This is a genomic window from Thermogemmatispora onikobensis (assembly GCF_001748285.1).
GTDB lineage: Bacteria > Chloroflexota > Ktedonobacteria > Ktedonobacterales > Ktedonobacteraceae > Thermogemmatispora > Thermogemmatispora onikobensis.
Genome location: NZ_BDGT01000006.1, coordinates 1 through 218,065, shown reverse-complemented (window position 1 = coordinate 218,065; position 218,065 = coordinate 1). Strand labels below are relative to the sequence as shown.

Sequence of the window (218,065 nt, the reverse complement as noted above, 5' to 3'; positions counted from 1 at the left end):
TCCTCATCGAGCCAGTTCTCGCTATACCAGCGTGCCTCTGCCAGGTCGCTGCGCAGGGTCTCCAAGACCCGCGCCGCCCGCGCCCGTGCTCTCTCTCGGGCCTGCCCATCTTCCAGCGACTGACGCACGTGAGCCTGAATGGTCAGGGCCGGCGGATCGCCGGAGAGGTCCAGCAGGTCTTTGAGCGATTGACCCAGTGAGAGGCCCGTCTCGGCAAGCCAGATAGCGTGTATATGGGCCCGAATCAGGTCTTCGTTGGTCAGGTCGATACGCGGCGGCGTCACCGCCCCCTTGACCATCTCCTCGGGATGGCGGAAAAAGTATTGATCGTGCGAGCTGCCAGTCGAGCAGTAGGAGATGATCAGAGCTGGCTGGCCGCTACGTCCGGCGCGCCCACTGCGCTGGGCGTAGTTGGCAGGCGTTGGTGGGATGTTGCGCAGATTGACAACGTTCAGATCAGCAATGTCGATCCCCAGCTCCATCGTGGGCGAGCAGTAGAGGATCGGCAGCTCGGCCCGGCGAAAGGCCTCCTCGCGCTCCTGGCGCCGCGCTGCTGGTACCTGGGCAGTGTGCTCCTGAGCCTGGATCTGCTGCAGGGCGCGAATATCTTCGGCACAGCGTTGATAGAAGTTGACAAAGAAGGAGTTGACAGGCATAGCCTGATCCTGCGATAGCTCCAGAATGCGCAGCGGATCATGGTAGGGTATGCGACCATCGCCGGGGAGCCAGCGCATGGCTGCGGCGGAAAGCTGATAGCCGCGCCCCATCCCACGCTCGTCCTCCGTGACGGCCTCGACGAGGCCGGCCTTGCAGAGACCAGCCAGCAATTGGCGAATAATCTGCTGCCGGTCTTCGACTGTCAATTGCAGACTGGAACCCAGAGCCGATATTAACTCCTGTCGCACGTAGCGCCCGAAGCGACTCAGGCCAGACAGATAGCGATTGCTGACGGACTCACGTTCATGGGTCCGGCTGCGCGGGTGGGCAAAGACGCGGCTGGCATAGAGCAGCTCCTCATCTTCATCCAGTCCCCAGGGCGGGACCAGGTATTGACTGCTCTGCTGCTTGATCTTCTCCTGAAAATGGGGGTCCAGATAATTCACTTTGATAGCCAGGCCGCGGCGCAACTCGTCGAGCAGTGTACGACAGAGCCTCTGACGCACTTCGGATGAGGCAGCCTGCAAAGCTGGATGACTCTCTTGCCAGAGCGCTGTCTCCTTGCAGACATCGGGCAGATCGGGATAGTCGATGATCAGCAGGCCGCACTCCTCCAGGTTGGGAGAGGTAATACGCCAGCCGCGCTGGAGATCGCGATAGAGGCGGTAGCCGAGGACGTTACGCAGGGCCTCGTCGGTTTTGAGACGGATGCTGTAGGGGGTATAGGCCTCCTCGCTGCTGGCAGCATACTGCGTCCGTTGCAGTTCGAGGGCCTCGAAGACGCGGAGGGTCAGGTCATCGTGCGGGAGACCTGCCTTACCAGCGCGCTTGACTGCTTTATAGAGCGCCGCCCGTAAGAGGACCATCTCGACGAAATCGTTGAAGTGCCCGGCCTGCAGTGAAGCGTCCTGACGATTATCAGTGAAACTGAGCAGTTTGGCGGGCATACGCCGGCCTTCGGGCTGGTTGCCAGCCTGACCCTGACGGTCACCTTCGCGCAGATGGAGAATGGTCGAGAGCGAGAGCAGGGTGGTCGCCGTGCTGCGCCCTTCCGAGCTGAGGGAGGCCAGCTTGAAAAAATCGTTGCGCTGAGAAGCGCTATAGGTGACCTTGCAGCGCAGGCAGAAGCGGAAGGGCGTCGGAATGAAGTGGCAGAGCAGGCCCTCGCCCTCATGCTGGGCCAGGGTGCCATCGGGCCGCAGATAAAGCGGCAGCGGAACCGAGCGACGGGCAGAGGAAATGACGCGCTCCCGACCATTGACCACTTCCTTCAGGTCCCCCGGCAGACGCTCCTCGATCTCACCCCTGTCAACAGGCCAGGCGCCTTCCTGGCTCAGATAGAGAAAGCCGATCTGGCCACTACGCCCAGCCTTCCCCGCTTTGCGGCTGCGGCTGCCACCGCTATCCGTCTCGCTCCCAGCATCATCCTCTTCTTCGTATTGATCCTGGATATCGCGCGCGATCAGCGTCTGGTCATTCAGCCAGCGCACACAATAATACTCCTGGCCACACTGGCGGCAGAAGACCAGCGGAAAGAGCAGCTGATCACGGCTGCCAGGCACATATTGCTGGGGCTGGAGCGTCAGATGGCGCTCGTGGGGATAGGCGAGCGAGGCATAGACAGTATCGCCTTTGCTGATGAATTGATGCAGCCGGAAAGCGAAAGGAGGAATGCCAGTATTGGGATCGCGCACCTGCTCATAGCCCGCAAGCAGCCAGGCTTTAATCTTGTCGGCGCAGATCTCTGGTGAAGCACCGGTCAGCTGTGCCAGGAGGGCCGCCGCGCTCTCGCCCTCGCCGGCAATGCGGCGCGGTTGGGAGCGTACATAGCCGCGCTCGTGCTTCGTGATGCCAAACGTCTCTTCCAGCCAGATGGCCAGAGGATCGCGAAGAAATTCCTCATAGCGCTCAGGCGGCCTGCCTTCGGGATCACGGACACAGGCGCTCAGGCGCTCGCGGAAGGTCGGCGTAGAGGTATCGACCTCCTCGGTCACGCGCTCCAGAGTCTCGCCGATGACGTGCTCGGGCCGAATGGGGGTGCCGAAGATCAGAGAGGCCATCTCGGCGATCTTGCGCTGCTGATTCTCCTGCCCCTCGTCGCTGATGAGCGTGGCCGAGGTGCCGATGCATTGGAGGGTCTCGCCGGGCGGCGTCAGCCTATCGCGTACGCGGCGCACGAGCAGGGCGACGTCGGCCCCCTGGCGCCCGCGATAGGTATGCAGCTCATCGAGCACCAGAAAACGCAGCCTGGCGGCATCCAACAACGGGCGCTCGTGCAGGCGCGTCATGATCAGCTCTAGCATCACGTAGTTGGTTAGCAAGATGTCGGGGGGATTTGCAATAATTTCACGTCGCTCGTCGGCAGTCTCCTGGCCGGTATAGCGTCGAAAGCGTACTCCATGCTCGCCGGCGCCCAGGCCGAGGTATTTCTCTAGCTCTCCCTTCTGGCTGTTGGCCAGGGCGTTCATCGGGTAGACGACGATGGCCTTGATGCCCGGCTGGCCAGGATGCTGCAGGACATAGTTGACGATCGGAATGATGTAGGCCAGGCTTTTGCCAGAGCCTGTGCCCGTGGTGAGGACATAGCTGTGGCCCTGGATAGCCAGGCGGATCGCTTCGTCCTGGTGACGGTAGAGCTGCAGCGGATAACCCGCCGGCTCCTGGCTCGACTTGCCGCGGCGGAAAATACGGGCACAGTCGGGATGGAGTAGGCCCTCAGCAACCAGCTCGTCGATGGTGGCCCCAGGCTGGAAGCGCGGATTGAGCTGGATGAGCGGCTCCGGCCAGAGCAGTCCACGCTCAAATTCCTGCGTGACATAGTCGCGAATCTGGGGATCGCGAATCTGGAGAAAGCTTCGGACATAGGCAGCGTAGTCGCCGATCAGATGCTCGCGCAGCTCGAAGATGTTCATCATGGCCTCCCGGAGAGCTTGCCTGTAGCACCTATTATAAGCTGCAAGTCTCCTCGCAGCAAAGACTGCCTGGTATGACCGTTCCACTTGACGTTGACTCTAGCGCTGACCTAGAATAGGGCTAGCATGGTTCACTTAGTGTCGAAGGGGTCTAACGTTAACAGCTTCAGCCGGTGAGGCACTACACTGCATGGCCAGGTACTTCCTGCTTTCTTTGCCCAGGACAAGTAGCTATCTGCAGGCCATCACAGCCGGGCAGGCGCGCTTGACGATCCAGCTGACTCCACCTCCCAGCCTGCAGGTTGGCGATCGCTGCCTGGTGGCGCAGCAAGGTTCCTCACCGGGCGTGCTGCCTGTGGTCCTGAGCGTCATCTCCGTCAACAGCCCCGCGCAGACGGCCACGCTCGCCGTGACAGAACGCTATAACCACCCCGCTGACCTTGACGCATTGAACGGCACTACCTACCAGACCAGCTCACAGAGCAGACCGCCCCGGAAGGCGTTAGTAGCGGAAGAAGCGCCGCAATACGATTACAGTCCTATTTTTCTCTTTCCATTATCAAAAGCAGATTGGGAGGCTATTACTGGATCGATGGGAGGATCAAGACTAGAAGAGCAGGCTCTGCTCAAGCATATCCACAGCTATATCTCGGCGCGAGGCTACTACTTCGATCAGGAAACGCTCTATAACTATCACATCTGCCTGAAGACGCGCCCTTTCGTGATCCTCGCCGGTCTTTCGGGGACGGGCAAATCGAAGCTGACGCAGCTCTATGCGGAGGCCCTGGGGGTACCGCGCGAGCGCTATCTACGGCTGGCCGTGCGCCCCAACTGGAACGATGACCGCTACTTGCTTGGGTATTTCAATACCTTGAGCGGCAGCTATATCAGTGAGCCGGCCCTTGACTTCCTGCTGGAGGCCAGTGAACACGAGCAGGAGCTCTATTTCTTCTGTCTGGATGAGATGAACCTGGCGCATGTCGAATACTACTTTTCGCAATTTCTCAGCGCCTTTGAAGAGGAGCGTCCCGCCGACCGACGCATCACCCTGGTCAGCCGGCGCCTCTACGAGGAGCTGAAGGGGCAGGGGCAGCCGCTGACGGTACCGGCAGAGCTGCAACTGGCGCCCAACTTGCTCTTTACTGGCACTGTCAACGTCGATGAGACCACCCAGCCCATCAGCGATAAGGTGCTGGACCGCGCCAACACCATCGAATTTTTCTCGATCGATCTGGACAAGATTCCGCAGCCCACGGTCCCGCCGGACCCCGTGCCGCTCTCAGCCCTCACCTGGCAGAGCTACAAAGCTCAGCAGCCGGACACCCGCTATCGTGAGCTGCTGCAGGCGATCAATGCCATTCTCAACCGAGTTGAGATCGGCATAGGCTACCGTGTTGTCCGTGAGATCGAGCTGTACCTGGCCAACAGCGCTGGTTTGTTGGAGCCAGAGGTGGCGCTGGATCTGCAGATCAAGCAGCGCATTTTGCCGCGCGTGCGGGGAACAGAGGTTATCGAGGGGGTGCTGGATGAGTTGCTGGCTCTGACGCGCGATCAGCGGTTGCCGCGCTCCCACCAGCGTTTGGGGGAGATGAAAAGCAGGTTGAAACGCGATGGCTACACCAGCTTCTGGCGTTGATGGCGCCTGGCTGACGATCAACGGTCAGCCCCTCAGCTTTGCCCCCGACAATGACAATGCAGCGCTCAATCTCTCTGAATATCGTGTCTGTTACATCAAGGTGACGTCCTCAGCGCCGCACCCCATCAGCATTGTGATCGACGAGGTGCCGTTACACACCGAGCATTATGGCCTCTGGCAGTGGCGTCCCGAGCATTACGCTGGCCTCTATCGCCTGACAGTCCACGCTCCCGGCGTTGCGCCGCGCACGGCCTGGCTGCGTGTCTTTCCCCAGAAGCTTACCCAGCGTCTGTATGAGCAGATGAAGAGCGAGCTGGCAGCGCTCTCACTGGATCTGTGGTTTCGCTTGCTCTCTCCCGCCGTTGAGCGGGCCGCCTTTGGGCGCCGCCTGGAGGAGACCTCACCTGTTCATGACTATAAGCAAATTCGTGGCCTGGTGGAGAAGCTAGGTCCCGTGCTGCTGCAGATCCGCCGTCGGCCACATTCCAGGTTGCAGCCGGCGGCGCGCTCTGGCGACTGGCAGGCTGTGGCGCGCTTGAGCGGTGAGGCCCAGCCGCTGCCGGGTCCCTGTCTGGAGCTGCCAGCGCTACGGCGTCCCTATGGGCACGTGCGCTATCTCCCGCAGGAGTGGCAGCTGCAGGAGAGTCAGCTCTCCTACGACGTGTATGAGAATCGCCTGCTCAAGCACTTTTTGCAGCGTCAACTGCCGGCCAGGCTCAGCCTGATCGAGGAGCGGGCCAAGGCCGAGGCCGAACGTCGAGCGGCCCTCTACCAGCGCTACCACAATGAGGAGGACCGCGCTCTGCTAGAGCGTCTACGGCGCGTGATCGCTGAGTGCCAGCAGATGCGACAGCGCTGTCTTTTCTGGAGCAGCGAGCCGTTTCTCAAGACGGTACAGGCAGCAGCCTTGCCCGGCAAAGCCACCCAGGTCCTCTTAAAGCATCCCGCCTACAGCCGCTTCTTTCAGCTCTATCTGCAGTTTCAGCAGCGTCTGATGGTTGTCAACACCGAGCGCTACGTCAACGAGCTGGGCCAGCGTAAAGTGAGCGAACTGTACGAGATGTGGAGCGTTTTTACGATCACCCACCTGGCTGTCGAGCTGCTGGAAGAGCGTGGCTATCGCCTGGTTTCGAATACGACCTTCTACGAGGTCGAGAAGCGCTATTTCGAATTCGAGGTTCGCAAGAACGTGGCCAGTATTGCGCTGGTCAAAGGCGATCGAGAGGTGGTCTTTAAGTACGAGCCGTACTATCCTCATGCCTCAACGGTGGGAACAGACCCGGCGCTGGTCTCGACGCTCTCCAGCGGCGGCCCGCTGACGCCCGATATGGCTATCGAAGTCTATCGCCAGGGCGAGCCGTGGCGTGTGCTGGTATTCGATGCGAAATATCGCTGGCAGCGCTCACCCAGCGGCCAGTACTATGCTAAGGAGCAAGATATCAATAAGATGCTCAGTTATCGCATCAATATCAGATACCAGTATTTGAGGCGTACTTCTGGCAATGTTCAGCTTCAGCGCAAACGGATTGTGACCAGTGCTTCTATCCTCTACCCGGGCACAGAATTGCAAGAGGAGGATGATGGACACATCAGGGCTTTTCCACTCATCCCGGGGCAGGCAGAGCGACGGGTAGCGGCCATTCGGGCCCGGCTTAACGAGTTGCTGACGGCTGCCCAGTTGTGAGAGGAGTCAGCGATCGGTCAGCAGAGAGGCGAGCCAGGGAGGGATCACCGGTGATCAGCAACATGGGGCACTGGATACGGGGCAATACCTCGCGCCAGGGGAAGGCACCGATCGCCGCATGGGCCACATCCAGGATGGCGATCTGTACTTCGCCTTTGGAGGCAGCCCAGGGGTCGATCTCTGCTTCGGCCCAGGTCGGTTGCAGGACCCGGGCCTTGATCAGGCGCTCTTCGGGCGGTAAGGCTCGCAGTTCAAAGAGCCATTGCCAGGTCGAGGGGGACGCCGGGCCGTCAGGGGTGGCAATGAGGGCGTTGGTGACCTCAGTCTGCGAGGGCGAGGCGCCGAGAATCTGAACGCCAGAGATAGATGAATCATGTCCCATGTTTGGCGGATTCTCCAGAGATGCCAGGGAAGGAGCGAGGGAGGTGTAGGCAGCGAGCGGCTCGATCTCTCGATTTGTGCTCGCGGGCGAGACCGGGAGCACTGCCGCGCAGGGTTGGCACGGAGTGCACACCATTACACCAGATATTACAGTATAATACTCTTCATATTTCTAGAGTAGACAGGTGCCTTAGAGTATGTTACGATATTTATAGGTGGATGCTGTTGTTCCCCTAAAACTCTTTGCTTCAGGGGGGATCAGGTGAGCAAACAGGCGCTGCCGCTACCGGCAAGGAACAGTTCCAATTGCTCACTTGCTATCTGAGTGGGCATGAGAAGAAGGCTGCAGACACGAGGTGAGAGGCTGTTTCGCTCAAGATAAGCTGGTTCGAATCGGGAGGCGATCGTCACCCCAAATCGCTCGATTTCCTGTTATCTCAACTCAATAGAGAGCGTTACATTCAGTTTCCCCGGTGAGGTTTCTCCAGGAAACAAGAAGGAACAAGGAACGCAGTGTCACGGAAATGAGTATAAACTGTCTCCAGTTTTGCCTGTCTTTTCATCTATACTCTTTTAAGAGAAGCAGATGCTATCTCAATAACTGTTAGCCTGTTGGAGAGAGGCCCAGTCAGCTCCTAACGCTTCTTCTGTTGATAGAAGAGGAGCCAGCGGGTCTGTTTCTCCCTGTGCCGCTGTTATGCTCGTTTGCTTTCGTCCAGAGAGCGGGAATCTCCCAGTGAAACAGGGAGAAATATCAAGACAAGGAGAAGCAGACAGGTGCCCACCAGGGTACCTCTGACACAGCACTGCTAGAGTGGAAAGGAAGGAGAAGCAATGCACCAGAGCCAGGACTCAGAGGGAGCAGGCCCGCTCCGCCAGGCCCTGATCCGTGCGCGCCGTGCCCGCCTGCTCACTCTCGAAGAAGTCGCCGAGGCCGTCGGCGTCAGCAAGGCCACCGTCTGCCGCTGGGAGCGCGCCGGCGATGTCCCCCAGCCCCTGCACCTGCGCAAGCTCTGCCAGCTCTTCGCGCTCTCCCCCGCCGAGCTGGGCTTCCGCGATGAGGAGCTGGGCCTCTCCCTGCCCCTGCCCGCTCCGGCCCCTCCCACCAGCGAGCCTCTCCAGGTCGAGCCGGGGCCGCTTCCTTCTCCTCCTGCCGAGGCCGACGCCCTGGCCGCTGCCCGCCTGCAGTGCCTGCCCCTGCGGCTGCTGGGCCTCGTCTGGCGCTGGCCCGCCAGCGACTCCCACTATCAGCAGCTCCAGATCCTCTTATGCACCGAACTGGAGAAGGACGCTATGAACCAGAACGAGTTAACCCGGCGCGAGACGCTGCGCCTGCTCGCCCTGGCGCCGATTGAATTGTTGGGTCTGTCACAGGCCGGCCCTGCTATGAAGGGGCCGGCCCTCACCGAAGATATCTTGAAGCAGTGTGCCGCCGGCCTGGCCGCCTGCTGGCAGTTGCGTCGGCAGGGCGAGCTGGCCTTAGCTGAACAGGCGGTTGCCGCCTATCTGCCCACCCTGCAGGCTCTGGCCAGAACCGCCCCACCCAAACAGAGTCAGGCCGCCGCCGAGCTAGCAGCCCAGGGCTTCCTGTTGCGTTCACGGCTGGCCTGGCACCTGAGCACCCCAGCCCAGGGAGTGGCTTATGCCCAGCAGGCCGAAGCGTTCAGCAGCATAGCCGGCAACCTTGCACTGCAAGTAACAGCACTCGGGCGTCAAGCCACCTCTCATTACTATGGCCATCGCTACAAGCAAGCGTTGGAGGCTTCACAACGGGCACGGTATTTACTCGAGGAGCGAGATCGACGCGACCGGCAGAAGGAGGCTTCAGTCGCTCAGCCTGCCAGTGATCCAGTGGCTCCTATTTTCTATACCCGCTGCTATGGAGAATTAGCCATAGATCTTGCAGCAACAACCGCGCAAAAAGATGAAGCCCTTCGCTTTCTGAAGCAGGCATATGAGGCATTCTTTGCCCAGACAGAACCAGTTCCCACATGGGTAGACTTTATTTTGAGCGATCTGCTGCTCGACGATGCCTACATGCATAGGGAGTTAGGTTTGTCGCAGGAAGCATTAGCAGCCTGCGAGCAGATCGAGCAGCACTATCAACAGGGAACGGTGACGCCTCTTGGCCGCGCGGAAGCCCTCTTGCTGGCCGTCCTGATCGAAGCCAGCCGCGACGACCAGCCACGCCGGCTCGACTGGTGCCTGGAGAAATGGCAGGCCGGCCTCGCCGGCGCCAGGCAGCTCCAGAGCCAGCAGCGCCTAGCCGAGGCTCGCCAGGCCTACATCGCCCTCTGCGCCGCCTTCCCCGGCGAGCAGCGCCTGCGCGAGCTGCGCGAGCTGCTCACCCTCACCTGAGTCCATCGCCAACATCGTATGCCTGTCCCCCGAGCAGCATACCTGACCTGTAGTATGCTGCTCTTTTGTTTCCTTCCCGTATCTTCACATCCTCATATCTCCAGCCCTGAAAAAGAGGGAAACACTTAGTAACCCCGTCTTCGCAACCTATAACTGCTTTCACTGCCCTCCCTAAGCGAACAATCAGCTTGTTCTACATAAGCAGCCTGCTTGCTGAAACAATAGGAAGCGGCACATCTCCTTTCATTATCAGCGCCGCAAGAGTCAGATAAGCTTGCTTTTCATTTCCCCCGCTAGCTTTCTCTTCTAAGAGCAACAGTGACAGCAAGCAAGGAACAACATGATTACTCACTGAGCATCCACTTTGGATGTTATTTTTAATTTCACCTTCTATACTTCTTTTCAATAGCACACTGGTGGAAATCCGTTGGATTCCAGCACGATCTATCAACGGCGATGATCGATACAAGTATGCTCTTCGCCTGCCCTACATCCGGCAAGCGAAGGCGGCCATGATATCAGCCAGTGTCATGAGGAAACGCTAGATCCTGCAGCACGTCTCTGTCCCGATGTGGGCAACGATTGTCAACTGTCCATCAGGGGCGAGAGGCAGATCATCCTTGCCAAAGAAATAAGGAAGGAGACCCGCTATGGGCCTACTACATAAGCTGCTCGCAGGCCGTCACGCCCGGGTCCGTGTGGCCCTCACGCCAGGCCCGGCTACTCCGGTGACAGCCACCACTCACATCTCTCCAGAGGGTTCACCTCTCCTCACGCAGCGCCAGTATCTGGCTGATGTTCCCTATATCTTACCCAAAGATCCCCTGGAAGACCAGCGGCTCAATTACCAGCACCATGCCCTGTATCGCACTCTGAGTAATAATCACTATCTCGCCCCGCTTGCTCCCGAGCTTGAACTCAGCGCGGCAGGGGCCCCCGCCAGCCACAGACCTGGAGCGCCTGCGAGCCACCCCAGCCCGATGGAGGTGCATGCCATGCCGCTTCGTGAGCATGATGCCCGTTTCGCCATCGGGCTGGACCTGCTCCAGGTCAACGCCGCCCGGCCCGGTCCTGCCAGCAAGGTCCTGGGTCTGGAGATGCTCCTCGTAACCGCTCCGGAGCGGCACCCGCTCTTTCTCGGCCATGCCCCCCTCATCCGGCAGGCGCTTGAGGCCGAGCGAGCGGGTCGCCTGCCCCTGCTGCCCGTGGGGTCGGCCTGGCCCCTGCGCCCTGCCACCCCAGAAAGGAGACACCCATGAGTGCGCTGGATGACCCGTCTCGTCCGAGTTCCTTCCGCCGGCAGCGCGGACGCTCGACCTACATCATAGACGCGGAGAACCCTGGGGAGCTGGCCCGCCTCATGCAGCAGGATCGTCTGCTCACCGAGACGCTGGGCGGCCTGTTGCCCGAGGAGGAGATCAGCCTCCCTGAGACGGGCCGCGTCCTCGACCTGGCCTGTGGCCCGGGCGGCTGGCTGCTGGAACTGGCCTTCTGCTTCCCGCGGGCCACCCTGATCGGCGTTGACCTCAGCCTGGCGGTCGTCGAGTATGCCACCACTCAGGCCCGCTCACGGGGCCTGGACAACGTCCACTTCCAGGTCATGGATGTCATGGAGCCGCTGGCCTTCGAGGACGGCTCCTTCGACCTGATCAACGGGCGGCTGCTGTGGGGCTTCATGCTGCCGGCGGCCTGGCCGCGGTTGCTCGTCGAGTGCCGCCGCCTGCTCAGGCCGGGCGGCTTCCTGCGCCTGACCGAGATGGAGGAGCCCCTGACGACCAGTCCAGCTTTCGAGCGGCTGATGGCTTTGGGGACCGAGGCCCTCTGGAGAGCCGGCCAGAGTTGCTCAGTGGATGGGAGACACATCGGCATCACGCCACGGCTGCCGCGGCTGCTGCGGCAGGCCGGCTTCCTCAACGTAGGCCTGCGGCCCACCGTCATCGAGTGGTCGATGGGGACCTCCAGACACTACCCGGTCTTCAAGGACTTTCTCATCGGGCTGGAGCTGGTCCTGCCCTTCCTGGAACGCATGGGCCTGGCCGCTTGGGCGGAGCTGGAGCGCCTGTATCAGCAGGCAGTGGCCGAGATGCAACAGGAGGACTTCTGTGCCCTCTGGCCCCTGCTGACCGCCTGGGGGTGTGCGCCCGGGCCGGAGAGACCAGGAGACCAGAGCCAGAGGCGCACGCTGACCGCGTCCTGTCCTGGTCACAGCTCACAGGAGAGAGAAGCAGGAGACCAATGGCCATGAACACAAAGCCGGTCATCAATCGCGAGGACGAACAGCGCCAGATCTCGACGGTCCTGCAAGCACTCAGGCAGTCGCGCGTCAAGCAGGGTCAGCCGTGGCCAATCGTGCACCTGTCTGGCGTAGCCGGCATCGGCAAGACCACCCTGCTGCTCCAGGTCCAGCAACAGGCCCACGCGCTCGGACTGCCAGTCCTCTGGGGCACGGTACGACCAGGAGCGCACATCGATGCCGTCGCCAGCCAGCTGCTATCAGACCTGCCGTCGCCACCCCTTTCCCCCTCCCCTGGAGAGAGGCACGACCCAACACCGGATCACACCACCCCGGGTCTGGCTCAGCTCATCCCCAGACTTCGCCTTCTCGTGCACCAGCAGGGAGCCGCCGTCTTGCTGCTGGACGACGTGGAGATCGGCAATGCCTCGCAGCTGCGCTGGCTGGTGGCGCTGCTCGATGCATTAGGAAAGGAGACCCCCCTGCTCCTGGTGCAGACGGCGGCTGGGTCGCTCCCCTGGTCCTGGCAAACCGTGCTGAATCGCCCAGTCCTTCCCCTGGAGCTCGGGCCACTCGACCGCGTCAGCAGCGCCCTCTTGCTCGACCGCCACGCGCCGACGCTCGCCCCCGAGGCGCGAGCCCTCGCCCTGACCTGGGCTGCCGGCTACCCGCTGGCCCTGGTCGTGCTCGCCGACGCCCTGCGCGACGGGACGCTTGTCCCCCGTCAGCCAGCAGACCGGACCCGGCTGCTGGAGCAGCTCACCGAGCGCGTCCTCCGGCACGGCGTCTTGGGCGCGCTGCCGCCGGCGGAGCGGCCCGCCGTCGAAACCCTGCTGCGCTTGCTCGCCGTGCCGCGCCGCTTCACCGCCATGCTGCTGCAGGACCTCATCGAGCAGTTTGTCCCCGAATGGAGACAAAGCGATCCCTTTGCCTATTTCTTCCTGCCACAGCAGCTCGCCGCTCGCACTCACGCCCTGCGCTGGCAGTTCGAGCGCGCCGGCTATGTCGTCGTCGCACCGGTCCGCCACCTGCTGCAGGTCCTCTGGCAGGAAGAAGCTCCGGCCCGCTGGCGGGAGATCCTGCGCTGGCTGGCCGCCTTCCAGGAGCGCCTGACAGCGCGAGCCAGCGGCCCCGAACGCATTCGTTCCCTGGCCGATCAGCTCGCCTATCGTCTCCTGGGCGAGGAACCAACGCGGCGAGTAGAGCAGATGCCCAGCGTGCTGGCATCCCTGCACCAGGAACCACAGGCCGTAAGCCTGCAGGTGGTGGCCGCTCTCCAGCAGGACCAGGATCTCCAGGCCGCCCTGGGCGAGCAGGCTTCAGACTGGCAGGCAGCCCTGCAGGCTCTGGAGCGTGAGATCCTCGCCCAAGAACAAGGAAAGGAGTAACATACCGATGAAGCACGGAGACCGTCATCGCTTTTCAGCCTTCTTGCTGAGCTGGTTGGCCCACACGCAGGCCAAAAGCCCCTGGCTGCTCTGGCTTCACGATGGCAGCCCGAGCACAGCGCTCAGTCCAGCCTCCTCAGCACCAGGCTATCCCCACGGCGGCTTTGGCAAGAGTCGGCTGCTGCAAAGCAGCCTCTCCCTCGTCCGCCAGCGTTTTCCCGGGTTGCCCATCGTCTGGGTAGATGGCTTATGCGCGGCAGCGCATGATCAGCTCTCCCTCGTCTGGCAAATCGTCGAGCAGCTCCAGGCCGCATACCCTCCCTGGCAAGCCCATACCTTTGCCACGATCTGGGAGAGGCTCCAGAGGACAGGCCAGCTCTCATCATCAGGCCGTCAGTTGCTCATCGATCTGGACAGGAGAGAGCAGCTCTGGACGGCCCTGGCCCGAGATGTTGAGGCCCTCCGGCCTCACCTGCCCGCCGAGGGGCCCACCCTGCTGCTCTTCTTTGACCATCTGGAGCAGCTGCTCCCCAGCGCTCAGGCGCTCGTGCTCGCTCCTGGCGGGCGCTTCCCCGAGCGCTTCGGCCTGCCCCGCGTCAAGGCCGTGCTTGCGAGCCGCCAGCCCCCTGACTGGCACCAGCCGCTCTGGAAGGGGCGGCAGTCTGAGATCGTGACGGTCACCCTGCCTCCGTGGTCTGCCGAAGAGATCCGCCGCATGCTCGCTCAGGAGGGTGCGCTCCAGACCAGCGCGACCGGCGCCGCCGCAGCACGGCTCACAGCCGCCAGTGAGCGCCTGCACGAGCTGACTGGGGGTCATCCAGCTCTGGTGCAACTGGCCTGTAGACAGTTGCAGTCGAATCAGCTCCGCCTGGAGGAGCTGGCGCGTCTGGACCAGCGCGCCTTTGACGAGCGTCTGGTTGCCTGGTTTTTCAGACAGGAGGGGCCGCTTACCTGGTGGCTGCTGGTCCTGGCCCACCTGCTGCCGGGGTCCAGCGAGCCAGGGCTGGCCCTTTCCTGGCTGGCTCACCTACTCAGCCACTTCTCGGCGCGGGCGCCAGGGCAGGAGTCCCTTCGTAAGGCATCGCTGCTGACGGTGCCAGGTGTCCGCCTGAGCTGCGATGGGAAGAGTGTGTCTTTACAAGAGGAGATCCGTCACCTGCTCGTGCAGGTCGGCTGGAGGCTCCTCGATCCTGACGAACGCTTCCGTCGCGAGCTGAGCCGCCTCGTACTCACCCACAGCCTCGCAGCCCTGGAGCTGGAAGCCGGCCAGGTGCTGCCCGAACCCGACTGGCAAGCCTGGCAGAGACTGCAGCTTCTTCATCACCTGATCATAGAGCATCAAGAAGGCTGGCGACATGGGAAGCTGTTGCTCACTCGGGCCCTGGCCCAGCGCCTTCCAGCGGAAGGTAGCCGTTTGCTTGCCATCCTCCAGCAATTTGAGGGGCAGCTTAGCCCGCCCCAGCGTCGAGAGCTGCACCTATGGGAAAGACAGATACAACAACTCGAGACCACAGAGTGGGGACGCAGGCCAGAGCAGGCCGAGCCGGCCTAGCCCGCAACGTCCCCACCCAGGCAGAGGGGAGCACACTGATGGCCTCCCTTGCGAGGAGACAAGCAAGAGAGCAGGCAGGCAATCATAGCCCTGGCGGGAATGCTCCTTCCCTTCAAGGCGGCATTCGCCGGAATAAGCTGCTGCAAGGGAATTCCATCAATGCTGAGAGGAATCACCCTGCTGTCAAGGCGACGCACGCTCTTCTGCCAACCGGGAAGGCTGGACAGGCCGGCAGCCAGCCTATCGGCCTCGCTCCCCTGCGCAATGGCAATAACATTAAAGGTCATATTGTTCGCGACTGTCCGATTGATCAGATCGGTCAGGTCCTCGCGCAGCACCAGAATCAGGCCAATGGCGACCACGCCGATGAAGAGCGCCATTCTGAGACTGACCTTGAGCCGCACCAGGAGGAAGGCAACGATCGCCCCAGGCAGGGCCAGCAGCAGCACCAGCCCACCAAAGGCGGGCAAGTTGCGAATGAGCAGCACAGCAATGAGCAGGGCCAGGAACACAAGTCCCCCCTGCTTCAGGTTGCAGCGTTCGGGCACTGGGAGCTTGCTGACAGCGAAGAGCACAAAGCCAAAGAGGAGGACCAGCAGGCCAAGAGCGAGCAGCGAATCCTTGAGGAGGACCCCGGCCATCGCCTAGAAGATGACTACACCCCACCTGAGTCCGCGGGCAGCGCTGGTGTTGAGCCTGTCAGCTTTTCACGGGCGCGGCTTCATCCCCGGGGGCATCCCGCTGGATAGTCCCTTACCCCTGCTCGCTTCTTGTGAGGCTGTCATCGGCTTGCTCGTGGAAATCGCCTTTATCACAACCTTCACTCAGCGCTTCTTGAATAGACTTGGCAACTGAGCTGTGCTGGCCTATACTATTGACAACTCGGTTCTTGAAAGGAGGGCCTCACTATGGTCACGGAAGATGTGCCTTCCCCCATTCGCCTGGTGGTTGAACCGCAGGAGAGCCTTGCCGACGCACCACTCTCTATCCAGCTACAGGGTCTGGAGCCAGGCCAGCAGGTCACGCTCCACGCTTCCACTCTCGACGGCTGGCGCTGCTCCTGGGCATCATGGGCCACCTTTGTCGCTGACGAGGAGGGAACGGTCGATGTCAACCAGCAGGCGCCGCTGGCAGGCAGCTACGAGGGAGTGGATGCACTGGGCCTGTTGTGGTCTATGACACTGCAAGATCCCGCCGAGAGTCACCTTTTTGTGAAGACCACAGCTACGCCCCTCACCATTACGCTCAATGCAACATGCGACGATCAGGTGGTCGCCTCGGCCCGCATCCAGCGTCTCTTTGCAGCACCAGGAGTGCAGCGGATCAACCTTGAGGGACCGGACATGGTGGGAACGCTCTTTCTTCCGTCAGGGCCAGGACCTCACCCTTGTGTGATTCTGCTCAATGGCTCAGATGGCGGCTTCCATGCCCATAGCGCCGCGCTCCTGGCCTCTCACGGCTTCGCAGCCTTTGCTCTGGCCTATTTCGGCGTCGAAAATTGTCCGCCTCATCTTCTTACCATCCCTCTTGAATATTTTGAACAGGCCTTCAGCTGGCTCGGAAATCAACCGGCTATTGACAGTACGCGCCTGGCAATCTGCGGCCTCTCCCGGGGGGCTGAGCTGGCCCTGCTCCTGGCATCTACTTTTCCAGCGGTGAAGGCTGTCATCGCTGGCTCCCCCAGCAGTCTTCTCTGGCCCGGCCTGAAAGGCTATCGCAGCGTCAATGAGCCGGCCTGGACATATTGCGGTGAGGCCCTCCCTTACCTGGCGGCCTCTTCTTCGGGCAAGTTCGCCGCTTTTTTGAGTGTGGTGAGCTTTCTGTGGGGTATGCTGCGGCGGAAGCCCTTCAGGCTCACCAGGATCTTTCTGAAGCAGCTGCAGCAGGCTGATCCCGAGGCCATCGCCAGAGCCAGTATCGCCGTAGAGCGTATCGCTGGCCCCATCCTGCTGGTGGCTGGAAGCGATGATCAGGTCTGGCCTTCCTGCCAGTTCGCAGAGCGGATTAGAGCACGCCTCGAGAAGCACGGTTTCAGCCACTCCTGCACCTATCTTCGCTATGAGGGCGCCGGTCACTTCATCTGCTGCCCCTACGGTGTACCTTCCCTCCCCCCTTGGGTCAGCCGCGGCTCGGCGGCAGACAGGGGGCCAATCGTGGCTTTTGGAGGCACCGCGCTCCTCAACGCTCATGCATCACAGGATTGCTGGTATAAGCTTCTGTCCTTTCTACAGGAGGCATTGGAGAGGGAGAGCCAGCAGGCATGAAAGCGGCAAAGTAGCCACACTGACTGGTGGCTGCCGATTCGCTTGAGACAGCTCTCTCCCTTAGCTCGCACCGCGCTCCGCCGACCTCTACACCGCCCGCCTGGCGAGTGCCCAGGGCCTGATCGACAAGGGCAAGCATGACCGCCCTCAGCGCCCGCCTGGCGAGATGGCGCGGCTTTTCATGCTTGCCCTTATTCACCTGGATTGCATACCGGTGAGGCACCCTGCAGCTCTCCCCTGCCCAGCAGCGGATGCAGCAAGCGCGCCACAGACAGATCGTTCCAGACCTAGGGCTTCAAGATTACTTTGGTATAGCCCTCGACCCGCTTGTCAAACTTCTCATAAGCTACCGGGGCCTCGTCTAACGGCACCCGATGCGAGACAATGAAGCTGGGCTTGGCCCGTCCCGCGATAATCAGATCGCGCAGATAGCGATTATAGCGCTTGACGTTGCACTGGCCCGTGGCCAGGCGCAGCCCCTTTTCGAACAGCTTGCCAAAGGAGATGAGCAGGCGCCCCTCCCTGGCATGTGGATCAACGCCTCCCGGATCGGTCGGCACGTAGAGGCCAGGAATGCCCAGCATCCCAGTGGGATTCACGACTCGGATGAGCGCCTCCAAAACAGCAGAGGGGGCCTCGCTGTCCTGACCCGGCTGGATCGCCTGATAGCCAACGGCATCAATGCCCTTGTCCACTCCATCGCCGCCGCGCCGCTCGCGAATCTGCTCGACCGGGTCCCCTTTGCTGAAGTCAATCGGGATTGCACCAATCTCCTCGATCTTCTTTAAGCGCTCCGGCACCCGGTCGACGACATAGACCTCAGCAGCTCCACGCAGCAGGCAGCTATAAGCGGCCATCGCTCCGACTGGGCCGGCCCCGAAGATGGCCACCGTCTCCCCAGGTGAGACCTGCGCCAGCTCGGCCCCGTGATAGCCCGTGGGGAAGATATCGGCCAGGAGGGCAAAATCATCCTCGTGCTCGGTCCCGGGTGGCAGCTTGAGCGCATTAAAGTCCGCATAGGGTACTCGCAAATATTCTGCCTGCCCACCAGGATAAGGCCCCATTGCCACATAACCATAGGCGCCACCAGCGAAGCCGGGATTGACGGTCAGGCAGAAGCCAGTAAAGCCCCTTTCGCAGTTTTTGCAGAAGCCACAAGCGACGTTGAAGGGCATCACCACCCGGTCGCCCTTTTTGAGCGTCGTGACCGCCGAGCCTACCTCTTCGACGATGCCCAGGTTTTCGTGACCAAAGATGAGGCCCGGCGGGGCAGCCGTGCGACCCTCGTACATGTGCAGATCCGAGCCACAGATGCAGGTTGAGGTAATGCGCACAATGACGTCATTGGGGTGCTGAATGGTGGGATCAGGAACCTGTTCGACCGCCACCTGAAAAGGTCCCTTGTAGACAACCGCTTTCATGATCGGTATCCTTTCGCCTGGCACCTTCGACCTGGCTCTGCCTGTGGCCAGGCAGCACAGCACAGTGCCCTGGTACGCGCAAAACTACGCTGTTCGCCACGAGGTGAGACTCATCAAAAGGATAACCCTGACATAATCTTACTCTATAGTCTCACTAGATAAAAGTCAATATTTTCCGTCTCTAAATAAACTCTGCATTACAAAAGATAGATCAGACGAATATTTCCTTACTTAAACCTATTCAAATCAATAGCAATCCTCGCTGCTCCATTTCACCATGCCAAACGACATAAAAATTTCGACCACATTAATAAGAGGTAGGCAGTCAACCAGCAGGAATGCAGCCTGAGATCTGCCTGTCGGGCTGGCAGAAAGGCGCTCCTCGGTGCTGTCATCAGAGAGCGCCAGACTTGCTTTTCGTTCCCATATCGAGTACGCTTTTTGCTGGCAGAACGGGTGAGATGCGACGTGTTCCAGACAACAGGAGCAGGCTGCTGAGAGAAAGCAGAGAGCAGGAGCATGCTGCAACATGGTTTGACCCATGAAGAAGCGGCCCTGGTCGGGCGTGATCGTGAGCTGGCCAGGCTGCGCAGCCTTGAGGAGCAGAGCCGCGCTGGTGGCCTGCAGGTGGCGCTCATCGCCGGCGAACCAGGGATCGGCAAGACACGCCTCTTACGCGAGATGGCTCGCTGCGCCCGCCAGCAAGGCACAACGGTGCTCCAGGGCGGAGCTTCCGGCACCGAGGGAATGCCTCCCTACCTGCCGTTCCTGGAGGCGCTCGGTCAGCACATCCGCAGCGCGCCCGCGGACGAGCTACGCCCCCAGGCCGGCGCAATGGCCTCCGTCCTGGCGACCATCCTGCCCGAACTGTCCCTGCGCCTGGGGGAGTCCGCCAGTAGCTACCCACTGCCTCCCGAACAGGCCCGCCTCCGTCTCTTCGAGGCCACAGGCCTCTTCTTGAAGGCGATCGCTACCCCTCGGCCCTTACTCCTGGTGCTGGATGACCTCCACTGGTCCGATCAGGCTAGCCTTGACCTGCTCTGCCACCTGGCCCAGCACCAGCCCACGGCGCGCTTGCTGATTCTGGGAGCCTATCGTGAAGGCGAGATCATGCACCGCTCCGCTTTCGAGCGCGCCCTGGCCGAGCTAGAGCGTCTGCGCCTGCTCACTACCATGATCCTGGGCCCGCTGACCGCCGAAGCGGTGGCCGAGCTGGCCTCGGGCTACCTGGGTGCCACTGTTGATCCTGCCGTCAGTAGCCTGCTGGCCGCTCAGAGCGAGGGCAACCCGTTCCTGGCCGAGGAACTGCTCCGCGGCTGGCTTGAAAGCGGGGTCATTGCCCAAAAAGAGGACGGCGGCGCCTTCTGTCTGCTCGCTCCCAATCCTTCTTTGCTGCCGTCCAGTATTCTGAACGCCGTTCGCCAGCGACTGGCCCGCCTGGCTCCGGCCACAGTCGAGCTGCTGCGCAGTGCGTCGATCATTGGCCGGACATTTGATGCGACCCTGTTGGCCAGGGTCACAGAGCTGGACGAAGAGAGCGTAGAGGAGCTCCTACACGAGGCCAGGCAGGCCCGGCTGATCCATCAGCTTCCTGCGACCGCTGCCGCCGCCCCCGCTCACTTTGCTTTCAGCCACGACACCATCCGCGAGTGCCTCTATCAGGAGGTGAGAGCGGTACGCCGTCTGCGTCTGCACACACGCATCGGCCAGGAGCTGGAGCAACGCCAGCCCCCCCTCCATGCCCCTGCCAGCGCACAGCAGCTGGCAGAGCAGGCTTTTCATTTTGCGCGCAGCGGCGATACCGGACGTGGCGCCGCCTATTCCCAGCGCGCCGCCCAGCAGGCACTGCAGACCTATGCTCCAGCGGAAGCGATGGCTCACCAGCATATGGCCTTGCAGCTCCTCAGCGCGGACGATCCTCGTCGTGGTCCCTGGCTCCTCGAACTGGGCAGGGCAGCCCTCCTGGCCGCCGCCTGGCAGGAGGCCATCGACGCCTTCCAAGGTGCCCAAGAGTGGGGACGCCGTCGCGCCAACCAGTATGTGGCCGGCTGCGCCGCGCTGGGCCTGGGTCGCGCCTACTGGCGCCAGGAGCGAATCGCTTCGGCCCGTCTGGCCCTGGAGCAGGCCGCCACAGCGCTCTCGGCCCAGACCACAGCCGAGACCGTCGAGGCCCTGGTCGAGCTGGGTTCACTGCTGATACTGAGCCTGCACCAGCAAGAGGAGGCCCGCACTTGCCTCGAGCACGCCCTCGCTCTCTCTCGCCAGCTTGGCGAGCAACGGCTCGAAGCGGCTGCCTGCCGGGCCCTGGGCAATCTACTGGTCCGCTGCAATCAGATGGAGCGCGGCCTGCCGCTACTGGAGCAGGCTCTCTCATTGGCGCTCTCTCGGCGAGGCGCTGGAGGTCTCGGAATGCTGTGCTTGCCTGACGATGGCCTATGGCTGGCATGGCGCACTCGACCGACGCGCCCAGCTGTTTCCTCTCTGGCTTGAGTACGCTCGCCGTTGCCATGACCCCTATCAGCTGCGGCACCTCTATACCCATCTGGCCTCTAGCTATGCCCTGCACAGCCAGTGGCCCGAGGCCGAGGAGGCCCTGGCCAGGAGCCAGTTGATCGTTGAGCAGCTCGCCAGCCCCGAGCCAGCGGCGCTGCTGCAGTGGACCCGTGGTCTGCTCCTGGCCCCGCGGGGGAAGCTGGCTGAGGCTGAGGACCTCATCAAGGCGGCTCTCGCCTGGTATCGCCAGCACGCCCCCCAGTCGCTGGCCTGGTGGCTTGGTGGCCTCGGCTTTGTCCAGGCTATCCAGGGCAAACAGCAGGAGGCGCAGGTCTGCCTCGTCGAGCTGGAGGCGCTCGTAGCCTCGCTGCCAGAGGAGTCTATGCCCCTGGCCCACGCCCTTTGCTTCATGGCCGCCACCAGCGCTGTGCTCGCTGACCAGAGCTGGGCCACACGCCTCTATCCCCGCCTGCTTCCTTTTCGCGGTCAGTTCCATTCGTTTCTGGTCGATCGTCTCCTTGGCGCGCTGGCCCTCCTGACGGGGGAGACCGCTGCCGCCGAGGCTCATCTCGCCCGCGCAGAGGCGGCTGCCAGGCGCCTTGGCCTCTCCTTCGAGCTGGCTGCGACCCTGGGAACGCAGTCTTTCCTCGTGCTTGCGCGCGATGGTTCGCAGGGGATAGCCCAGGCCCGCGCGCTTCTGGAGGAAGCTGTTGCCTTGAGCAATAGTACAGGTAACCCTGCCCTGGTACAGCTCTTGCAGCACCAATGGCAGGAGTGGGCCTGTCAACGTGAGCAGGCCGCAAGCCTCACTCGCCCGACCTTGCCGCCTCTGCCGGCGGGCCTGAGCCGACGCGAAGTCCAGGTCCTGCGCTTTGTCGCTCAGGGAAAGAGCAATCGCCAGATCGCAGAGATCCTGGTGATCAGTGAGCGCACGGTCGCCAATCATCTGCGCAGCATCTTCAACAAGACCGGGCTTGATAACCGCGCGGCTGCCGCTGTCTTCGCTATTCGTCATGGCCTGCTGGATTAGGCCAGATCGGGCATAGGCAGCTCTGGTCAATTTTGACTATTCCACCCTCGTCGCTGATCGTTCCCGGAGTCACGACGAAGTCAGTCATTTCTGACGATGTGCGCCTAAAGGACGGCTGTTACGCTCTCTTGAGAGTGGTTTTAGAAGCATGTCATCGCTCATGTCATATCATCTCTCAAGAAGGAGTGGCTCATGCCGAAGCTATTGCGCCAGATTGTCCTCTTTGGGGCGCCTATCCTCGTGGGGACGATCAATCTTGCGCATCCTGTCGTCTCGGCCTATCCCACCGTCTACCATGCCCTGCTGCATCAGGGGGGCTGGTGGCTGGCGCTGCACTTCCTTAATCTGGCCGCCTTCCCTCTGCTGGGTCTGGCCGCCTATCTGCTGACGGCGGACTGGCGCGGTCTGGCGGTCACAGTAAGCAGGGGCGCCATCGCGGCATTTATTCCCCTCTATGCCGCCTTTGACGCGATGGTGGGCCTTGGCACCGGGACCCTGGTTCAGTCTGCTCGCTCTCTCCCTGCGCCACAGCTGGCCGTCGTCGAACCTATTATTCAAGCTTACTGGGCCAGCGACACGGCCAACGCTCTGGCCACGCTTGGCTCCGTCGCCTGGGGCATCGGCCTGCTCGCGGCGGCAGTCGCTATCACCCCAGCGGGCCGGCGGCTGGCTGTCACTGCGCTGGCGGTGGCCGGCTTTGCCCTCGTTGGCTGGGGTGTTGCCACTGGCAGCTCAGGTACGCTGCTCTGGTGGGGAGCTGTGGGTGTCGTTGCTGTCGCTGTGCTGGCACTCAACCGCTGGCGTCCCGCAGCGGCCCTGCTCGCGCTTGCCGCCATGCTCTTTGGTACAACCCATGTGATCCCCTATGGCCCGCTGGGAGCGGCCTGCTTTCTGGCCGCTGCGCTCTGGCTGCAGCTGAGCAGGCGGTCAGTCGCTGACGCCGAAGAGCAGGGCGTAGCGCAGGCTGGAGCGGCCTCATCCTCATAGTTCCAACAGAGTCGGAAAGGACAGACAGCATATGGATCGCTCTTCTTTGCTCTGCTGTGAGCCGTTGGCTCACACCTATTCCATTGTAGCCCGCGATGGCGCCTCCGGGCAGCTTGGTGTTGCCGTGCAATCGTACTACTTCGGCGTCGGAAACGTGGTTCCCTGGGCCGAGGCAGGCGTGGGTGCGGTTGCTACGCAAGCCTTTGTCAATACGGACTACGGGCCCGAGGGGCTGGCTCTGCTGCGGGAAGGATTGAGTGCCGCTCAGGCGCTGGAGCGCCTGCTCCAGCGTGATGAGGAGCGCGAGATCCGCCAGGTTGCTCTGGTGGATGCCCAGGGAGGCGTCGCCGTTCACACGGGAAAGCGCTGCGTGGCGGCTGCCGGCCACCTGAGCGGCGATGGCTTCGCAGTCCAGGCCAATATGATGGTCAACGATGGCATCTGGCCAGCTATGAAGCGAGCCTACGAGGAGAGCACAGGTGACCTCTGCGATCGCCTGCTTGCCGCCCTGGAGGCGGCCCAGGCCGCAGGCGGTGACATTCGTGGTCAGCAAGCAGCAGGACTGGTGATCGTCTCGGGCAGGCGGACAGAGCAGCCGTGGCGCGAACGCCTTTTCGACCTGCGCGTCGACGATCATCCTCGCCCTGTTGAAGAATTAAGGCGCCTGGCCACTATCCGTAAAGCCTGGCTCCTATTCGAGCAGAGTAACGAGCGGCTGCTGGCGCAGCGGCCCGATGAGGCGGTCAGGCTGTTCCGGCAGGCCCTTGCACTTGACCCTGACAACGCAGATCTCAAGTTTCGCGGGACGGCGATCCTGCTGCAGGCCGGCGAGGTCCCGCAGGCGCTGGTCCTGCTTCGAGAGGTCTTTGCCAGCAAACCAGGCTGGGCGGAGCTGGTCCCGCGCCTGGCCGCTGTCGGACTGATCCCCGATGACCCGGAGCTGCTCACGTTGATCCTGGATCAGCGGGCGTGACAGCTCCCCAGGCCCCCAGGCTGCACGGTCTGGGAGCGCTCGTCTTGTCCATTGCAGATCCGTGCTTCTTCTTTCTTCTTCTCGTGCCGCTTGTGCCGACCTGCGGGAAAAAGCCGTCGGGTCGGCACGGCCCATCCATCAGAAATCATGCTTATGGTGGCCTTGGTCCACTACTGGTCTGATGAGTCGCAACAAAGCGACCTGCGCACCTTTAGTGCTGCGGCACTTCTCAGGGCCAGCTGCTAGTGATACAGGGGGCATCATCATTTCAGAGTCGGGGTCAGCGCATCCACGCCTTGGAACAAGGCCCTCACCCATGTTCAATGTTCAGATGCGCTGATCCCCTCTCTCTAATCAGTTAGAACGGCTTGAATATCATCAGCCAGAGGATCAAGGCCATGCCACCACCGCCAATCACCGTGAGGAGCCAGGGATGAGTGGCAGCCAGCAGATCGGTAAGCTGCTTCTCTGCAGACGGATCTGGAGAGATCTGACCACTTGTCCCAGAGCGCGATGGTTTGCTGCCATATACGAGCCGACGGACAGGATTGAGCGGACGCGAGCCGAGCAATGACATGGAGACGCTCATCAGAACGAACAAGGCCAGGGCGGTCCAAATCCAGCCCTGCCCCCACCATTTGCCCATGAAGCCGGCGGCGACGCCGGCAGCAAGGAGCACCAGCAGAGAGGCATTGGCGACCACAGAGACACTTTTGGATAGATCAAGCAGAACACGAATACGCTCGACCTCTCGCTGTCTGGGTAAAGCGAAGGTTACAGCAGCAACAGCACCGTGAGCGATCAGGAAGCCGAAAATGCCCAGGATATGAGCGAAGACAAGCCACTGATATATCATGTTTCCCTCTCTGAGAAATGAAAACGCACGATCTCAATTCGTTGATAGGTCTGTGCTCAGCTTTTGTGATAATGTCAACCGGTCGATAGGTCATCATCCCAACCGGGTGCTGCAACAGAATACCTGTGCTGCCATGCTGGTCCCCTGAGAGTGCGATCTGCGCAAAAGAAGTATAGACGGGAGAACCTGCCAGCCGGTCGTATGGATTCCCTATCTATAAAAGCCGGTATCCTCGATGCAAGCGGCACAAAGACGTGTTCGCGCTAACTCTCCATATTGCTCATCCTCCCGAAAAACATGACACCAATCGGAAATGTCTGACTCGATGGATGGCGCTTCATGCTGTCAAACTCACCGCAGAGAGGCGGATGCAGAAGTGCCTCTTCCTGTCACACTCGTCAGGCTTTCTGTGTCATACTTATGACACAAAGAAATCAGGAAATGTGACCGACGATGAACACCTCTAACTGGCTAGCCACCCAATTTGAGGCAGAGCGCCCTCGCTTGCGAGCACTAGCCTACCGCATGCTCGGCTCACTCTCTGAAGCGGAGGATGCCGTGCAGGAGTCCTGGCTTCATCTGAGCCGTTCCGACACGAGCACCATCTCAAACCTGGGAGGATGGCTAACGACAACGGTGGCGCGCATCTGCCTCAACATGCTGCGTGTCCGCAAGTCTCGGCCCGAGGACTCCCTGGAAGCCAAAGTCACGGATCTGGAAGCCATGTTAGGCGGGTCCCAATCGAGCGACCCGGTGCAAGAGGTGGAGCTGGCCGATGCGATTGGCTTAGCTCTGCTCGTGGTACTCGATAGGCTCACGCCCGCCGAACGCCTCGCTTTCGTGTTGCACGACATCTTCGCCGTTCCTTTCGATGAGATCGCACCACTGGTGGGACGCTCGGAGGCAGCGACCCGGCAGCTCGCCAGCCGTGCACGTCGCAGGGTGCGGGGAGGGGCCCCGGTGCAAGATGCGGAGTTGGTCGCACAACGAGAAGTGATAGAAGCCTTCCTCACCGCCGCCCGCGAGGGATCTCTTGATGAGCTTCTCACTGTGCTCGACCCGGATGTCGTCTTCCGTATCGAATCCCAGGCCCTGTCAGCGGGAGCGGGGAGAGAGCTGCACGGCTCGGCAGCGGCGGCCACACTGATTGTGAAGCATACTCAGCTTTTCTGGTCCTGCGGAACGGCACTGGTAAACGGCTCTGTGGGAATCATCGTGGCCCCCTATGGCAAGCTGCGCGCCGTTGGCATCCCTGTGATCAGTAAAGGCAAGATCATTGCCCTCACTACCATTATTGATCCTGTGCGCTTGCAACAGATGCATCTTGCCATCCTTGACAACTGACATGCCCGCCTCCCTTGATGTAGGACAGGCCAGGCAAGCAACTGGAAGGCATGGTATACCACAACCAAGCTGTCTCTCTTTCTTACTGCAATATGTGAGCGAAGAGCGCCCTCCCTACCAGAGCGAGGTGCAGACAGCCGTAGTCAGGGCAGGACAGCAAGAGACCCAGCCGGCAAAGGACCTTTTGTGTTGCACTGGGCCGAGGAAAGGACCAGTCAGGGCTGTCATCATGATAGATTTGGAGCTTTCGCACCCATTTCCGGCACGTATAGCCCCCGAGGTGACCCCGCGCGAGCTGAGGCGCTTTCCTACTGGCAGCGCTGTACTCGACCCTATGATGGGATCAGGGACTGTCGCAAGAGCGGTCCTCGATCAGCGTCTGCAGGCCAGTGGCCGCGACCTTGATCCCCCTGGCCGCTCGATGGGTTACAGCGCTATGGAGCCACGGCGCAAGCCAGCAACTGGTCGGGTTGGTACCTTGCCACCTGTCTGTCGTCTGCCCTGCTGGTCGCTCTGCACGCCCGCGCAGTGGCACATCTTTTAAGAGCAGCGTCAGCAGCAACACTACAACAACGCTCATTCCCAGCAGGACCAGAAAGCCTGGCTGCAGGCCATCCGCCAGGGCGTGCCGCGCAGCCTCGAAGATCTGCGTGCAGAGAGCCGTCGCCTGGGCCGTCAGGCGAGTCAGATCCTGCCCCTGTCCAGAGCCAGCCCCGTTCTACGCCACCAGGACCTGTGTGACCGCTTGTACGATCTGACGCTGCTTCTGTGCATCCGCCAAGACCTGCGGATCAGCAGCCTGCGCCAGGAGCGCGGCGGGAAGGCGCTGCGCCGCATCTAGAAATAAGGCCTCTCTTGCCTGCTACAGGGTTTCTGAGATACATTCACGGTCATGAAAGGCCATTGTTCCCGAAGAGCAAACTAGCTGACCAGCGAGAAGGAGCAAGCCTGATGACGACTCACCCGTTGCCAGCCGACCTGGAGGAGCAGCTGCAGGCCCATGAGCGCTGGCTCAACAGCCGCGGCAGCGCCGGTCACCGCCTGCGCCTCCCCCAGGCCGATCTCCACGAGCTTGACCTCAGCAACCGCCTGCTCTCCTTCGCCCAGCTGAGACACTGCAACCTCTCAGGCGCCAACCTCTGCGATAGCTGGCTCACCGCTGCCGATCTGACCGGCTCCCAACTGCAGGGAGCCGAGCTGAGTTACGCACATGCCGAGGGAGCTTGCTTCGACCAAGCCTCCCTGGATGAGGCCAACCTGGTCAAGGCCGACTGCTCCTGCGCTCGTCTGCGCCAGGCCCACCTGCGCCGCCTACATGGCCTCCGCGTGAACCTCATAGAGGCCGATTTGCAGGCCGCAGACCTCTCCGAGGCCCGTCTGCGTGGAGCGCTTCTGAGTTCGGCCTGCCTGGAGGCAGCCAACCTGCGCGGCGCCAACCTGCAGCAGGCCCTGCTCACCGGCGCCATCCTCACCTGCGCCGACCTCACCGGCGCCCGCCTGGGCAGCGCCTCCCTCCTCGGCGCTCGTGACCTCGACACCGTCCAGGCTGACTGGATCGACATCAGCGAGGACGATGGCCCCCCCTGCTCCTCCACGGCGCGCAGGCCCGCCGCTGGCTGCTCTCGGCTTCCATCCCCCGCCCCTCGGTCACCGCCGGCGAACTCCTGCAGCAAGCCGGCTTCTCCCAGGAGGAAATCTCCTCCCTCCTGCAGGCTGACTGGCACACCGGCCTCGCCTCCCTCTCCCTCCTCCTCAACCGCCTCAAGGCCGCCCTCCAGAACGGCACCGACTGGCTGGGCCTCACCCCCCAGCAGCTCTACCAGCTCTATGCCCAGATCCGCGCCGCCTCCTCCTACACCCATCCCAGCGCTCCCCGGCTCCAGACCCTCGTACGCCTCAAAGGCCTGCTCGCCCAGGCCCTCCTGGGCTCCCTGCTCGCCTTCTGCCACCCCGTCACCGACCGCTACTACGGCCCTGCCATCCTCGACCTCGTCCTGCCCAAGGCCCTGATCATGGTCTCCCTCGATCGCACCATCCCCGAAAAGGAGCTCGGGATCTACCGCAGCCAAGCCTCCTCTTCCCAACAGGTGATCCTCTATGCCCCGCATTTCCCCGCCAGGCTCGTCCACTACCTCTCCCTCGAGCGCGTCGCCGTGGTCCAATCCCCAGAGGACCTCTTCCTCCACCTGCATGTCCACCACCTATGTCCACTACCGTCTTGCTCTTCTCCAGCGCCTCCATCCCAGATGTTGAACTCGAGGCCTTCCTGCTACAGGCCGGCGCCCACCCACTCGACCCCTTCTTCACCTACCTGCTGACCCGCGAGACGGCCTTCGTCCGCATCTACCTCCATGCCCTCCCTCCCCTCGCTGAGCTGGAGCCGCCCGCCCTCCGCCAGATCCTCGGCCAGCCCAGCCAGACCCGCCTCCTGCTCGTCTTCCCCAGCACCCCCCAAAGCGAGCAGCTCTGCCTCCAGCTCTGCTGCCAGTTCGCTGCCCGCTGGCCCTGCCTCGTCGACGACTGCAGCCACTCCTCCCACCCCTTCTACACCCCCGAGGACCTGCTGGCCCTCTCCCAGGAAGGCCGCGGCTTCGGTCACCCCGACGAGTCCCAGCATCTCCTCGCCCACTTCGAAACCTCCCTCGAAGCCGCCTACTACTCCTCCGCCTATCAGGCCCTCTTCCAGCAGCAGATCCACCTCCCACCCAAGGAGGCGTCCCATCCGCAGCAGCCCACCTGACCCACCAACCACTCAGTTGATCCAAGGAGGTGTTCCCTTGATCCTCTGTTTCCTTCCCCCTGACCTGCATGCCCAGATCCTGGCCCACGAGCGCTGGCTGCAAAGCCGCGGTCGCGCCGGGCGCCGCCTCGTCCTTCGCCAGGCCGACCTGCGCGAGCTTGACCTCAGCGGCAGAGGGCTGACTGACGCCCAGCTCCAGGCCTGCGATCTCTCGCGCTCGCTCCTTGACGAGGCCTGGTTGGAGGGGGCCGATCTCACTGGCTCCCGACTGGAGTATGCCTCGTTGGTGCAAGCGCACGCCGCGGGGGCCTGCTTCGTCCAAGCCGTCCTGGATGAGGCGGATCTGAGCGGGGCCGACTGCTCCCGTGCCCGCCTCCGCCAGGCCAGCCTGCGCCGCATCCGGGGGGGCACGGACTTTTGGGCCGCTGATCTACGCGAGGCCGATCTCTCGGACGCCGATCTGGAACAGGCCGACTTGCGCCAGGCCCGGCTCGAGGCCGCCAATCTCTCCGGCGCTCGCCTCAAGAACGCCAATCTCTCCGGCGCCCGCCTCCGCCAGGCCCGCTTGCACGGCGCCCAGGGATTGGAAACCGTCCGCGTCGCCTGGATCGACCTCGGTGAGGACGGCCAGCCTCAGCTCCTCCACGCTGAGGAGGCTCGCCGCTGGCTGCTCACCGCGGCCTCCTCTTGAGCTCCGCCCAACCACGATCAGGCCAACCAGACACTCCTTTCAGCAGGAGCCGGAGCTCCTGCTCTTTCTTTTGTCCCACCCGTCGTCATAAGCTCTCCCTCCGTGCCTGGCCCCACGCACTGGATGCTGGGAGCACTGATGATCCCCCTTTCAGTGGGGCACAGCTGCGCCCCCAGCAACTGGAGCCTCTTTCCCCAGCAGCCTGCGGCTCGCGATCACTGCTTCCAGGATGCCGCCGAGCAAGCCGCTCTTGTACAAAAGCTTGACAATAGGGCACTTCCCCGATATACTTTCCTATGAAACAATATCTATCGCAACAATTGCATCCGCAACAAATTGCGGCCTCGCCTGGCGACGCGCCAAACCCGCGAGCCGCGCTACAGAGGGAAAGGGACACGCCAAGCGCATGGATGACTACCAGGACTACCGTCTCTTCCAAGAGCTGAGCTTGCTGCTTGACCACGCCGACCGCCTGGTCCTGCGTCAGTTCCGACTGAACACGCTGCAATATAATGCCCTGCTCCTGCTCGACCCTGACGAGGGCTGGCGGCTGACGGATCTCAGCGAACGCCTGCTGTGCGAACGGAGCACGGTTACTCGCCTGGTAGATTACCTGGAAAGCGAGGGGTTGATAAGCCGTAGCCCTGACCCCGGCGATCGCCGTTCACAGCGTGTCACCCTGACAGCCGCAGGCATCGCCCGGCGCCGCGAGGCCCAGGCCGCCATTGAAGAGGCCATTCGCCGCCGTTTCAGCGTCTTGAGCCGCGACGAAGAGCGGCATCTGATCGCCATGCTCAAGCGCTTACGGGCTATCGTGAGCGCCGAGATCGAAGCGACTTCACACGAGGCGAACAACACCGCGCCCTAGTTGCAACTAATGAGGTAGGTAGGAAAGTCACTATGCCAGAGATCTTTGAGTCGGCCACAGATGAAGCGCCCTCGCAACCAAGCGCCGAGCAGATGGCAGCGGTCCCCGGCGACCTGCCCCTGAGCGAGATCCTCATCCGCTGGACAGCTCAACGCAGCCAATTTCGCCACGATAACACCATTCTGCCCGCGGCTCCTCTCCCCGGCGAGCCAGTCGAAGTCTGGGCCACCAGCGGTGAGGAAGTGCCCATTGAACGCGCCGCGCTCTACTACACCGTCGACGGCAGCCGTCCCGAACGCTCCTCGACCGTCCTCCCGATGGAGCGCGCCCGCGTGACCTGGGACCCGCACGCTGGCTATATTACCCACTGGCTGGCTCGCATCCCCGGCCAGCCAGCACGCGCGTGCGCTACCGCATCGCACGGTGGTCATCCTGGGTGCACTGCAGGGCATTCCCGGCGAGCTGCGTGAGGCGGCACGGATCGACGGGGCCGGCCCCTGGCAGTATTTTCGCCACGTGACCTTGCCGCTGGTGACTCCAGCTCTGGTGCCCGCCACTATTCTGAGCGCCATTACGACTTTCCAGATGTTTAATACGGTCTTTCTGATCACACAAGGGGGACCGGTGGTCAGCGCCCTGAAACCGGGGGCCACGGAATTTGTCATGATCTATATGCACAATCGCATCCTGGGGGCTACGGTAGCCAACCCACACTACGGCTTTATCGCCGCCTTCGCAATCACGCTGTTTGTTATCCTCGCGGCCCTGACCTACCTGGGTTCTGGCCTGGGCGCACGGTCTCCACAGACGAGCCGCGTCAGGGAGGCATAAGCATGAGCCAGCAATTGCCCGGTGCTGCACTAAGAGCAGCAGCCTGCCGCTTTCAGTACCCCTGCAAGGGAGCAAGCGAAGCGGCTGCAGGCCCGGCGGGCCGCCGGTCTCAGCGCTCGCCTGGGACTGATTAGCATCTACGCCTTCCTGGTGGTGATGGCGGTCTTCGCGCTCTTTCCTCTTTACTATGTGATCCAGGCTTCGTTCGCCGGAGCGCAGAATCTCTATACTACTGATCTGCATCTCTTCCCGGTTCATTTTACTTTCGCCAACTATGTGACGGCTTTTACGCAGGAGCCGCTGCTGAACTGGATCGGCAATACCTTGCTGGTTTGCGGTCTGACGGCTCTCTGCGGATTGGTCTGTTCAACGAGCGGCGCCTATGCGCTGGCACGCTTCCGCTTCGCTGGCCGCGAGTTGACGCTGCGCGCGCTGCTGACGCTGCAGGCTTTCCCGGGCCTGCTGGCGCTGACAGCGTATTATCTGCTGCTGAATGCGCTGCATCTCCTCAACAACCTGCTTGGTCTGGTGCTGATCTACTCAGCCGGTGCGATAGTCTTCTGCTGCTGGAACACGAAATCCTATCTCGATGGATTGCCGATCGAGCTGGAGCAGGCAGCCTTACTGGACGGCGCCACGCCGCTCCAGGCTTTCTGGCACATTGTCTTACCGCTGGCGGTCGCGGCCCTCTTTACCTTTATGACGGGCTGGAATGAGTTCGCCCTGGCCAATCTGGTCCTGAACGCCAATGCTAACGGCAGCAATCTGACCTTTCTTCTGGGCCTCTACAGCCTGCAGAGCGATTTCCGCACACCGTGGGGAATCTTTGCCGCCTCCTCGGTAATCGTCTCGATCCCGCTGATGCTGATCTTCTTTTTCGCCCAGCGCTACTTCCGCTCCGGCCTGGCCCAGGGTGGCCTCGCTAACTAGCGGCTGACCGCACCACGCCCGCGCTGCTCTCTCCTGCTCTGCTACGGCTGAGACCGCCCGCCAGGGAGAAACCAGGAGAGAAGACCCAGAACCTGCAGGTGGGCACTCCGCTGTCTGCCGTAGACTTGCTTCACACCGTGAAGTGTCCTTCAGCATTGAGATCGGATCTGGAGGTCTTTGATGGAACAAACTGGCCGTCAGCGCGCTCTTTTCGTCTCTCTTCTACTGGTACTGGTGCTGCTCTGCTCAACATTTTTAAGCGTTAGACCGCTTCTACACCTTCTACGATCTAGGCCGCGGCGTGCTGGTGCCCGCCATTGGAACACTAGCTTGAGAGGTGGACTTTCCTTGACAAAGATCGCTAAAAGTGCTATCTTAAGCAAGAGAGTCAAAAGTGGAAAGGAATCTATTCAGCGTTGTACTTGGAACTGCAAGCTCCGTGCCTGCCTTTGCATGCGATCCCCGATGTTTCCTGCGCCTCGCCTTTGCGAAGCAGCTTTGCCTGCTCCTCTGCCTACTCGCCTCCACAGCCCCGTGCCAGAAGCGATGCGGTGGCGACGGGTTAGGTGCTCTGCCCTTCCTGGCCCGGTTTCGTCGCCAGGCATGAGCTCGTGGTTGACTGGCAGTCAGAGGAGCCTCAGCCTCAGCCCAAGAGGGAATGGATGAGAGAAAGATCGGGCAGCCCGGCCTGCCAGAGCGGGAAGATCTGTATCGCCTCTCCTCCAGGTGCAACAGAGAGCCTAAGCGCGATCATGATGCGGAATGGAAGGAGAAACACATGCAGGAAGAACAACTCGAACGGCTCAGGGCTACGCTAGCACGGCAGCGCTATCCGCTGCTCTTCATCACACTGAGCGGGTCACATCTCTACGGATTCGCGTCGCCCGATTCCGACTACGACCTGCGCGGCGCCCATATTCTGCCGCTGCACGAAGTAATCGGGCTGCACGAGGGAGCAGAGACCCTCGAACAGCACTCCAACGACGACGGAGCGGAAGTCGATCTGGTGACGTACGATGTCCGCAAATGCTTTAGGCTGCTGCTGGACAAGAATGGAAACATTCTGGAAGCCATTTACTCGCCGCTGGTGCTTCACACCACGCCCGAGCACGAAGAGCTGAAGGCGCTGGCCATGCGCTGCGTTACACGCTACTACGCCTACCACTATCTAGGCTTCGCTCGCAGTTGTCTGAAACAGGCCAGCCACAAACAGCCTCCTTCTATCAAGTTGGTACTCTCCATCTATCGCATCATTTTGACTGGTCTGCACCTGGTGCGCACTGGAGAGCTGGAGGCGAATCTGAAGCGCCTCAACGAAGTGTTCCGGTTCTCATCTGTGGCGGACCTGATCACGCGCAAGCAGGCCGGCGGCGAGAAAGCCCAGCTAGAGGAGGGCGCTGTCGCCCTTTACGAGGAGGAGTGGAGGCGCCTGTTGGGCGATCTGGAGCAATCTGTGGAGAGCAGCGTTCTCCCTGTTAAGCCAGATGCACAGGCACAAGCGGGCCTGAACGATCTTCTGATCCGTCTGCGGCTGCAGACCGTGTAAGAAGAAAGGAGCATATTCTTCCCGCGGCTGAGAGGCAAGAAGTCACCATCTACGAAGAGGGGGTACGAGCGTCTTGTTTGCAGGAAGTTTAGCGCGTCCCCAGAAAGGGAACGTTGTGATGAGAGGACGGAAGGAAAGAGACCATGCCCGAGATTCCTAAAGGATTCACACGACTGGCCGGCAGTGAGCGTCATCTCCCCGCTCAGGCCCGGCAGATCGGGCCGGCTGATCCCAACGAGCGCCTCGAGGTCAGCGTCTATCTCAGAGATCCCGCGGGGAGCACCCTGGTCGCTCAGTTAGAGCACCACTTCAGCCAGCCGGGCCAGCGCCTGAGCCGAGAGGAGTATCTGGCCCAGCATCGCGCCAGTCCAGAGGACATTGCCAGGGTGGAAGCCTTCGCTCACACCCATCAGCTGAGCGTGCTGGCGGTCGATCCTGCGGCCCGCCGGCTGGTATTGGGCGGCACCGTGAGCCAGTTCTGTTCGGCCTTTGGCACCGAGCTGCACTATTACGAGCACGAGGGGCAGACGTTCCGCGGGCGCTCCGGTCCCCTGCACATTCCCCAAGAGCTGGCATCAATTGTGGTCGGGGTCTTTGGACTGGACGATCGTCCCCAGGCCCAGCCCCACCTGCGCTTTGCCTCGCCTGCCGGGGCCAGCGCGCTGGTAGGAACCGCCACCGTTAGCTATACCCCGCTGCAGGTGGCCCAGCTCTATGATTTTCCACGCGATCTGACCGGCAGCGGTCAGTGTATCGCGCTGATCGAGCTGGGAGGAGGCTACAGCAGTGAGGACCTGACAACCTACTTCCAGCAGCTCGCGCTGAAGCCGCCGACGGTCGTCAGCGTCTCTGTCGACGGTGGCGAGAATAGTCCAACAGGCGACCCCAACAGCGCGGATGGCGAGGTCGCCCTCGATATCGAGATCGCCGGCGCCATCGCTCCCGCGGCCCGCATCGCTGTCTACTTCGCCCCCAATACTGAGCGCGGCTTTCTGGATGCTATCACCCAGGCCATCCACGATACTACGAATGCGCCGTCGGTGCTCTCCATCAGCTGGGGCGCCCCCGAGGGAAGCTGGACGCGCCAGGCACTGACCACCATGAACGCGGCCTTTCAGACCGCGGCCTCCCTGGGGATCACAATCTGTGTAGCTGCCGGCGATAACGGCTCAAGTGATGGGGTCAACGATCAGAAGGCCCATGTGGATTTTCCGGCCTCCAGTCCTTATGTGCTTGGCTGCGGCGGCACCCGCCTGGAGGCCCAGGGCAGTCAGGTTGTCAGTGAGGTGGTCTGGAACGAGGCTACCAGCGGCGATGGTGCGACCGGCGGCGGCATCAGCGATGTGTTTCCGCTCCCCGCCTGGCAGATGAACGCTCATGTTCCCCCATCGATTAACGACCAGCACCAGGGGCGCGGCGTACCCGATGTGGCCGGCAACGCAGACCCGCAGACAGGCTACCAGATCCTCGTCGATGGCCAGAGCACTTCCGTCGGCGGCACCAGCGCGGTGGCTCCCCTGTGGGCCGGCCTGATTGCCCTGCTCAATCAGCGGCGCGGCCAGCCCCTTGGTTACCTGAACCCCTTCCTCTATCAGCATTACACCCAATTGTTGCAGCAGAAGGCGCTGCGCGACGTGACCAGCGGCAACAACGGCGGCTACAGCGCCGGCCCCGGTTGGGATGCCTGTACGGGCCTGGGCACGCCCGATGGCACGCTGCTGCTGCAGGCCCTGCTGTCTTCCTCATCCGCCTAGCTCGCTCTATCACCATCGAGCGGGAGCCGCAGCGTGGGAAAAGCTTCGCCTGGCTGGCAGCGCGGCAGCCCCCGACCCTGACGGGGCCTTGCGATATTGCCAGCCAGAGGCCACACCACGCCGGGCCGCGCCGTCCGGCGCCTGGCGGTTGGTTCAGCGCGCCAGTGCAGCAGGGGCAGGTCCAGAGAAAGAGGAAGACGCGCCACATCCCGGCATCAGCGTCCGTCGTCAGAGTGGAGTTTGTCGCTGTCGGGGACCACACCTTTCGATCGCTGTAGAGCAAGCTATGGTTCCTTTTTCAGCCGGGATCTGCTATACTATTCGCTAATACCATCTGCCGAGAGGCAACGTTGATCCAGCGCTGCCACGACGCCCAAGAGCGGCCCGCAGACAACAGGGGCCGCTTTCGTCCAGATGGCAACCAATAGGTAAAAGACAAGAGAAGCGGCCAGCTTCTCTGGAAAGCACAATCGTAATGGTGATCTGGGAACGTCATGTCTGTCCCGATTGTAGCTTGATATGGGAGCGCAATCTAGACGGCGCCTGGCGCTATATGGCGCTGATCGCCGTGCCTCTGCCTGCCGAGCGGCGCTGTCCGCTCTGCGCCAGTCACTTGCAGATCCGCTGGGTGCGTCCCCTGCCCGTGCTACCGGAAACGGATAAGGGCTAAGGTTAGCTCGCCCGGCCTTTCCCCTTCCCGCCCCGCGCCAAAGGCTCCTTCCGACAGCCGGAAACGCCCGATCGGCCAACGCTACGGCGCCGGAGCAGGCCATTCCGGTTCCTGGGGCATTGAGGTGGCAGAGATCGGCGCATACACATACCACTGCTTGCTATCACTGCGCTGAATCTCAAAGAGGCCCTCGGCTCGTGCCTGCTCTAGCAGCTCCCTCAGCGAGCGAAAGCCGTAGGTTTTGGGTTTGAACTGGGCCACCTGTTTGTGCAGGTGTTGCCCGAGCTGGGACTCGCTCACCCAGCCATCATGGCGCTTGCTCACCTGGGTGGCTTCTCGATAGGCCGACAGCAACAGCTCTCTGGGCAGCGTCCCGGTCCGCTGGCCCTCCCCGGCAGCAGCCTGGGGCAGGGGCAGGGGCAGGGACGGCTCTTCCGCAGGTGCTGGCTGCTCGCTGGTGGTGGTCCGGTCCTCCTGAACTGGCGCCGTCCCGGCCCTGAGTACCTGCAGCCGATGCAGCTGATCAGTGGTGATAAAAACGTGGCAGGCTTCGCAAAGCAGCTGGGGGACCGGTGGCCGGCCAATGCCCAGTACAAAACAGCCCGCCTCGCGCAGACGCCTGACCAGGGGCGCATAGTCGCTATCGCTACTCACCAGACAGAAGCTGCACAATCCTTCAAAGAGGAGATCCATAGCGTCGACCGTCAGCGCGAGATCAACGGCATTCTTGCCGATCACGGCTCGCGGAACCTGAACCTGCTGGAAGCCATAGCACTCCGCGATGGCTCGCCATGAAGCCATGTAGCTCGTAGTCCAATCCCCATAGACGCGCCGGATGGCTGGGCATCCAAACTGGCAGGCTTTGGCCACGATGGCCGCCGCCCACTCTGGTCCGATATTCTCTCCATCGACCAGGAGGGCCATCACGGACTGCCGGTAGCCCCGTTGATACAGCCTTCCCCGCCTCCTCCAGTTGCCGAGGAGAGCTGCAAGTAGACGAATCAGGATAAGCATGAGTCTTCTTCCCCACATGTTGAAGAACCTCACTCGCCAGAGCAGCACGGAGGGAGTCCGGGCAGAGCAGGAGCAGGAGCAGGCAGACATAGCATTCTCGCCGAAGACGGCTCTGCTGCCTGTCAGATTGCAACGTCTCCTTTAGCGCTTGCTGAGAGTACGGTCCCTCTTCTGGCTATCCTCTTTCTTCTGTTATGCAGACAGGGGCAAAGTGATCTAGGATCGATACCAGGCTGTCAGCAAGCCAGGGTCCCTGCTTCACACCAGCTGAAAGGGGGAGATGAAGAGGCAGCCCGGGTCAGCACTCATGGCCAGTGACATCACTCATTTCCTCCAGGCCCGCCGGAGCGGCATTGTACATACTGCCCAAAACCCAGCTGCAGATCCTCGGCAAAGTGGCTATAGTCTCTGGCCTCACTTTCTTCTTATACTCTCTATAGAGGGAGCAACGGCGCCCAATCTGTGCATTTTGTCCTAAACAACGGACCTCGCGCGGGAAAGCATCGCTGTCAGAGTTGATCAGCCTCTCCCACCGGCAAGCCAGCAACCACTTAGATGAATGAGGAAATAAAGAGCGTGCTCCTTTTGGCCGATCACCGCAAGAGAGAGCGCTCTTTTCTCGCCTGTCTACCGGTCGAGAAGGCGAGTGTCCTCGACGCTGTGCTTTGCACTTGCCGGCTTCCTCTTTATTGCCAGCAGGGACTGGCCAGATGGGTCTGGGCCAGAGCGCCGGGCTGTAAAGGGACAACGAGCTGACCTCGACTTTGGACATGAAAAAGGTGCGCCGTTAACCGATCACGAGCGGCCACGTCTAGGGAGGGAACTGGTTCTATGAGCTTCTTTCACAATCACGGCCTTAGCCATCGGGAAAGCAAGGATGCCTCCTTCAGCCGGGAAGATTTTGAGGGGTATATCGCAGCCCAGGCGGAGGCAAAGTTACCCCAAGCCCGTAGTGAGGCGGAGATAAGCCGGGCCATTGCTCTGGGGTTAGAAGCGGCCCAGAGCATCGAGGATCGAACGATCTCCTGCTTCAGTCGCGGGGAGCTACCTCATTGGGCAGGCATCAACACATTTCTGAAGATGCCATTCCTCGAGAATGTTCATGAGGTGGATCGATACGACATCGCCGTTCTGGGTGTACCCTTTGACATCGGCACAACTTACCGACCAGGTACTCGCTTTGGGCCGCAAGCCATTCGCCGCATCTCAGCGCTCTACACCACCTACAACTACGAGCTGGGCGTTGATCTGCGCGAGCAGGTCAAGATCTGCGATCTGGGCGATGTCTTCACAGTGGCTAATATCGAAAAGAGCTTCGACCAGATCAGCAAGGCCGTCTCGTTTGTGCTGAGCAAAGGGACCATGCCCATTATCCTGGGCGGCGATCATGCCATCGGCTATCCATGCCTGCGAGGAATAGCGGAGAACATCGAAGGCAACGTCGGCATCATCCACCTTGACCGCCATGTCGACACGCAGGAAAAGGACATGGATGAGCGCATGCACACCACACCCTGGTTCCACGCAACTAATATCCCCAATGCTCCCCCCTCAAACCTGGTTCAGATTGGCATTGGCGGCTGGCAGGTCCCCCGCGCCGGGGTCGCCGTAGCACGCGAGCGAGGAACAACAATTCTGACCATTACTGATGTTGAGCGCCTGGGCATCGAGAAAGTGGCCGAGATCGCGCTAGAGGTGGCCTGGAAAGGAGCAAAGGCAGTCTATTTAAGCTTCGATATCGATTCGCTCGACGCCGGTTTTGTGCCCGGTACCGGCTGGCCAGAGCCAGGCGGTTTCCTTCCCAGAGAGGCTTTGAAGCTGCTGCAACTGGTGGCCCGGGAAGGTGTCTGCGGCATGGAGGTGGTAGAGGTCTCACCTCCCTACGATATCAGCGATACGACGGCCCTGATGGCGGTACGCGCCATTGTCGACGTGATCGCTACGATGGTCGTTCATGGCAAGGTCGGAGGCCGCTGAGATAGCCTGCACCTGCCGCTTTGCAGGCCAGGATCAATGGCATGATTCGTTCGATAATGGAGGCGAAGGATGACCCGCGGAACGCGGATCTTCTACGCGAGCGATATCCACGGCTCGGAACGCTGCTTCTTGAAGTTCCTCAACGCAGCTCAGTTCTATAAAGCTCATGTGCTCATCCTTGGCGGCGATATCACTGGCAAGATCGTGGTGCCTCTTCTTCACCGCGATGGTGGCTACGAGGCCAATTTCCTTGGGCGCACTCAGCGGGCCGAGACCAGCGACGAGCTGCAAGCCTTGGAGAAGGCTATTCGTTTCAATGGCTTCTACCCCGTACGCCTGGAACCGGATGAGTACGAGGCTATCCTGGCTGATAAAGCCAAACAGAGCGCCCTCTTCGAACGGCTAGTAGTGGAAACGCTTGAACGCTGGCTGACCATCGCCGAGGAACGCCTGCAGCGCCTGGGGGTACGCTGTTTCATCAATCCGGGCAACGATGATGAGTGGATAGTGGATCGCGTTCTGGGACAGACACAGTACGTGAAGAACGCTGACGGGCAGGTCACTTCTCTGGACGACGAGCACGAGATGATCGTGGTTGGCTACAGCAATCGTACTCCTTTCGATAGCCCGCGCGAGCTGCCAGAGGAGGAGCTGGAAGCCCTGATCATCCGCCTCGCCGATCAGTTGGCTCATCCAGAGCGCGCGATCTTCACCTTGCATGTTCCCCCTCATGGCTCAGGGCTGGATCATGCCCCTCTGCTCCGCGATGGGCAGGTGGTGACACGCGCCGGTCACACAGTGATGACTCCAGTGGGCAGTCTGGCTGTGCGCCGGACAATTGAGCGCTATCAACCATTGCTGGGACTGCATGGGCACGTCCACGAGTCGCGCGGCGCCCGTAAGCTGGGCCGTACCTTGTGCTTGAATCCTGGTAGCGAGTATGGCGAAGGCGTCCTACATGGCGCAATCATTCAGCTCGCCCGGGACCGCGTGGCCGGCTATCAACTGGTGACCGCATGACGGTCACCCTGTTGATTGGATGACTGTATATATGAAGGAGCGTCCCCCTATGGTCAGCACTTTCTCCCGTAAAGCAACAGGGCTGGTGCGCCAGGCCAAAGCCTCAGATGTCTTCATCTACAATGTGAACTTCATCAACATTGCCATCGGGGTGGCCTTCATGTTCCTCTTCCTCCCGACAGATGCTTACCCCGGTGCCAACATGTATCTGGCTACGCTGCTCTGCTTCGTAGCAGTCCTGCCCTGTAGCCTGATCTATGCCATGTTCGCTAGCGCCATGCCACGCTCGGGCGGCGAATATGTCTACGTCAGTCGCTCGCTCTCGCCGGTCTGGGGCTTCGTCGCCAACTGGAATTACACGATTTGGAGTTTTCTCTATATTGGCGTGCCCGCGGCTTTCCTGGGTAAGTACGGCATCTCCGCCCTCTGCCGTAGTCTGAGTGTCTATTTCCACGCTCCAGTGCTGGCGACCATCGGCAACTGGTTCACGACTCCTACCGGAGTCTTCTTAACAGGGGGCCTGCTGATTCTCGTCTACGTGGTCGTCTTTTCGATCGGCACCAACACCTATATGACTCTGCAGCGCTGGCTATTTATTGTCGCCTCTGCCGGTCTGGTAGTGATCTGCCTGATCTTTCTCCTTCGTGCCAACAGCCTGGTCACTGCCTTCAATAGCTATCTGGCTCCCTTCACTGGCCTGAGTGACACCTACCATTACTTGTTCAGGAATGCCGGAAGCTCCCCTTCTCCTTCCTTGAACTGGCTGTCAACCATCGCTGGCATGACCTGGCCTTTCAGTGTACTCGGCTTCAGCATCGCCTCGGCCTATATCGGCGGCGAAATCAAAGGGGCGAACCGCGCCCAGATGCTCGGTATGCCAGGCTCACTCATCTACTCGACTGTCTGGATTCTGCTGCTGGTCTGGGCTGCTTTGCATGCTGCCGCTCTGCCTTTCTGGCACGCTTTGGACAGCGCCGATCTGGCAGCACTCCATCTGAGCTTTATTCCGACGTTCGCAGAAATTGCAACGATGCTCACCCATAATCTGTTCCTGATATTGCTGATGGGTGTCGGCTTTGCTCTCTGGACGTTTGCCTGGCTGCCGATCTATATCCTGACAACGACGCGCAATTTGATGGCCTGGGCCCTGGATGGTCTGGCCCCCGCACGTCTGGCCGAGGTCAGCGAGCGCACGCATGCCCCGATCTGGTCAATCGGGCTTTCGGGCCTGCTCGGCCTGGCGCTGCTGGCAGTCTATGCCTACGATCCTTCGTTCGCGACCATCGCCGGCTTCTTCGGTCAGGTGTTTACTTTCCTTTTGACCTCGATCGCTGCCATTGTCTTCCCGCTCCGGCAGCGGGAAATGTTCGAGGCCTCACCGGTGAACTGGCGTCTGGGGCGCCTGCCCTTGCTCTCTGTGCTAGGAGGGATCAGCGTGGCGGGCCTCTTACTCATCGAGTGGGCTTTCCTTCTGGACCCCAATTCGGGTATCAGTTTCGCACAGCCAACCATGCTTCTGATCAATATCGCAGTCTTCCTGTCCGGCTTCCTTTACTATGCCGCAATGCGCTGGCTGCGCGCGCGCCAGGGTATCGATCTCGATCTTGTTTTCCAGGAAATTCCACCAGAGTAAGCTTTGTTGACGCTCTCGATTACTTCGCCAGGAGCAAACAGCAATGGAGACGAGTCTGCCAACGAGCCACTGGTCGAAGACGCTGCTAGAAACCCTCATGACGGGACCTGACATCGGCGCCCGGCTGCTCGGCGGGCATGCAGTGCAGTTCCATGCTGCGCGCGCCCAGGTCCCCCCCTCTCTGCTCCGACAGCCCGGCGATCTCGATCTCTTCACGACCAGCTCTCAACGCCGCCGTGTGCAGCAGTGGCTGGAAGAGCTGGGCTTCCTCCCGAATAAGGCCTTCAACGTGCTGCATGGCCGCTATCGCCTGATGTATTTCGCTCAAGGCGAAAAAGTGGATATATTCATTGATGAATTCCAGATGTGCCACCGTCTTGCACTCTCCGATCGCCTCGCCCTCCAGCCTGTGACGCTACCGCTCGCAGATCTTTTACTGACGAAGCTTCAGATTGTGGAGCTTACGGAGAAAGATATGCGGGATGCGCTCGCCCTGATGTTGGCCGCTCCCTGGGGGGCACACGATGAACCGGGCCTGTTGAATGTCAGTCGCATTGCCACCCTGCTCGCCCGCGACTGGGGCCTCTGGAAGACTGTGACGACGAATCTCTCTGTCTTAAGAGAACGCGCTGCTCTTTTGGTCGAGAGGAATGATACGCTGACGCTACTGCATAATCGCCTCCTGCAGCTGCAGGAGGCGATCGAAGCCACTCGCAAAGGCTGGCGCTGGCGTTGGCGGGCCATCATCGGCGAACGTGTGCGCTGGTACGAACTGCCAGAAGAGCCATAGTCTCCTGTAGTTTCCTCTGGGAATCTGACGGAGAGAAAGAGGAGGTAGAGGCAACAGAGGTCTTACCTATCAAATCATGGTGCTGACCTCTCGTCGGCTGATCCCGATGCACAAGTTGGAGCAACTGGCTCGATGCGATCAGGTTCGCCCCTCAGTCGCGTAGATAGGCTTCACTCGTCCTGCGTCTGAGTGAGCTGGTTCTGATCTTGGGTCGCCTGCCGCTCTTGCTGATTGCCGCTGCCCTGGGCCTTCAGACTGTGGACGATAGCCTGCTCAACATCGTCGAGATGAGCAATCATAGCTGCGCGGGCTGCCTGCGGATCACGAGCAGCGATCGCCTCCACGATGGCCGTATGCTGTTCGAGCGAGCGCCTGATGCGCTCCGGCAAGGCCAGGCTGCGACTGCGCGCCGTCGCCAGCTCATCAAGCAGGGAAGCCATGAGCAAGACCAGCAGGCGATTGGCCGTACTGGCAGCAATCAAGGCGTGGAGTTGCCCATCCAGCTCGCTGATGAGCGCCCGGTCAACCTCCTCAGCGGTGCGGAGGGCGCGATCTTTGGCGAGGACGGTCTGCATTTCTGCAATCTGCTCCGGTTGCGCACGCAGGGCCGCCCACTCGGCTGCCGCCCCCTCCAGTACCCGGCGAATCTCGAAGAGCTGACGAACGCGCGCCACGCTTTCCTCTTCCGTCTCGCGAGCCTCCAGAGCCAGCGATAGGCGCTGCGCCGTGGCCTGCAGCGATCCCCCAACCACAAAGACTCCGCGACCATGCCGCGCCTCCACCAGGCCGAGGGCCGCCAGCGTATGCAGCGCCTCCCGCAGCGCCGTGCGGCTCACCCGCAACTGGGCAGCCAGCTCACGCTCCGGCGGCAGGCGCTCGCCAGGCGTCAGTACACCCTGCTCGACCAGGTCACGAATATAGGAAACGATGCGCCCCTCCAGGCTGCGATGATCATCTTGTACTGGTTGAAAGACACCCATTGCTCTACGGTGTGCTCCAGACAGGTGGCCTGACGCCAAGCTCCGCACTCAGTGCAGCCAGCTCGGCGTGTGTCGCCGAATCAAGGGGAATGCCCTGAGCCAGGCGCTGGGCCCGTGTCGCCGCTCGCCGCGCCCCAGGGATGCGGATCTCCTCGCCGGGGGCAGCAGGCTCCTGCTGGAGCGCCCCCAGCAGGCCCCCCAGGCGCTGCTGATAGATCTCCAGGGGCATCAGCGCCGGCAGAGAGAGCGCCAGGCACCAGAGGCCCGCGTCGGTCGGTCTCGTCCAGTCCTCATACGGCGAGCGTACATGTGGTCCCCAACTTGAGCCCGGCACGATCGCCGAGAGGATCTCGATCATCAGGGCCAGCGCATAGCCCTTGGGGCCAGCCATCGGCAGCACAGCCCCGGCCAGCGCGGCCTGAGCATCCGTCGTAGAGCACCCCTCAGCGTCAACGGCCCACCCCTCGGGGATCGCACGCCCCTTACGAGCGGCCATGATAATATTACCACGTGCCACAACGGTTGTCGCCATATCGATCACCACTGGCGGCTCTCCGGGCACAGCCCCGGGCGCAGCAAACGCCAGCGGATTGGTGCCGAGAAAAGCCCGGCGCCCACCCCAGGGCGGCATGGCCGGCGGCGTATTACAGACCATCAGCGCCAGACAGTCAGCCTCGGTCGCGCGCTCAACATAGGCCGAGAGCGCCGCCGCGTGATTGGTATGGGCGACCGCCACCATGCCGCTCCCCTGGCTGCGGGCCAGACGCACAGCCTCGTCCATCGCCGCCACGGCAGCCACCGGGCCGAGTGCGTTATCCGCATCGAGCAGGGCCACCGCCGGCGCCGGATGACTCCAGCGCAACCGGGGACGGGCGGCAGCCAGACCGGCGCGGACCCGCCGCGCATAGAGAGCCAGACGAGAAACTCCGTGCGTATCGATTCCTTCTAGGTTGGCCGTCACCAGGGCCCAGGCTACCGTGCGTGCGTCAGCACCTGGCAGACCGACGGCCTCCATGACAGCCGTGGCAAACCGCTCCAGCTCCGCGGCCTTCACCAGAGCTGGCGCCGCGCCAGCCGTATCTGCCATTGTTGTCCCTCCTTTCGCGACAGAAACTTCCCCCCTTAGCGGAGAGACCACCTCTCAGGCGAATCGCAGCCATGTTCTCGCCTGCTTATCCGACTGAGAGGCCGGCTAAGCGCTGCAGGACCTCCGTCACTACCAGGCGCGAGGTTCGTTCCTGGGCCTCCGCCGTTAGACCAGCGATATGTGGCGTGAGCAGCACAGAAGGACAGGAGCGCAAAGGACTCTCCGCCGGCAGCGGCTCCTCCTCAGTGACATCCAGCACGGCATAACGTAGCCGTCCCGCGGCGAGCGCCTCGACCAGCGCGTTTTCATCGACAATGCCACCACGCGACGTATTGATCAGAACAGCCTGGGAGCGCATCTGAGCCAGCCGAGAGGCATCAAGCAGATGATAGGTCTCCGGCGAGAGAGGCACATGCACGCTCACGACATCGGCCTGCGCCAGTACCTCGGCGAGCGGGAGCAGACGAATCCCTAGCTCCGCCGGTGCATAGTCGTAGGGACCGATAAAGGGATCATAGCCGATCACGCCCATCCCAAAGGCCAGAGCGCGCCTGGCCACACGCCTTCCAATCTCCCCTACACCAACCAGGCCCAGGGTACGCCCCCACAGCTCTGTTCCTCCGAGCTGCTCCCGCTCCCACTTGCCGGCCCGCACACTGGCATCCGCTGCCGCCAGGTTGCGCGCCACCTGCAGCATGGCCGCCATGACATACTCGGCGACAGCGATGGCGTTGGCCTGGCGCGCCGTCACCAGCTCGATCCCGCGAGATCGCAGTGCCTCCAGGTCGATGTTATCGAGTCCCACACCCAGGCGCCCAACCACTCGCAGGCGCGGCGCCGCCTCTACGAGGGAGGCCGTGACCCGCGTCTGATTGCGCACAATGAGCGCCTCAGCTTCGGCCACGAGCTCCCGCAGACGCTCAGGATCACGCCAGAGCACGGGATCAAGGCAAATCGTGTGGCCCGAGGCCGCCAGCAATTCAGGGCCAGGCGAGGCCAGCCACTCGCTGACAACAATCAACACCGTGCTTCCTCCTTTGGTCGAGGCTGCCAGCAGGAGCTCACCACTCACAGCAGAGATATTTGATCTCTTGAAACTCATCAAGGCCCTCATGCGAGCCTTCACGCCCCAGGCCGCTCTGCTTGAGGCCGCCCATCGGGGCATAGGCCACCGATGGCAAAGGCGCATTCAATCCAATGATCCCCGCTTCCAGGGCTTCCGCCACACGCCAGGATCGCTCAAGCTGGCGCGTGTAGAAATAGGCCGCTAAGCCCATCTCTCCAGCATTTGCTCGCTCAATGACCTCCTCTTCCGTCTCGAACGGGAAAACGAGCGCGACAGGACCGAAGATCTCCTCCTGGGCAAGCGCACTTTCGACAGGGAGATCGACCAGGAGGGTCGGCACGACGAAGCTTCCCTGGGCAGGAACTGTCACCGCTTCGGTGACAACGCGGGCCCCCTGCGCTTGAGCCTCCTCCACCAGCCTGGTGAGGGCGTGCTGACGTTGCTCGTCGATCACAGGGCCGAGATCAGGTATCGGCTCTTGAACGGGATTGCCGACACGCATGGCGTTGATGCGGGCCGCGAAGCGCTCGACAAATTCAGCAAAGATCGATGCCTCCACGAAAAAGCGATTGGCCGCGATGCACGATTGCCCGTTGTTGCGGAACTTCGCCAGCATGGCCCCCTCAACCGCGCGCTCCAGGTCGGCATCGGCGAAGACGATAAAGGGGGCGTTGCCTCCCAGCTCCAACAGGGGACGAACCACCCGCTCCGCCGCCTGACGCAGAATCTGGCGCCCAACCTCGGTCGAACCGGTGAAGCTGACGACACGCACAGCAGGATGCTGCAGCAAGGTCGCAGTGATCTCTGCCGCCGGCCCGTGGACCAGATTGGCCACTCCAGGCGGCAGACCCGCCTCGTGCAGGCAGCGGAAGAGTTCAATGACGGCCAGCGGCGCTTTCTCCGAGGGACGCGAGACGATGGTGCAGCCGGCAGCCAGGGCAGCAGCGATTTTGCGCGCCTGAATCGAGACCGGGAAGTTCCAGGGCGTTAAGCAGAGCGCCACCCCACAGGGCTGCCGGAGGGTGAGCTGCCGCCGCTGAGGAGTCTCAGGACGCAGCAGCTCACCCTCCGGGCGCCGCACCTGCTCGGCGAACCAGCGCAGATATTCCACCGCAAAGCGCACCTCAGCAACGGCCTCCGGTAAGCGCTTGCCCGATTCTAAAGCCAGCAGGTAGCCGATGCCCTCAGCTCGCTCCTGTAGCAAGCGACTGGCCTGCAAGAGCAGGTCGGCCCGCGCCCGCGCCGGTAGGCCCGCCCAGGCCGGAAAGGCTTCCTGGGCCGCATTAGCCGCCGCCAGCGCCTCAGCCCGGCTGCCATAGCCAATGGCCGCTACCAGCGAGCCATCGGCAGGATTGCGGACCTCCCGCAGGCTGCCCTCAGCGGGAGGGCACCACTCTCCCCGAATGTAGAATGAGGCGGGCCTCGAAAAACTGTGATCAGCCATAGCGATAGATCGTCCTTCTGTTCCGTTCGCTGTAGCAATGCGTTCCTTTTGACCAGGTTCAATCAGCGGGCCGGCTCAGGCACTGCGATAGAGTTTTGTCAAGACAAATTCACGATGGCCCAGGGCTTCAGCGCAGGTCAGACGGCCATTGATCGTGCGATCAATGAGGGCCATCAGACGGTCCCCCGCCTCACGCAGGCCATACTCGCGCCGGAGCAGCCCCGAGACGTCGAGATCGATGTGCTCGGCCATCGTTTCCGCCGTCAAGGGATTGGCCGTAATCTTGATGACAGGCACAATCGGATGGCCGACGATATTGCCTTGCCCCGTGGGGAACAAATGCAGAACGGCGCCCGCTGCCCCCATCAGGGTGATGAACTCAGCAGCCGCCGAAGAAGAGTCCATGAAATTGAGTCCGCGCCTGGTCGGGGCCTGGGCCGGCTCCAGGGCATCTGCTACTGGCACGGTGCCGGTCTTGGCAATATTGCCGAGTGCCTTCTCCTCGATGGTGCTCAGACCACCGCGGATATTGCCCTGCGTCGGCTGCGATCCCAGCAGGTTGGCACCACTGGCCTCGATCTCGCGAATGTAGTCCTCATACATGGCCTGGAAGCGGGCCCGCACCGCCTCGTCAATGCAGCGCTGAGCGATCAGATGCTCGCCGCCCGTCAGCTCGGAGGTCTCGCCGAAGATGACCGTGCCCCCCGCCTGGACATGGCGATCAACGACCTGGGCCACCGTCGGACAGGAGGCCAGCCCGGTGGTGGTGTCGGACTCGCCACACTTGATGCTGATGACCACTTCTTCGCGCGCCAGCGGCTCCCGGCGCAGCTCTGAGGCGTCCTGCAGCATGAGCTGTGCCACGCGCGCGGCTCTCTCCAGGGTCTTGAGGTCGCCAAAACGCTCGATGGAGAAGCCTTCAACCGGCTTGCCGCTGGGAGCGATACCTTCAACAATGCGCTGGGTCCAGTTCGGCTCGATCCCAATGACAACTACCGCCGCGACGTTCGGGTTGGCCCCGGTCCCCGCCAGGGTGCGAAAGGTCAGCTCCAGGTCGGCACCGTACTGCAATCGCCCATAGGCATGGGGCAGGGCCAGCGTTCCGGGTACCGTGCGCGCCACGGCCTCGCAGACGGCGTTGGAGAGGTCGTCAACGGGCAAAATAACGACGTGGTTACGAATGCCTACACGACCGTCAGGACGACGGTAACCGCTTAAATGCTGTTCTGCCATCGCGCGCTCCTGATGTTGTGAGTGTGGATATGCTGCCCGGCCTGAATAGGTCGGCGCGCCAGCCCGATCGGCAAACTATATTCGATCACCGCTTGCCCCTCGTCCAGGTCGCAGAGGGCTACTTTGTGCCCCAGAGGGATGGCTTCCAAAACGCTGATGGTGATCTCGCGCTCGCTGTCCATGTAGACAGCAAGATGGCGACCCGGCTGCACATCTTGAACGGCAACAGCGACATGGTCGCCTTCGTTGTGAATAAGAAAACCAGGCGCCGCCGACGCGCCGCGTCGCTCCTCCAGGGCCTGGCTGTCAGCCTGGCTCATACAAACGCTCCCCGCTTGTTTTTCTCTTCTTCGGAGGGATTGACGGCTTCTGAGGCCGCCAGACTCTCCTGGGGTCCTCTCTTTACCTCCTCAATTCGAGAGGTAGGAGGTATGACCACACGATGAGGAGTATAGTCACCGAGCAGCGGACTGTCAAGGGCTGCGGCTCTCGCACCGCTTGCCAGCGGCTGGCCGCTCCTCCACTCAGTCTTTCGCACATCGGCTATCCTCATCACCTTTCGCTTTCAGGCTGACGCCTCCCCCTTGACAGGGTTGTCATCGCCGGGTATAGTCTTGGACAAGGCGTCAAATTAATTAACTAAATCAATTTAAGACGTGGCGAGAGGAGGAGCGATGACCACCAGTCTGACGCGGCACGGGCTACGCGAGGTCAACCGGGAGCAGGCCCTGCGCATCATCTTACGGGAAGGGCCGCTGGCGCGGATCGATCTGGCGCACCGCACGGGTCTGACCGCGGCTGCTATCAGCCACATTACGCGCGAGCTGATCGAGGACGGGCTATTGAGAGAGGTCGGACCAGCGCCAGGCAAGCGAGTGGGGGCGAGCGCTATTCTGCTTGATTTGCCGGACGATGGTCCCCTCATTGGAGCAGTACACCAGGGAGTGAGCGCGCTACGTCTGGCGCTGTGCACTCTACGCGGGCGCGTGCTGGCGCGCAACCTGGTGAGCACTCCGCACCCTCTCAGTCCTGACGAGACGGTTACTCTGATCGGCCAGCAGCTAGCCGATCTGCTGGCCGACAACGGATATACGAAAGCCGCTCTTATGGGTGTGGGGGCGGGCGTCGTTGGCCTGGTCGACAGCGAGCGGGGCCTGGTCAAGCGGGCGCCGCGTCTAGGCTGGGAAAAGGTCCCGCTGGGGGATCTGCTGGCTGAGCAGCTGAGCTGCCCGGTGGCAATCGAAAACAATGTGCGCGCAATGGCGCTGGGCGAGGCGCTGCTCGGCCAGGGGCGTTTCTGGCCCGACTTCGCTTTCGTCTATGTCGGCACCGGCATCGGCTCTGGCCTGATCGTCAACGGCTATCCCTATCGGGGGGCACACGGCAGCGCCGGCGAGATCGGCCACATCACCGTCGACCCGCAAGGCGAACGTTGTGCCTGTGGCAACCGTGGCTGCCTGGAGACCATTGCCGCCGAGCCGGCCATCGTGCGCCTGGCCAGTCTGCAGGGCCTGGCTCTCCCCGAGGAGGCAGCCAGTCCCAAGGAAGCCGTGCGGCGGCTGGCGGCTCTTGCGCGCCAGGGAGATGAAGCGGCCCGCGCCGTTGTCCGCATTTGCGGCGAATCGCTGGGGATTGCCCTTTCGACGCTGACCGACATTTTGAATCCGAGCCGCATCGTCTTGCACGGGGCGATCGCCGAGGCCGGTGATTTCTTCTTCTCTGCCGTCAGTGTCTCGCTCCACCAGCGAGCCTTTCTGACCAGAGAAGAATCAGTAGAGCTTGTCGCTCCCACTTTTGGCGAAGACGCCGGCCTAGTTGGAGCCGCCAGTGTGGCTCTTGAAGCCCTGGTACTACGGGCTGCCGGACGAGAGCGCTAACCAACGAGGGGGAAAAGCCACCGTCTTTCCAGGTCGAGTGAGCAAAGGACAAAGCACGTGAATGGGAATAGCGAGAATCGACGAGAAGCACCGCTACCGGCGCTGGCCTTTGCCAGCATTGCGCGCCCTACTTTCGCGGTTGAGTACGCCAGATCGATGGCGGAGAAGGCTCTGGCGGCCCTGCAACAAGAAGGGTGGCCGGTCTACGGCGACAGCAGCCTGCTGATGGAAGCCCAGGCGGCACGCCAGCAGGCGATCCGCCTCCAGGAGCAGGCCCCTGATGTGCTCGTTTTGCTGTGTGCGACCTTCAGCGACGCCAGCATGGCCGTTGAGCTGGCCTCGCATATCTCCGCACCCGTTTGTCTGTGGGCCTTGCGTGAGCCGGGGTCTCCTGGTGATCGGCTCTGGCTCAACTCGCTCTGCGGTGTCCATTTGGCGGCCCACGCCTTGCGCAAAACAGGACGGGTTGTGCGCTATCTCTACGGCGATCCCGGTGAGGCCGACCTGTTTGAGCCGCTTCAGGCCCTGGCGCGCGCCGCCGCAACGCGCAGGCGCCTGCGTACGAGTCGTCTCGCCCTCGTTGGCGAGGCTCCTACGGGCTTCTACGGCTGTCAATTCGATGAGCTGGAATTGAGAAGCGTCATCGGCACCAGCGTGAGCCGCTTCGACCTCAAAGGCGTCTTCCAGGCCGCGCGCGAGGCCCCAGTCAGCGCCGTGGCCGCTGCGATTGCTGCAACAGAGAGGCGCTCGTCAGGGTTGTCCGCTCTCAACCAGGACGAGGTTCAGCGTTTTGGAGCCGCCTATGTCGCGCTCCGCACGCTGCTCCTGGAGCAGCGGTTTGATGGGCTGGCCGTGCGTTGCTGGCCAGAGTTTCCCCAGGACTTCGGTCTGATGCCCTGCGCCACCCTTGGCCGTCTGGCAGACGACGGTTTTATCTGCGCCTGCGAAGCCGATCTTCACGGGGCCGTCACGTTGTTGATCCTGCAGTGGTTGAGTGGAGCCGCCCCGTTGCTGGCCGATGTCGTGGCACTCAATGAGGAGGCCAGCACGATCTCGCTCTGGCACTGCGGCAATGCTCCCGCCTGTCTGGCCCGCCCGGGTGAGGAGATCCCGCTCACCGTCCATTGCAACCGTCGGATCGGGGTGGCCGGCAACTTCGCTATTGGTCCTGGACCGGCTACACTGGCCCGTCTTGGCGTTGGTCCTCGCGGCTATCGCCTGCTGTATGTCGAGGGCGAGCTTCTTGATGAACCGGTCAACCGCTTTGCGGGCAACACGGCAGTGTTTCGTCCTGGCTGCGATGCTCGCCAGGTGCTCGATACGCTCATTGAAGGCGGTTGGGAGCACCACGTTGCTTTTGTCGCGGGCCATCAGGCAGCGGCGCTTGAGGCTCTGGCAGAGCTGCTGGAGATTGAGCAGGTCGCGCTCTAGCCAGTTGCGCCAGGGCTGAGCGAGAGAGCGACCGGTGAGAGGAGAGGTGGGAGTCAGTCGGGGCAGGCCGAGGAGCTGGCTGCCCAGCACCCATGCCGGGCTATTGCCAAGCACTGATCCCCATGACTTGTCTTGCTCTTAGCACAACGGAAAGGTCGGTATGTCACATGGCAATCAATGAGGATGCTCTGCAGATGCAGTATGTACGATCTGAGACGGGACCAGCGGCTGGTTCCGATTCCCGGCTTGAGGCAGAGCCAAACCGGGTGAGCAGCCCCAGGCTCACCCGACGCAGGTTGCTCAGCCAGGGGGTCAAGGCTAGCCTTGGGGTGACCGCCCTTGGCTCCTGGCTGGCTGCCTGTGGCGGCGGTGCCCCAGCCTCCACAAGCGGCCCTGTGACCATCCAGTTCGCAGCGCTGGTGGATACCACCGGTGAGCAGACGGCGGAGATCAAGCGTTTCAATGACTTGCATGCCGGCAAGATCCACGTCGATTATGTCGAGCTGCCGTCGGTGGCAACCGACCAGTACAGTAAGTTTGTCAATGCCTTCCGCGCCCAGTCAGCCACGCCCGATGTGGTCCAGATCGATGTGACCTGGCCTGCGCAGTTCGCCCTCCCCGGCTGGCTGGCCCCCATCGATCAGTACGTTTCCTCCAGCTATTTGAGCCAGTTCTGGCCAAGTGCACGCACCGTGGGGCGGGTCAATGGCCATCTCTATGGTATCCAGCGCTTTATGGATATCGGCATGCTCTATTACCGCACCGATCTGGTTGAGAAGTATGGCGGGAATGTGCCCCAAACCCGAGAAGAAATGCAGACAATGGCTGAGCGCATCCTGGCAGCAGAATCCTCACAAGGTATCAGCTATGGCTATCTGATGCCGGGGAAGAAGATCGAGGCCATTGTTGACGAGTGGCTAGAGTTCCTCTGGGGCGCTGGTGGCTCGATTGGCGATTCGGGCAAGCTCCAGGTCAATGGCGCGCTCCAGGTCGATGCCCTACAGTATATGCATGACTTGATCTACAAGTTCCGCCTGGCTCCTACGGGCACGTCAACCTATGTCCCTAACGATATTTTGGCTCTCTTCAGCCAGGGCAAGGCACCGTTTATGCGCAACTGGGTCTTCGCCTACGCTATCGCCAATACCCCTTCGCGCTCAAAAGTGGCCGGGAAGGTGGGGGTCGCACCAACGCTAGCAACCAGTGGGCACAGTGGCCACGGCTGCACCGGCGGCTGGGTGCTGGCCATCAACGCCAATTCGCAGTATAAAGATGCCGCCTGGACCTTCATCGACTATATGCTAAGCAAGGAGACGCAGACCTCAATGGCCCTCAACGCGGGCTTGATTCCCAGCCGTCCCGATGTGGTCAGCGATGCCTCGGTCCAGGCCAAGGTGCCTTACTTTAAGCAGATCGGCAGCATTTTGAACAGCGGCCAGAACCGTCCGACACTGAAGAACTATAACCAGTTTACGACCCCGCTGCAGGCGGCGATCAACTCCGTGCTGAGCAATCAGGCCAGCCCGAGCGAAGCCCTCAACAGCGTTCAGGCGCAGGTGGCTACGCTGACTTGAGGGAGCCAGCGCCGGCAGGGAAGAAGGGGAAGGCCATCCGTCAGGCCGGCTTCTCCCCTTTCTTTTCCCAACCACTGCGCCCATAGGTACGCCAGAAGGCATTGTCTTCGTCAAGGCTTTCTGGCTTCAGGGCTGGTTGACAGCAGCCCACTGTCCCCCAGGACAGTCCAGCGCTTTGGCTGGCTTTATGGACTCACCCCCGTGGTAGGAGGCGAAGCCGTTGCGAAGCGGCGGCCAGTGCCTTTGGCCTCACGAGGAGTGAGGGGAGCATGAGGGAGACTGAGATGGCGAGCGATCAAGCGACAACCCCATGCGAACAGCAAGAAGAGAGCCGCCTTCCTTTCCTGGCCTCAGCCAGGAGTCCCCAGCGGCCTGCCTTTATGACCACGATCGGGGCACCGCTGTTGGAAGCCAGAGAAAGCAGCCCTCGCGGCCCCTTGGAGCGCCGCGAGGAGCGGCTAGCCTGGCTGATGCTGCTGCCAGTCGTGCTGGCGCTGCTGGCTCTCGGTGTCTATCCCGTGCTGAGCACGCTCTGGTTTTCGTTTCAGCAGGGAGGCTCATTCGGCCTGGGTACGACGAGCGCGGGCCTGGCCAACTATCTACGTCTGCTCCATGATGAGCAGTTTTGGAGCGCTCTGCGTTTTTCGCTACTCTATAGCCTCGTGACGGTCTGTGGCCAGATGCTGTGCGGGACGGCCCTGGCGCTGTTTGCCAATCGCCGTTTTCATGGGCGCTGGCTGGCACGGGCCGCTATTCTCTTTCCCTGGGCCATTCCTACCGCCACGAACTCGGTGATCTGGGCCTATATGTTTAACGACCAGTACGGCCTGATTAATAGTCTGCTGGAACACCTGGGCCTCTTGAACCCAACGCACCCGATCGTCTGGTTGGGTTCCGCTCAGCTGGCGACGCTGCTCATCTATGTGCTGGCCATCTGGAAGGCGAATTCCCTGGTGGCCCTGCTGGTCCTGGCAGGACTACAGGGCATCCCAGAGGAGGTCTATGAGGCGGCGCGCGTTGATGGGGCTTCACGCTGGCAGATCCTCTGGCGTGTCACTCTGCCACTGCTGCGTCCGGTGTTGCTGGTGACGCTGATCCTGCGCACTATTGAGTCACTGCAGGCCTTCGACCTGATTAGCGCCTTTACCAACGGCGGCCCGGGCAACGCGACGCAGAATCTCGGCCTGTATATCTACTTACAGATTCAGCAGTTCGGCGATTTCGGCTATGGCTCGACGATCGCCGTGGTACTGACAGCTATTACGCTGCTGTTCATCGTGCTCTATATGCGGACACTTCTGCGGACAGGCACGAGATAACAGGAGTGTGCAGAAGGAGAAACGAGCATGGCACTGGCTCCTCTGCCTACGACGACAGCCAGGGGAAGAGGGTTCGCGCGCCCAACGACGCGGCCTCGGGGTCCGCGGCTGGGACTACTCACCCGGCGGACGCTGCTCTACCTTGCACTGGCGGTGATCGTCGTCGTGCAGTTTCTGCCGTTGATTTGGGCGTTGCTGACTTCGTCGATGACCCCCCAGGAGACTACGGCTGTGCCCGCCCCTCTCTGGCCTGCTCATCCAACGCTGAGCAGCTACAGGGAGGCTCTTCAGGGGGATATCGGGCGCTACTACCTGAACAGCATCATTGCCTCGCTGGCTTCGACCCTGGTGACTATGTTGCTGGCCACACTGGCCGCTTATGCCTTTGCCCGCCTGCGCTTTCGCTGGAAGCGGCTGGCGCTGCTTTTCGTTGTTTCGCTCTCTCTCTTTCCACCGTTCTCTCAGGTCATTCCTCTCTACCTGATTCTGCAAAGCTTGCATCTCATCGGCACCCTCCTGGCCTTGATCATCCCGTATTCGGTCTTTGGCTTGCCGATGGCTATCCTGATTCTGATGGCTTTTTTACAGGAGGTGCCTTTCGAATATGAGGAGGCGGCGGCCCTCGATGGCATGAGCCGTCTCGGGGCTTTTGTGCGCATCGTGCTGCCTATGATCATCCCCGGACTGTTCACGACAGCGGTGATTGTCTTTGTCGGAGACTGGAATGAATATCTGTTCGCGCTGAACTATACGACGACGGCAACGTACACGCTGCCTGTGGGGGTCGTGATCCTGAGCCAGACGGAATTTACAACAAACTTTGGTGTGCTCTCGGCGGCGATGGTGATGTCGGTGGTGCCCCTGGTTGCGCTCATCTTGTTGCTGGAGCGGCGCATTGTCTCGGGCCTGACCGCCGGCGGTTTGAAAGGTTAAGGAAGGAAGGAGGTTGCGCGCTAATGGAATTCTATCTTGATACGGCGCAGTTCGATGAGGTGCGCGCGGCTGCTGCCTGGGGGGTGTTGCGCGGTGTGACGACTAATCCCAGCCACATGGCGCGCGCCGGCGTGCGCGAGAGCGAGATGCGCCGCCATGTGCAAGAGCTGTGCTGGATCGCCGATGTGCCAATCAGCGTTGAGGTGGTGGCACTCGATGCCGAGGGGATGGTAGCCCAGGGATTGGACTTTGCGACGTGGTCGCCCCATGTGGTGGTGAAGCTGCCGACAACCCCAGAGGGGCTGAAGGCGATGGCTCGCTTGAGTCGGAGCGAGGTCTCGGCCTCTTGCCAGGGCTGTGCCCACTTGACTGACTGCCCGATCCGCGCCCGCTTCGCTCAGGAGCAGCGACTGACCCGTCGACCAGAGATCAATGCGACGCTGATTTTTACGGTCAATCAGGCCCTGTTAGCCCTGGCGGCGGGCGCGAGCTATGTGAGTCCTTTTGTCGGTCGCCTCGACGCTGTTGGCGAGGATGGGGTGGCTCTGGTGGCCGATCTGGCCCAGACGTTGCGTGTCCAGCAGCAACCAGGGAAGATTATCGCGGCGGCCTTGCGCCATCCCGTGCATGTGACGGCGGTCGCCAGGGCTGGCGCCCATATTGCGACGATGGCCTACGCTATTCTGGCACAGTTGATTGAGCACCCGCTGACGACGGCGGGCCTTGAGGCGTTCTTGCAGGACTATCGGCGCAGTCAGGAGGAGCAATGAGCGGGGCTGATCAGGTCGTGACCGGCGACAGGCCGGTCATGGTGACGCAGGGCTTTTATCTGAGGCGTTTGGCCCAGGTCACGCTTATTCCGGGAGGGGTGCGGGCCGAGGTGGCACTGGTCCCGTTTCGGACGTTTGGTGCTCCGCTCCGTCCTGTGGTGGTGAGCGCCGAGCCGCTGGCTCAACAGATGACGACGACAGGGGTGCCTAATCGCCCGGCAGAGGCCGGGAACCTGGCAGGGACCGGAGGCGAGGCCAAGGCCAGCGCCCAGGACGCACTTCTGGCGGCTGAGGCTCAGTTGAGGTTAGAGCTACAGGTGCTGGCTCCTCGCATTGTGCGCCTACGGTTGGGAACGCCCGAGACCCTGCGGCAGGTGCAGACCTCGGAGATGCTGGCGCCCGGCGCCCTGGAAGAGGTGCTGGCCGCAACCTACGGTTCTCAGCCGCCATTCCCTGCTCTTGAGGAGACGGCAACAGGGGTCCGCGTGACTCTAGAAGGAATCAAGGTTACGCTAGAGCGCGACCCTTTCGCCCTTCAAATTAGCAGCGACGCTGCTCCCGAGGTCGCCTGGCGTACAGCGCTGGATGACCGCAATGTGCATGGCCTCCTCTGTACGCCACCGCCGGGTCTGCAGACGACCCCAGGAGAGCAGGCCGCCGCCTACTGGTCGTGGGCAATCGATCCCGCTGAGCATTTCTATGGCCTGGGCGAGCGCTTCGCACGCCTGGATCATCGCGGCACGGTGGTCCACCTCTTCAATATTGATGCCTGGGGAACAACGACCGAAGGGTCGTATAAGAATGTGCCTTTTCTGCTGTCGTCGCGCGGCTACGGCCTCTTCATGCACACAGCTGCTCCTGTGACGCTGGCCTTGGGAACGCCTTCGGCCCGCGCTGCGCTAGTGTGCAGCGCGGAGCCAGCACTCGATCTGTTTCTGTTCTTTGGACGGGAAGCGCGTGAGGTGCTGGAAGAGTATACGCGCGTGACTGGACGGGCGACCCTGCCTCCACGTTGGGCCTTCGGCGTCTGGCTTTCGCGCTGCCGCTACCAGAGCCGGGCGGAGGTGGAGGAGGTTGCCACCCGAGCCAGGGCCGAGGGTGTGCCTTGTGACGTGCTGCATATTGATCCAGCCTGGCTGGCTCACCCTAACCTCTCCTGTGATTTCACGGTCAACGAGGAGGCTTTCCCAGATCTGCCCGGCCTCATCCGCGAGCTGGGTGAGCGTGGCTTTAAGGTCTCGCTCTGGGAACTGCCGTATATTTCCGAGCAGGCGCCACGCTATGAGGAGGCGGCCAGGGCAGGCTACTTCTTGCGCGACGAGCAGGGCGAGCCGATCGGGGCCGATTTTGGGGGGCCGCCGCCCGATGGTCGCAAGCGCGCGATTGTCGATTTTACTAATCCAGCGGCGCGCGCCTGGTGGCAGGACCTGCATCGTCCGCTGCTACGGGCTGGAGTAGCGGTTTTCAAGACGGACTTCGGCGAGGGGGTACCGCTGGAGGCGCAGGCTGCCAATGGGATGCGCGGCCATGAGCTGCGCAATCTGTATCCGCTGCTCTACAACGCTGCCGTCCATGAGGTGATCACTCAGGAGACGGGACGCCCCGGTCTCGTTTGGGGGCGCTCCGGCTGGGCGGGCACACAGCGCTATCCAGCCCAATGGGGCGGTGATCCCAAAACCGATGTGGTGGCAATGGCCTGCTCTTTGCGCGGCGGTTTGAATCTGGCCCTGAGTGCTCCAGGCCTCTGGGCCCATGACATCGGGGGTTTTTATGGTCCACCACCGTCGCCGGAGCTGTATATTCGCTGGGCCCAATTTGGCCTTTTCTCGCCGCTGGCGCGGGCACATGGGACCACGCCACGGGAACCCTGGGCCTTCGGCGAGGAGGCCCTGGCCATCTTCCGCCGCTACGCTCGGCTGCGCCTGCGTCTCAATCCCTATCTGTATAGCCTGGCCTGGGAAGCCCATGCCCGCGGCCTGCCGATGCTGCGTCCGCTGCTGTTGGAGTTCCCCGAGGACCCGCTGGCCGCCATGATCGATGATGTCTACTTGCTCGGCCCGGCTTTGCTGGTGGCACCAGTCTTTAGTGAGGCCCGTGAACCGGTGGCCCGCCGCCTCTATCTTCCCGCCGGCGAGTGGATCGATTTCTGGAGCGACGAGCGCCTGGAGGGTGGACGCTATGTGACGCGCCTGGCTCCGTTGGAGATCTTGCCTGTCTATGTGCGCGCTGGTAGCGTACTGCCACTCGGACCGGAGCGGGCTTTCTTGAAGGAGGAAGCCCCCGACGAGGTGACGCTGGAGGTCTATCCTGGCGCTCCAGGTCGTGGGCGCATTGTCTGGGATGCCAGTGGTGCAGCTACGGAATGGCAGCTGTTGCCTACCGCAGCAGACGGCTGGCAGCTGCAGATTACAGGCAAACGCCAGATAGACTGGTCGGTACGCTGGCATACAGCCAGAGGCACAGTGACGCAGGCAGTGGGCTACATGGCGAGTGCCGTGGTCTCTCTGTAACGGGGCAGAGACCAGAGATGGGAGAGTGAGCGATGCCGATTGATCTCTGGCAGTCAGGCTGGCCCATACCCCTATAGGAAATATCGCGAGGGGCGTAGCCAGATTGCCAGCGCGCTATTCCCCACCATTGGCGCAGAAGATGGGGACAAAAAAGGACGGCCTTGTCGCTCTCTACCTTCTTGTCCAGTGTAGCCTGCCTGCTCCTATCAGGCCACCCGTCCGGAATATACAGCGATAACAGAGTAGCTGAAACGCGAGAGAGGCAGAAGGTAAGAGAGCATGCCCAGGCACGTCCAGAGGGGACAGTGCCGGCCATGCTCTTTTGCCTGCGTTCTCAGTCAGGCGCTGTTGACCAGGGTCGAGACGCCTGAGCCAGAGAGGAAGGAAGCCAGACTACGCCCGGCAGATTAGCCAGCGAGCGGCTTCTGTCCGTAGACAGTCATAAAATAGCCGCGTGTCTGCAGCGCGTTCCACTCGTGATTAACCTGTTCAATAATATCGAGGACCTCCTGCTCTGAACGGCCAAAGCGCACGGCGATCGGCCCACTCACCGCTTTGGCCCCCTCTTTAAAGTCCAGGGCCATCAGCGAACCCAGGCGCCCGCCCCAGTCGCCAACCGGGACCTCCAGGGGACGGCGCTGGATGTTGATCAGACCTGCCTCTGCTAGATAGCGCTCCAGCGAGCGCATCACCACGCCCTCGGTATCCAGCCCACGCAGCGCCGCCAGTTGTCCCATCCAGTCGAGCAGCTGCTGCATCGCCGGCCCGCAGGTTCCCCAGTCGCCTGAGCTGATGCTTGTCTCAAGCAGCTCAACCCAGCCTCCCGGAGCCGTCACTCGCGCCAGCTCCTGCACCACCCCCGGCCAGGCCGCCAGCGGAATGGCTAGGATCAGCAAGCGCTGATGCACAAAATCAAACGTGTTCTCCTCAAACGGTAGACCCTGCAGCACATCCCCCCGGACAAAGCGATAGTTCGAGGGCATGCGACTCGTGCTCTTGGCCTGCTCCACATCCACCCCGATCACCTCCGCTTGTGGAAATTGCTGCGCCAGCTCTATGGCCCATCGCCCGGTCCCACAGCCCACATCGAGAATGCGCCTCGGCTGCCCAATCGGTGCCAGGTAGTTCCCTCGCAGCGCGGCACGCAAGACATAGTGCTGGAAATCGAGTCGATTGACTTCGCCGAGATCTTTCGGTAACAAGTAGGGCTGCTCCTGCAAGTAGCGGCGCCGGCCCTGCAAGCGCGGCAAGGCTACCTCCCCCAGACGCCAACCCGTTCCGCTGGCCTGTCCTGTCGCTCCCGTCGACAGCGTGCTCCCACCCCGTCGACGGAAAAACCACCAGGGCATCTACTCCTCCTTTCAGCGCGCTGGCGGCTTCTGCCCACAGGCAACCTTGGAGTGTCCACAGGTCTGCAGCGCGTTCCACTCGTGATTAACCTGTTCAATAATATCGAGGACCTCCTGCTCTGAACGGCCAAAGCGCACGGCGATCGGCCCACTCACCGCTTTGGCCCCCTCTTTAAAGTCCAGGGCCACCAGCGAACCCAGACGCCCGCCCCAGTCGCCCATCGGCCCTTCAAGAGGATAGCTCTGAATATTGACCAGGCCGGCCTCCGCCAGATAGCGTTCGAGCGAATGCATCACCACCCCCTCGGCATCCAGCCCACGCAGCGCCGCCAGCTGCCCCATCCAGTCGAGCAGTTGACGCATTGTTGGCCCACAGGGCACAAAATCGTCCGGGCTGATACTTGTCTCAAGCAGCTCAACCCAGCCACCAGGAGCCGTCACCCGCGCCAGCTCCTGCACCACCCCCGGCCAGGCCGCCAGCGGAATCGCCAGCAGCAGCAAGCGCTGATGCACAAAATCAAACGTGTTCTCCTCAAACGGCAGACCCTGCAGCACATCCCCCCGGACAAAGCGATAGTTCGAGGGCATGCGACTCGTACTCTTGGCCTGCTCCACATCCACCCCGATCACCTCCGCTTGTGGAAATTGCTGCGCCAGCTCTATGGCCCACCGTCCCGTCCCACAGCCCACATCGAGAATGCGCCTCGGCTGCCCAATCGGTGCCAGGTAGTTCCCTCGCAGCGCGGCGCGTAACATGTAGTGCTGGAAATCGAGCCGATTGACCTCGCCGAGGTCCTTGGGTAACAAGTAGGGCTGTTCCTGCAAGTAGCGGCGCCGGCCCTGCAAGCGGGGCAAGGCTACCTCCCCCAGACGCCAACCTGCTCCGCTGCCCTGTCCTGTCGCTCCTGTCGACAGCGTGCTTCCACCCCGCCGACGGAAAAACCACCAGGGCATCTACTCCTCCTTTCCTCTCTCCTCTTTACGTCGTCTGTCGGCCTTCTCGGCCTACTCAGACCGCATTTTCTTGCGTGTCCAGAGTCCCCCGCGGTAACCTGAAGTCAGGTGAGACCTGCGTCTAACGCTCTCCTTAGCTATTAGTCGGCTTCTGCCCGTAAGCAATCATGCCAAAGCCACGAGTTTGTAAAGTATCCCATTCGTCTCTAGCCTTTTCGATAATTTTGAGAACCTCCTGCTCTGAGCACCCAAAACGCGCGGCCACTGGTGCACTAATGGCTTTGGCCCCCTCTTTAAAGTCCAGGGCCATCAGCGAACCCAGGCGCCCGCCCCAGTCGCCGATTGGCCATCCAAGGAAGTGGCGCTGGATGTTGATCAGACCTGCCTCTGCTAGATAGCGCTCCAGCGAGCGCATCACCACGCCCTCGGCATCCAGCCCACGCAGCGCCGCCAGTTGTCCCATCCAGTCGAGCAGCTGCTGCGTCGCCGGCCCGCAGGGCACAAAATCGTTCGGGCTGATTCCCCCCTCCGTCAGCTCAACCCAGCCTCCCGGAGCCGTCACTCGCGCCAGCTCCTGCACTACCCCTGGCCAGGCCGCCAGCGGAATCGCCAGCAGCAGCAAGCGCTGATGCACAAAATCAAACGTGTTCTCCTCAAACGGTAGACCCTGCAGCACATCCCCCCGGACAAAGCGATAGTTCGAGGGCATGCGACTCGTACTCTTGGCCTGCTCCACGTCCACCCCGATCACCTCCGCTTGTGGAAATTGCTGCGCCAGCTCTATGGCCCACCGTCCCGTCCCACAGCCCACATCGAGAATGCGTCTCGGCTGCCCAATCGGTGCCAGGTAGTTCCCTCGCAGCGCGGCACGCAACATATAGTGCTGGAAATCGAGCCGATTGACCTCGCCGAGGTCCTTGGGTAACAAGTAGGGCTGCTCCTGCAAGTAGCGGCGCCGGCCCTGCAAGCGGGGCAAGGCTACCTCCCCCAGACGCCAACCCTTTCCACCAGTGCGTCCTGTCACGTCTGTCGACAGCGCACTTCCACCCCGCCGACGGAAAAACCACCAGGGCATCTACTCCTCCTTTCTTCTCTCCTCGTCATATCACCCATGCTGCTATCATCCGGTGCCGTATTCCTGGGAAGGCAAAAAGATCTTGAATCATTTCCCAAGTCCTATCAGCTGTAGCACATGAAGGTAGATAGTTCAGTGAAGAGTGTAAATAAGGAGATGTGTATCTGTCAATGCAGCTAGCAAGGAATAAGCGCAGACCTATTAATTTTTATCAATTTTTTATGGGGAGAAGGGATAGAAGAGAGGTCCTTCCATATCAGAGCTGGTCGGGAAGATCGCTCGCTTTATCTCGCGCAGAGACAAAGATGCCTCAGCAGTGTCTTTATGAGATACTGTATCCTCTTTGAGGAACTACCCAAGGTGTGGGTAATGAAAGAGTCGCGAGAAGGAGGCCGAGGACCTGGGCGGCCTTACAGGAACACAGTGGCGTGGCGCAGCAACAGGCTAGCTCACACTGGCTGCGCTGAGCACACTGATGGTCGTGGGAAGCCATGTGCTCCTGGACGCGCTGGCCTCACGAGCGAGGTATAGCAGGGGACAAGACCGGGCCAACGGAACGGCCAGCCTTCCCCGGCTGCGCCTAGCTGGCGCAACAACTGAGCAGACGCACGTCCCGCGTGAAGGAGAGCGCCACCAGCTTCAGCGCCTCCGCCATCGCCGGATAGACATGGATCAGCTCGGTAAAATCCTCCAACGTGGCACCAAAGCGCAGCGCCATCGCCGCCTCGTGGATCACTTCCCCCGCACTCTCCCCTAGCAGCGATACCCCCAGCACGCGCCGGCTGGCCCGCTCCACGACCATCTTGACCAGCCCCTGCGTTCGATGGATCGCTCCCGCTCGCGGCACCAGGCTCAGCGGCAGCACCCGGCAGGCACAAGCCAGCCCCTCCTCCTGCGCCTGCGCATCAGTCAAGCCGACCATCGCCAGCGGCGGATCAGTAAAGATGCAACGTGGAATCACCCGGTGGTCAACGGCGCGCGGTGGCTCCCCGGAGAGGGCATTGTGCGCAGCAAGCCTGCCATCAGCGGCTCCCACCGGCGTGGCAAACTGATTGCCCCAGGCCCTCCCAATGACATCACCGGCAGCCCAGATGTGCGGCACGCTCGTCCGCAGTGTCCGGTCGACCCATACCGCTCCATCGGCCTTCAGCGCCACCCCGGCCCGCTCCAGTCCCAGCCCCTCCGTATTGGGACGCCGCCCCGTCGCCACCAGCAGCTGCTCGGCCTCCAGCGTCTCCAGCTGCCCACCCTGCTGGAAGGTGACGGCCACACCCCTCCCCGCTGGCGCCACTCCCTGCACCTGGACCTGCGTGAGTAGCTGCACCCCCTCCGCTCGCAGCAGCTCGGCCAGCGCCTGCGCCAGCTCCGGCTCCACACCCGGCAGCAGCTGCTCACCCCGCGTCAGCAGGGTCACCTGGGTTCCCAGCCGGACGAAAAGCTGGCCCAGCTCCAGGGCAATCGCCCCACCACCCAGGATCACGAGCGAGCGTGGCTGCTGCCGCAGTGACGTCTGCCAGGGATCATCGGCGCCGCTGAGCAGATCGCTGGTCAGAAATGGAACCTGCTCTAAGCCAGGCAGCGCGGGCACCACGGGACGCGAGCCGGTGGCGATCAGCAGCTGCCTGCCACGCAGGTGTTCCGTGCCGCCAGGACCGGTCACCGCCACCTCGTGCGGCGAGAGCAGCTGCGCTCGCCCCTGCACCAGGCCCAGACCACCAACCTCGCGCAGCAGGCGCTCATAGCGCTCCCAGCGATACGCCTGGACCAGGGCATCTTTCTGCTCCAGCAGCTCGGCCCAACTGGCCGGCATCTGCACGGGGGTCAGGCCCGGATAGCGCGGGTGAGCCGCCTCGTAGACCAGACGCGCCGCCTCGATCAGGTTCTTGGAGGGCAGACATCCCCGATTAGCACAGGTCCCCCCGACAGCGCGCACCTCGGTCAACAGGACGGTTTTACCCAGGTCCGCGGCATGCAGCGCCGCGGCAAAGGCAGTTGAACCGCTGCCCAGGATCAAGAGATCTGGCTCGCTCACAGTCATCATGGCCTGGGATGTTTCCTTTCCTCTGCTGACAGCAATCAGCGACGAACGCAGCACGCCGCGCCCGTCACCGGTAACGACTCCAGCCGCCACGGCCCAGCCCCCTCGGACAGGCAGACCGGGCAGACCTCCAGTAAAACCTTTGGTGAAGCTCCTGACGGCGAGGCAGCGCTGGCATATCCATGTCGCTTCTCTCCCACAAGCCACAACCAGCCTCCCACTGCCAGTGCCGCCAGACAATAGAGAGTGGCCAGGGCCAGGATCAGAGACCGCTGCTGCTGCAGGACCACGCCCAGAGCCGTCCCCCCCAGCACAGGGGCCAGCAGGGGTAGTATGATCAGCAGATGACAGGGACAGGCCAGACCCCCCGTGACGCTCAAGAGCGCTCCAGCCCAATGACGAAACAAGGCTGCTTCTGTGCTTCTCCTCATGGTTCTTGCTCCCGCTGAGCAGCCTGCCGTTCTCTGATGGTGGGCCAGGGATCAGCTGCTGGCTGACCCTGGCAAACAAGCGCCAGCCGGATCGCCCTGGGAGCGAACAGCATTCGGCTGTTCAGGATACTCAAATATCCGTTTATACTGATATCTGAATCGTAAGCTGTTGGGCCTTTCCTGTCAAGGGGTCCACCGAGGAGAGATAACGGCTCCAGTCCGCCTCTTCGGGAGCACCAGACTGTGTAGGATCGGGGGAATAGGCATGGCCAGTCTTCGCGGTCTTTCATGTTTATCAAATAGAAGATGCTTCACCTTACCCCCGGGCTAGGCTGGCAAAACCTCTAAGTAGGCTACTGAACGTCTTCTTGGTCTCTTTCCCTCTCCAGGCTCCCTATGCCACTTGACACTAACTCCACTATAATGGTATATTCGAAGCGTGAGCATGCATAGCCACCATCTCGACGGGAGTCACAGAGATGGAGATCGACAGCCAGGTGAACCTGGCGTAGACGAGATCGCCCGGCTCCCGCGTCTGAAAGCAAACGTCAACCCACCCGCTCCTTCCTGGGGGGGAAGGCACAGGGTGGAACACAAAAGAGTTCGTCATGCTCGCGCCCAATACCTCAGACCATAGTCAGGTAGATCACTCTCAGGCAGGCTCAGTCATGCTGGATGGCAGGCTGGGTGACAGGAAATAAATCGAGAGAAAGAAGCGCTTCGATCTTCGGGTCTGAGCCGTGCTACAAGGCTGATCTACCATGCCAGAAGACAGCTCACTCAAGAGCAACGCTGCTCGGTAATTGGATGTGAAGGAGCATCGATCTAGCATCACCAAGGTGTATTACAGGAGTGAGTGCCTTTCCAGTCTGGCTGACTGCCAGCGCCGGCTCCGCAAGATCGAATACACTAGAGGTCGCGCCTACCACCTCGTTAGAGGCATGCCACTCCTCTCTACCTTCACGCATCCGAGCCCGGGCACCTAAACTACGGGCATGAGGTGATACTGCCCTCTTCGGCCCTGTCGTGTATCGCTTGCCGAGCGCGCTAGAGGGACAGTATTGCCTTCACATAGCAGCAAAAAAAGTACTTCAAGAGAAAGGAGCCAAAATTGAAAGAACTGCACGGCGAACTCGCTCAGCTTGAACTCGATGGCCTCACCCTCGACGATCTGGAGATCGAGGACCTGAAGCTCTCTCCCGAAGGTGGCCTGGAGCTGCTCACCACGGGTCACGGCATGGTAGAGATCGGCGCCTCCTCTGGCCAGGCCGCCTGCTGCAGCTGCTGCCTCGTCTGCTGCTGTTGTCCCTGTTTAGGCTAAGGCATACAGCCTTATAGGATAGCAAGCGCCGGTCGAGAAACAGATCGGCCTCCCGTGCGGGTTAGAGACAAGGAACACACAGGGCAAGTATTGCCTCATGTCACAGACGCCTACCTATCTACATGATGTACAAGGAGGTTACTCATGCAAGATTTGCACGGCGAACTCGCTCAGCTTGAACTCGATGGCCTTGCCCTCGACGAGCTGGAGATCGAGGACCTGAAGCTCTCCCCCGAAGGTGGCCTGGAGCTGCTCACCACGGGCCACGGTATGGTAGAGATCGGCGCCTCCTCTGGCCAGGCCGCCTGTTGTAGCTGCTGCCTCCTCTGCTGCTGCTGCTGGTAGGTATAGACTAGCCCTGGCCCTGGCATAGCTCACTGCCTCTCTACGCGCCGTCCGAAGCGATACACGACCTTCCCGCCGGGAGAAAGGAGATCATCACATGGAAGACCTGAGGCAAGAACTTTCTCACCTGAACCTGGACGAGCTACAACTGGACGACCTGAGCATTCAGCCACTCGAGGCAGATCACAGCGGGCTGGAAGCGCTCACGCTTGGCCACGGCATGATCGAGATAGGCGCCTCTATCCTGCCCACGGCATGCTGCAGCTGCTGTATCCCCTGCTGCTGCTGCTGCTAACGAGCTACAGGATAGAGATCCCAGGCGCCGCTAGAAGGAAACCACGGCGGCCCAATTCGGCCCATCCGAGGTGCAGCATAGTTGCCCATCGTTGCTGCGCCACTATGCCTGCACCTCTATGCTGCAAATCAGCCCACCGTTGTAGAGTATCTATGCGCACGCTGAGGGGAGAAACTGGCCATGCGCCCCAGGATGAGAGGCGATGTCTTCTATTTTCCTACCCCCGAAGGGGTCTACTTGCGCAACAATCAGGGCGCCTTCCACCTGAAAGGGAAAGGTCTTGCCCGGCTGCTCGACTTGCTTTTGCCCTATCTGGATGGTCAGCATACCCTGGAGGAGATCACTCAGCAGGCCCCAACAGAGCACCGCGCCTTGATCAACAGGCTCATCGAGGTGCTGACTACCCGCGGCTTCATCAAGGATCTGGCCCCCGACCTCCCCCACCAGCTGAGCCCGGCTGAACAGGCAACCTACGCCGCGGAGATCGCTTTCATCGAGGCTTTTCAGGATTCAAGCGCCTGGCGCTTTGAATGCTACCGCCGGAGCCGCGTGCTGCTGATCGGCTCCGGTCTGACGCTGCAGGCCCTCGTGCAGGCCGCTCTACAATGCGGCCTGGCAGACGTCCACGTCTTGATGACCAGCGAATGCCCGCTAGAGCACCAGCGCCTGCAGGACTACCTGGCCCTGCGCCATCAACGCGATCCGCGCCAGCAGCTGCACTTGCTCGAACCTCTTAACTGGGACGACGAGCAGGCCGTGATCCGTGCTCTCTCACCGTTTGAGGCCGTTCTGCATCTCTCCGATCGGCCTATGATGCGGCGCAGCGCCTTGCTCAACCGCCTCTGCTACCAACTTGGCAAGCTCTTCCTCACTGCAACGATCATTGACACCCAGGCCTGGCTGGGACCGCTGGTCTCCCCCCCTCAAGAGGGCCAGGAGATGGAGCACGGTTGTTGGGAATGCGCCTGGCTTCGCTTACAAGCCAATCTTTCTGCCGAGACGGTCGCCGCTCCCTACGACTTCGCCGACCATCCAGAGGCCGCGATAAGCTATGCTCTGGCCGCGCCAACCGCCGCCGTGGTCGCCAATACTCTTAACTTCGAACTATTTAAATATATTACTGAAGCAGGGCCGCAGGAGACGAGGGGTCACCTGCTGCTCATCGATCTGGAAACGCTCCAGAGCCAGCGCCATTCTTTCACTGCCGCTCCCCACTGTCGCAGCTGCCGTCAGTCTGCTCCGTTGACAGCCCAGCAATTCCGAGACCGGCTGGTAGAGCGCAGCACTGGAGCAGCACTCTCACAGGAGGACTTTTCTCGCAAGGCGGCTCATCTCTTCGATGAGAGGCTCGGACTTTTCAGTACGCTGGATGAACATAACTACACTCAAATTCCTTTAAATATAGCGTGCGTGGACCTGGGACGACCAGCGCCCCACCTGGCTCTCGCGGAGCCTTGGCGTGTGTTCGGTGTGGGCACCGATTTTGGCGCGGCCCGCCGGGCTGCTACGCTACGTGCTTGCGAATGCTACGCGGCCTGGTGCTATGATCCTCGTCGCAGCCTGAGCGGGAGCGCGCCGGAGCTGGCTGGGTCGGCGCGGGAATCGCTTATTTGCTATACTCGCAGCCTGGAGCCTGCGGCCTGTCCCGATCCGGAGGAAGACTATCTCTGGGCCTGGGAGCTGCCCGGTGAGCGGATCGCCCTGGTCCCGGCAGCAACCATCTTCGCGTTGTCCGCAGAGGAAAAGCTGCCCCGGCCACTGCCACGTGGGGTGGCCGCCGGTATGAGTTGGTCTGAGGCGCTCTGTCGTGCGCTCTTCACGCATGGGCTTGCAGCGCTTGAGCAGCGACTGGCGGCGGGTCGCGAACCTTTTCCTCGCGTCGCAGCCGGTGCCCTGGCTCTCTCTGAGGCAGCGCGACGCTATGAGCACCTGCTGACCCTCCAAGGCTTTGCTCTTACTGTCTATGATCTCTCGGTCCTGCTCGCTGACTGGGGACTGCTGGCCTTTGCTTTCTGTTGCAACGGGGAAACCTGGGCCTACACCTGTCATTTGCAGGCCCAGGCAGCCATTGAGGAGGGCCTGCTGCTCTGCCTCCAGCAGGCTCAAGCTCTTCATAACGGGGAGACTGACTACACGCTGCCGCCTGTCGTGCCCCTGCCGATAGCCCTGCGCGGCGCTGCCTCAATCGTTCCCCACTACCCGCTCACGGAATCGTGGGAGCAGATGCAGCAGGCGCTGCTCGCCGCTCTCCAGGCGCAGGGGCGGCGGGCGCTGATTGTGCCGCTCGATCACGATGCGGCGCTGAGCGCGGCGCTGCCCTATATCGTACGTGTTGTCCTGGGGAGGTCCGGCGATGACTGCTAGTGCGCAGGAAGTGCAATTCAGGCCGCTGCTGGGCCTGCTGGCCGAAGGCAGGCTGGGACAGACTGTTCGCGAGCGCCTGCGGGAGGAGTGGGGCGAGCCTGTGGAGGTGACGCGGGCCAATCTGCAGGCAGCGTCGGGGCCGGCCTGTACGCTGCTGCTGGTGATCAGCGAGCGCTGGCACGGGCTGTTGTTGCAGGAGGCCAATCGTTGGAGCCTGGCCAATGGGACGCCCTGGCTAGGGCTTTCGATCGAGCCGGGGTGCGCTGTGCTTGGCCCTTGTGTGTTGCCAGGACGCAGCGCCTGCGCCACCTGCGCTGAGCGCCGACGGGTCAATGCGCATAAACAGGCGGAAGAGTTTCAGGCGGAGCGCGCTTATCTGGCGCAGCAAGCGCGCTCAGAGCTGTCTCCAGACCCGGTCTCGGCTCAGGCCAGAGCCTGGCTGACTGCTTCTGCCCAGACCATCCTGTCACAGCTGGTTGCGCTGGAGGTCACTCGCTTTGGGCGCGACCCGGAGACAATGCTGACCTACAACGCCCTGCTCTATCTAGATCTGGCCACATTGAGTATCAGTCGCCACCCCTTCCTGCCTGAACCACATTGCCCTGACTGCGCGGCATTGCCAGCCGATAGCGCCGCCGCTGTCCAGGCCGCCATGACGCTGGTGGCGCGGCAGAAGCTCGCTCCCCAGACCTATCGCGTGCGCGATCTGCTCTCTCTCAAGGATCGGCTGCTGACGCGCTACGTCGACCCGGAGTGCGGCGTGATCCGTGGTCTGACCAAGGATACCAGTAACCTCTATGCGAATTTCGCCGCCCACATCCCCCTGCAGGAAGGAAGACGTCAGGAGGTCGGCTTTGGGAGGGCATTCAACTACGAACAGGGCCAGGTGGCGGCAATCGCCGAGGCCCTGGAGCGCTACGCCGGTATGCGACCGGGCGGCAAGCGCACCGCTGTGCGCGCGAGCCGACGTGAATTAGGCGAGGTGGCGATTGATCCGCGCACGTTGGGCTTGCACAGCGAGGCGCAATATAGTCTGCCCCACTTCCCCTATGTGCGCTATAGCGACGATCTTGTACTCAATTGGGTCTGGGGCTATTCCTTCGCCCGTCAGCAGCCGGTGCTGGTACCCGAATGCAACGTCTATTATGGTCTCCACCATTGGTCAGGTGAGAGACCCTATGTCTATGAGATCTCCAACGGCTGTGCGATCGGCAACTGTCTGGAGGAGGCTCTCCTGCACGGTATCTTAGAGATCGCCGAGCGCGACGCCTTCCTGCTGACCTGGTACGCGCGCCTGCCCATGCCGCGTATCGAGCTGCAGTCGGCGCGCGACCCGCTGATCAGGCTGATGTGCGAACGCCTCTATCATCTGACAGGCTATCGCGTGCATGCCTTCAACATCACCCTGCCGGAGCGCATCCCCTGCTTTTGGGTGATGGCCGTCGATGAGCAGCAGCGTCCGGACTATCCGCGCGTGCTCTGCGCCGCAGGCTCGCACCTGCTGCCGGAGAAGGCCCTCATCAATGCTTTGCAGGAGCTGGCGCCGATCGTCGGCAGCCATATCAGCCTCTACCGCCAGGAACGGGAGCGCGCTCGCAATATGCTGGCCGACTCCTCGCTCGTAATGCAGATGCGCGACCACGCTTTGCTCTATTGTCTGCCAGAGGCTTTCGAACGCCTGGCCTTCCTTTACGAGACACCATATCGGCAAACCTTTGCTGAGGCGTTCGATGGCGATGAGCCGCCTGCCCACACAGATCTGCGCGAGGATGTGCTTGACGTGATGGGGCGCTATCTGCGCAGCGGTATCGATGTAATTGCCGTTGATCAGACGACGCCCGAACTGGCACGAGAGGGTTTTTGTGCCGCGCGTGTCCTGATGCCAGGCATGCTGCCGATGACTTTCGGTCACCATGCTCGCCGCTGCTACGGCTTCAAGCGCCTCTATGAGCTGCCTTTTGAGCTGGGCTACGCAGCACGGCCTTTGACCGATGCCGACCTCAACCCCTATCCTCATCCATTTCCATGAGCGAGCGGAAGGAGCGCCTATGAGCAATCAAGATCGCGAGATCGGTCTGCGCTACCTGCAGGCTACCTACTATGGCCTGCCCGCCCTCTTTGCCGAGGGTCAGGGCGAGGAGGGCATGCCCGGCGAACCGCTGAAGTTTAAGATCCACCGCGGCGTCCCCCACTATCCGCTCAGTCAGTCTCTTCCGCTCTCCCTGGGCGAGCTACGAGGGGCCTTTGTCAGTCAGGCCCGGCCCAGCAGTAAGGAGGGGCCTCGCTCCCTGGATGAGCAGACGCTCTCCTGCCTGCTCTACTACAGCTATGGCTTCTCGCGCCACGATAGTGGCCTCGATGTGCGCTGGCCTTTCCATCGCCTGGTCGCCTCCGCTCGCTGCTTCTTTCCTGCAGAACTCTACACCTGGTTGCCAGCATCGGCCTCTATCCCGCCGGGCTTCTACCACTACGACAACCTGCATCACGGCCTGGCCGCGCTCAGACAGGGCGACTACCGCTCCGTGCTGAGCGCGGCTCTCGGCTGCGAGCTGGCCGACAGCCTGGGTGTGCTCTTCGTTAGCGCTTACTTTTGGAAGAACGCTTTTCGCTATCGCAACTTCTCTTATCGACTGTGCTCGCAGGAGGTGGGGATGGTGATCGGCAACATCTTGCTGGTCTGCGGCGCGCTGGGCCTTGCGGTCCAGGTCCACTACCAGTTTCTCGACCGCGTCCTGATCCGCCTGCTCGGCCTTGAGGAAGGTGAGGAGAGTCCTTTCGCCGCGCTGGTGCTCTATCCTGCCGACGGCGAGCGGCGGGCGGAGAAAAAGCTGCCCGCCCCTGCGGTCAGCGCCGAGGCCCTGCTGGCGGAGATCGAGGCCATCGCTCCAACCCATATCAAGTTGAGCGCACTCGACCGCGAGCGCTGTCAGAAGTTGCTGGAGATCGACCAGCACTCACGGCTGGAGAGCAGTGCCGAGCTGGCGCTTTCGCAGCCGCTCACAAGACCAGCCTGCGCAGAGACCTCCGTCCGGCTAGAGGCGCCAGCGCCCTGGCCGGAGGAGCTTGAGCTGGTGCAGGCCCTTTACCAGCGCAGCTCGGGTGACGTCTTTTTCCTTCCTCTGCACAAGCCTGTGAGCCAGGCCGCTTTCTGGGAGGTCGTGCGCTACAGTCTGGCCCCTTACGAGAGCGACCTCGGTGGCGCCGAGGCATCGCCCGCGTTGGCGCTTTTCATAGCCATCAACAATGTTGCCGGTATCCCCGCCGGGATCTACCGCTTCTGCCAGCACTGCAGCGCTCTGCATGTGATTGAGCAGAAGGAGGTGACTTCTCAGATCCAGGCTATTCACAGTACGCCCGCCGTTCACTGCGGCAGCGCTTCTTTTGTTGCCTATCCGGTTGCCAACTACGGCGCACTCAGCGCCACACTGGGAAACCGCGCCTACCGCATCATGAACATGGAGTGTGGCCTGGTGGCGCAGCGCCTCTCTGTTTTGAGCGCGGCCTTTGGCCTGGTGGCACGCTGTAGCGATAGCTATCATCTCGATCGCTGTGCACAGCTGCTGCACCTGAGTGAGCAGGTGGAGACGCCTTTGTTTCTGATCGCCTTTGGCTATGAGCGCCCTGGCGCGGGAGCCGGGGCACGCTATCGGCATAGCATTCGTCCCTGAAGAGAAGAAGAGGAGGCATGAAAGAGCAGCATCTCTGCCGCGTGTCAGGAGACTATGTCGTACGGGTCGCCGGTCTGCCGCTGACGGCCCTGGCAACGCTGCGCTTTGAGCGGAGCCTGGCGCTGATTCAGGAGCTGCTACGCCTTGAGGAGAGGCTAAGCAGCAGCGGCACCTCCCTCTCGGAACAATTGCACACGGTGATCGGCAACCTGACGGGCGCTGAGCAGCGCCGACCACGCCAGCAGCTGATCGAGTTGCGGCGCGCTCTCTTTCAGGGTCGCCAGCCAGCACCAGCGCTGCTGGCTCCAGGCCTGCTGGCTTGCTTACCCGCTGAGCTGCGTGCCGCGATTGGAGATTGGCAGGCAGGGCTTCAGCAACGCGCTACGCTGCTGGCAGAAGCTCGCCGCGTGTTCGCCGAGGAGCTGGACGAGCGCCGGGCGGCTCTGCGCGCTCTGGTCAGTCAAGAGCGCTTTCTCCAGGGCGTGCTCCTCGCCAGCCCAAGCCTCTACCTGGATTGCTGCCGCTGGCTGACAGCAGCTCCAGCAGAGGCCGGGCGCTTTCTCGATCGCAAGCTAGAGGACGGGCTGCTCAACTACCTCACGCGCATGGCCGCCAAAACCAGCCCCTATAGTACCTTTACGGCCCTCGCCCACGGTCGCTTTGCCTCTGCAGCACAGGAGCGGCAGAAGGAGATGACGACGGCTGGCACTGAGCAGCACAAGTCAGCGGAGGAGCAGAGTGTCATCGAACTGAACAGGCTGCTGCTGGACCATATCGCCCGGGCGCTGACTCAGTGGCCAGCGCTTCGCCCCTCTCTGCGCGTGAGTGTGAACCCCTCACTCGCGAGCAGCGACGGCGTTCTACGTTTCATCAGCCGGGATGAGCTGGGCCGCGAGCGCCTGACTGCGGTACGCGCCACACCATCACTGCGCGCCGTGCTTCAGTTTGTCACGGACCAGCAGCCGCTGAGCTATGGGGAGCTGTTCGAGGCGCTGAGCGCTCTGGACCCGCAGGGGCGGCGGCAGGAGCTGGCGCAAGCACTCGATCAGCTCTGCACGCGCGGCCTGTTGCAGCTCGATTTCGCTATCCCTGAGCAGGCTCAGAACTATCTGCTTCGCCTCTGTGAGGCACTCGCTCCTATCAACCAGAGGCGCGTTCAGGAGATACGAGGGCTGTTACTGGAGTTACACAAGTCCCTGGCCACTTACGAGCGGACGGCTGAGGCGCGCCAGCGTTACGCGATTCTGCAGCAGCTGCGCGCTCTGCTGGAGCGTCTCTTCTCTGAGCTGGGCCTGAGCGAGCGGCCTGGTTTTGCTCTGCCGGCTAAGAATCTGATCTACGAGCATAGGCTGCTGAAGACGGCGCCTGGCAGCAGTCTTCCCGCTCTGGAGAGCGATCTCCTGGCCGATCTGGCCCTCGTCCAGCGGCTGGCCGGCCTCTACGATCCGCTGCTCACCGGTCGCCTGGCGTTGGCCTCCTTCTTCAGCCGACGCTATGGGGTGGGTACGACGGTAGACCTGCTGACCTTTTACGCAGACTGCTATCGAGAGAGCCAGCAGCTGGCGCCCGCGCTCTTCAGTCAGCCAGCAGGGGAGCGTTCGATGCTGTCGACTGCTCCTGGTTCTGCCCAGGCGCTGCAGCTCTTCAGCGCGCTCTTCTCTGACAGCGGCGCTGAACAGGAGGAGCTGGCCCAGATCATGGCCCTGCGTCAGGAGATAGCGCGCGCAGTGGCCGACCAGCCGCTGGACAGCGTCAGCGGCATTCGCACCCTTGATCGTCAGCGGCTGCGTGCTCTGCTGGAGCGCTGTCCCGCCTCTGTGGGGCTGCCGTCCTCGCTGGCACTCCACTGCCAGCTCTACTGGCAGGACGGCCAGCGTTACCTGGTGCTGAACTCCATTCAGAGCGGTTTCGGGCGCCATCTGCGCCGCCTGGGCTACCTGGAAGCTCAGCTTGCTCCCGCCTCCCACGAGAGCCTGAAGCAGGGCATTCCCTCAGCCCTGGTCGATACGGCGGGGGCGGGACCACTGCCGATGGCTATCCAGGGTGTCTTTGGCTCCAATCTGAACCTGCGCCTGCCCGGCAGCGAATACGAGATTGCTTATCCCGGCAGTCCGAGCGGTGGCAGCCCCGAGCAGCTGCTCCCTCTGAGTGACCTGCTGGTCCAGCATGATCCAGTCAGTCAGCGGCTACTGCTGCGCTCCAGGCGCTTGAACCGCCAGTTGCTGCCGATGCATCTGGGTCTGATGTCCGATTACTGGCTGCCACCGCTCTACCGTTTTCTGCTGTGGGCCTGCGGCGAGACGCCTGGTGAGCGCCTGTGGAGCCTGCGCCTGCTCCTGCTCGCTCCTCCCCTGGCGCACGAGAGTAAGGAGGCGCGGGAGCCGCAGCCGCGCTACCAGCCGCGTACCTGTTTAGGGCGGATCTGCCTCAACCGCGCCCATTGGCACCTGCCGCCGGCCTGCTTACCCGTTCGTCAAAAAGGCGAGTCACACTTTGACTACTTTCTGAAGGTGCAGCGCTGGCGCGCGCAGTATCGCCTGCCAGCGCGCTGCTTTCTGCGCGTCAATCCTTTCGATTTCCAGGCCGCCGAAGGGCTTGATGGCTCCGCCTATTCACTCGGCAAGGAGCGTAAGCCGGTCTATCTTGATTTCGAGAGCTATTTCTCGCTCAGCATGTTCGAGCACCTGATCGAGAAGAGCAGCTTCGGTCTGCTACTGGAGGAGGCCCTGCCAGCGGAGGCCGATTTGCTGCCTGCTCGTGAGGGTGGCTACGTCTGTGAATATGTCTTTGAAGTCAATCACCAGGGAGCCTGAGATGATGGAGCAGCGTCGCTGGATCAGCGCCCATCTCTTCTACCACGGAGATCTGAGCGCGCTCCTGGTCGGCTGCGTCCAGCCGTTGCTCATACGCCTGGAGCAGAGTGGCCTGATCTCCGCCTACTTCTTCGTGCGCTATTGGCAGGGAGGACCACATCTTCGCCTGCGCCTCTTGCCACGGACGGCCAGCGCTGCAGCGCCGATCATGGACGAGGTGCGCCAGGCCGCCACTGGCTATTTTCAGCAGTATCCAGCGCCCGACTCGCTGGACCCAGGGCGCTACCAGGAGATCAGCGGCTATCTCTCCCTGATGGAGTTTGGCCGCGCGGAGTCCGGGCCGCTCTATCCGAATAACAGTGTGCACTTTCTGCCCTATGTGCCAGAATATAAGCACTACGGTGGGCAGCAGGCCATGCCTTCCATCGAAGAGCATTTCTGGGAGTCGAGCGCCATCGCCCTGGCCCTGCTGAGACAGGGCGTCGACCGCAAGCAGCGCACGGCTCATAGCACGGCGGCTATGCTGTTGACCGCCGCCCTGGAAGATCCGACGCGCACGGCAACGGCCCGGGTGATCGAACACTTCTACTTTTCGTGGGAGCGCATGCCCGCCAGCCTGCGCACTCAGCTGCTGGCTCGCTTTGATCAGCAGTACGAGCAGCAGCGCCAGCGCCTTGAGCGGCTCAGCGCACAGCTCTTGCAGCTCTCTGCCCAGGCAGAGCCAGACCTCGACGGATTCTCAACGGCCCTCGGGCGCTGGCTGCGCTCCATTCGCCAGCTCTACCGCAAGCTCCAGGAGCTGGATCAGGCTGGCCTGCTGCTGCCACAACCGCCGTCCGCCAGGCCGGCGAGGCCGTCGTCGATCACGATCGGTACGCCGTTGAGCGTTGTGCTCCGTTGCGCCCATATGCACAATAACCGCCTCGGGCTGCTGATCCTCGAAGAAGCCTACGTCCTTCACCTTCTTAAGTGCGCTCTCAGTGAGGAGGGCCGGGCCAGCGCATCCAATCAGCAACCCGACCCGTTCGCTGGCAGCCCATTCTAGAGACAGGAGCAAGCCATGTCTGGCAGTAGCGTCGCTCGTTCCGAAGCCTGCGCCTGGCAGAGTGTCCACGTGTACTACTACGATGAGCAGAAGGATGCTCTGCTCCTCGACTGCATTCAACCGCTGTTCGCGCAGGCCAGGCCGATTACGCCCCGACTCTTCTTCGTACGTCACTGGCTGCGTGGCCCGCACCTGCGCCTGCGCTTTTATTGCCCGCCGACGCAGTTTGCAGCCGTGCTCAAGCCACTGATCGAGTCGACTGTCGGCAGCTACCTGCGCCAGCACCCTTCTACCACTCGCCTGGACGAGGAGCAGCTGAAGCCGCTCTATGCCACGCTGGCGCGTCAGGAACAGGAGATCGGGCCGCTTTTTCCGCTCTATCCCGACAATTCGATCCAGTATCTGCCCTACGACCGTCGACTGCAGGTGCTCGGCTCCGAGGCCCTGGCGAGCCTGCTCGAAGATTTCTATGTTGACACCAATGACCTGGCCTTTGCCATGCTGGCCTACCTGCGTCAGGGCCACTCGCTACTGACCCTCTGTTTCGATCTGATGATCACTGTGGCCCATCGGCAGGGCCAGCATCTCGCACGCGGCTTTCTCTCTTACCGCTCTCATGCCGAGGGCTTTATCATCGCCAGCTCCGACCCTGCCCGGACGCGCGCCCTCCTTGAGAGCCGCTATCGGCAACAGGCCAGGACACTGGTCGCCAGGCTACGGCAGGTAGTGGCCGCCCTGGATCAGGAGCAGGATACCTTTCCTTTCGCTCTGACCTGGTCCCAGCTGATGCAGCGCTATCAGGAGCGCGCTGCGCAGCTGCTTGCCTCCGGCCAGATCGACCTGAGCATGGCCAGTCTGGAGACGGACGCGGGGGACCGCCCACCCGTGCACAGGAATCTGGCCGCCAGCGCCTTCCATAGCGCTCTGGAGCGTGATCAGGAGCGCAAGCAGGCGCTCTACAGCGATCGCTGGTTCCAGAGCTATCGTCTGGTACTGAATCTGCTCTACCTGCACTTCAGTCGGCTGGGCCTGCGTCCGCTCGATCGTTTTCTGCTCTGCCACCTGGCCGCTAATGCTGTCGAGGAGGCTTTCAAGATCGATGCCGTTGAGATGGTCAGCGCGTTCAGCGATGGGACCTGGCCAGGGCCACCATATTGGCCAGCAGAAGGAGGGAGACAGCATGCTGGAGCCTGAGCGCAGGGCCTCGCCGCTCGGGCAGCCGCCAGAGGAAGCGCCACTGACAGCGCTCCAGCGCTATATTGCGGAGGCCCAGCATTTTCCGGAGCGCGAGGTAGTGGACTGGCAGCACGCTCCGCTGAAATATAAAGTCTATCGCGGCGGCGATTGCCTGCGCCTGGCTTTTCTGAGGCCGCCCTTACCAGGGGCCAGCCAGGAGAAAGCTCGCCAGCCGTTTGGGGCTGCTCAGTTCGGCCAGATGCTGGCCGCTATCTATGGTCTGACGCGCCAGCGCTGGACCGGGGCCGAGAGCTATAACGCCATCGCCGCCGGGAGCACGCTGCCGATCCTTGACCCACACACCCACCCCTTCAAGCAGGATCTGCTGCGGCCTGTGCCTTCCGGCGGGGGCCTCTACCCCTGTGAGGTCTATGCCGTGATCGGCGCCGGTCAGGCTCTGCCCGCCGGTGTCTACCACTATGACCCCATCCACCACGCTCTGGATGTGATCCAGGACGCCGGGGCCTGCTCAGAGCAGGACAACCAGTGCCTGACAGCGCTGCTGGAGACGCTGCTAGAGCCACCGGCCTGCAACGCCGATTTCGCGCTGGTCCTGAGCTGCTTCTTCTGGAAGAACGCCTTCAAATATGGTGAATTTGCCTACCGCTTGCAAGGTCTCGACCTGGGGATCGTGCTGGGCCAGGCGCTGGCGGTCGGCAGCTCTTACGGGCTGGAGAGTAGCGTTCATTTCCGCTTTGTTGATAGCGCTGTCAATGCTCTGCTGAAGCTGGACGAGGCCTATGAGAGCGCGTATGCGGTCATCGTCTTCAGTCTTGGAGATAGGCCGCGCGCTCCAGGCGCTGGCTGGCAGCGCTGGCAGAAAGCGGCTGCCTCGCCGTCCAGCGTGGCAGACGAGCGGGCGCGTCTGCAGCCCCTCAGTAGTCTGCCGCTCTCCGCAGCCCTGCATCGCGCCTCGCTGATCAGGGCACGTAGCCACCCTCAGCCTCAGCCTGGGGACCTCGGGGCAGAGGGGACCCTGCGGGGACCAGCCGCAGGGGCCACCATTGCTATGAGCGACGATCTCGGGCTGGAGCTGGCCAGGGGTACGCCACGGCGCCATTCAGCGCGCTACTACTTCCAGCCTGGCCTCATCAGTGAGCAGCAGTGCGCACAGTTGCTCTATGCTGCTGGGCGCGCTCTACAGAGCGATCTCACCCCCTCCGGGTCCTGCCCGCCTCGCCTGCTGCTCTATTGTCTCGTCGCTGGCGTGCATGGCCTCGATCCCGGCATCTACTGTTATACACCCGGTGCTCGCTATTGGCAGCTTGTCAGGCCAGGAGATAGCCGTCTACAATTACAGCAAATCGTGGCTCATACCGGCTATCATAATGTCTATCACATCAATCTGCATATCTTCCCGGTCGGAGAGTATAGCGAAGGAGTGCGCCGCTACGGACCCCGCTGGTACCGTATCCAGAACATGCTGGCAGGGAGCGCCATTCAGCGCCTCTATCTGGCCGCCGCGTTGCTCGGCCTGGGCTGCCATACCAGCCTGGCTTACTCCATCGAAGGAGTCAACAGGTTGCTTGGCCTTGAAAGAGGAGCGACGGCGCTGGCTCAGGTATTGATCGCACCCGAGCGACTCGCGGGTCAATATTACGAGCTGCCGCTAGCGGCAGCCCTGGCAGAAGCGTGGCCAGAAGGATAAGAGAGCGCCTGCAACCAACCATTGAGCGTAAGGAAGGAGGTCAGCGTCGTGAGCGGGAACAGTGCCGCGATCATCTCAATAGAGCGCGTACACAAGTCCTACGGGAGCCTGAAGGCCCTCGATGGGGTCTCCTTGCAGATCTGCAGCGGTGAATGCTTTGGCCTGCTCGGCCCCAACGGAGCCGGGAAAACCACCCTGCTCTCGTGTATTGAAGGACTCATCGGCTTTCAGGAGGGGCACATCACCGTCAATGGCTATGATGTCGCCCGTCATCCCCGCAAAGTGAAGAGCATACTGGGGGTGCAACTTCAGGATGAAACGCTTTTCACCGATTTGAAGGCTATTGAGGCCATACAGTTCTACGGAGCACTTTACAACACCTTTCCAACGCGGGCCGAGGCCCTGGCGCTGCTGGAGCGCTTTGACCTGGCCGAGAAGCGCAACGCCCGCATCGGCACACTCTCCGGTGGTCAGCAGAAACGCCTGACGCTGGCGCTGGCGATGGTCCATAAGCCAGCCATCGTCTTGCTGGACGAACCAACCACCGGGCTTGATCCCCAGGCGCGTCATCATATCTGGGACATCGTGCGCCGTCTGCGCAGCGAAGGCAAAACCATCATTCTGACGACGCATTACATTGAGGAGGCCGAGATCCTCTGCGACCGCGTGGGGATCATCGATCACGGCAAGATTCTGGCACTGGGCACACCGCGCGAGCTGATCGAGCGCATGGGCAATCTCTCAACAGTGCGGGCCAGCCTCTATCTGCCAGCCGAGAAGCTGCAGCGACTGCAAACGGCGGACTGCGTCCAGGCAGTGAGTAGCGACAACGGCCTGCTGAGTGTGCAGACTAGCGATCCGCAGCACGTCCTGGCCCTGCTGGAGGAGATCGGCCAGGAGACAGGAAGCCGCCCGCAAAACGTCTCGATCCGCCAGCCCAATCTGGAAGACGTCTTTCTCTCGCTGACGGGCCGCAGCATCGGACCAGCGGACTAAGGGCTGGCCCCCCCGCACGTCCGGCTCAGCGCTGCCTCGTTCGGCCTCGCCATTCGAGATGAGAGAGAAAGGAATCGCCTATGCGTCGCTTTGTCACTGAGTTTCGTTTCTTCACTATTTTGGCTTTTCGCAGCCGCACCTTGCTTTTCTTCAGCCTGCTCGTCCCGACAGGCTCGCTGCTGCTCTTCGGCTTCGTCTTCGGTCAGAATGTCATTCCGCTGCCCGGCAGCGGCGGCGTCTCTTATTCAGTCTGGCTGCTGCCAGGGATCATCGTGATGAACATGATCGCTTCTGGCCTCATGGGGAATTCCACAGCGATGATTACCTGGCGCGAACGCGGCATCTTCCGGCGCATCCTGGTAACTCCAACGGCGCCCTGGGAGGTCATGCTGGCCCGCGCCTGCACTCAGGTGCTGGTGATCGTCGTCCAGACCATCGTAGCGATCATTGTCGGCAGTCTGGTCTTTCACTTCACCTTTAACCCGCTCTACGCCCCACTGACCTTGTTGTTCATCGTTCTCGGCTCAGCTGTCTTTCTGCTGCTGGGGCAGGTCATTGCCTCCTTTACGGATCGCGTCGAGATTGGCAACATCATCAGCCAGGGCCTGTACATTCTTCTGACCTTTCTGACAGGTATCTTGCTACCTCTGCAGATTCTGCCAGATATTGTCTCTAAAGTCGCTCCTTTCACACCCTCCTATATGGTTGCTGAGCTGCTGCGCAGCGCAATGTTGCAGGGGAGCGCAGGGAGCGCGCCGCTCGCCAATATCGTCGGCTGTCTGTTGTACTGTGGCGCCGCCCTTGGCCTGTCGGCGGCCTTCTTCCGCATGCTGCGCTGAGGTCTCAGGGGAAGCGACAATGAGCTACACGATCCTGCGGGACGTCCGTCTGATTGAGGGCGGAGCGGAGGCGGGCATCAGGGAAGGGTGCGATCTCTGGCTGCAGGGGGAACGCATCGAGGCCATTACGGAGGCCCGCGCTCGCGAGCCGCTCCGGGGAGCAGGAGAAGAGATCTCCTGTTCTGGCCTCTACTGCTTGCCCGGCCTGATCGATATGCACACACACGTTACCTCGCCCGGCGAGGAGCGTATTCAGGGTAGCGATGACTTTCGTCGCGTACTGGCCAGGCATGGCCGTCAGGCGCTGGGGGCTGGGGTGACCACGCTGCGCGATCTGGGAGGCTGGCCAGAGGTGCTGCTTCGCCTGCGAGCGGGGGCGGCGCGCAGCCCTTTTTTTCCCAATCTTGTTGTGGCTGGTCCTTTCCTGACGGCACCCGGTGGCCATCCCACCACCAGCCTCTTTCATGGACTGACGACACTGCGGCGAGCGGCCACCCGTGAGCTGAGCGAGCCAGAGCAAGCGTGTGCGGTGGTCGACCAGCTCGCCGCCAGTGGCGTCGACTTCATCAAGGTCGTCTCCACGGCCTGTTTGATCGTTCCCCAGGAGGAGGCCCAGGTCCCCAAGCTGCGCCCCGAGGTCTTTGCAGCCATCGTCGCCGCGGCCCACGCCCACGGCCTGAAGGTCGTTGCTCATACCATGACGGCGGCAGATGTACGTGAGGCGGTGCTGCTCGGCTGCGATGGCATCGAGCATGGCATTGTTTGCGACGCCGTCGAGGCGACGTGCGAGCCGGAGCTGCTCGACCAGCTGCGAGAGCGCCAGATCTGCTACGTGCCAACGCTGGCCGCTATTGAGCAACTGGCGCCTCGCTTCCTGGAGCAGGCGATGCAAAACGCCAGGCGCCTCGCTGAGCATGGGGTGCTCATTGGTGTGGGCAGCGACGCTGGCAATCCAGGCGTCTCCTTCGGGACCGGGCTGCTGCGCGAGTGTGAATTGCTCTTCGCGGCTGGCATTCCACCAGCGCAGATTATCGCCGCAGCTACCAGCAGCGCCGCGGCGCAGCTCGGGCGCGGCACGCTATTGGGCCGCCTCAGTCCCGGCTACCAGGCCGATCTGTTGCTGCTGCGGGCCAATCCGCTGGAGTACCCCGGCAATCTCAGGCAGATCGAGGCTGTTTTCAAGGCCGGCTGTTGTGTGGCCTCACGTCCTGCTTCCGTTTTCCGCCGTCAGCGTTCATCAGCTTCCTTCCAGGAGCCTCTTTCGTGAGTCAAGAGAATCTACTTCCGTTTTCTTCTCACCGGGATCGTCAGGGCCGGTTTAACTTCAACTTGCTGAGCGTTGCCGAGGGTCTGTTTGCTCTGGGAACGCTGGCGCTACTGGTCTCGGTCTTTCTGCCCTGGCGCTCGACCGTGCTCAATCGTCCCGGCGAGCCCGTGCTGGTGCTCAGCGGCTGGCAAACCGGCCTGCCTGGCGGCCAGGGTCTCTGCCTGCTGGCGATCGCTGCCCTGGTCCTCTTGCTGGTACTCAGGCGCTGGCTGGCGCCTGGCCGGCGCGCCGTCTGGGAGATCGTGGCAGCCGTGCTGCTGGGGGCAATTACCGTGGTGACCTTCAAAGATGTGCTCGATTTCTATAGTGGGTCGCTGGCTCTTGCGATTAAGCGCAGCGTGTTGGGAGCCGGCTTTTATGTGGCTATGCTGGGTCTCGATCTTCTTTTGGTGGCCTGTTTCCTGCTGATAAGGCAACGTCAGCGTCAGGGAATTCCTGCGTCCGACCAACGATCAGAGCGCTAAGGATAGAACAGCCTGCCGTTGGCCTGCGCCTCTGGTCTCTGGCTGTCTGGCGCATCCCTGGCACTGGCAGCAGGGGCGCTCTTCCAGTCAGCCCCTGAGCGGGAAGCCCGCAGCACTGCTGGAAGAGCGCTGCCGCAGCTGGTTGGCCAGGAGGCTGCCAGAGAGATGGCAGAAGGCCGCTACCGTCGCTGCCGTCAACCAGGGTTGTCAGCAGAGTGTGATCGATTTCACAGTTGGGAGCGCCTCCCTGTGGTAATCTATAGGAAAGGCCACGCTCGGGAACAATGCCGGCGTGAAAACCGCATCAGCTCCTTGGCTTGCTTTTCAGATTCTATAGAATTGCCTTTATTCATGTCTCATTTTCAGAAAGAACAGGATATTCTTCATGAAAAAGTGTGTTCAGCCAATCGTTCTTTTGTTGCTGGCATTGGCCTTCCTGGCGGGTTGTAGCGGGAGCCCGGCCAGCTCTCCCACCACGGGGGGCGCCGCTTCTCCGCCGCCCACAAGCGCCTCTTCGAGCGCCAGCACGACCCCTACATCGACCGCGACAGGGCAGCAGACTTCTTTCAAAATCACAGCGGTAGATATGGCCGTCAGCCCGGCCTCGATCGCCGGCCAGACCTGCGGCAGCGCCTTGACGGTGACCTACACAGCCACCTTCCACGCAGTTCCTGACCAGAGCGCTCCTCATACTGTGCAATTTGCCTATACCATGAATAACGGGCGCAGCGAACAGAGCACCAGTCTGCAGTTCTTGCCAGGGGAGACGAGCAAGACCTTCACCTTCAGCTGGCATGGTTCCCTGCCGCTTGATCATACGGCCCCCGGCGCGGGGGGCGTCCTTGTCACCAGCCCCAACCAGCTCATCTCAACGCTGGTTAAGCCAGCCGGACTGTGCTCGCCCGCTCCCTTCCGCGTGACCTCGGTCAGCATGAGCGTCAGCCCAAGCACTATCAGTGGTATCCGTTGCGGCACGAGACTGACGGTGACCTATACGGCCACTTTCCATATCGCTCCTGGTAGCGCGGGAGGGATCATCAAGTTTGGCTATACCGTTGATAACGGACGCAGCGGCGGCGACAATACGCAGATGCTTACGGTTGGGCCGGGAGTCACCACGCAAACCTATTCCTTTACCTGGAGTGGGACCTTGCCGGCTGATCATACCTTCCCTGAGCCGGGCGGAGTGCTCGTCTCCAGTCCGAACGTGGTGCATTCGCCGCTGCTGGGGCCAGGCGGCCAGTGCAGCTAAGGAGAGGCGCAGGACGAGCAGCCCACGCACGGTCTTTGCGCCCGTTTAGGGAGCTGCTTCGCCGGCAGATCCCAGGCGGATCTGCCGGTCGGCCATCGTAGCGATCTGGGGGTCGTGGGTGGCAACGATGACCATCTGTCCCTCACGCCGCTGCACCTCGCGTAAGAGCGCCAGAACGTTCCTTGCTGTTGTCGGGTCAAGATTGCCGGTTGGCTCATCAGCCAGCAAGACCTGGGGGGAGTGAATGAGCGCCCGTGCGATTGCCACCCGCTGCTGTTCGCCGCCGGACAGCTTCGCCGGCGGATAGCCTAAACGATGGCCCATCCCGACCCGTTCGAGCAGTTCCGTGGCGCGGGTCCGCAGATCGAAGTCGAGCCTGCGCCGATAGGGCAGCAAGGGGACCATGACATTTTCGAGGGCCGTCAGATGGGGCAGCAAGTAAAAGAGCTGGAAGACAAAGCCAACGGTACGGCGTCGAAAATCGGCGGCGGCTCTTCCCCGTAAGCGATGGACGGCCTGCTCTCCGAGCCAGATTTCTCCCTCATCCGGCCTATCCAAAGCCCCCAGCAACATCAGCAAGGTGGTCTTGCCGGTGCCAGAGGGGCCGGTAACGGCGAGCAGTTCCCCGCCCTCTACCTCGAAGCTGAGACCGTGGAGCACTTCCACCGGACCGGCAGGGCTGGGATAGGATTTGCTCAGATGGCTGACGGTGAGCCGGAGCGGTTGCTCCGGTCGTTGTGCTGCTTCCATAGGCTGAGAGGCTACTCCCTTCTTAGAATCTCTGGCAAACGAAGACGACCGATGAGCCGTAGGGCCGGCAGCGTGGCCAGGACAGTGACCAGGAGCAAGAAGGCGACAGCACCTGTTCCCACCAGCAGGGCCATTGCTGGCGCCGGTTGCTGTTGCTGGAAGCGGAGGAGAGCGAAGGCCAAACCCAGGCCCGGCAGCGAACCCATCAGAGCGAGCAGGAGGCCCTCGCGGAGTACCATGCCTTGAACCAGTCGGGGAGTCCACCCTACAGCCTGCAAGAGGGCGATTTCACTCTGGCGCTCGTGGACCTCCAGGACCAGGAGATCGGCCACGCTCAGGAAGGTCAACAGGATAGCGAAGAGAACGCTGGCAAGCTGGGGCAGCGCGGTCTGCAGCAGGACCTCCTGGCCCAGGAGCGTGCCCTGCAGCTGCTGGCGGAAGGCGAGCAGGCCCATGATGGTCACTACTAGCAGCAGCGTCGACAGGAGCAGACTGCTGACGAGCAGCAGTGTCCGAAGTGGCACACGGATCAGGTTGCGCACAGCCAGGGTTGTCAGCGGGAAGAGGCGCACCCCCAGGCTCGCGCTCCGCCGCGTGGGAGTAGCTGGTAGATGCTGCGGCCTGATTACGCTGCCACTACGCAGCAGAGAAGCTGGCTGCAGTCTCCAGATGCGCCCAAGGGGAGCGAGCACGCCGAGCAGTGCCAGGCCGAGCATAGCTGGCAAGGTCCAGACAATGAGCACTGTGGGAGGACTCAGCCCGAGTAGCTTGCAGAGGAGCAAGGCCAGGCCACTACCGACAAGGCCACCGCTTAGGGCGAGGATCAGCGCCTGACCGAGCAAGAGCGTGGCCAGGTGCCAGGAGCGCCAGCCCAAGGCGGATAAGATGGCTAATTCGCCCCGTTGGGTGACCAGGAGCGCCTGCATGGTCAGGATGACATACCCCAGGGACGCCAGCAGGACCCCAGAGAGTAACAGGCTCTGGATAGTACCGAGCTGGTGCAGGTAGATCAGGCCAGCTCCAATGGTGATCCAGCGCTCTTCCACCCAGCCGATGGGAGGGATGGTTTGGGTCACTCCCGGCATCTGCCCGGCCTGCAGACCAGGAACATAGACCAGGGTCGGTCGCGGGGACGCGCCCAGGGTCACGATGGCTTCTAAACCTGTGCGGTCGTGGATTTCCTGGGCCACGCGGGCAACGCGCTCCCAGCCGGCCTGATCGGGGGTGACATTGCCCTCCACGCGGACGCGGATGACGCTGATGCAACGGTCGCCAAGGATCTGACGAGCGGCGGCCAGGGTGGTTAGCGCTAAGGGCGGCTCAAGGGTGAAGCCGGCCTGATTGGTGGTCGGCAAGAGCGAGACGGGAGCTACCGGCTGACCCTGGGCATTGTAGCGGAGGATGACGGGAGAAGGAGTATAGGTGTTCTCGGGTAGCCAGTTGAGGGCATCGCCAAAGGAGGCAGCAAGACGGCTGCCATCAAAGCGACCGACCGGCCGAGCGGTGTAGGCCGCGTTATTATAAATGGTATCAAAGGTGGTCTCATAGGCAAAGCTTTGGCCAAGAAAGCCTTTTTGCGGTGTCAGCTTGCCGGGGAGCGGGTTCAGGGAGCGAAAGGCTACCTCGCTGCCGGAGGTGCCTGGCGGGGGTTGCTGCGAGCCAGGAACCAGGGTGTAGGCGGGACCTCTGGCACCAGGCGGGGGCGTCGTTGGGCGATAGGTCAGGCTGGAGGGGCTGGTCGTGAAATTGAGGGGAAATTTGGTATAGCCTGGGTGCCCTACAACGAGAGAGGAGCCACGCAGCACCAGATCATTGCCCTCAGAGAAGAGCTGCAGATCGTTCTGAGGCAAGGGGACGTTGCTGACAAAGACGGGTTGCCTGGGAGCGCTGTTAAGATAGGCGCTGCCACCTAGCGCGGCGATCTGCTGAGGGTCAGTGCTGGCGGTGACCAGGCGGCTCAAGGAAACGTGCAGGCTGATGGCGCCGGGCAGTTGCGTGTTGATCAGAAGGGGAACGTCGTAGTTAGGCACCTTTTGCGATGCAGTGACGCCCGAGATCATGGGGTACTCGGGATCACGGGCGAGGGTGATCTGCTCAGGCAAGGGGCCGCCGAAAACCAGGCTCTGGTTGAGATGCACGAGCTGGTTTTCGGCCACAGGATCAATGGCCGCCAGCAGGAAAGCCCCCGGATTCGGCACGCCCGTAAAATAAGTATCAGCCGAGTAGAAGTAGTCTCCCACGCCGATCGCCTGCAAGGGCGCGAACTGTTTCTGAGTGAGCGGCTGGCAGAAGCGTCCGGCCAGCGTGGGTGGACAGTGACCTTTGAGGGCGTAGACGATGGTGGTGGTCTGATATTCGACGATCGATCGCTGCCCGTTGGAGGCGGTGAGGGTCCAGCTGAGCTGATAGAAGCCCGGGGGATAGGAGCCGAAATCGATGGTCGACATAGGATACTGAACGTAGCTGATGAAGGCAATGGGGGCGGCTACGCTGACACCAGGCAGGTGCTGGATCTCGGCATACTGTTGCATGCTGATCCTGCCAGTGAAGCCTTCGAATTGATCGGGCGGAATGCTGCTGCCCGGCGAGGGCACCGCTTGATGAGCAGGGACGACGACCAGATCATAGGTAGGCCGCCAGTGCAGACTGATGAGCTGCGTGGTGCGGAAGACGGTGGCCTGCGTGGCGGCGGAGAGCAGTAGTAGCGCGCAGGCGGCGACCAGAAAACCGACGCTGGCGAGCAAAGTCCGACCCCGCTGTTGGCGCAGTCCCAGCCAGAGATAGTGCGCCATGAACTGCTCCTTTCGGGATGTGCAACGTGCATCTCGATACTCCAGCCTATAGGGAATACGTCAGTGGCAAAGCCATCATCACGTGAGGATGCAATCAGAAGAGACATCCGCACAACATGTCAGTCTGTAGATGAGAGAGGCCCCTCGCTTACGGCTGACTGATTATCCCCCGGTATTTGATCGCAGATTCCCCCTCCCGGGTAGAAACGCTTCCCCTGTCTACTCCAGAGCCAGGCGAGGATCGCAGTGCAGCGGCGGCTCTGCCATGCCGTGCCATGATCCCCGCCAGAAACGGGCGCTTTTGTCTCTCAACGGCCACAGCCTTTTTTCAGGCGTGCATTCATACACTGACCGGAGAGCCGTTAGCCGGCTGCCGGGGAGGCTTCTGGGTGCGTATGCGTGGCCGGCTTCTGACCCCAGACGGTCAGCAAAGTCCAGAGGGCGCAGAAGTCATCGGCCTGCATCTCGGCAATGGTCTGCTGATAGAGGGTGGCCAGCTCCTCGGCTGTCGCTACGCCTACCTTCGCCAGGAATGGCTGCACCAGCTCCAGCCCGATGAGATAGTCCTTAAAGACAGGATAGTGTCCCTCGGTTCCCATTGACCACTCGATAGCGCTGGCGCGGAGCCGCACTCGCTCAAAACCAGCCTGCCGCACCAGTCGCGGCAGGACCGGGGTGATGCCGATGTGGCGCCCATCGGGCGAGAAACTCTGGCCTGCTCGCTTGAGGGCGTCGGTTCCCAAGGCGCTGAAGCGCTCGAAGGCGAGACTACTGGTGAGCGGCGGCTCTGTTTCGGTGCAGCGCAGGAAGCCGCCCGGGGTGAGCAGGCGGAAGCATTCGGCGAGCAGTCGCGGCCAGGCCGCTGGCAGCATGAAGCCGAAGAGGAGTCGCCCATTGATCAGGTCAAAGGAGCGATCAGGGAAAGGCAGGGGGTCCATGACGTTGCCCACCTGGAAGTGGGCGTTCTCCAGGCCACGTGACCAGGCTTGCGCGTTGGCATACTCAACAACTGACGGGCTGATGTCGATGCCGATGATCTCCGCCTTGGGGAAGCGAAAGGCCAGCTCTAAGGCCCACCCGCCCGGGCCACAGGCCAGATCGAGGACACGGCCCGTCTCGGGAAGGCTGATCCCTTCCTCCGGCAAGAGGCCCCCCATCGCCTCCGTGAGCAGCCGATCCTGCTGCATCAGGCGTGCCAACTCGGCAGCCTGATCGGAATCGATGATGTAGGTATTCCTGGCGGTCGCGGAAGATGCCGAGGGGGAAGACCCCGTCTGGCTGGCCGGGGCGGCTGCTGCATCTGGCTCGTTCATGAAGGCTCCTTTCTGCATGCTGGTCGTTCTGTCCCCTCGGAAGAGGGCAAGTCGCGTTACGGTGAGTGCCACCGCTGTTTCTAGTATAGTCGATCGGTGCGCCCGTTGTCTTCTGTCTCCTGCTATCAGTGAGAGCACCAGCTTTCGCCCAATGGACGCCCCCAGGGTGCTTTCTTAGGATCACGCAGCTCAGAAGCCGCTCCGCATCGAGAATAGCACAGATGAGGTTGGTATGGTCAAGAAAGAGCTGGTGCTACTCTATAGAGCAGCTCCACCGAAGAGGCAAGGAACAAGGCAGTGCTGGCATTTGTTAGTATTTCTGTAATCAGGACAACCACAATAAGGTGAAACGGAATTTGAAGAACTATTTAGATATATCGTTATATCCAAAAATGTTTTTTACAGCTAGCAATTATTTTTGCCTGTTCATATCACTCGGGTAAGAGAAATGTATCGAAGCCCAGGGCATGATAGTATCCGTAAAGGGCAAAACGGAGAAACCAACTTGCCATCTGTCTGGGGGTATACTGCAGTTCGCCTTCGAGCCACCAGGTGACCATGCCAATAAAGGCATTCGATACTGCAGCAATGGCGATCGCGGAAGGCATTCTGTACCGCTGGAATGGTTGCCGGGATGCCTCTAGGCGCTTGTGCACCAGGTCTGCAATATACTCACACATCTGCGCCACAAACCAGGGGCTTCCACGCTGACCGAGCAGAGCCCGATACATCCTGGCATGCTCAGCGAAGTGCTCAAAGAGCTTAACCCACGTCTGAGGGGGTTGTTCTGGATCAACACGGCCTGGCCCCTCTTGCGGTATCCCGAGACTTTGGGAAAGCTCATCAATCGCTTCCTTGAAGATGCTCGTCACCAAGTCATACTTATCTTGATAATGAAGATAGAACGTCGTGCGATTGACCATTGCTCGCTCGGCAATGTCACCCACGGTCACCGCTTCAAAGCCTCGTTCTTCGATGAGCGCAATAAGCGCTTTGCGCAACATCATTTGCGTTCGCCTCACTCGCAAATCGGTCTTTTTCCTCATCAAAATCTGCTCCTTGTCGAATATGTAACAGTTTTGAGGAACTGATGAGTGCGATGCAAGGTTTCCAATGCTATACTGTTTCTCACGACAGTATAGCAGATATCCGACAGACTGTTGTGATGTTGTGAGCTGAGGGCCACCTGAGCCTTGAGAGAAACGAGAAAAAGAGGACCTCATGTCATCAAATCCACTGCAGCTGGAAGCCAGTGATGGTCGCCTGCATCTGGCGGCCAGTGAGTTAGTCGATCTCCAGTATCTTCGAACCCTGGCTTATGAATTGTATGGCGCGGCATCGGTTGGCGAAGTGTTGAGAGTCGCCCATGATATTGCGCGCAAGGGAGGGACAAGAGATGTCTACATCGAAACCTGGGCCGAGCAGGGGCGGCACAATGCCAGGAGAGCACAAGAGGCGTTGGCGCTGGGGCAACACCAGACAGCCCGGGCCCACTTCTTGCGAGCGTACAACTACTTGCGCGCTGCTGAGTTCTTCTTCGACCGACACGACCGGGCCAACTTCGACGCCATCTACTTTGAAAGTGTTGTCGCCTTCGATCAAGCCATTGTCCTGTTCGAGACGCCGGTCGAGAAAATTGCTATTCCCTTCGAGGACGGCGTCAGCATGCCCGGGTACTTTTTCAAGGCGGGGAAGGACGACCAGCCTCGTGCGACGGTCATCTTGAGTGGTGGAGGCGATGGGCATGGAGAGGAAACCTACTTTCTTGGCGGCGTTCCCGAAGCTCTTGCACGGGGTCTGAACGTTCTGCTCTTTCACGGCCCTGGTCAGCGAGGTCTTCTGCACCGCCATCCCGACCAGGTCATGCGGGTCGACGCAGAGGTCCCCTTTGGAGCTGTGGTTGAGTATGCCCTCTCGCGTCGCGATGTGGATCACAGGAGGCTGGCGCTCTATGGGATGAGCTTCGGAGGCTATCTCGCACCCAGAGCCGCCGCCCATGATGCTCGGATCAAAGCCCTGATCGCCAATGCCCCCATTTGCAATTTCTACGATCTGTTGAGCAAGCAGGCGCAGGAAGCGGAGGCTCGCGGCGAGCAGGCGCCGGTCTCAGACTGGGCCTGGGAGGCCATGATAGACAACTATATGCTCTGGAACAATGGAGCCAGTTCGTTTCCAGATTTTGTCGCGAAGGCCAGGGCCTACACTCTGGAAGGGTTAGAACAGAAGATTACCTGTCCCACCCTGGTTCTGTCAGCAGAAGGGGAAGGAGCTGAGGCGAGAGCACAGGCCCAGCAATTTTATGAAGCACTGCAGTGCCCCAAATCCTTTCACGCTCTTTCCTCCGTCGATGGGGCCGATAGCCACTGTGGACTCAACAACATTGCCTTGACCTCAGCCCTGGTCTACGACTGGGTCACTGGAATCTTTGGCCGGTAACAGCCCCAGCACGCAATCGGCAAGTGGGCGCATCGCCCGATGAGATAGCAGGAGAGCTATTCTTTTCGAGGATCACTGCGTCAGCAGCCAGCCAGGCGCAATGATCCTCAAAGTGACGAGCACATACCTCAAGAAAAAAGGATATCTCCTTTATAATAAGGAGCTTCTTTATTCAAAAAGCAAGCGATAAGTTACTGCCACAGCGAGCCTCTCACGAGGAAGGCGGCGGTTGCACCAGCTCCAGGGTAATGCCGTCCGGATCTAGCAAATAGATGGAGTAACCACCTTTGTTGACTCCCTCGGTGATGGCATTGGGCGTCTCAGACTTGAAACGCACACCCATCTCCTGCAGGCGGGCTACTGCGGCATGAATGTCGTCCACCTCAAAAGCCAGGTGCGCAATCCCAACGTTGTTCGTCGCTAACTCCAGCCGCTGCCCCTGCGGCCACACATACTCAACAAGCTCCAGGTGATGCTGCGAGCGCGTCGGCCCTGCGCCAGGAATGCGCAACTGTGCCACTTTCAAATGCGCATCTGGGAAGTTTACCAGCCGGCTCGTGTATTCATTCTGTTGAACCTGTCCACGGACAAACTCTAGTCCCAGGACCGTTGTATACCACTCCAGCGAGCGTTCCAGATTACTCACTGTAAACGAAAAATGCCACACGCCACTTATCATAGATTGTTTTCCTTTCCTTGATCGGCAGCTAATCCATCTCCAGGCCACCGCAGACGTTCAAAGCCTGTCCATTGACATAGCTGGCCTCATCGCTGAGTAACCAGGCAACCACTGCAGCAACCTCCTCCAGCGCTGGCAGGCGCTTCAAAGGAATGGCCTGCAGGACGCGCTGCACGGCTTCGGGGTGACGCTGACGCCAGATACGCTCGGTCATCTCAGTCGGCAAGACTCCTGGACAGATGGCATTGACACGTACCCCCTGGGGGCCAAAGTAGGCTGCCGCCGACTTGGTGAGATGGAGTAGTGCCGCCTTGCTGGCGCCATACAGAGGCTGATCAGGACGCGCCGAGCGTCCCGCGACACTTGCAACGTTCACTATAGCCCCTCTCCCCCGCATAGCCATGCGCTCTCCCACAGCCTGCATCAACACAAAAGGCGCCAGCACATTGACCCCAAAAACCGTCTGCCAATCCTCAATAGTGGCACTGAGAAAGGATTGCGTGATGCAGATACCCGCATTGTTCACCAGTCCCACCAGCGGACCACACTCTTGCTCAATGCGTTCCACCAGCGGCTTGAGCTGCTCGGCGGCCAGCAGATCGGTCGGCCAGACGCTGACCAGGCCCTGACCCTGAGCGCTCATCTCCTGGGCCACCGCATGCAGACGTGTCTCTTGACGATCCAGAAGAGCCAGCCGATAGCCCTCACGCCCCAGGCGGACCGCAATGGCCTGTCCCAACCCCTGTGCGGCTCCGGTAATCAAGACGGCCTCCCCAGTATCACTACTCATCTGACAGCTCCCCCTTATCTTGTAGAGCAGGTCCTCAGCCGAGATGTGCCTAGCGCAGCAGCGTGAGCACCGCCTGTACTACCTTTTCGACAGTAGGAAGATAGAACGCATCGAAGGCAGGAGAGAAGGGCTTCGGCACATCGCAGGCAGCTATACGAACAACAGGAGCATCGAGATAATCAAAGGCTCGCTCCTGCAAGAGCGCAGCAATCTCTGCCCCCAAGCCACCGCGCCGCCAGGCTTCATGAACAATGAGCGCGCGATTGGTGCGCCGAATCGAAGAGAGGAGAGTCTCCTCATCCAGGGGCGCCAGGGAGCGCACATCAACCACCTCGGCAGAGACGCCCATCTCCGCCAGGCGATCCGCGGCCTCCATGACCACTGGCAGCATAGCAGCATAGGAGAAAAGCGAAACATCCTTTCCAGAACGCACCAGGCTGGCACGTCCCAGAGGAATCACCTCCTCCGCCAACGGCACCAGTCCGGTAGTAGAATAGAGCAGTTTGTGTTCGAGAAAGACCACTGGATCATCGCAACGAATGGCCGCCTTGAGCAGGCCCCGGGCATCACGCGGCGTTGCGGGTGTCACTACACGCAACCCCGGTATATGGGCAAAAATGGCCTCAAAACACTGAGCATGCTGAGCGGCAGCCCCTGGGCGCGCTCCCTGCTGTGTACGTATCACCAAGGGGACCCGTACCTGACCTCCAGAAACATAGGCCAGCTTGGCAGCTTGATTGATGATTTGATCCATCGCAACGCCGGTGAAGTCGACATACATGATCTCTACCACGGGCCGCAAGCCACACATGGCAGCCCCGACAGCACAGCCAAGAAACCCCGCCTCAGAGATAGGAGTATCGAGCACACGATGAGTCCCAAAGCGCTCTTGCAACCCCTGGGTAACGCGAAAAACCCCACCATAAGCACCGATGTCCTCCCCCAAGAGAATGATACGCTCATCTCGCTCCATCTCTTCAGCCAGCGCTACATTGATGGCCTGGGCATAGCTTAGCTCACGCATCTCTTGCGACGATGCCGCCGTTGACCCCTGCCCAGCTGTCTCGTTAAGCCTGGATGGATGCATACACTCCCTCCGTCAGAACCTCAGCTTCCGGCCACGGATCTGCCAGCGCCCGCCGTTCACATTCCTCCAAATAGGCCTTCACTTCCTCTTCCAACGCGGTCAGCATGCGCTCCGTATCGACCTGCTGCTCGCAGAGCCGAGCGCGTAGCAGCTTGAGCGGATCGCGCGCGCGCCAGCGCTGAACCTCTTCCGCCGAGCGGTAAGCTGTGCCCGGATCAGCCTGATAGTGGCCCAGAAAGCGATAGGTACGGGCCTCGATAAAGATCGGTCCCTGACCGGCACGAGCCTGCTCGACGGCTTGCATAGTCCCCTCAGCAACGGCACAAACATCCATGCCATCGACTTCATACGTCGCGATGCCATAGGCGCGCACGCGAGCCGCAAAGCTCTCCCCCTTGATCATGCTGTAGGCCGGCGTCATCTCAGCATAGCCGTTATTCTCACAGAGAAAGATCACCGGCAAATCCCAGATGGCCGCTAGATTGAGAGCCTCATGAGCTGCACCTTGATTCAGCGCCCCCTCACCAAAGGTACAGAGAACCACGCTCGTGCGGCGCAGGTAGCGCTGCGCCAGGGCCACACCAGTCGCAATCGGTAGACCTGCCGCAACGATCGAATTAGGAGGCAATACTCCTTGAGCAACAGCGGTAAGATGCATTGACCCACCTTTGCCCCCACATAAGCCGCTGCGCCGCCCAAGCATCTCAGCAAAGGCTCGATAGGGATCAACACCACGCGCCAGTACATGACCATGACCACGATAGGTGGTCACGGTGAGATCCTCCTCCTGCAGCGCTTCAGCAGCCCCAACAGCGACCGCTTCCTGCCCTACACAGAGATGAATCGAGCCGGCAATCTGTCCCTGGTAGCTTAAGCACAAACAACGCTCCTCAAAAGTACGAATCAAGAACATCAGACGATAGAGCTTCAGTAACTTCTCGACGCTCCATTGCATGGCTAGGCTTGCTCCTCTCCGCTCTCAAACAAGGAACTGTAGCAGCGGCCTTCGCCCTCCCTCCCCGGTCAATGTTCTTGCTGCTCAGACAGGGGCAGGGTCAGAGCAACCACCCGATCAACACTCGCCCGAGCTGATCCCAGATAGTGCTCCGGCTCCAATAACGAGCGAATCTGCTCGGGCGACAAATAGGCCTGGACCTCACGGTCGTTCTGTAGGGCTTCACTGAAAGAGACCTTCCCCTCAGAAGCCACCGCCATAGCAATGCGATAGACTACGTCGTGAGCCTTCTGACGCCCAATAAAGCGTCCTAGCTGTAGCATGACAGCCTCCGAGAGCGCCAGGCCACCTGTCAGCTCGATGTTGGCTCGCATACGCTCGGCATTGACAGAGAGATCTCGCGCCACATGTAGCGCATATACAAGAGCACTATCGGTCAGGATGCAGCAGCGAGGAATGTATTCCCATTCGGCCTGCCAGGCCGCCATATCACGCTCATGCTCCTGTACCATAGTATCAAGAGCCAGAGCAGCATCTTGACGTACAATGCGCCCTAGTGCAGCAATCAGCTCGCAGATCATCGGATTTCGCTTATGGGGCATCGTGCTACTGCCTACCTTGCCCCAGATAAAAGGCTCCTCCACCTCTGCAACCTCAGTCGCCTGCAGATGAATGATCTCCATCGCCACCTTGCCCAAAGTGGCACAGACCAGGCCCAGCAGGCCAACAAATTCAGCCAGATTATCGCGAGCCGTATGCCAGCAGATAGGCGGGACGTTCAACCCGAGCCGCTGCATCACCAGACGCTGTACCTCCAGGCCATGATCGCCCAGCGAGGCAAGCGAGCCAGTCGCACCCGCAAGCTGACCGACCAGCAGGCGCGGCTTGCAGGCGCGGAGCCGTTCTAGATGCCGATTCATCTCGGCCACCCAGATGGCGGCCTTGAAGCCAAAGGTAATAGGGGGACCATGCTGCCCATGAGTACGACCGGGCATCAGGGTATCTCGATAGCGGATCGCCAGCTCGCGCCAGGCATCACGCACCGCTAGCATGCGCTCTTCCAGCAAGGCCAGAGCCTCGCGCAGCTGCAAAATCAGGCCTGTATCCATAATATCCTGAGTCGTTGCTCCCCAGTGGACATAGGCCCCAGCCTCTCCACAGGCCTCGGAGAGGACCCGAATGGCCGGCACCAGTGGGTGAAAGGTCTCGGCGATCCCGCGGGCTAGCGCTTCGAAATCCCACTGCTCACGCTCGACGCGCTCGGCGATCACCTGGGCCGCCTCGCGAGGAATCAGTCCCACTTCGGCTTCGGCCCAGGCAAGCGCCGCTTCAACCTCCATCCAGGCGCGCACCATCGCTCGATCGTCAAAGAGACGGCGCATCTCTTCCGTACCAAACTGATCACCAAAAAGCGTTGAATCGATTAGGTGTGCTCCCATCGCTATTCCTTTTCTTTCCACTGACTGACAATGTTGGCGGAACCTCATGCTCCGCCCAGTAGTAATACCGCGCCTTCCACCGTCGCGCGTAGCAACGCGGCAGCAAACAGGCCAAGATCAGGCAGACCGTTTCCTCCTCTTTCCTCACTCCCTTGACCACTTGCTGCTGACCAGCGCATTGTTGCGATGAGGCTCTCTGAGAGCGGGGGCAAGACCAGCCTGACGCAGATGCACACGTCCTCCTCGTCGAGAGCGATCCGCCACGGTATAGACGCCAGCAGCCACGATGAGCACGATTCCTTCGATTAATCCCTGGTAGTTGGCTCCCAGATTCAGAATATTGAAGCCGTTGGCCAGCATAAAGAGGATCAAGGTGCCGATCACTGACTTGACCACACTTCCAGATCCCCCAAAGAGAGAGGTGCCGCCCAAGATCGCGCCGGCAAGGACCGTCAGCTCCGTGCCACTCAGCGCGTTGGGGTTGATAGCTCCCAGCTTGCCGGCATAGAGAATGCCCACAAAAGCCGCCGTGAAGCCGCTCAGCACAAAGGTGCCAATCTTGTAGAGGCTGACATTGACGCCAGAGAGGCGGGCTGCTTCAGCGTTCCCCCCGACAGCGTAGAGGTGGCGTCCCAGCACCGTATAGCGGAGCAGCAACCAGACGAGAAACATATAGCCGAAGAGGAACCAGGTCGGATGCGAGAGGCTCCAATCCCAATCAGCGAAGAAGCTGGCCGCCAGCGCCGCCAGCCCCGCCACCGCCAGTAGACAGCTCTCCGGCGCCAAAGAGAGTTGATGAGCCCGTCGCGAGGCCAGCACAATCATCAGAGCAGCCACCACCACCAACACGATACCAGCCACCAACAGCACATGGGGAATGGTCCAGGAATCGTTCTCTAAGACGCTAAAAGCATCGCTTTGCGCACTGATGGTACGGGCATTGGTCAGGATCAAGACCAACCCACGAATAGCCGTCAACGTGCCTAGAGTGACGATAAAAGCATTGATGCCAACCACCTGCACCAGCAGCCCATTGATCAATCCGATCACCACGCCGCTGAGTAAGGCAGCTATCACCGCCACTGGTACCCCGTACCGGTCAACCAGGCTGAGGGCAATCGCTCCCCCAAGGGCTGCCACCGAGCCGACAGAGAGATCAAAATTGCCACTGATCAGGACCACCGTCATAGAGATTGCCAGCAGACCTACCAGGGAGGACTGATCGAAGATGTTCGCTATATTGCGCGGGTCCAAATAGTTGGACTGGCTGCTGATGGCTGTAGCGACAGTCAAGAGTGCCGCCAGGGTGAGAAAGGCATAGACTACCCCGGCATTCCGCAGAGAGAAGCGCTCTCTCTCGAAGAGAAAGCGATATCTACGATCTGTGCTCATCCTTGTCACCCTTCGTCTTCTAGTGGAGTCGCCCCGCTGCTTTGCCGCTCTCTGGCTAAACCGCTGGCCAGCCGGACCAGCTCATCTTCCGAAGTCTCAGCAGCCAGGCGCTCCGCAACGATGCGGCCTTGGTGCACCACCAGAATGCGCTGAGCAACCGCTAAGAGTTCTTCAAACTCTGAAGAAACCAACACAACGGCCTTGCCCTCACGGGCGAAGCGACGAATCAGCTCCAGAATCTCAGCTTTGGCGCCCACATCCACACCGACAGTCGGCTCATCCAGCAGAAAAACTTTGACCGGACCATACATCCACTTGGCAAAGACGACCTTCTGAGCGTTTCCCCCACTCAGGGAGTCAACTGGAACAGCAGTGGAAGGAGCAACAATACGCAGGGCGGACATAGCCCGGACAGCACGCTCCTGCTCTTGCTCCCAGCGCGGGATCAGGCCGGCAGTAGCAAGATGAGCCAGATCGGGCAGACTGATATTGCGCCAGATCGGCCAGTCCCGGATGAGACCCTGACGGGTCCGATCTTCAGGAACCAGGGCCAGGCCGGCTCGCACGGCCCCCACCGGCGAGCGCGGAACCGGACGCCCTGCCACACGCACCAGGCCACGCGCCTCAGCATCAGCCCCAAAAATGGCGTGTAGAATTTCAGAACGCCCCGAACTCAGGAAGCCAGCCAGACCTACAATCTCCCCACTGCGCACAGTAAAGGAGACATCTTTCACCTTGTTGGGCGAATGCAAATGAGCCACTTCCAGCAGGACCGGAGCCTCTTGCCCTCCAGATGGCAGCCCACTCCTCCGACTGAGCAGTTTCTTGCCCACCATAGCTTCGATCAGCTGCTCCTCGCTCAAGGTGGCCGTCTCCATCTCGGCTACTACCTGGCCATCGCGTAAGACCGTCACACGATCGGTCAGGTGCAGTACTTCCTCCAAAAAGTGAGAAACATACAAGAAGGTAGTCTGCCCCTCACGACAGAGCTGGCGCACTAAGCGAAAGACCAGCTCACGTTCGCTTTGGGCTAGCGAGGCGGTCGGCTCATCCATAATGACCAGCTCAGCCCCACGCATCAAAGCCTGGAGAATGGCCACCATCTGACGCTGACCGATCGAGAGTTCGCTCACTGGTACGAGAGGATCGATAGCATAGCCAACACGCGACAGCAGCCGCTCAATTTCAGCCAGATGGCGCCGCTCGGTGCGCCACCAGCCACGGCGCCCGAGGAGGAGGTTATCAAGCACTGAGAGCGTCGGCACCAGCGGAATATGCTGGTAGATCGCCGCCACTCCGGCTGTACGCGCATCGGCAGGGGTACGCCAGCGTACCCGCTGCCCTTTCCAGAGAATCTCACCCGAGGAGGCTTCCAGAGCACCCGCCAGGATCTTAATGAGCGTCGACTTGCCAGCCCCATTGGCCCCTACCAGGCCATGAATTGAATGGGGGTGGATGCGCAGGTTAACCCCGCGCATCGCCACCGTCCCATTCGGGTAGACTTTGGTCACCTGGCGTAGCTCAACGAGCGGCGCCCCAGCCCCATGCTCCTTCGTGGACATAGCCGCTCACCACTGGGGAACACACTGATCAACGTTGTCCTTGGTAATCGGGGGAATGTCATAGGTCAGAAACGTGTGGCTATAATGCTGCTTCCCCGCCAGCTGATCGTAAATCGCTTGCAAGGCCAGCTCACCCATCGTCTCCGGCTTGTAGCAGACCGTACCCAGCATCTGCCCCTCTTTGACAGCCTGGATGCCGAGATGTGATCCCCCAATACCGATCACCTGCGCGTGCGAGTGGGCAGCCGTTACTGCTTTAGCACAACCGACCGCCATGTCGTCCGATTCAGCATAGAACAGGTCGATATCAGGATGAGCCTGGAGGATGTTTGCACAAGCAGCTTGCCCTTTATCAGGAAGCCAGTCACCAGGCTGGCTGGCTATAAACGTAAATTTGCCCTGCTGGCTCAGGATACTTTTGAAATCTTGCTCGCGCTCCTGGACCTCTGCAAAGCCAGCCTGCCCTTCGATGATCGCAACCTTGGCTCCCTGGGGAAAAGCTTTGAGGGCAATCTGGGCAGCCTGGGCCCCAGCCTTGATCTCATCCTGCGTAATGAGGGCCGTAAGCTTTGGATAAACATCTTTGAGCGGTCGATCTTTCCCGACCGCCGAGGCCACAGCAATGACCGGAATATGGGCCGCGTAAATACGATCCACCAGCTGTTGGGCCAGCCCCGCGTCAAGCGGCAAGAGCAGGATACCGTTGGGGTTGCGCGCTATCAGATCCTGTACATCGTTGCTCTGTTTGTCAGCGCTTCCTTGCGCGTCCAGCTCGATCACTTGCACACCCAGCTGAGCCGCCCGCTTTTTAATGCCACGCGCAATCGCTGCCGGGAAAGGATAGCTCAGCCCAAGATTCGATTCGCCGATGACAAGCTTGGTGCCACCTCCACCCTGGCCTTGACTATTGCCACAGGCCGTTAGAAGCAGAACCAGCACGAGGAGGATCGCCGTCGATAGTCGCTTGTTCTTCATCACGCTGGTGCCCTCCGCGAAATAGAAAGCTAACAACGCTTTTCGCTAGCTGTTGCAACACACCGCAGCAGCCCGAGCAGCACGCGCGCCCTGGCTCCCTCCACTGCAAGCCATATGCTGCAACATGCGCCATTGTGGGCGCAGCAATCGCCTTCACCTGCCATCAGCATCGATGGCTCTGCCGGCAGCCTTTTTGAAAACGATTGCATTTTCTAGGAATCAACTATAATCAACCCGGCGGCAGAAGTCAACCCCTCTATCAGCTCAAGAGGATAGTCGTTTATGCTCTGCGCAGTTGAGCGGCCACCTTTCCTGCTGCCTATTGACAAGGCTGGTTGCTCCGACTATACTTGCAAACGTTACCACTTTCTTTGGAGAGTATGTATAAAGCTGTGGGAGATGAGTACCTCACCTGCTGACCAGAACACTACGTTGAAGGAGATCTCACGACGGTTGGGAATCTCCCCTTCAACCGTTTCGCGCGCCCTTAGCGGACAGGACTTGAAGCGGCCACAAGCGCGTCAGCGCGCCGAGGAGATTCGCCGCCTGGCTGCCGAGTTGGGCTATGCCCCTAACAGCATCGCCCGCAGCTTGAAGACCAACCAGCGGCGGCTGATCGGGCTGATCATTCCCGATATTATGAATGACTACTATGCTACAGCGGCGACGCTGGTCCAGGAAACTCTAGCTGAGGAGGATTATCGGGTGATGCTCTGTGTCACTAACGATGATCCTCGCACCGAAGCCATGCAGATGCGCGTCTTGCGAGAGGAGCGCGTTGCTGGGATTATCCGCGTTCCAGCTCCGCAAGACCCTGCTGTGAAAATGGCCCCGCTACGAGCCTCCCCTATTCCAGTAGTAGAGTTGGTGCGCCGCAGCTCTTCCCACCAGTTCGACGCTGTCCTGCTGGATGATGTGCAGGCCGGTTTTCAGGGAACTGCACATCTACTGGAGCTTGGTCATCGCGAGATTGCTATTGTGCTCGGCCCTTTGAGCGTGGAGACGGCGCGTCAGCGTCTTGAAGGTTATCGACTAGCCTTTGAGCGCGCGCAGGTGCCAGTCAATGAGGCCCTGATCTGTTCTGGCCCCTACCGGCGCGAGGTCGCCTACAGTGTGACGCTGGCACTCCTTGACCGGCCTCACCGCCCTACGGCTATTATCGCGACCAGCAACGAGCTGGTCATTGGTACTTTGCAGGCGCTGGCAGAGCGCGGGATGCGCGTCCCCGAAGAGATCTCGCTTGTTGGCTTCGGTAACGCCGACTGGTTCACTCTGCTCCGCCCTTCGCTCACTACTGTGGCGCTGCCGATCAGGCAGATGGCCGTAGTGGCAGCTCATACGCTGTTGGCGCGCATTCGTGCCCTGCACGATCCCACCGCGGTGGAACAGATTGAGGCTGCGCCGGTGGTCTCACGCTACGCTACCCAGCTGATCGTTCGTCAATCTACGCAGCCACCGGCTCACGGTTCGTCGATCCGCACCGATGAGTGTCTTTGATCGAGGTCAACTCAACTGGCAAGACAAGAAAGGAGACGCTGCGCATGGCTCAAGAGGAGCGCTGGCCATTCTCGGTAGAGCCTCCCCTGCCGCGACGACGCGACTATCCGATCGCGGTGGTTGGCGCAGGCAGTATCGTGAATGATGCCCACCTGCCTGCTTATCATAAGGCCGGTTTCCAGGTCATTGGCATTTATGATATCAGACATGAGCGAGCCGTGGAGACCGCTCAGCGTTTCGCTATTCCTAGGGTTTACCAGAGTCTGGAGGAGCTGCTTGCCAGTGAGGCTGCTATTGTCGATGTGGCTGTACCGGCACGTGAGAATCTGGCCATCGCTCGCCAGGTGGCAGCTAGCGGTAAGGCTCTGCTCTTGCAGAAACCACTCGCTGAGGATCTGGCTACGGCCCGCGCTATTCTAGCCTGTGTTGAAGAGGCCGGGATCGTGGCAGCGGTCAATCAGCAAGCTCGCTGGATGCCTGCGGCTCTGGCCATTCGCTCGCTGATGCGCTTGGGCCTGCTCGGTACGGTCTATCAGATCTCGTTTTTGATCAATGTCGAGACTCCCTGGCACCTCTGGCCCTGGATTCTGGAGGGACCCACCGTCGAGGTAATGTATCATTCGATCCACTATCTGGATACCATTCGGAGCCTGGTCCAACAGGAGCCGCGCCTGCTCTTCGCCGACGGCACTACTCTGCCAGGCTATGCGAGCAATGGGGAGACGCGCACGCTTCTTCATCTGATCTTCGATGGCCATCTGCGCGCAACAGTGCTGGATAACCATCATAATAGCGGGGGACTGGAGGATCAATATGCAACGCTGCGCGTTGAGGGAACAGAGGGAACAGCGGTAGCCGAGCTGGGTCTCTTGAAACATTATCCAACAGGAGTGCCCGACCATTTTCGCTACCGCAGCTCCCATATATATGGAGGCGCCTGGATTAGTCCCCGCTTACCAGGCTCCTGGTTCCCGGATGCCTTCATCGGTACGATGGCTAGTGTGATGCGCGGCCTGGAGGGCGAGCCTGGCGCCCCCGAAACGTCAATACGCGATAATGTGCGTACACTGCAGCTGGTGATGGCCGCTTATGCGTCAATGCGACAACGTTGCCCTATTGATCCGGCAACTCTCTAGGCCCGAGTCCAAGCGTGGGGAGAGGCACGCTCAGGGAGCTATTCCTCTAGTGGTGCTATCCATACTTTCCTGATCGGCTGTAGATATGCCTGGACAAGAGGCAGAGCGCCCCAGAAGGCGAGCAAACAGGAGGAGCTGTAACGATGAGCAGATACATCGATACTCATCAGCATTTCTGGAATCTCGCCGAGGTTGATTATCCCTGGCTGACTCCTGAGTCCGGCTCAATCTATCGGACGTTTACGCCAGAGGAGCTGGAGCCGCAACTGAAGGCGGCTGGCATCGCTCAGACGGTGCTGGTACAGTCGGCTAATTCCTATGCGGATACCGATTCGATGCTGCGTCTGGCCGACCGCTACGAGTGGATCGGGGCAGTCATCGGCTGGGTGCCCCTGTGGGAACCGGAGGAGGCTGCACGAGCTTTGGAAGGCTATGAGCGCCATCCGCGCTTTCGAGGGGTACGCCACTTGATCCATAACGAGCCTGATCCGGATTGGGTGATTCAAGACCGCGTCATTGAGGGATTGCGTTTGCTGGAGGCCCATCATTTGATCTTCGAGGTGGTGGCAGTTTTCCCTAACCATCTCAAGCATGTGCCTTTGCTGGCTGAGCACCTGCCTCAATTGCAGCTGGTTATTGACCATTTGGCCAAGCCTCCGATTCGTGAGAAGCTGTGGGAACCGTGGGCCTCTCAGCTGGCAGCAGCGGCCTCGTATCCGAACGTGTATGCGAAAATTTCGGGCCTGAATACAGCCGCTGGTCCCCAGTGGTCAGCTGCCGATCTGCAGCCCTACATCGATTTCGCCATCCAGTGCTTTGGCCCCGAGCGCCTGATGTTTGGCAGCGATTGGCCGGTCTGTACGCTGGCAGGAGACTATGCCCAGGTCTGGCAGGAGACACGCCGTGCGCTAGCCCGTTACAGTCAGGCAGAGCAGGAGGCAATCCTGAGTACAACGGCTCTGCGCCTCTACCGTCTCTGATCTCCATCGTCTAAGGAGGCTCTGTTATCGTGCAACGCTATGGACAGTTGATTCGCCTGAAGCCCGCTTGTATTGCCGAGTATGAGCGGCTGCATGCGGCTGTCTGGCCAGACGTGCTGGCCACAATCCAAGCCTGTAATATTCGTAACTATTCGATCTTTCGTTACGATACACTTTTGTTCGCTTATTTCGAATACGTGGGCGAGAACTTCGCTGCCGATATGGAAAAGATGGCCGCTGACCCAGTAACGCAGCGCTGGTGGAGTCTCTGCAAGCCACTGCAGGAGCCTCTTCCGGAGCGTGATCCTGGGGAATGGTGGCTGACGATGAAGGAAGTCTTTCATTGCCAGTAGAAGTGCCAGCACGGCGGCAAGGCGCCGCTGCGAGGACAGAATTGGCAGCGGGGCGCAGTCTGGCAGTTGGGAGCAATGCGCATCTACCGCTGCCAGCTCCAGCCGCATGCCTGGCACGCTACGAGAGCGATGGGGTTGCAGGCAGACAGACGGACAGGTAGGAAGCCTGCCCCTGTTATTCAGCTCACTGACGAGCGCGCTCAAGCTCTTCGGCAGCGCGGAGGGCACGATCTCACGCCGAATCGCGAAGAGCTGACGGATGCATGCTACGCTCTCCTCTTCCGTCGCGCGCGTCTCCAGCGCCTCCCGCTCCGGTGGCAGGCGCTTGCCGGGTGTCAGCACGCCCTGCTCGACAGAGCAAGAATATAGGAAACGACGCCTCTGCCAGGCTGGGATGATTTATCTATCGTATACCACCTGCCTCGCGCTCCTCCAGCACGGTAGCCGCAGGTGAGAGCAACAGCTCGCGATAGCGCTGGTAGCGCTCTTGATAGACAGCTCGACGCGCACCAGGAGCCGTCACAGACAGAACCGGTGGGCGCCGCGCTTCCAGAGCAGCGGCATCCTTCCAATAACCTGCGGCGAGTCCGGCCAGGAGCGCCGCCCCTCGCACCGCCGTGTCCTTCTCAGCGACAGCCCAAAGCTCCCGTCCCAGGATATCCGCCAGCATTTGCCGCCAGCCAGGGTGCAAGCTCCCTCCACCGACGACAAGAAGCTGACCACCCTCCTCTCCCTCAGAGAGCGCCTCCAGGGCCAGACGCATTCCAAAGGCCACCCCTTCCAGAGCGGCGTGGAGCAGGTGGCGGCGCTCATGCCCGAGACGTAGATGGAGCCAGCCGGCAGCCTGTGGTCTCGGATGATACGGTCGCTCCGGCGTCAGACAGGGCAGGAAGAAGAGCGGCTCCTGGACGGCTACCTCCGCCTCGCTGCTGGCATACAACTCGGTCCAATTGGCCTGCAAGGCCCGACGCACCCAGTCCAGAGCCAGCCCGGCGTTCTGCACCGCCGCCATCCGATACCAATGCCTCTCGTCCGCCGCTCGATAGAGATGGATTCTCCGCTGGGGATCAGGTTGCGGCTCCTGGCAGAGGAGCACAAACTGCGCTCCCGAACCCAGCGAGAACAAGAGCGAGCCAGGTGCCAGCACGCCAGCCCCCAGCAGCGAGGCTGCCACATCGGCTGCTCCCGTCGCCACTGGCAGGCCCGGCCTCAGTCCCAGCTCCCTGGCCGCTGACTCCTGCAGATATCCCGCCGGCGCCCCCGCAGGGAGCAAGGGCGCAAACAACTCCCTTGGCAACCCCAGGGCCTCCATGACCTCCGTCGCCCACTGATCTCGCTGCACATCATAGAGCAGCGTCGCCGAGGCATCGCTGGCCTCGGTGGCCACTTCCCCAGTCAAACGCCAGCGGAGCCAGTCTTTGGGCTGAAGGGCCCACCGCATGCGTGCAAAGGCCTCGGGTTCCTTCTGAGCGAGCCAGCAAAGCAGCGGACCGGCCATACCAGGGGCGAAGGGATTCGCCAGTTGCTCCTGCAACTGCACAGGCAATTGTTCAAAACGCGCCAGGTAGTCGATAGCTCGTTGATCAGGCCAGAGCAGGGCAGCGCGCACAGGGTTCCCTGTTGCATCGACAGGAACCACGCCATGCATCTGCCCGGTGACTCCGATCGCCGCTACTTGCCCTGGTTCCACGAGATCCAAGGCCATACGCACCGCCACCACTGTCTGTCGCCACCACTCTTCAGGATCACCCTCGGCCCATCCAGGCCGACGTGTAAGCAAAGGATACTCAGCGCGCCCCTCGCCCAGCCGTCGCCCGCTCGCAGCCTCCAGAACCAGCGCTTTCACGGCACTGGTGCCCAAATCAATGCCCAACAGCGCTTTGTCCTCAGTCTTCCTTCTTACGCCTTCCATGATGATGACTAGTCCTCGTGGGTGTCTGCAGCCTCCAGACCTGCTGCAATGAAAGCCCGGGCCTGTCTGGCCAGGTCAAAACGGTCGGTCCAGGTATGACGCCAGATCGCCAGATCGCCAGAGAGGTTCGCAATCTCCTGTGCCCGAGAAAAGCTCTCAAAGGTGATCGGCCCTTGATAACCAGCCTGCCGTAGCGCCCGGAAAAAGGCAGGGAAATCCACTGTGCCTGTGCCGAGGTAGCCCCGATGGCTTTCACCCACATGGACATAGCCCAGCCGCTTTCCGCAGGCCACTACCGGCTTCACAAAATTTTCTTCTTCAATATTCATATGATACGTATCGAGATGGACCACGAGATTAGGCGCACCGATTTCCTCAATCAGGCTCAGAGCCTGCTCCGCTGTATTGAGGAAATTGCTCTCATAGCGGTTCACCACTTCGAGACCCAGTTGCATGCCACTGGCCGCCGCCTGCTCGGCCAGACGAGCCAGAACCCGCATACTGTTCAGCCGTCCGGCAGGAGCAAGCGGCTCCCGATAGCGTGTCAAGGCCCCGAAGATCACACCACCAAGATAGGTGGCCCCCAGATCCCGAGCCACAGCCAGCGCATCATGCAGCAACCGTTCGCCACGTGCTACTACTGCTTCATCTGTGCTGGAAATATCCGTCTCGGGCGTCAGAGCCAGTGTGCACGTCGCCTCGAGACCAGTCTTTTCCAACAGGCTTCTGGTCAGCGCCACGTCGATCGCGGCAGGCTCAAGCAGGGGGATCTCAATCAGATCATAGCCGCTCGTGCGACTGCTTTCGAGCGCCTGACGACACTCTTCCTCACTCCAGCCGCCCACCCAGACGAAGGCATGAATACCTATTTTCTGTTTCATGGCATCTCCACAGCTGTTCTAGCGATCACTCATCACTCTTGACGCCGGTGATCATCGCCACCAGTTCATCACTCGTTGTCTCGCTCGTCCGGCGTCCTCCGACCACACGTCCGCTGCGCATGACCCACACCTGCTGAGAGAGGCGCAGCACCTGTTCAAAGTTATGGCTGATCAGCAAGATGGCCAGCCCCTGGTCGCGCAGGCGAAGAATCAGCTCCTCAACACGTCGCGTCTCCCGAACGCCCAGGGCTGCCGTTGGCTCATCCATGATCAACAGACGCGACCCCCAGCTTGCAGCTCGCGCGATGGCAATGGCCTGCCGCTGCCCGCCAGAGAGCTGCCGCAGTCGGGCATGGATGGAAGGCAGATGAACCTCAAATTGCCGGAGCATCCGCAGGGCCTCACGGCGCATTGCCCGGCGATCCAGAATCGCTAAGGGTCCCAGACGCTTGACTCGCTCGCGGTTGAGAAAGAGATTCTGCCAGACCGTGAGATCTTCAATCATAGCCAGGTTCTGATAGACTGTCTCGATGCCTGCCTGACGCGCTTCCTGGGGAGAGGCAAAATGCACCTCTTTCCCCTCAAAGAAGAGGCGCCCGCTGCTCGGAGAGTGCAGGCCCGAGATGCATTTAATCAAGGTCGATTTGCCTGCACCGTTGTCCCCGACAATGGCCGTGATCTCTCCACGTCGCGCCCACAGCGTCACTTCATGCAGCGCCACGATGGCCCCAAAATGCTTGCTAACGCGCTCCACCAGGAGCAATACCTCAGCAGGACCAGGCACGCCAGAGCCAGGCGGAGCGCCTGGAGTAGGGGTACGCTCCGGAGTCTGAGGAGCAGAAAAAACACGTTCAAATTCCGTAGGACTCATCGCCAGTACCTCACCAGCAAGGCGGCCAACACGACCGCCAAACCAACCACCACCGGTTGGTAGAATTGTGAGAGTCCAAGTAAGGTCAGCCCGTTGACGAGCACCGTGAGTAAGAGCGCGCCAGCAGCAGGACCGGCTATGGTGCCACGCCCTCCAAAGAGACTGACGCCTCCCAGGACTACTGCCGCTACAGAATTGAGCAAGTAGCTGGTATCGACCGCCGGTTCGGCAGCGCCAATGCGCGCCGTGAAGAGGATGGCAGCCAAACCGGCCAGGCCACCTGCCAGCAGGTAGGCAGCCAGCTTAATCCCCGCAGTACGAATGCCCATAGCGCGAGCCGCCTCAGCATCGCCCCCAGTGGCTAGCAGGTGGGTCCCAAAGCGCGTGTAAAAGAGTAAGAAATGTCCCAGCAATACCACAAGTAGGGCGATCAGGACAAAGTAGGGCAACGGGCCAAGTGAGCCTGTGGCGAGCTGAAGCAGGAAGGTGCTGACAAGTGTCACCGGCTCACCATTGGAGAAGATCAGGGCTGCCCCAGAGGCGGCGCTGAGCGTGCCGAGCGTCGCTATGAAATCGGGAATCCGCCCCCAGGCAACCAGCAGGCCATTGATGAGACCCACGAGCAGGCCGGCAACGATGGCCGAGAGGCAGGCCAGTCCGATCGGGCCTCCGTGGGCGACGACCTGCCCCAGGACCACGCCAGCCCAGGTCATGGTAGATGCCAAAGAGAGATCGATGCCTCCCGTCAGGATGACAAAGGTCTGCCCCACCGTCAGGATCACCAGGAGAGCTGCGGCCACCAGCACAGCGCGGATATTGCCGAAGCTTAAGAATGCCGGTGAGGCGATCCCAAAGATGATGATTAGCACCGCCAGGGCAATCACCGCTGTCCAGTTGATCCAGAACTCGGGATCGCTGAGCCGCTCTCTCCAGCTCAGTCGCTCGGCCTGCACCGGAAGCGCTGTCACTGAGGTGTTGCTCTGTTCCATCTGCTGTCTCCTTCCTCCCGCGTGAGTGAGGGAGCGTCACGCAGCCAGTCCTGCAGGCCCGTGCGGATACCTGCTTGCTCCGTCACACTCCACTCACTCACTGACTTGCTTCCTTCCCAGCTACTTAAGGAGGTCTTGGAAGGGATCGACATAGCTGCTGAACGGCTTGGGGAAGCTAGCCAGAGCCTGAGCAACATTATCGCTGGTCACTACGAGCACCGGAGCAGTGACTTTGGTCGGCAGGGTTTTGCCTGCCAACGCCGCCTTGCAGGCCTCGACCCCCATTGCTCCAATCGTATAGGGGTACTGAGAAACGGTTGCTGAGAGCTGACCCGCTTGAATGGATTTCAGGGCATCCTGGATGCCGTCGACGCTGACCACCTTGACCTGACCCTGTTTCCCAGCGTCCGCAATGGCCCGGACGACCCCAAGAGCCATGTCATCGTTGGCGACAAAAAAGCCTTTGAGGTCCGGGTGAGCGCGCAGAATATCACCAGCAGCGGTCAGCGCTTTCTGGCGATCCCAGTCTGCTGCCACTGTCTGCACGATCTGGATCGTGGCAGGAATACCCTGGCTAAAACCCTGGAGACGCTGCTGGCTGGTCACGTCTCCGGCAATGCCCCCAATCAGGGCCACTTTACCCCCTGTTGGTAGCAGTTTGGCCATCTCGTTGGCCGCCTGCTGGCCGGCACTGACATTGTCTGTTCCAATGTAGGTGCTGATCTTGATGCCAGCCGCCTGGGCTGCCTGCGTGCTGATAGGATTATCGATGTTGATAATCGGTTTGCCAGCCTGTGAGATCGGGGCAAGCGCCTGAACAAGGTTGGTGCCACTGATAGGGTTAACAATGTAACAGCCGTAGTTCTGGCCCGCGAGGGCCTGAAGCTTGTCCGCCTGGCCAGTGGTGTCCGTGATACTCGTGGCAGCCTGAACAGTAACAGACACACCTACGGTCCCGGCTTCGTCTTGAATGCCTCGCTGCATAGCCTGGAAGAACGGGTTGTCTAGCCCTTTGATCACGGCTGCAACTTGCGTGCTTCCACTGCTTCCGCTCCCGCTGCTACTGGCTCCGCCACAGGCTGTGATGATCACGCCAAGCACCGCCAGCAGGATCAGGCTCATCTTTGTCATCAGCGATTGCCTGCACACTGCAGCGCCTCCTTCCGTCTGTCTCTGACAGGAATAAAAATAGTCGCTGAACCAACCGCTTTGGTCGACTCAGCAATGACTTCTGCCCGACTGAGTCGAGGGGCCCCTTCACTATTGGCAAATTATAGTCACACTTATGTATTATGTCAAGCAAAAGTTTGCCATCTTCTGACCAAATAGAAGAGAATCCTGCCAGGTAATCTTGAGAAGGCTCCCTCTCTTTGGTAGAATAAAGGCGAATATGCCAAATACACCTGTGGTTAGCATGGACTGCCGGCGCAGGTAGCCCTCTCTATTTTCGGAGCTGTGAGGAGTGCCACGCTGATGAAATCACCACTTGAGGGCAACGATGCCTCTGGGTCAGGAGCTGTACTCGCCCTGTTTCGCACTGGCCAGGCGCGCACCCGGGCGGATGTGATCCGCCTGACCGGCCTGGCACGCTCGACAGTCACCCAGCGCCTGGAGCAGCTGCTCGCTGCCGGGTTGCTGGTACCGGATGGAGCCAGCGCCTCGACGGGGGGCCGTCCGCCGACGCAATTTAAATTCAATGCGGCGCGCGGGGTATTTCTGACTGCTGACGTGGGGGCCAGCCATTTGCGTTGCGCCTTGACAGATCTGGCCGGAACGATTCTGGCGGAGGAAGCAAGTGAGCTAGACGTCGCTGCGGGCCCCCATCCTGTGCTTGAGCGGGTGACGAGGACGTTTTTGGCCCTTCTGCAACAGCAGCAGGTGGCTCCCCAGAAGGTGCATGGCATCGGGATTAGTGTCCCTGGCCCCGTGGAGTTTGCCACTGGGCGTGTGGTCAGCCCACCGATTATGACCGGCTGGGATGGCTTTGACATCCCGGGCTACTTTCTCGAGCGCTTTGCCTGTCCGACGCTGGTGGACAACGATGTGAACGTGATGGCCTTTGGGGAATATAAGGCCTGCTGGCCAGAGCACCCGCATATGTTGATGGTGAAGGTCGGGACGGGCGTCGGTTGTGGCATCATTTCGAATGGGCAGATTCTACGTGGCGCCCAAGGAGCAGCTGGGGACCTCGGTCACATCCCCTACAGCGGCGACCTGGCCAATCTGGCGACTCCTCCTCTCTGCCGCTGTGGCAATCGCGGCTGTGTGGAAGCCTATGCTGGCGGCTGGGCATTGCTGCGCGATCTCCGCGCGCTCGGCCACCAGGTCCATTCGACCTACGAGGTGGTCCGCCTGATCCGCTCCGGCCAGCAGGATGCGGTCCATCTGGCTCGTCAGGCGGCCCGTGTGCTGGGCCAGGCCATCTCCGACGCGGTGAGTCTGCTCAACCCTTCGCTGGTGGTCTTAGGCGGTCGCCTGGCTCACGCCGATGAGCCAGTGCTCGCCGGCATTCGCGAAGTGGTCTATCGGCGTTCCTTGCCGCTGGCTACCCGCGATTTGCAGATTACCACCAGTCGCCTGGATATCCACGCTGGCATCACTGGCCTGGCGCTCCTGCTCGGAGAGTATCTCTACGCGCCTGAGCTGGTCGATCTGGCGCTTGATCCTGAGGCTCCGACGCTGCCAGAGGGACGCTTTGGGCCGCTGAGCGGGAAAGCGCTCGGGTACACGCTGCGTCTTCTGAGCCAGGGTGCTGCTACTCCCTAGCCCTGGCCAGCCCTCTTTTTCGCTGGCTTTCTTGCCGTCGCCTGCCGCTCCGCTATTTATCTTTCTCTCCCTCCCGGCAGATCCTGAGCGCAGACTCGCGCATTCATCGTATTCAGTATATTCACAAAGAGTGCGCTTGGTTTGACCACCCCTGGCAGCTTTCGACTAAGAGGTCGATTTCGGATGGGGAGCAGAAGTCATCAAACTGAGTCTATGCCGAGGAGGATGGTGACCATCAGCGGATGCGAGTCAGCCTGACTGGTCAATGCTTCCAGCACACCTTTGGTCCACAGATCAGACACAGCTCGATTTTACGGCCCTGGTTTTCCTGGTGCTGCATGGCCTGGGGCTCCCTAACGTGATCTTCTTGATAGTGCTAGGCATATTAAACTGGCTTCTGCTCCTCGGCTTCGTCTGGCTCGTCAATCGTGTGGCAGTGGCGACTGCGCAACTGGCAGCACTTGCTGAGGACATCATGGGCAGGCCAAACGTGAACCGCGCCCAGACGACAGCGACAGGGTCGCGAGGCCGTGACTGCTGATCGGTAAAACACCAGGATAGCGGCGCTATGACTTGCGACGATCGCGCGGTGAACCAATTGCCGTATGGTACGTATAGTATTTCAGGCAGGAAGGAGGACCACCCATGACCAACCATCCTTTCGTGATTGCACCCTTCTACAAGGGCTGGGATGTGTATCAGAACCATCTCATTCGCGCGCTTGCTCCGCTTTCCCCCGAGCAACTGGCGCTCTCTGCAGGAGGTGATCTTCGCTCCATTGGCATGATAGCGACTCATATCGCCGCCGTGCGCGCCAGGTGGCTCTATTGGGTCTTGAAGGAGGGAGATGAACAACTCATCGCCATTGGCCGGTGGGACCGTCCCGGCCAACCTGACAGGTCCGCTTCTGAAATCGTCCACGGTCTCGAAACTACCTGGAACGTGATTGAATCAGCCCTCCAGCGCTGGACGCTCGCCGATTTAGAGGAGATATTGCACGATGTTGATGAGGAGACTGGTGAGGAAGAGACTTTCACGCGCCAGTGGGTCATCTGGCATTTACTCGAACATGATCTGCATCATGGTGGAGAACTCTCATTCTCGCTCGGAATGCATGGCCTGCCCGCGATCAATCTGTAGGAAGAAGAAATCTTCAGCGAAGGAGTTACCTGTATGCGGCGGTTCTTCTCTGTACTTACCCTGGTTGTGATGGCTCCGGTGGTTGCTGAACTGCTGTGGGGGTCGACCCCCATCAGCCGCGCCGCCTATCTCATCAGCCAGGTGCCGATGTACGGAGCAGGTGCGCTCTTGATCCGCGAGGCGGTGCACAGGAGCGATCGCGGATGGGCCAGTGTGCTGCTGTTGGGCGTCGCCTACGGTATTGTCGAGGAAGGCCTTGCCATTCAATCGTTTTTTCATCCCACCCTCTTTGGAGCAGCCGACTGGGGAGCACACATCTTCGGCATCAACGGGGTTTATGCCCTCTGGGCCGTCGGCTACCACGCCGTCTGGAGTGTCGCCATTCCTATCTTACTGACAGACCTGCTCTTTCCAGCTCAACGGAAGAAGCCTTACCTGGGCACGGTCGGCCTCATCGTTACCGGCATATTCTATGTTCTGGGGGTCGCGCTGATCGGGTTCTTCCTATTCCGCTCGACGCACTACCTTGCTCCCCCTGCCCTGCTCAGTCTCGCCGTTCTTGCCGTAGCGGCGCTCGTCATGGCCGCTCTGCGTCTGTTGCCCAGGAACAGGCCCGAGGCAGAGCGGCCAGAGAGGGCCCCCTCGCCTTGGGTTGTCCTGCTGGTAGCTGGGTTCAGCGGCTTTGCCTGGCAGTGTGTGCTGATCTGGCTGAGGCACTTGTTGCCAGCGTTGTTCACGGGGGCCTGGGTAGTGCTGCCGATGCTACTCGCGGTCATCATGGCCGGGGTCGTCGGCTGGCTGATACAGCGATGGGCTGGAAGTCGCAACTGGAGCGACCTTCATCTTCTGGCCCTGGCCAGTGGGGCGCTCATTGCACATACGCTCTTCGGGGCGCTTGTCCTCACTCAGACCACCGTTGATCGTCTGGGACTCCTGGTGCTGGGGCTGGTGATGATAGTCATGCTTATCGTCCTGGCTGTTCGCCTTCGCGCCGGCGATTCCTACGACGCCACGCCGGTGTAGAAGCCAGCTTTCCCTTGCATCCTCATTTATTGATGGTGAAGGTCGGGATGGGCATCGGTTGCGGCATCATTGCGAATGGGCAGATCCTGCATAGCGCTCAGTGCTCGCCGGCACTCGTGAAGTGGTCTATCAGCGTCCCTTGCCGCCGGCCACCCGCGATTTGTAGCTTACCACCAGTCGCCTGGACATCCGCAAGCGAGTGGACAAGGAGCACTATCTCGACAGCCTTGACCCTGACACAACGTCATGGAGTAGCATACCCTCAAGAAGGAGGTGACACCAGCGTTCACTCAGAAGCTGGCTACCGCCTCTACTCCAGCCAGGACCTGGAGCGTCTGCAACGTATTCTGTGCGATCGCCAGCTTGGCTTCTCGCTGCGCTAGATCGAAGCGCTGCTCTCAGAGCCAGTGACCGACCCTCTCGCTGATCTGCGGCAACAACGCGCCCTGCTCTGCCAGCGGATTGCGTCCCTCCAACGGATGCTGGAGGCCGTTGACAAGCTGCTCAAGGCTCGTTCAATGGGGATTATGCTGGAGCCAGACGAAATGCTGGCAGCCTTCGGTGAGGACGAGATCGTTTTCACATCCAGGCTCCCTGCCGGGCGGCAAGATCCAACTTTTGCGGCGCGGATGGAACAGGTCCGCCAGCAGATGCAGGGGACCGGGCAGGCTTCTCATCGAGCGACGGCCCTATCCAGGCAAGGGCCATCTCTTCCAGTCAGGCATGGTGAGGAGATCGCAGGTACCTCTTGATAGACCTGGGTTGGCTTTCTTCGGTAGTACAGGACCACTGTGAGCGATAGCAGCGGTGTGCCTGCTCTCCAAGGTGATCCCTGGTTGAGCCTCACATCGCCGCAAAGGCGAGATTCTCACGCTGCAGACTCCTTTTCCAAGTTATGGATGGAATCAACTTTTCTGTCCATAGGCAGCGACAAACTGATATTTTGTCTGCAGCTGATTGCATTCCTGGAGCATGGTCTGGACAAGCGTTTGATACTGCTGTGGACTCAGCTGAAAGCGTTTTGTCGCCGCACCGCTCAGGGCCAGGGCGAACTCGCGGAAGTCCAGCGCGAGCAAGGAGCCAATACGCCCGCCCCAGTCTCCGAAAGGGACCTGGATCACTTGTCGCTGCACCTGTGATAAGCCGGCTTCCCATAGGTAACGACCCAGTGAAGCGGTGACGGTTCCTCCTCCATCCAGTCCCCTGAGCGCCGCCAGTTCCTTAATCATGGCATCCAGCTGCCGGTGGGTTGGTCCCATAGGCTCCGCTTCCAGGCCAGGCTCCAGCAGTTCGACCCAGCCGCCAGAAGCGGTCACTCGTACCAGCTCCTGTACCACGCGGGGCCAGGCCGCCAGCGGCAGCGCCGTCCATAAGAAGCGCTGATGAACGAAATCGAAGGAGTGATCTGGGAAGGGCAAGCCCTTCAGCACATCCCCTTTGACAAAGCGGTAATTGGGTGGGGGAGCTGTCTGTTGCTTCGCCTCCTCAACATCCAGGCCGATTACGTTCGCCTGGGGGAACTCACGCGCCAGCTCTGAGGCCCATTGTCCAGTGCCACAGCCAACATCAAGGATCTGACGCGGCTCCTGGATGGGAGCCAGGTAGTTACGGCGCAGGACAGCACGCAGTACGTAGTGCTGAAAGTCGAGGCGGTTAACTTCCTGCAAATCCTTGGGGAGTAGATAGGGCTGCTCCTCAAGATAGCGGCGCTGATCACCATCGGCGTTGTCTGGAGAGGTGACCGCCTTAGTCCAACTCAGGGATCGGGCTGCTTCAGGAGCGTCAGAGCTCGGGGGAGCACCGTTGGAGAGCACTGTTGGACTCTTGCGTCTGAAAAACCACCAGGGCATATTGCTACCTCCTTGGCATCTGGTTCCGCTCTGCCTGAAGAGCTATGTGAGTATGAGGAAGTGAGCGCAGCATGGAGATCGAACGCTGTCCAGTCTAGAGGAAGAGGAAGGAGATGTCAATGAGCCGCGCTGGCGATCACGCCTGGTCGTTCGATTTTTATGGATTCTTAATGCAGAACAGAATCGGCAGGCCCGGCTGGAGTGAGCGGGTTTCTGGCACTGCTCTTGAAACGTATCAGTCCTCTTTGGCCTTCCGACGGCCTGGAAAGCCATTCGAGGATCGCCACGTGAGAACCCGGGTGCCGCGATTCTCGAAGCGAAGAGCAGAAGATGCGAGACCTTCGTGAAAGCAGATTCAGCAGCAATAAAAAAACCCGGTGCAGCTCCTTTCGACTCCTGGCTGTGTAGAGTCAGTGCGGTGTCCGCTTCAGCCAGACCATCGCTCCCAGATGGGACGGGCCATTGCAGCTCTCCAGCGGGCATGCCAGAGCTTCTCGTCTGCTGGAGGTCCTGGCATCCCCTAGGTCTGGCCGCGGCTGCACCAGCACCAGCACCATTCCTGGCAATCCCCGATCACCGCGATCATCGCCTGGCCCCTTGAATGAGGAGCGCTGTCCCACCGTGTTGGGTTGGCCTTGCAACGCCGCGAAACCGCACCTGCACAGAGCGGTCCTTCGGTACTTCTCCCATGAGAACGTCTGTGCGGTGTCCCTCCTGGCAGATCCATTGGTGCTCCTGATCTTTCGCTTCCTCAATGTCGCCTGCCGAAGAGCATAGGGGCTATCAGTCACTGCTCCATCCTTGTGTTTTCCCTCCTCATCGTCTATATTCTCCAAAGAGGATTGAAGCAATCTCTATTGATTCATCTCTGCCAGGTTTCTGGGAGAGGGAAAGGATCGCATCATGAGCAGGCGCATTCTTGTCCTTTGTACTGCTAACTCGGCGCGGTCGCAGATGGCGGAAGGCCTCCTGCGTGCGCTTGGAGGCTCTGCCGTCGAGGTCGCCAGCGCTGGCCTGGCTCCTTCACGTGTGCACCCTCTCGCGCAGCGTGTCATGGCTGAACGTGGCATTGACATCAGCTCCCAGCGCTCGAAGCATGTCGATGAGTTTCGGGGTCAGCATTTCGCTGTGATCATTACAGTCTGCGATCAGGCTGCCGAGCAATGTCCCGTTTTCCCGGGGCGGGCTGAGCGGCTCCACTGGAGTTTTCCCGATCCCGCTGCGGTCACCGGGAGCGAAGAGGAGCAGCTGAGTGCCTTTCGGGCAGTACGTGATGGGCTGGAGCAGCGTATTCGGAGCTGGCTGGCGAGCTGGCAAGAAGAGGCGGGAAAGCGCGAACAGGAGTGAGCGTATGGTGAGAGGATGCTGAGGGGCCGTCGGGCTGAGACAGGGTGGGCCAACCTGGCGCCGCTTCATTTGGGACGCAGGGACCTTTCTTATGTGAGAGCCAGAGGCAAGGCTGGCTGGCCCGCGCGCGGTCGCGCCCAACGCTCACAGCTCCTCAGCGACCACGGTCCGGCCATGTGTGACCGCAGCGCATCGCATGGGCGTGAATACTTGAGAGAGAGGAGGGAGCTGACCATGCAGCAGGCCTCGGGCTGGGGGGAGCCACCGGAACTTCTGAAGCTGCTGGCACATGAGGTGCGCTGGCGCCTTCTCTGGCTACTGGCGCGCAGTGACTATCGAGGCAAGGAGCTGGCTGAGCAACTGGGCCTCCCGCAGAATCTGGTTTCCTATCATCTGCAGCTGCTCCTGCGTTCCGGGGTGATAACAGAGCGTGTCAGCAGCGCCGATGAGCGTGCTCGCTATTATCGTGCCCATTTAGAACGCCTTGGGAAAGCCTACTGGCAAGTTGCTCGCCAGTTGCATCCCCTGCTCGTCAGCGCCGGCCAGCCTCCTGTTGCTGCCGGTAGCAAGGACTGGCAGGCTGCTCTCGTTGAGGGCAAACCGCTGCGTGTCCTGGTGCTCTGCACGCGGAACAGTGCGCGCTCCCAGATTGCCGAGGGGTGGCTGCGGGCGTTGAGTGGTGGACGAGTGCAGGCCACCAGCGCGGGCAGTCAGCCTACGGAGGTGCATCCTCTGGCAGTGCGCGCTTGTGCCGCACTCGGCCTGGATATTAGCCAGCAGCGAACGCGCTCACTGGCTGAGGTGGCGGAGCAGCCTTTCTTCGACTACGTGATTACCGTCTGTGACCGAGTGCGGGAGCGCTGTCCGACTTTACCGGGGCAGCCGTGCTACCTGCACTGGAGCACCCTGGACCCGGTGAGCACCACAGGCTCAGAAGAAGAGCAGCTGGCGGTCTTCCTGGCTGTGGCGCGCGAGCTGCGTCAACGGGTGCTGGCCTTTCTGCTGATGGTCTTGCCAGAGCCAGCTCGCCCTGCGCTTCCTCAAGGGTCCCAGCACTGACGGATGATCGGACTTGTTCAGAAGAGCCGCTGTGGTCGGCGGCTCTTCTCTCTCATGAGGAGAACAACCAGGCCCTGATGTATCCTCCCCAAGTGCTTGCCCCTGTACCAACGACGGTCTTTATCCAGGCCCGCTGTCTCCTCCTGGGAGCCGATATCTCTTCGATCCATGTCCAGGTAGTCAGGCAGGATTGCAGATGAGAAGCCGGTGGAAAGGTAAAGTGTGATCCCGCCCAGAGTTATCCAGGAAGGTAACAGCTCTTCGTGGCGAGCAGTATCTGCCTATGTGCCTGGGCCAGGCATGCATGAATACGCAGCAAGACGAGCGTCTTCTTATTATACTGGCTGGCAATCCCTGCTCTACTGGGAGTGTCGAGCGAGCTGGCTTGTCCATGCTTCCTGGCCAGGGCGGGTCTTCTTTTATTTCTCCTTTCATTAGAGCACAGAAGAGATACACAATTGGCGTGTTCTAGCGTATACTCTTGAGAGATACGCCGCTCTCTTCCTGACCCCCAGGAGTGAGCTGGCTCGCGACAGAGACGATGCTGCTGGCTGGTTTGCACTGATACGCCGAGAGGGAGGCTGTCGCTCACGATGTCCACACCATCCTCTTCCGCGCTTGCTATGACCGGGTCAGGTCGACGGCTGGCGCTGGTGATTGGGATCAATGGCCCCCCTGCGGCCCACCGGGCGCCGCTGGCCTATGCAGAGGCCGATGCCTGTGGCATGGCGGAAGTCCTGGTCCAAGACGGCTGTGGCTTCAGGCTGGTAGTTCCCGCGCTGTTGGGTGCCACCTCGGAGCAGGTTCGCAAGGCCGTGGTGCAGCTGGCCCGCGAGCTGCAGGCGGGCGATTTCGGGCTGGTCTTCTTCAGCGGCCATGCCGAAGTGCTGCCGCGCGACGCCGATGGGGATGAGGTCTATCTGGTGACGGCGGACTTTGATCCTGCTGATCTGACGGTTGATCGGCAGGCCCACCTCTCGTTTCGCTGGCTGCGGCAGGTGCTCTTTGAGCATGAGCGCGCAGCTCAGCTGCTGCTCATCCTGGACTGCTGCTATGGGGGCAAGTTTGCTGAGAGCGCGCCCGATCCCTCTCGGAAGGAGCTGGAGCGGCGCCTGAGCGCTGCCTTTGGCGAACCAGGGGAGCGCAGTCCGGCGCCGGCGGGTAGCGTGCGGCTGGCGCTGACGGCGACCGGCCTGGAGCCGGCCAGAGAGCAGGATGGGCACGGCCTGCTGACGGGGCAGCTGCTCAAGCTGCTGCGGGGCGAGGTGCCGGAGGCAGCGGATGAGGAGGGCCAGGTGACCTTCGCGCGAGCCTTTGCCCACCTGGCGCAGACGCTCCGGGAGCAGCCACCGCGCTTCTACGGGGCCGGCGGTGATCTGGTACTGGCCCGCTATCCCGAGCTGGCTCAGGCGCGGCGACGCGCTCGAGTGCAGGCGGAGGACGAGGAGCGGCAGCGGCTGCTGGCGCTGGTGCGACGTCGGGATGGCTTCTACGAGGACCGCCGGCGCAGCTGCGTGGGGCGCCGGACCGAGCACGAGGCGGTCTGGCGCCTGGTCGAGGAGTTGCTGCCCACCGGGGGCTATGTGACCATCACCGGGGAGGCCGGGCAGGGCAAGAGCTGCCTGATGGCCAGGCTGATCGAAGAGCGGGCCCGGGCGCAGGGAGGCGAGGAGCGGGTGGCCTTCCACTTCCTGCCGCTGGTGCCTCCCCCAGACTATCAGGTGACCGTGCTGAAAGCGCTGCTGGCGCGCCTGGTGCTCACGTATGAGCTGCCGACCTGGTGGCTGGCGGGGGAGAGCCGCGCGACGCTGAGTGAGGCGCTGGTGACGGTCCTGCAGGAGATCGCGCGGCGCGGGGCGCAGGAGGTCATCTTCATCGATGGGCTGGACCAGCTGCAGCCGGAGCCGCAGAGCGGCTGGCGGGATCTGAGTTTTCTGCCGCAGGGCCCGGCCAATCCGCCGCCGGGGATCGTCTTCGTGTTGGGAACTCGTCCGAATGACACGCTGCGTCCGTTGGAGCTGTGCACGCCGCGGCGGGAGTATCAGCTGCCGCGGCTCTCCCTGCCCGATTTTGCGGAGCTGCTGCGAGCGCGGCAGGTGGATCTCTCTGCGGATCTGGCGAGGCGGAGCTATGAGGCGCTGGATGGGCACGCCCTCTTTCTGGATCTGCTGGCCAGGGAGCTGGCGCCCCGGCGCGGGCAGACCCAAGCGGAGGTGGAGGCCCTGCTCGCGCGCCTGAGCAGCGACCCGGGGCAATTGTTTACGCTGGCGCTGGAGCGGCTGCGAGGAGAGCCGGCGCGGTGGCACCGGGTGATCAAGCCGCTGCTGGGGATCTTGCTGGTGGCGCAGGAGCCCCTGCCGATCGCGGCGCTCCGGCAGCTGCTGACGTTCGCCAGGGGCGAGGCGATGGACCTGGATGAGGTGCGGCAGGGACTGCAACGGTTAGGTGGGCTGGTGATGCGGGATCAGCAGGGAGGGTATACCCTCTTTCATCTGAAGTTTCGCGACTATCTGCGAGGGGGGCCGGGAGAGGCAGACGGACCGCAGGAGGAGCCGGAGGGATTGTTTGATGCGGAGGAGGAGCGGCGCTGGCATGGGGTCCTGGCGGCCTGGTGCGAGCAGGGGGGGCTGGCGCGGCTCTGGCAAGACGGGGCCAGGGAGGAGGGTGAGCGCTTCCGGCGGCGGTATGGGCAGCGGCACTATGTGCGCCATCTCTACGAGGCGGGAACGTGGGAGCAGCTCGTTGCGGTGCTGGACGAGGGGAGCTATGGGCGGGCGAAGGTGCAGGCGGACCCGAGCATGCGCAGCTATGCCCAGGATCTGGATCTGGGGCGGCAGGCCGCGGCGGCAGCGGGGGAGACGCTGGAGGAGCAACTGGAGCAGCTGCCGCGGCTGTGGGGCTACACGCTGCTACGTTGCAGCCTGGGGAGCCGGGCGGATCGCTATCCTGATGAGGCGTTCGTGCTACTCTGCCAGTTCGGGCAGAAGGCGAAGGCGTTGGGGCTGGTGGAGCTGCTCACCGAGCAAGAGCGACGGGCGGACCTGTTGCTCGACCTGGCCGGGTGGTTGCTGAGGCAGCCGGGACGCCGTGAGGAGGGGCGGCAGCTCTGCCGGCGAGCAGAGCAGGCGATTGCGCTGCTGGCGGATGGGTGGGACAAAGCGCGCTTGTTCATTCGGTTGGGCGAGATGCTGGCGAAGACAGAGCTCCCACAGGAGGCGGAACACTGCTGGCAGAAGGCTGAGCGGGTGATCGCTAGTCTGTCTGAAGATGCAGATAAAGCGACTATGCTGGTGCGGCTGGGGAAAGCTCTGGCGGCGACGCGACCACAGCAAGCCGAGCAATGCTGGCTCCAGGCCGAACGGCTTAGCTCCTCGCTCTCTAACGCCAGGGGGAAAGTGCGGACCCTGATCAGCCTGGGTGAAGCGCTGGCAAAGTGGTCACTACGACAGCAGCAGGCCGAGCGCTGCTGGCAAGAAGCGAAACGACTTATTGCCTCCTTCGCTGATCAGGATTGGAACCGCGTGGATGCGCTGATCGAACTAGGAGAAGCTCTGGCGGGCGCACAATGCTGGGAGCAAGCCCAGCAGTGCTGGGAGCAAGCCGAACAGCTCATCATCGCCATTCCTGATGAGAAAGATCGCTGGAGGAAGGTTCAGCCGCTCAGCAGTCTGGCAGAAGCATTTATAGAAGCTCAACGCTGGTTAGAGGCAGAGCGGGTCATCGCCTCCCTTCCCGAGCATGATTGTCGGAAGGCTATGGCTCTCATAGCACTGGGCAAGGCCCTGGCCAAGGCCCAGCGTTGGCAGGACGCCGAACAGTGCTGGGTCCAGGCCAAACGACTCGCCACAATCCTGTCCGATGACAGTGACAGGGTGGAGGTTCTCGCAGGACTTGCCAAAGCACTGGCAGAGACAGAACGTTGGCAAGAAGCCGAACAGTGCTGGCTCCAGGCCGAACGGCTCATTGCTGTCTCCCCATTCGACAAGGCAGAAGCCCTGACTAGGCTGAGCAGTGCGCTGATCAGCGTGCAGCACTGGGAAGAGGCCGAACAGTGCTGGCAGCAAGCGGAAAGAGCCATCGCATCCTATACCCTTGACAACTGGAGCAAAGCAGAAGTTTACGTCCAACTGGCCGAGACACTGATGAGAGCCCAGCGCTGGCAGGACGCTGAACGGTGCTGGGCCCAGGCTGAACTCCTTATCTCCTCCCTCGACGATGAGAAGACCGCGGCGCGGAGCCGCTTGAGTGAAGCGTTAGCGCGCGCTCAACGCTGGTTAGAGGCAGAGCGGGTCATCGCCTCTCTTCCCGAGCATGACTGGCGGAAAGCTGAGGCGCTCATAGCACTGGGCAAGGCCCTGGCCAAGGCTCAGCGTCAGCAGGAGGCTCTAAAGTGCTGGAAGCAAGCTGAACAGCTCATCACCGCCATTCCTGATGAGCAAGATCGCTGGAGGAAGGTTCAGCCGCTCAGCAGTCTGGCAGAAGCATTTATAGGAGCTCAACGCTGGTTAGAGGCAGAGCGGGTCATCGCCTCTCTTCCCGAGCATGACTGGCGGAAGGCTATGGCTCTCATAGCGCTGGGCAAGGCCCTGGCTGGGGCTCAGCATTGGCAGGACGCCGAACAGTGCTGGGTCCAGGCCAAACGACTCGTCACTCTACTTGCCGAGGATAGCGACAAAGTGAAAGTCCTTACAGAGCTTGCCACGGCATGCGCAACGATACAAAGCTGGAAAGAGGCCGAACAGTGCTGGTTGCAAACCGAGCAGCTCATTGCCGCCATGCCTGATCAGGAAGACAGCTGGAGGAAAAGGCAGGCGCTCAGCGAGCTGGCAGCTTCCCTGGCCACAGCAGAACGTTGGCAGGATGCTCAACGTATCATCGCCTCTCTTCCTGATGACAGCTCGGAGAAAGCGGTAGCCTTGACCACATTGGTCAAAGCACTGGCCAACGCCCAGCAAGGGCAAGAGACTGAGCGGTGCTTGCAAGAGGTTGCACGGATGCTTATCGTCCTTCCCGCAAGCTGGCAGGAAACCGAGGCATTGACCAGCCTGACCAGGGTATTGATCAGCTACGGTCATGAGGCTGAGGCTATCAGCCTCATTCAACATGCCTGGCTTCGAGACATGGACCGTGATCAGGCTTTTCGCTATCTCTCCGTGGCCTTCCCGCTGCTGACCAGATATCCCAAGCTGGGCATCGCTCTCTATGACGCCACCTGCTGGGCCGATGCCTTCTTGCAAGGAAGCTTTGAGCTTCCTTCCCTCTCAGTCCGCCAGGAAAGGAGCCCTGAATCTGCATGAGCGAGCAGCAACCGTCTTCTCTCCCCGATCAGACGCAACCCGCTGAGCGGCTGCAGGTCGTGCTCGCACTGGTGCCCGCGGCTGAGGCAGAGGGAGCCGCCGATCTCGCCCTGCTCACAGCCCTTCACCATGAGCTGGCGACCACCCTCCAGCAAGAAGGCTTTCTCCTCCAACCTCCTGCCGCCACCGGCCAGAAGGGAACGCCCGACTTCTTCATCGAGGCCTGGCTGTTCCTGCAGCAGGTGGCTGGCACCGTCTGGCAACACCATGCCGCCATCGCTGAGGGGCTGGCCGACCTGAGCGCCCTCGTCACCCTCTTCGAGAAGCTGCTGCCCGTCCTCAAACGCCTGCGCGAGCGCCATGCCAGGCTCGTTGGTCAGCAGGCCAGCCAGGAGCGATCTCTCCGCTGGACGATCGAGCTGCATGGTGCCCGCCTGACGCTGGAGGCAGCAGATCTTGAGCAGGCCGAGGCGGCGGTGCAGCTCGCTAAAAAGCTGCAGACAGCGCTCGCCAACGATCGAACCAGGTCCGGCAAGCCGCCAAAGCAGCCGCCAGACAAGCTCACCGTCACGGCCACTGTTCCCCCGCGCCGGAGGCGCAAAGGCCGCTGAGCTGATCCCTCCGTCATCTGGCAGAAGAAAAGCACTGGCTGGCTACTCTTGACCCTGACGCGATGTCATGAGGTAGCCTCGGTTGAGGAGGCGAAACCCATGAACGATACCACCGGCCCGATCGCCAGGCTGGCCAGGGTCAGCGTACACACCCTGCATCACGATGGCCACATCGGGTGGCTGCACCCTCGCGTCCATCAGAAAGCCAGCTATCGCCTCTGCCCCATCCAGGATAGAGTGCGCCTCCAACGCCTTCTTGACGATCGTCTGCCCTGGTTTCACTCTGAGCCAGCTCAAAACGCTGCTCTGAGCGAGAGTGAGCGGAGAGAGCAGCCCTGTCCTAACAACCTAAGCTAAGGACGGGCGTCACCCTTCTTAGGGTCCCTCTGGACCTCTGCAAGGCTCTGGAGGAAGAGACTCAGGAGGCGATGAAAGGTCTCTTCGAGATCCAGGGCGAGGCCGAAGCCGCTGCTGCGCTCCAGTAGATGGGTGAACGCCAGTATGCGCTTCGTCGTAACTGGCACCATGCCGCTAGGCGCTCTCCCCGGCGGGAGAGCAGGACAAGCCATCGGGTTGTGGCCCACGTTAGTGGGGGAGCAGCCGGGCGAGTGCTTCCCATCCTGTGGGTATGGTTGTCTCCCATCCGACAGACCGCTGATCACTGGCTCGCTCAGGCAGGATCGGTGCAGGCTGGTAGCCACCTCTAACCATCTTCAGACACAGCCAGCGGCGGCGGCTCAGGCTCCGCCCAACCGAGAAGAACCTGCCTCTCATCACTAGCAGGACGAGCAGGAAAAAGCCTCAACGAGAGGTGATTGTGACCAGGCCCCCCGAGCTGACCACTTCGAGGCTGTAATAACAGGAAGCTGCCGGATCAAAGCCGGCGCTTTGCAGCCACAAGTTGTTGCCGAAATAGGTCTGGCCGTCCAAGGTGCAGGCAGACCCCCAACCTTTGAGATGCACCTGGATGGCAACCCCAGCAGGCCGTCGCACCACCATCTCTGCCCCTCCCCCACCCAGCCGGACGGGAATCACGCCCGAGGGCACAGGAAGCTCCACGTGGATTTTGCTGCCGACTCCCCTGATCTCGCAAGAAGCAAGTTCCAGATCTCCCAGTTCGGCAATGATGTCTGACCCCCCGCTTTGGACCGTGATGTGCCAGGGAATGGTGCGGTTCAGCGTGATCATCGCCTGGCGCTGCTCCCCAGTCAGAATCAGAAAGCGTCGCGGATAGCGGATCGTCACCACGCCGTCTTGAACCGTCACATTGGGCACCGCTCCCTCAAAACGGGCCTGGTAGAGGTCGGTCAGACCTTCATCCGTCCGCAAGACCAGCCGGATACCGGCAGAGCTAACAACAAGTCGGCCACGTGAGAGAGCATCCAGGGGGGCAGAGAAGACATCTCTCTCGTCTGGCGCCACTGTCTGCAACTCGGCCAGCCTCTGACGAGCCAGGGTGTTGCCGCGCTCGAGAAACGCTAAGAGGAGGGCCAGCTCTTCCTCATCATTACTAGAGACGGCCTCATCCCAGGTCTCCTCAAGTGAGGCCAGGATCGCGCGAACCTTGTCCAGCGCCTCCTGGCCTTGGGCCAGCCGGACAATGACTCTGCGCCCATCACTCTTGTCACGTTCCCGTTGCACCAGACCGGACGCCTCCAGACGGTTGAGAACCTTTGCAATGGCCCCACTGGTCATGCCCATCAGCTCGGCCAGCTGACCAGCAGAAGTTTCGCCGGTCAGGTCGAGCAGGTCCAGGACCTGGATGTCTGTGTCAGCCGCCATGCCCGTCTGCGTGGCGGCCACCCGGAAGAAGGAGGCGCCAAAACTGCTGCTCTTCCTCAATTCGCGCTTGAGGGCCGCAAGTATCTCGTCACGCTTTCCCTGAGAGCCACTTGACACAGTCGGTTCCTCCGTGGTACCTTCTATTTATCTGACTCAGTCACTTAATTTTTTGAATTTTAGTGACTCACTCTTAAAAATGCACGAATGACCACTGACCAAATCAGTGATCAAGTATACCATAGGCCGGTCTTCCCTGTCATGACGAAGGTTAAGGGCCATAGTGGGTCAGCTTATGGCGGCGGCTCGCAATGTCGTCCCTTATCTGGGGAAGATCACTATGCTAGCTCACAGAGGAGTATCGCATGACAGACACCGCCATTCGTGTGACAGACCTCCACAAATCGTACGGGCAGCTCGCAGTCTTGCGAGGCGTAGAGCTAGCCGTCGAGCCGGGGCGCATTTTCGCTCTGCTTGGCTCCAATGGGGCGGGCAAGACGACGCTCATCAAGATCCTCAGCACGCTCCTGAGACCCGACCGGGGCACAGCTATCGTCTGCGGCTTTGATATAGTCTCCCAGCCAGCTCAGGTGCGGCAAGCCATCAGTCTGACCGGGCAGTTTGCCGCTGTTGATGAGCTATTGACTGGACGAGAAAACTTGATGATGATCGCTCGGCTTCGACACCTTCAACAGCCGCGCCAGGTGGCCGACGAGTTGCTGGCGCGCTTCGGCCTCACCGAGGCAGCCAACCGCCGGGTGTCGACCTATTCAGGAGGCATGCGCCGCCGATTGGACCTGGCTATGAGCCTGGTGGGCAGTCCTCCGATCATCTTCCTCGACGAGCCGACCACCGGGCTTGATCCCGAGGGCCGCCTGGAGGTGTGGCACGTGGTCAAGGAGCTGGCTGAAGGAGGAAGAACTGTTTTCTTGACCACCCAGTACCTGGATGAGGCGGAGCAGCTGGCTGATCGGATCGCGATCCTCCACCAGGGCAAGATCATCGCCAATGGGACGCTGATGGAGTTGAAACAGCTCTTTCCCCCGGCGAAGGTGGAGTATGTGGAGAAACAACCAACGCTGGAAGAGATCTTTCTCGCCATTATTGGCAAAAAGGAGGTCTGCTAGATGCAAGCGATACAGAAGCAGAATATCACACTTCATCACTTCTTTAGCGATCTGAGTGTGATGCTCGGTCGTGCCCTGCGACATATCTTTCGCAGTATGGACACGATCATCACAGCAACGATCACGCCGATCGGACTCTTGTTGCTATTCGTCTACGTGTTCGGGGGCGCTATTCAAAGTGGGGCAGCCAATTATGTCAATTACGTATTGCCTGGGATCTTCCTGGTGGCGATTGCGAGCGGGACCTCCTATACCTCTTTGCGTTTATTCACCGATGTGCAGCGGGGGATCATGGAGCGCTTTCGCTCCATGCCGATTGCCTCCTCCACGCTGCTATGGGGCCATGTGCTGGCCTCGCTGGTCTTCAACGCGATTTCACTGGTGGTGATCATTCTCGTTGCGCTCCTGATGGGCTTCCGCTCGTCGGCAGGCATCCTGTCCTGGCTAGCTGTGGTTGGTATGCTGGCCCTGGTGACCCTGGCCTTAACCTGGCTGGCGGTGATTCCGGGATTAACGGCTCGCTCGATCGATGGCGCTGCCGCCTTTGCCTATCCGCTGATCTTCCTGCCGTTTATCAGCTCAGCGTTTGTGCCCACCCGCTCCATGCCGCCAGTCGTGCGCGCCTTCGCCGAGAATCAGCCAGTGACGGCGATTGTCAATGCAATCCGTGCCTTACTGGCTGGAGCGCCTGCCCCTCATGAGATCTGGATCGCGCTGGCCTGGTGCGTCGTTATTCTGCTGGTGGCCTACTTCTTCGCGCTGAGGGCCTACAAAAAGCGTGTGTCATAGGCTGTTCCACTGCTTCGCTCTTTGTGTTCTGTTCTGTAATCTAGCATGACTCAGTGACGGACTGTGCTCGTGGCCTGACGAGGGCCCCTGTATCGCCTGTATTGGGACTCTGCTCGAAGGACAAAGGGTCTTCGTAAGGAAGAAGACCCTTTGTGTTTCTCACGAGGACCTTTGTGGGACGGCAGCGGTGTTGCTGCTCACCCCTGGGGGAAAGGCTCGTTTCCAGCAGGCAGCTCGTTCAGGAAGTGGTGACTACCTGCGGGTTCCTCCTACTTTGCAAGACCTACGGCTTCGAGGGAGGGCGCAAGCTGGCTGCTTTCCGACCTATGACCTCAATCTGCCTGCAGGGTGACCACCAGCAGACCTGTGACCAAGAGGTCCACGACCACCCGGATTCTGCAGCGACCGTGGACTCCACTGCTGCTAACCGGCCTATTGGGCCAGCATCGCGTCAAAGATTGGGGCATTGGCTTCTCCGTGCGCGTAGCGCTGCAGCAGCTCGCGAGAGTCCTGGGGGTGGTGGTCCTCACCCCCACCGGAAAGCTCTGCGGGAAGAATGGCCCTCCCTGCAGCCAGACGCTCAGAAAGTCCCGGGAGAGTCAGCGGGTCCGCTCCTGTTAAGGTCGATCTGGTCGGTAGGTGAGGACGACGACCCCGGAACTGAAGGCCCTGTTCTCGATCAGCTTCAGCGTCTTCATTTCGCTTCCCTCTGGGAAGTTACTCTGGCCCTACAGGAGGGCCGACGATCTCAAAGTGATATTTGGCGGCAAGGGCCTGCATCTTCGCAAGATCAGGGGGGGTGGGTGCAGGAAGCGTCAACGATTGGGCGGGCTCGCCCATTTCAGCGTGAAACTGTTCGAAGCCGGCTGGAACGGTGAACTGTAAGAGCCTGGCTGGCTGACTCCCCTCGACCAGGAAGCCATGAGCAATATCCCTGGGCAGGAAAATGAAGGCCCCAGCACCAGCATGCCAGCGCTGTTCTCCGCAGACAAATGTGAGTTCCCCTTCGAGGATATAGAAAGCCTCATCTTCGGCATGATGCACATGCAGAGGTGGAGCAAAGCCCGGCGGCAAGGTCTGTTCGATCAGGCTGAAGGTCTGAGCAGTCTCCTGCCCGGTCGCTTTGAATAGCATGAGCGTGCCGAGAAACCAGACAGCCTGGCCTTCCTCGCGGGTGAGAATGTAGGGTGCATTGCTTGATGTCATAGGATGGTTCTCCTTCCAGAAGCGAGCGGGATGATCTGGCTGCACCCTCTCGCCTCCACGGATCAGCCAGCAGGCCAAAGTCTGAATGTGAGAGGGCCATCCAGCAAACTAGTAAGCTAAACTGACTAATTATAGAATAAGCTAGACTTACCAGAAATGCAAGAGGGAAGACAATGGAGAGCATTCAGCCCTTACCTCGGATGATTGGCGCTTTGCTACGCATCCCATTTCAGCAGACAGTGGCACGAGTCTATCAGCGCCTCATGGAAGCAGGATACACCGACCTCCGTCCCACCCACCTTGTCTTGTTTCAGCAGCTACGCCCGGAAGGCATGCGAGTGACCGAATTGGCGAGCCTGGCCCAGATGACCAAGCAATCGATGGGAGCAATTGTAGACTACGTTGAGGAACGAGGGTATATTGAACGGGTGCCTGATCCAAGAGACGGACGGGCCCGGCTCGTTCGTCTGACACCGCGCGGTCGTGAAGTGGAGCGAGTCGCCCGTGCTGCCATTGGGGAACTGGAAAGCGAGTGGGCCCAGTACCTGGGCCACGAGCGGTTCGCAGCGTTACGCAGCGCTTTGCAAGACCTCGTTACGTTCATCGAGTCCCAAGGTGAGAGCGCCAGACTCTCCTGACTGACGCTACGCAAACCTTGGCCAGAGCAGAGCTGGCTCGGGAAGTTGGAGGTCGCTATCCAGGCCCGGCGCCAGCTCTTACCGCCGAACGAGTTGATGACTCTTCTCCCTTGGCAATTACTATCTCTGTTTCGTATACCCTATTTCGGATAGTTGATAGCGAATATTTGGAAGAGAAAGGGAGCAATGGCAAAGCAGCACTGGCGTTTCTAGGCCATCTTCCCCCCAGCAGAAGTTGCCCGCGCTGCTTGAAAAACAGGTGCAGCATCTCCAGGAGCAGATCAGCAACGCGCGCCCGGCGATTGAGCGAGGTGAGCGGCTTGGCGTGGATCGTTTCTTTCTCACTGAGGACCTGTATACCCTGGCCTTGCTCGAAACGAAACTCACCGTTGTACGCCAGCTCATTCAGGAGATCAACGATGGAACATTGACGGAGGTGAGCGGGGGGAGGCGGATCTGGGAAATAACTCGCCCCGAACTTGCTTCGCCAGGAAGCGAAACAGGGCAAGAGTCTGAGCATACCAGCGATAGCTCGAACCGTGAAGACTCAGCTGATTAATCACTCAAGAAATGCCTGGCTCCACAAGTGTGGGGAACCCCTTCATGCACTGGTGTTTTCCCTTTCCTCGGGCTGCTCAGGTACAGTATTGCTTGACCACCTGGATATAGATCGAAAAGGTATCAGCCCCTAACAGCAGGCAGCGGGCATGAATAAAGATGGTCGTCGGGACAACTGAGAGTCCCTGGGGAGGATGCATCAAGGCCTGGTTGTTCTCCTCGCTGACCTCATTGTAGGCCTGATCCGCCGCTGTATTGTCCTGGTAGACCCACAGGCCCATATTACGAGGCTCACAAGGCCCGTTGCAGTCGGAGGTATCACCAAACGTCACTGAGCTGCTCGCCGGGACAGAGACGGAGAAGGCGCCGCCGGTCCATGCTGAGATCGTGACGTTCTGCTGGATATTGAAAGGATGAGCACCGGCGGCGATAAAGTCTCGCAGAATGTCCTCGGCGGTGTAGCTCAGGTCCGACGTCGGGGTCGGCAGCGGGGTCGGCGGAGCCGCTGCAGCCGCAGTGGTACCCGGCGATGACGCCCATCTGACAGCCGTGGAAGAGGCCGTGTCCGTCCTCCCCAGACTTCGCCAGTACAGCGTTGCCGCAAGCGCCCCGGCACTGGCGGAGACGAGAACCAGACAGAGCAGCAGCAGCAGGGTCATGAGACGCTTTCCTGCACGCCCTGAGGCAGGAGGTGGCGGCGGAAGTGGGGGAAGTTCCCATGTTTCATCATATGGATAGGGACCTGCAACAGCTGTCGCGTCAGGGAGATCATTGCTCGTGGGAGACGGGGTCGTTTCTTGCGGCAGCCTCGTCGGATCATCCGCGCACATCGCTCACCTCGTTTTTTGTAAAGCAGAAAAAATAAATAGCGAGATCAATCATGAAAGAGTACTCTATACTTCGTGCCACCACCCAGCCTGAACTGCTCGCAAGGCTCTTCCACATGTTTTATACGCATTGTAGAAGCGACAACAAACGCTGTCAAGGGGCAGAGAAGGATACCTCCCTGTTTACGCCCAGCAAGAGGATTGCTGCGTACTCAGTAGCCTGTGACATCGCCTGTAAGCTGACCCAACCCACTGTTCCTTACCCAGAAGCCGTTTGCTCCAACAGGAGAGGAGCCGGCGGCCTCCCCCTCGCTTCTTCTCGGCAGGAAAGAGCACCAGGTTGTGGGCAGAGTCATTGCCCACAACCAGATGAGAGCAGAATCCGGGTGCCTCTGGCCAAAGATCACAGCGTCGAGGAGACGCCTTGCTGACGCCAGCACCCAGCCCAGGAAAGACCCTACTCTGGGTAGGATTCATAGCAACCACATTGGTCCGCTGGCAGGCACTTACGAGCAATGTGAGAGTCAGCAGGGCAGGAGTGGAAAGGACCAGATCATCTCTGAGCCATGAGTTGCTCACCCCCACGATGCCAGGCCAGCAGAGGAATGCCCTTCCCAGCATGTTGCTCAAGAAGAATTCACTCGCGACGATTGCAGACTCTTTGCCCGTAGGCAGTCTGTCCGAGGACGAGCTCCTTCACTCGATCCTCTAAAAATGGGAGCCTGTTTCGTCTGACTATTGCATACATTACCTGACGGACCACTTCGGCAGAAGAACAAGTAAAAATGAAATATCATCAATTAAAAAATGATTTCGAATCTCTCACATGATTAATGATGTATAGTATAATACATTCATCTCCAAAGAGTATATTTTATGAATATTTATTCATAAATTCAGCAGTTGAGATATTTCAATAGGAGTTCACTTATCATCGTTCCAAGAGCGAGCTGTACCTGGCGTGTTCCTACCCAGCCATTCAGCTGCTGCTGCTGATCACTTCATGGCGAGGTGTTGGTTCGATGGTCAACCTGGATTATACTGGTCATCCACTCTTCGATATTGGTCTGGCAGTGGTAGTCTGCCTGGCCGAAAAGCACGCTCCTGCAGAGCTGATGGAAGATGATTTGTCCCGGGCCGCTAACTTCATCGAGGAACACTATACGCAGCCGCCGCTAACTTCGTTTCTGACGGTGGCCTTTCCCAATTCTGGCTTTACCAATCCGGCGTTCCAAAGCAAGCCGGAGCTCCGCCAGGCCTATGCCCGCCGTGTCGCACGGGGCTTTGGTGAAGGGGTGCCTCACAGTCCCGACCGCTGTGTGTTCACCGGCAAGCCCGCCCTGGGGTATACCCTTTCCGTGTCCGATCACAAAGGTGAACCATCGCGTCAACTGCCCGGGAGAGCCTTTCGCCAGCACATTCCTCTGATCACGGCAGAAGAGGTGATCAACTTCTTCCCCTGGGGAGACTGCGGTCTCCCGGTCTCTGGCGAGGCCTTACTCTGTTTGCAGCTGTTTCCGATGGGCTGCCGCAAGTGTGCTGGGCGACTCCTGGCGATCCATTCAGATCATCCTCAGATTCTGCAGGCCGCCGTGAACCTGGCGCTGGAAGAGAATATCGCTGCACTGAGTCAGGCTCGCCTGCTCCAGAGTAAGAAGCTAGGGGAGGCAGCTTCTTCGGCTCCTACGCTGCTCATCGAGACGATCCTGGAGCTAAGCCGCCGTCAAGAGAGAGCAAACCGGAGAAGAGAGCCGTTTTCTATCACGGCCTATCACCTGACCAACAGTGGTCAGAGTTCACCGCTTGACGAGCGGCAGCCGATGCTGAGCATCTATCGCCTGCCATTGCAGTTGACCCGTTTCCTCCAAGCTGCTCATGATCCCCGCTATCAGAGGGACTGGCAACGGCTCGTCGCTCGCGGGCATCGACTAGCTGGTCAGGCGAGAAAGAAAGGCAGGGGAGGTAATGTGTCACCCGAGCAGCTGAGTGCAGAGCAAACTGATGCCACCACGTACGTGCCCAATCCCTTCTACAGGGATCTCTTACGTCTCCCCCAACAAGCGAACAAGTTCCTCCAGCAATATTTCTTGCCGCCTGGCGACGCTGTTTTCCACGAGCAAGTGGACTCGGCCTCTCCTGGGAGTATTCAGGCAAGTGAGCTGGCGCTCGCACCAGTTGTTCGCTGGCCATTGATCGCTTTGTTTCTGCAAGAGGTGCTTTCGATGGAGCGAGATCGTATCATTGCCATTCAACAATTAGGTGACGCCCTTGCGCGCTATGTCCAGATCTTTGATGATCAGCGCTTTCTGCGCAACTTTTACCAGGAGCAGCAGGGCGAGGCATTCCGCACGATTCTGCTACGGGCAGCCAGGCGTGTAGCCGCCAGGAAAGAGCCGCCATTGATTCCGCTGGAGCTCTTCTGTTCCGTCTTCTTGAGCGACGATGGTGAGAATCTGCGCTTCGATTGGAAGTTTGCCCGTGATCTCCTGTTCTTGCGCATGCTCGAATGGCTTTATGAGCATGATCAAGCTAATCTGGCAAAGCGGACTGAAGACCTGTCTGATGAGGAGGAGGAATAGCATGGCCTTTGTGACCGGTCTCTTCTTGCTGGATGCACCAGCGTCGGCGTTAAATAATCTTGGGAGTATCCCCGGCGAGCGAGTCGACAATACTGCTGGCGTCAAGATGATTCTTACTCCCGACGGCAAGGCCTTCCCCTACGTGTCTGCCCAAGCTTTTCGCTATTGGGTACGCACCACAGCAGAGCGGCGGGTCCCTGGCTGGAAGGCAGCGCCGGTGATTCGTGAAGAGAAGATCGCCTATACTGATAGCAATCCTTTGCGCTGGTGGGATGATGACTTGTTTGGCTATATGCGTGCTCCTACGAAGAGAGGGAGCAGAGAGACACGTGGTGGCGGTGGCACAGCAGAACAGGAGTCAGTCACCAGCACTGTGGAGCCAGTCACACGCAGCTCGCCTTTTCGTGTGAGCACGCTTGTTTCGATCGCTCCCGTCAAGATCACGACAGATTTCGGGGTGATGGCTCGCCATGAGGGAGACCCCGTCCCATTCGAACATCAGCTCTATCGAACGACCCTCCAGGGGCTGTTCTCCCTCGACCTGCACGCCTGCGGTACCTTTTCCTATCGCAATAAAGCTGGCTATCGCCATCTCGACGAGCCCAGGATAAAAGAGGCACAAGAATTGCAGCTCGAACATCTAGAGCAAGAAAAAGCGTATCGTTTACCGCTGCCGGAGCGCATCCAGCGAATCCGGGCCTTGTTTGAAGCCCTGGCGCTGCTCGAAGGGGGCGCCAAACTGGCGATTCATTACACCGATGTGGCGCCTGTCCTCTGCCTGCTGGCGGTGACACGCGGCGGCAATCATCTCTTTGGACACGTGATCGGAGCCAGAGGAGGCGTTCCCCAGATCAAACGGGAGGCACTGCGGGAGACCCTCACGGTCATGCGCGCCGAGATTCTCTCGCCGCTCTACGTCGGTTGGGTGCGTGGCTATCTGGATGAGCAGCGTGAAGAGATAGAACAAGATCTGGCCAGCCTGGATCTTGCGCACGTGATCCGCCATCCGCGCGAGGCATTTCGTGCCTTTGGAGATGACCTGGCTCAGCCCGCAAACTCCTTCTGGTTCGAGTAGAGCTGGCGTCCAGGCGATGGCTCAGTCTCTCTCTGACTTCTCCCATCCACTCCTCGCTCACGATGGAGCGGTGGAGGCCTGGAGATGAGCAGTCATAAGCGGCCTGGGGCCCAGCCTTCTTGCAGGTAATCACGGAGGAATCCCTATGCGTGTGCTCAAGATCCAGGCGGAGGGCATCACCACCTCGTTCCGCCTGCCGCATTTCATGCATGGCATCCAGCCGACGTTTCGTATGCCTCCTCCAGCGACGATCTATGGGCATATCTGCAGCGCACTTGGAGAGTTGATCTCGCCTGAGAGTGTCGCCTTTGCCTACCGCTTTACGAGCGAGGCCACGTTCTTTGACCTGGAACATACCATTTTGTTGACGGAGGCTCGCGGCAAGCTGAAAGGAACTTCCTTCCCACAAGCGATATCGGGAGGGCTGCAGCCATTTAAGCGAGAAATTCTGTTCCGCCCGAGACTGACGCTCTATCTCACGCGCCCGGACTGGCTGGAGGCATTCCGTCGGCCTCGCTATGCGGTGGTGCTGGGGCGGTCCCAGGACCTGTTCACCTATACCTCGGTGGAGCAAATCGAGCTGGTGCAGGCTCAGGAAGCCTACTTTGAGCACACGTTGCTGCCACGCGACATGGTCCGGCTCCTGGGACGCGGACATGTGGAACTACTGCCGCGCTATCTTGATTATGAGCGCAAACGTGCTCCCACCTTCTCCCACTATCTGGTGCTGGAAGGACGCGCCAGTAGCCGAGAGTTCTGGTTTGAGGAGGAGCAACGGCAGCAGCGAACAGGGCAGTCATCCCGCTTCTGGGTTGATCCAACCTCCCCTGTGATCGCGGGAATGCACCTCGGCCTGATGTTTCACACCTTTGGAGAGACGCCGTATGCAGCCTTCCCCTTGGCCTGACTGGCTGAATCAGGGAGATTGCGATCTCTGGGCAAAGAGAAGCCCTCACGAGAGAGAAGGAGGATCACCGCCAGTGGGTGAGAGCCTGGCTGCTCACACCTGGCTGGTCCTGGAGCGCCTGGCCGATCTGGTGCGGCTGCGGCCGCAGCTGGCTGTCTTACTGCACGCTCCCCGCCTCTGGCATTGCCTGTTCTGGGCCTGCTTCCTGCACGATCTGGGGAAGGCTGCTCGTGGGTTTCAGCAGATGTTGCGCCATCCAGATCAGAGCTGGCCCTATCGCCATGAGGTCCTCTCTCTGGCTTTCCTGGATTGGATCGCCCACGCATGCTCCCACGAGGAGCAGCAGTGGCTGGTGGCCACTATCGTTTCCCATCATAAGGAGGCGGAGGAGATCATCACAGCGTACTGTGGGCAGACTGAGGTTCTTGCGGAAATGGTCAACCAACTGGAGCCGCCAGTTGTCGAAGGACTGTGGCGCTGGCTGCGCATCTGCTCCGCTCCCTGGATCAGCCTGCTGGGATTGGAGAGCGCCGGTGTCGAAGCTGTCGCCCTCCCAGAGAAAGAAGAGGCGCTGCAGATGGTCTGTCGTGCTGGTCCAGAGCGTATTCGGACCTGGCTGGATCTCTATCTCGAGAGCCTGGAAGAGTGGCGGCGTCCGCACAGGGCCCATCTGGCACCGTTGCTGGTGCTGTTGCGTGGCTTGTTGACGACGGCCGATCATGCTGCCTCAGCGCACCTGGCACGGATTCCGGCAGGGATACCAGAATCCTGGCAGCACCTTGAAAGACGTCTACGTCCGCTGCTGGTAGCCAGACAGTGGAGTCAGCCAGGGCGAGCTGATCCACAGCCCTATGCCTACCAGCGAGCCTGCGCGGAGCGGGCACGGCAATCGACGCTGCTGATCGCGCCGACTGGAAGTGGCAAAACGGAGGCGGCACTTTACTGGGCCCTGGGGGACGGGGCACAGCCAGTGCCCCGCCTGTTCTATGTGCTCCCCTATCAAGCCAGCATCAATGCCATGTACCAGCGGCTCAGTCACCCGTCCTACTTTGGAGCCGGAACGGTCGGCCTCCAGCACGGGCATGCCTTCCAGGCCCTCTATCAGCAGCTACTGGCCACAGAGATGGGTCCGGCCACAGCGCGCGAAGCAGCCCGTTGGTCTCTCAATTTGAATCGCCTGCATGCCTATCCACTCAAAGTGCTCAGCCCTTATCAGCTGCTCAAAGTGCTCTATCGCATCAAGGGCTTTGAGGGAATGTTGACAGACTATACGCAGGCCCTCTTTATCTTCGATGAAATCCACGCCTACGATGCAGAGCGGCTTGCCCTGATCGTGGCATTGCTGCAGTATCTGCAGCAGCGCTATGGAGCTCGCATGCTGATCATGTCGGCCACGCTTCCTTCCCTGGTACGACAACGACTCATTGAGGCACTGGCGCTGCCTGAGCCAATCGTGGCAGAAGCAGAGCTGTTGCAGCGCTGGAGGCGCCATCAACTCCACCTGCTGGATGGGGACTTGTTGGAAGAGGGCTGGAAGCGGGTTGCTGCTCAGGTCAAGCAGGGGAACATGGTCATGGCCTGCTGTAACACTGTGGGACGCGCCCAGCGGCTCTACCAGCAGCTGCGCCAGGTGCTGGCAGCGGAACAGGTCTTGCTGCTGCACAGCCGCTTCACCGCCCGTGATCGCCAGGTCCGGGAAGCGCAGATTCTGGAGCGCACCGGGGCAGGAGCGGCACGGCAGGCGTTAGCACTCGTTGCCACCCAGGTGGTCGAGGTCAGTCTCAACCTGGATGTCGATACAATCTACACTGATCCCGCCCCGCTGGAGGCCCTGGTCCAACGCTTCGGGCGCGTCAACCGTGCCGGCAGCAAGGGGATCGTTCCCGTGCATGTTTTCCGCTCCCCGCAGGATGGACAGGGGATCTATCTCCCTGGTCTGGTCGCCCGGACATTGAGCAAACTGGAAGAGTATCAGTCTCAGGTGATCGATGAAGTGGCTCTTCAGCACTGGCTGGATGCCATCTATGAGGACCCCGAGCTGGCAGACCCCTGGCAACGCAGTTACGGGGAGCAGTTCGAATTGGCGAGCTGGCTGCTGAAACAGCTGCGACCGTTTCAGGCGCATGCGCACGGAGAAGAAGCGTTTGCTCAGCTCTTTGATGGCATGGAGGTCCTTCCTGGCAGGTTGGAGCAGGACTATCGGGACTTGCTGGAAGCGGGCGAGCTGCTGGAAGCCACCCAGCTGTGTGTACCACTCAGCTATCGAACCTATCAGGCGCTGGTCCAGCGTCATCAGGTCCGGCACCTGCCGCTGAGAGCCCGGGCCCGGTCGGGGTCATCGATCCCGATGGTGGAGGCCCCGTACGATCCGGAGCTAGGTCTGGTGTTGCCACAAGACGCAATTGATCGCTCTGGCTCCTGAGCACTGCAGTCTGATGGGAACGTAAAGCTGAAATCGTTCCCCATCGCTGAGGCCAGCCAGACGCTCCGGCACACGGTCCTACTGGTTCACCGCGCGAGACTCCGACCGAGCCTGATGAGGGAAACACAAGAGCTGACGGTTTCGGCAACGGCGTTGCTCGTCGGCAAGGCGGAACTCGCGCAGGCGAATTCCCCAGGGGGGTGATAGCGGTGGATGAGGGCAATCTCTCTTCCTTCGAGGGCAGAGGCACCTGTTGGAGATCCTGGGCAACCACCAGCTACCAGCTCAAACCCGGTGTTGTCGCACGCCTCCTGCAGGGTCGTATCAGGGGAAAGGGTGCGCAGGCACATGCGATGCCTTCCTCTGTCCTGCTGTGGTCAGTGAAACAGTGAGACCACAGGCTGTCTGCGCTGTTCCTGGCCAAGAGAGGCCGATGGGCCGGAGAGAGGGACTGCACTCGTCTATACCTGCTCACCCCCAGCTGGTCCCCAACAGGCTCTTCCTTGTTTGAGGAAGGTCGCGTTTAGATCTCCTGGGAGTGATACACCAGACATGTGAGCACCACAAGGAGGCCGGCCAGACCCAGACCGACGAGCAGCGGCCAGAGCGTCTCTCCCAACGACGCTGTGCCAGCTACCAACTGGGCCACACGCTCGGGGCGGAAGAGTACCGATGGCAAAACCCTGCTGATCGAGGCGTTGAGATTGGGCACTACCACGAGGACAAGGAAGCCAACGAACGCCATTCCCCCAGCGGCAATGCTGTTGCGCACTAATGCGCTGCACAGGATCGTTAGGGCCAGGGTAAGTGTCAAGAAAGCCAGAAGAGCGATGTTCAGTATCAGAAAGGGGCCGACAGGAAGCGGGCGAAAGAGCTGACCGGTATAATAGTAGGCCCCAACGGCAGCGAGCGTCAAACTGATGATGAGCGTTCCCTCATAGGCCAGGAACTTTGCCAGCACAAAGATAGGGCGCGGAACAGGCTTCGTCAAGATAGTCACTGCCGTTCCTCGACTGCGCTCATCAGCGATGGCCCCCATAGCCAGTAGGATAAGAGCCAGGGCCGGCAGTTGCACCATATTCTTCAAATAAGTGTTGAGCGCGTCAGTGGCAGTCTGCGGTGGCAGAATAATCGTGGCGCCGTTCCCCAGGTTCTTCAGGAGATCAGGGGTCAGCCAGGTGATAATCGGGGCAGAGATCCCAAGCAAGAGAAAAACGATGACAGCGATCACGAAACGGTAGGTACGGCTTTGCTCACGAAATTCCTTCTTGAGCATGGGCCAGAAGGCATAGAGGTTCATGCTCCCTCCCCAGTTCCTGACAGATTGTCTACTTTCCCCACAAGGCGAAGGAACACATCTTCAAGCGTGGGCTGCGTCACCTCATAGCGCAGCAGCGGCAAACCAGCATTGACCAGTAGGGCTGGCAAAGCACGTTTAGCGGTTGCCAGGTCTCTCACCAAGATAGTCGCTCTGCTTCCACTGACAGTGATGTGCTGGACCCAGGGTTCCCGGGCCAGCAGACGTTGGAGATCTTCAGTCGCACATTCCAGCTCAACCGAGATCATCGGCGGAGCGTAGCGCTCCTTCAGTTCAGCGATCGAAGCCTGCACGAGCAGCTCGCCGCGATTGAGGACTGCCACAGCGTCGCAGATGCGATCGACGTCGGCCAGCACGTGCGAGGAGAAGAAGACAGTGGCTTCGCCTTTGAGGCGTTGAAAAAGCTCCAGGATTTCCTTGCGACCAATTGGGTCCAGCGCAGACACAGGTTCATCTAGAAAAAGGACCTCCGGACGATTCACTAACGCCTGAGCGATGCCCAGACGCTGGCGCATCCCATTGGAGTAGCTGCCAATTCTGCGCCTGGCAGCAGCGGTCAGGCCGACCAGCTCAAGCAGCTCGTCACGTCGGCGCCGTCGGTCTCTAGCACTCAACCCAAACAGTTCGCCAGTGAAATCCAGGAATTCCTGGCCACTCATCCACGTGTAGAGAGCAGGCTGCTCACTGAGATAGCCGATGCGAGCTCGCACATCAGCTTTCGCGCTAGTGATTGACGCTCCAGCCACCCAGGCCTGACCACTGGTGGGCCTGATCTGGCGCGTGAGCAGCTTGATGGCAGTGCTCTTACCTGCGCCATTGGGGCCGAGGAGGCCAAAGATGCTGTGAGGATAAACCGTCAAATTTAACCCTTTGAGAGCTTCAACCGATCCATAGGTCTTGCGCAGACCTTCACACCGGATGATCGCCTCGCCAGGAGCGGCCATCTTAGACCTCCTTACGCCCCAGGACAAAGTAGCAGATAGGGCCGAGGGTACTGATGAAAAGGATGATCAGAGCCCAGATGATCTTCTTGCCACGCACGGTGCGCGGATCTCGCCGGATCAGGTCCACTAGCGCGATCGCAATCAGAATGAGGTCCAAAGCCAAGAGAGGCCATAGCAAGCCGACGGGGGCCGTACTTTGCGTATGGGTCATCAGACTTGACAGCGGTAACAGCATTGTTTCTTTCTTCCCCTCTCTCAAATTCACCATAGCTGCAAGTTTTCGCTGTCCGTGGGTCCATATCGCCCTTGCCAGGTAGGACAGCGGAACATCTCACTGCTGAAGAAATCCTGTCACCAGAGAGCATCGCGGTTGTTCCAGCCAGGTGCCTCTCCAGCAGTTCCTCAGAGAAGCACCGGCACCCCGCGCGAGGGCATGGGGGGAACCACGATGCTCTCCCTCGTTGTGGCACGAGCCGGGAGCAGTCGCTTCCTGCCCCATCACCTTTCTCACTCAGGCCTCAAGCACGAACTCTGGTCGAAAACGGACCCGCAGCAGCACGGCGCTGACGAGAGATCCGGCAAGACCTACTCCCAGGGCAATCGCTGCAACTAATCCGGCATTGAGATCCGGGCGAATATTAATCAGGATCAGCAGCGCCAGGGCTGGCAGTGCAGCGAGCAATTGCATCAAGTTGGTCGTGCTGCCAGTACGGATCTGGGTTAACCGCGGAAAAGCCATACCCAGAAAGAGGGCCCCCAGGTTTGCCCAGAGGGCAATAGGCAATGGCACGGCAACGGCAAGGGCAATGTAGCGGGCCTGCAGCGTGAAAGCGATTCGCAGTAGGGCCAGAACAGTCGCCGCTGCGCCGAGCGTTCCTAGGGCAAGAATCGCCCATTGGCAGATGGTCAGGACAAAGGAAGCCAGAAGGAAGGCCACAAAGACTTCTTGCACGCGATAGGCGGAACTCAGCAGCAGCTCTAGCCCGCCACGAGCGGCCTCAGTTCCAACGAGGTTTTGAGCCAGGGTCGCACCCATGAAGGCCGCGAACAGGGCAATGAGATAGGGCCCCTGAATGAGGAGCAAAGCCATAGCCAAGCCCGCATTGCCATGCACCGTCGCTCCAAAGTAGGCCTGGGCCTGCGCCTGAATAGCGAAACGTGAAAGCGGTGTTAGCAGCCCGGGGAAATACAGAGTGACCAGGCAAAGCAGGAGGAAAAAAAGAGCAAATGCGAGAGGAATCACCAGCAAGCGCACGCCCTGCTCGCGCCGCCCACGCCATAATAACGCCCCGGTAAGCTGCAGCACCCGATCCAGGCCACTGGATGCCTCCAGAAGATCGGCATCCTCGTCAGAGAAAACCTCGTGCTCTAACTCAGACACGTTGACCTCCGCTCTCCAGGTCTTCATAGACTGCCTCAAGAGGACTGCCCAGCTCCCGTACCTCAAGGACAGGAAGTCCCGCCTGCACCAGCGCTGCCACGATGCGACTGCGCTCCGCCCGGTCCGAAAGATCTACAATCCACTGCTCCCTGTCTGGTACCGCTTCATACCCCAGGTCGCTCAGGATGGTTCGCGGATCTCCCTCGACTGTCAGACAGACTCGCTGCGCACGAGCATGACGCTGGTGCAACGCTTCTACGGAGCCACGATCTACTACCCGACCAGCCGCAATCAAGGTCACATCATCAGCCAGCTCAGCTGCCTCATAGAGATTATGTGTTGAATAAATGATCGTTTTGTCTGCCCGAGCCAACCCCTTGAGTAGCTCGCGCAAGGAACGTGCTGCCAATGGATCGAGACCCGTCGTCGGCTCGTCCAGAAAGAGCACCTGTGGAGCGCCGAGCAGAGCACGAGCAATAGCTACCCGCTGCGCCTGGCCTCTACTCAAGGAAGCTGCTGGCTTGGATAGGAGATCACTCAGTTCCAAATCAGCGACCACCTGGTCGATCCGTGACCGCCGCTGGGCGGAAGGAAGCCGGAGCACTTGCCCCCAGAATTCCAGGTTATCTCGCACGCTGAGCGCTGCCGAGAGGGAAGGGCGATGCGGGAGGTAGCCGATCAGACGCTTGACTTCACTGTCTCGATGCGGTTCATACCCCAGGACAGAAACTATGCCTGCGCGGGGTGGGAGAATACCCACCCCGACACGGAACAGTGTTGTCTTGCCCGCTCCATTGCTTCCCAGGATCACATGAAAACCTGAATCGAAGGCCAGATTGATCTCGTGGAGGACGAGTGACTGTCCATAGCCAGCCGTGACGGATTCTAATGCAATGGTGCTCATGACTCCAGCCTTCTCATTTGGGCAAGAATCTCTTCTTTCCGCTTGAGGACAATCGTCGAAACGCGCTTCAGGCTATCGCCAAGCACAACATCCTGCAGGAGTACCTCATCACGGTGGGCTTTCAAGTACTCCAGCATTGCCTGCCGATGGTCAGCAAGCAGCGCCTGGCAGGCATGACAGATGCTGGTATAGGTCCCCTCTACGCCGAGCTTATCAAGAATGCGCTTCGGACCTAACATATGAAGCCACCAGTAGACGAGATTCTGCTGACTTCGCGTAAGAATATCAATCAGGCGCTCTTCGTTCAGATTGCCCAAGGTTAAATCCTGAGCGTAGAACATCGCATGCCCACAGCAAGCCTTGACCATACCATTCGGGTGCAGGGAGACAGTCTTGAGCACTTCTGGACAGCCCATGTTGAGCTTGTCTCCCGCATCCAGGCCGTTCACATCCAACTGTTCCCCTGAGCCAGTAGGGGTTGGATAGTCCTCCAGAATTGTCACCCGTTTTTCGATCTCGGCGATCTCCATCCCTAGCCCTTCGCTGAGGGCCCGTCGCACAGCTGCCGCATCCCAGGTAGCGTTCTTGTCCACGATCACCCCCAGGCCAATCCGAAGCCCCTCTTCCAGACCAGCTCGCACCAGATTGACAATGCATTCTATCGATGCAAAAGGAGCATGAAAATCGTCATAGCTGGTATTGAGCTCGTCTAGACCGGCGCTTTTGAGGTCCCGAACCATCGCGCGGGCACGCTCTGGCGTCGTCGCCCATCCACCATTGCTGACCACACGCGTCACATAGCCACCTGCTTTGGCGAGAGAGATCCCCTCGAGCAAGAGCTGCTTGCGCAACGTCGCCTCACCGCCAGTAAAAACAACCACCTTGGCCGTTGGCACTTCCCGAAGCTCGGTCATAATCTTGAGGAGAAGCTCTCGTGGCATGGGCATGACTGTGCGAGGGCTGCTTCCTACGCTGCAGTGGCCACACCAGAAATTACACTTGTAGTCTAGAAATATCGAAAAAAGACTTGGAAGCATGCTTCCCTCCTTCAGATTTCCAGCCGGAGGTAAGCTCACAGGACAACACCAACTCCTATGCTCCCGTGAGCCACAAAAAAATAAACAGAGACATGCAAGTAACAACAGTGACCGCAACGCAGACAACTGCAACTGCAGGCAAACCGTAGCCCTCATCATTGAGGGCCAGCTCTAGCGCTTCCTGGGAGAGCAGGCCCCGCTCACTGGCGGCCAGCTCCTCAGCGGTAAGCCGGCGGTTCTCCTCGAGGTCCATGCCGTGGGTATGATTCCAACGCCACAGCAGGCCACTTCACAAAAGGGACCGGGGCAGGCAACCAGCACTGTACCGGTCCCTCGCTCGTTGGAATGGAGCCTATCCCCAGAGATACACCCAGAGATAAACAGCAATGGCTACTGCCAAAGCGAGAGCGGCAACTGCAGGCAAGCCGTAGCCCTCATCACTGAGGGCCAGCTCTAGCGCTTCCTGAGAGAGCAGGCCCCGCTCACTGGCGGCCAGCAGGATCTGGCGCATGGCGGCCAGCTCCTCAGCAGTAAGCCGGCGGTTCTCCAGCACCGTGTCCTCGGGCAGCAAGGCCACTGCCTTCGCCAGCCCGAAGGCTTCCAGCAGCTCGTCCGGTCGCTCCTGCAGTGCCCTCAGCCGGGTCGGATCGCTCCACAGCCGGGTGTTAAACTCATAGAGCTGCATGGGTTCAAACGTCACGGTCAGATCCGTGTCGAAGGCGACGCTCTCGCGCCAGCGCAATTGCTGAGCCGAGAGGATGGCAGTACCGGTCTTCCGCTCATCCAGAGCTTTCCGTGCTTCTGTCGCGTTTAACATGTCAGTCCTCTCCACGATTGAAAGTCAGGCTGCTGAGCTAGCATGCTTAGGCAACGCAAATGCACACAACTACAACCAGGAGGAGAATCAGAACTGCGACTGCTGGCAGACCATAGCCATCCTGGTTAAGCATTCCCTCCAGTGCCTCCTGGGAGAGCAGGCCCCGCTCGTTAGCGATTCCCATGATCTGGCGCATGGCGGCCAGCTCCTCATCTGTAAGCCGGCGGTTCTCCAGCACCGTGTCCTCGGGCAGCAAAGCCACTGCCTTCGCCAGCCCGAAGGCTTCCAGCAGCTCATCCGGTCGCTCCTGCAGTGCCCTCAGCCAGGTCGGATCGCTCCACAGCCGGGCGTTAAACTCATAGAGCTGCGCGGGTTCAAACGCCACCGCCAGATCCGTGTCGAAGGCGACGCTCTCGCGCCAGCGCAATTGCTGAGCCGAGAGGATAGCAGTACCGGTCTTCCGCTCATCCAGAGCTTTCCGTGCTTCTGTCGCGTTCATTGAACAGCCTCCTTTTTTTCTTTGGGGAGAATCTCACCACAGCAGGGTGATCATAATGACTGCGATAATTGTTGGGCTTACAAGGAGTGGCAAACCATAGCCGTCGTCCTTGAGAGCTGTTCCCAGTGCCTTTTGAGCTTGAAGGAACAGCTCCTGCTGGCTGGCGGCAGCCATGATCTGGCGCATGGCGGCCAGCTCCTCAGCGGTAAGCCGGCGGTTCTCCAGCACCGTGTCCTTGGGCAGCAAGGCCACTGCCTTCGCCAGCCCGAAGGCGGCCAGCAGCTCATCCGGTCGCTCCTGTAGTGCCCTCAGCCAGGTCGGATCGCTTCACAGCCGGGTGTTAAACTCATAGAGCTGCCTGGGTTCAAACACCACGGTCAGATCCGCGTCGAAGGCCACGCTCTCGCGCCAGCGCAATTGCTGAGCCGAGAGGATAGCAGTACCGGTCTTCCGCTCATCTGGCACCTTCCGTGCCACTATCGCCTTCCTCAAATGGCCTCCTTGTTCCTTAAAATCTGCAAAACGCTTCATCACTCGTAGAATCTGCATTAGTGCATCGAGCTGAGTATGGCCCTGGAACAGGCTAATCTTCATGCGAAGTGTGACACTGCCTCTCACCAGCAGAATCTTTTCATAGCAGATTCATCGAGCGATTCAGGTGTTTTCCTGTTATTGTTCCTTGGACCTGGAAGACCTTCACTGCCAGGGATCAGCTCATAAGCTATGGCCGCAGTAGATACAGAAGCTCCGTGAGAACTTAAGGCCAGACGGGGTCTCCATTGCTCGTCAGCATGCTCTTTCTCCTATCAAGCACAGGATCTCAGTCTGCGTATGTTGCCTCCCCTATTTCTCACTGTCCCTTCCCTCTTTCAGGAGCATACTGCTCCTCCTCTCTCCATTCTCTCTCCATCTTCCTCTCCGCCTGCGCAGGCGTCCTATGTATGGATACCTTGTCAGTGTTATCCCCTGCCTGGCTCTGGAGGAAGCCAGAGAGCCCGCTTAATTTGCCTGGTGCCATCTGTCTCATCTGAGCAGATTCGGCGGTGCTGCTGAGTCTCCGGTACAGCTCTTGTAACAATGATCCAGGCTTTACGCACAGCTCCTGCTGCAGAATCTTTTTGCAGAGTTGGTACTGGCGTAGCGCGGCACTGCGTTTGCCCTGTGCCATATAGCACAGCATGATGCCGTAGTGTGCCTCCTCCATGCAGTTATCCACTGCCAATGCCTTACGCCAGTAATACATGCATGCCTCCATGTCTTGACGATTCCAGGCGATCTGCGCTAGCTGGCACAGGGCCTCCAGATAGGCAGTGCACAGCTCGTCGCGTCGCTGACGGCACCAGTCGCTATAGAACGGTCTTCCATAGTCACCCCGGTAGAGTTCGACCATTCTGAGCAATGCCTGCTGAGCGTTCTCTTCTTCCCCCCGCGTCAGTGCCTGTCTGGCCGCTGCCCATCTCTCTTGAAACTCTCTGACGTCATACCAGATGCTTCCTCTATAGCAGGCCGCCAAGTTGAGGCTGTAGCCATCGACGCTAAACACAACACACGCCTTGCCCAGCGCCTTGCGCAGGTAGTAGAGGGACATATGGAAGGCCTTATCTACTTGCTCGCAGTCCTCGGGCCATAGCGCCGCAATCACTTGCTCTCTGCTCAGAGGGCGGTCACTATCCAGGAGGAAAAAGAACAATTCCATAGCACTCATACGGCGCCATTTCTTGATAGGCCGACCTTCAACCAGCACCACTGGCTCACCAAAAGCCAGGATTTTTAACTTGGCCCTCGGCTCCTCGATGACCGTTATGCCAGCTCCCCTCTGTGTGGCCGGGGCATCCTGTTCAGGGACCTTTTCTATGTCGAGCAGTGTGCGCAGGTGCTCCAGCTCCGGCTCGCGCTCGACCAGCGTGCGCAGCTCCACCAGCCGCTCCATCTCCCCCAGCACCAGCCGTTTGTCAGTGCTACTCTCCTCAAGCAACTTTCCCACTTCCACCAGCAGCTCTACGGCTTCGCTGAGGCGTTGACAAGCTAGCTGACAGGCTGCCAGGCGCAACATAGCCAGCAACTGTTCCTGCCGCAGGTCCGTCTTTCGCAAAAGGGCGACGACTTCCGTCAGGCTCGTACAGGCTTGCTCGTAGCAGCCCTGATAGAGGTAGACCAGGCCCGCGGTCAGCCTGCTCCAGGCCCACTCGTAGCTACCTTGTGCTCCACTGCTTCCCCCTATCCTGATCGCTTCCACAAAATGCCGCGCGCTGATTTGATCCCCCAGGAGAAGATAGGCCAGGGCCATGGTCGAGTAGATGGAGTTACACAAGCTCCGATTGCCATAGTGACAGGCTAACTCCAATGCCTCCTGACAATAAGCGAGCGCCTGCCGACTGTGCCCTTGCACAAGTGCCAGCGAACCAAGATTCCCAAGGGCATAGGCTTCCCCCCGGCGATAGCCCGGCGTAGAGCGTGCCAGAGCCAGTGCCTGCTGCAGGACAGCTTCCGCTTCGGCGAGTGCTCCTCGTCTCGCCAGGATCAGGCCCTGGAGAATACGATTGTTGATCACGCCACGTATATTGCGGGCTTGCTCACAAGGGCCGATCGCGCACAGGAGATGATGCTCAGCCAGATCAAGTTTGTTGACGAGATAGTAGGTATTGGCCAGCGCGCTATGGACTGCGACGGCCAGTTTGAGCGATGGCTGGTGGCTCAAGGTACACAGCGCCTGCTGGAGATAAGTGATGCCGGCAGCAAAATCTCCTTGGAGGCAGGCACAGACCCCCAGGCGCATCTCTGCTGCAGCCCGTAGCTCGCCTTCTTGCTCAGGCAAGAGCAGCAATACCTGCTGGCAGAGCTGCAAAGCCTGAGCGTACTCTCCCTGCTGAAACAATGCACTGCTATGCAAAAGATGGATTTCAGCCAGGAAAGCTACTTTCTTTTGCGATGCATGAGTGCTTGTGCTCTCAATCTCGGATAGAAGAGCTAGAGCCCTCTCAAGAAGAGAGAGTGCCTCCTGGCACTGTCCATTCTCTAGCAGGACATGCACTCGTATCGTCAGCAGTTGAGGATGCTGCTCCAACAAACGAGCAGGAAGGGCGTCAAGCCAGCGCATGATGATATCGATCTGCCCTTGCTGGAGCAGCAACCTGGCATAAGTGATCAGAATGTCTCCTGCCAGCTCATAGGCCCGCGCTTCCAGGGCGTGATACATAGCCCGCTCGTAGTTCCCTCTGTCCTGCCACAGCTGGGCAGCACGCCGGTGGAGAGCATAGAAGCGTTCTGGATCATTTAGTCTCAGCTGTTCACGGAAAAGTTCACGGATCACTGGAAGACAGGTATAGAGGAACTGGCCGCGGTCTAGATGCGAGGTGACGAATAATCCTTGCTGCTCCATATAGGCTAGCCATTCTCTGGCTTTGTCCGTCTCCAGCAGAGCATCACATAGATCTGGGTACATTCCTTGCAATATACAGGCCAGGCGTATAAAATTTCTTATTTCTGGCTTATGAGAGAAAACCTCGTCTAGCAGATACGAAAAGAGATGAGCACGCCTCTGTTCAGCGAGGGCCCCGTGCTGGTGCCATGGCTTCGTCCGCTCAGGTATTCCGAACTCGTCAGGATCAGGGACAGCCTGCTCTCCCAAACGGGTTGCCAACAGTATGCCAGTAATCCAGCCATCAAAGTCGTGCGCGAGCCGTTCAGCTTCCTCTTCAGACAGTCCGCTTAGGCCCTGCAAACGGGCCAGCTCGACAATCTCCCGGGCAGTGAAGCGCAACAGTGCTTTGTTCATAGTGCAGATTTGCTGCTGGGCAAAGAGCGGTGCAAACGAGGGGCCCAGGGTGACACGGCTCTCTAACACGAGCGTGGCCGATGGTGGCAGTCTCTTGAGCAGGTAGTGAAGGAGCTGGGCCAGGGGGGCATGAGCACTGACTTCTGCATAGTTACACAGGAAAATAGCAAAACCCTGCCTGGCTACTTCAGCCAGTGCCTGACCGAGAGCATCAAGGGCTGGTTGGTAGATATAAGCCGAAGTAGCTCCTGCGTCGCACAGCAGATTCGTGAAAAGAGGCTCAAGCTCACATAGAGATGGAAACAGGTTTTGCAGGCTCTTCAGAAGAGTACGAAGAAAAACAGCCCAATTGCCATCCTCCTGCTCTAGAAAATACCAGCAGCAGGGTAGCGAGGTGGAGCAGGCGAAATCAGCCAGGAGGGTTGTTTTTCCATAGCCAGCGGGTGCACACAGCGACACCAGCTGATAGCGAGCTTTGCTTCCATCTTTCTTCTGTGTCCACCCTGTAGCTGCCTCCAGGTAAGCCACTAAACGCTGGCGGTGGAGAATTCTAGCGGGCAGCATAGGCGCAGATATCTTCTTCTGGAGGTCTCTCTCCTGCATGGTTTTCCTCCTCCTTCTTCTGTGTCTGCAAGGGCTAGAGCGGCGAAGCCTGGCGCAAGAACGTGTTCTGTCTAGCCCTGTCCGCTGAGGATAGCAATGGTGAGGCCCAGAAAGCACGGAACGTGGTACTTGCTCCCGTCTGTGGCTCCATTCCTGCTACCTGTCATCTTGCACTCCGGCTTAGATCATGTTTTTGCTCCCAATGGCAAAAGCGCTTCATCACCGTGTGATGAAGCGGGCAGGGGAGGAGTGGCTGGCAGAGGCAGGGCGCTTGTAAGGGTGAGGGAGTTGTTTGTCGGAACAACAGTCGGAGGCTCCTGAAGGAAGGATCGTCAGCCAGACGCGGGGTGCTTCCCGGTCTGGCTGAGGCCGGGCGGGGAAGCACCCCACCATCCCAATCGGCAGTGGCGAGTGGACCAGGATCAAACGGTTCCTGCCCGGATCTTATCCCTTGGCCTGAAAGTCTGAGGGGGAGCCTTGGGAATAGAAGGAGCACTCGCTCGCTGCAGATTTGATCAATACAGGATGGATGTAGTCCAGGAGAACAGAGCAGACTCACCTGGGAGGCGGCGATCATTGTGAGAGATGGGCACGATTTGCCAGCTCGTGCTCCGCGTGGCAAAGATTCGGGTACGCGTCCCGGAGTGCTCTTGAGTTGCTCAGGGCGCTCATGCCAGGCTTTCGCTTTCATTGCTTCAAAGAAGTCAACCCAAGCTTAATAGAGCTGGATAAACCCCTGATTTCTGGTCGCAGGCGGATGCTCAAGAGAGGCAGGCTGCTCTTAGATGGTGCGTCCTCCAGGCAAGACAGCCTGACTCCCCTGCCGTATGACCGGTGAGAGCTGGGCCTGCTTGGGGTTTCAGAGCGGTTCCATCCCGCTACCAGGGAAGCATCCCTTCGCCACAGGGCACCAGTTAACTTGCGTATGAGGTACAGCTCTGGCCGGCTTTTGTCAGAACGGACTTCCCCTTGCCCGTGGCCGTTGTCAGCAATATACCATGTGTTGCTTCGTCTGCGCTGCCAGCTGCGGGCTCTGCCAAAGCCCGCCCATATCAAAAGTCTCCTACCAGGCTCAATAGCCTGGTTTTCCCTTCAGCCGGGCTGGCACCCCCATGCGTCAGCCGTAGGATGGTTTTCTCCTACTCCCTTCCCTGGCCTTTCGTTCTGGCTGTCAGACGACAGCCAAAATCGGAGATCGTCTCTGCAACGGTTCGGCGTTCCTTATTGGATTGGCCTATCCCTTCCAGCGTCTGACAATCCGCCGAATTCCCACCCTCGTGTGATCTCTGCCCGGCACGCGAGCGGAGGAGAGGCTCCCTTATCAGAATCACACCCACAAGCACTTGGTCGAGGAGAACTGCTCTCTCCTCTTGCCGAGTCCGGCGCCAGAGAGACCCCCGGTGCTCGATCTGTTTGGTGGGTTTTCACCTCTAAGAGAGGATAACAAATTAGCTACCTGTTGTCCACACTTTCATGAGAAGTCCTCTATATCCCAGGCTCAATGGATGAGCCTGTCAGGCAGGTCCTGGAATAGGCAGAACCAGGAATACCAGGATGCGCCCCTGGGCGAGATCATCGCCTCCTCGAACCTCTTCTGCATCGAACTGACTGGTCTCACGCACAGTGCGGCCCTGCAGCATCTCGTCGCCCAAGGCGGGCCGCTGGAGGCACCCGCCGACGAGGACCGCGAGCCGCTGGCGGGCTTCATCTACGTCAGTGCCCACTATGATTGCATCTTCGTCGAGTGTCACGACCTGCTCGCCCATCGACGCTTCTCCATCGCCCATAAGCTCGGGCACTATTTCCTGCACTTTCGCCCCGTCCTCCAGGAGGCTGAGCGGCAGCATCGCCACGTCGAGGGGCTTGCCTGCAGTCGGCAGCCCACTCAGCCGTCGCTGAGGACAGCGTGCGCGAATATTCCTGGCCGCGTTGCTGTCAGCATGCTCCTGATCCCCGCTACCCGCACCGGGGACAGCGGAGTCCCTTCTCCTGTGCCCGCTGCTGCCATCTGGAGAGACAAGGGAAATGGCGGGCAAGGTCTTGCCCTCAAGCGACTTTTCCGGGGTCTTGACGAGCTGCTGCCTGGTCGGCAGAAGGCAGCTCAGCCTGTAGCGCCTCCTCGAAACCATTCGTGGCTTGCCGGGCGAAGGTGAAGCTTCCATGAGCTGCGAGCTGATCGCTCCAGCGCTTGAATGCCTCCGCGGACTGACCTGGATCGCTCGTCGGATGAAGCTCTTCCTTCCCCGCGGCTTGCAAGACACGATTCACCAGCATCTCCCTTTCCCTCTTGTTCCAGAAACGTCTCCATCTGCCAGCATGGCCCAGGGGACTCCAAAAAGGAAGACAGCCAGGGATACGAGTCCAACACGTTCTGAAACAAGTCCTTGACAACAGCCTTGATCAATTGATCCCATTGCTCTTGAAGATCACGCCGGCTGATCAGAACATGCTCCAGTGCTGGGAGGGTCGAGTAGAGCACCTCTGGTGTCATCAACATGGGGGCATCCTTTCCGCCTCCGATCTCCTTCGTCCGGCTTGTCGAGGTGCTCGCCTGCTCACGGCCATGCTCGGTGCTTCGCTGCTCCCTCCTGAACGGCAGCAAGTCTGCTGTTTGCTGAGCCAAACGCTGCAGCTGTTGGGAGAAATTTGGCTGGATCTCGGGCGCTACGCGCAAGGTCGTGCGACGCATCACGCCGCTCTTACAGCCGCTGAAGAGGGAAATGATCCCCTGCTCATTGCCATCTGTTGGGGGAGGATGAGCCTGGCAAGCCTGTATCTGGAAGCCTATCATGAGGCTCGCTCAGCCATTGAGTATGCCCGGGCTCTGGCCAAACGTCTTTCCTCGCCCTTGTTCCCAATACTGTCGAGCCGCTGGAAGTTGTGCGTCTGCTGATAACGGTCCGCGTTCGTACCGTACCACTTGCCCGCGTTTGCGCCCGGTCTAGCCTGGGGCACAGACCACATTCCACCGACGAAAAGGCGGTAGGGCGTCGGTCTGGGGTAAAGCGCGCTGGCGCGCGGCCTCGCGCCCCCCGTCCCATCGATGTCAAACACGACCCAGGCATGGCCGGCTCGATCGGTCACGCCCCCCATTTGCTGCTCTGGCACCAGCGGACGGCTGAGCGCATCGTCAAGAAAGAGCGGGCGCAGGGCTTCAACAGGTGCCTCCATCACCTCCGCCAGCGCGAGAGGGCCGAGCGCGAGGGCAACTGGTTGTATCCTTGCTCGCTACAGGTGAGCAGCTCGTTGCCCATCGCGTGGAGAAGAGAACCTTGACGCCGCGGTCTGGCTGGCACCTCTCCAGAGGGCACCCCCTATCCCGCCAAAGGCTGACGCCATCATCACCCCCAAGAAGGCGCTATCGAGCAGGCCAGCGATGGGTGGCAACTCCTCGGCCACGAAAAAATCGAACAGGAATCCGGCACTTGTTGCCAGGAGCAGAATGGCTGACCAGCGCGGATAGACTCCGGCGCGGAGCGTGGCTACTGCTGTCAGGACGAAGCCCAAGAGCAGCGCAATTCCAAGGGAAAAGGCGGCAGCGCTTTCCCCTACTCCCGTAATTGTTGGGGTGAAGAGCGGCTCGGCAGCGTACACAAGGACGAGTACCATGCCGACTTCCAGCAACACGTAGCCCACCAGTCCAAGCCAGCCCGCCGCCTCTGATTGGTGGGCGTACATAGTCGGCAAGGCCAGCAGGACCAGGAGGGACGCCACCAGGAGCAGGCTGCTCACCAGGGAAGGCGGGAACCGTCCCGAGGGTCCGAACGCGACGAGTACGATCGCCGCCCCCATGCCTAATCCTCCTGCGACTAGGGCTACCCCACTCCAACGCAACGCTCTAGTGATCATCGTCAAGACTCCTTTTTCTCTTTGCTCTCTGACTCGCGCGGGTGTCCCAGCAGCGCTGTCTGCTGCTCGCCCGCGTTGGGTTGCTGCTCAGAGGAACAGACAGCACCGAAGACGCAAACCCGTCTGGTCTGGATGTGTCGACAGCAGGGGCTTGCCTTGCTGGGTATGGCTATGACAGATCCGCTTTTCCTGACGAGAGCAGCACCAACGTCCGGTGAATGTTTTCAAACTGGACTGGCAGACGACGCCAGCTTTCACCGTAATGAGTTGAATGCCAGACCTCGCCATTGGCGAGACCAGCGTAGACATGGCCCGGGGCCGCAGGATCGGTGAGCAGCGCGTACGGCATATGATTGAGTGGCTGCGGTAACCCCCCTGCCAGGAGTTGCCAGGGCGCGTCTCCAACTGAACGAGCAATGACCGCTTGAGCATTGTGCTCGCTGTGGGCTGATCCAGGACTGGGAGACAGGGAGGCATACCAGACCTCTGGACAGGCAGGATCGGCAGCAACGGCCCAACCATAGTGCCGGTCAAGCCCTTCCCTGGGTTGCGTCCAGGTAACGCCAGCATCCCGACTGACCGAGACGCCCGCCCCAGTACCGCCCGCCTCGTAGACCCAGGAGCCATTGCTGACATGGAAAGCAAGGGAATGGCAATCGCGCAGCGCACCCCGACGGTGGCCTGTCCACGAGTGCCCCCCATCGCGGCTTTGCACCACCGCTCCAAACTCAACGCCCACCACAATGGTTTTGGGGTCGGTGGGCGAGAGCGCAATCGCCTGCACGTAAGCACTGTGAGGCTTTTCAGCAGGCGTGAACCAGAACCAGCGCGAGCGAATGCGCCGAAACGCGACCAGCTCCGTCCAACTCGCGCCGCTATTGTGCGAAACGAAGACGCGCGCTGGTTTGGTCCCGGCGTAGACCGTTCCGGGCTGGGTCGGGCTGGCGGCCAGGGCTTTGATGAAGTATCCAGCTAATCCTGCTGGGCGCCAGGTTCTGCCGCCATCGTTCGAGCACAGCACTCCATTGCCCCTGGTTCCCACATAGAGCACCTGTGGATTCAGCGGATCGACGGCCAGGCAGGTCACCGCCTGCTCGTCGAGCAGCATCTCGACAGACCAGGCATCATGCTGACCGCCCGTGGCAGCGGCCAGTCCGTAACTGGTGATTGCCAGAAAGGTCTTCATGCTTCTCCCTTCCTCCACTTCTGATCACCTGGAGGGGTGATCAGAGGCCAAAGCGCATCAAAATCATGCAGGTGAAGATGATGAAGAAGCCGAGCATTTGCAGAATCGCCAGCATCTTGAGCCGCTTCACCTGAGCGGCAAAGGCGAGTGCTCCTGCTCCACCGGATTGCATCACTTCTTCCAGCGGAAAGGCGTCCAGGCGTCGGGCGGCTGGATCAATGACGAAGTGTCCCCATAAAAAGGTGGCCACCGTAGCCATGAAAGCAACGAGAAAGGTGAGACCATAGGTCGTTCCGATCAAGAAGTCCCAACTCTGGACCGGACCAAAGATCGTCCCGCGCACCAGCCCCAGAAGAATAACCAGGATAGACACGGGAAAGAGCAGGCGACTGCTGAAGAGGGTCAACGGTTTGGAAACGGCTCGCTGCTGCTCAAGTGGCAGGGTCATCACTGCCGGAATAACGACAAAATCCAGGTAAAGTACGCCCCCAAACCAGCAAATGCCCAGCAAGACATGCAGCCATTGCATCACCAGAACTATCATCTCTCTACTCCTCATGTAACTCCCATCGACACCTTCTTCGCTTACCTGGCCTCTCGCGCCCTGGGAAGTTGGGCGGCGTGTTCCGAAAGATGGCGAATGGGCAACACGCACAGGTCCAGCACGGTCTTGTAGCCCTCGCCATAGCAGGGCGCGCCGCGACTCCATTCGTCATCGCGGATTCCTTCAATCTTGTGGAGCAGGACCTGATGAGCGGCATCATAGCGCGCCAGAATGGTCTGGCGTGTCTGCCCGCGCGCGTGCCACTTACTCAGCCAGAAATTAGCTGGGGCGGTCAGCCAGTGTAAAAATGGTGGGAGATTGAGGAACGGCTTGCCGTGCCGGGCATGATCGATAGCATCTGGGGCATGGGCAAGCCCATCCACGATGTGTGAGAGCAGCTCGCGGACGGTCCAGGCAGAAGCGGTATGTTTGCTGTGCCACACTTCTTCCGAAAGGGACGCTACCAGAGCGTGAAAGGCCAGGCGAGTTTCCTCCAGCTGGGCGCAGAGTGCTGAGCGATCAGGATAAGCCGTTGTTGACGGGGCAGAACGTGAAACCTCAGTATTCATAGAGAGACCCTCCTTTTGACAGCCCTCGCTGATGACATGAGACCATTACCATGATTGGGTTGGGTATCCTGTGGGAGGCTTTCCCGGCGACGACGAGGGGGATGTCTCGCGCAGGACCGAGCGCAACGGAAGCCCCAAGGTATGGGGATGCCGTACAGAGCAGCCTGATCAACCACTGGCCCGAAGAGTATCGTCTCGTTGGGTTCCTCGGAAGTGATAGTCAGGCCACTGAACCATTCGGACCATTCAGGCCCAACCTGGCCCTGAACGCGAATACGATACCTGGCTGGCTCGGTCGACATGCGCTTCCTCCCATTTCAAGGGAACGGTTCGGTGTCCACATCCCAAGTGTAGCTGCCGGGAGGGTGATCCGTCTTCATCCTGCCGGGATGAATTCAAGAGGAAACAGGAAGAGGTGGTTTTGAGATGACGATTGCCTGAGTGACACATCAGGTGCCCCCGCAGGCATTCACGGTGTGATGAAGGCTAGAGCAGCTTCCAGGTCTGCGCAGTCGCCACCGCCTCTTGACGATTCTTCACGTTCAGTTTGCGGTAGATGCTGCGCGCCTGGGTCTTGACCGTGTTGATGGAAACCACGAGTTCGGCAGCAATCTCTGCATTCGAGAGACCAGCCGAAAGCCCGCGGAGGACTTTCTGCTCGCGGGCCGTTAACGCCTCAAGAGGCGGCTCCCGAGGCGGCGCGCTGAAGGAGAAGGAACCCGGTGTTCGCTGCTCCGCTTGCAACGCTGAAAGCACCCTTTGGACGTAATCTGCTTCGTTTTTCCCCTTCCGCCTGGACAGGACCATGTGCAGCAGCGCGGCCATCGATTCGCCCTCATCCACCAAAACTCGGACGTATCCTTCAGGGGCCGCGAGCAAGAGGGTCTGCTGAAGCAATTGTACGGATTGCTCAACCTTGCCCTGCTTCGAATGGATAAGCGCTGAGAGCACCAGCATCTCAATTTCGCTGCCAGTGCGCCCCTGGGCCCTGGCATGGTGGTGCCAGCGAGCTAGCAAGCGAAGGGCTTCACTCCCCTCCCCCTGAGCGAGCAACACGCGTACCAGGGTGAGCGCGATCACTTCTTGCTGGTAATGAGGGGGAGCATCAAGAGCGAGGGGGCAAGTTTGCCGCCAGCGGCTCACCTCCTCCATGCACCCCTGTTGGAGCCAGCCGCGGGCCTGGTAAGCCTGGGCCTGCTCGAGCAGGCCCATAGAGCTGCACGCTTGAGCCAATTTCAGCGACGAAGCCCAGGCATCTCGCGCTCGCCCGGCATCCCCGCGCGCTTGAACAGCCCTGGCAGAGAGAAGCGCTGCGTGCGCCAGCAACACCTGATCCTGGATCTTGTCGGCAATGGTGATCGCCTGAGCAAGGTTTGCCTCTGCCTGGTCGAGTTCGTTGCGCTCGCGCGCGATGTTCCCCAGGCCAAGCAGAGCACGGACACTAAAGCTTTGGCGCTCGCCTGCTTTTTCGAGCACAGAACGATAGAGTGCAGCGGCCTCGTGTAACCTCCCCTGCATGACGAGCAAGTCACCACAGGCAAGAGTATCACCCAGCACGCTTGCAACATTGCCAGTTTGCTCGCGTAGCGGGCGTGTCTCGATCAATATCTGTCTTGCTGCTGCCACATCCCCAACCAGCCGGTAGCCTTCCGCCAGCCCGTTGGCAGCGACGCTGCGTTCGATCAAAGCATCATCCGGCAACAACTCGAATGCCTGCGAGCCGTATCTGATTGCCTGTTCCGTATCCCCACGCAAGCTTGCCGCCAGGGTTCGTAACGTGTAAGCCTGACCCAAGCCTGTGCGATTGCCTTCCGCTTGAAAGAGGCGTTCCGCCGCTGCTAAGGGAGCTTCGTAGGCGTCAGTGGTTTCTGCAATGCCCAGACTGTAGGCAGAGAGCAGGCAGAGACGGGCATCCGTAAACACCACCTCGCGCGGGAAGCGTTCCAACCAGCCTATGAGGGTCCGCGCCTCGTAGCCCAGAAGCATGGACCGGGCGAGGGGAGCGTCAATGTCGATCAAGCGCGCCGCTTGTCTGAAATCGCCCGCCGAGAGCGCCGCCTCGACGGCAAGGGCTTGCATCCCATTCTGCTCATACCAGGCGCTCGCACGCCTATACAGAGCTGCCAACTCTGCGCTCCCCATCTGCCGTTGTAAGCGCGCCCGCAGCACCTCAGCAAACAGGTGATGATAGCGATACCACTGCCGCTGCTCATCCAACGGGACGAGGAACAGGTTGGCTTGTTCCAGGTAGCCGAGCATTTGCTCCGCGTTGCTCCGCCCGGTCACAGCATTGCACAACGGGCTGGTGAACCGTTCGAGGAGTGAGGTTTGCAGCAGGAAGGACTGAACGTCCTCTGGTTGGCGAGCAAGTACCTCTTCGGTGAGATAATCGACGATATAGCGGTGGCTGCCCGTGAATTCACTAAGAAATTGCTGGACGTCCGCGTGTTCTCGCAGGGAAAGCGCCGCCAGTTGCAACCCGGCAATCCAGCCTTCCGTGCGATGCTGGAGAGTGGTGCAGACTTCAGCCGAGAGGTCAAGTCCCATGACCTCTTGCAGAAAGGTGCTTGCCTCCTCAGGCCGAAACTGCAACTGGGCCGCCCGCATCTCGCAGAGGTGGTTTCGTGCCCGCAGGCGAGCGAGAGGAAGTGCGGGATCAGTGCGAGTGGCGATGATCACATGGAGATGTAATGGAGCGTGTTCCACCAGATAGGTCACCACTTGATGAAGCACTTTTGTCTCAATGACATGATAGTCATCAAGGACGAGGACGAAATCCCGCGAGGTGTGCTGGTGCAAATCATTCACCAGCAGGGCCACGACTGTCTCAGGCGACGGCGAGGGCGCGGGAGGGGACGGCTGCAAGCACGCAAGGGCGCTCATGCCAAGTTGAGCATCAACCCGCTGGAGGGTGGCGATCAGGACGGTGAGAAAACGCACTGGATCGTTGTCTGCTGGCTCCAGGGAAGCCCAGGCAGCAGGTATCTGACGCTCGGCGAGCCATTGAGCCAGCAGCGTCGTTTTGCCGAAGCCGGTAGGGGCAGAGAGGAGAATGAGCCTGGCCTGCATCCCCTGCTGGAGTTGCTTGATCAGGCGAGGACGATGGACAAGTTGCGGACGCAGACCAGGAACGTGGAGCCTGGTGACAAGCCACACATCCCGCAGACTCTCTGAGAGAGTGGGCACGGCTTGCCGGGTGCTCGTGGCGCTGGGGAAGGCAGCGAGAGACTCTATAGGTATGGGCTGAACGAGTCTCCTGGCTCGCGCTCCTCCTCGGATGGGTGTGTCCTGTCTAAAGGAGAGCGCATCTGTTGCCAGTTCGATGGCTACTTGCTCTAAATGAGCAGGGGTGAGTTCAGCAGTCCGACCAAGGTAACGCTTGGCCATCCGCCCCCCTACTCTGCGGTAGGCATACCAGTAGGTTCCACGTGAGCGGCTTTCCTGGCGGATGGTGAGGTGCCCATGCTGCCCGCTGAAGGTGAATGACGGAATGCGTGACAGCCAGTCGAACCACGCGGAGCTGCCTGGAGCTACCGCAAGTACCTGTTGGCTGTGCGTGTCATGCACGGTATACCCCTGCAAGGGATCCCACATCAGACGATACGGAGCCGCCTTCGGCATCGCCCGCTCACCGCCTCCTGCCTGGTGTGTTACCCAGGCAATCTTGGTGCTACCCAAAACGTTCTCTCCCGTGCAGTATACCTTCTGGGTAGCAAAAGCACAAGCAGAGAGCAGAGCACGGTGATGAAAACAGGAAGCCGGCCCAGGGGCAACCGAGGGAGCGGCCCACGCCTATCGTACCGTGATGCTACCGGTTGCCGGCACCTGGCCAATCTGCTCTCTGCTTTCCACCGTTCAGGAAGCACGCACCCGCCTGGACTCGCAGAACTGTCGGGAAACGACTGGCTCCCCGGTCACAGCCAGGTGACGGTCACCCTGGACATCTATGGACATGTGATGCCAGGGATGCAAGGGGAGGCCCTGCGGAAAATGGAAGAGCTGTTGAGAGGAGAGCAGAACAAATAGCTGTCACTTAAGCTGTCTTGAGGACAAAGGGCGGCTCCCGTGTAGTGGGGAGCCGCCCACGTGGCTTGGGAAGAGGGAGCGGGAGACGGGACTCGAACCCGCGACAGCCTGCTTGGAAGGCAGGTACCCAACAAAAGAGAAATCAATGCTGCCACTCGACTCCAGAAGCCAGTTCACACAACTCATCTACAAGCTTAATGACATCTACAAGCTTAATGAAAAGAGACAGGGATACATCGACAGAATGCTGCTTTCCAAGGCAGACACTCTGAAAAGAGTATAACCTAGGCGTTGCCTCAAAGCAAGAGCAGAGGCTCTCGTTTGACTGACCTTCCTGCAGCCTTGCGAGCGGTGCGCGTCCCCAGCGTTGCTCCAGGGGCCTCCCCCAGAAGTCAGTCTCTACACCCGCTGCACCAGATTAAGCAAAGAGAACGACTCTTCCCAGTCCGCCTCAGAGAACATCCTCTCATACTCGGCACGGCGAATGACAAGATCCACACTCACACCTCACTCCAGCGCACTCCTGACAAAGAGCCAATCAGTACCTCCAGCCAGAGCAACAAGCACTACAAGACATGGCCTTGTTGTCATTGAACCTCTTCTGAGATCTGCCGCAATGGAACCACGACCAAGGTCTCCGCCTGCTGCCTTCCCAAGGAAGCTGTTCCCTCCCGCTGCAGATCCACTCCCTTTCTCCCACCCTCCCGATCTTTTCCCGCTGCCTTCCCGCTTCCTTCCCAGACGCTTCCCACCACCGTCGTGTACGCTCTTCTCCGTCGAGCGCATCCAGGTCACGCAGAATGTGCAACATGGCCGGGAAGGGCCTTCTCCTCCTCTGCCAAACCACAGAGGGAGTCTATCAGATGCCAGTCTTGCCCCGGCTTATCGAACCGACACTCCTGACGCGAGCTTCTCTTGGGGTGAGGGCCGATGACTGGCTGCCGGTGTGGACCAGGAAGGGAAGAGGGCAGACGTTTCTGCTTCATTCTACTCCCAGCATGGCCCTGGCCAGAATCTCCCAGTGCTGTGCCGCTGGTCTCAGGAAGAGCTTATCAGGTCACGTTCTGGGTTTCTGCCATCAGCCCCATGCTGACCCGCTCGGCGCATTCGCACACGGCACCGGCCTCAACCGCGGCCTGGGCCGCTCCTGTTTTCAATGGCCGTCGCCTCCCTCCTGCCTCGTCCACAGGCGAATAGGGCACCTGGGAAGCAGCGTTCGATCAGGCTGCGCGATCTTCATTCAGGGGGCAAGACACGTCAGCACGGGCAATGTTCTTCGCAGCAGATGGAGAGTTGGTGGCTTCTGCTACCCAATGAGGAGCCAGCCAGCAGTTTCGCCTCTGCTTCTCCCAAGAGAGAGCCCGGCTATCTCCCTCCCGTACAGGAAAGGAGAAAGGAGCCATCACCACCATGCAACGACGACGAAGAGGCATCCTGGTGCCAGGGGCACCGTTCCCCCCCTCCTTCTGGATTCTGGTAGGCGGTATCTTCGTGAACCGGTTCGGCAGCTTTGTCGGGGTCTTTCTCCTGGTCTATCTGACGGCTCAAGGCTACCCCACAGCGCAAGCAGGCTTCGCTGCAGGAGCCTATGGGCTGGGCAGCATGGCCGCAGCTCTCTTCGGTGGCTCTCTGGCAGACCACCGGGGAAGACGGTGGACTATCGTGGTCGCCATGTTCTCTTCCGCCGCAGCCACCCTGGCCTTATCACAGGCGCGTGCCATGCCGGCGCTGGTGGGCCTGGCGACCCTGGCCGGCTTCTGTGCTGCCCTCTATCGTCCGGCGGCCAGCGCTTTGTTGACCGAGCTGGTGCCGAGGGAGCAGCGCCTGCCCGCCTTCGCCTGGTACCGGTTTGCCCTCAATGTCGGCTTTACTGCCGGTCCGCTCCTGGCTGGCTTCTTCGCCAGCCATGCCTTCTTCTTCTTGATCTTCCTGACAGATGCGTTCTCCTCCGTCATCTTCGGCGTGCTGGCCCTGGTCGCTTTGCCCGCTGAGAGCAGTGGTGCAGCTCAGCAGCAGCCACCCACAAGAGCCGGATTCGTGGAAGCCCTTCATCACGATCCTCGTTTTCTGCTCTTCCTGCTCGGCTCCCTGGCAGTGGCCATGGTGTACTTCCAGCATCAGTCCACGCTTGTTCTGCAGGTGCACAGTCTGGGTCTGTCCAACGCCGTCTATGGAGCGCTGCTTTCGCTCAATGGCCTGGTAGTCATCGTGTTCGAGCTGCCTCTCAGCCAGGTCACCAGCAAATGCCCTTTGCTGCCACTGATTGCCATAGGATGGCTGCTTACCGCCCTGGGATTTGGGCTGGTCGCCTTTGCCTCCAACCTGGTGTTCCTGGCCAGTACAGTGATACTCTGGAGTGTGGGCGAGATCCTCCATCACCCCGCCTCTGCCGCCTACGTCGCCGATCTGGCGCCAGCGCACTTGCGTGGTCGTTACCAGGGTGTCTGGGATCTCACCTGGAACCTTGCCCAGACAGCCGGGCCGCCGCTGGGGACCCTGGCCTTTTCCTGGGACGCTCCCAGATTCTGGTGGCTGTGTGGTTTGCTCACCAGTGTTGCTGTGCTGCCTCTTGTGCTCGGGCAAGCGCCAGACCAGGCGTCCATACAGGCAGCACGTCCCAGCGCAGAGACTCCTGCGCTGCGGAGGTCGGGTCCCCCTCCCTCCCCCCTCCGGAAGAAATCTGGGCCTCCAGGCAGACGCTCGCGTGCGCTGCTCAACTATCTGAGCCTTCTTCCAAAAGGCACTGATGTAGACCTTCGTACCATCCAGCAGGTGATATGTTGCTCGTATCCCCAGGCACGTCATCTGGTAGAGGCCCTGGAACGACAGGGCTATGTGCTTCGTGCGGCGGGACCACGCCGGCGCTATTGCCTGCATCCGTCCTACCGTCCTGCAGCCGTTCGTCTCCGTCACCAGTGAGACCAGGAGCAGGAGGCGGCTGCCTCCGCTCCACTCTTCCCCATAGTCACCGACCGTCCTCACACACCTTTGCCGACTGCTCGCACTCGTCTCGTCCCTTGCCAGTACGATCTGTCTGTCTGCCTACCGCCTCAAAGCGCCCCCCGTTGGCGTGTTCCGAGGCACGTACGTCCTCGGAGGGAGCGGAGAGCCACCTGCCTGTGGGCGCCAGCCTTGTTCATCGGAGTCATTCCCCACCTCACGGCCTGATCAGCGCTGTGGAGGAGTCACTGCCCTGATGGGAACAACAGCCAGCCGCTGGAGCTGTCCCTGAATCCAGGTCACGCCCCCCTGCACCAGACCAGTCGTTGGATCTTGCTGCCCGACGTAGGCTGTATTCGCGCTGGTCAGCATCTCATCCAGTAATGAGAGCGCCTTTGCCTGCCGCAATTGCGTATCGCTCATGGAGACAAGCTGGACTGCGTCCTGGCGGATGTGGTGCATCAGGACAGCAATGGCCTGTAACTGCCTGTCTACGCTCGTGGCAATCTGCTGCTGGGAAGCCTCATGGCCAGGAGCATTGATGAGACCACTCAAGTGCAGGCTGATATGGGCGAGATAACTGGGGAGTGCCTGGTTGGGGTCCATCTGCAGGAGACCGATACGCCCTGCCTTCGGATCAACCAGGATCGGGGTACCAGCGGGGGTATCACGCCCAACATAGGCGGTGCCGTCAAGGTAGTCCAGGATGCGGATCACTTGCCGGCGCAACAGCCCCGTATGGGTCCCGGAGGCCCAGTCATCCCTCGCCGCACTTGACCACTCCAGAAGCTTTTCCGTATTGCGAGAGAGCCAGAGGGCCAGCCCTCCGGAGAGACCAATGTGTTGCAGATCAGGATCGCTGGCCAGCAGATGACGCAGGTGGGAGAGGAGACTATAGTGCTGCTCGTCCCCCGGCGTGGGCGTGTCAGGGATCGCTCCAAGCAACCGCCAGGTGGTCGAGTCGAGAGAGGGCGTGATCGGCGGATTGGCCGCATCCTCCTCGGTCACCAGGAATCGGCTATACTGAGCGAGTAGATTCTGGTGAGAAGGGCTGCGATAGGTCAGCAGGACGGTTCTGCCTCTCGTTGACGAGAGGGTGCCCAGCAGCAGCGGCGGTGTCTGATCATCTGACCGGTCAGGAAGGAGCCAGGCGTACCCGGCTTTGGCCGCCGGCACTGCGGGAAGCTGTTGGAGCGTGAGGGTGATTACATCGTTGAGACCCCGTGTACCCAATGGATCGAGTTGACCACTACTGCCAAATGCCAGAGTCCCTACGAACGTAGTCGTTGGAGGCTCCACCAGCGTGGCCGATGGAGAAGCGACCAGCACCGAGCAGAGGAACGTGAAGAGCACCAGCGTGATCATGCTAACAAGCGCGAGCAGCGCCAGTTTTGTACGAGGGACCAGGTCAGGCAGGCGTCGCTTCTGTGTCTGCCCGGGAGCTGAAGACGGCGACAGGATCGTCTTCGGCAGCAAGGTCTCCCCCACGGGAAACCGGCTGGCATCCTCCGGCTCGAGAGCACCCAGCATGTACCCAGACATCGGTTTCTGATTCTGAAAAGACGGGGATTGCCCGGAAGGGCTTGTTTCAGTTCCTGCATCTGGGTCTAAGGCGACAGGAGACGAGGCCCCAGTCAACCTGACGCCAGGCGTGCTTTGGCTTTGCGATGCTCCACCTGGTAAAACAGCCCTCGACCGCAGCGCGGCGTCAGTCGTCAGTACCAGTTCCAGCGAAGGGAAGAGGTGCATTCCATACTGATGAGCAAGGGGAGCCAGCGCCTCCAAGCGGCTGTCCGGGACAACGATCCCGACAATGGGCGGTGCAGGGACCTCAGCAAGACGCGCGAAATGCTCATCACAACTCAGGGCGGGACCATGCTCGGGGAGCGCCAGGATGATCGGCTGTGATTGCTGGGCGATTCCCGCTCGGACGATCTCGAAGGAATCTTCCGGTTCAACCTGGAGCAGAGTCAATGCTCCTGGAGCAACCATGGTCGCCAGGTGTGTCAGGTCTTGCTGCGCGCACTCTGTCAACAGCGCGTGCACATCATCTATCTGCATACGTACTGCTCTCTTTCTTCTCCTGCATACCTCTCAGGAAAGTCATCAGGCAGATCGAACAATGCACTCATCGCTGCACGGGAGCAGAGCTTGCGTCGGCAGATATCTGTCCGCACGTCTTGCAACACGTCCTGCCAATCTGCTCCAATAGGAGAGTGCGATCTCTCGCGGGCGCATCACGTACAAAGAAATGATCCCCGGGAAATTGCTGGAGCCGAAACGTGCTGTGCGTATGCGCCTGCCAGGCTAGCAGTTCGGGGATGCCTACGAACCCATCCTGTTCCCCACCAGAGACCGTGATTGGGCAATCGAGTCCAATGTCCGGGACATAGGCATAGGTTGCTTCCAGCAGCGCGTCGGCCCGCAGCTTGGGGAGGATCACCGGCAGGAGCCGCACATCGGCCAGAACATATTCAGGAGTTCCACCCAGAGCGCGCACGTGCTCGATGACCTCTTCATCGGAGAAGTGCTCCATCCCCTCAAGTGGATGGGGGCCTGGAAGATGCGGTGCGCGACAGGCCGCAACGCAAAGTGCCACTGGTGACAACTGATGCCGCGTAGAGAGCGCCCGCGCCAGTTCAAAGGCAATCAGCCCTCCGAGACCTGCCCCAAAGAACGCAAATGGTCGATCCAGCCAGGGAGCGAGCGGAGAAGCAGCCAGAGTCGGCGGGACAAGTGTGTTAATGAGCATGGGCATAGAGGTGAATAGGGGGTATTCTCGAACCCGATGCGCACGACCGGGGAGCTGGATCGGACAAATTTCCAGGTGATCACGCACTGCCTCTGGCAAGAGATCAGGCCAGCGATGAAACAGGGTATGATCACCACCGGCATAGGGAAGGCAGAACAACCGTAGTGCGGGCTGGTCAAGGCGCCGTGGACGGCGCACCCACTGTGCAGGGTCTAGCGAGATCATCGCGGGGCCTCCTCAGCCTGGCTGCAGATGTCAGACTCATCTCTCTGCGGGGCCACGACCAGCGTCTCCATGATAGTCAGCAGCTCCCCCAGGATTGGATGGTCGAAGACGACGAACGGATCAAGATCGATCTGGAACTGCTCATGGATGCTGGTCAGGAGGGTGGCAACATCGAGAGAGTCGCCACCGGCCTCAAAGAAATCGGTGTCTCGATCGACCTGGCCTGGATCCCGATCGAGAATCTGGCTGAACAGGTGGCAGAGGTGCGCTTCCAGCTCGCTGGACGCGCGCCCGACGCCCTGGCTCCAGCGCTGTCTCTCCTGCTGACCGTTCTCAAGAGGGATGCCTTGCTCGACGCCATCATGGTGGACCTGCTGCTCTACCGGTGAGGCAGACCCCTCCTGGCCAGCTCGGGACCGGGCCACGATGGCGCGTTCCTGGTAGCCGGCTTCCCCGGTGGTGACCACGACCTGCTCTGGCTGCACCTCAATGTGCACCGTGTGGTGTTCCAGGTGCGCCAGATCCAGCGACAGGACCGCCGTCGAACCATCTGGTGTCAGATCAAGGGTATAGGGCTTCCGGCAGAGCTGCGTTTTCGCAGAACCCTCTTTCCTTTCTCTGCTCACCGGGCTGGTCTGAATGGGGACATGACCTGGCGCAGGAGCCCTGAGAGCGACTGGCACCTGCTGCAGCAGGCGGAGGCCCCCAGGTTCTTCCAGCACAGCGCTGGCTCTGAGACGGCCAGCTGAGCTGCCGGGAACTGCCGGAGGAATGACGAGGCGGCCATCTGCACCAGATGCAGCGTGTGGTCCTCTCCCAGGCATGTGGTCCCCAACCAAAAGCGAGCGGCGGATGGCTCTGGTCGCGATCAAGCCTGCAGGCATCTGGCTCTGGGGCGTACACCAACCGATCACGATCGGCTGCTGCCAGCACGATCAGCACAGTCTGCCCTCGCCGGATGCGTTTGTTGCTCAGGACGACATCCTGCAGCGCCTGACGAGCGAGGACGTGTTGTGGACCGTCAAGCCGCGCGACCTCTTTGAGGAACGCAGGCCAGAGCGCCGGCTCGTGCTCAAGCTGCTCGCGCAGAGCTGGCTCTCGCCAGAGCCACAGCAGCGTCATGGCGATCAGGTGAGCCACCCCGTGAGAACCTGCGGCCAGCATGGCCAGCAGCGTGGCGACCACGATCGCACCAGAGCCGGCTTCTTGCTCTGCTGAGCGTGGGACGCCTCGATTCGCTCCCAGGACCTGCAGCAGGTGGCTGACCAGGTCGCGCTGAGGATGGAGCCGGCGGGCCTTGACCAGACGAGCGAAATACTCCAGGGCCTCGGTCAACCATTCAGACAGTTGCTCCACCTGAGCCGTTGAGTAGCCAGCCCACCCAGCGAGAGCCGCTTGAACAGCGTCACCCCAGCGGGAGAGGGATGCCAGCGAGTCGGAGGGCAGGGTCAGGAAGCGGGCCTGAGCCGCGCGTGCGAGCGGCTCAGCAAAATCCGCGAGCAGATCGATGCCGGCCTCATGGGGGGCAGGCGCCAAGACAGCCACCTGCTCATCGATCAGCTGTTGCAGTGCAGCCGTCCTCTGCTCGACCATCTGGGGGCTGCAATGCGGCTGCAGCGCTCTGCGGACCTGGCGATGAAGCGGGCCTTCCAGGAACGGCGCAGCGAGCCTGAGCACCTGGTGCAGGGGAGGCAGTTGCACCGGCGCGCACTCCCTGGCACTCGCTTGCCAGCGAACCGGCAGCGCTCCAAAACGCCCTCTCTGGTCGCCCAGAATCGCTCTGGCCTCCTGATAACCGGTACAGACCCAGCGGTGCCCGTCTGGCTCAAAAACGAGCGGCCCGCAGCGCCGAAGGAAGGCATACCACGGGAAGGGATCGGCGACGACCACAGGATCATCAAGCCGACGAAGGCACGCATGGAGCGTGGTACGGGCAAGCGTTTTCACAGAGAGACTCCTGGATGTTCCAGATGAACAGCCTACGAATGATTCACACACACAGGGCAAGGAGAGCGACAGGAGGAAACCGCTGCTTTGCGCTCTCCAGGCCGCGACATCAAAGCCGCTCCGCTTCGCATCCTGCCCTTCGCTTGAGGCGGCCTGCGTGGCAGCACGCGCTCTTCCGAGGAAGACGGATCTTGTTGCAAGCGGATGGGAACACTCCAGGGAGGTACACGACTGGCCCCTCTCTCCCCTTCCCTTCCCCAATCGCAGCAAGGAGGATAAGATAATGTTGGCACCTATTGTAGTTGTATCACGACAAGCGACCTTCTTAGTGTAGCACAGGCTTCCCAGTTGTGTCAAGGAATACTCTATTCAATGACATGATAACAAATTACAGAAGAATGGAGTGTCTTTGTAGCACATACCGGGCAAGCAGCACTGCCAGCAGCGTTCAGACAGCAATCGATCGGATAAAGACCATCGATTGCCCTGCTCTGCTCTCTCTCTCCTTACCGGGAAGGGAGCAGGCACTTGCGACAAGTGACCTCTTCCCTCTATGGCTGCCAGCTCGCTCAACGGGTCGGTCGGCAGGCAGCCCATCCTAAACCGATGCAGGCACGGGATTGCCTGGCAGCCTGAATGATTCCGACAGGCATGTCAGGCAGCTATCCCGCGCTAAGCGGAGAGGCGCCACTTCATGCCGGTTGCAAGAGGGGAGGGAGGGCCTTGCCAGGGGTGTCCAGCCCATAATTGGAGACCAGCCAGCCTGTGCCCCCCATCGGCGCATTGGCTCCCTGGCTGGCAGGCGGCACACGCACGAGCAGGACGCCCATCCGATGGACACGCGGTTGTTGGCTAGTCGGGTCCTTCATCAGCCCCTGCTGGGACTGGCCTGTCTGGGGATCAGTCAGAGACTGCCACAGCGTAAACGTGACCTCTACCCACGCAAACTGCTGCTGCCCGCGAACGGCAAAGGCCATCAGGCGAGGCTGTGGATCGATGACCGCCTGAATCAGGCGTTCTCCTACCACAAGATCGTAGAGCTGGTTCGTCGTCACCCGGACATCTTGCTGCCGAAACCGCTCACGAGCCGCCGGAGTGAGCAGGAACACTGCTGCTGTCAGCGTTCCTCCATGTTGGGCGCGAGTCCCGACAGAGCGATAATCCAGGCTCATCTCGCGATCCGTAAACGTGACAGCCGTCCGTTCAGCAAACAGCGCATCCCCCAGCGTCAGCCCCGCACTGGTCCACCCAGTGGGGAGGGAAACCGGTATCCAGTTGCCCGGGTCGCTGGCGCCAGTCGCCGTCGGCGAGAGCGCCTGAGGAGGGAGCCGGGACGGAGGAGCCGTAGCCACCGGCGACGAGCCACGACGGGTCCCGGGTGTGGCTCCTCCAGGAGTAGAGCGCTGCTGCGCAACCGTCGTTGCGTGCGTCGCCGGTGGATGGGGCGAGGCAGCGGGAGCAAGCAGAGTGAACCCTAGAAACCCCACTGTCAGGACGACGACAACGCTGATCAGACCAGGCTTGAGCCACATCCGCCAGCGCGTACCTCCTGGAGACGGGCTTCCTGGACGGGATGAAGACGGCGCTCTCCCTGCTCCTGGCGCCCCCGCCGGGGCCGTCTGCTCGGAGGCCAGAGCAGGGAGCGGCTCAGAGAGTTGAAACGGGAGCGGAAAGGCATCGCTCCAGCTTTCATGGTCCACCTCTGTCTCCAGATCGGGAGCAGCCCCCTCCTGGAGGACGAAGGAGGTGAACGGGTCCACAGGATCGCTCATAGCAGCCGGGTCACGCCTATCACTGGCGTCGACAGGCCGTGGGCTCGCAGTGGGGGTCGGCGACAGGGGTCGCTCCCCATGTTGATCGGCCTGGTGCAACGGGCCAGAGGACTGCCCTGCAGAAGCGCCAGGTGGTTCGCCTGTCATCAGATAGTTCTCCTTTCTTGCTGGCTTGACAGCGGAGGAGCAGCTTCTCAGCCTGCCCGTCAGAAGGGCCAGCGCAAGACTCCTTGTCGCGGGTGGCTTCCTCCTCTCCAAGAGCAGCCTTCCCTTCCTCCATCTCATCGGTGAGGTTGGGCATCGGAGGGCCAGCCGCACTCATGGGACAGTCTAGCGCACTGGACCCCCAGGACAACGGGAGCGCCCTGGGAATCTCCTGGGAGCCAGGCAGGAAGCGTCTGGGAGCCAGGCGGGAAGGACCGGGCCGAGGCCACAGCACGGGGTCCTGGAGATGCACCAGGTGGGGTCGAGAGCGGACGTCGGCAAGCAGGTGCAGCACAAGAGGCCAGGAGTATGAAGACACAGCGATCAGCAGCCAGCCTGGCTGTGCCTCCGCTGCTCACCCATCAGCACGGCACACGTGCTGCCATGCGCGCGATGATATCCTTCTTCGGAGCAACTCGCAGGAGAAAAGCTGACAGGTGGCGCGCCCTGCGCCTGCTCTCTCATCGTGCCCTCGCAGCAAACCACGTGGAGGCGATTCTCAAAGCAGGCCCCCAGACGCCAACGAGCTGGGGAGCAGCGAAGGGGTGCTGATGGAAGTGGTGGCCCCTCCAGACTGAGGGCTGCCGCTGGTCGGAGCATCCAGGGAGTCCAGGAGAGGAGAGGACTGCCCACAGACGCAACCTTGTGGCCAGTCGGGAGGCACCATTTCAGGCGTGGCATCTGCCTCCCGGCGATTGCTCAACTGAAGCGTGCAGCACTTGTCTGGTCCTCGCAACGACTCTCGTTCTTCACCAGGGTGAACCATCCAGCGTCCAACCAGCAGGCGTTGAAAACCCGCCAGGACGCGCTCTTCTCGCATCAGCACGACGTGATGACAAGGCGGAAGGACAGGGGAACACCCGGCCTCACGACCGGTACGCGCTCTCTGTCTCAAGATAACGCAGAATCCTCTTGGACACCTTCTGCACTTGCTCAGGGCACGGACAGTGGGTGGCAAGGGACCTCCCCCGAGCCACCTTGCTTGAAAACTGCCTGGCTTGAGCACGTCCCTCCTGCGATAGCTCTGCTTCCACAGCCCGTTCAAACTCTCGTTAGCCCGTGTGACCAGGGTGAACACTCCGAAAGACTCGAGCTGTTCAGTCCAGTGCTGGAACGCCTGAGAATCGCTCTCCACCCTTTCTGGAGGAGCAGCTCACAATTGGAGGAGGCACCAGAGTACCACTGAACCGGAATCATCGTGGCCCGGGCAGCGAGGCCACCCGGCTCAGAAGGCAGGGAACGGTGTCACCAGCCGGAGGCCAGCGACCGTGGCCGTCCGGGCCGTGAGAGCAGCGGAACAGCAGACTTGTCCACTGGCGTACCCCTGTGAAGCAAACACCATGAGGAGCAAAATCATATGGCTTTTTCGGAGAGAGGACCCCGAGTTGCGTGCACTGCGTAAACAGCTCAAGGAAGTGGAGGAGGCAAAGAAGCGGGCAGAGGTGGAATCAGCGGCGCGGATTAAGCAAATTCGGGAGGATGGGCGAAAGCGCCTGGAAGAGATCGAGGCGGAGGGCCGTGCCCAGCGCGAAGAGCTTATCCGCCAGTCTGTCTCACCCGTTCTCTCTTGATTACTATACCATATAGCCGGGGACCTCTGCCGCCTGTTTCTTGAGGAAAATCATCAGCTTGGATATAATGATGAAGAGGCATATTTCTTGAGATCGTTAGTCCCCAAGAGAACTAATGGTGCCCTTCGGCAAAGGGAGGAAATGATGGAACTGGATCGGCTTTCTTCAGCGCAACTGCGGATACAGGTCTGGCTCTTTGGAGCATTCCAGATCTGGAAACGCGAGGGGATTGACTGGCGAGAGGTGGGCCGCAAGGAGTGGCACTACGATCGCACAGCACGCAAAGTCTTTGCACGGCTCCTGGTCGCGCGTGGCAGGCGTTTGACCCGCAGCATTTTGGAGGATGATCTCTGGGGAGAAAGCAGTAATGAGCGCATCTATACTGCGATGAACCGGCTCCGCAGTGTCATCGGGAAAGACTTGATCAAATCTGTGGACGGCGGATACGCCCTGGCAGGACAGGAGCGGATTTGGACCGACCTGGATGCTGTGCGGGATATCATGCGCCAGGTGGGGAGAAGAGGACCGCTTATCGTAGAGGAGGCGGTGCCACTGCTGGAGGAGGCACAAGAGATTCTGGGAAGGGGCGAGCTACTGGAAGAGGAGGATGGCACATGGGTGCATGCGCTCCGTGCAGAGGTGGAGCGCATGAAACGGCAAAGTGGGCGCTGGCTCGCACAGGCTTACATGCAGCAGGGGAAGTGGTGGCAGGCAAGGGAACAGTACCGGATGCTGGTGGAGGGGGACCCTGGGGATGAAGACAGTCTGCGGGAGTGGCTCAGACTGTTGATGGAGGAGGGTGGCGAGCGGGAAGCGAGGAAATGTTATCAGGAGATAGCGCGGAGGGCAGAGGAAGAAGGGATCAAGGTCGTCCCCTGGAAACAGCTCGGACTGGTGGAACGGCCTGACCATATGCTACGATGTCAATATACACTTGCGGTACCGATCTCGCGGTCGCTGGCGAATCCCACAGCGGTGGCGGTCGCTGAACAGCCTACCGTTGGCAGCCACGTCTGCCTGGCGTTAGTTGTACAGCGTGCGGGCGACGAGGAAAGCTGGACCGGTGTACGGCGGCGGCTGCAGGAGGAATTAGAGATGCCTTTATCCAACAATGAACATCACCTGTCTCGGCGGCAGGCGCTGGCAGCGATCGCTGCCCTGCCTTTGGCGGCGCTGACCAGCCGCGCACTTCCACCGGCGGAAGAGTTTCTGCCGCTATGCGCGGCGGCTAATGCAGCCTGCAACCATCTCATGAATAGCGATGGTCTGGACAAAGCTCATGCGGCCCTCTCTTGCTACCTGCCAGTGCTGGAGCAACTGGCATATACGGGCAGTTCTTCATATCGGCCAGCCGCTGCCCGCCTTGCTGCTGAGGGGAAACGCATGGCAGGTTGTATAGAGACTCACCGGGGTGATCCGCAGGCCAAACACCGCTTGAGCCTGGAAGCCGTGCGGTTGGCTGCTCTCAGCGATGACCCAAGCGTGCGGGTAATGGCGGTGCGCGATCTGGCCCTGGCCTATTACTACAGCGGCCAGATTGAGCAGATGCGAACTCATCTGCAACCCGCGCTCGTGATCCTCGATCAGTGCCCGCCGCTGCTGCAAAGTGGCACACTTTTTCTCCAGGCGGCACTGGAGGCCCGCCTCGGCCAGCCACAAACAGCCCTGCGACTGGTCGGGCAGGCGCAGAATCTCTTCTCCAGAAGGGCAGATGGCGAGCGCTTGCCGGACTTCCGCTTTGAGGAGGACAATGTGATCATGTGGACGGGGCGTGTTCACCTTCATCTTGCTGAGCGGGGTCGTCCCCATATCCCCCAGGCCCGGAAAGCCTTCGAGCAATCATCCCGCGTGAAAGCCGCCACTCCGCCTCGCCTGCTGGCTGAGATTGAGCTGGATATGGCCAGAACAGCCCTCATACAGCAGGATCTGGATGCTTTCAGCGCATCTCTGGGGGAGAGTATACACCTCGCCAACCGCCTGGGGAGCGTCAGCCTGCGCAGGGAGGCCAGAGCGATCTACCAGCAGGTGCGAACCGGACATCCCTGGTCTGCCGAGCGACCGATCAAGGAGATGGAGGACCTCTTTACAGCCAGGACCGTCTGAGGAAGCGCAAGGCGCGGCATGGCCAGGCATGTGCACTCAAGTCAGACCCGTAGCAAGGGCAGCGCGGCATGAGTGATATGCTGTGTCATGCCGCGCCCCCCGTTGTAGACCACAAGAGCCGGCCCTCTACCTGCTCTGGCCTACGCTGAACAATTTCCCACCAGCACACTCAATCAGCCTCTGCATACTTCTCCTCACTGCCACAGGGCGCTGTTACCTGGAGCGCCTTCCGCCGCTTTATCCATTTACTTCGAGAAACCTTTCAGAAATCTTCGAGAAAACATACGTCGGGTTAGCAGATACTCTGAGTGACTCTATTACATGGAGAGATATGGCGATGTCATCACCATCAGAGTTCAGCCGCTCTGGCTCGCAGACCAGCATACAAGAGGCTCTGGTCGGTACTCTTAGCACATGCTATCAGGACGAGTATGCTGCCAGAGCCTTCCTCCGGGAGGCCCTCAACAGACTGAAGCAAATTGAACATAGCTCCAGCGCTGGCGCAAGCCGAGGAAGTGGTGCGGGAGGCGTGGAACAGCATCGAAACTGCTCTGGCCCATCTTGATCTGCTTCCTGCGGCACAAGCATGGCAGCTCGTGCTGGCACCATTCTTCATTGCTGGAGATCAACGACCTGAAAGAAAGGAAGGCGCTTATGGCCACATCACTGCAGCCGTTACCACTGAAAGCAGGCGAGCGCGGGTTGCAGGTGAACCCGGTTGATGGGCAGATTCAGCAGCACAATAACCATACTGCTTCCCGGCAGCCTGCAACACGCACGCCTAGCCCTCCGCCTGTCCGCTGTGGCAGGGAGGTGAAGCAGCCATGATAAACTGGCTTGGCCGCTTATTTGGCGGCTCGTCCCGCGTATCCGGCACTACTGCTCCAGGCGTTGAGGAAACCTATGTCCTGCCGCGTACGCGGGATGAGCAGAACCGCCTCGACCTGCAACACTTCGCCCTGCGCCAACTGCTCGGCACCCACTTCCTCGCCCCCGTGCAGCACCCGCAGGCCATCCTCGACGTCGGCAGCGGTACCGGCATCTGGCTGCGCGAGGCCGCCCGCCGCTGGCGCCAGGCCCGGCTCATCGCCCTTGACAAAGATCTCTCGCTCCTGCGGCCACTCCCGGCAACGTGCCAGGCCATCGAGGCTGATTTGCTCAATGGCCTGCCGTTCCCAGAGCATTCTTTTCTTTCGCAAAGATCTGCTTGCCTCCCTACAGAGCGTGGCCCCTGCTCTGGCCAGCGTTAACCAGGTTCCCTTGGAGAAAGTCCAGGAAACATTGGCGGCGCTGCCCGCCGAATGGGAACACTACGGCACTGGCTGCGGCGGAGTGGCTGTTTGGGCGCAGAAACCATAAGAGAGGAGAAGTCCAGAATCATGGAAACGACAGACGTCCCCTGGCGGCTAGACTGGCTCAAGGAAACGGACTGGCTGGTGCTGCTACTCAAATCACAGGGCTGGGAGGCCAGCAGGATTGCCCAGGCCCTGGGAAGAAGCCGAAGCCGCGTCTACCAGAGATTAAGCCGCGCCCGGTTGGCGCTCAGGGCTATGGGATGCTCCTCTCAGGAACTGCTAGCGCGTGTCCCCTGGGATCGGTGTCCGGCGGCTGCGCGAGAGCAACTGGCCCGCTTGCTGGAACGGCAGCAAACCGGGGGAGGAAGAGCTGCACTGGAAAGAGAGGAACGGTATGCCGATACGAAAGCATGATGCCCGCTGGGCAGTAGCTGTTGACCTGATGCTGGTGGATGAGGGGCGAAGCCGTATTGCGCTCATCCGGCGCGAAAATGAGAAAGTGCTCGCGCTTGTGGGAGAGAAACTTCAATGGAATGAAACTGGGGCAATGGGGTTCCGCCGCGCCTTTTGCGAGGAGCTGGGAATCATCGACATGATGGATGCAGGTATTAAAAGTTGGAAGCTGGCGGGCCTCTTTGGATTGCATGCCCCGGATCGCGATCCGCGTTTCCTGCAAGGAGACGATGGAGCAGGGAAAGCCCAAATGCTTTCGCTTGTTTATGTGATCGAGGCCGACCTGGATAGGCTGCAGAAGGCAGCCCGTCCAGGCAGCAGTGTGGTGGCCCTGGAAATGGTCGACCTGGATCGCCTTCCGCCGCTTTTTCTGGACCACTCGTCCATCATCAGGCAGGTGTTGCAGGCAGAGCAGGCAGGCCAGTTGCCGTTGCTGCCTGATGGCGAAGAGCGTATCATATGGTGAGTGAATCTATGTTGCCGCGTGAACTACTGGAAGCGTTAGAGATCCTGGCTGCGCAGCCGCGCCAGGATACACCGGTGCTCTTCTGGCTCTGCGTCGATAGCGCAACACTGGCAACGCTTCGACGAGAGCTGCTGGCTTATTGCCAGCGCTACCGGCTTCCCTGGCTCTGGCTGTCAGGTGGCGGCGATCCGGGGCCGGGGACGATTCTGCCTCCTCTTGAGGCCGGAGCCGTATGGGAAGCCGTATAGCGATTGATCTTTGGCACGGGGCCGTTTGTCATCGTTCTGCAGGTGGAGGGCAATGAAGAACTGCACAAGGCTGTTTCCCTATCTTCAACTTTAGAAAAGGAGTATACGATGCCAGATCCAGGAGATGGACAGAACACCTATGTGTTCAACGCCGAGGATGTAGCAGAACTGGCCCGCCTGATGCAACAGGACCGGCTGCTCACCGACAGCATGGGGGGGGTGCTCCCTGAAAAGGAGGTGGAGCTGCCAGAGCGGAGCCGGGTGCTTGATCTGGCCTGCGGCCCTGGCGGCTGGGTGCTGGAGATGGCTTTTGCCTACCCCAAATCTGAGATTATTGGTGTTGATATCAGCCCGCAGGTTATTGACCATGCCCGCACTCAGGCGTGGTCGCGCGGCCTGGAGAACGCCCATTTCCAGGTAATGAACGTCATGCAGCCCCTTGACTTTCCTGATGCCTCCTTCGACCTGATCAATGGGCGGCTGATGTGCGCTTTCATGCTACCCGGTGCCTGGCCAAAACTACTGGCCGAATGCCGGCGTCTTCTCAAACCTGGCGGTGTCATCCGGCTGACAGAGACAGAACCACCACTTAGTACCAGCCCGGCATTTGAACGGCTGATGGAGCTTGGTTCTCAGGCGCTCAAACGCGCTGGCCAAAGTTTCTCGCCCGATGGCCGCCACATTGGCATTACCCCAGTGCTGCCGCGTCTGGTGCGCCAGGCCGGCTTTATGGATGTGCGCCTTCGCGCGAGCGCCATTGAGTGGTCGATGGGAACAGAAGCGTACTACCCCGTCTTCAAAGACTACCTGGTCGGCCTGAACCAGATCAAACCTTTCCTTATAAGGATGGGTGTGGTGGGTAAAGAGGAAGTGGAGCAACTCTACCAGTTGGCTGTAGCTGAGATGCAGCAGGAGGAATTCTGTGCCATCTGGACGCTGCTGACCGTCTGGGGCAGGTGTCCGGCATCTGAGCGCCTGGACGTCTAGATACCTAAACGTCCTGACGCTCAAGCTCCTGAGTGTTCCTGGAGAGTTGACAGACTGCGAAGAATCGGTAGCATATAAGCGCGGAAAGCGTTTTTTTGCAGGAGCCAGAGGGCAGGCCCTTTCGGGCCTGCCTCAATTATTTTCTTGAAGGGTATGGAGACACTCCGGGTTGTTTCAGTGTCTGGGGGCAAAGATTCGACGGCGGTTTACTGCTGGGCGAGCCGGGAGTTCGGTCGGGATGGATTCCAGGCGGTTTTCGCCGACACAGGCCATGAGCACCCGGTGACGCTTAACTATCTGAGAAATCTCCCGAAAATGGTGGGGGGGTAAAATCACCTGGGTGAAGGCGGATTTCGCTGACCAGGTAAGACGCAAAGGCAAGGAACCATCTGGCAACCCATTCCTTGACCTTTCGATCGCGCTTAAAAATTCTTTCGATAAATCCCCTGATGTCTGCCATGCCCATATTCTTCATTATGAATCCAAAAAGCCGACTGAGGCTATGGGCCAGCGACATGATACAGCAGGTATTTGCTGACAGGTATGGAAAGATCTCCGTCATAGAGACCGCTTCGGATACAGGTAAACGACCTGATACCCTGATGCAAGTACAGCAGGAAGCCAGGAGGCTAGCTATAGAGATGAAGCGGTCGGGGATGGCAGAACACCCTGAGAGGAGTGAATATCATATTCAGCTCGTGAGCGGTCAACCATCTGTGACCCGCCAGGCGCTTCTTGCACAGCGGGCGGTCAACGAGGCGCTACGGCAAGAAGGAATATGGGGCGTTATCGCTACCGTACACGGCATAGGGGCGGATGCCAATGTCCGGCTGGAAACACTGCAATCGGAAATAGCAGCGCTTCTTAACCAGCGCTATCTCACAGCCACAGAGCATCAGTTCAGGAAACGCCCGGCTGAAAATCTTATGTTCCAGACCCGCCCTGACCGCTTGGAAAGTACGCCGCTTCTTCCTGCTCGGTATGCTCATGGCATAACCGGAGGGGTAGAGGCGCAAGGATCGCCAGCGCCGCTCAATACCCCTCGGCCATCGCGCCGCCAGGGCCGGTTACCGCCTCTGCCAGGCTAATCTACAGCCCCACCTTCGCCGCCGCGTTCTCAGTAAATAGCGATCCCTCGCGGATATAGCCGCGCAGGGTGGGTAAATGCTTGTGGCCGCTCTGTTTCATGATTATCCGTTCGGGCACTCCTGCTTTGGCGGATGCAGTGATGAGGACGGAGCGCAGTGAATGCCCGGAAAACCTCTCCGGGTCGAACCCCGCAGCCTTCACACGGCTCTTGACAATGTTGGCAATCGTCCGGTCGGAAATTGACGTGCCTATCTGCGGCTGGGTGCAGCGCCCGACCGCACGGAACGCCTGGCCGTCCACAATTCCCGCCGAGGCGAGCCAGGCTCTCCATGCGCGTACTGGGCACGTCCTTTCATCGCTGCCGAACGGAATGCCCTTGACGATCCCCCGGCCTTCCTGTTAGAGGAGCTGGCCCGGCAGAGCGGGCGGAGTTATGAAGAGTTGTTTGATCTGGTGAGGAAACGAATGGAGGCGGATCTGAAGCAATTGACGGAGGGGAGTGAATCGGTGGAGGATGATAAGCCGCCCTCGAAGTCAGAGTGAAGAGGGAGATTTGGGGGTCAATCCCTCGAATTGTCTTCGCGAAGACAAAAATCGCTCGTAGAGAACGCGCCAGGATGACCGTAGCACCGTGAAATGAAGCGAGGGGTACTGATGGACGCAGTGATGAACGCAGAAAAATCTCGGTTCTCTGGTGAGGTCGGCGTTCCTGGAGCAGTTTTCCAGCGCGACCAGGGCAAGAGGAACACCCAGGCCGCGCAAGGTTGCTGGTGAGAGGAGGGGCTCATTGTAGTTGTAGTTGATTTCGTTCACGCGCACGGAGAGCTTATTATGTCTTTCTAAACAGCTATTGTCCTGGTAGCAGGTTTTAGGGCCATAGCCTTTTTCCGGGCTATTCACCTTGTAAGCGCTGTTGTTCTTGGCTGGCTCGTGGGGTATCAGGCCTCTGATCCGTCAGGAGAAGGAAGCACTGCCAGGATTCCTCTTTGGGCGGCACCGCGTCCCTGGCTGCTGCCGCTCGTGACGACCGCTGGTGGTCTGCTTGCCGGTCTCATCGTCTTCCTGTGGGAGCCCGAGGCTGAAGGGCATGGGACTGATGCGGAGAAGGCCAGTCCACCAGGAAGAAGAGCACGCAGAGCAGATCGGAGGCGACCAGCAGTCCCACCACCTGAACAGAGGTCCAGAGGGAGGTCTCTCCTCCCCAGCTCGTCCGAGCAACAGGCAGGTTGTCTCTGCCGCCACGCTCAGAGATCCCAGCAGGTCGAGGCGACGCAACCCAGCCTAGCCCCAGGCCTGCGGCGAGCGGACCGCGATCCTGGCGGGGACCCAGACAGCGATACAGCCCCAGCGCCAGTATCCCTCGTGGCAGATTGAGGTAAAAGATCCAGCGCCACGAAGGTGATCAGTGATGGCTCCTCCTGCCAGTGGCCCAACAATCGCGGTAATCGTCGCAATGGCAATGAACAATCTCTGCCAGCGTTGACGTCAGTGCCGTTAGCAGCCCCGCTCCCAGGCCCTGAAAGCCACGAAAGAAACAGAATCAACTGCAGCATTGTCTACGCCAATCCAGCTAGAAAGGAAAGTAGCGTGGCTCCACGCCGGTGGCTGCTTCAGCCTCGGGCCTCGCACCATCGTTCTTGTCGCTCATCCCTGTGACGTGCGCCGCCTGCGAACTGGTTACATATGCTGGCCCGCTATGGTATCCCCTTCGGGGGCTTGATCAAGAAATACCCATCGTCTCTGCCCTACCCTGATAGAGATCTGATATCGTATAACGTATACTACGAAAAACAGGTTGAGGTGATAGCAACGTATGGAGACGCTATTGAATGTCTATGACTGGATTGGAAGAATTCTGGCTCTGCCCGGCCTCATTGCCCTGTGCGGCATCATCTACTCGCTGCTCACAGGGACCCTGCTCATCCTTTACCGTCTCGGACGCGGCCTGCAGAGGAGGAGTATCGCCATCTTTGCCAACAGCAACGGCGAACTGAGTGTCCTTAAGGCCATGCTCACCAGCTCAGGCTACTTTAAGGAGCATGATATCATTGAGGTCTCCGATCTGAGGATGCGCCACCGTGCCTGGGATGCTCATCTGTTCCTCGTCTCCTGGAAGGATTGGAGCCAGCAATTGCCAGCGATTCTGGAGGCCAGATCGCATACCAGGGGCGTGGCCCTCATCATCTACGCCAGTCCAAACGCGATTTCCCCGCCGGACATGGCTACCCTTGCGCAGGAGCACAACACGATTGTCGTTAACTTCCCCGCTCGCCTTCTCAATGACGTTATTATGTCCCTGATCACAACCAGCCTCACCAGGTACAGAAGGAACGCTACGCCCTAATGGCTCCCCCTGCCCGGCGCTATCAGCCGTCAGAGCCAGCCCGCTGACCACAATGGCCAGCAGCAGCGCCAGGGGCACAATGTCGAAGCCGAAGCGCTGGATACTGATGAGCGCCAGATCGTGGAAGCGGCGATGGAAGGCCAGCACCAGCCCGACGAGCAGCAGCAGGGCAGTGATATCGAGCGCGTGATAAATAAGGAATCCAAGGACCGACTCAGGGCGGAAAGCAAAGAGGGGGAAGCCGAAGAACCAGAGCAGGTGCTCGCCTGCCGGCGTCAGCGTCATGCGAATCCAGCCGAAGGTCAGGGGGAAGGTGATACAGCAAGACAGCAGTACGCCCCAGAAGATGCATTGGTGCATGATCCAGCGATAGAGGCCACGGCGGCGGATAAATTGTTGAGAGAATAGGTCAAGAATCGCCAGAGGAATGAGCGCCGTGTAGCGCCTGAAGTTCTCATAGGAGAAAAAGAGCCGCCAGCTGCGCCTCCAATAGCGTCCGGTTGGGGGACGAGCCAGCCAGAAGCTGTATTTGTAGGTCACGGCGGCCACCGCGAAGATCGTGGCCACAACGTAGCCGATCAGTGCCGCATCGAACCAGTGAAAGCCGCGCGACCCAAGGGCGATCAGGCCGGTCAAGACGGCGGCGGCCAGCACCCCATAAAGGATGCAACGGGTGCGCAATCCCAGCTGAACACGAGGGCGAGTCACAGTGGTCCGGGAGTGGGCAGGCTCCGGGAGACGCTGCTGCTGAGTAGCGGCCTGACTCACGACAGTCTCCTTTCTTCTCTTGCCTTGCTGCCTGTTCCAGAGACACTCGAGCCAGCGCGCGAGCGACAACGAACGAAAGAGCCACACTCTCTCTCGTCCGGCTGAGCTGCGAGCGAGCCGGGCCTCTTTCTCTCTTTGTAAGACAACTATAACACGCTGCTCGGGTCTGTGCGCCAAGGAACAGGTCACGCTCTCCTCACAGTTAGCGTCCTGGCGCCGAGCACCTCTCTTCGCCTTTCAAGACAAAGGTAAAGCGCAACCATCACCAGCCGGAAAGCGCTGTGATCGTGCTGTGAGTCCAGCTCGCTCCGTTGAGAGCAGACGGTGTGCCCGTCCTGCCATACTGCCGGTAAAAGGTGATGTGCTGAGTTGAGCGAGCTGGCCTCTGCTCAGCAGCTCCATGTGAGAAACAGGAGGTCATGGATGTTTCAACGTATTCTTGTCCCGCTGGATGGCTCGCCGCGCGCCGAGCAGGCCCTCCCGTTGGCAGCCCGGCTGGCACGCGCCAGCAGAGGCCGCCTGATTCTGGCGCGCATCGTGCAGCCTGGTACCGCACTGCTCTGGGCCCCAACCGCGCTTGATCCAGCGACGATGCGCTCATGGCTGGAGAGCGCCACCGAAGCGGCAGAGGCCTATCTGCAGCGCGTCGCCGCTCTGCCGGTTCTCCACGATGTGCCCACAGAAAAAATTGTGCGGTCGGGGCTCCCCGCGGATCAGCTGCTGCGTCTCGTGCCAGAGGTCAGCGCCGACCTCCTGGTGCTCTGCAGTCATGGCTACCGCGGTCTGCAGCGCTGGGCGCTGGGGAGCGTGGCGCTCAAGCTGATCCGTCACGCATCTCTCCCTGTCCTGGTGCTCCGTTCTCACGGCGAGATGCTGGCCGGTCCGCAACCAGGCTATGAACGCCCTCTTCGGGCCGTGGTACCGCTCGATGGGTCTGTCCACGCTAAGGCTGCCCTGGAACCCGCCGCGGCGCAGGTGCACGCCCTGGCCACACCGGCGCCAGCTGCCCTGCACCTGCTGGCTGTCGTGGAGGTCGACGAAGAGGCGGAGGATGAGGCTGCCAGACGTGAGCGCGAGCGACGACTGGCGCGGGCCCGCCGCTATCTGGCTCACACCGTGGAGCAGATCCGCGCCGGGCTGGTGGCCCCAAAGGTCTCTGGCCTGCAGCTTGAGCTGACCTGGTCGGTGCATGTTGGCTCTGATGTGGCGCAGACGATTCTCGATGTCGTAGAGCACGGCCAGGACCTTGTAGACACGCCTCTGCCCGGCGGCTGTGATCTGCTGGCCATGTCGACCCACGGCAGAGAGGGCCTGAATCGCTGGCTCCTGGGGAGCGTGACCGAGCGGGTGCTGGAACGGACCCGCCTGCCGCTGCTGGTCGTTCGCCCCCAGGGAATCGAAGAGACCCCGCGCACGCCCTGGGGCACGCTGCAGGACGACCTTGACTGAGCGGTCGCCAGTCAGGGACAAGGAAGCCACTGGCCACGGCTACTGGCTCGAGGGACCTGCACGCAGGCTCGTCCAGGCGCGGCGAGGCCGATGTGCTGGTGGCTCCCTTGCGCTCCCTTCCTTCTCTCACGGGTGTCCCTTGATCAGCTCGCTCCCTTCTCGCAACAGGAAGGTTGCCTGCATCAGCTGCTCCTCGGGATGGTAGGTCAGCTGAAAGCCAAGCTTGCGGCAGACCCGCAGCATGGCCTGGTTCTCCGGCAGCATGCGGCCCTGCAAGCGTTGCAGGCCCTCCTGCCGGGCGATCTCCATCAAGCGCCGCAACAGCTCCGTTCCCAGTCCTTGCCCCTGCACCTGATCGGCGATCAGCAAGGCAAACTCGGCCTCCTCTCCCCCGGGCAGCTTGATCAGGCGTCCAATGCCCAGGAGCGTCTCTGTACCAGTGCCTGACGCCTCCTCCCGCGAGATGGCCACCAGGGCCAGCTCTCGATCGTAGTCGATGAAGCAGCGATCTACCAGCCGCTCATGGGCGATGCGTTGACTCAGGCCAAGGACATGTAGCCAGCGCAGATAGACACTGCGCTCTGAGAGCCGCTCGTGGAAGCGCACCATCAACGGCTCGTCTTCCGGGCGAATCGGGCGGATCGTCACCGGAGTGCCATCAGGGAGCTGCCAGTTCCCGATGTAGTGGCTCGGGTAGGGACGAATCGCCGGGCGCGGCAGCGCTGTTTCGGGCACACCGGATGAGTGCAGCACGATTCGGGCATCGAGTGCCAGCAGATGACCGCCCGCTGCCAGCACAGGGTTGATATCGCACTCCCTGATGAGCGGCTGCTCGACCACGAGCAGACTGAAGCGCACCAGCAGGCGCTCGAGCGCCGCCAGATCCACAGCGGGCAGTCCGGCAGCCCCCTGCTGGAGGGCAGCGAAGATGCGCGTGCGCTCCAGCAGACGCCGCGCCAGCGTCGTGGTCAGCGGCGGCAGCGCCAGGGCGGTATCGCGTTGCACCTCGACCAGGCGCCCGCCGCTGCCAAAGAGCAGCACCGGCCCAAACTGTGGGTCGCAGAAGCTGCCCACGATCAGCTCGTAGCCCTCCAGCGTAATCATCGGCTGCACCGTCACACCCTGCATTTGCCCGGCTCCCGCCTGGCGCTCTGCGGCCTCGGCAATGGCTCGATAGGCCTGCCGCACCTCCTCAGCCGTGCGCAAGGCAAGGCGGACGCCTCCAATACGGCTTTTGTGGGTGATGGTTGGCGAGAGCAGCTTCAGAACCACTGGATAGCCGAGCTGCTCCGCCTGCTGGACGGCCTCGTCTTCGCTGAGCGCGACGCGAGTCTCGACGGTCGGGATGTCGTAGGCCTGGAGCACCGCCTTCGCCTCCGGCTCGCTGAGCAGCGTGTGCCCGGCCTGGCGGGCTGCAGTCAGCACGCTGGCGACCTGCGCGCGCCGACTGGCGCTCTCCTCGGGATCATCCACCACACTGGGCGTCTCGTAGAGGCTCTGCAGATGCTTGCTGGCGCGCCACATGGCGCAGAAAGCGCGGGCCGCCGTATCCGGGGAGGCAAATGTCGGGATGCCGGCGCGTGTCAGAATCTCGTGGCCGGCTGCCACACTGCTGCCTCCCATCCAGCTTGCCACCACGGGCCGTTTGCTGCCTGCCACGGCCTCAACTACGCGCTCGGCGGTACGGGTGGGGTCGCTCATGGCCTGGGGTGTCAGGATGACCAGCAAGCCATTGCTGGCCGGCTCACGAGAGAGGATGGCAATGGCCTGGGCATAGCGTTCGGGATCGGCATCTCCCAGGATGTCTACCGGGTTCTGGCGACTCCAGTAGGGGGGGAGCAGCGCGTCGAGGGCGGCCCGTGTTTCCGAGGAGAGCGGGGTCAGCGCCCCGCCGGCCTTCGCCAGAGCATCGGCAGCCAGTACGCCGGCACCGCCCGCATTGGTCACGATGGTGAAATGCGGCCCCTGGGGGCGTGGCTGCCGCGCCAGCACCTCAGCCATCGCGAACAGCTCGTCGATGCTCTCCACCTGCAGCAGGCCGCAGCGGCTGCAGGCTGCCTCGAAGATCTCCTGGCTCACGGCAAGGGCCCCCGTGTGGGAGATGGCCGCTTGTATGGCCTCGGGAGTTTGACCCCCTTTCAAGAGGATCACGGGTTTGCGCCGTGCCACGGCCCGGGCCGCGGAGAGGAAGGCCCGGGCGTCGCCCACGGTCTCCAGATAGAGGAGAATGCAGCCGGTATGTGGATCATCCCCCAGGTAGTCGAGCAACTCCCCCCAGCCCAGATCGAGCATCGACCCGACCGAGACAAAGGCGCTGAAGCCGATGTGCTCCTGCAGGCTCCAATCGAGAATGGCGCTGCATAAGGCCCCGCTCTGGCTCAGGAAGGCGATCTGTCCCGGCAGGGCCATCCCGCTGGCGAAGGTCGCATTCAGCCCGATGCGTGGGTTCATCAGGCCCAGGCAGTTGGGTCCCAGAAGCCGCAGCCCACCCCGCCGTGCCTCTTCCAGGACCTGGCGCTCCAGTGCCTGGCCAGCTGGCCCTCGCTCGCGAAAACCAGCGGAGAGAATGATCGCCCCTTCGACCCCGGCGGCCACGCAGTCGGCGATCACAGAAGGGACGGTCTCCGCCGGCGTGGCAATCACGGCCAGCTCCACCGGCTCTGGAAGATCCGTGACGCGCGGGTAGGCGCGTCTGCCGAGCACACTGGAGCGGTGGAGATTGACCGGAAAGATGGAACCGCCAAAAGGAGCAGTGGTCAGATTCGTGAGCACGGCTCGCCCGACGCTCCCCGGGCGCTCAGTGGCTCCGATGACGGCGATACTGTGAGGCGCGAAGAAGACACGCAGGGGGTGCGAAAAGGGCAGGTCGAAGAGTGTGGTCGGCTGCCCCTTCTGAGCTGCTGAACCTCCCGGCGCGGGTTGGGGCTGGGGCATCGTGGTGGCTCCTTTCCTCAACATATTGAGAGCGTACGTGTATCCTGTTGGTCTCGATCACCAGCCTAGCGTGTCCAACTCACGATCTGCTCTCTTACCTGGCCGCCCTCCTCTCAGTTCCATCACGACGGGTCGCCAGAAGAGCAGGGACACCGCGCTGCATGCTTCTCCCCATCTCACCCCGGCGTCCTGTGAGGTCACTGTGAGTCAATTGGGCGGCGCTGTGAACAGATCGAGAGTGTGGGAGTGGATCATAGTATCTGAAGTAAGGCAACGAGTGTGCCTGGCTTGTTCAAGGAGAGGAAACGCTCAAGAAATGAGGTGATCTTGATGATGTGGGGCTTTGGCTGCGGAGGCATGCTATGGATGTGGCTCGGGGCCGTTCTCTGGCTGATCTTGCTGGCGGCCCTGGCCTGGGCCCTGTTTCGTCTGGCCAGAGGGAAAGGCTGGTTCTCAGAGGGACCGTCTCGCCTGTATCCCTCGGGGCCGAATCGCTCTCCCTTGCAGATTCTACAGGAGCGCTACGCGCGCGGAGAAATCGACGCCGCGACCTTTGACGCAATGCTGGCCCGCCTGCGCTCTTCGGAAGAGAGCCGGCAATGATCCCGGAGGAATTACCAGCGACGGAGAAGCGCAGATGACTAGCGGACAGGCATCTTGTCCGGCACACTGCATGTGGCTGGTCCGCCCGTGCACCACCGTCACACCGTCAGCTCTGCAGAAGGTTCCATCGCTGCCTTCTGACTGAGAGCTGACGGCGCTTGCTTCTGGTCGGGAGCCGCCGACGCTGCTCACGGTTGCGCCTGACCCGATAGGCCAGCTTGCTGGCTGGTTGGCAACAGGCGCCCCTTCACCAGCTCGACCAGTGCCAGGTAGGTCAGTGTGGCAACTGCCAGGAAGAGGAAGTAGCCGGCAGGCAACGGCACAAAGCCCAGTGGAGCGGCCAGCGGCGTCCAGGGCAGCAGCAGCCCGCAGCCAACCACTGCCAGGGTGGTGAGCGTCAATGGCAGGCTGGGACGACTGCGCAGCGGATGACCAGCGGTACGGATCACGAAGATCACCAGGGTCTGCGTCGCCAGGGACTCGATGAACCAGCCGGTGTGAAAGAGGGCCTCGGAGGCATGAAAGACCGCGAGCATGACAAAAAAGGTCAAGAAATCGTAGAGCGAACTGATGGGTCCAACCAGCAGCATGAAGTTGCGGATCAGGCCGATGTTCCAGCGCTGCGGCTTGAGCATCAGGCTGGCGTCGACGTGGTCGGTGGGAATGGTGACCTGCGCCAGGTCGTAGAGAAAGTTATTGAGCAGAATCTGGGCCGGTAGCATCGGCAGAAAAGGCAGGAGGAGAAAGGCCCCGGCCATGCTGAAGACGTTCCCAAAGTTGGAGCTGGTACCCATAAGGAGATATTTCATCACGTTGCCGAAGGCCCTGCGCCCCTCCAGAATGCCTGCGTGGAGCACCTGCAGGCTCTGCTCCAGGAGGAGAATGCTGGCGGCCTCTCTGGCGATATCGACGGCACCGGCGACCGAGATCCCTACATCTGCCGCGTGCAGCGAGGGCGCATCATTGATGCCATCGCCCAGGAAGCCCACGACATGGCCACGGCGTTTGAGGGCCAGCAAAATGCGACTTTTCTGCGCAGGCGAGACCCGGGCGAAGAGCGTGACGTGTTCCACCGCGCCGAGCAAGGCGGCATCGCTCATGCGCTCTAGCTGGCTGCCTACCAGCACGCGCGCTGGATCCAGCCCTACCTGGCGACAGATATGGCGCGCCACCAGCTCGTTATCGCCTGTGACGATCTTGACCTGGACCCCGTCCCGCGCCAGGGCGGCAATAGCCTCAGCGACGCCGGCCTGGGGTGGATCGACAAAGGTCAGCAATCCCAACAAGATCAGGTCCTGCTCTTCCGCCTGGCCATAGCGCTCCTGCTGAGGCAGCTCGCGATAGGCCACGGCGAGCACACGCAGTCCTTCCTGGCTGAAGCGCTGATGGAGTGCCTCAGCCTGACCTCGCAGGGCGGCTGTCAGCGGCTGGGCTACACCATCCAGCTCGCAGCCAGTGCAGAGCGGAAGGATATGCTCGGGGGCCCCTTTGACAATGAGGAGCCGCCTGGCAGTGTTGGTCTGCTCGACGATGACGGAGAGGCGGCGCCGCTCAAAATCAAAGGGGATCTCGCCGTACTTACGATAAGCGGCCAGCGAGAATGCGCCGCTGCGCTGGATCGCTTGATCGAGCGGGCTGTTGAAACCGGTCTGGAGGGCGCTGTTGAGGTAAGCGAAGAAGAGAGTACGCTCGGAGGCCTGCCCCCGTAGATCACAGGCCTCTTGCAGCGTCATCTCTCCTCGGGTCAGAGTACCGGTTTTATCCGTGCACAGGATATCAATGCTGCCAAAGTTCTGGATCGCCTCCAAATGCTTGACGATGACCTTGCGCCTGGCCATGCGCACGGCTCCCTGCCCCAGGGTAATAGTGACGATCATCGGCAGAAACTCGGGGGTTAGCCCAACGGCCAGAGCCAGAGCGAAGAGTACGGACTCGAAAAGCGGGTGATGCAGAAGGACACCGGTGAGAAACACAAAGAGCGTTAAAAAGAAGACCGTTTCCAGAATGAGGAAGCTGAAGTGGCGGAGTCCACGCTCAAACTCGGTCTCAGGTGGGCGCTGAGCCAGACGAATGGCCACATCCCCGAAGGCTGTCCGGGGGCCTGTGGCTACCACAAGGGCAAGGGCGCTGCCACTCACCACGGAGGTGCCGAGGAAGACCCAGTTGGGGGCTTCGGCGGGATGGGCCAGCGTGGTTGCTGTCTCCTCGGCCCGTTTAGCGACCGGCAGTGATTCACCTGTGAGCGCGGCCTGCTGTACATGGAGATCCAGGGCCTCAATCAGACGAGCATCTGCCGGCACCAGGTCGCCGGCGGCCAGGCGAATGACATCGCCGGGAACCAGCAGCCGGCGGGGGAGATCTTGCCAGCGGCCATCGCGCAAGACGTGAGCCACAGGGGCGACAGACGAACGCAGGCGCTCGACGGCCCGCTGAGAGCGATAGCTCTGCAAGAAGTTCAGCACCAGGCTCAGGAAGACGATAATCGCAATGATGAGAGCGTTGGTTAGCTCGCCGAGTAAGGCGGAGACCAGGCTTGCCAGCAGCAAGACGGCGACTAACGGGTTGAGGAAGAGCCGTACGAGCTGGACCACCCCTGAGCTGGTCCGTTCAGCGGCGACCTCGTTGGGGCCGAATTGGCGCAAGCGGCGGCGCGCTTCTTCCTCAGTCAGTCCTTGCTCTGAGGAGCGCACTTCGGTCAGTAGCTGGCTGAGCGATTGGCTGTAGCGTGGACTAACGGCGGCTATCGTGGTCGTGATCGGCTCCCTGTGGGAGGAGGGCGGTAGACCGGGCATCAGCGTTGCTCCTTCTTCTTCCCCTGGCTATTAGTAGGCAGTAACAAAAACACTCCGAATCTAACAGGCTGTCATCACGATTACCTCACGGACATCCCTGGCATGGTTACAGCGCTATCACAATGCCCCTCTGAGGCAGGTCAGCGAATCCAGGCCAGGCAGACAAGGTAGAGAACGCTTCGTGAGATAGGGCTGACAGGCTGTGATGGATGTGTGACCACTGGCATGTATCCTGGTGGTGAGAAGCAACGTTCCTCGGAGTGGAACATTTCCCCTCCACTACAGGAGAAAAAGGCTATCCAACTATGCCAGTGGTCCATCGGCGCCAGCCTGCCCTTCCGCAGTCTCAGCTTGTCTCAGACCCAGAGCACGGGAAGAGAGCGGCGACTCCCGTGCCGCCTATCCCAGCCCAGGCGGCGGTGCAACTGCCGCCGCGCTTTGGTCGCAAAGCCCTGGGGGAGTTGCTGCGTCATTATCCTCTGCCTTCCGCAGCGCTGTTGCTGCTCCTCGTCGCGCTCCTCTGCTGGCTAAGCGGACGCGCTGACCTTGCGCGCTGGGTGCTCCTGGTGATCACGGTGATGGGAGGCATTCCCCTGAGCTGGCAGACGCTGCGACAGCTCAGCCGTCGGGAACTGAGCGTTGACCTCATCGCGATTCTCGCCATCATCGGGGCGCTCCTGGCGGGGGAGTATCTGGCTGGGGCTTTTGTCGTGCTGATGCTCTCTGGGGGCGAAGCCCTGGAGGCGTATGCGCTCCGGCAGGCTCGCCGCTCTCTTTCAGCCCTGGCTGAGCGCGCGCCGCGCATTAGCCATATCTGGCGTGGGCAGGAGCTGGTCGATCTTGCCGCCGAGGACATTGAAGTGGGCATGGTTGTGGTGGTCAAGCCCGGCGAGCTGGTTCCTGTAGATGGCGAGATAGTAGCTGGCTCTTCATACGTGAGTGAGGCCGATCTCACGGGCGAACCGCTGCCGCAACCGAAGACCGTGGGGGCGACCGTGCTCTCCGGCAGCCTCAATCTCGATCGCCCGCTCGAAGTGCGTGCCACCCGACGCAGCCTTGAGAGCAAATACGCTCAGATTGTGCGCCTGGTCGCCGCGGCTCAAGAGCAGAAAGCTCCTCTTCACCGCCTGGCCGATCGCTACAGCGTCCTCTTTACCGCTGTGAGCCTCTCGCTCGCTGCACTGACCTGGCTGCTTACCGGGAGCGGTATCACGGCCCTGGCTGTGCTCGTAGTAGCCACGCCCTGCCCTCTGATTCTGGCCACGCCGATCGCCATCATGTCCGGCATCGACCGGGCGGCCCGAGCAGGCCTCATTGTCAAGAGCGGCGCGACTGTGGAAGCTCTCGGTGAGGTGCAGGTGGCCGTGTTTGATAAGACCGGAACCTTGACCCTGGGGATGCCTTCCGTCTCCAGGCTCTGGCGAGCGCCGGCGTCGGAGGTGCCTGCTGAGGCCCCCCTCCTCGATGATGCGACCTTACTGCGCCTGGCGGCCTCAGTGGAACAGCTTTCCTCGCATATCCTGGCGCGGGCTATTGTCGAATCCGCCCGCGCGCAAGGGCTGGCTCCTGGACTAACTGAGCAGTTCCAGGAAGTCTTTGGCAAAGGAGTCGCGGGGCGCGTCCGTCTGACTGCGGCGCCGGAGGAGCCGATCTATGAGGTCACAGTGGGCAACCGTACCTTTCTGCGTCAGCGCGGAATCCCGCTCCCGCCGGTCCTCTTGCTGGCCCGCGAGCAGTGGACAGCGACCGGCCAGATCGCCAGCTTTCTGGCCGTGAATGGTTACTGCCTGGCGCTGATCGTTCTGGAGGATCGACCCCGGGCTGATCTTGCCCAACTCATGGCTGATCTCAAGCAAGCGAGCATTGAGGAAAGAGTGCTCCTGACCGGCGACGGCGAGGAGGTGGCCCAGCGGATCAGAGCCCTTGCCGGCATGGACCGCGCGGTAGCGCGCTGCTTACCGGAAGAGAAAGTCCAGGTCATCCGCGATTACCTCAACAAAGGGCGCAAAGTATTGATGGTCGGCGATGGGGTCAACGATGCGCCCGCACTGGCCACCGCCACCGTGGGGATCGCCATGGGACAGCAGGGGCTGACCGCAGCGGCCAGCGTCGCGGATGCCGTGCTCCTCTCCGAGGATGTACGGCGCATCGCCACCGCTGTACGGCTTGGGCGCGGTGTCATGCGTATCGCCCGTCAGGGAATCTGGGTGGGAATGGGATTGAGCGCGACAGCGATGCTGCTGGCGGCCTTTGGCTGGATACCGCCGGCTGTAGGCGCCATTCTGCAAGAGGGCATTGATGTCCTGGTCATTTTCAATGCCTTGCGCGTGAGCCGCATCCCGCTAGAAACCGGGCAGGGCAGGCGGGTACTGTGAGCGCCCTGTGAGCATTGGCCGAGGCCTGGAGAGGGAGCCGTGCAGTGCAGGTGCTATGGTTCTATTGGCAGGAGCAGCCGGGATTCGCTCAGGAGCAGAACGAATGGCCTTGCTCATCTTGTCTCGGGTTGGAAGGCGCTGCCAGCTGGCTTCTACCAGCGGGGTGGCTCAGGGCCGGTGCGGCAATGGAGCCGTAGCGACCAGGTAGGAGGGGCAGTCTGGCAGCGACCTTCCTGCCTCCTGTCAGTCAGGTTGCCGTCTTGAGGACATCGTGTTGCTGAGCCATCTGAGGAGAAGCACCATGCCAGCGCCATCGGTCATGCAGGCAGCAGAAGCCATGATCACCACTATTTTGGCAGGGAAGGCGCCAGCGCGCGCGGCAAGTGCCCAGCACCAGTCGACGCCTGCCGCTTCAGCTCCCCATCTGGTACAGACTCACGCTTCCGTGGTTGTGCTCCTCCCTGATCTGGTCTATAAATTGAAGAAGCCGGTGAATCTGGGCTTTCTCGATTACTCAACGCCGATGCTGCGCCGCCAGTGGTGTCGGGAGGAGGTTCTTGTGAATGCCCCGCTGGCGCCCGGCATCTATCTGGGCGTGGCCCCCATCGTGCGCACCCAGCGAGAGGAGATGCATATTGGCCCGATCTTCTCGCCGGAGAGCGTGCCAGAGCCTGCTTCTTCTCTCGAAGAGGGGACGGTTGTTGACTATGCAGTAGTGATGCGTCGTCTCCCCGAGACAGCAACCCTGGCCGGCTGGCTCCAGAGCGGGCGCCTCTCGGCGGCAATGCTCGAAGCGGTCGCCCGGCGTCTGGCCGCCTTCCATGCCGAGGCCCGCGCAGATGACGAAGTACGCCGCTATGGCCAGCCGGAGCTGTTAGCCTTCAACTGGCAGGAGACCCTGACCCAGCTTCAGCCCTACCTTGGTCGCACCCTGGATCAGTCAACCTACGAGCAGATTCAACGCTACGTCGAGCAGTTTCTTGCGCAGCGCCGGGCGCTGTTGCTGGGGCGCATCGCCCAGGGATGCATCCGAGATGGGCACGGAGACCTGCGCCTCCAGCATGTCTACTGGCTGGAGTCTCCCCCCGAGGACGGACAGCAGGAGCCACAGCTTCTTTTTCTGGACCGCATCGAGTTCAATACCCGCTTTCGCTATGCTGACATCGCCGCTGAGGTAGCTTTCCTGGCGATGGAGCTGGAATATAGCGCACGAGTGGACCTGGCGGATGCTTTTGTCGATGCCTATGTCAGGGCCACAGAGGATGAGAGCTTACGCGAGGTGCTGCCTTTCTATCTGTGCTATCGCGCCTGCGTGCGTGGCAAAGTGGCCTCGCTGCTGCTGGATGAACCCGAGGTCCCTCTGGAGGAGCGCGATCAGGCTCAGCAGCAGGCGAGCGCCTTGTTTGCGCTGGCCGCTCATTATGCCAGTCGACCTGCCGGAGCAACGCTGGTCATGATTGGCGGCTTGATGGGTACGGGCAAAAGCACGTTGGCGCGGACCCTCCAACAAACGACTGGGGCGGCGCTCTTTTCGTCCGATGTGATTCGCAAGCGTCTGGCGGGCCTCGCTCCCGGTGAGACGCGGGCTGAGGCTTTTGGAAAAGGTATCTATGCCCCGGCCTGGGGGACACGTACCTATCAGGCGCTCCATGCCCTGGCCATCCTGGCCTTGCAAGAAGGGCGCTCGGTGATTCTGGATGCCTCCTTTCTGCGCCGCGAAGATCGGCAGATCATGGCCCAGGCCGCTGCTGCTCAAGGCGTTCCCACTTTCTTCATCGAGTGCTTTTGTCCAAAGGAAGAAGCTTTAGCACGGCTCCGCCATCGCTGGAGCCAGCGCCAGCGAATCGCCACCCCAGGCTTAAGCGGCGTCGGCGAGCTGTCGCTGCGATCGAGCACAGTCGAGGCCTCTGACGGGCGGCCAGACCTCTACGATGCCCAGTGTGCTCACTGGCAGCCATGCCTTCCGGCGACGGAGCAGATCACCGGGGTGCCATTCCGTACCGACCGTCCGCTGCCGGTGCTGCTTGCCCAGTTGCTTGACATCCTGGGGCAGCCATGCCTGGCCTGTCGACTCGTGCTGCCCTAGGCTCATGACACGTGCTCGCAGAGAGGAATGAAAATGCGCTGAAACAAGATCTCTTCCTTCCACTCCTGGTAGCCGCCTTCCTCATGTCGTGAAGGAAGCCGCAGGGGGTTCGACCTTTCTCCCCTTTCCCTACCTCGCATGATTGCTCCCCTTCTCAGGACTCTCTCAACTCTTTCCTTTGCTCCTCACAGACAGCGCTCACCTCTAGACCACTCCAGGACCATTCCCCTGCCAGGCTGGAAAGGAAGGGAGCTGGCACGGACAAAGAAAGATGCCAGAGACCTCTCTCCTGGCTGCTGTGACCGCTTTGAGAAGGCTGGCCAGACCCTCGTGATGGCCTGGTGAGCTACGGCGCCTATACTGCTCTCACGAGAGAAGGCGAAGGGACCTCTCTCAAGGGAGGAAGAAGACCAATGGCAGAACGAATGACGGCCCAGATCAGACTCGTCGAGGGCCTGAGCTTTGAAGCCGAAGCTGGCTCCGGCCACCATCTCAGGCTGGACACTGCGCCAGAGCACGGCGGCCACGATGCTGGCTTCCGTCCGATGGAGCTGCTGCTCATCGGCCTGGCCGGCTGCAGCGGGATGGACGTGCTTTCCATCCTGCGCAAGCAACGTCAGCAAGTGATCTCCTACGAGATTGTCGTCGGGGGGATTCGCTCAGCTACCCATCCGAAAGTCTTTAGAGAGATCAAGGTAGAGCATCTCCTCACTGGAAGACAGCTCCAGGCCGAGGCAGTGGCCCGAGCACTCGATCTTTCAATACAGCGCTACTGCGGCGCCGAGGCCATGCTGAACAAAGCTGCGCGCATTACCCATACCTTTCGGCTGCTTGACGTGGACACGGGACGGGAGGTCGCCGCGGAGGTAGTCGCCAACAAGAATACCACAGCACAGTGAGCACGCAGCCCACGCGGCCCGCCTGGCTGACCTGAATGCCCGTCCCTGGTCGAGACAAGCGAGACGAGACAAGAAGGAAGGAGTCACAGGCATCATGGAAAATCGCATGTCGCTGATCGTCTTCTCTGGAACAGCGGACAAGCTCATGGCCGTTGCCACGTTGACCAGTGGGGCTGTCGCGATGGGGCTGGAGGTCGAGCTATTCCTCACGACGTGGGGATTGCAGGCCTTCCGTAAGGGAGCAGCCCAGGCCACTGTGAGCGTCAGCAAAGATGCCGGCGATCTCGGGCCTGTCCTGCTGGAGCAGATGCGTAAAAAGCAGGTTCCTGGCTGGCTAGAGACACTACAGCAGGCACGCGAGCTGGGTCAGGTACATGTCTATGCCTGCGCTATGACCCTGGAGCTGCTCGACATGAAGCTGGAAGATCTCGAGCCGATAGTCGAAGAGGTTGTCGGCGTAGCGAGCTTCATCGAACGGGCCAGCGAGAGCCGCATCACCCTGTTCATCTGAGGCCTGCCTGTCTGTCTGCCCCTCTTCCTTTACCCAGCCTGAACGGAGGCAGCGGGCAGCATAGCAGCAGATGAGAGCCAGAAAGGAGGATACCATGCCAGAGAAGCCGGGAGAAATCCAGATTGATAAAGAAATCGATGCGCGGGGCAGCTTCTGCCCCGGTCCCCTCATGGAGCTGATACGGGGGATCAGAGCCATCCCGGTCGGAGGGACACTGGCGCTCCTCTCCAGCGATCCAGGCTCGGCCCGCGATGTTCCGGCCTGGGTACAGAAGGCCGGGCACGAATTGCTGGGGACTTTCCCGGAGCAGGGATATACCCGTTTCGTTGTCCGCAGAAAACGCTAATGCCAGGCAGACCGAGAGGAGGGCCTACCTATGCCTCGACAGATTATCATCATCGGTGGAGGAGTCGGAGGGACGATCACGGCCAATATGCTGGCGCGGCAGTTACGCCCGCATGAAGCCGAGATCACCCTCATTGATAGCACAGGGAGGCATGTCTACATGCCTTTCTGGCTCTATATGCCCTTCAACGACAGCGACCCGCAGAGCCAATTGCTGGTCCGCGATGAGCGGACATTGTTGCACCAGCGCGTTCACCTGCTGATCGGGCAGGTGCAACAGATTGATGTGGCCAATCATCAGGTGCACGTCTCCCAGAGCAACGCCCTCGAACCAGCCGGGGGAAAGAGGGAGAGCGTCCTTGTCTACGACGATCTGGTGCTGGCCACAGGGGCGCGGCTCGCCTTCGCCGATCTGCCAGGACTGGAAGAAGGGCCGGGGGTATGGCATCATTTCTATGACACCGAGGGAGCGCTGCGGCTGCGTCAGGCCCTGAGCACCTTTCCCGGCGGGCGCATCGTGATTGCAGTAGCCGGTATCCCCTACCGCTGCCCTCCAGCTCCCCTGGAATTCACCTTTCTGCTCGACGACTGGCTTCGCCAGCATTACCTCCGGGAGCACACCGTCATCGAGTACCTCTATCCGCTCCCGCGCGTCTTTACCATCGAGCGGGTGGCGGAAATGGTGGCTCCTTGGCTGGAAGAGCGCGAGATCGCCACACGAGTCTTCTTTACGCCGGAGGCTGTCGACCAGCAGCGCCGGGTGATTCGCTCGCTGGAAGGCGAAGAAGTCCCCTTCGACCTGCTGATCCTGGTCCCTCCGCATCGCGGGGCGCAGGTCATCGAAGCATCCGGCCTGGGAGATAGCCAGGGATGGATTCCGACCGATCGCTACACCCTGCAGGTCAAAGGACAGGAGCATTTGTATGCTCTCGGGGATGCCACCGATCTGCCGGTGCCTAAAAGCGGTTCCGCCGCCCACTTTGAAGCCCGCGTCCTGGCCAGGCGTCTGGCGGCAGCGATCCGTGGAGAGACGCTTGAGGGGGATGAGGCTCTCTACGATGGAGAGGTGATGTGTTTCCTGGAGACAGGGAATCGCCGGGCCACCCAGCTGGTGTTTAACTATGAGCACCCGCCTGAGCCTCCGCGTCCAAGCCTCTTCTACCACCTTGAGAAGCAGCTGTTGAACCATGCCTACTGGCACCTGATCCCCCAGGGCCTCATTTAGGCTGAGGTCGGTGCAAGGGAGCAGCCAGGGAGCGAGCTGGTCAGGTCTACCAGTAATCAATGAGAGGCGTGCCTGGCAAGATGGCACGCCTCTCATCGTCAAGGCTGGACGCTCCCCTTGCAGTCAGTCGCGGTCAGATCAAAGGAGGCCCGTCCAACCAGCGGCCCCTGACTCGTCAGCCGCCGGCGGCTTGCGCTCCTCTGCCTGGCCCGCTGACTCCTCTGCTGAGCCTTCGCCCTCATGCAGCATCCCAGGACGAACAATAAACAGGGGGAGCTTACTGCTCGCAAGCAATTGCTCCGCGACGCTGCCGAGCAGGAGACGGGCCAGGCCACTGCGTCCGTGGGTGGCCAGCGCGATCAGATCGAAGTGCTGGGCCGGGTCCTGCGCATCCTCAGCCGCGGCATGCTTGAGAATGGCCCCAGGGACATTGCTCCTGGCGATCACTGCGGACGTGATTGTCACAGCAGGGTCGGCCAGTTGCTCCTGGCGCACGCGCTGCATCACTCCCTCCAGGTAGCTCCTGGCTTCCTCCTGGAGCTGCTCGCGCAGGCCCGGGTCCGGGATACGCATTCCCCCCAGCGTCCCGTAGCCAGGGACATCGACGACACTCAACAACTGTACCAGGCTCAGCTCGGGTGGAGCAAGCAGCGCCAGGAGCCGCAAGGCCGGTTTGAGAGCGGCCTCCGCGGTCAGCGAGCCGTCCAGCGGCAGTAGCAAACGCAGCGGGCGCCCTGGCCGTGGGAACGGCAGCAACGGCCCCTGTTCATGGAAGACCAGCAGGGGAGCCGGGCTGCGTCTGACGGCCTGCTGCGCCATACTGCCAACAAGCCACCGTTTGAGCCGACTGGCGGCGTGGGTACATAGGATGATGAGATCCGTTTGCTCCAGGCGCGCTGCCGAAAACACCGTCGAGGCCGGAGGGCCAAAGGCCACCTCCTGCTCGACTGGCAGGTGCTCAAGGGCCTGCGCGTAGTTCTGGACGGTCTCGTTGAGGTAGCGCGTGGCCCTGGCAATCTCGTGCTCTGCCAGGCTGCTGGAAGGGTCGAAGAGTGTGCTGCTGTCGGCGAGCACCCCCGGGGGAGGCCACTCGATCACGCGCAACACCGTCACTGACCCCTGGGCCGCACGCGCCAGGTGCGCGGCGATCAGCAAGGCTCGCTCAGCGGCGGGGGTGCCATCCAGGGGCACAAGAATGCGGCGAAACATGGGTCTGTTCCTCCTTTCTGCTCTGTTCTGCTCTGTGCTGCCAGCGGTGCTCAGTGGTCTGCTGTTCTGCCGCTCGCTCATCTCCACGGCACCATCAGGGGCCCGCCTCGGAGCACACCAGACGCACTGGCTGGAGACCGCTGGTCCTTGCATCGTCTGACTGTTGCTCTACTGTCTGCCTGTCTCCTCCTTGTTTCCGAGCATACCTGATCGATCTCACAAAAGCGTTACAGGGGCGTGCGCCTGCCTCACAAACAGCCCTCTTGAACGCAGCAGAAGCAGAATAGGAAGGAGGAAGCTGCCACCCCGGTGCAGCAAGCGCTGTCGCGCATGCATCCTGTAACCAGGCTGTGAAGACGACAGGGCCTCCTGAGAGAGGCTCGTGAGCGGTCCGTTCTAGGCTTTTCTCAAGAAGAGAAAGCTATAGCATAGTCGGTTGTCAGGGAGATGCCCCATGCAGCAGAGCCGATACTATCAGGAAATCAAGACGGTGCTGTCCAGCGAGGATGCTCCGTGCCTCTCGCTCTATCTGCCCACACCCAGCAAAGGTCAGGGCTATTACCTTGGACCACGACTGCTGAAGCGCTTGCTCCACGAGGCGCGTGAGCGCCTGGCGCAAACGCAGCTCAGTGTGGCCGAGCAGCGGAGTCTCCTCGCGCCCATCGAGGCCCTGCCCGCTGAGACCTCGCTGTGGAACACCGTTTCACCCGGGCTGGCGGTCTTCCGTTCAGCTACCCTCTATCGGATCTATCACCTCTCGTATGCCCCTCGTCCCCAGGTAGTGGTTGGAGCGCACTTTTTCATCAAACCGCTGTTACCACTGTTGAGCCGCAATGAACATTTCTATCTCCTCGTGCTAAGCCGCAAGCACGTGCGGCTGCTGGTCTGTCACCCATTCGGCCAGCAAGAGATACCCTTGCCTGAGAGCATCACCAGCCCCCCAGGCTCCTGGCGGGAGCGGTGGTCACGAGCCCATGCGCTCCAATACCATAGCGGTAGCCCGGTGACTCACCACGGAAGGCGTGGGGCCGTGATGTATCACGGCCAGGGCGCGGGCGAACAGGAGGAGCAGGTGGATGAGTTACGGTATATCCGGCAGATCGATCATGCGGTGCATGCTCTCCTGCGCAGCCAGCAAGCACCACTGGTGCTGGCCGCTGTTTCCCCACTCCAGGCGCTCTATCGCCGTGTCAACACCTATCCGTTCCTTCTCAAAGAGGGCCTGGAGGGGAATTTTGATGAGGTGAGCGCCGCTCTGCTCCGTCAGCGAGCCTGGCCGCTGGTCGTCTCTTCCTTGCGGCAGGCGCAACAGGAGACCCTGGCCCGCTTTCGCGAGCGTGAGGGCACCGGGCAAGCGTCTGCAGACCTGGACGAGATTGCTCGGGCGGCCTGCAGTGGGCGCATCCAGCTCCTCTTCATCGCTGAGGAGGCCACTATCTGGGGACGGTTGGACCCTGTGACACAGACCATCGATGTCCACGCCGAAGCACGGCCCGGCGATGAAGACCTGGTCGATCAACTGGCAGCCCAGACGATCCTCCACGATGGCCTGGTTTCCGTAGTGGCGCCGGAGCATATGCCCACACCAGGCCCGCTGGCGGCCATCTTCCGCTTCTGAGACGGGTCCGGGCTGGTGCTGGCAGGACCAGTTCCCACCTCTGGGAGCTGAGACAGGGAGGGCGAGGAGGGAGAGAGCCTGAAGAGGAGCCGGACGCAGTGACAGAACGGCGGACTCAGAGGCTCCTCCCCCCTCACTGGGCTGGTTCATGGCAGCGGTCAACCAGCAGGCGAGCCTCCAGACGTTGCAGCATCCGCATGCTGCGGACTCCTTCAACCACGAAGATGAGCCGCTCGCAGAGCGTGGCAGCGTGGGAACTGATGCGTTTCAAGAGCAGGGCCAGGGCGGACAGATAGGCGATCCAGGGCTGTGCCCTGGCATTGGTCCCCGTGGAAGTGAGCGCGCCAGCTGGCATGATCAGAAGCAAACTGCGTTGCAGCCTGGTCAGCTCATGCTGCAGACGGCGTTGTTGCCGCCACAGGCGCTGCGCTCCCTGGGTATCCTGTTCTGCCAGCACCAGGGCCAGCGCCATCGCCGAGGCGCTGATCTGACGCCCGAAGGTCAGGAGTTGCTCCCCCTGCCCGGCCAGGGCGGGAGGCCATTGTTCCGCCTTCCCATCTTCCTGGCCAGCCTGCGCAGTGGAGGAGCCGAGCCAGACGATCAACCGGGCCAGCTCTTGCGCCTCCTCGCTCAGCAGGCGCAGCTCGCTGCCCAGCACAGGCAATGACACCAGGAAACGCAGCGCGCTGCCTCCCATCTCCCCCCCTTCGAGGAGGAAGACGCGCATTTCGTCCTCGATCGCGGCCTGCAGGCTGGCAATCATCGGGTCTGCCGGCAAGACCGTCTGTGCCAGCGCTGGATCGAACAGCTCTACGGCCTTCAGCGCGCGCGTCAGTCGCTCACTGGTCAAAATGCCCAGGCGTACCAGTTTGTCCTGAAGCTCCCGCAGAGAGCGGGAATCTTCAGCCGCTCGTTTGTACATGACTGCTCTCCTTCTCTCCGTTTCCCAACTGGTTCGGAGGCCCCGGCCTCTGCTTACCAGCAGTGGAGCACACGGTCATTCCCCCATTTTCCTTACTCATGGGAAATATATACCCCCGGCACTTCACAGGGCCTGCACAAGAACAGGCCCGCGCATCACAGGAGGTTCTCGCTGCACCGCTCTGGTCGGTGGCCGCTCTCCTGAGAGAGGTCCAGATCAAAGAGAAGCCTGGCCCATGCCTGTACAGCTTTTCCTGCGGGGCCAGCGCCGCACCTGGGGAACGCTGAGCAGAGCGGAGCCTGGCTCCTTTCCTCGGGGGTGAACCGTGATCAGACAAGGGGCTGCTGTGAAGGCCCTGTGACAGGAACAGCCTATCCTTCTCGAAGGAGAGCAACAGCGCAGGAGCTAAACCGCAGTGCTCTCGACGACGCGAATGAGTGTTGCTCTGGCAGTGTACTCGCTAGCGGGTGAGTCTAGTAAACACAGGAGCAGCGATCATGAAAGCCTTTGTGATGAAGGCCATCGGCCAGGTGGGTTTCATGGAGAAGCCTGTGCCTGAGCCAGGCCCGAACGATGCCATTGTGCGCACGACGCGGGCGCTCATCTGTACCTCGGACTCGCATACTGTGCGGGGAGCCATCGGCCCTCGCACCAATCTGACACTCGGCCATGAGGCGGTGGGCATCGTCCACGCTGTTGGCAGCCAGGTGCGCCAGTTCCACCCAGGCGACCGGGTGGTCGTCGGAGCTATTACCCCAGATTGGGGGGATCTTGCCTCCCAGGCCGGCCATCCTTCTCAGTCAGGTGGACCATTGGGAGGATGGAAATTCTCCAATACCAAGGATGGCGTCTTCGCGGAGTACTTTCACGTGAATGAAGCCGACGCCAACATGGCGCTGATTCCCCCGGATGTCCCTGACGAGATGGCGGTCTACTGCGCAGATATGCTCTCGACCGGGTTCATGGGAGCGGAACAGGGGCGTATCCCGCTCGGCGGGACAGTGGCCGTCTTCGGGCAGGGACCCGTCGGGCTGATGGCCACGGCTGGTGCCAGACTGCTGGGAGCGGGCCTGATCATCGCCGTGGAGGCGGTGCCCCGGCGGCAGGAGCTGGCTCGCCTCTACGGGGCAGATATCATCGTCGACTTCTCCCGCGAGGACGTGGTCAAGCGTATCCTGGAGCTGACCGCCGGGCAGGGAGTGGATACGGCCATCGAAGCACTGGGCAGCGATGTCACCTTCCAGACCGCCGTGAAGGTGACCAAAGCAGGTGGCACCATCTCGAACATCGGCTACCACGGACACGGCGAGTTTGTCCATATCCCGCGTCTGGACTGGGGGGTGGGCATGGCAGAAAAAACGATCACTACGGGACTGTGCCCTGGCGGGCGTCTGCGCCTGGAGCGTCTGCTTCGCCTGCTCCAGCAGAAGCGCGTTGATCCAACGCTGCTGACCACCCACACCTTTCCGTTCGAAGAGATGGAGCGAGCCTTTGAGATGATGGATCAGAAGCGAGATGGCATCATCAAACCGCTCATTGTCTTCACCTGAGCCGTTAGCCGCGGCGATGACGTGGCAGGACCCAGACCCGCCTCTCTCTTATGAGTAAGAAAGGAGGCATTGACCAGGTCTGTGAGGTCTGTGCCGGCTGTCTTCCCCTGCTTTGCCAGGGAGGGCAGCCGGTAGAGAGCGATCGACTCGCAGGCCAGAGGAAGCAGACCATGCACTGCCCTGTATGCGTTAGAAGGCAGTGCAGGCAGAACGACAAGCGGGGCGGCATGAGGCATGCCGGAAAAGCGGAAGAGGGAACAGGTTCCAGACAGAGGTGTCACAGGTGAGCACTCGTTCCAGGCCAGCAATCCTGCTGCCTCCACCAGGAGCACTGACACTCCTCACCAGCGATGCTGCGGTTCTCGCAGAACTTCTCGGTTGAAGGAAGATCCTGTTTTTCAGGGATATGTCAGAGACACTGCAACGCAGAGAACAACCCTCCTTTCATCTCGACGTCAGCGGGGGACCACCAGGTGTCTTGCGAGAGAAGCTCTGATATGTTATCCTGCTGTTATCAGGCTCTTTTGTTGACCGCGAGGTGAGTGATGAAGGAGAAGCCCATCGTTCTCGATCTTTTTTGTGGGGCTGGCGGGCTCAGTCTGGGTTTCGAAATGGCTGGTTATCAGATCGGTCTGGGGATTGAAAAGGAGGTCCTCCCCTATCGCACTCATCGCCTCAATTTCGGAGATGCCTGTTACTTAGGAGATATCTGCCTTATTACAGATCCAGTGCGCTTTATTCAGGAGCGTAACCTGGAGCGAGTCGATGTTATTATTGGCGGACCACCCTGCCAGGGATTCAGTCGAGTAGGGAGAGGCAAGCTGCGCCGCCTGCATAAAGACCCTGGCTATATCCATGATCCTCGAAATCAATACTATCAAGAATTCATCCGTTTTATCAGAGTACTACAACCGCTTTATTTCGTTATGGAAAATGTTCCAGATATGCAATATTATCATGATGGTGAGGAATTACTTCTGGAAAAGGCCAGTCGTAGTTTCCGGGAAATGGGCTATGTGGTAGATTTCCGGATTCTTCAGGCTGATGATTACGGTGTACCTCAGACCCGGAAGCGCCTCTTTATGATTGGAAATCGTCTCGGACACGGCATTCGCTGGCCTCCACAAACCCATCGGCAGCACCCTGTAACTGTATGGCAGGCGATCAGTGATCTTCCCATTGTACCTCATCGCCATCGTCTGGATGTGATGCCCTATGAGCCACGTGGGGAACTGACCAGCTACCAGCGACAGATGCGAGAGGGAGCTGGTGACCTTCTCTATAATCATCAGACCCGCGCTCATAATGAGCAGGACCTGGCGGCCTTTGCCTTGCTGCCAGAGGGGGGAAAGTATGTCGACCTGCCTGCAGAGTACAAACGCTACCGCGACGACATCTTCAAGGACAAGTACCGGAAACTTTTCCGCGACCGGCCATGCTGGACGATCGAGGCCCACATTGGCAAAGATTCGTATCGATATATTTATCCCAGTCGTCAGGGGGAGCCTGAGCCCCCCAGGACGATATCCGTTCGCGAAGCAGCGCGGCTGCAAAGCTTTCCGGATCGTTTCCGCTTCGCAGGTCCTTTCACCCGGCAGTTTTCGCAGTTAGGGAATGCTGTACCACCGCTGCTGGCCCGAGCTGTAGCAGAAGCTATTCGGCCTGGAGTGCTGGCAGGCATTAGCAGTGAAAGGAAGGAAGCATCTCTTCCTTCTATCTTGCCAGTGCGCTAGTCTTCCAACCAAGGTTGCAGAGCCAGTCAGGTAAGGTAGGGTTATGAGCGATCTCCAGGCTCTATCGGACCTCAACCACTTCATCGATGCCCATACCTTCCGCCAGTCTCTCCTTTCCTGGGGAAAGGAACACTTTCGTTCCTTTCCCTGGCGTCAGACGGGAGACCCTTATCACATCCTTATGGCCGAGATCATGCTGCATCGTACTCAGGCCCGGCAGGTAGTGCCTGTTTACGAAGCATTCATTGCACGCTACCCCACTGTTGCTTTACTGGCACAGGCCAGCAGAGAACAGCTACACCAGATCCTCTATTCCCTGGGGTTGCGCTGGCGCATTGACCTGATCCAGAACATGGCTCAGGAGCTCATGAGTCGCTTTGGCGGTCAGGTTCCACAGGAGAAAGCCCCTCTGCTCTCTCTGCCGGGTGTGAGTGAGTATATCGCCAGCGCTGTCCGCTGCTTCGCCTGGAATCTGCCAGAACCACTGATTGATACCAACGTGGTGCGGATACTGGGACGGCTGTTTGGCCTGGAAACCAGAGATTCTTCGCGACGGAGCCGGCTCTTTCAGCACCTGGCTGCGACGCTGGTTGATCCGGAGCAACCACGCCGCTATACATATGCACTGCTGGACCTGGCCGATCAAATCTGTATGAAGAAGCGTTTACCCCTATGTAAAACGTGTCCCGTGAGGGCACAATGCAGTTACGGACTTGCTGCAGTGGCCGGAAACATCCAGCGAGGCAAAACCCATGATGACGGCAGATGAAGATTCAAACAGTGCAATCACCACCTCACCCTGGTGGCATGTTCTGCAGCATCACCCTGGTCGCGATCTGGTAACCCTTGCCCAGGAACAACACCTCTACTATGGACGCAATCGCATTCAGCTCCACTGGCTGGACCAGCTTTGTCTGCGCCTGAGCCTGCAGGCGTATCTCCATCGTCGTCCTCTGGCGATTGTCTATCCCGTCCCCATCTGCCATCTGGCAGCGCTGGTGGCAGCAGAACTCCTGATCTATGATTTTGCAGAGAGACACCAGTCCACACTTTTCCATCGGTCCAGGCCCTCTTTTATGCTGATCAGTTCGCGGACCGAGATCCGCGAGCATTACCTGAATATACGGGTTGACAAAGAACCTCTGGCGGCAACTTTTCCCCTTGCTCGTATTCGCAACGACGGCGAGCCCGCTGGTATTGTTGCCCCAGGTATAGAGGCCAGGTACCCTCCCCGGCTGTATCATCTCCCGCGGCCCTTCCTGATTGAGAAGCCCTGGCCAACCGGGATCAAAGCGATCATTGTCGACCATACCGACGACACCTTTATCGATCAGGTCTCTCGCATCCATGAGCTTGCTGCACATCGAAAAATTTCTTGCATTATACATATCTGTAATAATCCATTTGCCCCTTATCTTCAAGATCTGGCAGAAGCAGGCGTGCCTGTATGGGCCTGGAGCCACTCCGAGCTGGAGGCGGAGGCCCTCCAATCATCGCCTGGAGCTGCCGCAGGTCCGGGGCACCCGTTTGAGATCAGCGCACGGCAGCTCAACAACATCGCCAGTGGAATCCGCCACCAGCTGGTCCTTTGCCACCATCCCAGGCTGGAAAACGCAGCCTCCCGCCTGTGGGATGACCTGGGGACTATTCAGCGCACCGATCCCTGGCGAAGCGACTCCGGCGTGCGTCGCGCGATTCAGGCTGCCTATGGCGTCTTCTACACCATGTTGCAGCTGCTGGTGCCACTCCCTGTCTATGAAGAGGAGGCCAGCCGGTTCTGGGGTCTTCGCCCCATCGATCGACGGATCGCTGACCTGGAGGCGTTTACACCTCTGCTCCGGACTGAAGCACCTGAGATCGAGAATATCTACTGGCCATCGTTATTGCTCGATCTCAAGGATATGCGCCTGGCCCTGCTCGAGGGCAATCCCAAGTATGATACGCTGGTTCAACAGATACGCGAGCAGCGACAGCAGTCAGGTCAGTCAGGTTGCCTTGCAGTAGTCTGCCCCAATCAGGCCAGTCTGCGAATGGTGCAGCTTTGCCTGCGTGCACGCGAGCGTCTGCCTCTGGAGAGGCCAGACAAAGCGCAGGCGGAAGCTCCCATCCGCCTGCTTACGTACAAAGACCTGAGCACTCTTTCCTCTGCTGATATCCTGCTCTTCCCCGGCCAGTTCAGTTACGGTCGCCGGCAGTATGCTCTTACCGCCGCAGCCCCAGACATTCGTTACCTTGCTTACCGCGACGAAGCCGAGAGAATTGAGCAACAACTTCTCTCGCTGCACCAGACGCTGGGCAGACTGGCCAGTGAAGAGGCGCACCAGCGAGCCTGGGAGGCTCTTGTCTCTGGAGGAGCCAGTCAGGTCCAGGCTGCCTCCAGACAGAGACACCCACCCATTGTCATAGAGTTCGCTCGTCGGGAAGGAAGCCGACAGACTCGCAGAAAGGTCGCAGCTTTATCAGGGTTTTCCGATCTCTCTATCTGGACTCCCTTCTCGACCCTTGAGTATGATCAGCAGAACGAAGGAGATCCCGGCACTGATGATCGCGATAGTGATCATCCCCCTGTGTCCTCTGCCGTGTTCCCACAACAGCCCTCTGAGAAGTCTCTGGTGCCTGCCTTCCGTGTGAACTTCCAGGATGGTTTCTGCTATGCAACACGAGAGAGCCGGCTGATGGTATTCCTGTCAGCGACAGAGCAGATAGATGAGCGAGTGGTCGAAGGGCTACGAGCAGGTGACCTGGTGCTGTTCGTGGATGGTCAGCAGCGCCGCACCCTTTACGAGGCCATTCTCGAGCGGGTGAAACGTCATCCTAAAATGGGGGCCACCTATCTGCTGGTACGCTACTGGCAGGAATCTGTCAGGGCAGGATTCCTGCAAGCACAATTGACATATGAAGAGTTGCTCAAGGAGCTACAGCAACGAGGGAGTCATATGCAGTCGGTTGCAGGAGTCAGGTGCTGGATCACTGGTCAGGTACTTGGGCCCTCCGATCCTGAAGACATTTATCGGATTGGCTACATCTTTGAGGATAACGCTCTAATCCAGGAGTACCGGAACATCGACAGCGCCCTGCGCCGTATTCGATCCTTGCACAGGGCTCTGGCTCGTCAGTTGAATCGCGTTATCATTCAGGCTGGAGTGCGTGGCACTCATTCTGATGCCGCAGAGGAATGCATCGACCAGGAGCTCAATCTCTATGTGGATGATTTCCGTGACAGTGTCACTATTCATCGTGTCGTGAGTGTCAGTCAGCGGGAACTACTGGTCCCCCCTGCCCTCACTCAGAGGTTCTTCAAGGAAGGAACGGTACTGACATGGTAACGCCTCAACGCCTGGATGAGATCAGACTGGCTCGGTATCTGCAACACCGCTTGCTTGATCAGCTCACGGGCCGAAGCGAGGATATCTGCCGGGATGACCGCCCTCGCAACCGTTACTTTATCGGCTCTCTGGCCAATCGTCCTCAACAGATGGACGGCCCTGATCCTGACGATGATCTTTTCTCGCGCCTGGCCCCTTCCTCAATGGGGCTTGAAATCAGGGTCAAGCCCAGGGGAGAGAAGGCACGATTACTCGTCCAGCCAGCCTTCAATGTGTACTATCGAATTTTCCCCGATCTGGAGCATCAGCGTCGTCTCGCCGGCTATCCCCGCCAAACCTCTGACCAGGAGCAGCCCCGGTCACGGGAACGATGGGCTATAGCCTATCGCAAGATCTGTGTTCAGGTGGAACCAGTAGCCATACCCATACCGCAACAGCTCTCCAGGCGCCAGCGATTGAGTGACCACATGACGCAGCTCGCTATCACCAGGGCACTGGAGCGCGCCTGTCAGCAGATATTGAACGATCCACACCGCTACTATGAGCTTCCGAAAGGTACAGCAATTCCCCCTGAAGCACTGAGCGATCAGGAAGCGTTCGAGCGGTTCTGTCGCCAGATAGCTGCTACTGGCCGGGAAGAGCTTCCGTCCTGGCAGGTCATGCTTCAGGTCGAGGCACGTCCAGTGGTCGGTGACCTGCTTCAGATCTCACTCATGCTTCTGAACAACTCCCCTGACGATGGGCAAGAACACTCCCTCACTGATCATTACCTGTTTGATGTTTGCCTGCAGGTTGAGGGGCAGGATGCAGAGCTCCAGCCATTTGTTTTCGATCTTCTTCCTAAAGATTATCGCTATGATCGTCACCTGTGGGGGTTAGGACACAACTGCAGCGTCGCCAGAGTAGAAGAGCTGAATGCTGTGCGAACCGAGCACACGCCGATCTATCAGCAACCGGTCTACACCACCCGGGATAGAGTTGAGTCCACTCTGCCCGGGGCGGCCTTCCAGGATCTGGCCCAAGAGCCAATCCCCGTTTTACACGCCATTGCTGACGCAATGGACCAGTATCTGCACCAGTGGGAGCAAAGACTGCAGGCACAGCAACGAGATCCCGGCTGGGATGCTGCAATGCTGGCAGCAGCGGAGAGTGACTGGCAGGCATTTGCAGGGGAGATCGCTCGCTATCGGCGAGGAATCAGCGTTCTGGAGCGCTACAGCACACTGCTGCGAGCCTTTCAGCTGATGAACCGGACCTTTGCCAGTGCCAGCCGCCACGATTCCTGGCGTCTCTTTCAGATTGTCTACATCGTCACGCAGCTACCTGCCATTGCCGCCCGCGAGTATGACCTCCCAGAAGGGCGTGAGGACTGGGATTATGTGGATGTCCTCTGGTTTCCCACTGGCGGCGGCAAAACTGAGGCTTATCTGGGTCTGATTGTCTGTGCCGCGTTCTTCGACCGATTGCGAGGGAAAACGGCTGGGGTCACAGCCTGGATGCGTTTTCCCCTCCGTCTGCTCTCTCTGCAACAGCTGCAGCGCATGGCAGACATTCTGGCCGCCGCTGAATGTCTCCGCCGTCAGACCGCTCCCATCAACACCGACGAGTACGATCCGTTTAGCGTGGCTTATCTGGTTGGAGCAGATAACACGCCCAACCGGCTCGTCAGCTACAACCAGAACGGCCAGGACTCCTGGCTCAACCGCCTTTGGAGACAGCCTCAGCTTCTGCAAAGCTTTCTGACCATTCCTCGCTGTCCTTTCTGCGGTCAGCACAGTGTGAGAATGGATCTGGAGGAGGAGACAGTCCGCCTGGTCCATCGCTGTACCAATCCCAGCTGCTCCGAGGCTGTTCGCAAGGGCATTCTGCCCGTCTTCATTGTGGATAACGAGATCTACCGCTATCTCCCCACCGTGCTGGTTGGCACGATTGACAAGATTACCGCCATCGGCTACGAGCGCAAGGTCAGTCATCTCTTTGGCGCTGTCTCCCACAAGTGCCCTCAACATGGATACCTGAGCCTGGGAGAATGCACAGAGAAATACGCCTGCACGGTGAAACCAAAGGATTTTATCCCGGTCAGACTGAAAGATCCTTCACCGGTTCTGCAAATACAAGATGAGCTCCACCTGCTCCGCCAGGAGATCGGCGCCTTCGATGCTCATTATGAGACTTTCATCGACTCATATCAGCAGCGCATGCAAAAGGTCCGCATGAAGATCATCGCTGCCACTGCTACTATCGAGGAATATGAGCATCAGATCGAGCACCTGTATAACCGCAAGGCCCGTCGGTTCCCCGTACCCGGTCCCGAGTTAGGAGAATCCTTTTATGCTACCACTGAGGCTCAGAACCTCCGACGCCTCTTCATCGGAATCATGCCACATAACTATACCCATATCAATGCCATTGTTCGCATCGCAGAGCTCTACCACAAGGCCATTGAGGATCTGCGGCGTGATCCTGCAGGAGCCATTGCCCGGCTGAAGCTGACTTCGGTGGACAGCCCTGCCAGGTTCCTGGGCATGCTTTCTCACTATGAAGTCTTTGTGACGTATCTGCTGTCCAGACGGGAGGGGGATCGGCTTGATCAGAGCTTTGAGGGACAACTCAATCGAGCGCTGACCGAGGCTGGCTACAGCGAGGTAGATAGCCGTTCAATCACCAGTGCGACCACCTTTTCCGAGGTCGCCAGGATCCTGGATCAGCTGGAACAACCTGATCCAGATTTTGCCCGGCGCCTGCGATCACTGACAGCGACCAGCACGATTTCCCACGGTGTGGATGTAGAGCGGCTCAACTGTCTGTGTTTCTTTGGAATGCCTCGCCAGACTGCCGAATATATCCAGACCTCCAGCCGGGTTGGACGTGATCACCCGGGCCTGGTCTTCGTTTGCTTCAACCCGGCCCGAGAGCGGGATCAGAGTCACTACCACCTTTTCACCAAGTATCACGAATATCTTGATCGGCTGGTGGAACCCGTTCCTGTGAATCGCTGGAGCAAGTTTGCCATCCGGCGTACCATCCCGGGACTCTTCATGGCCTTGCTCTTGAATGACTATAACCTCAGGCTGGGAGGAGGAGGAAAGAAGTCCCTCTACTTCAGCAAACAGGTGCGCCAGCTCCTGGAAAGCCGCCGATTGCGACCGGATGAAATGGTCGCCTGGCTGAATGAGGCCTACTGCACAGGCAGGCAGGAAAGTGGCCAGGAATTCGCACAGGTGATCCAGGAGAAGGTCAGCGAGTACTTTGATATGCTGCGCAATCCTCAGAAGAATTTCACCTCCGAGAATCTGACAGAACAGCCGATGCAGAGCCTGCGGGATGTTGATGAGCAGATTGATATCATTCCAGACAAGGACTCGCGCCTTCTCATGAGCCAGGCCATCAGGGGGTAAGAGCAATGAGGCGAGGAAAACAACAGATTCTCTTCAATTTCCTGCCCGAGAAAACCTTCGACTTTGAGGGGGGGCAATTCATCTGCAAGGTCACCAATGTTCAGGCAAGTGATGACCCCGAGCGACAGCTGAACAAACCCTATGTGCTTGATCGGGTTGCCTGGCTGCTCCAGCAATGGCCAGAAGAGCGCCGTCGAGGCTTTCCGGATATTCATCAGCAGGACCGCTACGTGCTGGTCACTCCCAGGGCAGTCCAGGCAGAAATCTTCCCGCTGCTCTTCGAATGCACCAACAAAGGGTGTAGACGGGCTATCCTCTACCATAACGTAGGAGAAGTCAGTCAGTACAACCCGGAGTTGCGCTGTCATCACTGCAAGGGACGCCTGATTCAGTTGCACCATGTCCTGATCCATAGCTGTGGTCATATCCGACCCTTCATCCTGCCATCCTGTCCGCGTCATAAGCGCGAGCACCTCTGGCTGAACACAGGTGACAGTCAGAAGTATGCTCAGTTCCGCTGGCAATGCCGGCTCTGCTCCTTCCAGTCTCCCATTATCGAGGGCACCTGCGATGACTGCAACCTCCCCAAGAAGCAAATGCGGCCCATCGTTCATCGGGCCACCGCTTCCTACTATCCTCAGTATCGGACACTGATCAATCTTCCAGGAAAGGACCTCGACCTCATCCTGAGGGATCCGGAACGCCAGTGGCTGGCCATTGCCGCCTGCCTGCGGATCTTTGATCACGGACCTGATCTCCGTCTGCGCGATCTGGCAGGAAGCGCTCAGGGACAGGCTGCAGATCAGGATGCGTTGGCCACACTGGCACGGCATATCAGTACCGCGTCCCCGGAGCGGCGAGCAATCATGCAGGCCCACCTGGATGCATTACAACAGGAGTTTGCCGGGGCAGGAAGAGCTCATCGCCGCCGGGTTCTCGCTCAGGCCAGGCAGCTGATCACGCTGCAGGGAGAGGATCTTGAAGAGACAGGAAGGGAGTTACTGGAGTTCGTTCGCATCAGAGAATCGCTGCACGTCGTGACCATCAAGGACCTTGAGCAAAAGGCACGTCAGGAGAGCAGCAGTCGACTCCCTCTCTACCAGGAAGCCTATCGCCAGGCTCTACTGAGTACGGGACTGGCCGATGTGCATCTGATCGGGGATTTTCCGGTGACAACGGTCCTCATCGGATTTACCCGCGACCGTCGTGAGGCTGATGAGACCGTGATTCGTGCCTTTCCCCGCCTCCAGTCGAAGGACCCGCGTACGCCTCTCTATACCGAGACGACGGAAACTGAAGCATTGCTGTTCCGCCTGAACCTCCGGCGTGTGATGCGCTGGCTCAGGCTCAATGGGCTGATCACAGAGGAGCCTGCCGCAGACGACGAGGCAACGCTGCACGCCTGGATTCTCAACCGCATGAAGAACGTGAATCCCTTCCGGGAAATCACCAGGGATCAGCCGGTCACCCAGGCAATCTTCGGGCTGGTCCACTCGTTTAGTCATCTGGTACTCCGCCAGGCTGTCATTCTCAGCGGGTTCGATCGGACCAGCTTAAGTGAATATCTCTTTCCCCGCGCGCTCTCCTTCGTTCTCTACAGCAATAACCGAACGGCATTCACGATTGGAGGACTGTATACCCTCTTTGAGCAGACACTGCATGAACATCTTCGAGCAGTCATGAATGCCGGTGAGATCTGCATTTACGATCCGGTTTGCCTGGAAGAGATGGGAGCCTGCCATGCCTGTATGCACATCTCAGAGATGAGCTGTGAATATTTCAACCGCAACCTTCACCGCAAATATCTCTTCGGTCGGCTTGAGCCCGACGGACGCGAATATATTGGCTACTGGGATCAACGGTGTGCAGTTGAGCAGATTGCCATGTAGCCAGGGCGGGTGAGGGGTCCCCATCCCTGTCACAGAGCATGTTGCAGGAAACGATCCACCCAGCCGAAGGCCTCGAACAGGGCCAGCCCCAGCTCGGGAGAACGCACGACCAGGGGTGTGACCAGGGAGAAGCGGGCGAGGGCGTCGGGTTCTCCGCGGGCCTCAAGCCAGGCACGCTGCAGCAGAGCCAGGAACCCGTGTGCGGCTGCGTCAGCGCGAACCAGTGCCTCTCCCAGTTGTCTCCATAGCGCTGCCTGCAGCCCGTGATCCCGATGTGCGCGGATCGCTTCTGCTGTCTCCTGGAAGCGCTGGCCCTCTGTCAGCAGCTCCCCGAGCCTCCTCACCAGCGCCACCTCCTGGCAATGTTTCCCGAGGTGCATGGCTTGCGCTGTCTCTTGAGGAGCCTGTATCCGCGCCCGTGCTGCTGCCAGCTCCGCCTGGGCCCTCGCTCGCCAGAAGCCATCGGCAAGCGCCTGGCTCATGTCCTCCGCTGCACGCCAGACTTGCTCCGCTTCCTCAGTGCGCTGGGCGAGCGCGAGCGCCTCCGCCAGGTCGATCAGTGCTCGCGCTCGCCTGAAGCTGGCCTCACTCGCCCGGACCATCCCCTCCGCCTCCTGCCAGATCCTCCTCGCCTCTTCAAGGGACGACCCCCGCGCAAGCGTCTCGGCGAGTCTGGTCAGCGCGCGTGCCTGCCCGAAGCGGTCCGGGAGAGCGCGGATGACTCGTTCCGCTTCCTGATAGCGCCGGGCCTGCAGGAGCACCCCCGCCTGCCTGAAGCGGTCCGGGGTGGAACGACTCCCTTCCTCCGTTTCGTGCTGGGCTTGCGTCGCCTCCTCAGTGCGGTGCATCCGCGCGAGCGCTTTCTTCAGGTTCAGCAGGTCCCACGACCTCGAGAGACGGTCCGAGAGGGCACGGCTCATCTCTTCGACCCGCGCTGCTTCCTCTTCACGCTGCGCCTGCCTGAGCGCCTTCGCCAGTGCTTCCAGCGTCTCTGCCCGCAGACAGCTGTCCCCCATGGCCCGACTGACTTCCTCCGCTTCCTGGTAGCACTGCGCTTCCAGCAGCACCCTGACCAGCTCCTCCATCACCTGGGTCCGCGACTCATCGCTCTCGATCCGCTGCGCTGTCTGCTGCACCCTGTATCCAAGCTGCAGCACCTCGCTGGCTCGCCCCGGCTCCCTGGTCCACCACTGGGCGATCGCCAGCCACGCCCTCGCTTGCTCTCCAGGGTCACTCCGCAATGCAGCCAGCCCCAGCGCCTTGCTCTCCTGCCCCAACGCCGCCATGAGCGAAAACGCCTCCAGCGGATAGCGGTCTGCGATCCCACTCAAGCTGGCACGTAAGAGCGTGGAGCGCCAGAGCGCTGGCAACCGCTGCAGCCCCTCCGCGCTCTCCCCCGCACTGGCCGCCACCCGCTGTCCTAGCACCAGGTCCTGTGCATACTGCTGCCCACTCACCTCCCAGCGCACCTTCTCTTGTCCATAGTGGCCTGCATCCAGGAGGGCCAGGAGCCGTCCCCACTGCAATGGACCCGCCTGGAAGAGGTGCCAGACGTAATGTCGGCGCGCATAGTGCCGCCGTCTCTGCTCACTCCTCTCCAGGCTCTCCTGCCAGATTCGCGCCAGCCCCTCCTCCTCACACCAGGCCGCCAGCAGCGCGTGCCACCGCTGCTCGTCCTCTTCATCAAAGAGATAGTCTCGCTCCGGTTGGTCCGGGTCCCGGCGCAAGTACTCTCGAAACTTCTCATGATAGAGACGGTACGAAATCACTCCATCCACTCGCTCTTCTACCAGCACTCCTCCAAGCTGCTCCAGCCACAGCTTCAGTTCCTGTCCATCAATGGACCTGCCTCCCCCTTCACGCCGTTGCCAGAGCTGCACCAGCGCTTTCAGCTGCCGTCGCTCTAGTGGCTCTGCCGCTACCAGCAAGATCCCCAGCAGGGGCTGGATCACCCGGCCCCAGCGGGTCTGCGCTCCAGGATGGCGGCGTCCCCACTGATCCAGCGCCAGTGAGAAGAGCTGGTGCGGATTCGCCGCTACCCGGCGGGCGAGCGCTGCCGGAGAGAGCTCGTCAGAACCAGATGTGGCCAGCAAGCGGGCCGCCAGATCCAGAAAGAGCGGTGTTCCTTCCATGTGCAGATAGAGCTGCTCGCTCAGCTCCGGCGTCAGCGCTCGCCGGATACCCGAGTGGGCCGCCAGCCGCTGGTGCAGCAGCCGCTGCCAGTCTGGCCTGCTCAGCGCTGGCAGCGCATATACCTCCAGCGGCTCATAGCACTGCAGGACGGGCAGCAGGCTGGGCCGTGTCCCCAGCACAAACACGACCCCGGGCACTGGCTCCCCTCCCTCAGGCAAGGGGAGAACCACCCGGCCTGCGCTGTCCTCTGGGAGCTGGTCCAACCCATCGAGACAACACAGCACCGGACCCGTTCGCTTGACCACCTCCTCCAGCAGCCGCCGCAGCGCCAGTTGCAGCCCTGCCAGCGGCTCATGCTCCACGGAGAACGGCTCCAGGCCCGACCTGAGCAGCAGCGAGGCGACCAGGTGTCGTAGCAAGATGTCCTGATAGCCCGGCCCCGGTTGAGGGGGGATGAAATGCGCCAGCACCGTCCAGGCTGCTGGCTGGCCTCCCTCCTGCTCACAGGGGAAGGTGGTGACCAGCCTGGCCAACAGGCTACTCTTCCCTTGCCCAGCCACGCCCGTGACGACCAGATACCCGCCTGTGGACCGCAAGCACTCAATCCGTTGGCACAGCGCTTGCAGTTCTTGCTCTCGACCGACCACCTGCTGCACGCGCTCCTGCAGCCAGGCCTCACTGAACGGGTGCCGCGCGTATTCCCGCAGCGCTGTCGGTGTCGCCTGCTGTACCGCCTGGTCTCCCTGGTGAAACGTCGCCAGCACCACGCGCCCCTGCCCCGTCGCTTCCGTCGTCAGCCCTGGCAGTCGCTGGCGCAAGTCATCCACTAACCGCTCATAGGTGAGCTGCCCCTGCGCATCGAGCAGATCAGGACGCGCTCCTCGTAGCGCCGGCAGCAGGGCGCTGACCAGCTGGGTCCAGCCCTGCGCCCGCTGCTCCTGCGTTGTGCCCTGCGCTGAGGTAGCTGCCAGAACGATCCGCGCTCCTCGCTGGGGCCGCTCCTCTCCTCCGAGAGCGGCGTGCCACAGGTGCCGGACCGCCTGGGTGAGTCCCTCCAGCGGCTGTGCTTCACGCTGCGCCTGCGTCGTCGCCTGCCCGGCATGACAACAGTCCAGCAGTACCATCACCGTCCCTGCCTGGACCTCGGGGGTATCCAGCAGCATCTCTCGCAGCCAGCTCAGCGAGAGGTGCGCCCGCTGATCGAACGGCAGCACTGCCGGGTCAAAATCGTGCGTCGCCAGATACACCTCGCGTTGCTCTGTCGGCAGCAGCCACGGCACGCCATGACCGCAAAAGCAGAACAGCAGTAGATCCTGCGGACGGGCATCCTGGAGGAGGGCATAGAGGGCCTGTCTCACCCGCTCCGTGGTCGCCTGCTCGTTGAGCAGCGGTCCTCCCCCGACCAGCGCAAAGCTGCCGTGCTCCTGCAAGGCAGTGGCGAGCGCCAGAGCGCTCCTGGCCGCAGTGGCCAGGGGGGCCTGGCCTGAACGAGGGGCCTCATTGACCCCTACCACCAGGGCCCGCCGCTCCCCTGGAGAAGGATTCCCGGATGTGCTCATCTGCGTTCCTGCTGGGGGCATCCGGCTGTCACCTCCTGGACGGACTTGCCCGATCAGTGTGGGCAGCAGGACGTCTCTTCAGAGACAGTCATCATCGGCCTGGTTCCTTCATGGGGCCTCTGCCATCCGGGCCCTCGCTCCTTGCCTCTCTCTGCGAGGAAGACCTCCTTCAGGTGGCATGTATCGCGCGCTCTGCATGCCCTCGCTGGGAGGAGGAGAGCCGGCCAGAGGCACTGGTACCAGCCTGCTCCCTGGGCCTGTTCGTGCGCTGCTGTCCCCGCGTCGAATACGGACCAGGTGAGATGATGTGCGGCTGCGCTCAGGGAGTATGCCGGCGGGCGATCCCCCCTCGCTTGCGCGGCAGCCGCAGCGTCAGGGTCACCTGCAGCCCCCCGTCCCCCAAGATCGCCGGCTGCCTGGCGCGCTGGGTCCGCACCAGGTCGGTGAGCACCAACTGCACCTGTGCTACGTCAGCCCCGTCAAGGGAACGGGTCATGTCCCCCAGCTGGAGGGTGACCGTGATCGGGTGAACCTAGCGCTGTGCCTGGCCCACGTGCCGGGCATACCGCTCTCTCACGCGCGTCGCCACCGTCCAGAGAGCACTCGCCAGCGTGAGCAGCGCGCTCGCGTCGTTGAGCACCTCTTCCAGGGTCATGCGGTGCTCCCAGACCCACTGCAGCGACGCTGCGAGCAACTCAAACAGCAATGGGCCGCCCTGTTGCCCTGTGGGCACAGGCCGTAGAGTCAAGCCCTCCTGGCAGAGGAGGGTCATGGCCTCCTGTCCCACGGTCTGGATGAGGGCGGGATCAGGGTGCTCCTCCGAGTCGGCGCACAAGGCCACCAGGATCGTGAACGGAGGAGCCGGTTCGGACGCAGGGGTCCTGGCAGGGGTATCCATGACTGGGGCCTCCCTCGTGCAAAAATCAGCGTCTCTTCCACTAAAGAAGAACGCGCACCGCTCCTCCTTGTCGCACAGAGATTCTTCCCGTGTTTCCTGCTCATGCTGAGTTCCTTGCCCTGGCCACTTCGTCTGCCCGGATGGCCTGCCACCTGTCCACCGGGAACAGAGCTGATGAAGGACGCGACCGGCACGGATTCTGAGCAACGAGCACTACACCGCGACGCTCCTTATCTGCCAGGACAGGGATGGTGCTCCTGCGAGCTGCCTGGACAGGACGCGGACGGCATCCACGCCTGCAGAGGGGTCGCTCCTGTCACGGGCAGCCTCTTCCTCCGCTCAGGGAGCTGGCTGACCCCCGGGCAGCCACCTGTCCGTTGCCTCTCGCCGCCCAGTCTCATCCTGGCCATCCTGTTCCCCAAGGGCGACGGGCGGGCGTGAACAGGCCTCCGCGAGATGCTCAGTGCTCTGTCGCCTTGCCGCCATCCTGCTTCCAGCCCTCCACCCCCTCGGGGAACGTGTCAGGGCATCTTCTCCCGGCTTCCCCCGCTCCGCTCCTGATGCTGCTACGAAAACGGCACCGTCCATGTCCCTCCTGATCAGGAGGAGCCTATTCCCGGCGAACGTCCCGTGTGTGCCCCGATCGGGCAACGCCAGCAGTGCCCTGCTCAACCGATTGCTTCTTGGCACGGTGCAGCGCTCCGCATCATCAGGCAACGTGCTGTGTGGTCGCTCGCCCAGGTTCCCTGGGCTACCCTGCCTGCCCCCAGGCGCGCCTGGGGGCCTCTCAGTGACGCGGTCGCCCTCATCCCTCCACCTGGAAGCCGGCTCCTGCCTGTCTTCCCCAGCGCATGGTCCGACCCCGTGGCTCTACGGTCCCAGCACTCAGGATGCTGTTGGCAGAGGGAGCCTGCTGCCATGCCATCCGCAGGGGGGAGCGTTTCATGGGAGCGAATAGCTCACCACCGTGGCTGCAGGGACAAACCCTGGCGGGGAGCTGACTCGGGAGGACCGCTCAGCGGCATCTCCTGCGGGCGGGCTGTGCCATGCTGCTGCCCTCCATGCTGCTCTTACTGCAAGGAATAGTTCTTGCTGCTCTCGCTGCCCAGGCTCGTCGCTTCGAGCATCTCGGCACCCGGCGTTCCACGCAGCGATGCTCGAAGGACCTCACCAGCCGCTGCAGGGCCACAGCGGCTGGTATCATGACCGCACAACAGCGGTCACTGCTGACCGCTTTTTTGGGATGCTCGAAACGGCTTGACGGAGACAGCTCCTGATGCTATCCTGAAGGAGGGGCTGTCAGAAGCAGCGAAGAAGCCCGTCTGGGATTGAAACTGGACTGTGGGATGAGGCGAATCGGCTCTATCGTCTGGGTCAGAAGCAGCGAAGAAGCCCGTCTGGGATTGAAACCTTATTCCCTTGAGGCCATCCAGGAAGACTCTGGCATGTCAGAAGCAGCGAAGAAGCCCGTCTGGGATTGAAACATGATGCGAGAGGGGCCGGTCTCACCATTGAGGTGGGTCAGAAGCAGCGAAGAAGCCCGTCTGGGATTGAAACCCCCGGAGATTGTCCGGGTGGCAGCAGCTATTTTCCGGTCAGAAGCAGCGAAGAAGCCCGTCTGGGATTGAAACTCAGGTGGCCAATCGCTATGCCAGTGAAGGACACCGTCAGAAGCAGCGAAGAAGCCCGTCTGGGATTGAAACGATAACGGCTCGCCACTGCTCATCAGAACGGTGCGTTTGTCAGAAGCAGCGAAGAAGCCCGTCTGGGATTGAAACATTGGAGCAGCTAATGGCGAGGTCCCTCCCTGACTAGTCAGAAGCAGCGAAGAAGCCCGTCTGGGATTGAAACTCGGATCGAATTGGTCTTGTCCCATCCCTATGGGGGGG

General features: G+C 60.7%; 171 protein-coding genes and 1 CRISPR repeat array. Of the genes, 95 read left to right on the top strand and 76 right to left on the bottom strand.

What is annotated here, in order from left to right; translation table 11 throughout:
- Nucleotides 1–3,572: DEAD/DEAH box helicase (locus BGC09_RS04790; RefSeq protein WP_141727641.1), on the bottom strand; the 3,572-nt coding region annotated here is incomplete at its 3' end.
- Nucleotides 3,573–3,759: 187 nt separating this feature from the next.
- Between BGC09_RS04790 and BGC09_RS04785 the strand changes: the two genes are divergently transcribed.
- Together BGC09_RS04785 and BGC09_RS04780 are read left to right on the top strand one after the other, a co-directional pair.
- On the top strand, nucleotides 3,760–5,205 hold the full coding sequence (locus tag BGC09_RS04785) for an McrB family protein (protein WP_069802618.1): 1,446 nt from the start codon (nucleotides 3,760–3,762) through the stop codon (nucleotides 5,203–5,205).
- A complete protein-coding gene (locus BGC09_RS04780) occupies nucleotides 5,180–6,889 on the top strand; it encodes a DUF2357 domain-containing protein (RefSeq protein WP_069802616.1) in 1,710 nt (569 codons plus the stop codon). Before BGC09_RS04785 ends, BGC09_RS04780 begins: the two co-directional genes overlap by 26 nt.
- Here BGC09_RS04780 and BGC09_RS04775 read toward each other — a convergent pair.
- A complete protein-coding gene (locus BGC09_RS04775) occupies nucleotides 6,858–7,271 on the bottom strand; it encodes a hypothetical protein (protein WP_069802615.1) in 414 nt (137 codons plus the stop codon). The two genes, BGC09_RS04780 and BGC09_RS04775, sit on opposite strands and share 32 nt — an antisense overlap.
- 833 nt (nucleotides 7,272–8,104) lie before the next feature.
- Between BGC09_RS04775 and BGC09_RS04770 the strand changes: the two genes are divergently transcribed.
- The 5 genes from BGC09_RS04770 (at nucleotide 8,105) to BGC09_RS04750 (ending at nucleotide 14,801) form a co-directional block, all read left to right on the top strand.
- Entirely contained in the window at nucleotides 8,105–9,628 is a 1,524-nt protein-coding gene (locus tag BGC09_RS04770) for a helix-turn-helix transcriptional regulator (RefSeq protein WP_069802613.1), read from the top strand.
- A gap of 650 nt (nucleotides 9,629–10,278) precedes the next feature.
- On the top strand, nucleotides 10,279–10,887 hold the full coding sequence (locus tag BGC09_RS04765) for a hypothetical protein (protein WP_069802612.1): 609 nt from the start codon (nucleotides 10,279–10,281) through the stop codon (nucleotides 10,885–10,887).
- Entirely contained in the window at nucleotides 10,884–11,873 is a 990-nt protein-coding gene (locus BGC09_RS04760; RefSeq protein ID WP_069802610.1) for a class I SAM-dependent methyltransferase, read from the top strand. Before BGC09_RS04765 ends, BGC09_RS04760 begins: the two co-directional genes overlap by 4 nt.
- A complete protein-coding gene (locus BGC09_RS04755; protein WP_176728841.1) occupies nucleotides 11,870–13,249 on the top strand; it encodes an ATP-binding protein in 1,380 nt (459 codons plus the stop codon). Before BGC09_RS04760 ends, BGC09_RS04755 begins: the two co-directional genes overlap by 4 nt.
- Before the next feature lie 7 nt (nucleotides 13,250–13,256).
- On the top strand, nucleotides 13,257–14,801 hold the full coding sequence (locus BGC09_RS04750) for a hypothetical protein (protein ID WP_069802606.1): 1,545 nt from the start codon (nucleotides 13,257–13,259) through the stop codon (nucleotides 14,799–14,801).
- On the opposite strand, the gene BGC09_RS04745 is transcribed toward BGC09_RS04750, so the two are convergent.
- Nucleotides 14,798–15,442: a hypothetical protein gene (locus BGC09_RS04745; protein ID WP_069802604.1), complete on the bottom strand. Its 645-nt coding sequence runs from the start codon at nucleotides 15,440–15,442 to the stop codon at nucleotides 14,798–14,800. The two genes, BGC09_RS04750 and BGC09_RS04745, sit on opposite strands and share 4 nt — an antisense overlap.
- Before the next feature lie 10 nt (nucleotides 15,443–15,452).
- Here BGC09_RS04745 and BGC09_RS04740 point away from each other — a divergent pair, with 10 nt between their 5' ends.
- Together BGC09_RS04740 and BGC09_RS04735 are read left to right on the top strand one after the other, a co-directional pair.
- The gene (locus tag BGC09_RS04740; RefSeq protein WP_069802602.1) at nucleotides 15,453–15,656 is read left to right on the top strand and encodes a hypothetical protein; all 204 of its coding nucleotides are present in this window, start codon (nucleotides 15,453–15,455) and stop codon (nucleotides 15,654–15,656) included.
- A gap of 53 nt (nucleotides 15,657–15,709) precedes the next feature.
- Nucleotides 15,710–17,065 (top strand): acyl-CoA thioesterase/bile acid-CoA:amino acid N-acyltransferase family protein, encoded by a 1,356-nt coding sequence (locus BGC09_RS04735; RefSeq protein ID WP_069802600.1) that lies wholly within the window; start codon nucleotides 15,710–15,712, stop codon nucleotides 17,063–17,065.
- 287 nt (nucleotides 17,066–17,352) lie between these two features.
- Here the strand turns inward: BGC09_RS04735 and BGC09_RS04730 are convergent, their stop codons facing one another.
- Complete coding sequence (locus BGC09_RS04730; protein ID WP_069802598.1) at nucleotides 17,353–18,486, bottom strand: glutathione-independent formaldehyde dehydrogenase; 1,134 nt, start codon at nucleotides 18,484–18,486, stop codon at nucleotides 17,353–17,355.
- Between the two features lie 519 nt (nucleotides 18,487–19,005).
- Between BGC09_RS04730 and BGC09_RS04725 the strand changes: the two genes are divergently transcribed.
- The 4 genes from BGC09_RS04725 (at nucleotide 19,006) to BGC09_RS04710 (ending at nucleotide 23,969) form a co-directional block, all read left to right on the top strand.
- Nucleotides 19,006–20,976, top strand: a complete 1,971-nt coding sequence (locus tag BGC09_RS04725; RefSeq protein WP_069802596.1) for an ATP-binding protein — start codon at nucleotides 19,006–19,008, stop codon at nucleotides 20,974–20,976.
- Nucleotides 20,915–22,009, top strand: coding sequence for a helix-turn-helix transcriptional regulator (locus tag BGC09_RS04720; RefSeq protein WP_069802594.1), 1,095 nt, complete (start codon nucleotides 20,915–20,917; stop codon nucleotides 22,007–22,009). The genes BGC09_RS04725 and BGC09_RS04720 overlap by 62 nt, the downstream gene beginning before the upstream one ends.
- A gap of 192 nt (nucleotides 22,010–22,201) precedes the next feature.
- Entirely contained in the window at nucleotides 22,202–22,996 is a 795-nt protein-coding gene (locus BGC09_RS04715; protein ID WP_069802592.1) for a hypothetical protein, read from the top strand.
- A 31-nt stretch (nucleotides 22,997–23,027) separates the two neighbouring features.
- Nucleotides 23,028–23,969, top strand: a complete 942-nt coding sequence (locus BGC09_RS04710) for a DUF1028 domain-containing protein (protein WP_069802590.1) — start codon at nucleotides 23,028–23,030, stop codon at nucleotides 23,967–23,969.
- A 358-nt stretch (nucleotides 23,970–24,327) separates the two neighbouring features.
- Here the strand turns inward: BGC09_RS04710 and BGC09_RS04705 are convergent, their stop codons facing one another.
- Nucleotides 24,328–24,825: a hypothetical protein gene (locus tag BGC09_RS04705; RefSeq protein WP_069802588.1), complete on the bottom strand. Its 498-nt coding sequence runs from the start codon at nucleotides 24,823–24,825 to the stop codon at nucleotides 24,328–24,330.
- Nucleotides 24,826–25,278: 453 nt separating this feature from the next.
- Here BGC09_RS04705 and BGC09_RS04700 point away from each other — a divergent pair, with 453 nt between their 5' ends.
- The 3 genes from BGC09_RS04700 (at nucleotide 25,279) to BGC09_RS22075 (ending at nucleotide 28,179) form a co-directional block, all read left to right on the top strand.
- Entirely contained in the window at nucleotides 25,279–26,169 is an 891-nt protein-coding gene (locus tag BGC09_RS04700) for a sigma-70 family RNA polymerase sigma factor (protein ID WP_069802586.1), read from the top strand.
- A 229-nt stretch (nucleotides 26,170–26,398) separates the two neighbouring features.
- Nucleotides 26,399–26,713 (top strand): hypothetical protein, encoded by a 315-nt coding sequence (locus tag BGC09_RS22485; protein ID WP_141727640.1) that lies wholly within the window; start codon nucleotides 26,399–26,401, stop codon nucleotides 26,711–26,713.
- Nucleotides 26,714–27,120: 407 nt separating this feature from the next.
- Nucleotides 27,121–28,179: a pentapeptide repeat-containing protein gene (locus tag BGC09_RS22075; RefSeq protein ID WP_084657948.1), complete on the top strand. Its 1,059-nt coding sequence runs from the start codon at nucleotides 27,121–27,123 to the stop codon at nucleotides 28,177–28,179.
- 259 nt (nucleotides 28,180–28,438) lie between these two features.
- Here BGC09_RS22075 and BGC09_RS22755 read toward each other — a convergent pair whose 3' ends face one another.
- On the bottom strand, nucleotides 28,439–28,891 hold the full coding sequence (locus BGC09_RS22755) for a hypothetical protein (RefSeq protein WP_176728840.1): 453 nt from the start codon (nucleotides 28,889–28,891) through the stop codon (nucleotides 28,439–28,441).
- Nucleotides 28,892–28,946: 55 nt separating this feature from the next.
- Here BGC09_RS22755 and BGC09_RS22750 point away from each other — a divergent pair, with 55 nt between their 5' ends.
- From BGC09_RS22750 to BGC09_RS04640, 8 genes are all read left to right on the top strand, one after another.
- Nucleotides 28,947–29,600: a pentapeptide repeat-containing protein gene (locus BGC09_RS22750; RefSeq protein ID WP_069802575.1), complete on the top strand. Its 654-nt coding sequence runs from the start codon at nucleotides 28,947–28,949 to the stop codon at nucleotides 29,598–29,600.
- A 406-nt stretch (nucleotides 29,601–30,006) separates the two neighbouring features.
- Complete coding sequence (locus BGC09_RS04670; protein WP_069802573.1) at nucleotides 30,007–30,468, top strand: MarR family winged helix-turn-helix transcriptional regulator; 462 nt, start codon at nucleotides 30,007–30,009, stop codon at nucleotides 30,466–30,468.
- A gap of 32 nt (nucleotides 30,469–30,500) precedes the next feature.
- Entirely contained in the window at nucleotides 30,501–30,938 is a 438-nt protein-coding gene (locus BGC09_RS22480; RefSeq protein ID WP_069802571.1) for a hypothetical protein, read from the top strand.
- Nucleotides 30,892–31,299, top strand: coding sequence for a carbohydrate ABC transporter permease (locus BGC09_RS04660; RefSeq protein ID WP_069802569.1), 408 nt, complete (start codon nucleotides 30,892–30,894; stop codon nucleotides 31,297–31,299). The genes BGC09_RS22480 and BGC09_RS04660 overlap by 47 nt, the downstream gene beginning before the upstream one ends.
- Nucleotides 31,300–31,455: 156 nt before the next feature.
- Entirely contained in the window at nucleotides 31,456–32,229 is a 774-nt protein-coding gene (locus BGC09_RS04655) for a sugar ABC transporter permease (RefSeq protein ID WP_069802567.1), read from the top strand.
- Between the two features lie 778 nt (nucleotides 32,230–33,007).
- Nucleotides 33,008–33,775, top strand: coding sequence for a nucleotidyltransferase domain-containing protein (locus BGC09_RS04650; protein WP_069802648.1), 768 nt, complete (start codon nucleotides 33,008–33,010; stop codon nucleotides 33,773–33,775).
- A 143-nt stretch (nucleotides 33,776–33,918) separates the two neighbouring features.
- Nucleotides 33,919–35,529, top strand: coding sequence for a S53 family peptidase (locus BGC09_RS04645; RefSeq protein WP_069802565.1), 1,611 nt, complete (start codon nucleotides 33,919–33,921; stop codon nucleotides 35,527–35,529).
- 475 nt (nucleotides 35,530–36,004) lie between these two features.
- Nucleotides 36,005–36,199: a hypothetical protein gene (locus tag BGC09_RS04640; protein ID WP_069802563.1), complete on the top strand. Its 195-nt coding sequence runs from the start codon at nucleotides 36,005–36,007 to the stop codon at nucleotides 36,197–36,199.
- 81 nt (nucleotides 36,200–36,280) lie between these two features.
- Here the strand turns inward: BGC09_RS04640 and BGC09_RS04635 are convergent, their stop codons facing one another.
- Entirely contained in the window at nucleotides 36,281–37,213 is a 933-nt protein-coding gene (locus BGC09_RS04635; protein WP_176728839.1) for an NYN domain-containing protein, read from the bottom strand.
- A gap of 831 nt (nucleotides 37,214–38,044) precedes the next feature.
- Between BGC09_RS04635 and BGC09_RS04630 the strand changes: the two genes are divergently transcribed.
- The 4 genes from BGC09_RS04630 (at nucleotide 38,045) to BGC09_RS04615 (ending at nucleotide 42,633) form a co-directional block, all read left to right on the top strand.
- Nucleotides 38,045–39,190: an agmatinase family protein gene (locus BGC09_RS04630; protein ID WP_069802559.1), complete on the top strand. Its 1,146-nt coding sequence runs from the start codon at nucleotides 38,045–38,047 to the stop codon at nucleotides 39,188–39,190.
- Nucleotides 39,191–39,259: 69 nt separating this feature from the next.
- Nucleotides 39,260–40,210, top strand: coding sequence for a metallophosphoesterase family protein (locus BGC09_RS04625; RefSeq protein ID WP_069802557.1), 951 nt, complete (start codon nucleotides 39,260–39,262; stop codon nucleotides 40,208–40,210).
- Nucleotides 40,211–40,259: 49 nt separating this feature from the next.
- Nucleotides 40,260–41,843 (top strand): APC family permease, encoded by a 1,584-nt coding sequence (locus BGC09_RS04620; RefSeq protein WP_176728838.1) that lies wholly within the window; start codon nucleotides 40,260–40,262, stop codon nucleotides 41,841–41,843.
- 43 nt (nucleotides 41,844–41,886) lie between these two features.
- Nucleotides 41,887–42,633, top strand: coding sequence for a hypothetical protein (locus tag BGC09_RS04615; RefSeq protein WP_084657942.1), 747 nt, complete (start codon nucleotides 41,887–41,889; stop codon nucleotides 42,631–42,633).
- Nucleotides 42,634–42,803: 170 nt separating this feature from the next.
- Here the strand turns inward: BGC09_RS04615 and BGC09_RS04610 are convergent, their stop codons facing one another.
- The 6 genes from BGC09_RS04610 to BGC09_RS04585 form a co-directional block, all read right to left on the bottom strand.
- Nucleotides 42,804–43,613 carry a FadR/GntR family transcriptional regulator gene (locus tag BGC09_RS04610; RefSeq protein WP_069802553.1) on the bottom strand — a complete coding sequence of 270 codons (810 nt, stop codon included), beginning with the start codon at nucleotides 43,611–43,613 and terminating at the stop codon, nucleotides 42,804–42,806.
- Between the two features lie 4 nt (nucleotides 43,614–43,617).
- Nucleotides 43,618–44,700 carry an Ldh family oxidoreductase gene (locus BGC09_RS04605; protein ID WP_069802551.1) on the bottom strand — a complete coding sequence of 361 codons (1,083 nt, stop codon included), beginning with the start codon at nucleotides 44,698–44,700 and terminating at the stop codon, nucleotides 43,618–43,620.
- Between the two features lie 85 nt (nucleotides 44,701–44,785).
- Nucleotides 44,786–45,724, bottom strand: coding sequence for a hydroxyacid dehydrogenase (locus tag BGC09_RS04600; protein WP_218103961.1), 939 nt, complete (start codon nucleotides 45,722–45,724; stop codon nucleotides 44,786–44,788).
- A 37-nt stretch (nucleotides 45,725–45,761) separates the two neighbouring features.
- Nucleotides 45,762–47,210, bottom strand: coding sequence for an NAD-dependent succinate-semialdehyde dehydrogenase (locus BGC09_RS04595; protein ID WP_084657941.1), 1,449 nt, complete (start codon nucleotides 47,208–47,210; stop codon nucleotides 45,762–45,764).
- 75 nt (nucleotides 47,211–47,285) lie between these two features.
- Nucleotides 47,286–48,443 (bottom strand): UxaA family hydrolase, encoded by a 1,158-nt coding sequence (locus BGC09_RS04590; RefSeq protein WP_069802549.1) that lies wholly within the window; start codon nucleotides 48,441–48,443, stop codon nucleotides 47,286–47,288.
- Nucleotides 48,425–48,763, bottom strand: coding sequence for a UxaA family hydrolase (locus tag BGC09_RS04585; RefSeq protein WP_069802548.1), 339 nt, complete (start codon nucleotides 48,761–48,763; stop codon nucleotides 48,425–48,427). The genes BGC09_RS04590 and BGC09_RS04585 overlap by 19 nt, the downstream gene beginning before the upstream one ends.
- Nucleotides 48,764–49,117: 354 nt before the next feature.
- Here BGC09_RS04585 and BGC09_RS04580 point away from each other — a divergent pair, with 354 nt between their 5' ends.
- The 7 genes from BGC09_RS04580 to BGC09_RS04550 all read left to right on the top strand — a co-directional run bounded on the left by BGC09_RS04580 (nucleotide 49,118) and on the right by BGC09_RS04550 (nucleotide 58,857).
- The gene (locus tag BGC09_RS04580) at nucleotides 49,118–50,320 is read left to right on the top strand and encodes an ROK family transcriptional regulator (protein ID WP_069802546.1); all 1,203 of its coding nucleotides are present in this window, start codon (nucleotides 49,118–49,120) and stop codon (nucleotides 50,318–50,320) included.
- Nucleotides 50,321–50,377: 57 nt separating this feature from the next.
- Nucleotides 50,378–51,751, top strand: coding sequence for a hypothetical protein (locus BGC09_RS04575; RefSeq protein ID WP_069802544.1), 1,374 nt, complete (start codon nucleotides 50,378–50,380; stop codon nucleotides 51,749–51,751).
- Nucleotides 51,752–51,918: 167 nt separating this feature from the next.
- Entirely contained in the window at nucleotides 51,919–53,325 is a 1,407-nt protein-coding gene (locus BGC09_RS04570; RefSeq protein WP_069802542.1) for an ABC transporter substrate-binding protein, read from the top strand.
- A 269-nt stretch (nucleotides 53,326–53,594) separates the two neighbouring features.
- The gene (locus BGC09_RS04565) at nucleotides 53,595–54,644 is read left to right on the top strand and encodes a carbohydrate ABC transporter permease (protein ID WP_084657939.1); all 1,050 of its coding nucleotides are present in this window, start codon (nucleotides 53,595–53,597) and stop codon (nucleotides 54,642–54,644) included.
- A gap of 27 nt (nucleotides 54,645–54,671) precedes the next feature.
- Nucleotides 54,672–55,577 carry a carbohydrate ABC transporter permease gene (locus tag BGC09_RS04560; RefSeq protein WP_084657938.1) on the top strand — a complete coding sequence of 302 codons (906 nt, stop codon included), beginning with the start codon at nucleotides 54,672–54,674 and terminating at the stop codon, nucleotides 55,575–55,577.
- 23 nt (nucleotides 55,578–55,600) lie between these two features.
- Nucleotides 55,601–56,347: a transaldolase family protein gene (locus tag BGC09_RS04555; RefSeq protein ID WP_069802540.1), complete on the top strand. Its 747-nt coding sequence runs from the start codon at nucleotides 55,601–55,603 to the stop codon at nucleotides 56,345–56,347.
- The gene (locus tag BGC09_RS04550) at nucleotides 56,344–58,857 is read left to right on the top strand and encodes a glycoside hydrolase family 31 protein (RefSeq protein WP_069802538.1); all 2,514 of its coding nucleotides are present in this window, start codon (nucleotides 56,344–56,346) and stop codon (nucleotides 58,855–58,857) included. Before BGC09_RS04555 ends, BGC09_RS04550 begins: the two co-directional genes overlap by 4 nt.
- A 407-nt stretch (nucleotides 58,858–59,264) precedes the next feature.
- On the opposite strand, the gene BGC09_RS04545 is transcribed toward BGC09_RS04550, so the two are convergent.
- The 5 genes from BGC09_RS04545 to BGC09_RS04525 form a co-directional block, all read right to left on the bottom strand.
- Nucleotides 59,265–60,206: a class I SAM-dependent methyltransferase gene (locus tag BGC09_RS04545; protein ID WP_069802536.1), complete on the bottom strand. Its 942-nt coding sequence runs from the start codon at nucleotides 60,204–60,206 to the stop codon at nucleotides 59,265–59,267.
- A gap of 12 nt (nucleotides 60,207–60,218) precedes the next feature.
- A complete protein-coding gene (locus tag BGC09_RS04540; RefSeq protein WP_069802534.1) occupies nucleotides 60,219–61,160 on the bottom strand; it encodes a class I SAM-dependent methyltransferase in 942 nt (313 codons plus the stop codon).
- A 133-nt stretch (nucleotides 61,161–61,293) separates the two neighbouring features.
- Nucleotides 61,294–62,235 carry a class I SAM-dependent methyltransferase gene (locus BGC09_RS04535; protein WP_069802531.1) on the bottom strand — a complete coding sequence of 314 codons (942 nt, stop codon included), beginning with the start codon at nucleotides 62,233–62,235 and terminating at the stop codon, nucleotides 61,294–61,296.
- Nucleotides 62,236–62,815: 580 nt separating this feature from the next.
- Complete coding sequence (gene merA, locus BGC09_RS04530; RefSeq protein ID WP_084657937.1) at nucleotides 62,816–64,276, bottom strand: mercury(II) reductase; 1,461 nt, start codon at nucleotides 64,274–64,276, stop codon at nucleotides 62,816–62,818.
- Nucleotides 64,277–64,311: 35 nt separating this feature from the next.
- A complete protein-coding gene (locus BGC09_RS04525) occupies nucleotides 64,312–64,704 on the bottom strand; it encodes a hypothetical protein (protein WP_141727639.1) in 393 nt (130 codons plus the stop codon).
- Between the two features lie 1,111 nt (nucleotides 64,705–65,815).
- Between BGC09_RS04525 and BGC09_RS04520 the strand changes: the two genes are divergently transcribed.
- The 15 genes from BGC09_RS04520 (at nucleotide 65,816) to BGC09_RS04450 (ending at nucleotide 84,317) form a co-directional block, all read left to right on the top strand.
- On the top strand, nucleotides 65,816–66,025 hold the full coding sequence (locus tag BGC09_RS04520) for a thiomuracin/GE37468 family thiazolyl RiPP peptide (protein ID WP_218103960.1): 210 nt from the start codon (nucleotides 65,816–65,818) through the stop codon (nucleotides 66,023–66,025).
- Nucleotides 66,026–66,169: 144 nt separating this feature from the next.
- Entirely contained in the window at nucleotides 66,170–66,370 is a 201-nt protein-coding gene (locus tag BGC09_RS22065) for a thiomuracin/GE37468 family thiazolyl RiPP peptide (protein WP_084657936.1), read from the top strand.
- A gap of 97 nt (nucleotides 66,371–66,467) precedes the next feature.
- Nucleotides 66,468–66,665 (top strand): thiomuracin/GE37468 family thiazolyl RiPP peptide, encoded by a 198-nt coding sequence (locus tag BGC09_RS23450; RefSeq protein WP_069802525.1) that lies wholly within the window; start codon nucleotides 66,468–66,470, stop codon nucleotides 66,663–66,665.
- A gap of 180 nt (nucleotides 66,666–66,845) precedes the next feature.
- Entirely contained in the window at nucleotides 66,846–69,029 is a 2,184-nt protein-coding gene (locus tag BGC09_RS04505; protein ID WP_069802523.1) for a TOMM precursor leader peptide-binding protein, read from the top strand.
- Nucleotides 69,019–71,058 carry a TOMM precursor leader peptide-binding protein gene (locus BGC09_RS04500; RefSeq protein WP_069802521.1) on the top strand — a complete coding sequence of 680 codons (2,040 nt, stop codon included), beginning with the start codon at nucleotides 69,019–69,021 and terminating at the stop codon, nucleotides 71,056–71,058. Before BGC09_RS04505 ends, BGC09_RS04500 begins: the two co-directional genes overlap by 11 nt.
- A 19-nt stretch (nucleotides 71,059–71,077) precedes the next feature.
- Nucleotides 71,078–72,697 carry a SagB family peptide dehydrogenase gene (locus BGC09_RS04495; protein WP_069802520.1) on the top strand — a complete coding sequence of 540 codons (1,620 nt, stop codon included), beginning with the start codon at nucleotides 71,078–71,080 and terminating at the stop codon, nucleotides 72,695–72,697.
- Nucleotides 72,698–72,714: 17 nt separating this feature from the next.
- The gene (locus BGC09_RS04490) at nucleotides 72,715–75,510 is read left to right on the top strand and encodes a lantibiotic dehydratase (protein WP_069802518.1); all 2,796 of its coding nucleotides are present in this window, start codon (nucleotides 72,715–72,717) and stop codon (nucleotides 75,508–75,510) included.
- A gap of 1 nt (nucleotide 75,511) precedes the next feature.
- On the top strand, nucleotides 75,512–76,555 hold the full coding sequence (locus BGC09_RS04485) for a lantibiotic dehydratase C-terminal domain-containing protein (RefSeq protein WP_069802516.1): 1,044 nt from the start codon (nucleotides 75,512–75,514) through the stop codon (nucleotides 76,553–76,555).
- 15 nt (nucleotides 76,556–76,570) lie between these two features.
- The gene (locus BGC09_RS04480; protein WP_069802514.1) at nucleotides 76,571–77,749 is read left to right on the top strand and encodes a thiopeptide maturation pyridine synthase; all 1,179 of its coding nucleotides are present in this window, start codon (nucleotides 76,571–76,573) and stop codon (nucleotides 77,747–77,749) included.
- Nucleotides 77,736–79,439 carry a SagB family peptide dehydrogenase gene (locus BGC09_RS04475; protein ID WP_069802512.1) on the top strand — a complete coding sequence of 568 codons (1,704 nt, stop codon included), beginning with the start codon at nucleotides 77,736–77,738 and terminating at the stop codon, nucleotides 79,437–79,439. The genes BGC09_RS04480 and BGC09_RS04475 overlap by 14 nt, the downstream gene beginning before the upstream one ends.
- Nucleotides 79,440–79,487: 48 nt before the next feature.
- Nucleotides 79,488–80,435: an ABC transporter ATP-binding protein gene (locus BGC09_RS04470; RefSeq protein ID WP_069802510.1), complete on the top strand. Its 948-nt coding sequence runs from the start codon at nucleotides 79,488–79,490 to the stop codon at nucleotides 80,433–80,435.
- Between the two features lie 80 nt (nucleotides 80,436–80,515).
- A complete protein-coding gene (locus tag BGC09_RS04465; protein WP_069802508.1) occupies nucleotides 80,516–81,274 on the top strand; it encodes an ABC transporter permease in 759 nt (252 codons plus the stop codon).
- 19 nt (nucleotides 81,275–81,293) lie between these two features.
- Nucleotides 81,294–82,541 carry an amidohydrolase family protein gene (locus BGC09_RS04460; RefSeq protein WP_069802506.1) on the top strand — a complete coding sequence of 416 codons (1,248 nt, stop codon included), beginning with the start codon at nucleotides 81,294–81,296 and terminating at the stop codon, nucleotides 82,539–82,541.
- A complete protein-coding gene (locus BGC09_RS04455; RefSeq protein WP_069802504.1) occupies nucleotides 82,538–83,065 on the top strand; it encodes a hypothetical protein in 528 nt (175 codons plus the stop codon). Before BGC09_RS04460 ends, BGC09_RS04455 begins: the two co-directional genes overlap by 4 nt.
- Nucleotides 83,066–83,450: 385 nt before the next feature.
- Nucleotides 83,451–84,317 carry a hypothetical protein gene (locus BGC09_RS04450; RefSeq protein ID WP_141727637.1) on the top strand — a complete coding sequence of 289 codons (867 nt, stop codon included), beginning with the start codon at nucleotides 83,451–83,453 and terminating at the stop codon, nucleotides 84,315–84,317.
- A 45-nt stretch (nucleotides 84,318–84,362) separates the two neighbouring features.
- Here BGC09_RS04450 and BGC09_RS04445 read toward each other — a convergent pair whose 3' ends face one another.
- From BGC09_RS04445 to BGC09_RS04430, 4 genes are all read right to left on the bottom strand, one after another.
- Nucleotides 84,363–85,067, bottom strand: a complete 705-nt coding sequence (locus BGC09_RS04445) for an ABC transporter ATP-binding protein (protein WP_069802500.1) — start codon at nucleotides 85,065–85,067, stop codon at nucleotides 84,363–84,365.
- Nucleotides 85,068–85,078: 11 nt separating this feature from the next.
- Nucleotides 85,079–87,859, bottom strand: coding sequence for an FtsX-like permease family protein (locus BGC09_RS04440; RefSeq protein ID WP_069802498.1), 2,781 nt, complete (start codon nucleotides 87,857–87,859; stop codon nucleotides 85,079–85,081).
- Between the two features lie 362 nt (nucleotides 87,860–88,221).
- Nucleotides 88,222–89,172, bottom strand: a complete 951-nt coding sequence (locus tag BGC09_RS04435) for a class I SAM-dependent methyltransferase (RefSeq protein ID WP_069802496.1) — start codon at nucleotides 89,170–89,172, stop codon at nucleotides 88,222–88,224.
- A 431-nt stretch (nucleotides 89,173–89,603) separates the two neighbouring features.
- Nucleotides 89,604–90,218, bottom strand: a complete 615-nt coding sequence (locus BGC09_RS04430) for a TetR/AcrR family transcriptional regulator (RefSeq protein WP_218103959.1) — start codon at nucleotides 90,216–90,218, stop codon at nucleotides 89,604–89,606.
- 175 nt (nucleotides 90,219–90,393) lie between these two features.
- Between BGC09_RS04430 and BGC09_RS04425 the strand changes: the two genes are divergently transcribed.
- Nucleotides 90,394–91,608 carry an alpha/beta hydrolase family protein gene (locus BGC09_RS04425; RefSeq protein WP_069802492.1) on the top strand — a complete coding sequence of 405 codons (1,215 nt, stop codon included), beginning with the start codon at nucleotides 90,394–90,396 and terminating at the stop codon, nucleotides 91,606–91,608.
- Nucleotides 91,609–91,819: 211 nt separating this feature from the next.
- On the opposite strand, the gene BGC09_RS04420 is transcribed toward BGC09_RS04425, so the two are convergent.
- The 8 genes from BGC09_RS04420 to BGC09_RS04385 all read right to left on the bottom strand — a co-directional run bounded on the left by BGC09_RS04420 (nucleotide 91,820) and on the right by BGC09_RS04385 (nucleotide 100,487).
- The gene (locus BGC09_RS04420; RefSeq protein ID WP_069802490.1) at nucleotides 91,820–92,287 is read right to left on the bottom strand and encodes a VOC family protein; all 468 of its coding nucleotides are present in this window, start codon (nucleotides 92,285–92,287) and stop codon (nucleotides 91,820–91,822) included.
- Between the two features lie 28 nt (nucleotides 92,288–92,315).
- The gene (locus BGC09_RS04415; RefSeq protein ID WP_069802488.1) at nucleotides 92,316–93,077 is read right to left on the bottom strand and encodes an SDR family NAD(P)-dependent oxidoreductase; all 762 of its coding nucleotides are present in this window, start codon (nucleotides 93,075–93,077) and stop codon (nucleotides 92,316–92,318) included.
- Nucleotides 93,078–93,126: 49 nt separating this feature from the next.
- Nucleotides 93,127–94,101, bottom strand: coding sequence for an alpha-ketoacid dehydrogenase subunit beta (locus BGC09_RS04410; RefSeq protein WP_069802486.1), 975 nt, complete (start codon nucleotides 94,099–94,101; stop codon nucleotides 93,127–93,129).
- A gap of 43 nt (nucleotides 94,102–94,144) precedes the next feature.
- Nucleotides 94,145–95,119: a thiamine pyrophosphate-dependent dehydrogenase E1 component subunit alpha gene (locus BGC09_RS04405; RefSeq protein WP_069802484.1), complete on the bottom strand. Its 975-nt coding sequence runs from the start codon at nucleotides 95,117–95,119 to the stop codon at nucleotides 94,145–94,147.
- A 68-nt stretch (nucleotides 95,120–95,187) separates the two neighbouring features.
- Nucleotides 95,188–96,558 carry an adenylosuccinate lyase gene (purB, locus tag BGC09_RS04400; RefSeq protein WP_069802482.1) on the bottom strand — a complete coding sequence of 457 codons (1,371 nt, stop codon included), beginning with the start codon at nucleotides 96,556–96,558 and terminating at the stop codon, nucleotides 95,188–95,190.
- A 144-nt stretch (nucleotides 96,559–96,702) separates the two neighbouring features.
- On the bottom strand, nucleotides 96,703–97,950 hold the full coding sequence (locus BGC09_RS04395) for an ABC transporter permease (protein WP_069802480.1): 1,248 nt from the start codon (nucleotides 97,948–97,950) through the stop codon (nucleotides 96,703–96,705).
- 5 nt (nucleotides 97,951–97,955) lie between these two features.
- Nucleotides 97,956–99,512 carry a sugar ABC transporter ATP-binding protein gene (locus BGC09_RS04390; protein WP_069802478.1) on the bottom strand — a complete coding sequence of 519 codons (1,557 nt, stop codon included), beginning with the start codon at nucleotides 99,510–99,512 and terminating at the stop codon, nucleotides 97,956–97,958.
- Between the two features lie 6 nt (nucleotides 99,513–99,518).
- On the bottom strand, nucleotides 99,519–100,487 hold the full coding sequence (locus BGC09_RS04385) for a sugar ABC transporter substrate-binding protein (RefSeq protein ID WP_141727636.1): 969 nt from the start codon (nucleotides 100,485–100,487) through the stop codon (nucleotides 99,519–99,521).
- A gap of 399 nt (nucleotides 100,488–100,886) precedes the next feature.
- On the opposite strand from BGC09_RS04385, the gene BGC09_RS04380 reads away from it, so the two are divergent.
- The 4 genes from BGC09_RS04380 (at nucleotide 100,887) to BGC09_RS04365 (ending at nucleotide 104,453) form a co-directional block, all read left to right on the top strand.
- Nucleotides 100,887–101,984 carry a LacI family DNA-binding transcriptional regulator gene (locus BGC09_RS04380; protein WP_162179538.1) on the top strand — a complete coding sequence of 366 codons (1,098 nt, stop codon included), beginning with the start codon at nucleotides 100,887–100,889 and terminating at the stop codon, nucleotides 101,982–101,984.
- A 44-nt stretch (nucleotides 101,985–102,028) separates the two neighbouring features.
- Nucleotides 102,029–103,120 carry a Gfo/Idh/MocA family protein gene (locus BGC09_RS04375; RefSeq protein WP_069802476.1) on the top strand — a complete coding sequence of 364 codons (1,092 nt, stop codon included), beginning with the start codon at nucleotides 102,029–102,031 and terminating at the stop codon, nucleotides 103,118–103,120.
- A 143-nt stretch (nucleotides 103,121–103,263) separates the two neighbouring features.
- Nucleotides 103,264–104,100 carry an amidohydrolase family protein gene (locus tag BGC09_RS04370; protein ID WP_052889372.1) on the top strand — a complete coding sequence of 279 codons (837 nt, stop codon included), beginning with the start codon at nucleotides 103,264–103,266 and terminating at the stop codon, nucleotides 104,098–104,100.
- A gap of 29 nt (nucleotides 104,101–104,129) precedes the next feature.
- Entirely contained in the window at nucleotides 104,130–104,453 is a 324-nt protein-coding gene (locus tag BGC09_RS04365) for an L-rhamnose mutarotase (protein ID WP_052889373.1), read from the top strand.
- A gap of 403 nt (nucleotides 104,454–104,856) precedes the next feature.
- Here the strand turns inward: BGC09_RS04365 and BGC09_RS04360 are convergent, their stop codons facing one another.
- The 5 genes from BGC09_RS04360 to BGC09_RS04340 all read right to left on the bottom strand — a co-directional run bounded on the left by BGC09_RS04360 (nucleotide 104,857) and on the right by BGC09_RS04340 (nucleotide 110,237).
- A complete protein-coding gene (locus tag BGC09_RS04360; protein WP_069802474.1) occupies nucleotides 104,857–106,365 on the bottom strand; it encodes a xylulokinase in 1,509 nt (502 codons plus the stop codon).
- An 8-nt stretch (nucleotides 106,366–106,373) separates the two neighbouring features.
- Nucleotides 106,374–107,246 carry a sugar phosphate isomerase/epimerase family protein gene (locus BGC09_RS04355; RefSeq protein ID WP_069802472.1) on the bottom strand — a complete coding sequence of 291 codons (873 nt, stop codon included), beginning with the start codon at nucleotides 107,244–107,246 and terminating at the stop codon, nucleotides 106,374–106,376.
- Nucleotides 107,247–107,271: 25 nt separating this feature from the next.
- A complete protein-coding gene (locus BGC09_RS04350) occupies nucleotides 107,272–108,117 on the bottom strand; it encodes an ATP-binding cassette domain-containing protein (protein WP_084657928.1) in 846 nt (281 codons plus the stop codon).
- Nucleotides 108,114–109,106: an ABC transporter permease gene (locus BGC09_RS04345; RefSeq protein WP_052889377.1), complete on the bottom strand. Its 993-nt coding sequence runs from the start codon at nucleotides 109,104–109,106 to the stop codon at nucleotides 108,114–108,116. The genes BGC09_RS04350 and BGC09_RS04345 overlap by 4 nt, the downstream gene beginning before the upstream one ends.
- Before the next feature lie 120 nt (nucleotides 109,107–109,226).
- The gene (locus tag BGC09_RS04340; RefSeq protein WP_069802470.1) at nucleotides 109,227–110,237 is read right to left on the bottom strand and encodes a sugar ABC transporter substrate-binding protein; all 1,011 of its coding nucleotides are present in this window, start codon (nucleotides 110,235–110,237) and stop codon (nucleotides 109,227–109,229) included.
- A gap of 342 nt (nucleotides 110,238–110,579) precedes the next feature.
- On the opposite strand from BGC09_RS04340, the gene BGC09_RS04335 reads away from it, so the two are divergent.
- The 3 genes from BGC09_RS04335 (at nucleotide 110,580) to BGC09_RS04320 (ending at nucleotide 114,035) form a co-directional block, all read left to right on the top strand.
- On the top strand, nucleotides 110,580–111,872 hold the full coding sequence (locus BGC09_RS04335) for an ROK family protein (RefSeq protein WP_069802468.1): 1,293 nt from the start codon (nucleotides 110,580–110,582) through the stop codon (nucleotides 111,870–111,872).
- A gap of 645 nt (nucleotides 111,873–112,517) precedes the next feature.
- Nucleotides 112,518–113,012 (top strand): DinB family protein, encoded by a 495-nt coding sequence (locus BGC09_RS04325; RefSeq protein ID WP_069802464.1) that lies wholly within the window; start codon nucleotides 112,518–112,520, stop codon nucleotides 113,010–113,012.
- A 33-nt stretch (nucleotides 113,013–113,045) separates the two neighbouring features.
- The gene (locus tag BGC09_RS04320) at nucleotides 113,046–114,035 is read left to right on the top strand and encodes an AF_0692 family protein (RefSeq protein ID WP_069802462.1); all 990 of its coding nucleotides are present in this window, start codon (nucleotides 113,046–113,048) and stop codon (nucleotides 114,033–114,035) included.
- Nucleotides 114,036–114,940: 905 nt separating this feature from the next.
- Here the strand turns inward: BGC09_RS04320 and BGC09_RS04310 are convergent.
- Complete coding sequence (locus tag BGC09_RS04310) at nucleotides 114,941–115,885, bottom strand: class I SAM-dependent methyltransferase (RefSeq protein WP_069802458.1); 945 nt, start codon at nucleotides 115,883–115,885, stop codon at nucleotides 114,941–114,943.
- Nucleotides 115,886–116,788: 903 nt separating this feature from the next.
- Between BGC09_RS04310 and BGC09_RS04305 the strand changes: the two genes are divergently transcribed.
- The 5 genes from BGC09_RS04305 to BGC09_RS04285 all read left to right on the top strand — a co-directional run bounded on the left by BGC09_RS04305 (nucleotide 116,789) and on the right by BGC09_RS04285 (nucleotide 124,556).
- Nucleotides 116,789–117,232 carry an arsenate reductase ArsC gene (locus BGC09_RS04305; RefSeq protein WP_069802456.1) on the top strand — a complete coding sequence of 148 codons (444 nt, stop codon included), beginning with the start codon at nucleotides 116,789–116,791 and terminating at the stop codon, nucleotides 117,230–117,232.
- 234 nt (nucleotides 117,233–117,466) lie between these two features.
- Nucleotides 117,467–118,291: an arsenate reductase/protein-tyrosine-phosphatase family protein gene (locus BGC09_RS04300; RefSeq protein WP_069802454.1), complete on the top strand. Its 825-nt coding sequence runs from the start codon at nucleotides 117,467–117,469 to the stop codon at nucleotides 118,289–118,291.
- Between the two features lie 593 nt (nucleotides 118,292–118,884).
- Nucleotides 118,885–123,588 (top strand): caspase family protein, encoded by a 4,704-nt coding sequence (locus BGC09_RS04295; protein WP_069802452.1) that lies wholly within the window; start codon nucleotides 118,885–118,887, stop codon nucleotides 123,586–123,588.
- A complete protein-coding gene (locus BGC09_RS04290; protein ID WP_069802450.1) occupies nucleotides 123,585–124,199 on the top strand; it encodes a hypothetical protein in 615 nt (204 codons plus the stop codon). Before BGC09_RS04295 ends, BGC09_RS04290 begins: the two co-directional genes overlap by 4 nt.
- A 99-nt stretch (nucleotides 124,200–124,298) precedes the next feature.
- The gene (locus tag BGC09_RS04285; RefSeq protein WP_069802448.1) at nucleotides 124,299–124,556 is read left to right on the top strand and encodes a MerR family transcriptional regulator; all 258 of its coding nucleotides are present in this window, start codon (nucleotides 124,299–124,301) and stop codon (nucleotides 124,554–124,556) included.
- Here BGC09_RS04285 and BGC09_RS22745 read toward each other — a convergent pair.
- Together BGC09_RS22745 and BGC09_RS04280 are read right to left on the bottom strand one after the other, a co-directional pair.
- Nucleotides 124,553–124,726, bottom strand: coding sequence for a hypothetical protein (locus BGC09_RS22745; RefSeq protein ID WP_176728837.1), 174 nt, complete (start codon nucleotides 124,724–124,726; stop codon nucleotides 124,553–124,555). The two genes, BGC09_RS04285 and BGC09_RS22745, sit on opposite strands and share 4 nt — an antisense overlap.
- 274 nt (nucleotides 124,727–125,000) lie before the next feature.
- On the bottom strand, nucleotides 125,001–126,098 hold the full coding sequence (locus BGC09_RS04280; protein WP_069802446.1) for a MarR family winged helix-turn-helix transcriptional regulator: 1,098 nt from the start codon (nucleotides 126,096–126,098) through the stop codon (nucleotides 125,001–125,003).
- Between the two features lie 245 nt (nucleotides 126,099–126,343).
- Between BGC09_RS04280 and BGC09_RS04275 the strand changes: the two genes are divergently transcribed.
- Together BGC09_RS04275 and BGC09_RS04270 are read left to right on the top strand one after the other, a co-directional pair.
- A complete protein-coding gene (locus BGC09_RS04275) occupies nucleotides 126,344–127,105 on the top strand; it encodes an ABC transporter ATP-binding protein (RefSeq protein ID WP_069802444.1) in 762 nt (253 codons plus the stop codon).
- Nucleotides 127,106–127,894 carry an ABC transporter permease gene (locus tag BGC09_RS04270; RefSeq protein ID WP_069802442.1) on the top strand — a complete coding sequence of 263 codons (789 nt, stop codon included), beginning with the start codon at nucleotides 127,106–127,108 and terminating at the stop codon, nucleotides 127,892–127,894.
- 717 nt (nucleotides 127,895–128,611) lie between these two features.
- On the opposite strand, the gene BGC09_RS04265 is transcribed toward BGC09_RS04270, so the two are convergent.
- Nucleotides 128,612–129,100, bottom strand: a complete 489-nt coding sequence (locus tag BGC09_RS04265) for a quercetin 2,3-dioxygenase (protein WP_069802440.1) — start codon at nucleotides 129,098–129,100, stop codon at nucleotides 128,612–128,614.
- Nucleotides 129,101–129,273: 173 nt separating this feature from the next.
- On the opposite strand from BGC09_RS04265, the gene BGC09_RS04260 reads away from it, so the two are divergent.
- The gene (locus BGC09_RS04260; protein WP_069802438.1) at nucleotides 129,274–129,738 is read left to right on the top strand and encodes a MarR family winged helix-turn-helix transcriptional regulator; all 465 of its coding nucleotides are present in this window, start codon (nucleotides 129,274–129,276) and stop codon (nucleotides 129,736–129,738) included.
- Nucleotides 129,739–129,973: 235 nt separating this feature from the next.
- Entirely contained in the window at nucleotides 129,974–130,297 is a 324-nt protein-coding gene (locus tag BGC09_RS04255; protein ID WP_069802435.1) for a hypothetical protein, read from the top strand.
- A gap of 76 nt (nucleotides 130,298–130,373) precedes the next feature.
- Here BGC09_RS04255 and BGC09_RS04250 read toward each other — a convergent pair whose 3' ends face one another.
- Entirely contained in the window at nucleotides 130,374–130,955 is a 582-nt protein-coding gene (locus BGC09_RS04250; protein WP_069802433.1) for a hypothetical protein, read from the bottom strand.
- A gap of 1,190 nt (nucleotides 130,956–132,145) precedes the next feature.
- Between BGC09_RS04250 and cas8a1 the strand changes: the two genes are divergently transcribed.
- The 4 genes from cas8a1 to BGC09_RS04225 all read left to right on the top strand — a co-directional run bounded on the left by cas8a1 (nucleotide 132,146) and on the right by BGC09_RS04225 (nucleotide 138,106).
- Nucleotides 132,146–133,702, top strand: a complete 1,557-nt coding sequence (gene cas8a1 / locus BGC09_RS04240) for a type I-B CRISPR-associated protein Cas8b1/Cst1 (RefSeq protein ID WP_069802429.1) — start codon at nucleotides 132,146–132,148, stop codon at nucleotides 133,700–133,702.
- A gap of 1 nt (nucleotide 133,703) precedes the next feature.
- Entirely contained in the window at nucleotides 133,704–134,777 is a 1,074-nt protein-coding gene (gene cas7i / locus BGC09_RS04235; RefSeq protein WP_069802427.1) for a type I-B CRISPR-associated protein Cas7/Cst2/DevR, read from the top strand.
- 145 nt (nucleotides 134,778–134,922) lie between these two features.
- The gene (gene cas5b / locus BGC09_RS04230) at nucleotides 134,923–135,684 is read left to right on the top strand and encodes a type I-B CRISPR-associated protein Cas5b (protein ID WP_069802425.1); all 762 of its coding nucleotides are present in this window, start codon (nucleotides 134,923–134,925) and stop codon (nucleotides 135,682–135,684) included.
- Nucleotides 135,662–138,106: a CRISPR-associated helicase/endonuclease Cas3 gene (locus tag BGC09_RS04225; RefSeq protein ID WP_069802423.1), complete on the top strand. Its 2,445-nt coding sequence runs from the start codon at nucleotides 135,662–135,664 to the stop codon at nucleotides 138,104–138,106. Before cas5b ends, BGC09_RS04225 begins: the two co-directional genes overlap by 23 nt.
- A gap of 523 nt (nucleotides 138,107–138,629) precedes the next feature.
- Here BGC09_RS04225 and BGC09_RS04220 read toward each other — a convergent pair.
- From BGC09_RS04220 to BGC09_RS04125, 21 genes are all read right to left on the bottom strand, one after another.
- A complete protein-coding gene (locus BGC09_RS04220) occupies nucleotides 138,630–139,406 on the bottom strand; it encodes an ABC transporter permease (protein WP_069802421.1) in 777 nt (258 codons plus the stop codon).
- Complete coding sequence (locus tag BGC09_RS04215; protein WP_069802419.1) at nucleotides 139,403–140,368, bottom strand: ABC transporter ATP-binding protein; 966 nt, start codon at nucleotides 140,366–140,368, stop codon at nucleotides 139,403–139,405. The genes BGC09_RS04220 and BGC09_RS04215 overlap by 4 nt, the downstream gene beginning before the upstream one ends.
- A gap of 1 nt (nucleotide 140,369) precedes the next feature.
- Nucleotides 140,370–140,603 (bottom strand): PLD nuclease N-terminal domain-containing protein, encoded by a 234-nt coding sequence (locus BGC09_RS04210; RefSeq protein ID WP_218103957.1) that lies wholly within the window; start codon nucleotides 140,601–140,603, stop codon nucleotides 140,370–140,372.
- Nucleotides 140,604–140,879: 276 nt separating this feature from the next.
- Nucleotides 140,880–141,776 carry a hypothetical protein gene (locus BGC09_RS04205; protein ID WP_141727635.1) on the bottom strand — a complete coding sequence of 299 codons (897 nt, stop codon included), beginning with the start codon at nucleotides 141,774–141,776 and terminating at the stop codon, nucleotides 140,880–140,882.
- Nucleotides 141,742–142,653: an ABC transporter ATP-binding protein gene (locus BGC09_RS04200; protein WP_069802417.1), complete on the bottom strand. Its 912-nt coding sequence runs from the start codon at nucleotides 142,651–142,653 to the stop codon at nucleotides 141,742–141,744. Before BGC09_RS04200 ends, BGC09_RS04205 begins: the two co-directional genes overlap by 35 nt.
- Nucleotides 142,650–143,690 (bottom strand): radical SAM/SPASM domain-containing protein, encoded by a 1,041-nt coding sequence (locus BGC09_RS04195; protein WP_069802415.1) that lies wholly within the window; start codon nucleotides 143,688–143,690, stop codon nucleotides 142,650–142,652. The genes BGC09_RS04200 and BGC09_RS04195 overlap by 4 nt, the downstream gene beginning before the upstream one ends.
- A 55-nt stretch (nucleotides 143,691–143,745) precedes the next feature.
- Nucleotides 143,746–143,943, bottom strand: coding sequence for a hypothetical protein (locus BGC09_RS04190; protein ID WP_069802412.1), 198 nt, complete (start codon nucleotides 143,941–143,943; stop codon nucleotides 143,746–143,748).
- Between the two features lie 99 nt (nucleotides 143,944–144,042).
- Nucleotides 144,043–144,507, bottom strand: a complete 465-nt coding sequence (locus BGC09_RS04185; RefSeq protein ID WP_069802410.1) for a hypothetical protein — start codon at nucleotides 144,505–144,507, stop codon at nucleotides 144,043–144,045.
- A 46-nt stretch (nucleotides 144,508–144,553) separates the two neighbouring features.
- On the bottom strand, nucleotides 144,554–145,006 hold the full coding sequence (locus BGC09_RS04180) for a hypothetical protein (RefSeq protein ID WP_069802408.1): 453 nt from the start codon (nucleotides 145,004–145,006) through the stop codon (nucleotides 144,554–144,556).
- A 33-nt stretch (nucleotides 145,007–145,039) separates the two neighbouring features.
- The gene (locus BGC09_RS04175) at nucleotides 145,040–145,252 is read right to left on the bottom strand and encodes a hypothetical protein (protein WP_141727634.1); all 213 of its coding nucleotides are present in this window, start codon (nucleotides 145,250–145,252) and stop codon (nucleotides 145,040–145,042) included.
- Between the two features lie 81 nt (nucleotides 145,253–145,333).
- Nucleotides 145,334–145,600 carry a hypothetical protein gene (locus BGC09_RS04170; protein WP_069802404.1) on the bottom strand — a complete coding sequence of 89 codons (267 nt, stop codon included), beginning with the start codon at nucleotides 145,598–145,600 and terminating at the stop codon, nucleotides 145,334–145,336.
- A 256-nt stretch (nucleotides 145,601–145,856) separates the two neighbouring features.
- Nucleotides 145,857–149,345: an AfsR/SARP family transcriptional regulator gene (locus tag BGC09_RS04165; RefSeq protein ID WP_176728836.1), complete on the bottom strand. Its 3,489-nt coding sequence runs from the start codon at nucleotides 149,343–149,345 to the stop codon at nucleotides 145,857–145,859.
- Nucleotides 149,346–150,898: 1,553 nt separating this feature from the next.
- Entirely contained in the window at nucleotides 150,899–151,150 is a 252-nt protein-coding gene (locus BGC09_RS04160) for a hypothetical protein (protein WP_141727633.1), read from the bottom strand.
- 280 nt (nucleotides 151,151–151,430) lie between these two features.
- Nucleotides 151,431–151,658 (bottom strand): hypothetical protein, encoded by a 228-nt coding sequence (locus tag BGC09_RS04155; protein ID WP_069802399.1) that lies wholly within the window; start codon nucleotides 151,656–151,658, stop codon nucleotides 151,431–151,433.
- Between the two features lie 513 nt (nucleotides 151,659–152,171).
- Nucleotides 152,172–152,555 (bottom strand): hypothetical protein, encoded by a 384-nt coding sequence (locus BGC09_RS22475; RefSeq protein ID WP_141727632.1) that lies wholly within the window; start codon nucleotides 152,553–152,555, stop codon nucleotides 152,172–152,174.
- A gap of 57 nt (nucleotides 152,556–152,612) precedes the next feature.
- Nucleotides 152,613–153,233, bottom strand: coding sequence for a hypothetical protein (locus BGC09_RS04145; RefSeq protein ID WP_141727631.1), 621 nt, complete (start codon nucleotides 153,231–153,233; stop codon nucleotides 152,613–152,615).
- A 169-nt stretch (nucleotides 153,234–153,402) separates the two neighbouring features.
- The gene (locus tag BGC09_RS04140; protein ID WP_069802393.1) at nucleotides 153,403–154,419 is read right to left on the bottom strand and encodes a WD40/YVTN/BNR-like repeat-containing protein; all 1,017 of its coding nucleotides are present in this window, start codon (nucleotides 154,417–154,419) and stop codon (nucleotides 153,403–153,405) included.
- A 40-nt stretch (nucleotides 154,420–154,459) separates the two neighbouring features.
- On the bottom strand, nucleotides 154,460–154,963 hold the full coding sequence (locus BGC09_RS04135; RefSeq protein WP_069802391.1) for a hypothetical protein: 504 nt from the start codon (nucleotides 154,961–154,963) through the stop codon (nucleotides 154,460–154,462).
- Between the two features lie 41 nt (nucleotides 154,964–155,004).
- Nucleotides 155,005–155,532 carry a DinB family protein gene (locus BGC09_RS04130; protein ID WP_069802389.1) on the bottom strand — a complete coding sequence of 176 codons (528 nt, stop codon included), beginning with the start codon at nucleotides 155,530–155,532 and terminating at the stop codon, nucleotides 155,005–155,007.
- Nucleotides 155,529–155,834, bottom strand: coding sequence for a DUF8691 family protein (locus BGC09_RS23635; protein WP_501213547.1), 306 nt, complete (start codon nucleotides 155,832–155,834; stop codon nucleotides 155,529–155,531). Before BGC09_RS23635 ends, BGC09_RS04130 begins: the two co-directional genes overlap by 4 nt.
- A gap of 184 nt (nucleotides 155,835–156,018) precedes the next feature.
- Nucleotides 156,019–158,688, bottom strand: a complete 2,670-nt coding sequence (locus BGC09_RS04125) for a winged helix-turn-helix domain-containing protein (protein ID WP_069802387.1) — start codon at nucleotides 158,686–158,688, stop codon at nucleotides 156,019–156,021.
- 2,280 nt (nucleotides 158,689–160,968) lie between these two features.
- Here BGC09_RS04125 and BGC09_RS04120 point away from each other — a divergent pair.
- A complete protein-coding gene (locus BGC09_RS04120; protein WP_069802385.1) occupies nucleotides 160,969–162,477 on the top strand; it encodes an MDR family MFS transporter in 1,509 nt (502 codons plus the stop codon).
- Between the two features lie 249 nt (nucleotides 162,478–162,726).
- Here BGC09_RS04120 and BGC09_RS04115 read toward each other — a convergent pair whose 3' ends face one another.
- The gene (locus tag BGC09_RS04115) at nucleotides 162,727–164,040 is read right to left on the bottom strand and encodes a hypothetical protein (RefSeq protein ID WP_141727629.1); all 1,314 of its coding nucleotides are present in this window, start codon (nucleotides 164,038–164,040) and stop codon (nucleotides 162,727–162,729) included.
- 216 nt (nucleotides 164,041–164,256) lie between these two features.
- Here BGC09_RS04115 and BGC09_RS22740 point away from each other — a divergent pair, with 216 nt between their 5' ends.
- Complete coding sequence (locus BGC09_RS22740; protein ID WP_176728835.1) at nucleotides 164,257–164,406, top strand: hypothetical protein; 150 nt, start codon at nucleotides 164,257–164,259, stop codon at nucleotides 164,404–164,406.
- Between the two features lie 220 nt (nucleotides 164,407–164,626).
- On the opposite strand, the gene BGC09_RS04110 is transcribed toward BGC09_RS22740, so the two are convergent.
- The 4 genes from BGC09_RS04110 to BGC09_RS04095 form a co-directional block, all read right to left on the bottom strand.
- Nucleotides 164,627–165,475: a thioesterase II family protein gene (locus BGC09_RS04110; RefSeq protein ID WP_069802381.1), complete on the bottom strand. Its 849-nt coding sequence runs from the start codon at nucleotides 165,473–165,475 to the stop codon at nucleotides 164,627–164,629.
- The gene (locus tag BGC09_RS22735) at nucleotides 165,472–165,972 is read right to left on the bottom strand and encodes an acyl carrier protein (protein ID WP_069802379.1); all 501 of its coding nucleotides are present in this window, start codon (nucleotides 165,970–165,972) and stop codon (nucleotides 165,472–165,474) included. Before BGC09_RS22735 ends, BGC09_RS04110 begins: the two co-directional genes overlap by 4 nt.
- A gap of 64 nt (nucleotides 165,973–166,036) precedes the next feature.
- Nucleotides 166,037–167,422 (bottom strand): cytochrome P450, encoded by a 1,386-nt coding sequence (locus BGC09_RS22470; RefSeq protein ID WP_069802378.1) that lies wholly within the window; start codon nucleotides 167,420–167,422, stop codon nucleotides 166,037–166,039.
- Between the two features lie 692 nt (nucleotides 167,423–168,114).
- Nucleotides 168,115–169,341 carry a hypothetical protein gene (locus tag BGC09_RS04095; RefSeq protein ID WP_141727627.1) on the bottom strand — a complete coding sequence of 409 codons (1,227 nt, stop codon included), beginning with the start codon at nucleotides 169,339–169,341 and terminating at the stop codon, nucleotides 168,115–168,117.
- A 1,769-nt stretch (nucleotides 169,342–171,110) separates the two neighbouring features.
- On the opposite strand from BGC09_RS04095, the gene BGC09_RS04080 reads away from it, so the two are divergent.
- Both BGC09_RS04080 and BGC09_RS22730 read left to right on the top strand, forming a co-directional pair.
- Entirely contained in the window at nucleotides 171,111–173,072 is a 1,962-nt protein-coding gene (locus BGC09_RS04080) for an AfsR/SARP family transcriptional regulator (protein ID WP_084657922.1), read from the top strand.
- 654 nt (nucleotides 173,073–173,726) lie between these two features.
- Nucleotides 173,727–173,900, top strand: a complete 174-nt coding sequence (locus BGC09_RS22730) for a hypothetical protein (protein WP_176728834.1) — start codon at nucleotides 173,727–173,729, stop codon at nucleotides 173,898–173,900.
- A gap of 17 nt (nucleotides 173,901–173,917) precedes the next feature.
- Here BGC09_RS22730 and BGC09_RS04075 read toward each other — a convergent pair whose 3' ends face one another.
- Nucleotides 173,918–174,271, bottom strand: a complete 354-nt coding sequence (locus BGC09_RS04075) for a hypothetical protein (RefSeq protein ID WP_141727626.1) — start codon at nucleotides 174,269–174,271, stop codon at nucleotides 173,918–173,920.
- Nucleotides 174,272–174,451: 180 nt separating this feature from the next.
- On the opposite strand from BGC09_RS04075, the gene BGC09_RS04065 reads away from it, so the two are divergent.
- The 5 genes from BGC09_RS04065 (at nucleotide 174,452) to BGC09_RS23445 (ending at nucleotide 176,851) form a co-directional block, all read left to right on the top strand.
- The gene (locus BGC09_RS04065) at nucleotides 174,452–174,781 is read left to right on the top strand and encodes a helix-turn-helix domain-containing protein (RefSeq protein WP_069802368.1); all 330 of its coding nucleotides are present in this window, start codon (nucleotides 174,452–174,454) and stop codon (nucleotides 174,779–174,781) included.
- Nucleotides 174,762–175,286 carry an NUDIX domain-containing protein gene (locus BGC09_RS04060; protein ID WP_069802366.1) on the top strand — a complete coding sequence of 175 codons (525 nt, stop codon included), beginning with the start codon at nucleotides 174,762–174,764 and terminating at the stop codon, nucleotides 175,284–175,286. The genes BGC09_RS04065 and BGC09_RS04060 overlap by 20 nt, the downstream gene beginning before the upstream one ends.
- On the top strand, nucleotides 175,280–175,534 hold the full coding sequence (locus BGC09_RS04055) for a hypothetical protein (RefSeq protein ID WP_069802364.1): 255 nt from the start codon (nucleotides 175,280–175,282) through the stop codon (nucleotides 175,532–175,534). The genes BGC09_RS04060 and BGC09_RS04055 overlap by 7 nt, the downstream gene beginning before the upstream one ends.
- A 108-nt stretch (nucleotides 175,535–175,642) precedes the next feature.
- Nucleotides 175,643–176,521 (top strand): class I SAM-dependent methyltransferase, encoded by an 879-nt coding sequence (locus BGC09_RS04050; RefSeq protein ID WP_069802362.1) that lies wholly within the window; start codon nucleotides 175,643–175,645, stop codon nucleotides 176,519–176,521.
- Between the two features lie 153 nt (nucleotides 176,522–176,674).
- On the top strand, nucleotides 176,675–176,851 hold the full coding sequence (locus tag BGC09_RS23445) for a phosphoadenosine phosphosulfate reductase domain-containing protein (protein ID WP_218103956.1): 177 nt from the start codon (nucleotides 176,675–176,677) through the stop codon (nucleotides 176,849–176,851).
- A gap of 759 nt (nucleotides 176,852–177,610) precedes the next feature.
- Here the strand turns inward: BGC09_RS23445 and BGC09_RS04040 are convergent.
- Together BGC09_RS04040 and BGC09_RS04035 are read right to left on the bottom strand one after the other, a co-directional pair.
- Nucleotides 177,611–177,910: a tyrosine-type recombinase/integrase gene (locus BGC09_RS04040; protein WP_069802358.1), complete on the bottom strand. Its 300-nt coding sequence runs from the start codon at nucleotides 177,908–177,910 to the stop codon at nucleotides 177,611–177,613.
- Between the two features lie 1,720 nt (nucleotides 177,911–179,630).
- Nucleotides 179,631–180,722 carry a hypothetical protein gene (locus tag BGC09_RS04035; protein ID WP_069802356.1) on the bottom strand — a complete coding sequence of 364 codons (1,092 nt, stop codon included), beginning with the start codon at nucleotides 180,720–180,722 and terminating at the stop codon, nucleotides 179,631–179,633.
- Between the two features lie 423 nt (nucleotides 180,723–181,145).
- Here BGC09_RS04035 and BGC09_RS04030 point away from each other — a divergent pair, with 423 nt between their 5' ends.
- Entirely contained in the window at nucleotides 181,146–182,171 is a 1,026-nt protein-coding gene (locus tag BGC09_RS04030; protein ID WP_069802354.1) for a universal stress protein, read from the top strand.
- A gap of 126 nt (nucleotides 182,172–182,297) precedes the next feature.
- Here BGC09_RS04030 and BGC09_RS04025 read toward each other — a convergent pair whose 3' ends face one another.
- Nucleotides 182,298–185,105, bottom strand: coding sequence for a bifunctional acetate--CoA ligase family protein/GNAT family N-acetyltransferase (locus tag BGC09_RS04025; protein ID WP_084657919.1), 2,808 nt, complete (start codon nucleotides 185,103–185,105; stop codon nucleotides 182,298–182,300).
- A gap of 330 nt (nucleotides 185,106–185,435) precedes the next feature.
- On the opposite strand from BGC09_RS04025, the gene BGC09_RS04020 reads away from it, so the two are divergent.
- Complete coding sequence (locus tag BGC09_RS04020) at nucleotides 185,436–185,708, top strand: SHOCT domain-containing protein (RefSeq protein ID WP_069802352.1); 273 nt, start codon at nucleotides 185,436–185,438, stop codon at nucleotides 185,706–185,708.
- 188 nt (nucleotides 185,709–185,896) lie between these two features.
- On the opposite strand, the gene mgtA is transcribed toward BGC09_RS04020, so the two are convergent.
- Nucleotides 185,897–188,500: a magnesium-translocating P-type ATPase gene (gene mgtA / locus BGC09_RS04015; RefSeq protein ID WP_084657918.1), complete on the bottom strand. Its 2,604-nt coding sequence runs from the start codon at nucleotides 188,498–188,500 to the stop codon at nucleotides 185,897–185,899.
- Nucleotides 188,501–188,892: 392 nt separating this feature from the next.
- On the opposite strand from mgtA, the gene BGC09_RS04010 reads away from it, so the two are divergent.
- The 6 genes from BGC09_RS04010 (at nucleotide 188,893) to BGC09_RS03985 (ending at nucleotide 195,941) form a co-directional block, all read left to right on the top strand.
- Nucleotides 188,893–190,875: a heavy metal translocating P-type ATPase gene (locus BGC09_RS04010; protein WP_069802624.1), complete on the top strand. Its 1,983-nt coding sequence runs from the start codon at nucleotides 188,893–188,895 to the stop codon at nucleotides 190,873–190,875.
- A gap of 301 nt (nucleotides 190,876–191,176) precedes the next feature.
- Nucleotides 191,177–192,961 (top strand): bifunctional aminoglycoside phosphotransferase/ATP-binding protein, encoded by a 1,785-nt coding sequence (locus tag BGC09_RS04005; protein ID WP_069802350.1) that lies wholly within the window; start codon nucleotides 191,177–191,179, stop codon nucleotides 192,959–192,961.
- Between the two features lie 413 nt (nucleotides 192,962–193,374).
- A complete protein-coding gene (locus tag BGC09_RS04000) occupies nucleotides 193,375–193,860 on the top strand; it encodes an OsmC family protein (RefSeq protein ID WP_218103954.1) in 486 nt (161 codons plus the stop codon).
- Between the two features lie 94 nt (nucleotides 193,861–193,954).
- Nucleotides 193,955–194,371: a DsrE/DsrF/DrsH-like family protein gene (locus BGC09_RS03995; protein ID WP_069802348.1), complete on the top strand. Its 417-nt coding sequence runs from the start codon at nucleotides 193,955–193,957 to the stop codon at nucleotides 194,369–194,371.
- A 94-nt stretch (nucleotides 194,372–194,465) separates the two neighbouring features.
- A complete protein-coding gene (locus BGC09_RS03990) occupies nucleotides 194,466–194,717 on the top strand; it encodes a sulfurtransferase TusA family protein (protein ID WP_069802346.1) in 252 nt (83 codons plus the stop codon).
- Between the two features lie 30 nt (nucleotides 194,718–194,747).
- Entirely contained in the window at nucleotides 194,748–195,941 is a 1,194-nt protein-coding gene (locus BGC09_RS03985) for an NAD(P)/FAD-dependent oxidoreductase (protein ID WP_069802344.1), read from the top strand.
- Nucleotides 195,942–196,079: 138 nt separating this feature from the next.
- On the opposite strand, the gene BGC09_RS03980 is transcribed toward BGC09_RS03985, so the two are convergent.
- Entirely contained in the window at nucleotides 196,080–197,150 is a 1,071-nt protein-coding gene (locus BGC09_RS03980; protein WP_069802342.1) for a universal stress protein, read from the bottom strand.
- 454 nt (nucleotides 197,151–197,604) lie between these two features.
- Between BGC09_RS03980 and BGC09_RS03975 the strand changes: the two genes are divergently transcribed.
- The gene (locus BGC09_RS03975) at nucleotides 197,605–198,768 is read left to right on the top strand and encodes a baeRF3 domain-containing protein (protein WP_069802340.1); all 1,164 of its coding nucleotides are present in this window, start codon (nucleotides 197,605–197,607) and stop codon (nucleotides 198,766–198,768) included.
- A 133-nt stretch (nucleotides 198,769–198,901) separates the two neighbouring features.
- On the opposite strand, the gene BGC09_RS03970 is transcribed toward BGC09_RS03975, so the two are convergent.
- Nucleotides 198,902–199,690 (bottom strand): phosphate signaling complex PhoU family protein, encoded by a 789-nt coding sequence (locus BGC09_RS03970; RefSeq protein WP_069802338.1) that lies wholly within the window; start codon nucleotides 199,688–199,690, stop codon nucleotides 198,902–198,904.
- Nucleotides 199,691–200,187: 497 nt separating this feature from the next.
- Here BGC09_RS03970 and BGC09_RS03965 point away from each other — a divergent pair, with 497 nt between their 5' ends.
- From BGC09_RS03965 to BGC09_RS03940, 6 genes are all read left to right on the top strand, one after another.
- Nucleotides 200,188–201,240: an NAD(P)-dependent alcohol dehydrogenase gene (locus BGC09_RS03965; RefSeq protein ID WP_069802336.1), complete on the top strand. Its 1,053-nt coding sequence runs from the start codon at nucleotides 200,188–200,190 to the stop codon at nucleotides 201,238–201,240.
- A gap of 545 nt (nucleotides 201,241–201,785) precedes the next feature.
- Entirely contained in the window at nucleotides 201,786–202,973 is a 1,188-nt protein-coding gene (locus BGC09_RS03960; protein WP_069802334.1) for a DNA cytosine methyltransferase, read from the top strand.
- Between the two features lie 43 nt (nucleotides 202,974–203,016).
- Nucleotides 203,017–203,742, top strand: coding sequence for an HhH-GPD family protein (locus BGC09_RS03955; RefSeq protein ID WP_069802332.1), 726 nt, complete (start codon nucleotides 203,017–203,019; stop codon nucleotides 203,740–203,742).
- A complete protein-coding gene (locus BGC09_RS03950) occupies nucleotides 203,726–206,299 on the top strand; it encodes a DrmE family protein (RefSeq protein WP_141727624.1) in 2,574 nt (857 codons plus the stop codon). Before BGC09_RS03955 ends, BGC09_RS03950 begins: the two co-directional genes overlap by 17 nt.
- Nucleotides 206,293–209,697, top strand: coding sequence for a helicase-related protein (locus BGC09_RS03945; protein WP_069802328.1), 3,405 nt, complete (start codon nucleotides 206,293–206,295; stop codon nucleotides 209,695–209,697). Before BGC09_RS03950 ends, BGC09_RS03945 begins: the two co-directional genes overlap by 7 nt.
- Nucleotides 209,698–209,702: 5 nt before the next feature.
- The gene (locus tag BGC09_RS03940; protein WP_069802326.1) at nucleotides 209,703–211,586 is read left to right on the top strand and encodes a DUF8724 domain-containing protein; all 1,884 of its coding nucleotides are present in this window, start codon (nucleotides 209,703–209,705) and stop codon (nucleotides 211,584–211,586) included.
- Between the two features lie 29 nt (nucleotides 211,587–211,615).
- On the opposite strand, the gene BGC09_RS03935 is transcribed toward BGC09_RS03940, so the two are convergent.
- From BGC09_RS03935 to BGC09_RS03930, 3 genes are all read right to left on the bottom strand, one after another.
- Entirely contained in the window at nucleotides 211,616–215,278 is a 3,663-nt protein-coding gene (locus BGC09_RS03935; RefSeq protein ID WP_176728833.1) for an AAA family ATPase, read from the bottom strand.
- 319 nt (nucleotides 215,279–215,597) lie between these two features.
- Complete coding sequence (locus BGC09_RS22725; protein ID WP_176728832.1) at nucleotides 215,598–215,774, bottom strand: hypothetical protein; 177 nt, start codon at nucleotides 215,772–215,774, stop codon at nucleotides 215,598–215,600.
- Between the two features lie 36 nt (nucleotides 215,775–215,810).
- Nucleotides 215,811–216,176, bottom strand: a complete 366-nt coding sequence (locus tag BGC09_RS03930) for a hypothetical protein (protein ID WP_069802322.1) — start codon at nucleotides 216,174–216,176, stop codon at nucleotides 215,811–215,813.
- Nucleotides 216,177–217,474: 1,298 nt separating this feature from the next.
- A CRISPR array of direct repeats spans nucleotides 217,475–218,027; the repeat unit is 37 nt; unit sequence GTCAGAAGCAGCGAAGAAGCCCGTCTGGGATTGAAAC.
- Nucleotides 218,028–218,065: the final 38 nt, after the last annotated feature.

What these genes read in the sequence shown, in the direction of transcription:
- BGC09_RS04785 (WP_069802618.1), top strand. Translation starts at nt 3,760, where the DNA reads ATGGCCAGGTACTTCCTGCTTTCTTTGCCCAGGACAAGTAGCTATCTG.
- BGC09_RS04780 (WP_069802616.1), top strand. Translation starts at nt 5,180, where the DNA reads ATGGCTACACCAGCTTCTGGCGTTGATGGCGCCTGGCTGACGATCAAC.
- BGC09_RS04775 (WP_069802615.1), bottom strand. Translation starts at nt 7,271, where the DNA reads ATGGGACATGATTCATCTATCTCTGGCGTTCAGATTCTCGGCGCCTCG.
- BGC09_RS04770 (WP_069802613.1), top strand. Translation starts at nt 8,105, where the DNA reads ATGCACCAGAGCCAGGACTCAGAGGGAGCAGGCCCGCTCCGCCAGGCC.
- BGC09_RS04765 (WP_069802612.1), top strand. Translation starts at nt 10,279, where the DNA reads ATGGGCCTACTACATAAGCTGCTCGCAGGCCGTCACGCCCGGGTCCGT.
- BGC09_RS04760 (WP_069802610.1), top strand. Translation starts at nt 10,884, where the DNA reads ATGAGTGCGCTGGATGACCCGTCTCGTCCGAGTTCCTTCCGCCGGCAG.
- BGC09_RS04755 (WP_176728841.1), top strand. Translation starts at nt 11,870, where the DNA reads ATGAACACAAAGCCGGTCATCAATCGCGAGGACGAACAGCGCCAGATC.
- BGC09_RS04750 (WP_069802606.1), top strand. Translation starts at nt 13,257, where the DNA reads ATGAAGCACGGAGACCGTCATCGCTTTTCAGCCTTCTTGCTGAGCTGG.
- BGC09_RS04745 (WP_069802604.1), bottom strand. Translation starts at nt 15,442, where the DNA reads ATGGCCGGGGTCCTCCTCAAGGATTCGCTGCTCGCTCTTGGCCTGCTG.
- BGC09_RS04740 (WP_069802602.1), top strand. Translation starts at nt 15,453, where the DNA reads ATGACTACACCCCACCTGAGTCCGCGGGCAGCGCTGGTGTTGAGCCTG.
- BGC09_RS04735 (WP_069802600.1), top strand. Translation starts at nt 15,710, where the DNA reads ATGGTCACGGAAGATGTGCCTTCCCCCATTCGCCTGGTGGTTGAACCG.
- BGC09_RS04730 (WP_069802598.1), bottom strand. Translation starts at nt 18,486, where the DNA reads ATGAAAGCGGTTGTCTACAAGGGACCTTTTCAGGTGGCGGTCGAACAG.
- BGC09_RS04725 (WP_069802596.1), top strand. Translation starts at nt 19,006, where the DNA reads ATGCTGCAACATGGTTTGACCCATGAAGAAGCGGCCCTGGTCGGGCGT.
- BGC09_RS04720 (WP_069802594.1), top strand. Translation starts at nt 20,915, where the DNA reads ATGGCCTATGGCTGGCATGGCGCACTCGACCGACGCGCCCAGCTGTTT.
- BGC09_RS04715 (WP_069802592.1), top strand. Translation starts at nt 22,202, where the DNA reads ATGCCGAAGCTATTGCGCCAGATTGTCCTCTTTGGGGCGCCTATCCTC.
- BGC09_RS04710 (WP_069802590.1), top strand. Translation starts at nt 23,028, where the DNA reads ATGGATCGCTCTTCTTTGCTCTGCTGTGAGCCGTTGGCTCACACCTAT.
- BGC09_RS04705 (WP_069802588.1), bottom strand. Translation starts at nt 24,825, where the DNA reads ATGATATATCAGTGGCTTGTCTTCGCTCATATCCTGGGCATTTTCGGC.
- BGC09_RS04700 (WP_069802586.1), top strand. Translation starts at nt 25,279, where the DNA reads ATGAACACCTCTAACTGGCTAGCCACCCAATTTGAGGCAGAGCGCCCT.
- BGC09_RS22485 (WP_141727640.1), top strand. Translation starts at nt 26,399, where the DNA reads ATGATAGATTTGGAGCTTTCGCACCCATTTCCGGCACGTATAGCCCCC.
- BGC09_RS22075 (WP_084657948.1), top strand. Translation starts at nt 27,121, where the DNA reads ATGACGACTCACCCGTTGCCAGCCGACCTGGAGGAGCAGCTGCAGGCC.
- BGC09_RS22755 (WP_176728840.1), bottom strand. Translation starts at nt 28,891, where the DNA reads ATGGGACGCCTCCTTGGGTGGGAGGTGGATCTGCTGCTGGAAGAGGGC.
- BGC09_RS04670 (WP_069802573.1), top strand. Translation starts at nt 30,007, where the DNA reads ATGGATGACTACCAGGACTACCGTCTCTTCCAAGAGCTGAGCTTGCTG.
- BGC09_RS22480 (WP_069802571.1), top strand. Translation starts at nt 30,501, where the DNA reads ATGCCAGAGATCTTTGAGTCGGCCACAGATGAAGCGCCCTCGCAACCA.
- BGC09_RS04655 (WP_069802567.1), top strand. Translation starts at nt 31,456, where the DNA reads ATGGCGGTCTTCGCGCTCTTTCCTCTTTACTATGTGATCCAGGCTTCG.
- BGC09_RS04650 (WP_069802648.1), top strand. Translation starts at nt 33,008, where the DNA reads ATGCAGGAAGAACAACTCGAACGGCTCAGGGCTACGCTAGCACGGCAG.
- BGC09_RS04645 (WP_069802565.1), top strand. Translation starts at nt 33,919, where the DNA reads ATGCCCGAGATTCCTAAAGGATTCACACGACTGGCCGGCAGTGAGCGT.
- BGC09_RS04640 (WP_069802563.1), top strand. Translation starts at nt 36,005, where the DNA reads ATGGTGATCTGGGAACGTCATGTCTGTCCCGATTGTAGCTTGATATGG.
- BGC09_RS04635 (WP_176728839.1), bottom strand. Translation starts at nt 37,213, where the DNA reads ATGCTTATCCTGATTCGTCTACTTGCAGCTCTCCTCGGCAACTGGAGG.
- BGC09_RS04630 (WP_069802559.1), top strand. Translation starts at nt 38,045, where the DNA reads ATGAGCTTCTTTCACAATCACGGCCTTAGCCATCGGGAAAGCAAGGAT.
- BGC09_RS04625 (WP_069802557.1), top strand. Translation starts at nt 39,260, where the DNA reads ATGACCCGCGGAACGCGGATCTTCTACGCGAGCGATATCCACGGCTCG.
- BGC09_RS04620 (WP_176728838.1), top strand. Translation starts at nt 40,260, where the DNA reads ATGGTCAGCACTTTCTCCCGTAAAGCAACAGGGCTGGTGCGCCAGGCC.
- BGC09_RS04615 (WP_084657942.1), top strand. Translation starts at nt 41,887, where the DNA reads ATGGAGACGAGTCTGCCAACGAGCCACTGGTCGAAGACGCTGCTAGAA.
- BGC09_RS04610 (WP_069802553.1), bottom strand. Translation starts at nt 43,613, where the DNA reads ATGGGTGTCTTTCAACCAGTACAAGATGATCATCGCAGCCTGGAGGGG.
- BGC09_RS04605 (WP_069802551.1), bottom strand. Translation starts at nt 44,700, where the DNA reads ATGGCAGATACGGCTGGCGCGGCGCCAGCTCTGGTGAAGGCCGCGGAG.
- BGC09_RS04595 (WP_084657941.1), bottom strand. Translation starts at nt 47,210, where the DNA reads ATGGCTGATCACAGTTTTTCGAGGCCCGCCTCATTCTACATTCGGGGA.
- BGC09_RS04590 (WP_069802549.1), bottom strand. Translation starts at nt 48,443, where the DNA reads ATGGCAGAACAGCATTTAAGCGGTTACCGTCGTCCTGACGGTCGTGTA.
- BGC09_RS04585 (WP_069802548.1), bottom strand. Translation starts at nt 48,763, where the DNA reads ATGAGCCAGGCTGACAGCCAGGCCCTGGAGGAGCGACGCGGCGCGTCG.
- BGC09_RS04580 (WP_069802546.1), top strand. Translation starts at nt 49,118, where the DNA reads ATGACCACCAGTCTGACGCGGCACGGGCTACGCGAGGTCAACCGGGAG.
- BGC09_RS04570 (WP_069802542.1), top strand. Translation starts at nt 51,919, where the DNA reads ATGGCAATCAATGAGGATGCTCTGCAGATGCAGTATGTACGATCTGAG.
- BGC09_RS04565 (WP_084657939.1), top strand. Translation starts at nt 53,595, where the DNA reads ATGAGGGAGACTGAGATGGCGAGCGATCAAGCGACAACCCCATGCGAA.
- BGC09_RS04560 (WP_084657938.1), top strand. Translation starts at nt 54,672, where the DNA reads ATGGCACTGGCTCCTCTGCCTACGACGACAGCCAGGGGAAGAGGGTTC.
- BGC09_RS04555 (WP_069802540.1), top strand. Translation starts at nt 55,601, where the DNA reads ATGGAATTCTATCTTGATACGGCGCAGTTCGATGAGGTGCGCGCGGCT.
- BGC09_RS04550 (WP_069802538.1), top strand. Translation starts at nt 56,344, where the DNA reads ATGAGCGGGGCTGATCAGGTCGTGACCGGCGACAGGCCGGTCATGGTG.
- BGC09_RS04545 (WP_069802536.1), bottom strand. Translation starts at nt 60,206, where the DNA reads ATGCCCTGGTGGTTTTTCCGTCGACGGGGTGGGAGCACGCTGTCGACG.
- BGC09_RS04540 (WP_069802534.1), bottom strand. Translation starts at nt 61,160, where the DNA reads ATGCCCTGGTGGTTTTTCCGTCGGCGGGGTGGAAGCACGCTGTCGACA.
- BGC09_RS04535 (WP_069802531.1), bottom strand. Translation starts at nt 62,235, where the DNA reads ATGCCCTGGTGGTTTTTCCGTCGGCGGGGTGGAAGTGCGCTGTCGACA.
- merA (WP_084657937.1), bottom strand. Translation starts at nt 64,276, where the DNA reads ATGATGACTGTGAGCGAGCCAGATCTCTTGATCCTGGGCAGCGGTTCA.
- BGC09_RS04525 (WP_141727639.1), bottom strand. Translation starts at nt 64,704, where the DNA reads ATGAGGAGAAGCACAGAAGCAGCCTTGTTTCGTCATTGGGCTGGAGCG.
- BGC09_RS22065 (WP_084657936.1), top strand. Translation starts at nt 66,170, where the DNA reads ATGCAAGATTTGCACGGCGAACTCGCTCAGCTTGAACTCGATGGCCTT.
- BGC09_RS23450 (WP_069802525.1), top strand. Translation starts at nt 66,468, where the DNA reads ATGGAAGACCTGAGGCAAGAACTTTCTCACCTGAACCTGGACGAGCTA.
- BGC09_RS04505 (WP_069802523.1), top strand. Translation starts at nt 66,846, where the DNA reads ATGCGCCCCAGGATGAGAGGCGATGTCTTCTATTTTCCTACCCCCGAA.
- BGC09_RS04500 (WP_069802521.1), top strand. Translation starts at nt 69,019, where the DNA reads ATGACTGCTAGTGCGCAGGAAGTGCAATTCAGGCCGCTGCTGGGCCTG.
- BGC09_RS04495 (WP_069802520.1), top strand. Translation starts at nt 71,078, where the DNA reads ATGAGCAATCAAGATCGCGAGATCGGTCTGCGCTACCTGCAGGCTACC.
- BGC09_RS04490 (WP_069802518.1), top strand. Translation starts at nt 72,715, where the DNA reads ATGAAAGAGCAGCATCTCTGCCGCGTGTCAGGAGACTATGTCGTACGG.
- BGC09_RS04485 (WP_069802516.1), top strand. Translation starts at nt 75,512, where the DNA reads ATGATGGAGCAGCGTCGCTGGATCAGCGCCCATCTCTTCTACCACGGA.
- BGC09_RS04480 (WP_069802514.1), top strand. Translation starts at nt 76,571, where the DNA reads ATGTCTGGCAGTAGCGTCGCTCGTTCCGAAGCCTGCGCCTGGCAGAGT.
- BGC09_RS04475 (WP_069802512.1), top strand. Translation starts at nt 77,736, where the DNA reads ATGCTGGAGCCTGAGCGCAGGGCCTCGCCGCTCGGGCAGCCGCCAGAG.
- BGC09_RS04465 (WP_069802508.1), top strand. Translation starts at nt 80,516, where the DNA reads ATGCGTCGCTTTGTCACTGAGTTTCGTTTCTTCACTATTTTGGCTTTT.
- BGC09_RS04460 (WP_069802506.1), top strand. Translation starts at nt 81,294, where the DNA reads ATGAGCTACACGATCCTGCGGGACGTCCGTCTGATTGAGGGCGGAGCG.
- BGC09_RS04450 (WP_141727637.1), top strand. Translation starts at nt 83,451, where the DNA reads ATGAAAAAGTGTGTTCAGCCAATCGTTCTTTTGTTGCTGGCATTGGCC.
- BGC09_RS04445 (WP_069802500.1), bottom strand. Translation starts at nt 85,067, where the DNA reads ATGGAAGCAGCACAACGACCGGAGCAACCGCTCCGGCTCACCGTCAGC.
- BGC09_RS04440 (WP_069802498.1), bottom strand. Translation starts at nt 87,859, where the DNA reads ATGGCGCACTATCTCTGGCTGGGACTGCGCCAACAGCGGGGTCGGACT.
- BGC09_RS04435 (WP_069802496.1), bottom strand. Translation starts at nt 89,172, where the DNA reads ATGAACGAGCCAGATGCAGCAGCCGCCCCGGCCAGCCAGACGGGGTCT.
- BGC09_RS04430 (WP_218103959.1), bottom strand. Translation starts at nt 90,218, where the DNA reads ATGAGGAAAAAGACCGATTTGCGAGTGAGGCGAACGCAAATGATGTTG.
- BGC09_RS04425 (WP_069802492.1), top strand. Translation starts at nt 90,394, where the DNA reads ATGTCATCAAATCCACTGCAGCTGGAAGCCAGTGATGGTCGCCTGCAT.
- BGC09_RS04420 (WP_069802490.1), bottom strand. Translation starts at nt 92,287, where the DNA reads ATGATAAGTGGCGTGTGGCATTTTTCGTTTACAGTGAGTAATCTGGAA.
- BGC09_RS04415 (WP_069802488.1), bottom strand. Translation starts at nt 93,077, where the DNA reads ATGAGTAGTGATACTGGGGAGGCCGTCTTGATTACCGGAGCCGCACAG.
- BGC09_RS04410 (WP_069802486.1), bottom strand. Translation starts at nt 94,101, where the DNA reads ATGCGTGAGCTAAGCTATGCCCAGGCCATCAATGTAGCGCTGGCTGAA.
- BGC09_RS04405 (WP_069802484.1), bottom strand. Translation starts at nt 95,119, where the DNA reads ATGCAATGGAGCGTCGAGAAGTTACTGAAGCTCTATCGTCTGATGTTC.
- purB (WP_069802482.1), bottom strand. Translation starts at nt 96,558, where the DNA reads ATGGGAGCACACCTAATCGATTCAACGCTTTTTGGTGATCAGTTTGGT.
- BGC09_RS04395 (WP_069802480.1), bottom strand. Translation starts at nt 97,950, where the DNA reads ATGAGCACAGATCGTAGATATCGCTTTCTCTTCGAGAGAGAGCGCTTC.
- BGC09_RS04390 (WP_069802478.1), bottom strand. Translation starts at nt 99,512, where the DNA reads ATGTCCACGAAGGAGCATGGGGCTGGGGCGCCGCTCGTTGAGCTACGC.
- BGC09_RS04385 (WP_141727636.1), bottom strand. Translation starts at nt 100,487, where the DNA reads ATGAAGAACAAGCGACTATCGACGGCGATCCTCCTCGTGCTGGTTCTG.
- BGC09_RS04380 (WP_162179538.1), top strand. Translation starts at nt 100,887, where the DNA reads ATGAGTACCTCACCTGCTGACCAGAACACTACGTTGAAGGAGATCTCA.
- BGC09_RS04375 (WP_069802476.1), top strand. Translation starts at nt 102,029, where the DNA reads ATGGCTCAAGAGGAGCGCTGGCCATTCTCGGTAGAGCCTCCCCTGCCG.
- BGC09_RS04370 (WP_052889372.1), top strand. Translation starts at nt 103,264, where the DNA reads ATGAGCAGATACATCGATACTCATCAGCATTTCTGGAATCTCGCCGAG.
- BGC09_RS04360 (WP_069802474.1), bottom strand. Translation starts at nt 106,365, where the DNA reads ATGGAAGGCGTAAGAAGGAAGACTGAGGACAAAGCGCTGTTGGGCATT.
- BGC09_RS04355 (WP_069802472.1), bottom strand. Translation starts at nt 107,246, where the DNA reads ATGAAACAGAAAATAGGTATTCATGCCTTCGTCTGGGTGGGCGGCTGG.
- BGC09_RS04350 (WP_084657928.1), bottom strand. Translation starts at nt 108,117, where the DNA reads ATGAGTCCTACGGAATTTGAACGTGTTTTTTCTGCTCCTCAGACTCCG.
- BGC09_RS04345 (WP_052889377.1), bottom strand. Translation starts at nt 109,106, where the DNA reads ATGGAACAGAGCAACACCTCAGTGACAGCGCTTCCGGTGCAGGCCGAG.
- BGC09_RS04340 (WP_069802470.1), bottom strand. Translation starts at nt 110,237, where the DNA reads ATGACAAAGATGAGCCTGATCCTGCTGGCGGTGCTTGGCGTGATCATC.
- BGC09_RS04335 (WP_069802468.1), top strand. Translation starts at nt 110,580, where the DNA reads ATGAAATCACCACTTGAGGGCAACGATGCCTCTGGGTCAGGAGCTGTA.
- BGC09_RS04325 (WP_069802464.1), top strand. Translation starts at nt 112,518, where the DNA reads ATGACCAACCATCCTTTCGTGATTGCACCCTTCTACAAGGGCTGGGAT.
- BGC09_RS04320 (WP_069802462.1), top strand. Translation starts at nt 113,046, where the DNA reads ATGCGGCGGTTCTTCTCTGTACTTACCCTGGTTGTGATGGCTCCGGTG.
- BGC09_RS04310 (WP_069802458.1), bottom strand. Translation starts at nt 115,885, where the DNA reads ATGCCCTGGTGGTTTTTCAGACGCAAGAGTCCAACAGTGCTCTCCAAC.
- BGC09_RS04305 (WP_069802456.1), top strand. Translation starts at nt 116,789, where the DNA reads ATGAGCAGGCGCATTCTTGTCCTTTGTACTGCTAACTCGGCGCGGTCG.
- BGC09_RS04300 (WP_069802454.1), top strand. Translation starts at nt 117,467, where the DNA reads ATGCAGCAGGCCTCGGGCTGGGGGGAGCCACCGGAACTTCTGAAGCTG.
- BGC09_RS04295 (WP_069802452.1), top strand. Translation starts at nt 118,885, where the DNA reads ATGTCCACACCATCCTCTTCCGCGCTTGCTATGACCGGGTCAGGTCGA.
- BGC09_RS04290 (WP_069802450.1), top strand. Translation starts at nt 123,585, where the DNA reads ATGAGCGAGCAGCAACCGTCTTCTCTCCCCGATCAGACGCAACCCGCT.
- BGC09_RS04285 (WP_069802448.1), top strand. Translation starts at nt 124,299, where the DNA reads ATGAACGATACCACCGGCCCGATCGCCAGGCTGGCCAGGGTCAGCGTA.
- BGC09_RS22745 (WP_176728837.1), bottom strand. Translation starts at nt 124,726, where the DNA reads ATGGTGCCAGTTACGACGAAGCGCATACTGGCGTTCACCCATCTACTG.
- BGC09_RS04275 (WP_069802444.1), top strand. Translation starts at nt 126,344, where the DNA reads ATGACAGACACCGCCATTCGTGTGACAGACCTCCACAAATCGTACGGG.
- BGC09_RS04270 (WP_069802442.1), top strand. Translation starts at nt 127,106, where the DNA reads ATGCAAGCGATACAGAAGCAGAATATCACACTTCATCACTTCTTTAGC.
- BGC09_RS04265 (WP_069802440.1), bottom strand. Translation starts at nt 129,100, where the DNA reads ATGACATCAAGCAATGCACCCTACATTCTCACCCGCGAGGAAGGCCAG.
- BGC09_RS04260 (WP_069802438.1), top strand. Translation starts at nt 129,274, where the DNA reads ATGGAGAGCATTCAGCCCTTACCTCGGATGATTGGCGCTTTGCTACGC.
- BGC09_RS04250 (WP_069802433.1), bottom strand. Translation starts at nt 130,955, where the DNA reads ATGACCCTGCTGCTGCTGCTCTGTCTGGTTCTCGTCTCCGCCAGTGCC.
- cas8a1 (WP_069802429.1), top strand. Translation starts at nt 132,146, where the DNA reads ATGGTCAACCTGGATTATACTGGTCATCCACTCTTCGATATTGGTCTG.
- cas7i (WP_069802427.1), top strand. Translation starts at nt 133,704, where the DNA reads ATGGCCTTTGTGACCGGTCTCTTCTTGCTGGATGCACCAGCGTCGGCG.
- cas5b (WP_069802425.1), top strand. Translation starts at nt 134,923, where the DNA reads ATGCGTGTGCTCAAGATCCAGGCGGAGGGCATCACCACCTCGTTCCGC.
- BGC09_RS04225 (WP_069802423.1), top strand. Translation starts at nt 135,662, where the DNA reads ATGCAGCCTTCCCCTTGGCCTGACTGGCTGAATCAGGGAGATTGCGAT.
- BGC09_RS04220 (WP_069802421.1), bottom strand. Translation starts at nt 139,406, where the DNA reads ATGAACCTCTATGCCTTCTGGCCCATGCTCAAGAAGGAATTTCGTGAG.
- BGC09_RS04215 (WP_069802419.1), bottom strand. Translation starts at nt 140,368, where the DNA reads ATGGCCGCTCCTGGCGAGGCGATCATCCGGTGTGAAGGTCTGCGCAAG.
- BGC09_RS04210 (WP_218103957.1), bottom strand. Translation starts at nt 140,603, where the DNA reads ATGCTGTTACCGCTGTCAAGTCTGATGACCCATACGCAAAGTACGGCC.
- BGC09_RS04205 (WP_141727635.1), bottom strand. Translation starts at nt 141,776, where the DNA reads ATGAAGACCTGGAGAGCGGAGGTCAACGTGTCTGAGTTAGAGCACGAG.
- BGC09_RS04200 (WP_069802417.1), bottom strand. Translation starts at nt 142,653, where the DNA reads ATGAGCACCATTGCATTAGAATCCGTCACGGCTGGCTATGGACAGTCA.
- BGC09_RS04195 (WP_069802415.1), bottom strand. Translation starts at nt 143,690, where the DNA reads ATGCTTCCAAGTCTTTTTTCGATATTTCTAGACTACAAGTGTAATTTC.
- BGC09_RS04190 (WP_069802412.1), bottom strand. Translation starts at nt 143,943, where the DNA reads ATGGACCTCGAGGAGAACCGCCGGCTTACCGCTGAGGAGCTGGCCGCC.
- BGC09_RS04185 (WP_069802410.1), bottom strand. Translation starts at nt 144,507, where the DNA reads ATGTTAAACGCGACAGAAGCACGGAAAGCTCTGGATGAGCGGAAGACC.
- BGC09_RS04180 (WP_069802408.1), bottom strand. Translation starts at nt 145,006, where the DNA reads ATGAACGCGACAGAAGCACGGAAAGCTCTGGATGAGCGGAAGACCGGT.
- BGC09_RS04170 (WP_069802404.1), bottom strand. Translation starts at nt 145,600, where the DNA reads ATGAAGATTAGCCTGTTCCAGGGCCATACTCAGCTCGATGCACTAATG.
- BGC09_RS04165 (WP_176728836.1), bottom strand. Translation starts at nt 149,345, where the DNA reads ATGCTGCCCGCTAGAATTCTCCACCGCCAGCGTTTAGTGGCTTACCTG.
- BGC09_RS04160 (WP_141727633.1), bottom strand. Translation starts at nt 151,150, where the DNA reads ATGGGCGAGCAGGTCGTGACACTCGACGAAGATGCAATCATAGTGGGC.
- BGC09_RS04155 (WP_069802399.1), bottom strand. Translation starts at nt 151,658, where the DNA reads ATGCTGGTGAATCGTGTCTTGCAAGCCGCGGGGAAGGAAGAGCTTCAT.
- BGC09_RS22475 (WP_141727632.1), bottom strand. Translation starts at nt 152,555, where the DNA reads ATGGAGGCACCTGTTGAAGCCCTGCGCCCGCTCTTTCTTGACGATGCG.
- BGC09_RS04145 (WP_141727631.1), bottom strand. Translation starts at nt 153,233, where the DNA reads ATGATCACTAGAGCGTTGCGTTGGAGTGGGGTAGCCCTAGTCGCAGGA.
- BGC09_RS04140 (WP_069802393.1), bottom strand. Translation starts at nt 154,419, where the DNA reads ATGAAGACCTTTCTGGCAATCACCAGTTACGGACTGGCCGCTGCCACG.
- BGC09_RS04135 (WP_069802391.1), bottom strand. Translation starts at nt 154,963, where the DNA reads ATGATAGTTCTGGTGATGCAATGGCTGCATGTCTTGCTGGGCATTTGC.
- BGC09_RS04130 (WP_069802389.1), bottom strand. Translation starts at nt 155,532, where the DNA reads ATGAATACTGAGGTTTCACGTTCTGCCCCGTCAACAACGGCTTATCCT.
- BGC09_RS23635 (WP_501213547.1), bottom strand. Translation starts at nt 155,834, where the DNA reads ATGTCGACCGAGCCAGCCAGGTATCGTATTCGCGTTCAGGGCCAGGTT.
- BGC09_RS04120 (WP_069802385.1), top strand. Translation starts at nt 160,969, where the DNA reads ATGCAACGACGACGAAGAGGCATCCTGGTGCCAGGGGCACCGTTCCCC.
- BGC09_RS04115 (WP_141727629.1), bottom strand. Translation starts at nt 164,040, where the DNA reads ATGTCTGGGTACATGCTGGGTGCTCTCGAGCCGGAGGATGCCAGCCGG.
- BGC09_RS22740 (WP_176728835.1), top strand. Translation starts at nt 164,257, where the DNA reads ATGAGCAAGGGGAGCCAGCGCCTCCAAGCGGCTGTCCGGGACAACGAT.
- BGC09_RS04110 (WP_069802381.1), bottom strand. Translation starts at nt 165,475, where the DNA reads ATGATCTCGCTAGACCCTGCACAGTGGGTGCGCCGTCCACGGCGCCTT.
- BGC09_RS04095 (WP_141727627.1), bottom strand. Translation starts at nt 169,341, where the DNA reads ATGACAGGCGAACCACCTGGCGCTTCTGCAGGGCAGTCCTCTGGCCCG.
- BGC09_RS04080 (WP_084657922.1), top strand. Translation starts at nt 171,111, where the DNA reads ATGATGGAACTGGATCGGCTTTCTTCAGCGCAACTGCGGATACAGGTC.
- BGC09_RS22730 (WP_176728834.1), top strand. Translation starts at nt 173,727, where the DNA reads ATGGCCACATCACTGCAGCCGTTACCACTGAAAGCAGGCGAGCGCGGG.
- BGC09_RS04065 (WP_069802368.1), top strand. Translation starts at nt 174,452, where the DNA reads ATGGAAACGACAGACGTCCCCTGGCGGCTAGACTGGCTCAAGGAAACG.
- BGC09_RS04060 (WP_069802366.1), top strand. Translation starts at nt 174,762, where the DNA reads ATGCCGATACGAAAGCATGATGCCCGCTGGGCAGTAGCTGTTGACCTG.
- BGC09_RS04055 (WP_069802364.1), top strand. Translation starts at nt 175,280, where the DNA reads ATGGTGAGTGAATCTATGTTGCCGCGTGAACTACTGGAAGCGTTAGAG.
- BGC09_RS04050 (WP_069802362.1), top strand. Translation starts at nt 175,643, where the DNA reads ATGCCAGATCCAGGAGATGGACAGAACACCTATGTGTTCAACGCCGAG.
- BGC09_RS23445 (WP_218103956.1), top strand. Translation starts at nt 176,675, where the DNA reads ATGGAGACACTCCGGGTTGTTTCAGTGTCTGGGGGCAAAGATTCGACG.
- BGC09_RS04030 (WP_069802354.1), top strand. Translation starts at nt 181,146, where the DNA reads ATGTTTCAACGTATTCTTGTCCCGCTGGATGGCTCGCCGCGCGCCGAG.
- BGC09_RS04025 (WP_084657919.1), bottom strand. Translation starts at nt 185,105, where the DNA reads ATGCCCCAGCCCCAACCCGCGCCGGGAGGTTCAGCAGCTCAGAAGGGG.
- BGC09_RS04020 (WP_069802352.1), top strand. Translation starts at nt 185,436, where the DNA reads ATGATGTGGGGCTTTGGCTGCGGAGGCATGCTATGGATGTGGCTCGGG.
- mgtA (WP_084657918.1), bottom strand. Translation starts at nt 188,500, where the DNA reads ATGCCCGGTCTACCGCCCTCCTCCCACAGGGAGCCGATCACGACCACG.
- BGC09_RS04005 (WP_069802350.1), top strand. Translation starts at nt 191,177, where the DNA reads ATGCCAGCGCCATCGGTCATGCAGGCAGCAGAAGCCATGATCACCACT.
- BGC09_RS04000 (WP_218103954.1), top strand. Translation starts at nt 193,375, where the DNA reads ATGGCAGAACGAATGACGGCCCAGATCAGACTCGTCGAGGGCCTGAGC.
- BGC09_RS03995 (WP_069802348.1), top strand. Translation starts at nt 193,955, where the DNA reads ATGGAAAATCGCATGTCGCTGATCGTCTTCTCTGGAACAGCGGACAAG.
- BGC09_RS03990 (WP_069802346.1), top strand. Translation starts at nt 194,466, where the DNA reads ATGCCAGAGAAGCCGGGAGAAATCCAGATTGATAAAGAAATCGATGCG.
- BGC09_RS03985 (WP_069802344.1), top strand. Translation starts at nt 194,748, where the DNA reads ATGCCTCGACAGATTATCATCATCGGTGGAGGAGTCGGAGGGACGATC.
- BGC09_RS03980 (WP_069802342.1), bottom strand. Translation starts at nt 197,150, where the DNA reads ATGTTTCGCCGCATTCTTGTGCCCCTGGATGGCACCCCCGCCGCTGAG.
- BGC09_RS03975 (WP_069802340.1), top strand. Translation starts at nt 197,605, where the DNA reads ATGCAGCAGAGCCGATACTATCAGGAAATCAAGACGGTGCTGTCCAGC.
- BGC09_RS03970 (WP_069802338.1), bottom strand. Translation starts at nt 199,690, where the DNA reads ATGTACAAACGAGCGGCTGAAGATTCCCGCTCTCTGCGGGAGCTTCAG.
- BGC09_RS03965 (WP_069802336.1), top strand. Translation starts at nt 200,188, where the DNA reads ATGAAAGCCTTTGTGATGAAGGCCATCGGCCAGGTGGGTTTCATGGAG.
- BGC09_RS03960 (WP_069802334.1), top strand. Translation starts at nt 201,786, where the DNA reads ATGAAGGAGAAGCCCATCGTTCTCGATCTTTTTTGTGGGGCTGGCGGG.
- BGC09_RS03955 (WP_069802332.1), top strand. Translation starts at nt 203,017, where the DNA reads ATGAGCGATCTCCAGGCTCTATCGGACCTCAACCACTTCATCGATGCC.
- BGC09_RS03950 (WP_141727624.1), top strand. Translation starts at nt 203,726, where the DNA reads ATGATGACGGCAGATGAAGATTCAAACAGTGCAATCACCACCTCACCC.
- BGC09_RS03945 (WP_069802328.1), top strand. Translation starts at nt 206,293, where the DNA reads ATGGTAACGCCTCAACGCCTGGATGAGATCAGACTGGCTCGGTATCTG.
- BGC09_RS03940 (WP_069802326.1), top strand. Translation starts at nt 209,703, where the DNA reads ATGAGGCGAGGAAAACAACAGATTCTCTTCAATTTCCTGCCCGAGAAA.
- BGC09_RS03935 (WP_176728833.1), bottom strand. Translation starts at nt 215,278, where the DNA reads ATGAGCACATCCGGGAATCCTTCTCCAGGGGAGCGGCGGGCCCTGGTG.
- BGC09_RS22725 (WP_176728832.1), bottom strand. Translation starts at nt 215,774, where the DNA reads ATGACCCGTTCCCTTGACGGGGCTGACGTAGCACAGGTGCAGTTGGTG.
- BGC09_RS03930 (WP_069802322.1), bottom strand. Translation starts at nt 216,176, where the DNA reads ATGGATACCCCTGCCAGGACCCCTGCGTCCGAACCGGCTCCTCCGTTC.